Annotated in this window: 221 protein-coding genes, 4 tRNA genes and 1 pseudogene (2 of these 226 cut by a window edge); 106 read left to right on the forward strand and 120 right to left on the reverse strand. The window is 64.5% G+C overall.

Annotation, left to right across the window (positions count from 1 at the left end; translation table 11 throughout):
* The 16 genes from ispG to AC1D09_RS09120 form a co-directional block, all read left to right on the forward strand.
* Positions 1-719: the 3' portion of a flavodoxin-dependent (E)-4-hydroxy-3-methylbut-2-enyl-diphosphate synthase gene (gene ispG, locus AC1D09_RS09045; protein ID WP_238541138.1), read on the forward strand. Its footprint begins 538 nt before the window's first position; only the last 719 of its 1,257 coding nucleotides appear in the window; its start codon lies beyond the left edge, outside the window; it ends in the stop codon at positions 717-719.
* Between the two features lie 5 nt (positions 720-724).
* Entirely contained in the window at positions 725-2,077 is a 1,353-nt protein-coding gene (gene hisS, locus AC1D09_RS09050) for a histidine--tRNA ligase (RefSeq protein ID WP_477661663.1), read from the forward strand.
* A 95-nt stretch (positions 2,078-2,172) separates the two neighbouring features.
* The gene (locus AC1D09_RS09055) at positions 2,173-2,865 is read left to right on the forward strand and encodes a YfgM family protein (protein ID WP_477661664.1); all 693 of its coding nucleotides are present in this window, start codon (positions 2,173-2,175) and stop codon (positions 2,863-2,865) included.
* The gene (gene bamB / locus AC1D09_RS09060; RefSeq protein ID WP_477661665.1) at positions 2,862-4,016 is read left to right on the forward strand and encodes an outer membrane protein assembly factor BamB; all 1,155 of its coding nucleotides are present in this window, start codon (positions 2,862-2,864) and stop codon (positions 4,014-4,016) included. The genes AC1D09_RS09055 and bamB overlap by 4 nt, the downstream gene beginning before the upstream one ends.
* Before the next feature lie 31 nt (positions 4,017-4,047).
* Entirely contained in the window at positions 4,048-5,391 is a 1,344-nt protein-coding gene (der, locus tag AC1D09_RS09065) for a ribosome biogenesis GTPase Der (protein ID WP_074574081.1), read from the forward strand.
* A 69-nt stretch (positions 5,392-5,460) separates the two neighbouring features.
* On the forward strand, positions 5,461-5,712 hold the full coding sequence (gene hfq / locus AC1D09_RS09070; RefSeq protein ID WP_007871209.1) for an RNA chaperone Hfq: 252 nt from the start codon (positions 5,461-5,463) through the stop codon (positions 5,710-5,712).
* Positions 5,709-6,890 (forward strand): GTPase HflX, encoded by a 1,182-nt coding sequence (hflX, locus tag AC1D09_RS09075; RefSeq protein WP_477701065.1) that lies wholly within the window; start codon positions 5,709-5,711, stop codon positions 6,888-6,890. Before hfq ends, hflX begins: the two co-directional genes overlap by 4 nt.
* A gap of 57 nt (positions 6,891-6,947) precedes the next feature.
* Complete coding sequence (hflK, locus tag AC1D09_RS09080) at positions 6,948-8,366, forward strand: FtsH protease activity modulator HflK (protein WP_477661667.1); 1,419 nt, start codon at positions 6,948-6,950, stop codon at positions 8,364-8,366.
* Positions 8,367-8,377: 11 nt separating this feature from the next.
* Complete coding sequence (gene hflC / locus AC1D09_RS09085) at positions 8,378-9,280, forward strand: protease modulator HflC (RefSeq protein ID WP_007871219.1); 903 nt, start codon at positions 8,378-8,380, stop codon at positions 9,278-9,280.
* A gap of 6 nt (positions 9,281-9,286) precedes the next feature.
* Positions 9,287-9,475, forward strand: coding sequence for a DUF2065 domain-containing protein (locus AC1D09_RS09090; RefSeq protein ID WP_477661668.1), 189 nt, complete (start codon positions 9,287-9,289; stop codon positions 9,473-9,475).
* Between the two features lie 117 nt (positions 9,476-9,592).
* A complete protein-coding gene (locus AC1D09_RS09095) occupies positions 9,593-10,783 on the forward strand; it encodes an ATP phosphoribosyltransferase regulatory subunit (RefSeq protein ID WP_477661669.1) in 1,191 nt (396 codons plus the stop codon).
* Positions 10,784-10,837: 54 nt separating this feature from the next.
* Entirely contained in the window at positions 10,838-12,181 is a 1,344-nt protein-coding gene (locus AC1D09_RS09100; protein WP_477661670.1) for an adenylosuccinate synthase, read from the forward strand.
* A gap of 89 nt (positions 12,182-12,270) precedes the next feature.
* A complete protein-coding gene (locus tag AC1D09_RS09105) occupies positions 12,271-12,795 on the forward strand; it encodes a phosphoribosyltransferase (RefSeq protein WP_074574087.1) in 525 nt (174 codons plus the stop codon).
* A 156-nt stretch (positions 12,796-12,951) separates the two neighbouring features.
* Complete coding sequence (locus AC1D09_RS09110) at positions 12,952-13,431, forward strand: hypothetical protein (protein WP_477661671.1); 480 nt, start codon at positions 12,952-12,954, stop codon at positions 13,429-13,431.
* Between the two features lie 126 nt (positions 13,432-13,557).
* Entirely contained in the window at positions 13,558-14,748 is a 1,191-nt protein-coding gene (locus AC1D09_RS09115; protein ID WP_477661672.1) for a PLP-dependent transferase, read from the forward strand.
* 79 nt (positions 14,749-14,827) lie between these two features.
* Positions 14,828-15,013 carry a hypothetical protein gene (locus tag AC1D09_RS09120; RefSeq protein WP_477661673.1) on the forward strand — a complete coding sequence of 62 codons (186 nt, stop codon included), beginning with the start codon at positions 14,828-14,830 and terminating at the stop codon, positions 15,011-15,013.
* 82 nt (positions 15,014-15,095) lie between these two features.
* On the opposite strand, the gene AC1D09_RS09125 is transcribed toward AC1D09_RS09120, so the two are convergent.
* From AC1D09_RS09125 to AC1D09_RS09135, 3 genes are read right to left on the reverse strand one after another with little or no spacing between them, the layout of a single operon-like run.
* Positions 15,096-16,193, reverse strand: a complete 1,098-nt coding sequence (locus tag AC1D09_RS09125; RefSeq protein ID WP_477661674.1) for an SMP-30/gluconolactonase/LRE family protein — start codon at positions 16,191-16,193, stop codon at positions 15,096-15,098.
* The gene (mnmH, locus tag AC1D09_RS09130) at positions 16,190-17,257 is read right to left on the reverse strand and encodes a tRNA 2-selenouridine(34) synthase MnmH (protein WP_477661675.1); all 1,068 of its coding nucleotides are present in this window, start codon (positions 17,255-17,257) and stop codon (positions 16,190-16,192) included. The genes AC1D09_RS09125 and mnmH overlap by 4 nt, the downstream gene beginning before the upstream one ends.
* On the reverse strand, positions 17,254-17,946 hold the full coding sequence (locus AC1D09_RS09135; protein ID WP_477661676.1) for an arylesterase: 693 nt from the start codon (positions 17,944-17,946) through the stop codon (positions 17,254-17,256). Before AC1D09_RS09135 ends, mnmH begins: the two co-directional genes overlap by 4 nt.
* A gap of 58 nt (positions 17,947-18,004) precedes the next feature.
* Between AC1D09_RS09135 and AC1D09_RS09140 the strand changes: the two genes are divergently transcribed.
* Entirely contained in the window at positions 18,005-18,700 is a 696-nt protein-coding gene (locus AC1D09_RS09140) for an ABC transporter ATP-binding protein (protein WP_477661768.1), read from the forward strand.
* A 31-nt stretch (positions 18,701-18,731) separates the two neighbouring features.
* On the opposite strand, the gene AC1D09_RS09145 is transcribed toward AC1D09_RS09140, so the two are convergent.
* Both AC1D09_RS09145 and AC1D09_RS09150 read right to left on the reverse strand, forming a co-directional pair.
* Positions 18,732-20,993, reverse strand: coding sequence for a protein kinase domain-containing protein (locus tag AC1D09_RS09145; protein ID WP_477701022.1), 2,262 nt, complete (start codon positions 20,991-20,993; stop codon positions 18,732-18,734).
* A 35-nt stretch (positions 20,994-21,028) separates the two neighbouring features.
* Entirely contained in the window at positions 21,029-21,907 is an 879-nt protein-coding gene (locus tag AC1D09_RS09150; protein ID WP_477661678.1) for a c-type heme family protein, read from the reverse strand.
* A gap of 207 nt (positions 21,908-22,114) precedes the next feature.
* On the opposite strand from AC1D09_RS09150, the gene rlmB reads away from it, so the two are divergent.
* On the forward strand, positions 22,115-22,864 hold the full coding sequence (rlmB, locus tag AC1D09_RS09155) for a 23S rRNA (guanosine(2251)-2'-O)-methyltransferase RlmB (RefSeq protein ID WP_477661679.1): 750 nt from the start codon (positions 22,115-22,117) through the stop codon (positions 22,862-22,864).
* Positions 22,865-22,876: 12 nt separating this feature from the next.
* Here rlmB and AC1D09_RS09160 read toward each other — a convergent pair whose 3' ends face one another.
* The 4 genes from AC1D09_RS09160 to AC1D09_RS09175 form a co-directional block, all read right to left on the reverse strand.
* A complete protein-coding gene (locus AC1D09_RS09160) occupies positions 22,877-23,470 on the reverse strand; it encodes a chromate transporter (RefSeq protein WP_477661680.1) in 594 nt (197 codons plus the stop codon).
* On the reverse strand, positions 23,467-24,042 hold the full coding sequence (locus AC1D09_RS09165) for a chromate transporter (protein ID WP_477661681.1): 576 nt from the start codon (positions 24,040-24,042) through the stop codon (positions 23,467-23,469). Before AC1D09_RS09165 ends, AC1D09_RS09160 begins: the two co-directional genes overlap by 4 nt.
* Positions 24,043-24,187: 145 nt before the next feature.
* The gene (locus tag AC1D09_RS09170) at positions 24,188-25,165 is read right to left on the reverse strand and encodes a bifunctional helix-turn-helix transcriptional regulator/GNAT family N-acetyltransferase (protein ID WP_477661682.1); all 978 of its coding nucleotides are present in this window, start codon (positions 25,163-25,165) and stop codon (positions 24,188-24,190) included.
* Positions 25,166-25,245: 80 nt separating this feature from the next.
* Positions 25,246-25,605 (reverse strand): cupin domain-containing protein, encoded by a 360-nt coding sequence (locus tag AC1D09_RS09175; protein ID WP_477661683.1) that lies wholly within the window; start codon positions 25,603-25,605, stop codon positions 25,246-25,248.
* 76 nt (positions 25,606-25,681) lie between these two features.
* On the opposite strand from AC1D09_RS09175, the gene AC1D09_RS09180 reads away from it, so the two are divergent.
* The 7 genes from AC1D09_RS09180 to AC1D09_RS09210 all read left to right on the forward strand — a co-directional run bounded on the left by AC1D09_RS09180 (position 25,682) and on the right by AC1D09_RS09210 (position 30,991).
* Positions 25,682-26,530 (forward strand): AraC family transcriptional regulator, encoded by an 849-nt coding sequence (locus AC1D09_RS09180; RefSeq protein ID WP_477661684.1) that lies wholly within the window; start codon positions 25,682-25,684, stop codon positions 26,528-26,530.
* A 115-nt stretch (positions 26,531-26,645) separates the two neighbouring features.
* Positions 26,646-27,110, forward strand: a complete 465-nt coding sequence (locus AC1D09_RS09185) for a hypothetical protein (RefSeq protein ID WP_477661685.1) — start codon at positions 26,646-26,648, stop codon at positions 27,108-27,110.
* A gap of 135 nt (positions 27,111-27,245) precedes the next feature.
* The gene (locus tag AC1D09_RS09190; protein WP_477661686.1) at positions 27,246-27,653 is read left to right on the forward strand and encodes a hypothetical protein; all 408 of its coding nucleotides are present in this window, start codon (positions 27,246-27,248) and stop codon (positions 27,651-27,653) included.
* Positions 27,643-28,050, forward strand: coding sequence for a hypothetical protein (locus AC1D09_RS09195; protein WP_477661687.1), 408 nt, complete (start codon positions 27,643-27,645; stop codon positions 28,048-28,050). The genes AC1D09_RS09190 and AC1D09_RS09195 overlap by 11 nt, the downstream gene beginning before the upstream one ends.
* Entirely contained in the window at positions 28,047-28,322 is a 276-nt protein-coding gene (locus AC1D09_RS09200; protein WP_477661688.1) for a hypothetical protein, read from the forward strand. Before AC1D09_RS09195 ends, AC1D09_RS09200 begins: the two co-directional genes overlap by 4 nt.
* Positions 28,323-28,439: 117 nt before the next feature.
* The gene (locus AC1D09_RS09205; RefSeq protein ID WP_477661689.1) at positions 28,440-28,847 is read left to right on the forward strand and encodes a GNAT family N-acetyltransferase; all 408 of its coding nucleotides are present in this window, start codon (positions 28,440-28,442) and stop codon (positions 28,845-28,847) included.
* Positions 28,848-29,113: 266 nt separating this feature from the next.
* Positions 29,114-30,991, forward strand: a complete 1,878-nt coding sequence (locus AC1D09_RS09210; protein ID WP_477661690.1) for a PAS domain-containing hybrid sensor histidine kinase/response regulator — start codon at positions 29,114-29,116, stop codon at positions 30,989-30,991.
* Positions 30,992-31,004: 13 nt separating this feature from the next.
* Here the strand turns inward: AC1D09_RS09210 and AC1D09_RS09215 are convergent, their stop codons facing one another.
* Positions 31,005-31,244 carry a hypothetical protein gene (locus AC1D09_RS09215; protein WP_477661691.1) on the reverse strand — a complete coding sequence of 80 codons (240 nt, stop codon included), beginning with the start codon at positions 31,242-31,244 and terminating at the stop codon, positions 31,005-31,007.
* A 559-nt stretch (positions 31,245-31,803) separates the two neighbouring features.
* On the opposite strand from AC1D09_RS09215, the gene AC1D09_RS09220 reads away from it, so the two are divergent.
* The 3 genes from AC1D09_RS09220 (at position 31,804) to AC1D09_RS09230 (ending at position 33,910) form a co-directional block, all read left to right on the forward strand.
* Positions 31,804-32,118, forward strand: a complete 315-nt coding sequence (locus AC1D09_RS09220) for a hypothetical protein (protein ID WP_477661692.1) — start codon at positions 31,804-31,806, stop codon at positions 32,116-32,118.
* 193 nt (positions 32,119-32,311) lie between these two features.
* Positions 32,312-32,620 carry a hypothetical protein gene (locus AC1D09_RS09225; protein WP_477661693.1) on the forward strand — a complete coding sequence of 103 codons (309 nt, stop codon included), beginning with the start codon at positions 32,312-32,314 and terminating at the stop codon, positions 32,618-32,620.
* A 126-nt stretch (positions 32,621-32,746) separates the two neighbouring features.
* On the forward strand, positions 32,747-33,910 hold the full coding sequence (locus AC1D09_RS09230; protein ID WP_477661694.1) for an alpha/beta fold hydrolase: 1,164 nt from the start codon (positions 32,747-32,749) through the stop codon (positions 33,908-33,910).
* 54 nt (positions 33,911-33,964) lie between these two features.
* Here the strand turns inward: AC1D09_RS09230 and fabG are convergent, their stop codons facing one another.
* The 3 genes from fabG to AC1D09_RS09245 form a co-directional block, all read right to left on the reverse strand.
* Positions 33,965-34,708, reverse strand: coding sequence for a 3-oxoacyl-ACP reductase FabG (gene fabG / locus AC1D09_RS09235; protein WP_477661695.1), 744 nt, complete (start codon positions 34,706-34,708; stop codon positions 33,965-33,967).
* Between the two features lie 41 nt (positions 34,709-34,749).
* Positions 34,750-36,897 carry a 3-hydroxyacyl-CoA dehydrogenase NAD-binding domain-containing protein gene (locus AC1D09_RS09240; RefSeq protein WP_477661696.1) on the reverse strand — a complete coding sequence of 716 codons (2,148 nt, stop codon included), beginning with the start codon at positions 36,895-36,897 and terminating at the stop codon, positions 34,750-34,752.
* 118 nt (positions 36,898-37,015) lie between these two features.
* Positions 37,016-38,224, reverse strand: a complete 1,209-nt coding sequence (locus AC1D09_RS09245; RefSeq protein ID WP_477661697.1) for an acetyl-CoA C-acetyltransferase — start codon at positions 38,222-38,224, stop codon at positions 37,016-37,018.
* Positions 38,225-38,347: 123 nt separating this feature from the next.
* On the opposite strand from AC1D09_RS09245, the gene AC1D09_RS09250 reads away from it, so the two are divergent.
* A complete protein-coding gene (locus tag AC1D09_RS09250) occupies positions 38,348-39,511 on the forward strand; it encodes an acyl-CoA dehydrogenase family protein (RefSeq protein ID WP_477701023.1) in 1,164 nt (387 codons plus the stop codon).
* Between the two features lie 66 nt (positions 39,512-39,577).
* Here the strand turns inward: AC1D09_RS09250 and AC1D09_RS09255 are convergent, their stop codons facing one another.
* Complete coding sequence (locus AC1D09_RS09255) at positions 39,578-40,621, reverse strand: OmpA family protein (protein ID WP_477661699.1); 1,044 nt, start codon at positions 40,619-40,621, stop codon at positions 39,578-39,580.
* A gap of 204 nt (positions 40,622-40,825) precedes the next feature.
* Positions 40,826-41,230: a GFA family protein gene (locus AC1D09_RS09260; protein WP_074574115.1), complete on the reverse strand. Its 405-nt coding sequence runs from the start codon at positions 41,228-41,230 to the stop codon at positions 40,826-40,828.
* Positions 41,231-41,298: 68 nt separating this feature from the next.
* Here AC1D09_RS09260 and AC1D09_RS09265 point away from each other — a divergent pair, with 68 nt between their 5' ends.
* On the forward strand, positions 41,299-41,826 hold the full coding sequence (locus AC1D09_RS09265) for a MarR family winged helix-turn-helix transcriptional regulator (RefSeq protein WP_477661700.1): 528 nt from the start codon (positions 41,299-41,301) through the stop codon (positions 41,824-41,826).
* Positions 41,827-41,848: 22 nt separating this feature from the next.
* Here AC1D09_RS09265 and AC1D09_RS09270 read toward each other — a convergent pair whose 3' ends face one another.
* The 7 genes from AC1D09_RS09270 to AC1D09_RS09300 form a co-directional block, all read right to left on the reverse strand.
* Entirely contained in the window at positions 41,849-42,019 is a 171-nt protein-coding gene (locus tag AC1D09_RS09270) for a hypothetical protein (protein ID WP_175456022.1), read from the reverse strand.
* A 91-nt stretch (positions 42,020-42,110) separates the two neighbouring features.
* Positions 42,111-43,307: an ROK family protein gene (locus AC1D09_RS09275; RefSeq protein ID WP_477661701.1), complete on the reverse strand. Its 1,197-nt coding sequence runs from the start codon at positions 43,305-43,307 to the stop codon at positions 42,111-42,113.
* Positions 43,308-43,323: 16 nt separating this feature from the next.
* Entirely contained in the window at positions 43,324-44,121 is a 798-nt protein-coding gene (locus AC1D09_RS09280; protein WP_477661702.1) for an ATP-binding cassette domain-containing protein, read from the reverse strand.
* Position 44,122: 1 nt separating this feature from the next.
* Positions 44,123-45,310, reverse strand: coding sequence for a sugar ABC transporter permease (locus AC1D09_RS09285; RefSeq protein WP_477701024.1), 1,188 nt, complete (start codon positions 45,308-45,310; stop codon positions 44,123-44,125).
* Between the two features lie 92 nt (positions 45,311-45,402).
* Positions 45,403-46,419, reverse strand: coding sequence for a D-xylose ABC transporter substrate-binding protein (gene xylF, locus AC1D09_RS09290; RefSeq protein ID WP_477661704.1), 1,017 nt, complete (start codon positions 46,417-46,419; stop codon positions 45,403-45,405).
* Positions 46,420-46,684: 265 nt separating this feature from the next.
* Complete coding sequence (locus AC1D09_RS09295) at positions 46,685-47,734, reverse strand: Ldh family oxidoreductase (RefSeq protein WP_477661705.1); 1,050 nt, start codon at positions 47,732-47,734, stop codon at positions 46,685-46,687.
* Positions 47,735-47,943: 209 nt separating this feature from the next.
* Positions 47,944-49,902, reverse strand: coding sequence for a PhoX family protein (locus AC1D09_RS09300; protein WP_477661706.1), 1,959 nt, complete (start codon positions 49,900-49,902; stop codon positions 47,944-47,946).
* Between the two features lie 268 nt (positions 49,903-50,170).
* Between AC1D09_RS09300 and AC1D09_RS09305 the strand changes: the two genes are divergently transcribed.
* Entirely contained in the window at positions 50,171-50,839 is a 669-nt protein-coding gene (locus AC1D09_RS09305) for a DsbA family oxidoreductase (protein WP_477661707.1), read from the forward strand.
* On the opposite strand, the gene AC1D09_RS09310 is transcribed toward AC1D09_RS09305, so the two are convergent.
* On the reverse strand, positions 50,836-51,183 hold the full coding sequence (locus AC1D09_RS09310; protein WP_477661708.1) for a MoaF N-terminal domain-containing protein: 348 nt from the start codon (positions 51,181-51,183) through the stop codon (positions 50,836-50,838). The two genes, AC1D09_RS09305 and AC1D09_RS09310, sit on opposite strands and share 4 nt — an antisense overlap.
* A 202-nt stretch (positions 51,184-51,385) precedes the next feature.
* Here AC1D09_RS09310 and AC1D09_RS09315 point away from each other — a divergent pair, with 202 nt between their 5' ends.
* Together AC1D09_RS09315 and AC1D09_RS09320 are read left to right on the forward strand one after the other, a co-directional pair.
* Positions 51,386-52,114, forward strand: coding sequence for a glutathione S-transferase (locus AC1D09_RS09315; RefSeq protein ID WP_477661709.1), 729 nt, complete (start codon positions 51,386-51,388; stop codon positions 52,112-52,114).
* A gap of 171 nt (positions 52,115-52,285) precedes the next feature.
* On the forward strand, positions 52,286-53,236 hold the full coding sequence (locus tag AC1D09_RS09320; RefSeq protein ID WP_477661710.1) for a ferritin-like domain-containing protein: 951 nt from the start codon (positions 52,286-52,288) through the stop codon (positions 53,234-53,236).
* Between the two features lie 103 nt (positions 53,237-53,339).
* On the opposite strand, the gene AC1D09_RS09325 is transcribed toward AC1D09_RS09320, so the two are convergent.
* The 6 genes from AC1D09_RS09325 to ku all read right to left on the reverse strand — a co-directional run bounded on the left by AC1D09_RS09325 (position 53,340) and on the right by ku (position 58,162).
* Positions 53,340-53,669, reverse strand: a complete 330-nt coding sequence (locus AC1D09_RS09325; protein WP_477661711.1) for a hypothetical protein — start codon at positions 53,667-53,669, stop codon at positions 53,340-53,342.
* A complete protein-coding gene (locus tag AC1D09_RS09330; RefSeq protein WP_477661712.1) occupies positions 53,666-53,842 on the reverse strand; it encodes a hypothetical protein in 177 nt (58 codons plus the stop codon). The genes AC1D09_RS09325 and AC1D09_RS09330 overlap by 4 nt, the downstream gene beginning before the upstream one ends.
* A gap of 92 nt (positions 53,843-53,934) precedes the next feature.
* Positions 53,935-54,147: a hypothetical protein gene (locus AC1D09_RS09335; RefSeq protein WP_477661713.1), complete on the reverse strand. Its 213-nt coding sequence runs from the start codon at positions 54,145-54,147 to the stop codon at positions 53,935-53,937.
* A 95-nt stretch (positions 54,148-54,242) separates the two neighbouring features.
* Entirely contained in the window at positions 54,243-54,521 is a 279-nt protein-coding gene (locus AC1D09_RS09340; RefSeq protein ID WP_477661714.1) for a hypothetical protein, read from the reverse strand.
* Between the two features lie 146 nt (positions 54,522-54,667).
* Positions 54,668-57,229, reverse strand: coding sequence for a DNA ligase D (gene ligD / locus AC1D09_RS09345; RefSeq protein WP_477661715.1), 2,562 nt, complete (start codon positions 57,227-57,229; stop codon positions 54,668-54,670).
* Positions 57,230-57,253: 24 nt separating this feature from the next.
* Complete coding sequence (ku, locus tag AC1D09_RS09350; RefSeq protein WP_477661716.1) at positions 57,254-58,162, reverse strand: non-homologous end joining protein Ku; 909 nt, start codon at positions 58,160-58,162, stop codon at positions 57,254-57,256.
* 238 nt (positions 58,163-58,400) lie between these two features.
* Between ku and AC1D09_RS09355 the strand changes: the two genes are divergently transcribed.
* The 10 genes from AC1D09_RS09355 to AC1D09_RS09400 all read left to right on the forward strand — a co-directional run bounded on the left by AC1D09_RS09355 (position 58,401) and on the right by AC1D09_RS09400 (position 70,109).
* A complete protein-coding gene (locus AC1D09_RS09355) occupies positions 58,401-58,862 on the forward strand; it encodes a CHRD domain-containing protein (RefSeq protein WP_477661717.1) in 462 nt (153 codons plus the stop codon).
* 117 nt (positions 58,863-58,979) lie between these two features.
* Complete coding sequence (locus tag AC1D09_RS09360; protein ID WP_477661718.1) at positions 58,980-59,441, forward strand: MarR family winged helix-turn-helix transcriptional regulator; 462 nt, start codon at positions 58,980-58,982, stop codon at positions 59,439-59,441.
* A gap of 24 nt (positions 59,442-59,465) precedes the next feature.
* Positions 59,466-60,773 (forward strand): homogentisate 1,2-dioxygenase, encoded by a 1,308-nt coding sequence (hmgA, locus tag AC1D09_RS09365; protein ID WP_477661719.1) that lies wholly within the window; start codon positions 59,466-59,468, stop codon positions 60,771-60,773.
* 29 nt (positions 60,774-60,802) lie between these two features.
* Complete coding sequence (gene fahA, locus AC1D09_RS09370) at positions 60,803-62,077, forward strand: fumarylacetoacetase (RefSeq protein WP_477701025.1); 1,275 nt, start codon at positions 60,803-60,805, stop codon at positions 62,075-62,077.
* 68 nt (positions 62,078-62,145) lie between these two features.
* Positions 62,146-63,324, forward strand: coding sequence for a cytochrome P450 (locus AC1D09_RS09375; RefSeq protein WP_477661721.1), 1,179 nt, complete (start codon positions 62,146-62,148; stop codon positions 63,322-63,324).
* A gap of 42 nt (positions 63,325-63,366) precedes the next feature.
* Positions 63,367-63,711: an antibiotic biosynthesis monooxygenase family protein gene (locus AC1D09_RS09380; protein WP_477661722.1), complete on the forward strand. Its 345-nt coding sequence runs from the start codon at positions 63,367-63,369 to the stop codon at positions 63,709-63,711.
* 159 nt (positions 63,712-63,870) lie between these two features.
* Entirely contained in the window at positions 63,871-66,252 is a 2,382-nt protein-coding gene (locus tag AC1D09_RS09385) for a YgiQ family radical SAM protein (RefSeq protein WP_477661723.1), read from the forward strand.
* Positions 66,253-66,324: 72 nt separating this feature from the next.
* Positions 66,325-67,938: an ATP-binding protein gene (locus AC1D09_RS09390; protein WP_477661724.1), complete on the forward strand. Its 1,614-nt coding sequence runs from the start codon at positions 66,325-66,327 to the stop codon at positions 67,936-67,938.
* Between the two features lie 94 nt (positions 67,939-68,032).
* On the forward strand, positions 68,033-69,121 hold the full coding sequence (locus AC1D09_RS09395) for a rhomboid family intramembrane serine protease (RefSeq protein ID WP_477661725.1): 1,089 nt from the start codon (positions 68,033-68,035) through the stop codon (positions 69,119-69,121).
* Positions 69,122-69,269: 148 nt separating this feature from the next.
* Positions 69,270-70,109, forward strand: a complete 840-nt coding sequence (locus AC1D09_RS09400; protein WP_477661726.1) for a hypothetical protein — start codon at positions 69,270-69,272, stop codon at positions 70,107-70,109.
* A 12-nt stretch (positions 70,110-70,121) separates the two neighbouring features.
* On the opposite strand, the gene AC1D09_RS09405 is transcribed toward AC1D09_RS09400, so the two are convergent.
* A complete protein-coding gene (locus tag AC1D09_RS09405; RefSeq protein ID WP_477661727.1) occupies positions 70,122-70,859 on the reverse strand; it encodes a hypothetical protein in 738 nt (245 codons plus the stop codon).
* Between AC1D09_RS09405 and AC1D09_RS09410 the strand changes: the two genes are divergently transcribed.
* Positions 70,858-71,763 (forward strand): DMT family transporter, encoded by a 906-nt coding sequence (locus AC1D09_RS09410; protein ID WP_477661728.1) that lies wholly within the window; start codon positions 70,858-70,860, stop codon positions 71,761-71,763. The genes AC1D09_RS09405 and AC1D09_RS09410 overlap by 2 nt on opposite strands.
* 32 nt (positions 71,764-71,795) lie before the next feature.
* On the opposite strand, the gene AC1D09_RS09415 is transcribed toward AC1D09_RS09410, so the two are convergent.
* Together AC1D09_RS09415 and AC1D09_RS09420 are read right to left on the reverse strand one after the other, a co-directional pair.
* Positions 71,796-72,155 carry a DUF1294 domain-containing protein gene (locus AC1D09_RS09415; protein ID WP_477661729.1) on the reverse strand — a complete coding sequence of 120 codons (360 nt, stop codon included), beginning with the start codon at positions 72,153-72,155 and terminating at the stop codon, positions 71,796-71,798.
* A 61-nt stretch (positions 72,156-72,216) separates the two neighbouring features.
* Positions 72,217-73,143 (reverse strand): CoA transferase, encoded by a 927-nt coding sequence (locus AC1D09_RS09420; RefSeq protein ID WP_477661730.1) that lies wholly within the window; start codon positions 73,141-73,143, stop codon positions 72,217-72,219.
* Positions 73,144-73,328: 185 nt separating this feature from the next.
* Here AC1D09_RS09420 and AC1D09_RS09425 point away from each other — a divergent pair, with 185 nt between their 5' ends.
* The 4 genes from AC1D09_RS09425 to AC1D09_RS09440 are packed head-to-tail and all read left to right on the forward strand — an operon-like array spanning position 73,329 to position 74,727.
* Positions 73,329-73,877 carry a hypothetical protein gene (locus AC1D09_RS09425; RefSeq protein ID WP_477661731.1) on the forward strand — a complete coding sequence of 183 codons (549 nt, stop codon included), beginning with the start codon at positions 73,329-73,331 and terminating at the stop codon, positions 73,875-73,877.
* Between the two features lie 27 nt (positions 73,878-73,904).
* Positions 73,905-74,120 carry a helix-turn-helix domain-containing protein gene (locus AC1D09_RS09430; protein ID WP_007865201.1) on the forward strand — a complete coding sequence of 72 codons (216 nt, stop codon included), beginning with the start codon at positions 73,905-73,907 and terminating at the stop codon, positions 74,118-74,120.
* Positions 74,121-74,141: 21 nt separating this feature from the next.
* Positions 74,142-74,342 carry a hypothetical protein gene (locus AC1D09_RS09435; protein WP_074574140.1) on the forward strand — a complete coding sequence of 67 codons (201 nt, stop codon included), beginning with the start codon at positions 74,142-74,144 and terminating at the stop codon, positions 74,340-74,342.
* Between the two features lie 55 nt (positions 74,343-74,397).
* Entirely contained in the window at positions 74,398-74,727 is a 330-nt protein-coding gene (locus AC1D09_RS09440) for a TfoX/Sxy family protein (RefSeq protein WP_477661732.1), read from the forward strand.
* A gap of 23 nt (positions 74,728-74,750) precedes the next feature.
* On the opposite strand, the gene pobA is transcribed toward AC1D09_RS09440, so the two are convergent.
* Positions 74,751-75,920, reverse strand: coding sequence for a 4-hydroxybenzoate 3-monooxygenase (gene pobA, locus AC1D09_RS09445; protein WP_477661733.1), 1,170 nt, complete (start codon positions 75,918-75,920; stop codon positions 74,751-74,753).
* A 113-nt stretch (positions 75,921-76,033) separates the two neighbouring features.
* Between pobA and AC1D09_RS09450 the strand changes: the two genes are divergently transcribed.
* The gene (locus AC1D09_RS09450; RefSeq protein ID WP_477661734.1) at positions 76,034-76,876 is read left to right on the forward strand and encodes an IclR family transcriptional regulator domain-containing protein; all 843 of its coding nucleotides are present in this window, start codon (positions 76,034-76,036) and stop codon (positions 76,874-76,876) included.
* Between the two features lie 15 nt (positions 76,877-76,891).
* On the opposite strand, the gene AC1D09_RS09455 is transcribed toward AC1D09_RS09450, so the two are convergent.
* From AC1D09_RS09455 to AC1D09_RS09500, 10 genes are all read right to left on the reverse strand, one after another.
* Positions 76,892-77,740: a DMT family transporter gene (locus tag AC1D09_RS09455; RefSeq protein WP_477661735.1), complete on the reverse strand. Its 849-nt coding sequence runs from the start codon at positions 77,738-77,740 to the stop codon at positions 76,892-76,894.
* A gap of 26 nt (positions 77,741-77,766) precedes the next feature.
* Entirely contained in the window at positions 77,767-77,895 is a 129-nt protein-coding gene (locus AC1D09_RS09460) for a hypothetical protein (protein ID WP_477661736.1), read from the reverse strand.
* A 19-nt stretch (positions 77,896-77,914) separates the two neighbouring features.
* The gene (locus AC1D09_RS09465; protein WP_413330489.1) at positions 77,915-78,646 is read right to left on the reverse strand and encodes an ABC transporter ATP-binding protein; all 732 of its coding nucleotides are present in this window, start codon (positions 78,644-78,646) and stop codon (positions 77,915-77,917) included.
* The gene (locus AC1D09_RS09470; RefSeq protein WP_413330488.1) at positions 78,646-79,395 is read right to left on the reverse strand and encodes an ABC transporter ATP-binding protein; all 750 of its coding nucleotides are present in this window, start codon (positions 79,393-79,395) and stop codon (positions 78,646-78,648) included. Before AC1D09_RS09470 ends, AC1D09_RS09465 begins: the two co-directional genes overlap by 1 nt.
* Entirely contained in the window at positions 79,388-80,410 is a 1,023-nt protein-coding gene (locus tag AC1D09_RS09475) for a branched-chain amino acid ABC transporter permease (RefSeq protein ID WP_477661737.1), read from the reverse strand. Before AC1D09_RS09475 ends, AC1D09_RS09470 begins: the two co-directional genes overlap by 8 nt.
* The gene (locus AC1D09_RS09480; protein ID WP_477661738.1) at positions 80,407-81,270 is read right to left on the reverse strand and encodes a branched-chain amino acid ABC transporter permease; all 864 of its coding nucleotides are present in this window, start codon (positions 81,268-81,270) and stop codon (positions 80,407-80,409) included. Before AC1D09_RS09480 ends, AC1D09_RS09475 begins: the two co-directional genes overlap by 4 nt.
* A gap of 139 nt (positions 81,271-81,409) precedes the next feature.
* Positions 81,410-82,039 carry a LysE family translocator gene (locus tag AC1D09_RS09485; RefSeq protein ID WP_477661739.1) on the reverse strand — a complete coding sequence of 210 codons (630 nt, stop codon included), beginning with the start codon at positions 82,037-82,039 and terminating at the stop codon, positions 81,410-81,412.
* Positions 82,040-82,232: 193 nt separating this feature from the next.
* On the reverse strand, positions 82,233-83,420 hold the full coding sequence (locus AC1D09_RS09490) for an ABC transporter substrate-binding protein (protein ID WP_477661740.1): 1,188 nt from the start codon (positions 83,418-83,420) through the stop codon (positions 82,233-82,235).
* Positions 83,421-83,616: 196 nt separating this feature from the next.
* Positions 83,617-85,194 carry a benzoate-CoA ligase family protein gene (locus AC1D09_RS09495; protein WP_477661741.1) on the reverse strand — a complete coding sequence of 526 codons (1,578 nt, stop codon included), beginning with the start codon at positions 85,192-85,194 and terminating at the stop codon, positions 83,617-83,619.
* A gap of 77 nt (positions 85,195-85,271) precedes the next feature.
* The gene (locus tag AC1D09_RS09500) at positions 85,272-85,763 is read right to left on the reverse strand and encodes a flavodoxin domain-containing protein (RefSeq protein WP_477661742.1); all 492 of its coding nucleotides are present in this window, start codon (positions 85,761-85,763) and stop codon (positions 85,272-85,274) included.
* Positions 85,764-85,900: 137 nt separating this feature from the next.
* Here AC1D09_RS09500 and AC1D09_RS09505 point away from each other — a divergent pair, with 137 nt between their 5' ends.
* The 3 genes from AC1D09_RS09505 to boxB are packed head-to-tail and all read left to right on the forward strand — an operon-like array spanning position 85,901 to position 89,954.
* A complete protein-coding gene (locus AC1D09_RS09505) occupies positions 85,901-86,788 on the forward strand; it encodes a helix-turn-helix transcriptional regulator (protein WP_477661743.1) in 888 nt (295 codons plus the stop codon).
* Between the two features lie 40 nt (positions 86,789-86,828).
* The gene (gene boxC / locus AC1D09_RS09510; RefSeq protein ID WP_477661769.1) at positions 86,829-88,520 is read left to right on the forward strand and encodes a 2,3-epoxybenzoyl-CoA dihydrolase; all 1,692 of its coding nucleotides are present in this window, start codon (positions 86,829-86,831) and stop codon (positions 88,518-88,520) included.
* A 9-nt stretch (positions 88,521-88,529) separates the two neighbouring features.
* Complete coding sequence (boxB, locus tag AC1D09_RS09515; protein WP_477661744.1) at positions 88,530-89,954, forward strand: benzoyl-CoA 2,3-epoxidase subunit BoxB; 1,425 nt, start codon at positions 88,530-88,532, stop codon at positions 89,952-89,954.
* Between the two features lie 14 nt (positions 89,955-89,968).
* On the opposite strand, the gene AC1D09_RS09520 is transcribed toward boxB, so the two are convergent.
* The 5 genes from AC1D09_RS09520 to AC1D09_RS09540 form a co-directional block, all read right to left on the reverse strand.
* Positions 89,969-90,448 (reverse strand): DUF4188 domain-containing protein, encoded by a 480-nt coding sequence (locus tag AC1D09_RS09520; RefSeq protein ID WP_477701026.1) that lies wholly within the window; start codon positions 90,446-90,448, stop codon positions 89,969-89,971.
* A 46-nt stretch (positions 90,449-90,494) separates the two neighbouring features.
* Complete coding sequence (locus AC1D09_RS09525) at positions 90,495-90,881, reverse strand: DUF488 domain-containing protein (RefSeq protein ID WP_477661746.1); 387 nt, start codon at positions 90,879-90,881, stop codon at positions 90,495-90,497.
* Positions 90,882-90,932: 51 nt separating this feature from the next.
* Positions 90,933-91,952, reverse strand: a complete 1,020-nt coding sequence (locus AC1D09_RS09530; RefSeq protein ID WP_477661747.1) for a tetratricopeptide repeat protein — start codon at positions 91,950-91,952, stop codon at positions 90,933-90,935.
* A 104-nt stretch (positions 91,953-92,056) separates the two neighbouring features.
* Positions 92,057-93,517, reverse strand: a complete 1,461-nt coding sequence (locus tag AC1D09_RS09535; protein WP_477661748.1) for a TRAP transporter large permease subunit — start codon at positions 93,515-93,517, stop codon at positions 92,057-92,059.
* Positions 93,514-94,017 (reverse strand): C4-dicarboxylate ABC transporter substrate-binding protein, encoded by a 504-nt coding sequence (locus AC1D09_RS09540; RefSeq protein WP_477661749.1) that lies wholly within the window; start codon positions 94,015-94,017, stop codon positions 93,514-93,516. Before AC1D09_RS09540 ends, AC1D09_RS09535 begins: the two co-directional genes overlap by 4 nt.
* Before the next feature lie 155 nt (positions 94,018-94,172).
* On the opposite strand from AC1D09_RS09540, the gene AC1D09_RS09545 reads away from it, so the two are divergent.
* A tRNA-Pro gene (locus AC1D09_RS09545) sits at positions 94,173-94,249 on the forward strand.
* Positions 94,250-94,345: 96 nt separating this feature from the next.
* Here AC1D09_RS09545 and AC1D09_RS09550 read toward each other — a convergent pair.
* The 3 genes from AC1D09_RS09550 to AC1D09_RS09560 form a co-directional block, all read right to left on the reverse strand.
* On the reverse strand, positions 94,346-94,786 hold the full coding sequence (locus AC1D09_RS09550; RefSeq protein WP_413330475.1) for a response regulator: 441 nt from the start codon (positions 94,784-94,786) through the stop codon (positions 94,346-94,348).
* 131 nt (positions 94,787-94,917) lie between these two features.
* A tRNA-Arg gene (locus AC1D09_RS09555) sits at positions 94,918-94,994 on the reverse strand.
* Between the two features lie 109 nt (positions 94,995-95,103).
* Entirely contained in the window at positions 95,104-95,808 is a 705-nt protein-coding gene (locus tag AC1D09_RS09560; RefSeq protein ID WP_477661750.1) for a glutathione binding-like protein, read from the reverse strand.
* Positions 95,809-95,864: 56 nt separating this feature from the next.
* On the opposite strand from AC1D09_RS09560, the gene AC1D09_RS09565 reads away from it, so the two are divergent.
* Positions 95,865-96,551 (forward strand): hypothetical protein, encoded by a 687-nt coding sequence (locus AC1D09_RS09565; RefSeq protein ID WP_074574159.1) that lies wholly within the window; start codon positions 95,865-95,867, stop codon positions 96,549-96,551.
* Positions 96,552-96,555: 4 nt separating this feature from the next.
* On the opposite strand, the gene AC1D09_RS09570 is transcribed toward AC1D09_RS09565, so the two are convergent.
* From AC1D09_RS09570 to AC1D09_RS09590, 5 genes are all read right to left on the reverse strand, one after another.
* A complete protein-coding gene (locus AC1D09_RS09570) occupies positions 96,556-97,815 on the reverse strand; it encodes an acyl-CoA dehydrogenase family protein (protein ID WP_477661751.1) in 1,260 nt (419 codons plus the stop codon).
* A gap of 59 nt (positions 97,816-97,874) precedes the next feature.
* Positions 97,875-98,972 (reverse strand): phosphotransferase, encoded by a 1,098-nt coding sequence (locus tag AC1D09_RS09575; protein ID WP_477661752.1) that lies wholly within the window; start codon positions 98,970-98,972, stop codon positions 97,875-97,877.
* Between the two features lie 19 nt (positions 98,973-98,991).
* Complete coding sequence (locus AC1D09_RS09580; RefSeq protein ID WP_007872449.1) at positions 98,992-99,717, reverse strand: Crp/Fnr family transcriptional regulator; 726 nt, start codon at positions 99,715-99,717, stop codon at positions 98,992-98,994.
* A gap of 150 nt (positions 99,718-99,867) precedes the next feature.
* On the reverse strand, positions 99,868-100,647 hold the full coding sequence (locus AC1D09_RS09585; RefSeq protein WP_477661753.1) for an oxepin-CoA hydrolase, alternative type: 780 nt from the start codon (positions 100,645-100,647) through the stop codon (positions 99,868-99,870).
* A gap of 146 nt (positions 100,648-100,793) precedes the next feature.
* Entirely contained in the window at positions 100,794-102,314 is a 1,521-nt protein-coding gene (locus tag AC1D09_RS09590) for a 3-hydroxyacyl-CoA dehydrogenase (protein ID WP_477661754.1), read from the reverse strand.
* Positions 102,315-102,371: 57 nt separating this feature from the next.
* On the opposite strand from AC1D09_RS09590, the gene AC1D09_RS09595 reads away from it, so the two are divergent.
* The gene (locus tag AC1D09_RS09595) at positions 102,372-104,426 is read left to right on the forward strand and encodes a type IV pilus assembly protein FimV (RefSeq protein ID WP_477701027.1); all 2,055 of its coding nucleotides are present in this window, start codon (positions 102,372-102,374) and stop codon (positions 104,424-104,426) included.
* A 31-nt stretch (positions 104,427-104,457) separates the two neighbouring features.
* Here AC1D09_RS09595 and AC1D09_RS09600 read toward each other — a convergent pair whose 3' ends face one another.
* From AC1D09_RS09600 to lexA, 3 genes are all read right to left on the reverse strand, one after another.
* Positions 104,458-105,465 (reverse strand): D-2-hydroxyacid dehydrogenase family protein, encoded by a 1,008-nt coding sequence (locus tag AC1D09_RS09600; RefSeq protein WP_477661756.1) that lies wholly within the window; start codon positions 105,463-105,465, stop codon positions 104,458-104,460.
* Between the two features lie 167 nt (positions 105,466-105,632).
* Positions 105,633-106,001 (reverse strand): hypothetical protein, encoded by a 369-nt coding sequence (locus AC1D09_RS09605; RefSeq protein WP_477661757.1) that lies wholly within the window; start codon positions 105,999-106,001, stop codon positions 105,633-105,635.
* 132 nt (positions 106,002-106,133) lie between these two features.
* Positions 106,134-106,838, reverse strand: coding sequence for a transcriptional repressor LexA (gene lexA / locus AC1D09_RS09610; RefSeq protein ID WP_007872461.1), 705 nt, complete (start codon positions 106,836-106,838; stop codon positions 106,134-106,136).
* A 130-nt stretch (positions 106,839-106,968) separates the two neighbouring features.
* On the opposite strand from lexA, the gene AC1D09_RS09615 reads away from it, so the two are divergent.
* Complete coding sequence (locus tag AC1D09_RS09615) at positions 106,969-107,913, forward strand: asparaginase (protein ID WP_477661758.1); 945 nt, start codon at positions 106,969-106,971, stop codon at positions 107,911-107,913.
* Between the two features lie 71 nt (positions 107,914-107,984).
* Complete coding sequence (locus AC1D09_RS09620; RefSeq protein ID WP_477661759.1) at positions 107,985-109,661, forward strand: M14 family zinc carboxypeptidase; 1,677 nt, start codon at positions 107,985-107,987, stop codon at positions 109,659-109,661.
* A 55-nt stretch (positions 109,662-109,716) separates the two neighbouring features.
* Here AC1D09_RS09620 and adk read toward each other — a convergent pair whose 3' ends face one another.
* The 6 genes from adk to AC1D09_RS09650 all read right to left on the reverse strand — a co-directional run bounded on the left by adk (position 109,717) and on the right by AC1D09_RS09650 (position 113,626).
* Positions 109,717-110,373 (reverse strand): adenylate kinase, encoded by a 657-nt coding sequence (gene adk, locus AC1D09_RS09625; RefSeq protein WP_413330465.1) that lies wholly within the window; start codon positions 110,371-110,373, stop codon positions 109,717-109,719.
* A 191-nt stretch (positions 110,374-110,564) separates the two neighbouring features.
* Positions 110,565-111,323 carry a 3-deoxy-manno-octulosonate cytidylyltransferase gene (kdsB, locus tag AC1D09_RS09630; protein WP_477661760.1) on the reverse strand — a complete coding sequence of 253 codons (759 nt, stop codon included), beginning with the start codon at positions 111,321-111,323 and terminating at the stop codon, positions 110,565-110,567.
* The gene (locus tag AC1D09_RS09635; RefSeq protein WP_007872480.1) at positions 111,320-111,502 is read right to left on the reverse strand and encodes a Trm112 family protein; all 183 of its coding nucleotides are present in this window, start codon (positions 111,500-111,502) and stop codon (positions 111,320-111,322) included. The genes kdsB and AC1D09_RS09635 overlap by 4 nt, the downstream gene beginning before the upstream one ends.
* Entirely contained in the window at positions 111,483-112,475 is a 993-nt protein-coding gene (lpxK, locus tag AC1D09_RS09640) for a tetraacyldisaccharide 4'-kinase (protein ID WP_477661770.1), read from the reverse strand. The genes AC1D09_RS09635 and lpxK overlap by 20 nt, the downstream gene beginning before the upstream one ends.
* An 87-nt stretch (positions 112,476-112,562) precedes the next feature.
* Complete coding sequence (locus tag AC1D09_RS09645) at positions 112,563-112,991, reverse strand: ExbD/TolR family protein (RefSeq protein WP_007872485.1); 429 nt, start codon at positions 112,989-112,991, stop codon at positions 112,563-112,565.
* The gene (locus tag AC1D09_RS09650; protein WP_477661761.1) at positions 112,988-113,626 is read right to left on the reverse strand and encodes a MotA/TolQ/ExbB proton channel family protein; all 639 of its coding nucleotides are present in this window, start codon (positions 113,624-113,626) and stop codon (positions 112,988-112,990) included. Before AC1D09_RS09650 ends, AC1D09_RS09645 begins: the two co-directional genes overlap by 4 nt.
* 344 nt (positions 113,627-113,970) lie before the next feature.
* On the opposite strand from AC1D09_RS09650, the gene xseA reads away from it, so the two are divergent.
* Both xseA and AC1D09_RS09660 read left to right on the forward strand, forming a co-directional pair.
* Complete coding sequence (xseA, locus tag AC1D09_RS09655; protein WP_477661762.1) at positions 113,971-115,290, forward strand: exodeoxyribonuclease VII large subunit; 1,320 nt, start codon at positions 113,971-113,973, stop codon at positions 115,288-115,290.
* A gap of 81 nt (positions 115,291-115,371) precedes the next feature.
* The gene (locus AC1D09_RS09660) at positions 115,372-115,953 is read left to right on the forward strand and encodes a Fe-Mn family superoxide dismutase (RefSeq protein ID WP_007872493.1); all 582 of its coding nucleotides are present in this window, start codon (positions 115,372-115,374) and stop codon (positions 115,951-115,953) included.
* Between the two features lie 78 nt (positions 115,954-116,031).
* On the opposite strand, the gene AC1D09_RS09665 is transcribed toward AC1D09_RS09660, so the two are convergent.
* Complete coding sequence (locus tag AC1D09_RS09665) at positions 116,032-116,526, reverse strand: DUF192 domain-containing protein (RefSeq protein ID WP_477661763.1); 495 nt, start codon at positions 116,524-116,526, stop codon at positions 116,032-116,034.
* A gap of 95 nt (positions 116,527-116,621) precedes the next feature.
* The gene (locus AC1D09_RS09670; protein WP_477661764.1) at positions 116,622-116,945 is read right to left on the reverse strand and encodes a cell envelope biogenesis protein TolA; all 324 of its coding nucleotides are present in this window, start codon (positions 116,943-116,945) and stop codon (positions 116,622-116,624) included.
* Between the two features lie 205 nt (positions 116,946-117,150).
* On the opposite strand from AC1D09_RS09670, the gene icd reads away from it, so the two are divergent.
* The 5 genes from icd (at position 117,151) to sbcB (ending at position 124,404) form a co-directional block, all read left to right on the forward strand.
* The gene (gene icd / locus AC1D09_RS09675; protein WP_413330455.1) at positions 117,151-118,404 is read left to right on the forward strand and encodes an NADP-dependent isocitrate dehydrogenase; all 1,254 of its coding nucleotides are present in this window, start codon (positions 117,151-117,153) and stop codon (positions 118,402-118,404) included.
* 160 nt (positions 118,405-118,564) lie between these two features.
* Entirely contained in the window at positions 118,565-118,942 is a 378-nt protein-coding gene (clpS, locus tag AC1D09_RS09680; protein WP_477661765.1) for an ATP-dependent Clp protease adapter ClpS, read from the forward strand.
* A 69-nt stretch (positions 118,943-119,011) separates the two neighbouring features.
* A complete protein-coding gene (gene clpA, locus AC1D09_RS09685; protein ID WP_007872500.1) occupies positions 119,012-121,348 on the forward strand; it encodes an ATP-dependent Clp protease ATP-binding subunit ClpA in 2,337 nt (778 codons plus the stop codon).
* Between the two features lie 109 nt (positions 121,349-121,457).
* Positions 121,458-122,915: a cardiolipin synthase gene (gene cls / locus AC1D09_RS09690; RefSeq protein ID WP_477661766.1), complete on the forward strand. Its 1,458-nt coding sequence runs from the start codon at positions 121,458-121,460 to the stop codon at positions 122,913-122,915.
* A 19-nt stretch (positions 122,916-122,934) separates the two neighbouring features.
* The gene (sbcB, locus tag AC1D09_RS09695; protein ID WP_477661767.1) at positions 122,935-124,404 is read left to right on the forward strand and encodes an exodeoxyribonuclease I; all 1,470 of its coding nucleotides are present in this window, start codon (positions 122,935-122,937) and stop codon (positions 124,402-124,404) included.
* Between the two features lie 645 nt (positions 124,405-125,049).
* On the opposite strand, the gene AC1D09_RS09700 is transcribed toward sbcB, so the two are convergent.
* Positions 125,050-126,153 carry a saccharopine dehydrogenase family protein gene (locus AC1D09_RS09700; protein WP_477701028.1) on the reverse strand — a complete coding sequence of 368 codons (1,104 nt, stop codon included), beginning with the start codon at positions 126,151-126,153 and terminating at the stop codon, positions 125,050-125,052.
* Positions 126,154-126,307: 154 nt separating this feature from the next.
* Here AC1D09_RS09700 and AC1D09_RS09705 point away from each other — a divergent pair, with 154 nt between their 5' ends.
* Entirely contained in the window at positions 126,308-126,739 is a 432-nt protein-coding gene (locus AC1D09_RS09705) for an Lrp/AsnC family transcriptional regulator (RefSeq protein ID WP_477664842.1), read from the forward strand.
* Between the two features lie 35 nt (positions 126,740-126,774).
* On the opposite strand, the gene AC1D09_RS09710 is transcribed toward AC1D09_RS09705, so the two are convergent.
* The 4 genes from AC1D09_RS09710 to trhO form a co-directional block, all read right to left on the reverse strand.
* Positions 126,775-127,596 carry an alpha/beta fold hydrolase gene (locus AC1D09_RS09710; protein WP_477664843.1) on the reverse strand — a complete coding sequence of 274 codons (822 nt, stop codon included), beginning with the start codon at positions 127,594-127,596 and terminating at the stop codon, positions 126,775-126,777.
* A 26-nt stretch (positions 127,597-127,622) separates the two neighbouring features.
* Positions 127,623-128,069, reverse strand: a complete 447-nt coding sequence (locus AC1D09_RS09715) for a DUF2628 domain-containing protein (protein ID WP_477664844.1) — start codon at positions 128,067-128,069, stop codon at positions 127,623-127,625.
* Positions 128,070-128,150: 81 nt separating this feature from the next.
* Positions 128,151-128,816 (reverse strand): glutathione S-transferase, encoded by a 666-nt coding sequence (locus AC1D09_RS09720; RefSeq protein ID WP_477701029.1) that lies wholly within the window; start codon positions 128,814-128,816, stop codon positions 128,151-128,153.
* A gap of 8 nt (positions 128,817-128,824) precedes the next feature.
* Positions 128,825-129,772, reverse strand: a complete 948-nt coding sequence (gene trhO, locus AC1D09_RS09725; RefSeq protein ID WP_477664846.1) for an oxygen-dependent tRNA uridine(34) hydroxylase TrhO — start codon at positions 129,770-129,772, stop codon at positions 128,825-128,827.
* A 273-nt stretch (positions 129,773-130,045) separates the two neighbouring features.
* Between trhO and AC1D09_RS09730 the strand changes: the two genes are divergently transcribed.
* Positions 130,046-131,257, forward strand: a complete 1,212-nt coding sequence (locus tag AC1D09_RS09730; protein ID WP_477664847.1) for an extracellular catalytic domain type 1 short-chain-length polyhydroxyalkanoate depolymerase — start codon at positions 130,046-130,048, stop codon at positions 131,255-131,257.
* On the opposite strand, the gene AC1D09_RS09735 is transcribed toward AC1D09_RS09730, so the two are convergent.
* The 3 genes from AC1D09_RS09735 to AC1D09_RS09745 all read right to left on the reverse strand — a co-directional run bounded on the left by AC1D09_RS09735 (position 131,229) and on the right by AC1D09_RS09745 (position 133,086).
* Positions 131,229-132,107 carry an alpha/beta hydrolase gene (locus AC1D09_RS09735; RefSeq protein ID WP_477664848.1) on the reverse strand — a complete coding sequence of 293 codons (879 nt, stop codon included), beginning with the start codon at positions 132,105-132,107 and terminating at the stop codon, positions 131,229-131,231. The genes AC1D09_RS09730 and AC1D09_RS09735 overlap by 29 nt on opposite strands.
* A 62-nt stretch (positions 132,108-132,169) precedes the next feature.
* Positions 132,170-132,487: an EF-hand domain-containing protein gene (locus tag AC1D09_RS09740; RefSeq protein ID WP_477664849.1), complete on the reverse strand. Its 318-nt coding sequence runs from the start codon at positions 132,485-132,487 to the stop codon at positions 132,170-132,172.
* 65 nt (positions 132,488-132,552) lie between these two features.
* Positions 132,553-133,086, reverse strand: a complete 534-nt coding sequence (locus tag AC1D09_RS09745; protein ID WP_477664850.1) for a hypothetical protein — start codon at positions 133,084-133,086, stop codon at positions 132,553-132,555.
* A 282-nt stretch (positions 133,087-133,368) separates the two neighbouring features.
* Here AC1D09_RS09745 and ompR point away from each other — a divergent pair, with 282 nt between their 5' ends.
* Together ompR and AC1D09_RS09755 are read left to right on the forward strand one after the other, a co-directional pair.
* Positions 133,369-134,118 carry an osmolarity response regulator transcription factor OmpR gene (ompR, locus tag AC1D09_RS09750; RefSeq protein WP_074575082.1) on the forward strand — a complete coding sequence of 250 codons (750 nt, stop codon included), beginning with the start codon at positions 133,369-133,371 and terminating at the stop codon, positions 134,116-134,118.
* A 10-nt stretch (positions 134,119-134,128) separates the two neighbouring features.
* Complete coding sequence (locus AC1D09_RS09755) at positions 134,129-135,445, forward strand: ATP-binding protein (RefSeq protein ID WP_477663643.1); 1,317 nt, start codon at positions 134,129-134,131, stop codon at positions 135,443-135,445.
* 92 nt (positions 135,446-135,537) lie between these two features.
* Here the strand turns inward: AC1D09_RS09755 and AC1D09_RS09760 are convergent, their stop codons facing one another.
* Positions 135,538-136,212 carry a porin family protein gene (locus AC1D09_RS09760; RefSeq protein WP_477663644.1) on the reverse strand — a complete coding sequence of 225 codons (675 nt, stop codon included), beginning with the start codon at positions 136,210-136,212 and terminating at the stop codon, positions 135,538-135,540.
* Between the two features lie 253 nt (positions 136,213-136,465).
* On the reverse strand, positions 136,466-137,101 hold the full coding sequence (locus AC1D09_RS09765; protein ID WP_477663645.1) for an NADPH-dependent F420 reductase: 636 nt from the start codon (positions 137,099-137,101) through the stop codon (positions 136,466-136,468).
* Between the two features lie 106 nt (positions 137,102-137,207).
* On the opposite strand from AC1D09_RS09765, the gene AC1D09_RS09770 reads away from it, so the two are divergent.
* The 6 genes from AC1D09_RS09770 to AC1D09_RS09795 all read left to right on the forward strand — a co-directional run bounded on the left by AC1D09_RS09770 (position 137,208) and on the right by AC1D09_RS09795 (position 143,632).
* Positions 137,208-138,137 (forward strand): LysR family transcriptional regulator, encoded by a 930-nt coding sequence (locus AC1D09_RS09770; RefSeq protein ID WP_477663646.1) that lies wholly within the window; start codon positions 137,208-137,210, stop codon positions 138,135-138,137.
* An 83-nt stretch (positions 138,138-138,220) separates the two neighbouring features.
* Positions 138,221-139,135 (forward strand): ketopantoate reductase family protein, encoded by a 915-nt coding sequence (locus AC1D09_RS09775; protein ID WP_477663647.1) that lies wholly within the window; start codon positions 138,221-138,223, stop codon positions 139,133-139,135.
* A 175-nt stretch (positions 139,136-139,310) separates the two neighbouring features.
* Complete coding sequence (locus AC1D09_RS09780; protein ID WP_477701030.1) at positions 139,311-140,063, forward strand: SDR family oxidoreductase; 753 nt, start codon at positions 139,311-139,313, stop codon at positions 140,061-140,063.
* A gap of 232 nt (positions 140,064-140,295) precedes the next feature.
* Positions 140,296-140,700 (forward strand): cupin domain-containing protein, encoded by a 405-nt coding sequence (locus AC1D09_RS09785; RefSeq protein ID WP_477701031.1) that lies wholly within the window; start codon positions 140,296-140,298, stop codon positions 140,698-140,700.
* Between the two features lie 310 nt (positions 140,701-141,010).
* Positions 141,011-141,823 carry a formate/nitrite transporter family protein gene (locus AC1D09_RS09790; RefSeq protein WP_477663650.1) on the forward strand — a complete coding sequence of 271 codons (813 nt, stop codon included), beginning with the start codon at positions 141,011-141,013 and terminating at the stop codon, positions 141,821-141,823.
* Positions 141,824-141,886: 63 nt separating this feature from the next.
* Positions 141,887-143,632 carry a bifunctional protein-serine/threonine kinase/phosphatase gene (locus AC1D09_RS09795; RefSeq protein ID WP_477663651.1) on the forward strand — a complete coding sequence of 582 codons (1,746 nt, stop codon included), beginning with the start codon at positions 141,887-141,889 and terminating at the stop codon, positions 143,630-143,632.
* A gap of 8 nt (positions 143,633-143,640) precedes the next feature.
* On the opposite strand, the gene AC1D09_RS09800 is transcribed toward AC1D09_RS09795, so the two are convergent.
* The 20 genes from AC1D09_RS09800 to AC1D09_RS09895 all read right to left on the reverse strand — a co-directional run bounded on the left by AC1D09_RS09800 (position 143,641) and on the right by AC1D09_RS09895 (position 165,184).
* Complete coding sequence (locus AC1D09_RS09800) at positions 143,641-144,141, reverse strand: hypothetical protein (protein ID WP_477663652.1); 501 nt, start codon at positions 144,139-144,141, stop codon at positions 143,641-143,643.
* Positions 144,142-144,318: 177 nt separating this feature from the next.
* Positions 144,319-145,398 (reverse strand): Bug family tripartite tricarboxylate transporter substrate binding protein, encoded by a 1,080-nt coding sequence (locus AC1D09_RS09805; protein WP_477663653.1) that lies wholly within the window; start codon positions 145,396-145,398, stop codon positions 144,319-144,321.
* A gap of 440 nt (positions 145,399-145,838) precedes the next feature.
* A complete protein-coding gene (locus tag AC1D09_RS09810; RefSeq protein WP_477663654.1) occupies positions 145,839-146,300 on the reverse strand; it encodes an EVE domain-containing protein in 462 nt (153 codons plus the stop codon).
* Between the two features lie 21 nt (positions 146,301-146,321).
* Entirely contained in the window at positions 146,322-146,837 is a 516-nt protein-coding gene (locus AC1D09_RS09815) for a hypothetical protein (protein WP_477663655.1), read from the reverse strand.
* A 110-nt stretch (positions 146,838-146,947) separates the two neighbouring features.
* Positions 146,948-150,091 carry a P-loop NTPase gene (locus AC1D09_RS09820; RefSeq protein ID WP_477663656.1) on the reverse strand — a complete coding sequence of 1,048 codons (3,144 nt, stop codon included), beginning with the start codon at positions 150,089-150,091 and terminating at the stop codon, positions 146,948-146,950.
* A gap of 488 nt (positions 150,092-150,579) precedes the next feature.
* Positions 150,580-151,254 (reverse strand): alpha/beta family hydrolase, encoded by a 675-nt coding sequence (locus AC1D09_RS09825; protein WP_477663657.1) that lies wholly within the window; start codon positions 151,252-151,254, stop codon positions 150,580-150,582.
* Positions 151,255-151,443: 189 nt separating this feature from the next.
* Positions 151,444-151,599: a hypothetical protein gene (locus AC1D09_RS09830; RefSeq protein WP_477663658.1), complete on the reverse strand. Its 156-nt coding sequence runs from the start codon at positions 151,597-151,599 to the stop codon at positions 151,444-151,446.
* Positions 151,600-151,716: 117 nt separating this feature from the next.
* Positions 151,717-151,926, reverse strand: coding sequence for a hypothetical protein (locus tag AC1D09_RS09835; protein ID WP_477663659.1), 210 nt, complete (start codon positions 151,924-151,926; stop codon positions 151,717-151,719).
* Between the two features lie 20 nt (positions 151,927-151,946).
* Entirely contained in the window at positions 151,947-153,224 is a 1,278-nt protein-coding gene (locus AC1D09_RS09840; protein ID WP_477663660.1) for an amidohydrolase family protein, read from the reverse strand.
* 11 nt (positions 153,225-153,235) lie between these two features.
* A complete protein-coding gene (locus AC1D09_RS09845; RefSeq protein ID WP_477663661.1) occupies positions 153,236-153,973 on the reverse strand; it encodes a GNAT family N-acetyltransferase in 738 nt (245 codons plus the stop codon).
* Positions 153,973-154,905, reverse strand: a complete 933-nt coding sequence (locus AC1D09_RS09850; protein ID WP_477663662.1) for an ABC transporter permease — start codon at positions 154,903-154,905, stop codon at positions 153,973-153,975. Before AC1D09_RS09850 ends, AC1D09_RS09845 begins: the two co-directional genes overlap by 1 nt.
* 135 nt (positions 154,906-155,040) lie before the next feature.
* The gene (locus AC1D09_RS09855) at positions 155,041-156,102 is read right to left on the reverse strand and encodes an ABC transporter permease (RefSeq protein ID WP_477663663.1); all 1,062 of its coding nucleotides are present in this window, start codon (positions 156,100-156,102) and stop codon (positions 155,041-155,043) included.
* Positions 156,099-157,676 carry an ABC transporter ATP-binding protein gene (locus AC1D09_RS09860; protein ID WP_477663664.1) on the reverse strand — a complete coding sequence of 526 codons (1,578 nt, stop codon included), beginning with the start codon at positions 157,674-157,676 and terminating at the stop codon, positions 156,099-156,101. Before AC1D09_RS09860 ends, AC1D09_RS09855 begins: the two co-directional genes overlap by 4 nt.
* Positions 157,651-158,094, reverse strand: coding sequence for a VOC family protein (locus AC1D09_RS09865; RefSeq protein WP_477663665.1), 444 nt, complete (start codon positions 158,092-158,094; stop codon positions 157,651-157,653). Before AC1D09_RS09865 ends, AC1D09_RS09860 begins: the two co-directional genes overlap by 26 nt.
* A 1-nt stretch (position 158,095) precedes the next feature.
* Positions 158,096-159,049: a 5'-methylthioadenosine/S-adenosylhomocysteine nucleosidase gene (locus tag AC1D09_RS09870; protein ID WP_477663666.1), complete on the reverse strand. Its 954-nt coding sequence runs from the start codon at positions 159,047-159,049 to the stop codon at positions 158,096-158,098.
* Between the two features lie 24 nt (positions 159,050-159,073).
* Positions 159,074-160,078: a BMP family protein gene (locus tag AC1D09_RS09875; protein WP_477663667.1), complete on the reverse strand. Its 1,005-nt coding sequence runs from the start codon at positions 160,076-160,078 to the stop codon at positions 159,074-159,076.
* A gap of 172 nt (positions 160,079-160,250) precedes the next feature.
* Entirely contained in the window at positions 160,251-160,895 is a 645-nt protein-coding gene (upp, locus tag AC1D09_RS09880) for a uracil phosphoribosyltransferase (RefSeq protein ID WP_477663668.1), read from the reverse strand.
* Positions 160,896-160,949: 54 nt separating this feature from the next.
* Positions 160,950-162,242, reverse strand: coding sequence for a URC4/urg3 family protein (locus AC1D09_RS09885; protein ID WP_477663669.1), 1,293 nt, complete (start codon positions 162,240-162,242; stop codon positions 160,950-160,952).
* On the reverse strand, positions 162,235-163,542 hold the full coding sequence (locus AC1D09_RS09890; RefSeq protein WP_477663670.1) for a GTP cyclohydrolase II: 1,308 nt from the start codon (positions 163,540-163,542) through the stop codon (positions 162,235-162,237). The genes AC1D09_RS09885 and AC1D09_RS09890 overlap by 8 nt, the downstream gene beginning before the upstream one ends.
* A gap of 115 nt (positions 163,543-163,657) precedes the next feature.
* Complete coding sequence (locus AC1D09_RS09895) at positions 163,658-165,184, reverse strand: helicase HerA-like C-terminal domain-containing protein (protein ID WP_477663671.1); 1,527 nt, start codon at positions 165,182-165,184, stop codon at positions 163,658-163,660.
* A gap of 78 nt (positions 165,185-165,262) precedes the next feature.
* On the opposite strand from AC1D09_RS09895, the gene AC1D09_RS09900 reads away from it, so the two are divergent.
* The 11 genes from AC1D09_RS09900 (at position 165,263) to AC1D09_RS09950 (ending at position 174,680) form a co-directional block, all read left to right on the forward strand.
* Positions 165,263-165,988: a YebC/PmpR family DNA-binding transcriptional regulator gene (locus AC1D09_RS09900; protein ID WP_074574214.1), complete on the forward strand. Its 726-nt coding sequence runs from the start codon at positions 165,263-165,265 to the stop codon at positions 165,986-165,988.
* 17 nt (positions 165,989-166,005) lie between these two features.
* Complete coding sequence (locus tag AC1D09_RS09905) at positions 166,006-166,284, forward strand: hypothetical protein (RefSeq protein WP_477663672.1); 279 nt, start codon at positions 166,006-166,008, stop codon at positions 166,282-166,284.
* The gene (gene purD / locus AC1D09_RS09910) at positions 166,281-167,582 is read left to right on the forward strand and encodes a phosphoribosylamine--glycine ligase (RefSeq protein WP_074574215.1); all 1,302 of its coding nucleotides are present in this window, start codon (positions 166,281-166,283) and stop codon (positions 167,580-167,582) included. Before AC1D09_RS09905 ends, purD begins: the two co-directional genes overlap by 4 nt.
* Positions 167,583-167,634: 52 nt before the next feature.
* A complete protein-coding gene (hemF, locus tag AC1D09_RS09915; protein ID WP_477663673.1) occupies positions 167,635-168,552 on the forward strand; it encodes an oxygen-dependent coproporphyrinogen oxidase in 918 nt (305 codons plus the stop codon).
* Positions 168,549-169,181, forward strand: a complete 633-nt coding sequence (nadD, locus tag AC1D09_RS09920) for a nicotinate (nicotinamide) nucleotide adenylyltransferase (RefSeq protein WP_477663674.1) — start codon at positions 168,549-168,551, stop codon at positions 169,179-169,181. The genes hemF and nadD overlap by 4 nt, the downstream gene beginning before the upstream one ends.
* A 29-nt stretch (positions 169,182-169,210) precedes the next feature.
* On the forward strand, positions 169,211-170,026 hold the full coding sequence (gene rsfS / locus AC1D09_RS09925) for a ribosome silencing factor (protein WP_477663675.1): 816 nt from the start codon (positions 169,211-169,213) through the stop codon (positions 170,024-170,026).
* A complete protein-coding gene (gene rlmH, locus AC1D09_RS09930; protein WP_007871802.1) occupies positions 170,023-170,490 on the forward strand; it encodes a 23S rRNA (pseudouridine(1915)-N(3))-methyltransferase RlmH in 468 nt (155 codons plus the stop codon). The genes rsfS and rlmH overlap by 4 nt, the downstream gene beginning before the upstream one ends.
* Positions 170,491-170,617: 127 nt before the next feature.
* Positions 170,618-171,220, forward strand: coding sequence for a Maf family protein (locus AC1D09_RS09935; protein ID WP_477663676.1), 603 nt, complete (start codon positions 170,618-170,620; stop codon positions 171,218-171,220).
* A 30-nt stretch (positions 171,221-171,250) separates the two neighbouring features.
* Positions 171,251-172,750, forward strand: coding sequence for a ribonuclease G (gene rng / locus AC1D09_RS09940; RefSeq protein WP_477663677.1), 1,500 nt, complete (start codon positions 171,251-171,253; stop codon positions 172,748-172,750).
* Between the two features lie 14 nt (positions 172,751-172,764).
* Positions 172,765-173,508 carry a polysaccharide deacetylase family protein gene (locus tag AC1D09_RS09945; protein WP_477663678.1) on the forward strand — a complete coding sequence of 248 codons (744 nt, stop codon included), beginning with the start codon at positions 172,765-172,767 and terminating at the stop codon, positions 173,506-173,508.
* Entirely contained in the window at positions 173,505-174,680 is a 1,176-nt protein-coding gene (locus AC1D09_RS09950; protein ID WP_477663679.1) for a glycosyltransferase family 4 protein, read from the forward strand. Before AC1D09_RS09945 ends, AC1D09_RS09950 begins: the two co-directional genes overlap by 4 nt.
* A gap of 13 nt (positions 174,681-174,693) precedes the next feature.
* Here AC1D09_RS09950 and AC1D09_RS09955 read toward each other — a convergent pair whose 3' ends face one another.
* From AC1D09_RS09955 to AC1D09_RS09965, 3 genes are read right to left on the reverse strand one after another with little or no spacing between them, the layout of a single operon-like run.
* Entirely contained in the window at positions 174,694-175,566 is an 873-nt protein-coding gene (locus AC1D09_RS09955; RefSeq protein ID WP_477663680.1) for a glycosyltransferase family protein, read from the reverse strand.
* A gap of 18 nt (positions 175,567-175,584) precedes the next feature.
* Positions 175,585-177,357 (reverse strand): lipid A export permease/ATP-binding protein MsbA, encoded by a 1,773-nt coding sequence (gene msbA, locus AC1D09_RS09960; RefSeq protein ID WP_477663681.1) that lies wholly within the window; start codon positions 177,355-177,357, stop codon positions 175,585-175,587.
* Entirely contained in the window at positions 177,354-178,601 is a 1,248-nt protein-coding gene (locus tag AC1D09_RS09965) for an O-antigen ligase family protein (RefSeq protein ID WP_477701032.1), read from the reverse strand. Before AC1D09_RS09965 ends, msbA begins: the two co-directional genes overlap by 4 nt.
* Positions 178,602-178,771: 170 nt before the next feature.
* Between AC1D09_RS09965 and AC1D09_RS09970 the strand changes: the two genes are divergently transcribed.
* From AC1D09_RS09970 to AC1D09_RS10010, 9 genes are all read left to right on the forward strand, one after another.
* Entirely contained in the window at positions 178,772-179,542 is a 771-nt protein-coding gene (locus AC1D09_RS09970) for a glycosyltransferase family 2 protein (protein WP_477663683.1), read from the forward strand.
* The gene (locus tag AC1D09_RS09975; protein WP_477663684.1) at positions 179,539-180,411 is read left to right on the forward strand and encodes a glycosyltransferase family 2 protein; all 873 of its coding nucleotides are present in this window, start codon (positions 179,539-179,541) and stop codon (positions 180,409-180,411) included. The genes AC1D09_RS09970 and AC1D09_RS09975 overlap by 4 nt, the downstream gene beginning before the upstream one ends.
* Positions 180,408-181,697, forward strand: a complete 1,290-nt coding sequence (gene tolB / locus AC1D09_RS09980; protein WP_477663685.1) for a Tol-Pal system beta propeller repeat protein TolB — start codon at positions 180,408-180,410, stop codon at positions 181,695-181,697. Before AC1D09_RS09975 ends, tolB begins: the two co-directional genes overlap by 4 nt.
* Positions 181,698-181,771: 74 nt before the next feature.
* Positions 181,772-182,305, forward strand: coding sequence for a peptidoglycan-associated lipoprotein Pal (gene pal, locus AC1D09_RS09985; RefSeq protein WP_477663686.1), 534 nt, complete (start codon positions 181,772-181,774; stop codon positions 182,303-182,305).
* A gap of 14 nt (positions 182,306-182,319) precedes the next feature.
* A complete protein-coding gene (gene ybgF / locus AC1D09_RS09990; protein WP_477663687.1) occupies positions 182,320-183,081 on the forward strand; it encodes a tol-pal system protein YbgF in 762 nt (253 codons plus the stop codon).
* A gap of 48 nt (positions 183,082-183,129) precedes the next feature.
* Entirely contained in the window at positions 183,130-184,245 is a 1,116-nt protein-coding gene (locus tag AC1D09_RS09995) for a YeeE/YedE family protein (RefSeq protein ID WP_477701033.1), read from the forward strand.
* A 21-nt stretch (positions 184,246-184,266) separates the two neighbouring features.
* On the forward strand, positions 184,267-185,046 hold the full coding sequence (locus AC1D09_RS10000) for a tRNA threonylcarbamoyladenosine dehydratase (protein ID WP_477663689.1): 780 nt from the start codon (positions 184,267-184,269) through the stop codon (positions 185,044-185,046).
* Positions 185,047-185,150: 104 nt separating this feature from the next.
* Positions 185,151-185,226 (forward strand) — tRNA-Lys (locus tag AC1D09_RS10005).
* A gap of 8 nt (positions 185,227-185,234) precedes the next feature.
* Positions 185,235-185,310, forward strand: a tRNA-Lys gene (locus AC1D09_RS10010).
* Between the two features lie 6 nt (positions 185,311-185,316).
* Here AC1D09_RS10010 and AC1D09_RS10015 read toward each other — a convergent pair.
* From AC1D09_RS10015 to AC1D09_RS10025, 3 genes are all read right to left on the reverse strand, one after another.
* On the reverse strand, positions 185,317-186,399 hold the full coding sequence (locus tag AC1D09_RS10015; protein WP_477663690.1) for a tyrosine-type recombinase/integrase: 1,083 nt from the start codon (positions 186,397-186,399) through the stop codon (positions 185,317-185,319).
* 233 nt (positions 186,400-186,632) lie between these two features.
* A complete protein-coding gene (locus AC1D09_RS10020) occupies positions 186,633-187,304 on the reverse strand; it encodes a hypothetical protein (protein WP_477663691.1) in 672 nt (223 codons plus the stop codon).
* Between the two features lie 104 nt (positions 187,305-187,408).
* Entirely contained in the window at positions 187,409-188,176 is a 768-nt protein-coding gene (locus AC1D09_RS10025; RefSeq protein ID WP_477663692.1) for a hypothetical protein, read from the reverse strand.
* Between the two features lie 65 nt (positions 188,177-188,241).
* Here AC1D09_RS10025 and AC1D09_RS10030 point away from each other — a divergent pair, with 65 nt between their 5' ends.
* The 3 genes from AC1D09_RS10030 (at position 188,242) to AC1D09_RS10040 (ending at position 191,657) form a co-directional block, all read left to right on the forward strand.
* Entirely contained in the window at positions 188,242-190,077 is a 1,836-nt protein-coding gene (locus AC1D09_RS10030; RefSeq protein ID WP_477701034.1) for an ATP-dependent nuclease, read from the forward strand.
* A gap of 243 nt (positions 190,078-190,320) precedes the next feature.
* The gene (locus tag AC1D09_RS10035; RefSeq protein ID WP_477664811.1) at positions 190,321-190,866 is read left to right on the forward strand and encodes a hypothetical protein; all 546 of its coding nucleotides are present in this window, start codon (positions 190,321-190,323) and stop codon (positions 190,864-190,866) included.
* Positions 190,866-191,657: a pPIWI-associating nuclease domain-containing protein gene (locus tag AC1D09_RS10040; protein ID WP_477664812.1), complete on the forward strand. Its 792-nt coding sequence runs from the start codon at positions 190,866-190,868 to the stop codon at positions 191,655-191,657. Before AC1D09_RS10035 ends, AC1D09_RS10040 begins: the two co-directional genes overlap by 1 nt.
* 326 nt (positions 191,658-191,983) lie before the next feature.
* Here AC1D09_RS10040 and AC1D09_RS10045 read toward each other — a convergent pair whose 3' ends face one another.
* The 7 genes from AC1D09_RS10045 to dapC all read right to left on the reverse strand — a co-directional run bounded on the left by AC1D09_RS10045 (position 191,984) and on the right by dapC (position 200,286).
* On the reverse strand, positions 191,984-192,487 hold the full coding sequence (locus AC1D09_RS10045; RefSeq protein WP_477664813.1) for a hypothetical protein: 504 nt from the start codon (positions 192,485-192,487) through the stop codon (positions 191,984-191,986).
* 68 nt (positions 192,488-192,555) lie between these two features.
* Complete coding sequence (locus tag AC1D09_RS10050; protein WP_477664814.1) at positions 192,556-194,562, reverse strand: ABC-F family ATP-binding cassette domain-containing protein; 2,007 nt, start codon at positions 194,560-194,562, stop codon at positions 192,556-192,558.
* A gap of 103 nt (positions 194,563-194,665) precedes the next feature.
* A complete protein-coding gene (gene prmB / locus AC1D09_RS10055) occupies positions 194,666-195,559 on the reverse strand; it encodes a 50S ribosomal protein L3 N(5)-glutamine methyltransferase (protein WP_477664815.1) in 894 nt (297 codons plus the stop codon).
* Positions 195,556-196,719: a succinyl-diaminopimelate desuccinylase gene (dapE, locus tag AC1D09_RS10060; protein ID WP_477664816.1), complete on the reverse strand. Its 1,164-nt coding sequence runs from the start codon at positions 196,717-196,719 to the stop codon at positions 195,556-195,558. Before dapE ends, prmB begins: the two co-directional genes overlap by 4 nt.
* A 315-nt stretch (positions 196,720-197,034) precedes the next feature.
* Entirely contained in the window at positions 197,035-198,180 is a 1,146-nt protein-coding gene (locus AC1D09_RS10065) for a PilT/PilU family type 4a pilus ATPase (RefSeq protein ID WP_477664817.1), read from the reverse strand.
* Positions 198,181-198,232: 52 nt separating this feature from the next.
* Positions 198,233-199,060 carry a 2,3,4,5-tetrahydropyridine-2,6-dicarboxylate N-succinyltransferase gene (gene dapD, locus AC1D09_RS10070; RefSeq protein ID WP_477701035.1) on the reverse strand — a complete coding sequence of 276 codons (828 nt, stop codon included), beginning with the start codon at positions 199,058-199,060 and terminating at the stop codon, positions 198,233-198,235.
* Between the two features lie 20 nt (positions 199,061-199,080).
* The gene (gene dapC, locus AC1D09_RS10075; protein WP_477663090.1) at positions 199,081-200,286 is read right to left on the reverse strand and encodes a succinyldiaminopimelate transaminase; all 1,206 of its coding nucleotides are present in this window, start codon (positions 200,284-200,286) and stop codon (positions 199,081-199,083) included.
* A gap of 388 nt (positions 200,287-200,674) precedes the next feature.
* On the opposite strand from dapC, the gene smc reads away from it, so the two are divergent.
* The 7 genes from smc to AC1D09_RS10110 all read left to right on the forward strand — a co-directional run bounded on the left by smc (position 200,675) and on the right by AC1D09_RS10110 (position 209,855).
* Positions 200,675-204,211 carry a chromosome segregation protein SMC gene (gene smc, locus AC1D09_RS10080; RefSeq protein WP_477663091.1) on the forward strand — a complete coding sequence of 1,179 codons (3,537 nt, stop codon included), beginning with the start codon at positions 200,675-200,677 and terminating at the stop codon, positions 204,209-204,211.
* A gap of 7 nt (positions 204,212-204,218) precedes the next feature.
* Positions 204,219-205,304 (forward strand): cell division protein ZipA C-terminal FtsZ-binding domain-containing protein, encoded by a 1,086-nt coding sequence (locus tag AC1D09_RS10085; protein WP_477663092.1) that lies wholly within the window; start codon positions 204,219-204,221, stop codon positions 205,302-205,304.
* Between the two features lie 36 nt (positions 205,305-205,340).
* On the forward strand, positions 205,341-207,437 hold the full coding sequence (gene ligA, locus AC1D09_RS10090; RefSeq protein WP_477663093.1) for an NAD-dependent DNA ligase LigA: 2,097 nt from the start codon (positions 205,341-205,343) through the stop codon (positions 207,435-207,437).
* Between the two features lie 24 nt (positions 207,438-207,461).
* Positions 207,462-208,178, forward strand: coding sequence for an MgtC/SapB family protein (locus tag AC1D09_RS10095; RefSeq protein ID WP_477663094.1), 717 nt, complete (start codon positions 207,462-207,464; stop codon positions 208,176-208,178).
* Positions 208,179-208,285: 107 nt separating this feature from the next.
* On the forward strand, positions 208,286-208,480 hold the full coding sequence (locus tag AC1D09_RS10100; protein ID WP_007874547.1) for a hypothetical protein: 195 nt from the start codon (positions 208,286-208,288) through the stop codon (positions 208,478-208,480).
* A 33-nt stretch (positions 208,481-208,513) separates the two neighbouring features.
* A complete protein-coding gene (def, locus tag AC1D09_RS10105) occupies positions 208,514-209,053 on the forward strand; it encodes a peptide deformylase (RefSeq protein ID WP_477663095.1) in 540 nt (179 codons plus the stop codon).
* Positions 209,054-209,141: 88 nt separating this feature from the next.
* Positions 209,142-209,855 carry a class I SAM-dependent methyltransferase gene (locus AC1D09_RS10110; RefSeq protein ID WP_477663096.1) on the forward strand — a complete coding sequence of 238 codons (714 nt, stop codon included), beginning with the start codon at positions 209,142-209,144 and terminating at the stop codon, positions 209,853-209,855.
* A 13-nt stretch (positions 209,856-209,868) separates the two neighbouring features.
* Here the strand turns inward: AC1D09_RS10110 and AC1D09_RS10115 are convergent, their stop codons facing one another.
* On the reverse strand, positions 209,869-212,460 hold the full coding sequence (locus AC1D09_RS10115; RefSeq protein WP_477663157.1) for a [protein-PII] uridylyltransferase: 2,592 nt from the start codon (positions 212,458-212,460) through the stop codon (positions 209,869-209,871).
* Between the two features lie 62 nt (positions 212,461-212,522).
* The gene (gene map, locus AC1D09_RS10120) at positions 212,523-213,365 is read right to left on the reverse strand and encodes a type I methionyl aminopeptidase (protein ID WP_477663097.1); all 843 of its coding nucleotides are present in this window, start codon (positions 213,363-213,365) and stop codon (positions 212,523-212,525) included.
* A gap of 260 nt (positions 213,366-213,625) precedes the next feature.
* Between map and purL the strand changes: the two genes are divergently transcribed.
* Positions 213,626-217,633, forward strand: a complete 4,008-nt coding sequence (gene purL / locus AC1D09_RS10125; RefSeq protein ID WP_477701036.1) for a phosphoribosylformylglycinamidine synthase — start codon at positions 213,626-213,628, stop codon at positions 217,631-217,633.
* 22 nt (positions 217,634-217,655) lie between these two features.
* The gene (locus AC1D09_RS10130; protein WP_477663099.1) at positions 217,656-218,204 is read left to right on the forward strand and encodes a hypothetical protein; all 549 of its coding nucleotides are present in this window, start codon (positions 217,656-217,658) and stop codon (positions 218,202-218,204) included.
* A gap of 10 nt (positions 218,205-218,214) precedes the next feature.
* On the opposite strand, the gene AC1D09_RS10135 is transcribed toward AC1D09_RS10130, so the two are convergent.
* The 8 genes and pseudogenes from AC1D09_RS10135 to AC1D09_RS10170 form a co-directional block, all read right to left on the reverse strand.
* Positions 218,215-218,961, reverse strand: a complete 747-nt coding sequence (locus AC1D09_RS10135) for an ABC transporter substrate-binding protein (protein WP_477701066.1) — start codon at positions 218,959-218,961, stop codon at positions 218,215-218,217.
* 138 nt (positions 218,962-219,099) lie between these two features.
* Positions 219,100-219,438, reverse strand: a pseudogene (locus AC1D09_RS10140) (hypothetical protein); the annotation flags it as partial.
* A 209-nt stretch (positions 219,439-219,647) separates the two neighbouring features.
* On the reverse strand, positions 219,648-220,433 hold the full coding sequence (locus tag AC1D09_RS10145; protein ID WP_477663100.1) for a peptidylprolyl isomerase: 786 nt from the start codon (positions 220,431-220,433) through the stop codon (positions 219,648-219,650).
* 89 nt (positions 220,434-220,522) lie between these two features.
* The gene (locus AC1D09_RS10150; RefSeq protein ID WP_371327253.1) at positions 220,523-220,816 is read right to left on the reverse strand and encodes a BolA family protein; all 294 of its coding nucleotides are present in this window, start codon (positions 220,814-220,816) and stop codon (positions 220,523-220,525) included.
* Positions 220,813-221,439 (reverse strand): septation protein A, encoded by a 627-nt coding sequence (locus AC1D09_RS10155; protein WP_477663101.1) that lies wholly within the window; start codon positions 221,437-221,439, stop codon positions 220,813-220,815. The genes AC1D09_RS10150 and AC1D09_RS10155 overlap by 4 nt, the downstream gene beginning before the upstream one ends.
* Before the next feature lie 84 nt (positions 221,440-221,523).
* On the reverse strand, positions 221,524-221,937 hold the full coding sequence (msrB, locus tag AC1D09_RS10160; RefSeq protein ID WP_074574249.1) for a peptide-methionine (R)-S-oxide reductase MsrB: 414 nt from the start codon (positions 221,935-221,937) through the stop codon (positions 221,524-221,526).
* 29 nt (positions 221,938-221,966) lie between these two features.
* Complete coding sequence (locus AC1D09_RS10165) at positions 221,967-223,469, reverse strand: protein adenylyltransferase SelO (protein WP_477663102.1); 1,503 nt, start codon at positions 223,467-223,469, stop codon at positions 221,967-221,969.
* A gap of 43 nt (positions 223,470-223,512) precedes the next feature.
* Positions 223,513-223,548, reverse strand: partial view of a Crp/Fnr family transcriptional regulator gene (locus tag AC1D09_RS10170; RefSeq protein ID WP_477663103.1) — the end only. It continues 660 nt past the right edge of the window; only the last 36 of its 696 coding nucleotides appear in the window; its start codon lies off the right edge, out of view; it ends in the stop codon at positions 223,513-223,515.

Raw genomic sequence — 223,548 nt, forward strand, 5'->3', positions numbered from 1 at the left:
TGATGTACGAGGCCTTGATCACCTCCGCGGTGGAATCGGCCCAGCGCGCCGAGGAAATGGGCATGCCCCGCAGCCAGATCATCCTGTCCTGCAAGGTCAGCGGCGTGCAGGACCTGATCTCGGTCTACCGCGAACTGGCCAGGCGCACGGACCACGCCCTCCACCTGGGCCTGACCGAAGCCGGCATGGGCACCAAGGGCACGGTGGCCTCGGCCACGGCGCTGTCGGTTTTGCTGCAGGAAGGCGTGGGCGACACCATACGCGTCTCCCTGACCCCGCAGCCGGGCGAGGCCCGCACCCAGGAAGTGGTGATCGCCTCCGAAATCCTCCAGGCGCTGGGCCTGCGCACCTTTGTGCCCAGCGTGACGGCCTGCCCCGGATGCGGCCGCACCACCAGCACCACCTTCCAGGAGCTGGCCAAGCAGATTGACGACTTCCTGCGCGCCCAGATGCCTGTCTGGCGCGAGCAATACCCCGGCGTCGAAGGCCTCAAGGTCGCGGTGATGGGCTGCATCGTCAACGGCCCGGGCGAGAGCAAGCATGCCGACATCGGCATCAGCCTGCCGGGCTCCGGCGAAGCACCGGCCGCGCCGGTGTTCATCGACGGCGAGAAAAAGCTGACCCTGCGCGGCGACAACATCGCGCAGGAGTTCCAGGTCATCGTTGAAAACTACATTGAAAAACGCTTTGGCACGCACGCCGTCGCTGAAGCTGTCTGATACCCATGGCTGAAAAAACAATAGCTGCCGCGACGGCGGAGAAGCCCGCTTTGGCGAAGACGGAAAAACTCCTGGCCGTCAAAGGCATGAACGACATCCTGCCGCCCGAATCGGCGCGCTGGGAATGGTTCGAGGCCAAGGTGCGCGCGCTGATGGCGCGTTATGCCTACGCCAATGTGCGCACCCCCATCGTTGAACCGACGGCGCTGTTCGTGCGCGGCCTCGGCGAGGTCACCGACATCGTCGAAAAAGAGATGTACTCCTTCGTGGACTCGATGAACGGCGACAGGCTCACGCTGCGGCCCGAGGCCACCGCCGGCATCGTGCGCGCCATGGTCGAGCACAACGCGCTGTACAACGGGCCCATGCGGGTCTGGTCCGCGGTGACATTGTTCCGCCACGAACGGCCGCAAAAGGGGCGCTACCGCCAGTTCCACCAGATCGACGTCGAGGCCCTGGGCTTTGCCGGGCCCGACGTGGACGCCGAGCAGATCCTGATGTGCCGGGCGCTGCTGCGCGACCTGGGCATTCCCATGGAGCACGTGCGGCTTGAGCTCAACAGCTTGGGCCAGCCCAGCGAGCGCATGGCGCACCGCGCTGCGCTGATCGCGCACTTCGAGGCGCATGCCGAGGTGCTCGACGAAGACGCCAGGCGCCGGCTGCACAGCAACCCGCTGCGCATCCTGGACACCAAGAATCCCGCCATGCAGGCCGTCGTCGAAGCGGCGCCGCAGCTGATGGATTTCCTCGGCGAAGCCTCGCTCGCCCACCTGAACGCGGTGCGCGCGGTGCTCGACGCTGCCGGGCTGGCCTACCGCATCAACCCGCGCCTGGTGCGCGGCATGGACTACTACAACCTCACCGTGTTCGAGTGGATCACCGACAAGCTCGGCTCGCAAGGCACGGTTTGCGGCGGCGGGCGCTACGACGGCCTGTTCGAGCAACTGGGCGGCAAGCCGACGCCGGCGGTCGGCTGGGGCATGGGCGTGGAGCGCATGCTGCTGCTGCTGGAGGCGGTCGGCGTGCTGCCGCCCGACAACGCACCCGACGCCTATGCCATCCTGCCGTCGGCCCAGGCCTTGCCCGCCGCCATGGCCGCCTGCGAGGCGCTGCGCGGCGCCGGCATCAAGGTCCAGATGCACGGCGGCACGGCCGAGGGCATGGGCAGCATGAAATCCCAGTTCAAGAAGGCCGACGGCAGCGGCGCGCGTTATGCGCTGATTTTCGGCGATGACGAACTGGCCCAGGGCCGGGTCGCCGTCAAGCACCTGCGCGGCGAAAAAGACCAGGCCCTGCAGGCCCAGGTCCTCCAGCCGCTGGACGATGTGGCGGCCTGGGCCCATACCCTGCGCGGCTGAAGCGGCCGGCCGCGCCCGGCGGGGCGCCTCTCGCTGGCCTCTACAATCACCCCAACTCAATCCGCGCCGTCACCGGGCAGAACAAGAAGACTTTTATGGCAAAACACCTCGATTTGGAAGAACAGGAACAGCTTGACGAGCTCAAGCACTTCTGGAAACAGTACGGTGACATGATCACCTGGGCGCTGATTGTCGTGTTGGGCGCCTTCGCGGCCTGGAATGGCTACCAGTACTGGCAGCGCAACAAGGCGGCGCAGGCCGCGGTCATGTATGAAGAGGTCGAGCGTTCCGTGCAGTCGGGCGACGTCGCCCGCATAGACCGTTCCCTGGCCGACATGAAAGAGCGTTTCAGCGGAACCGCTTATGCCCAGCAGGCCGGCTTGCTGGCCGCCCGGGCCTACTACGACAAGGGCAATGTCGACGCTTCGCGTGCCGCCCTGAACTGGGTTGCCGAAAAAGCCTCCGACGAGGGCTACCAGGCCATCGCGCACCTGCGCCTGGCGGGCCTGCTGCTCGAGAAGAAGGCCTACGACGAGGCGCTCCAGCAGGTTTCGGGCAGCTTCCCCAAGGGATTCACGGCGCTGGCCGCCGACCGCCGCGGTGACATCTTCGCCGCCCAAGGCAAAAAGGCCGAGGCCAAGGCGGAATATGAGAAGGCCTACAAGGAGCTCGACGAGCGCGCCGAATACCGCCGCCTCGTCGAAGTCAAACTCAATGCGCTGGGTGTAGACCCTGCCGCGCAGGCCAAATCCGCAACCGCAGCATCGACTACCGAGGTGAAGAAATGATCCGTCCGTCCTTCAGGCCCCTGGCCCATGCCGTGCGAGTGCCGGCCCTCATCCTGCTGGCCGCCACCCTGGGTGGCTGCTCGATGTTCGGCAGCGGCCCCGCCAAGCCGCAGCCCGCTGAACTCCAGCCGGTGACGGCCCTGGTGTCGGCCCGCCAGACCTGGACCACGCGCGTCGGGCAGGTGAATTTCCCGCTGGATACCGGTGTTGCCGGCAACAGCGTCGCGGTGGCCAGCGGCGACGGCACCGTCGCCCTGATCGACGCCCAGACCGGCCGTGACGTCTGGCGCCTTGCCCTCAATACGCCTTTGGCGGCGGGCGCCGGCAACGACGGCAAAGTCGTGGCCGTGGTCACCAAGGCCAATGAAATCGTCGCCCTGCAGGACGGCCGCGAACTGTGGCGCCAGAAGCTGGGCGCCCAGGCCTTCACCGCGCCTTTTGTGGCCGGCGCGCGCGTGTTTGTGCTGGCGGCGGATCGCTCGGTCAACGCCTTTGACGGGCAGACCGGGCGCAAGCTCTGGACCCAGCAGCGCCCCAATGAGCCCCTGATCCTGCGCCAGTCCGGCGTGATGCTGGCCGTCGGCGACACCCTGGTGGTGGGCCTGGCCGGCCGCCTGGCGGGCCTGAATCCTTCCACCGGCAGCATCCGCTGGGAAGCCCCGATCGCGACGCCGCGCGGCATCAATGACGTGGAGCGCCTGGTCGACCTGGTCGGGCACGTCAGCCGGCAGGGTGACGTCGTCTGCGCGCGGGCCTTCCAGGCCAGCGTCGGCTGCGTCAACGCCGCGCGCGGCAACCTGCTCTGGACCAAACCCGCCAATGGCGTGCAGGGCCTGGACGGCGACGACCGCTTTGTGTTCGGCACCGAAGCCGACGGCAATGTGGTTGCCTGGCGCCGCACCGACGGCGAGCGCGCCTGGACCACGGACCGCCTGCGTTACCGCAGCCTGACCGCGCCGCTGGTCGTGGGGCGTTCCATTGCCATCGGCGACTTCAGCGGTTACCTGCATCTGTTGTCGCGCGAAGACGGCTCCCTGCTCAACCGCCTGCCCACCGACGGCACCGCTATCGCCGCCACCCCCGTGCTGGTGGGTAATACGCTGATTGCCGTGACCCAGGGCGGCGGCGTTTACGGCTTCCAGCCCCAATAAAGGGCCTAGCGGCCCCGCCAGAAACTGATTGATGAAACCTGTCATTGCGCTAGTCGGCCGCCCCAACGTGGGCAAGTCGACGCTTTTCAACCGGCTGACCAAGACGCGGGATGCGATCGTGGCCGACTTTGCCGGCCTGACGCGGGATCGTCATTACGGTAACGGCAAGCTGGGCCCGCACGAGTACATCGTGATCGACACCGGCGGCTTCGAGCCCGACGCGGCCTCCGGCATCTACAAGGAAATGGCCAAGCAGACGCGTCAGGCGGTCGCCGAGGCCGATGTAGTGGTGTTTGTGGTCGATGCTCGCGCCGGACTCAACGCGCAGGACCACGACATCGCCAAATACCTGCGCAAGCTGGGCAAGCCCACGGTGCTGACGGCCAACAAGGCCGAAGGCATGACCGAAGGCGTGCAACTGTCCGAGTTCTTCGAGCTGGGCCTGGGCGAGGTGCTGCCGGTTTCCGCCTCGCACGGCCAGGGCATGCGCACGCTGGTCGACACGGCCCTGGCGCCGCTCAACCTGCCCGACCCGGAAGAAGAGCCTGAGCCGCAGGACCCCTCCGTCATCCGCCTGGCCGTGGCGGGGCGCCCCAATGTGGGGAAATCCACGCTGATCAACACCTGGCTGGGCGAAGAACGCCTGGTCGCCTTCGACCTGCCCGGCACCACCCGCGACACCATTTCGGTGCCGTTTGAGCGGGCAGGGCAGAAGTACGAGCTCATAGACACCGCCGGGCTGCGCCGCAAGGGCAAGGTTTTTGAGGCGATTGAGAAGTTCTCCGTCGTCAAGACCCTGCAGGCCATTGAAAACGCCAATGTGGTGCTGCTGCTGCTGGACGCCACCCAGGGCGTGACCGACCAGGATGCCCACATCGCCGGCTATATCCTGGAAAGCGGCCGCTCCGTGGTGGTGGCCGTCAACAAGTCGGATGCGGTGGACTCCTACCAGCGCGAGCTGCTGGAGCGCTCCATCGAAACCCGGCTGGGTTTTCTGAAGTTCGCCTCCATCCACGCGATTTCGGCCATCAAGCGCCAGGGCCTGGGCCCGGTCTGGAAGTCCATCGTGCAGGCCCATGCTTCGGCCAACCGCAAGATGTCCACCCCGGTGCTGACCCGTCTGCTGCTCGAAGCGGTGCAGTTCCAGCAGCCCCAGCGGTCCGGCGTGTTCCGCCCCAAGCTGCGTTACGCCCACCAGGGCGGCATGAACCCGCCCATCATCATCATCCACGGCAACTCGCTGGAACATGTCACCGAGTCCTATAAGCGCTACCTTGAAGGGCGTTTTCGCAAGGAGTTCGACCTGGTCGGCACCCCCTTGCGCATCCAGATGAAAAGCTCGCACAACCCCTTTAAGGACAAGGAATCGGCCTAGGACTACATGACCCGGCGCGAGCGCTGTGGTAAGGTCAGGTTCTATTAACTTTTGAACACGGAAAATATCGTGAGCAATAACAAAGGCCAGCTCTTGCAGGACCCATTTCTCAACACCTTGCGTCGCGAGCATGTTCCTGTCTCCATCTATCTCGTCAACGGGATCAAATTGCAGGGCCAGATCGAGTCTTTCGATCAATACGTGGTTCTGCTTCGCAACACCGTGACCCAAATGGTCTACAAGCATGCGATTTCCACCATCGTTCCCGGCCGCGCGGTGAATTTCGCGACCAGCGAGTCTGAAGAAAGCCCCGCCAGCTGAGTTCGTCCGATGCTCCGGTGAAACCGAAACCCCTTGTGCTTCTCGTGGGGGTGGACCTCGGTTTGCCGAACTTTGATGCTGACCTGCAGGAACTGGGTTTGCTCGCGCAAACAGCGGGCCTGCAGCCGGTTGCGCGCGTCACCTGCAAGCGCAGGGCGCCCGACGCCGCGCTTTTCATTGGCAGCGGCAAGGCCGACGAAATCAAGCTGCTGGCGCTGGACACCGGCGCCACCGAGGTGCTGTTCGACCAGTCCCTGAGTCCGGCGCAGCAGCGCAACCTCGAGCGCCACCTGGACATGCCGGTCAATGACCGGACCCTGCTGATCCTGGAAATCTTCGCCCAGCGCGCACGCAGCCACGAGGGCAAGCTGCAGGTCGAGCTGGCCCGGCTGCAATACATGTCCACGCGCCTGGTGCGCCGCTGGTCCCACCTGGAGCGGCAAACCGGCGGCGCCGGTGTGCGCGGCGGCCCCGGTGAAAAGCAGATCGAGCTTGACAAACGCATGATCGGCGACGCCATCAAGCGCACCAAGGAGCGCCTGGCCAAGGTCAAAAAGCAGCGGCAAACCCAGCGCAAGCAACGCGAGCGCCGCAATTCCTTCACCATTTCCCTGGTCGGCTACACCAACGCGGGCAAGTCCACGCTGTTCAATGCGTTGGTCAAGGCGCGCGCCTATGCCGCCGACCAGCTGTTCGCCACGCTGGACACCACCACGCGCCAGCTTTACCTGGGCGACGCCGGGCGATCCGTCTCGCTGTCGGACACCGTGGGTTTTATCCGCGACCTGCCGCACGGCCTGATAGACGCCTTCGCCGCGACCCTGCAGGAGGCCGCCGACGCCGACTTGCTGCTGCATGTGGTGGACGGCGCCAACCCCGACTACCTCGAGCAGATCGAGCAGGTGCAGCGCGTGCTTTCAGAGATAGGCGCGGCCGAAGTGCCGCAAATACTTGTCTTCAACAAGCTGGACGCCATTGAAAAGGACAACATGCCCCTGCAACTGCAGGACATGTTCGAACTCAGGGACGCGTTTGAGGGCTCCAGCCGAAGCGCTGAACGGGTGTTTGTGAGCGCCCGGACAGGCGAGGGTCTGCCGCTTCTGCGCGCCTTGCTGGCTGCCTACGCGGCCCATTCGCCGGCCGAGGAAATCCCCCTGGCCGCCGAGGACCTTGCCTGATATGGCGAATTCATTAGGCACAATGTCGGTGTAATGAAAAAAAGTGAGTTTGATCCCATGAATCTGAACCCCGTGCTGCAGACTTTGACGACCTTGCCGGGCCGGCTCAGGCAACGCGCCCAAGGCATGTTCAACCTCAATGATCCGCGCTGGGGCCGGGACGACGACAAGGCCTCGTCCGACGACAGCAAGCCGGAGGCGCCCCGGGACGACAAGCAGCCGCAGCGTCCCCCCAACCGTCCGCAAGGGCAGGGCCCCAACCAGGGACCGCCCGACCTCGACGAGCTCTGGCGCGACTTCAACCGCAAACTCGGCGGGCTTTTCGGCGGCGGCAAAAACAACAACCCCAACCGCGGCGGTTTCGGCCGTGGCAATGGCGGCGGAAATAACGGGGGCTTCCAGCCCGACATGAAAAGCGCCGGCATAGGCGTCGGCCTGATCGCCAGCGTCGCCGTGCTGATCTGGTTGGGCACCGGCTTTTTTATTGTCCAGGAAGGCCAGCAGGCCGTCATTACCCAGTTCGGCAAATACCACTCCACCGTGGGCGCGGGCTTCAACTGGCGCCTGCCTTATCCCGTGCAGCGCCACGAGATCGTCGTCGTCACGCAGATCCGCTCGGTGGACGTCGGCCGCGACGTCATCATCAAGGCGACCGGCCTGCGCGACTCGGCCATGCTGACCGAGGACGAAAACATCGTCGAGATCAAATTCGCCGTGCAGTACCGCCTGAACGACGCGCGCGCTTACCTGTTTGAAAGCAAGGATCCGGCCGCCGCGGTGGTGCAGGCCGCCGAGACCGCCGTGCGCGAAGTCGTCGGCAAGATGAAGATGGACTCCGCGCTCGCCGAAGAGCGCGACCAGATCGGGCCGCGCGTGCGCGCCCTGATGCAGACCATCCTGGACCGCTACAAGGTCGGCGTGGAAGTGGTCGGCATCAACCTTCAGCAAAGCGGCGTGCGACCGCCCGAGCAGGTGCAGTCGGCTTTCGACGACGTGCTCAGGGCCGGCCAGGAGCGCGAGCGCGCCAAGAACGAGGCCCAGGCCTACGCCAACAACGTGATCCCGCGCGCGGTCGGCTCCGCCTCGCGCCTGAAGGAAGAGTCCGAGGCCTACAAGGCCAAGATCGTGGCGCAGGCCCAGGGTGACGCGCAGCGCTTCCGTTCCGTGCTGGCCGAATACCAGAAGGCGCCCCAAGTCACGCGCGACCGCATGTACACCGACGCCATGCAGCAGGTGTATACCAACGTCACCAAGGTGCTGGTCGAGTCGCGCCAGGGCAGCAACCTGCTGTACCTGCCGCTGGACAAGATCATGCAGATGACGGCCCAGGGCGATGCCGCCGTTTCAGGCGAGACCCCGCTGATCCCCGGCTCGGCTTCGTCGTCCACGGTGCCCGCCGCGCCCACCTCCAGCCTGCCACCCATCGATGCCCGTTCGCGCGATTCCGCCCGCTCGCGCGACCGTGAAACACGCTAAGGAAGACGATCGTGAATAGAGTTGGATTTATTGTTTCCTCGCTGCTGGTCGTCCTGGCATTGCTCAGTTCCACGCTGTTCGTGGTCGACCAGCGCCAGTTCGGCGTGGTCTATGCCCTGGGGCAGATCAAGGACGTGGTCACCGAGCCCGGCCTGCACTTCAAGATGCCGCCGCCTTTCCAGAACGTCTCGTACATTGACAAGCGCCTGCTGGTGCTCGATAGCGTCGACGCCGAGCCCATGCTGACGGCCGAAAAGCAGCGTGTCGTGATCGACTGGTACGTGCGCTGGCGCATCACCCAGCCCAGCGAGTACATCCGCAATGTCGGCCTGGACGAAAAAGCCGGCGCCAACCAGCTGAGCCGCGTGGTTCGCAACGCCTTCCAGGAAGAGATCAACAAGCGCACCGTCAAGGACCTGCTCTCGCTCAAGCGCGAAGCGCTGATGGCCGACGTCAAGCGCGAAGTGCTGCAGGCCGTGCAGGGCGCCCAGCCCTGGGGCGTGGACGTGGTCGACGTGCGCATCACGCGCGTGGACTATGTGGAAGCCATCACCGATTCGGTCTACAAACGCATGGTGGCCGAGCGCCAGCGCGTGGCCAATGAGCTGCGCTCCACCGGCGCGGCCGAAGGCGAAAAAATCCGCGCCGACGCCGACCGCCAGCGCGAGGTGACCATCGCCAACGCCTACCGCGACGCGCAGAAGGTCAAGGGCGAGGGCGATGCCGAAGCCGCCCGCACCTATGCCGAGTCGTTCGGCCGCGATCCGCAGTTCGCCCAGTTTTACCGCAGCCTGGATGCCTACAAGGCCAGCTTCAGCAAGAAAAGCGACGTGATGGTGCTGGACCCGTCCTCCGACTTCTTCAAGGCTATGCGCGGCCCCGGCTCAGGCAGCGCCGCACCCGCCAAAAAATAAGCCGGCGTGGACGGCAACACCTTCTGGCTGGCACTGGCCCTGATGCTGGTCATCGAGGGCCTGTTGCCCTTCATCTCTCCCGGCGGCTGGCGCCGCATGTTCGAGCAGATCCTCACCCTGGGCGACGGCCAGATCCGCTTCTTCGGGCTGTGCAGCATCGCGGCGGGCGTCGTCCTGCTGGTGCTGCTGAGCTGATTTCACATCCACAGTCCGGGCACTATTTCTCTCCGGGGGCCTTATCAGCCTCCGGCAAGCCGAAAACCGGCCTCAAGCCCGGTAAAATGCTGTTTTTAACAGCCCACGAAAATCACAATGCCCGCCTGGTCGTCATCATGGCAATTGCCCGATCAAATTGCCGATGTCCTGCCCTCCGAGGCGCGCCACATCGAAGAGCTGCGCCGCCTGTTCCTGGACACCGCCCGCAGCTACGGCTATGAACTCGTCATGCCGCCGCTGCTCGAGCACCTCGAGTCGCTGCTGACCGGCACCGGCGAAGCGCTGGATTTGCAGACCTTCAAGCTGGTCGACCAGCTCTCCGGCCGCACCCTGGGCCTGCGCGCCGACACCACCCCCCAGGTCGCCCGCATCGACGCCCATTTGCTCAACCGCAACGGCGTGGCGCGCCTGTGCTACTGCGGCCCGGTGCTGCACACCCGCGCCGACCGGCCCCACGCCACCCGCGAGCCGCTGCAGTTCGGCGCTGAAATCTACGGCCATGCCGGCCTCGAGGCCGACCTCGAAGCCCAGCAGCTGGCGCTGCAGGGCCTGAAGGCCGCTGGCGTCACGGCATTGAGCGTCGACATGGCCGACGTGCGCATCGTGGGCAGCCTGCTGGCCGGCGCCACCGTCAGCGCCAAGACCCTGGCCTTGATCCACACCGCGCTGGCCGCCAAGGACGCGAGCGAGCTCGACAGCCTCACCGCCAGCCCCAAGGACGGTATTTCCGCCGAAGCGCGCGCGGGACTGAAAGCCTTGCTGCAGCTCTACGGCGACGAAAAAGTCCTGGCCGAGGCCGAAAAAGCCTTGCCGCCCTCGACGGGCCTCAAGGCCGCGCTGCAGAACCTCCAATGGCTGGCCGCCCACACCCGCGGTGAAAGCGGCGAGGTCAAGGTCAGCTTCGACTTGGCCGACCTGCGCGGCTATGCCTATTACAGCGGCACGCGCTTTGCCATCTACGGGCAGGGCGCCGAACTGGCGCGAGGCGGCCGCTATGACGAGGTCGGCGCCGTGTTCGGCCGCAACCGCCCGGCGGCCGGCTTCAGCCTGGACTTGAAGGAACTCGTCAGCGTGCTGCCGCCTCGGCCCCTGAAGGCCGCCATACGCGCGCCCTGGAGCGAGGACGCCGGCCTGCGCGCGGCCATCGCGCGCCTGCGCGCCGGCGGCGAAACCGTGGCCTGCGTGCTGCCCGGCCACGAGCACGAAGTCAACGAATTCGATTGCGACCGCGAACTGGCCAACGCTGCCGGTCAATGGGTGGTCCAGCCCCTGAAGAAAGCCGCGTGAGGGCCCCGTGCCCCCGTCCGGCTTGATCCCAACACACCTTAACGAGAATTGAAGATGACAAACAAACAAACCGCAGACGCGGGCCGCAATGTCGTGGTCGTGGGCACCCAGTGGGGCGACGAAGGCAAGGGCAAGCTGGTCGACTGGCTGACCGAGATGTCGCAGGGCGTGGTGCGCTTCCAGGGCGGCCACAATGCCGGCCACACGCTGGTCATCAACGGCGTGAAGACCGCGCTGCACTTGATTCCCAGCGGCATCATGCGCCCGGGCGTGAAGTGCTACATCGGCAACGGCGTGGTGCTGTCGGCCGCCAAGCTGTTCGAGGAAATCGAAGGCCTGGAAAAAGCCGGCGTTGAAGTGCGTTCACGCCTGCGCATCAGCGAGGCCTGCCCGCTGATCCTGCCTTTCCACGCCGCGCTCGACATCGCGCGTGAGGCCTACCGCGAAAAGGGCGGCACCACCAAGATAGGCACCACCGGCCGCGGCATCGGCCCCGCCTATGAGGACAAGATCGCCCGCCGCGCCCTGCGCGTGCAGGACCTCAAATACCCCGACCGCTTCGCCGCCAAGCTGCGCGAGCTGCTGGAGCTGCACAATTTCGTGCTGACCGGCTACCTGCACGCGCCGGCCGTCGACTTCGACACCGTGTACGCCGAAGCCATGCGCCATGCCGAGCTGCTCAAGCCCATGATGGCCGACGTTTCGCGCGAACTCAACGATGCGCACCAGGGCGGCGCCAATCTGCTGTTTGAAGGCGCGCAGGGCACCTTGCTCGACGTCGACCACGGCACCTATCCCTATGTCACCTCCAGCAACTGCGTGGCCGGCAATGCCGCAGCCGGCGCCGGCGTGGGCCCGGGCATGCTGCACTACATCCTGGGCATCACCAAGGCCTACTGCACCCGTGTGGGCGGCGGGCCTTTCCCGACCGAACTCGACTGGGAAAAACCCGGTACCGTGGGCTACCACCTGAGCACCGTGGGCGCCGAAAAAGGCGTGACCACCGGGCGCAGCCGCCGCTGCGGCTGGTTTGACGCCGCGCTGCTCAAGCGCTCGGCCCAGGTCAACGGCCTGTCGGGCCTGTGCATCACCAAGCTCGACGTGCTCGACGGCATCGACGAGCTCAAGCTGTGCACCGGCTACGAGCTCGATGGCCACATCACCGACATCCTGCCCATGGGCGCCGAGGACATCGCGCGCTGCAAGCCGATCTACGAAACCCTGCCGGGCTGGAGCGAAAGCACGGTCGGCGTCACGGAATACGCCAAACTGCCCGCGGCCGCGCAAAAATACCTGCACCGCATCGAGGAAGTGACCGGCGTGCCCATCGACATGATTTCCACCAGCCCGGACCGCGACCACACCATCCTGCTGCGCAACCCCTACGCCGCCGCTTGAGCGGATACGGGCCGCAGCTTTAGCCAAACAGCCCGCGGCCCAAACCGGCGCAGGCAGCGAATACACCAGGAACATCAGGAGCGCCACCCATGTTGACAGAAGACGGCAAGCATCTCTATGTGAGCTACGACGAATACCACAACCTGATCGAAAAACTGGCCATCAAGATCCACCAGTCCGGCTGGCAGTTCGACACCATCCTGTGCCTGGCCAGGGGCGGCATGCGCCCCGGCGACATCCTCTCGCGCATCTTCGACAAGCCGCTGGCCATCATGTCCACCAGCTCCTACCGGGCTGACGCCGGCATGACGCAGGGCAACCTTGACATCGCCCGCTACATCACCACCCCCAAGGGCGAGATCGCCGGCAAGGTGCTGCTGGTCGACGATCTGGCCGACACGGGCCACACCCTCAACGCCGTGATCCACCAGCTCAAGAACAACTACAAACCCATCACCGAGCTGCGCAGTGCCGTGATCTGGACCAAGGGTGTTTCCACCTTCGAGCCCGACTACTCGGTCGAACTGCTGCCCACCAATCCCTGGATTCACCAGCCGTTTGAAGGCTATGACTCGCTGTCACCCGCGCAGTTGATGGCGAAGTGGAAGATTTAACGGTAGCGGTTCAATCGGTATGACATCGGCCAGCGCCGTATGACGCCAAGTTCGCCAGCCTTGCCGTCCGCTGACGGGCCGCAGCACTGGAGAGCCCTCCGGACCGGGGAAACGAAGTACTGGCTTCTTCCCATTTTTTTTTCGTTAATGGCTGGCATGGGTGCTTTCCTGATGGCCCTGGGCCGGGCGGCACAGTATCAATGGTTGTTTCTGACACTCTCTGGTTGCGGTGTACTGTGCCTGCTCTTCGGCTTGTGGGCGGTGCTGGGGGCTCTCCAGTACAGCGATTTCAACCTGGACGTCAATCAAAAAAGCAAGCGCATCCGCAAGTGGAAAACTTCGGCCTTTAGTCTTCGAAGAAGTGTCGACGAATACCCTTACGATGATTTTCGTGCCGTTCGGTCGGTGCAGGAAATCGATGACGACGTCCGCTGGGTAGTGGTGGAACTGCTGTTCAAGGCAGACAAACCGGCCCTTGAGATAGGGCGCTTCAGCCCGGTGTCAGGCGGCTCATCCTATTGGCAGAGAATTGAGAAATCACTGCGCGGCCATCGCGCCGAAAGTCCAGGAGCCGCAAGCTTGCGCCAGGAATTGGCGAAGGCTATGGGCATTACGAATGCAGGCTATTTCGAATGAGTGCGCGCCGCCCGTCGTGATGCGCGGTCCGCGCCTCAAGATGGCAAACCCATGGCGCCCTGACAGCCTACGGGCGTTGCCGGCGGGGCATTGAGCCAGACCGGAAAACTGCCGTAATATCGCTGCATGAGCGATTCTCCATCCGGCATTTCCACCACCCTGATCCACCATCCCTACAAGCCGCCCGCCGGGTTTGACGCAATTCCACCTGGGGTTTACAAGGCCTCCACCATCGCCTTTCCTACCGTCGCCGCGCTGCGCAGCCGCGACTGGAAGCACAAGACCGGCTACACCTACGGCCTGCACGGCACGCCGACCACCTTCACGCTGGAAGAGCGCATCGCCACGCTCGAAGGCGGCAAGCATTGCACGTTGGTGCCCAGCGGCCTGGCGGCGGTGGTGCTGGTCGGCATGGCCCTGCTCAAGGCCGGCGACGAGCTGCTGATCCCCGACAACGCCTACGGCCCCAACAAGACCTTCGCGCAGGGCGAGCTCGCCGCCTGGGGCATCAGCCACCGTTTTTACGATGCAATGAACCCGGCCGACCTGGCCGCCAAGCTGGGCCCGAAAACCCGGCTGGTGTGGATAGAGGCGCCGGGCTCCATCACGCTGGAATTCCCCGACATGCCGGCGCTGGTCGCGGCCGTCAAGGCGCACAAGAACGCGCATCCCGCAGGTATCGTGACCGCGCTCGACAACACCTGGGGGGCCGGGCTGGCCTTCAATGCCTTCGACCTGGGCCTGGACATCTCGGTCCAGGCCCTGACCAAATACCCCAGCGGCGGCGCCGACGTGCTGATGGGCTCCGTGGTTACGCGCGACGAGGCGCTGCACCACCTGGTCCATTTTTGCCACATGCGCGTCGGCTACGGTATAGGCGGCAACGATGCCGAACTGGTGCTGCGCGGCCTTAACAGCATGGCCTTGCGCTACGCCGCCCAGGACGCCGCCACCCGCGAACTGGCCGCCTGGCTGGCCGGCCGGCCGCAAATCGCCACCGTGCTGCACCCGGCCTTGCCCGGCTCGCCCGGCCATGAAAGCTGGAAACGCGATTGCACAGGCGCGGCCTGCCTGATGAGCGCGGTCTTCAAGCCCGAGTTCAGCCCCGAGCGGGTGGACCGCTTTTGTGACAGCCTGAAACTGTTCAAACTGGGTTACAGCTGGGCCGGGCCCATGAGCCTGTGCGCGCCTTACGACATTCCGGCGCTGCGTACCACGCCCTGGCCCCACAAAGGCGGGCTGGTGCGGTTTTCGGTGGGGCTGGAGGCCGTGGCCGACCTGCAGGCCGACATCGCCCAGGCCCTGGAAAAAGCCTGAGCCAAAGCCGCATCAAAAGCCTGGCGTTGCCTGACGGCAATGCAGTACAGTAAGGGTTACCTCCTTACGAAAGCACGCAGTGGCAACTCCCAATTACTCTTACGAAAAGCGCCAGAAAGAGCTCGCAAAAAAACGCAAAAAAGAAGAAAAGCTCAAGCGCAAGGCGGAGGGCAAGCAGGATGATGCGGCCGACGACGGGAATGATGTACCGCCCGCCGACGGCGACGCGCCGGCCGGTGTGCCACCCACTGACCCGGCGCCCTGAACTTTCAGGCTTGATACACCCCCAAAACCCGGCACACCCAGCGTGTAGCCGGGTTTTTTGTTGCCGGCCGCTGCCTTATTTCTTATTTGGGCAACCAGCCCAGCTCCCTGGCATGCAGGCTTTGCACATACAGCCTGTCCGCCGTCTCCGTCACGGCGGTGGTTTCGGGATAGGCGCCCGAAGGGTCCTGCAGGTCGGCCACCACTTTCCCGTCTTCCGTGAACGCCACCACATGGCCGTAGGCCTTGGGAATAGGCCACCAGGCGCGCGGCAGGCGAAGCGTGAGTTTGCGCATAAAAGGCTTGCGGGCCATGCCGTCAATCTTCGGGTTGCGCGGCTTGACCAGGCCCACCCAGACCTTGCCGTCCAGGCCGCGCATCAGGTTGTCGGGGTAGCCCGGCAGGTTGTCAAACAGCGGCTTGAGGCCGGCGCCGGGCTGGCCGATGTCCTGCTCCCGCGCATCCACCGGCAGTTTCCAGATGCGGTATCTGCCGGTTTCGGCCACAAACAGCGAGCGCTCGTCCTGGCTCAAGGCCACGCCGTTGGCAAAACTCAGGCCTTTTGCCACGACGCGTGTGGCCTGGGTCGCCGGGTCGTATTCAACCACCCGGCCCGTGGCGGACTGCTCCAGGATGTCGAGAACGCTGGCTTCGAAGGTGCCGCCCCAGTCCCGGGCGCCAAAACGGGTGGACGCATCGCTGAAGTACACCTTGCCGTTGCGGGCCACCACCACCGCGTTGGCATACAGAATCGGCGTGCCCGCGGCCTTGTCCGCCAGCAGCGTCACTTTTTTGTCCGGCGCAATCGACAGCAGGCCCCTGAAGGCGTCGGCGGCGATGATGTTGCCGGCCGCATCGAAGTCAAAGCCCAGCACGCGGCCGCCGGTGTTGACCACCACCTCCTGGCCGCTGCCATCCGGATTCATCCGCAGGATGGCGCCGCTGGCCACCGCGGCGTAGAGTTTTCCGTCGCGGGCCGCGACCAGGTGCTCTGGGCCTTCCTCTGTCCCCAGCGGGATGGTTTTCAGTTTGGCGAGTTTGTCGTTGGCCGCGAATGGGCCGCTGTAGCCGGGTTCGGCGGGCACTTCCCAGCTTTGCGGCGTGATGGGTACCGGCCACAGGCACAGGTAGGCGGCCAGCCCGGCCAGGGCGACGCCGGCGGCGGCAAGGATTTTTTTCATGTTGTTGTCTCCTCCTGAAGAATGGCTCTGGCCAGCGCCGCCATGGTCTGCCTGGACCGGTCGGCCGCGTTGAGCGGGGTGGCTTTCGGGTACTGGCTGAAGTTGCGCTCCATGGAGCGCGCATAGCCCGGGTCGTAGTGCAGGGTGAGCAGCTCGCGCACCACCGAGGCCGCATCGCCGGCGCGCGCGCGGGCCTGCCAGTCCTGCACCGTGGCCTTGCCGCGCACCTCGGTCAAGGCGCCCAGCCGCTCGCAGAAAAACGCGGTGTCCTTGACGAAGAAGTCATAGTCCTCGAGCAGCAGCGCCACGCGCTCGTCCTCATGCAGGCGCAGGTCCAGGCAGGGACTGGCCCGCATGGCGGTCATCAGGCCTTCGGGCACCGCCACATTGCCGACTTTTTTACTTTCGCTTTCCACATACACCGCCCTGGCCGGGTCGAAGCCGCGCAGGGCGGACCAGATAGCGCTGTCAAAGGCCTTCTGGCTGGGCTGCTCAAGGCCGGGAATCGCGCCCAGCACCGAGCTGCGGTGCCTGGCCAGCGCCTCCAGGTCCAGCACCTGGGCGCCTTCGGCCGCCAGGGCTTGCAGCAGCCGGGTCTTGCCGGAGCCGGTGGGGCCGCACACCACGCGGTAGCGAAAGCGCGCTGCCAGCCGCGGCAGGTCGGCCACCAGCGCCGCCCTGAAGGCCTTGTAGCCGCCGTCGACCAGCGTGACCCGAAAGCCGATCTGCTCCAGCACCAGCGCCAGCGCGCCGCTGCGCTTGCCGCCGCGCCAGCAGTAGAGCAGGGGTTGCCATTCCCGGGGCTTGTCCAGTACCTCGCGCTGTATGTGTTCGGCGATGTTTTTCGCGACCAGGGCCGCACCCAGTTTTTTGGCCTCGAACTGGCTGATCTGCTTGTATTTTGTGCCGACGATTTTGCGTTCCTCGTCGTGCAGGCTGGGCCAGTTCAGCGCGCCGGGCAGGTGGTCCTCGGCGTATTCACCCTCGCTGCGGGCGTCGATGATGTCACAGTAGCGGCCCAGGCCGGCCAGCGCTTCCTCGGCGGAAATGCGGTCCAGGCTCACTTGAGCAGTTTCTTGAGTTCAGGCCACACATTGGCCAGCATGCGGGGCTGCGACTGCTCGTTGGGGTGGATGCGGTCAGCCTGGAAAGCGGCCACCGGGTCGGCGGCGTCAGCGATGCCCTTGAGGAAAAACGGCACCAGCGCCACTTTTTCGGCCTTGGCGACCTTCGCGAACAGGCCCGAAAAATTCGCCGCATAGGCGCTGCCGTAGTTGGGCGGCACCTGCATGCCGACCAGCAGCACCCGCGCGCCGGCTTTTTTGGCGGCCTGTGCCATTGCACTGAGGTTTTGCTCGGTCATCTCCAGCGGCAGGCCGCGCAGGGCGTCGTTGCCACCCAGCTCTATCACCACCACGGCGGGCTTGTGCTGCGCCAGCAGGGCCGGCAGCCGGGAACGGCCGCCCGACGTCGTGTCGCCGCTGATGCTGGCATTGACGACCCTGGTGCCTTTCTTTTCGCCGGCGAGCTGCTTTTCCAGCAGCGGCACCCAGCCGGTGCCGCGCTTGAGGCCGTATTCGGCGCTCAGGGAGTCGCCGACGACCAGCAGCGTCTCGCCCTGGGCGGCGGAGGCGGGCGCCTGCGCCCGTGCGGCCGGGACCGCGCCCAGCACGGCGGCCGTAAGTAGCGCGGCCAAAGGTTTTACCAGGCGCTTTACCGCTTTAGCAGCAAGCTTGGTAAAGTCGGATTTCATAATTTTTGACAAGGCTGACATGTTTGAACCCGCGGTAAGTGGCGTGAGTGATGCTTCTATGGCCGGCGCGGCCGCAAAGCCTGAGGCATCAATTATTTCCGTGGAGCATGTTTTCAAGTCAGTCACCGACTCCACCGGCACATTGGCCATTTTGCGCGATATTGACTTCGCGCTCGCGGCGCGCGAAACCGCCGCCATTGTCGGTGCTTCGGGCTCGGGCAAAAGCACCTTGTTGTCCATCATCGCGGGGCTGGACACGCCCACCGAGGGCACCGTCAAGCTGGCCGGGCAGGACCTGTTCGCCCTCAGTGAGGACGACCGCGCCGCCCTGCGCGCCCAGAAGGTCGGTTTTGTGTTCCAGAGCTTCCAGCTCATGGGCAACCTGACCGCGCTGGAGAACGTCATGCTGCCGCTGGAGCTGTCGGGCGCCAGGAACGCGCGCGCGCAGGCCACCGAGATGCTCAAGCGCGTCGGCCTGGGTGAGCGCCTGGGCCACTACCCCAAGGTGCTGTCGGGCGGCGAACAGCAGCGCGTGGCGCTGGCGCGGGCCTTTGTGGTGCAGCCGGCGGTATTGCTGGCCGACGAGCCCACCGGCAGCCTGGACTTCGCCACCGGCGAGACCGTCATGTCGCTGATGTTCGAGCTCAACCGCGAACTCGGGACCACCCTGGTGCTGGTGACGCACGACCAGGGCATTGCCGCGCGCTGCGAGCGGCGCATCACCATAGACGCGGGACGGGTTATTTCGGCCTGAACCGCCTGGGCCGGGCAGGCATGCGCCGGGCTTAACGCAGTTTTTGCGCCGCGGCCAGGAATTTCGCCCGGTCGTCGGGCTTGTCGATCTGCAGCGCCAGTGCCTTGGCCAGGCCGCCCAGCGTGGTGTGGCGCGCCGATTCCTTGCGCACCAGGGTCTTGGCCAGCGGGCCTATGTACAGGCTCAGCATGCGTTCGAGCTGGGACTGCAACTCGGCGCTGAAATACTGCACATTGATGGAGGTCGAGGCCGCGGACGGTCCCGAAGGCGATGACAGTCCCGAGGGTCGGCTCATGTCCTGGTGCCGCAGGCCGGACACCGGCATGGACAGCACGCGGCTGGGCACGCTGGTGCCGCCGGTGGCGCTGGTAACACCGGTGCGCGGGCCCGAAGCCCCCAGCGGCGTTGAATGCACGGGCGCGCTGGCATTGCGCGGCCGCGCAAAGGCTTCGCGCGCCGTGGCGTCCGGGATGGAGACGGCCAGCAGGTCGCGCAGGCCCTGGGCGCTCACCGTGCGCGGCACGGACTTCTTGACCAGCACCCGGGCCAGCGGGCCGATCAGCTTGGCCAGCTCGGTTTCGATCTCGTGCACGACTTCGGGCGTCAGCGAGGCCAGCGCGGCGAAGGAGGCCGTGTGCTCGAATTCCAGGTTGCGCGCCGCGGGCGCCGCCGGGACGGCATTCGGGTCCAGCACCGCGTAGATCTCGTGCGAGCGCAGGTGCTTGTCCATGTGCGGGCCGAGGTAGTCGAAATGGCCGGCCGCGCTGTCGGTGATGCGCGAGATCACGTCGTAGTAGGCGCGCGAGACCACCACCTGGTTGGGCCTGGCGAAATCCATGATGCGCTGGGCCACATTGATGCCGTCGCCCACCACGTTGACCCGGTTGTTGATGTCGAACACCATGCGGATGGGGCCCAGGTGCAGGCCCACGCGCAGCGACAGCTTGCGCCCATACTTCTGCGCCAGCAGGTCGCGCAGCAGCAGGGCCGACTGCAGTGCCTCCTCGGGATCGCCCAGGAAGCAGATGGCCGCGCCGTCGCCGGTGTCTATCATGATGCGCGACGACTCTTTCACGCCGCCTATGGCCTTGGTGATCAGTTCGTTGAACAGCGACTTGACCACCACCTGCTGGTCCACCGAATAGGTGGAGTAGGACACCAGGTCCAGGAACATGATGGTGCCCAGCACGTTCTTGCGCAGGTTCTCGGCGCTGTTGAGCGGGATGGACTGCGAATTGGCGGCGTAGGCGAGCAGGGCGCTGTCGGGCGGCGCGGTGACCGTGCTGGTCTCAACGGGCGCCGGCACGGGCGCGGCCGGGGGCGTGGCGGGCGCCAGCACGCTGGCCGCGCGCAGGGTTTGCGTCTTCACGAAGTCCGAGCTCAGCAGCGCCTGGCGCAGCGCCGCGATATCCTGCGGCCGCTGGGTTTCGTTGGGCGTCATCGCCCAGTCGATGGCGCGCAGCAGGGGCGCGCCGAAAACCACCGCGCTGGCGGTGTCGGCGGCCTTGGGCATGCTGTCCTCGCGCACGCGCGAGGCCGACTCCATGGGCTTTTGCCCGGTCGTCATCCAGTACATCACCGCGCCCAGCGAATAGACGTCCGTCCACGGCCCCTGGTGGCCCTTGCTGTGGTATTGCTCGAAGGGCGCGAAACCCGGGCTCACGATGTTGGTCATGTCCTGGTTGCCGGTCAGGCGCCTGGCCGCGCCGAAGTCCAGCAGCACCGGCGTGCCGTCGGCGCGGATGTAGATGTTGTCCGGCTTGATGTCGCGATGCAGGAAGTTCACCTTGTGCACCGCCTCCAGGCCGTCCATCAGCGGGTAGACGATCTTCAGCAGGCCTTGCTGGTCCAGTGCGGGCTGCTTGGCCAGCCAGCGCTTGAGCGGGTCGCCCGACTCGTACTCCATGACGATGTAGGCGGTGCCGTTTTCCTTGAAGTAGCGCAGCACCCGCACGATGTTGGGATGGCGAAACGAGGCCAGCGCGCGGGCTTCGTCCAGGAAGCGCTCCAGGCCCCACTGGAACTGGCCCTTGTTTTCGCCAGAGCGGACGTGGACCGACAGGTCGGCCGAACGCACGGCCAGGTCGCCCGGAAAATACTCCTTGATGGCCACCGGCAACTGCAGGTTGATATCCTGCGCCAGGTAGGTGATGCCGAAACCGCCGCCGCCCAGCATTTTTTCAATGCGGTATTCAAAGACGGTCTGCCCCGGCGCCAGGGCGGCCACATCCCCGCTTCCCGGGGCGTCGGGCCGCACGGGCAGGGTTCGGGTCTTGTCTTCGGGCTCGGTCATGCGTCCGGCATTGTGGTGGGCGGGTGATCGCTCGGTCAGTCGCCGCGGTCAATCATCTGCATGGCTTTTTCCAGGCTGCGGCGCATGCGGTTGAAGGAGCTGCCCAGCACCGCCACCTCGTCCTTGCCGCCGTCGGTGAATTCGGGCACCTCGAAGTCGCCGGTGCTGACCTTGTCGGCCGCCTGCGACATGCGGCGTATGGGCCGCACGATGAGCCAGCTCAGCATCAGGTTGAGCACCACGAAGACCACCACGAATACCGCGGCCAGCGAGGCCATGAAGGTCTTGAAGGTGCGCTCGGCGTTGCGGATGGGAATCTCCATGGGCACCGTCACCACCTGCGCGCCTATGATTTCATTGTGTTTCCAGCCGAAGCCGTTGGCCTCGCCGTAGATCTTGATCATGCTGGCCGGCGCGGCGGCCGGCACACTGTGGCACTGCAGGCAGGCCGCGTTGGTGATCTGTATGGGCTTGGCGATATACAGCAGCCGGCCCGTGGCCGCGGCGCGCTCCGAGATCAGCTCTTTCGAGTCGGCGTTCTGGCGGAACTGCTGGACGATGTCGGCTTCCCAGTCGGTGGCGCGGTCGCGCGGGTTGGTCGGGTTCAGCGTCGCTTCCTTGTAGCCGTAGTCCCGGTACTTCTTCTGGATGTGGCCCAGGGTTTCGGTGGCGGCGTAGGCCGGCACGGTTTGCGGCAGGAAGACCTCCTCGAGCTGCTTGTCCAGGTGCGGCTTGATCTGCTCGACCGTGTAGGCGCGCACCGAGAGGGCGGTGTCCATCATGAGCCGTGCATTGCGCAGGACTTCCTCGCGGGCGTTTTCCTGCAGCAGCTGGCGCGATATGAACCCGGCGGCGCCGAAGCCTGCCAGGAACACCACGATCAACACCAGATTAAATTTAAGCCTCAATCCCATAGTGCCCCCAACTGTGCGCGTGATTGCGGAAACGTCCTGCCCTGCAGGATCAACAAATTGTTACTATTTTAGACTTACCCAGCCCGCATTGTGACCGCCGGTCGGCCCCTGTGCACCGGTAGTAATGCCTAAGAAGCTATTAACGCTCTAAACAGGGCTCCGTGGCGACCGTCAACAGCTTGCAGGGCTGCAGTGATAATCCCTTGCATGTCATCTACCCCCAAAGTCCTTTTTGGCTTCCATGCTGTCGGCGTGCGCATCAAAACCGCGCCCAAGTCCGTTCTGGAGGTGTTTTTCGACGCTTCGCGCCGCGATGCGCGCATGCGCCAGTTCATGGACCGGGCCCGCGAGGCCGGCATACGGTTGATCGAGTCCGACGGCCTGCGCCTGGCCAAGATGTGCGGCAGCCACGGCCACCAGGGGGTGGTGGCCCGGGTCGACGCGCTGGCCCAGGTCAAGTCGCTCGATGAGCTGCTCGAGCAGCTCGAGGAGGCCGGTGTTGCCCAGCCGCTGCTGCTGGTGCTGGACGGCGTGACCGACCCCCACAACCTGGGCGCCTGCCTGCGCGTCGCCGACGGCGCCGGCGCCCATGCCGTGATCGCCCCCAAGGACCATGCGGCCGGCATCAACGCCACCGTCGCCAAGGTGGCCAGCGGCGCGGCCGAGACCATGCCTTATTTCATGGTCACCAACCTGGCCCGCACCCTGGGCGAGCTCAAGGAACGCAACATCTGGTGCATAGGCACCAGCGACGACGCCGAAAAAACCATTTACGACGTGGACCTGAAAGGCCCGGTCGCCCTGGTGCTGGGCGCCGAAGGCGAGGGCATGCGCCAGCTCACGCGCAAGACCTGCGACGAGCTGGTCAGCATCCCCATGCGCGGCGCGGTCGAAAGCCTCAATGTGTCCGTGGCCAGCGGCGTCTGCCTCTACGAAGCCTTGCGCCAGCGGCGCTGAAGCTCGCCCGCCTCAGACCAGCCCGTACCAGCCCAGCAGCGCGCCCGCGCCCAGCAGCCACAGCAAATGGATGCGGGTGCGCCAGACGATGATGGCCGAGGCCGCCGTCAACAGCCATACCGGCCAGTCCTTCAGCGAACTGCCGTTGGCGCCGGCCAGAATCCAGCTGGTGGCGATCAGCAAGGCCACCACGATGGGGCCCATGCCCTGCTTGAAGGCACGCACCGCCCGCAGCTCGCGGTTGCGATGGCCCCACTGCGCGGCCGTGTAGGTCAGCGTGGTGCTTGGAATCAGGATGCCCAGCAGCGCCAGGAACACGCCCAGCAACCCGCTGAGCATGCCGCCGGCGTTCAGGCCCACATTCCAGCCCATCAAGGCGATGAACAGCACATTGGGCCCCGGCGCCGACTGCGCGATGGCGATGGAGGCGTTGAACTGCGCGTCGGTCAGCCAGTGCTGCTTGTCGACCAGGAAACGGTGCATGTCGGGCGCGGTGCTGATGGCGCCGCCCACCGAGAGCAGCGACAGCGAGAGGTAATGCAGGAACAGGTCAAACCATTCGCGCGCGCCAAAGGCCAGGTGCAGTGTTTGCAGCGGTTCGTTCATGGCGCGAGCTTTCGGTAGGCCAGCACGCAGGCCGCCAGGCCCAGGCTCAGCAGCACATAAGCCAGCGGGATGCGCAGCAGCGCGATGGACACAAAACACAGCAGGCCCAGGCCTATGCACAGCCGCAGGCCCAGCACGTTTTTCTTGAGCGCGCCGAAAAGCTTGAGGCCGGTCGCGCCTATCAGCCCGGCCGCCACCGCGGCCATGCCGCGCAGCGCGCCCGCCACGCCGGGGTGCCCGGCGAACTGGGCATACAGCACCGCCAGCAGCAGCACCAGCACCAGCGGCACCGTCAGCATGCCGGCCAGCGCCGCCAGTGCGCCCTTGAGGCCGAAATAGCGCCCGCCCACCATCAAGGACAGGTTCACCACATTGGGGCCCGGCATGATTTGCGCCACGGCCCAGTCCTCGATGAACTCTTCACGCGTCATCCAGCGTTTTTTCTCGACCAGCTCGCGCTGCACGACAGCGAGGACGCCGCCGAAACCCTGCAGGGCCAGCAGCGTGAATGAAACAAAGAGGTCGGTGAGGGATTTGGGTTGCGGATGCTCTTGCGCGGGCAGGGGGCTCATGCGCCGATTATCGCCGCGCATAACGCAATCCCCGGTGAGCGCGCAAGAAGCCGACGCGCTTCATCTGCTATTCAAACAATAGCCCGCTCTTCGTGGTTCACGAGGCCCCGGGCTGAAAACCTCCGGAACTTTTAAGGCTGTAGCCTTAAAGCTTTAGCGCCCAGGTCTCGCCCACCAGCTCGTGGCCAAAGCCCTGGTAGGGCTCGCTCTTGACCAGCTTGAAGCCGCGCTTGGCATAAATCGCACGCGCCGCCGCGAGGCAGCTGTTGGTCCAGAGCACCATTTTTTTGTAGCCCTTGCCGCGCGCGAAGGCGATGCATTCGTCCGACAACCGCCCGCCCAGGCCCAGGCCGCGCGCGCCCGGCGTGAGGATCAGCATGCGCAGTTGCGCCACCGTGGCCGACTTGCGCACCACAAACACCGCGCCTACGCGCTCGCCGTCGAGTTCGGCGATCCAGCACTTCTCCCAGTCGGGCTGGTGATTCTTGAGGTACTTGCCCGCGATGTCGGCCACCAGCGCTTCGAACTCGCTGTTCCAGCCGTATTCGCGCGCATAGATTTCGCCATGCTGCTGCACCACCCAGCCCATGTCGCCGGGCCGCGGGTCGCGCAGCACCACGGTGCGCGTCGCCGCGGCCTCACCCGGGCCGGCCAGCAGGCGCTGCACCGTGCCCATTGCACTCACCACCTTGTGCTGGTCCTCAGGCGCCAGCGGGGCCAGCAGGGCGGCCGCCTCGTCGCGCGACTGCTGCTGCAGCGGCGCGAACACCTTGTGCCCGGCCTGCGTCAGCTTGAGCAGGCTTTGCCGCGCGTCGGCCGGCGAGGGCACGCGCGCCAGCCAGCCCTGGCTTTCAAAGCGCCGCAGGATGCGGCTCAAATAGCCCGCATCCAGCGACAAATCCCGCCCCAGCTCGGTCGCGGTAGGCTGGTCGCGGTGGGCCAGCTCGTAGAGTACCCGCACCTCGGTCAGCGAGAACTCGCTGCCCAGGTAAGGGTCCAGCACGCCTATGCGCTGGGTATAGAAGCGGTTAAAGCCGCGTATCGCCTTGATGTACGCCGTGGCGGCGACCGGTGCGGCCGCGGTGACGGACGTGGGGAGGGTGGGGGAGCCTGGTATAGCCATGCCAGCTATCGTCAAGCAATTGGTTGACAAAGTCAAGTAATTGGATTCCCCCAAATGCCCTCGATCCCGAAAACCCGGCTTCAGATCACCCTGCGCGGGGCCGCCGTGGCCGCGTCGCCGCTGTTGGGCGCGCCCGTCGGTTCTATCAGCAGCAGCTGCGCCTCCTGTGCCGCGCGCGGCCGGTGCCGCACGCCGCGCGGCACCACGTAAAGCTGGCCGGGCTTGAGGATCACGGTAGGGCTGCCTTCGATGTCGATGTGCAGTTCCCCCTTGAGCACCAGAAAGAAATCGTCGCTGTCGGGGTGCGAATGCCAGCTGTACTCGCCCTGCACCTTGACCACCATCACGTCGTGGCCGTTGAATTCGCTCACGGTGCGCGGCTGCCAGTGGCCCTCAAAGCTCGCGAGCTTGGCCTGCAGGTCTATGGCGTCTGTTTTCACGGAAAACTCCTCTTGCGTTGTGTCGGAAGAAAGGAGTCTGCTTGTCCGCGCCTGCCGCGTCTTGTACGATTGTTTCATGCACCATGCCCAGCCACCCACTGCCCAGGACTGGGCGCGCTTTCGTCCCGGCGCGCTGGCCGGCGTGACGCAGATGAAGGCCCACTTCACTGAACATACGTTTGAGCGCCACAGCCACGAAACCTATTCCATAGGCGTCACCGCCTCCGGCGTGCAGACCTTCCACTGCGGCGGCACGCTGCACGCCAGCCTGCGCGGCGACGTCATCCTCTTCAACCCCGACGAGCCGCACGACGGCCAGCGCGGCACCCAGGAGGGCTTTGGCTACAGCATGCTGTATGTGGCGCCGCAGGTGGTCGATGAATGCCGCGACAAGGAGGCCGGCCTCGACATGGCCGCCTACTTCCGCCAGCCCGTGGTGCGCGACGCGGCCATGGGCCGCGCGCTGGCGCGAGCCATAGGCGCGGCCGGCCAGGCCCAGGAGTCGTTGCGCGCCGAAGAACTTACGCGCGACGTGCTGGTGCGGCTGCTGCAGCGTTACGGCGAGCGGCGCAGCGCGGGCGAGGGCGGCAAGGCCGCCGGCGCGGCCCGCATGGCCCGCATACGCGACTACCTGCGCAGCCACTACGACCAGGACATCACGGTGGACGCCCTGGCGCGCGAGGCCGGCCTGTCGCGTGTGCACCTGACCCGTGCCTTCGCCCGCCAGTTCGGCGTGCCGCCGCACATTTACCTCAATGCCGTGCGCCTGGAACGCGCCCAGTCGGCCATGCTGGCCGGCCGGGGCCTGGCCGAAGTGGCCGCCGCCTGCGGCTTTGCCGACCAGAGCCATTTCAGCCGGCGTTTCAAGGGCAGTGTGGGCTTGGCGCCTGGGGCCTGGTTGCGGCAGATGAAGCATGGGCGCTAGCCAAACCATGCCACCCTAGTCCATTGTGAGGAGGCCGCTCACGGCCCGCGCCCCTAGAATCGCATGCAGGAGTGGCCCTTCCATTCTCAAGAAGCGATCCAGGAGGAGTTTGCCGATGCGTTCAGTTCCCCTCATTGCGGCAGCGGCCGTGTTGCTCGCGGCCTGCGCGAGCCAGCCCTCTGCGGAGTTCATGGATAAGGCCGCCGGCGAGCGAATCTATGGTGTGGTGGTCTCACTGTCGGACGTCCCGGACAGCGACATCTTGGCCGGCAGTGCATGTGTGCGGCGTGACATTGTGTGTGCCATGTCCCTGCGGGCCAGGGAGAACCAGTACGCGGCGCTCGCTGTCTCCGGCCGCAATGTGGTGGGCAAGGTCCTGGTCCCGACCGGCATGGGGTTTAGTCCCGGGGACATCTTGCAAGCTGAGGTCTCGCGCGACCCGGCTCGCCCGTCCAGGTATACCGCCATGGGTGTGAGGTCACCTCAGCGCAGCCCCAACTGCGATTGGGTGGATGGCAGTGTTTCCGCGGGCAAGGGTGGTGTCGTCTGTTTTGGCTGGTCTTATAAAAGCCTGCTTTGACCCGCGCACGCAGATGGTGACGGAAGATCAATTCACACAGGTGCGCCCGGCGTCAAAGTGTCCATTGCGGTCATTGCCAAGGCGTGACGGCGTCGCTTCCTGAATCGGCCAAGCCATCAAGCGTAGTGCCCAAATATGTACGACACCCATTTCCTGCCAAGCGCCATCTTCCTGCTTTCAGCGCTTGGCATTGCGGCCTATCTTCTGTACGCGCGGCGCCATCCGGCTGCTTCCCGCGTCGAGTTGGCGATGCGGCAGTTTCTGGACAGCGTTGTCCACGCCGGGGACGCGCGTTTCGCATTTGAAGGCCGTCACGCCGTCATCGTGCGCAAGGATGAAGATACAAGCAACGGCGAGCACACAAGCTATATCCTGACCATTTATGCCAGAAACCCCTATGGCGAATACTTCTCTTTCAGGTCGGATGGCCACAAGCCCTCCGTCCGCCATCTGGAGCATCGCCTGGCGCGCATCATCCTGAAGCATGAATACCTGGCCCCCGAGGCGGCGGGCCGTTCCAAGGAGACAGCGGATGAGAATTGATTTCTCCAGAAGTGCGGACCAGGTTGTCAAAGACCTGACCCGCAATGAGACCCTCTTTATCCTTGCCGGCATGGCGATTGCCTTTGCTGCCGAGGTGCTCCACGCGTATTGCATGCCCAACGTTTCGATCTGGACCGTGCGTGGCCTGTTCTTTCCGGTTATCAGCGTGGCCTCGCTTCTGGCCATGGTGTCTTCCATCGGCATGCAGAACTCACTGAAAGAGCGCGGAGCCCCTCATGCCGTGGAAAGCCGCAGGCAATGCGTTCAGTTTTTGATTAACGCCAACGATATCGAAGGAATGCGGCTTTTGAAAGGCGTTGGAATTGCGGCCAATATTTATTGCGCTGCCTTTGGCATCATTGCAGGGATCTGCATCGCATCTTTTGTGAATCCATGATTGACGCCTTCGCCGTCCTCTGCTGCTTTATCGGCGGCCTGTTCCTCTTTGGCGCCTGGAAGCTGCTGATTTCCAGGCATGAGCCGGACATCCAGACCCAGCCCGTGAGCTGGACGGACATCCTTCTGGAGTTGCTCACGGACGGCGGCTGGATAGAGTTCACCGCGGTGGATCGCTTTACCGCGGTCCTTGTGCTGTTTCTGATTGGTATGTTTTTCCTCTGGAGCGGGCTGTATATCGGGCTGGCATGGGGCGATGTCGTTGTGGTGTGATGCCGAAACGCACCAGGTGCGAAGCCGCCTGTTCTGGTGTCTTTGGCCGAAAGCTGTCCATTGCGGCGATGGCCGAGGCCGGATAAAACGATGACGACAAACTCTATCCCTTTGCCCATGACAAACATCACCGTTGAATACCGCCACAACTACCCGCTGGACCCGCTTGACGTCGTGCGCGTCTTCGACCAGTCCGGCCTCAAGCGCCCGACGGGCGACCTGCCCCGGATCGCGCGCATGTTCTCCGTGCCCAGCCTGGTGCTGTCGGCCTGGGTGGGCGATGAGCTGGTGGGCCTGGGCCGCTCGCTGACCGACTACGCTTATTGCTGCTACCTCTCGGACCTCGCCGTCGACAAAAAGTACCAGGGTGCCGGCATAGGCAAGGAGCTCATCCGGCGCACGCGGGCCGTGATTGGCGACCAGGTGTCGCTGATACTGCTCTCCGCGCCCGACGCCATGTCTTACTACCCGGCGCTGGGCTTTGAGCCAGCCAGCAGTGCGTTTCTGATCCGGCGAAAGTACTAAGGCCAGGCACTGCAGCCGGCCCGCAAGCGCTTGCGGGCTTTGGAACGCGGCGTTCTCCTACAGAATGTTACTTTTGGCTTGGCTATATTGAAGTGGCGACCCCATCCGGGGGCCGCACTCACTCCTCTGGATTTACCAGTTCAAGGCCCGGGCCACCCGGGTTTCTTTTTGTCCGGGCCCTTTGTGATGCCGTATTTGTACGCAGCCAGCTCAAGCTTCATGCCGCACACCTGCGAGCCGATGGCCGGGGCGGGAGACCGAGCGCCGTGAGCCAGCATACCGTCCTGCCCGTGGATTCCGTCAGCATCGAACGCTTTCGCCTGCTGGTCGATTCCGTGGTGGACTACGGGATCTTCATGCTGGATCCGGACGGGCACGTGGTGTCATGGAATGCCGGTGCAACCCGCATCAAGGGCTATACCGCCGAAGAGGTGCTGGGGCGGCATTTCTCCATGTTTTATACGGACGAGGCGCGGGCCACCGGCTGGCCCCAGCAGGAACTGGCCTTCGCCAAAAAGAGGGGCCGCTTCGAGGACGAGGGCTGGAGGGTGCGCAAGGACGGCTCGCGCTTCTGGGCCAATGTGGTCATCACCGCGCTGACCGACCCGGACGGGACCCATGCGGGATTCGCCAAGGTGACCCGCGACCTCAGCGAAAGGCGCAGGCAGGAGCAGGCCCTGCGCGAAAGCGAAGAGCGGCTGCGCTTGATGGTGGAGGGCGTGCAGGACTATGCGATCTTCATGCTGGACCCCGAGGGCATCATCCAGAGCTGGAACACCGGCGCGCAGATCCTCAAGGGCTATACCGCCGCCGAAGCCATAGGCCGGCACTTCCGCATGTTTTACCGGCCCGAGGAGCTGGCGCTGGGCATGCCCGAGAACGAGCTGCGGACGGCGCTGGAAAAAGGCCGCGCCGAAGAGGAGGGCTGGCGCGTGCGCAAGGACGGCACCCGGTTCTGGGCCAATGTGGTCATCACGGCCATCCGCGATGCCGAAGGGCAGTTGCGCGGCTTCGCCAAGATCACCCGCGACATGTCCGAGCGCCGGCGGCTCGAGGAGCTGGAGCGCTCCAGCCGGCGCATGAATGAATTCCTGGCCATGCTCGCGCATGAGCTGCGCAACCCGCTGGCACCCATACGGAACGCCGTCACCGTGCTGCAGCTTGAGCCCGCGCCCAGCCCGGTCGTCAAAAACAGCCGCGAGATGATAGACCGCCAGCTCACCCATATGACACGGCTTGTCGACGACCTGCTGGACGTCGGGCGCCTGAGCACGGGCAAGATACATCTCAAGAAAGAAAACGTGCTCTACAACCAGGTCCTGAGCCGGGCCGCGGAGGCCATGCGTCCCATGATGGACGCCAGGCACCACACTTTCTCCCTGGAGCTGCCGCAGGACGACGTCTATGTGGACGCCGACAGCATACGGCTGACCCAGGTGATCCAGAACCTATTGACCAACGCGGCCAAGTACACGCCGTCGGGCGGGCGTATCACGCTGCGCTGCTGGACGGAAGGCGCCCAGGTGTGGACCGAGGTGCTAGACACCGGGCTGGGCCTCACGAAGACCGCGATCCAGGAGATTTTTGAGTTGTTTTCCCAGGGCGACATGCAGTCGGCCGCCAAGGAAAGCGGCCTGGGCATAGGCTTGACGCTGGCCAAGTCGCTGGTGGAAATGCATGGCGGCGTGCTCAGCGCCGAGAGCGAGGGCCCCGACAGGGGAAGCCGCTTCAAGTTCTCAATTCCCGGGGCCAGCGCAGGCAGGCCGGTGACGGCCGATGAGCCCGCCAAAAAATTCCTGGTTGTTGACGACAACCGGGATGCGGCCGACAGCCTCGCGGAAGTGCTCCGGCTCCTGGGGCATTCGGCCAAGGTTGCTTACAACGGGCCCGACGCGCTGGAGATCGCAAAAACCTACAGGGCGGACGCCGCGCTGGTCGATATCGGCATGCCGGGCATGAATGGCTTTGAAGTCGCCAGCGAGCTGCGCGGTTTGCCTTACGGCCCGGGCATACTCATTGCGGCCATCACGGGTTACGGCCACGAGGACGACAAGAGCCGGACCCTGGCCGGCGGCTTTGACTGCCACCTGGTCAAGCCTGTCGATTTCCCGGCCCTGGAAGACCTGATCCAGCGCCTGGACTGAGTCGGCAAGGCGCCTAGCGGGGCAGGGGCGCGTCCGCCAGCAGCCTGCCCATGGCCTGCTCGAATGCGGCGTCTTCCCTGCATTGCTCGATTTCCGCGGCCGTCGGCGCGGGGCCGGTACCCTGCTGGTGCGCGGCCATCTTCGCCGCCAGGCTGTTGTGGCGCTGCTCACGCGCGGCACTGTCGGCGTGCCGGGTTTTCTCGAGGGCGGCATCCCCGGGAAGGGGCAAACGGGTGGGCAGAACGGCGGGCATGTGTTTCCTTGGGTGTTGACTGAATACTGACAGGTCAGGCGCCCGCGCGCCATGTCATTTTGCACAGCTTCGCTGGGTAGTTTCCCGAGGACCGACGCCGGGCTGGTGAATGCGCAATAAGTCACGGGCCTGCCCCGCGCCCAGTACCTCCATCCGCGTACCCCATTTGTGCAACATACAGGCCGGCCCTGCCTCACTACCATGCACCGCACAGTTCATCCGGCCGCGCATCCACAGTGGTCCGTCAAAGGATGTCTGCCTCGAAGCTGCATGGCTCCCATGAGGTCTTTATCGCGTGCCTTCAAAGGAGGAAACCAGATGTCCGGATTCAGAACGTTCAACCACACCCACCAACCCATGTGGGTCACCATCTACACCGTGGGTCGCGGTTTTAAGGAAGATTGGGGCAATGTCGATGCGGGAATATTCCGCGACTGGAATAGCGGAACCTACCTTGACGGGTCTGGGCCCATCCGATCCCTACGAACGGGTTCTGCTTGGAGGCGACTCCGGTGTTTATTGATCCAAACCCCTGGTCCGCACCGACAACTTTCTCGATGTGCCCGTATGGATCACGATCTACACCGGCCCGGGGCAGACAAAAACGGATTACGGTGACGTCGAGAAAGGCGCCACGCGCGATTGGTCTTCGGGTGTGCAGGGTGAGTATTCAAGCCATTCGATTCTGACCGTGCTCGCGGAATGGACGCCTATTGCCGCGCCCCTGGACAGGACACTCCAGGCGGCACCCCCGGCGAAGCAGGCGTCCCTCAAGACCAGCCGGGTGTTTGGCTTGAAGGCAAACGGCGTCGCCCACCTGCGCCTGGAAATGAAGGATGGAAAAGTGACCTGGACGAATGTGGGTGGGGAATAAGCCCTTGGTGGGAGCTCCCGTGGCCGTGTGGGATTAAGCCATCAGCGGCCCGGGCTGGTTTTCGCACCGGAAAACAGGAACTAATTTCGGTGAAAAATTCCCTTTATTCCCGAGGCTGTTGACGCGCTCCTGCCATAACGCATCATCCTCCCATCGCTGATTCACCTGCCTTGCAGGACTCACATCACAAGCCATGGGCACGTTTACTTCCCAGCCGGAACTTCCTGAAAAAGTAGCGCTCGCTTTTGTCGATGCCACGGCGGCGCGGTGGTCGATCCCGCAGGTTGAACTCTATGAAAAAGAGGCTCTGGTGATGGTGACGGTTGAAACACTGCCATCAGACGGGAAAGAAGTTGATGTGGCCGTCAAACAAGCCGTTGCGCGGGCGCTCAACAAACTGATCCCCCCTGACTCCGACCACAAGCTGGGGCTTTGGATGGTGGTCTTTTGTTGCGAGGGCCATGTGTATGACACGATTCATCCGAGTGAGTTTAATGATTGAACAAGTCGTGAATTCCGGTCTCCCGTAAGCATCCCGACATCACTCATCAGTCCTCTATTTGTAGGGTGTGCGTGATTCCTTCTCCCTCTAGCATCACATCAAACAGAACTTCCGGGAGGGGTAAAAATGCGCAGATTCGCTGTATGGACGCTGTTCGTGCCTTTGCTGTTCGCTGGTTGTGCGATTTCTCCGCAAGAGCCGGGAACCGTGCTCATCCGTCCTTCGAATGAGAAGCACTATCTTGTTACCACGCTGGAATCGCAAAAAGCAGCGCTGAGCCAGCAGGCGCTGATGCATTGGGAGTATGCGGTGATGAGTGAGAATGCCTATCACCGAAGTGATGTATTCCCGATAGGCGAGGCGCAGCGGGAGCGCCTTTCCCTCTGCAACACCGAAAAGATGAGCGCGGAAAAATTGCTCGCCATTGTCAAGCGAGCCGATCCTCGTGAGAAGTTCGCGGAATTCGCAAGCGACGGAGCGCAGACTTTGTTGGCGCGGGCCAAATGGACCGAGTGGAAAGATTTTTTCATGTCGGACGAAACCTGGTGCGCGGCTGTCCGGGAGGGGCTGGCCTTCAAGGTTTACGAGCGCGCGGACCCGCTGGATGGCGTGCCCGTTGTCGTTATCAGCTTCAGGGGGACGGTGTTCAACTATGGTGTCAACTGGCGCGCGAATCTGCGCTGGTTCGGGCAGCAGCTTACCGATTATCCCGATGCCAATGAGGTCGTCCGTACCATGGTTGCAGACGAGTTCGCGGCAGAACTGATCCGCAGGCACCCCGGATTGCTGGAGAAAAAGGATGGCCTTCGAATTGTCATAACGGGACACTCGCTGGGTGGAGCGCTCGCCCAGCAAATGGCATATGCATTTCCACCCGCCAGGTTTTCTCTTGAACAATATCCGTCTCTCAGGACCACAAAAGTCGTGGTCTTTGACTCATCGCCCGTGAACGGTTGGGTCTCTGTTGATCCGGGACTTCGGGAACGCAATGCAGGTGGGCTGGAGGTGACGCGGGCCTTTCAGCACGGCGAGGGCCTGGCCTATCTGAGGCTGGTACTTGGGTATTTTTATCCAGTATCGGATGGCCGTTGTGATCTCGAAGGGAAGAACTGCCGGGAGCCAAAAATCAGCGAGGTACGGTATTTCGTTGAATGCCCTCCCAAGCAAGTCAGTCAAGAGGGAAAGAGCTTGCTGTCGATCTTGAGCGTACCGGTTGAGAAACACTCGATGCAGCTTCTGGCTTGCGGGATCGCAAGCGCTGCGGGGCAAAAACCCTCAAATTATCCTTAGCTTGCCGATTGGTACGCTTGCAGGGAGAGGGCGAAGAGCATCCGTTTGCGCCCTTTAAACCGACATCCCCCCAGACACCTCGATCACCGCCCCATTGACATAACTCGCCTCGTCGCTCGCGAGGAAGGCGTAGACATTGGCAATCTCCTCGGGCCGGCCCAGGCGCTTGAGCGGTACATGAGCTTCCATTTCCTTGAGGACTTTTTCGGGGATGGTGTCCAGGATGTGTGTGGCGACAAAACCCGGCGCGACGGCATTGACGCGCACGCCCTTGGGGCCCAGTTCGCGGCTCCAGGTTTTGGTGAAACCGATCACGCCGAACTTGCTGGCGGCATAGTTGGTCTGGCCGAAGTTACCGTAGATGCCGACGACGGAGCTCGCATTGAGGATCACGCCGCTGCCCTGGGCCACCATGGTGTCGGCCACGGCCTGCGCGCAGTGAAAAACGCCGCGCAGGTTCACGTCGATCACTTTGTCGAATTGTTCCAGCGTCATTTTCTGCAGGCGCGCGTCCTGGGTGATGCCGGCGTTGTTGACCAGCACGTCGATACGGCCGAACTGGTCTTTGACCTTGCCGACCACGGCGTCGACCATGGCGCGCTGGGTCACGTCCATCACAAATCCAACGGCCTGGGCGCCCAGGCCCTGGCACTGTTTGACGGCGTCATCGACGCCGGCCTGCCTGACGTCGCAGACGATGACGGTTGCCCCTTCTTTCGCGAACTTGAGGGCGGTGGCCAGGCCTATGCCCTGGGCGGCGCCGGTGATGAGGCTGATCTTGTTCTGGAGTCTTGGCATGAAATGGTCGGGTGAGGTGAATAAAAAGGGGAGGGTGCCGTTCAATACACCGGCTGGTGTTTGCGGATCGTATCCTTGACTGTATCGGCCAGCGCAAAGCCAGGCCCGAATTTGGCGGCCAGCTCGCCGCAGCGCGCGATAAAAGTGTCAATACCCATGCCGTAGATGAATTGCATGGCGCCACCCGTCCAGGCCGGAAAGCCGATGCCGAAGATGGAGCCAATGTTGGCGTCGTGCACGGTGGTGAGCACGCCTTCGCTGAGGCAGCGGGCAGTCTCCACGGCCTGGCGGTAGAGCAGGCGGTCCTTGAGTTCCTGGATGTCCCAGGCCATGCCGGGTTTCTCGAACAGGGGCTTGAGTTCGGGCCATAGCTGCTTTTTCGCGCCGGGCTCGCTGGGATAGTCGTAGAAGCCGCCACCGGCCGCGCGGCCCGGGCGCTTCAATTCCTTCACCATGCGCTCGACCAGCAGCTCGCCCGGCGTGGCGGTATAGCGCTTGCCTTCGGCGCTGAAGTCGGTGCGGGTCTGGTCCAGCACGTGCACGCTCAGCGAGAGCGCGGTTTCATCGAGCACGGCCAGCGGGCCCACCGGCATGCCGGCCTGGATGCCGGCGTTCTCGATGGCTGCGGCCGGTATGCCTTCACCCAGCATGGCTGCGCCTTCCATCACAAAGGTGCCGAAGGTGCGGCTGGTGTAAAAGCCGCGCGAGTCGTTGACCACGATGGGGATCTTGCCCAGGGCCTGCACATAGTCGAAGGCGCGGGCCACGGTTTCGTCGTCGGTCTGCTTGCCGCGGATGATCTCGACCAGCTTCATTTTGTCGACCGGGCTGAAGAAGTGGATGCCTATGAATTTTTCGGGTTTGTCGCTGGCCGTGGCCAGGCTGGAGATCGGCAGGGTGGAGGTGTTGGAGGCAAAAAAGCCGCCGGGTGCGAGCAGGGGTTCGGCCTCCTGCGTGACCTTGGCCTTGAGGTCGCGCCGCTCGAACACGGCTTCGATGATGAGTTCGCAGCCGGCCAGGTCGGCGGCCTGGCCGGTCGCGGTGATGCGCGCCAGCAGGGCACTTTGTTCGGCGGCCGTCATGCGGCCTTTCTCGACGCGGGGCGCGGTGATCTTGCTGCTGTAGGCCTTGCCGGCCTCGGCCTTCTCCTGGCTGACGTCCTTGAGCACGGTGTTGATGCCCCGGCTGGCCTGGGCATAGGCGATGCCCGCGCCCATCATGCCGGCGCCCAGGATGCCAACCTTGCCGGGCCTGAATTTCGGCATCCGGGGCGGGCGCGACTGCCCGCTCTTGATGGCGTTCATGTTGAAGAAAAAGGTGTTGATCATGGCCTTGGCGTTGCTGCCGGTCATGAGCCTGGCGAGGTAGCGGCTTTCGATGCGCAAAGCGGTTTCCAGGTCCACCTGCGCGCCTTCGACCATGCAGGCCAGGATGGCTTCGGGCGCGGGGTAGAGGCCGCGCGTCTGCTTTTTGAGCATGGCGGGCGCGACGCTGAGGGCTGCGGCGATCTTGGGGTTGGCCGGTGTGCCGCCGGGGATCTTGTAGTCCTTCGCTTCCCAGGGGTGCTGCGCCTGGGGGTTGGCGGCCAGCCAGGCCAGGGCCTTGGCGCGCAACTCGCCCGCGTCGGCCACGAGTTCATGCACCAGGCCCAGCTCCAGCGCCTGGCGCGGGCCAAAGGTCTTGCCTTCGACCAGGTAGGGCTGCGCGCCCATCAGGCCCAGGTGGCGCGTCATCTTGGTCACGCCGCTGGCGCCGGGCAGCAGGCCCAGGGTCACCTCGGGCAGGCCGAACTGGGTCTTGGGGTCGTCCACCGCCACGCGGTAGTGGCCGACCAGCGCGACCTCCCAGCCGCCGCCCAGCGCCGTGCCGTTGAGGTAGCTGGCCACGGGAATGCCCAGGGTCTCCAGGGTGCGGAAGTTTTTCTTGACGCGTTCGACTTCGGCATAGGCCTTGGGTGCATCGGCCGGCGTGAGGCGCATGACCGCTTTGAGGTCGGCGCCGGCAAAAAAGGTCGATTTGGCCGACGCCAGGATGATGCCCTTGAGCGATGCCTTGTCTTTCACGACCTGGGCGGTGACTTCGCCGAGGTCCTCCTGCCACTGCAGGCACATGGTGTTGACGGGGGAGTTGGGCTCGTCAAAGGTGATGCTGGCAATGCCGTCGCTGACTTCGTAGTGGATGGTGTTCATAGCAGGCGCAGGGAAAGGTGGGTCTTCGCGGGAAACACCGCGGAACCGGCTTTGCCGGGCCGCTGGTGTTGCCCCCTTGAGGGGGAGGCGGCTGCGCAGCAGACGCTTCGGGGGGGAGTCATATCCTTTCCACAATGGTCGCGATGCCCATGCCGCCGCCCACGCACAGTGTGGCCAGGCCGTAGCGCAGCTTGCGCCTGTGCAGCTCGTCGACCAGGGTGCCCAGGATCATCGCGCCGGTGGCGCCCAGCGGGTGGCCCATGGCGATAGCGCCGCCGTTCACATTGACCTTGTCATGCGGCACCTTCATCTCTTTCATGAAACGCATCACCACAGCGGCAAAAGCCTCGTTGACCTCGAACAAATCGATCTGGTCCACAGAGAGGCCGGCCTTGGCCAGGGCCTTGCGCGTGGCCGGCATGGGGCCGGTCAACATGATGGTCGGGTCGGCGCCGCTGAGGGCGGCAGCGACGATACGGGCGCGCGGCTTGAGGCCGTGGGTTTTGCCGGCGGCCTCGGAGCCCACCAGCACGGCAGCCGCGCCGTCGACGATGCCGGAGGAATTGCCGGCATGGTGCACATGCTGTATGCGTGCGACCTGGGGGTAGCGCTGCAGCGCCACGGCGTCAAAACCCATGTCACCCAGCTGGTCGAAGGCCGGCTTGAGCGAGGCCAGGCCTGCTAGCGTGGTCTGCGGCTTGATGAATTCGTCCTCGCCCAGGATGGTCTGGCCCAGGAAGTCCTTGACCGGCACGATGGAGCCGGCGAAGTAGCCGGCGGCGCGGGCCTTGGCTGCGCGCTGCTGGCTTTCGAGCGCGAAGGCGTCCACGTCGGCGCGGCTAAAGCCTTCGAGCGTGGCGATCAGGTCGGCGCCTATGCCTTGCGGCACAAACAGCGTGGCGCTGTTGGTTTCGGGGTCTTGCGCCCAGGCACCGCCGTCGGCGCCAATCGGCACGCGGCTCATGCTTTCAACGCCGCCGGCCACTACCAGCTCTTCCCAGCCGGAGCGCACCTTCTGCGCGGCCAGGTTGACGGCCTCCAGGCCCGAGGCGCAAAAGCGGTTGACCTGCACGCCCGAGGCGCGGAAGTCCCAGCCGGCCTTGAGCGCAGCCACCTTGGCGATGACGGCGCCTTGCTCGCCCACGGGCGAGACCACGCCCATGACCACGTCGTCGACGGCGGCGGTATCAAAGCCGTTGCGTCGCTGCAGGTCGGCCAGCACGCCGGCCAGCAGGTTGACGGGCTTGACCTCATGCAGGCTGCCGTCTTTTTTGCCTTTGCCGCGCGGCGTGCGGATGGCGTCATAGATAAAGGCTTCTGTACTCATGGGGTTTTCCTCGGGGGAGGGCAGGGATGATTCGGAGGCGGGCAAGGAGGCTCATGCAGTATATTCATTTCACAAAGCAGACGCTTTGTATAAATACTCCAGGTTTTCCCCACAGGTGACACCATGATCGAACGCAGCCTTTTCAGCTCCGACCACGAAGCCTTTCGTGATGCTTTTCGCCGCTTTATGGACAAGGAAATCGCGCCCTTCCACGAACAGTGGGAAGAGCAGGGTTATGTGGACCGCAAGGTCTGGAACAAGGCCGGCGAAAACGGCTTTTTGTGCATGACCATGCCCGAGGAATACGGCGGCGCCGGCGCCGACAAGCTGTATTCGGTGGTCCAGATGGAGGAACTGGGCCGCGGCGGCTTTACCGGCATCGGCTACAGCCTGCACAGCGAGATCGTCGCGCCTTACATCCTGCATTACGGCACCGAGGCGCAGAAGAAAAAATACCTGCCCAGGCTGGCCAGCGGCGAGATGGTGGGCGCCATCGCGATGAGCGAACCCGCGGCCGGCTCGGACCTGCAGGGCGTGAAGACCACGGCGCTCAAGCAGCCCGACGGCAGCTATCTGCTCAACGGCAGCAAGACCTTTATCACCAACGGCTGGCATGCCGACCTGGTCATTGTGGTGGCCAAGACCGATCCGGCCGCCGGCGCCAAGGGCACCAGCCTGATGCTGGTGGAGCGCGGCATGCCGGGTTTTGAGACCGGCAAGCGCCTCAAGAAGCTGGGCATGAAGGCGCAGGACACTTCGGAGCTGTTCTTCACCGACGTCAAGGTGCCGGCCGAAAACCTGCTGGGCGGCCAGGCGCATGAGAACCGCGGCTTTATCTGCCTGATGGAACAACTGCCCTGGGAGCGTATGCAGATCGCCATCACCGCCGTGGCCTCGGCCCAGGCCGCGATCGACTGGACGCTGGCCTACGTGAAGGAACGCAAGGTCTTCGGCCAGCCGGTGGCCAGCTACCAGAACACGCGCTACACCCTGGCCGAATTGCAGACCGAGGTGCAGGTGGCGCGCGTGTTTGTCGACAAATGCGCGGAACTGGTGGCGCAGGACAAGCTGGACACCGCGACCGCCAGCATGGCCAAGTACTGGTGCACCGACCTGCAGTGCAAGGTCATGGACGAATGTGTGCAGCTCTTCGGCGGCTACGGTTATATGTGGGAATACCCGATCACGCGCGCCTATGCCGATGCGCGCGTGCAGCGCATTTACGGCGGCACGAATGAAATCATGAAGGAAGTGATTTCACGGGCCATGGGCCTGGGCGCGAAATAAACATTTGCGCAGCGCAAAAGCAAAAGCCGGCAGGCGCCGGCTTTTGCGAAGGCTGAGGCGCGGCTTTCAGTTGACGCGGCGCTCGATAACGATTTCCTCGACTTCCACGCGGCGGTTGGGTGCCAGGCAGGCGATCAGGTCCTTGAGCTTGCGGTCATGGCAGGTCACGACGGGGTTGCTTTCCCCTTTGCCGACGGCGGTCAGGCGGCCGGTGTTGACCCCTTTGCTGCCCAGGTAGCTCTTCACCGCGTCCGCGCGGCGCTGCGACAGTTTAAGGTTGTAAGCGTCCGAGCCGATGCGGTCGGTATAGCCCGTCACGGTGATGTTGCCGTTGAAATTGCCGCCCATCAGGGTTTGCGCGATCTGGTCAAGCTTGGGTTGCGGGCTTGCCAGTTCGGCGCTGTCAAAGGCAAACAGTTCGGTGGCCGACAGCGTCACCTTCTCGAAGCGTGCCGGCGCCGGAGGAGGTGGTGGTGGCGGTGCGGTGACCGTTGGCTCGGGCGCCGGTGGCGGGGTGTACTGCGCGGTCACGGGACGCGCCGGCTTGTCGAAGTAGTAGCTCAGGCCGACATTCACGGTGTTGGTGTTGGCGTGGTCAAAGCCGAAGGTATTGCCGCGAAGGTAAGTACGAGTCCGCCTCAGGTCTGCCTGCATGAACCACTGGTCGGACAGCCCCAGCTGGAAGCCCAGACCAAGGTTGAGGTAGGGCGATGTCTTGCTGGTATTGGGCAATTTGTCCCGCTCGGCGCCAATGCCGGCCAGCAGGAAGGGCCTGAAATTGCTGCTGCGGTTGAACATGTACAGCCCGTCCACGCCCAGCGTGTCCTGCTCAAAGCGCCGGCCGTTGTTGTTGGCGCGGGCTATGCTGCCGCCTATCTGCATGTCCCAGGAGGGAGAGACCGCCTTGCCGAAACGCAGGCCGAGGCCGCTGAGGTTCTTGTTGCCGTTGAACCGCGAGTCCGGGTCTACCACGGTGACCTGCGGCATGATGTACCAGGACGGGTTGGGGATGTCGTACATCGAGGGCGTGGTTTGCGCCATCAGGGCGCCGGGACTGAGGCAGGCCAGCAGGGTCGCTGCGGCAAGGGGCGCGAGATGGTTGAGCTTCATGGTTTCTCCGGAAAAGGGCGGTTTAGGTGTTGGTTCTTACGCCCGGCGTTTGTTTGTCCGGGCGTGTTGCAACACTACGCTTGCAAATTCCGCCGTATGTGAGACGTGGCGACTAGATGTCATGAGACAGCGCCTACGTCGCATGGCATAACCTGCACGGCGCACAGCCGTGCCGGCTGTGCGGGCGGGTTTTCTGCGCGGCTCTTACAGGTGCCGCGTTTCGGCGGGTTTGTTCCACCAGGCGTTGTTGCGCCCATCGGCGTAATTGACCGGCGCGTTGATGAGTTCCTCCGGCTCGGCATTGTCCAGGGCGGCGATGTTGATGGACACGTAGTCGCCGCCGATCTGCTCGATGTAACCCCGGCCGAAAGGGCGCACGCCGCAGTGCTTGCAAAACAGGTGATGGCCGCTTTTGGTGCCGAACTGGTAGTCGCTCAGTTCGCTTTCGCCGGCGAGGAGCCGGAAGGCGTCGGGCTTGATGATGGCGCCCCAGTTACGGGTTTTGGTACAGATAGAGCAATTGCAGCGGCCCGTGCCCTTGCTGAGGTCGATGTCGGCTTCAAAGCGGACGGCGCCGCAGTGGCAGCTTCCGGTATAGGTTTTCAGCATGGTGGCATTCCTTTCGGGCGGGCAGGTTGATGTTGGTGGTGATGGGGCGAATATGACAGAATGTTGTCATGTCTGGAAGTATAGTTAAACGACAGCATGCTGTCAAATCGGAGGCCGCCGCAGGCGAGGTCGAGCGCACGCCGGCCGCCAATACCCTGAGCTGGCTGGTGGTGCAGGTGATGCAGCTCAACGGCCTGTTGACGGCGGCCGGCGACGCGCTGGCGGCGCCGGCCGGGCAGACTTCGGCGCGCTGGCAGGTGCTGGCCGCGGTGGAGGATGCGCCGCTGTCGGTGGCGCAAATTGCGCGGGCCATGAATCTGACGCGGCAAAGCGTGCAGCGCGTGGCGGACTTGCTGGTGGAGGAGGGCCTCGCCGCCTATCAGGACAACCCGGCCCATGCGCGCGCCAAGCTTCTGCGGCTCACGCCCAAGGGCCGTAAAGCGCTGGGCACCATACAGTCGGGCCAAAAACGATGGGCCAATGCCCTGGCCGCGGGTATGGATGAAAGCCAGTTGCGTGCCGCGAGCGCCGTGCTGGGCCAGTTGCAACAGGCCTTGAGGGCGCAGGAAACCTTGCCGGAGTCCCCTCAGGAATAGCCGGGGACAGCCGTGCCTGCGCTTAGGACGGGTCTTTGCTGCGCGTGCGGCTGACAGCGCTGAAGATGCCTATGCCCAGGAAGATCAGCGCGCCTATGCCGATGTAAAGATGCGGCACGCCGGCTTCCACGGCGCCCCAGATGACACCGGCCAGGAAGATCACGAACCCGAGCATGTAAAGCGCAAAAGACATTTTTTTCTCCACAAAATGTTGTGCACCCACTGTGCGCGCCCAGGGGGTAGCACCCTATCGGGGAGAAGCGCTGATGCGTGTCAGCGCAGGCCTACCGCTCGTGAACGGGCTCGCCGGAAGTGTGCGGCGCCTGGTAAAGCGGCTGGCCCCGACCCGGGCGGCCATTGCCCACAATGCGGCCTGACGGATGCATGGGGCGCAGGTACTGGTGCAGCACCAGGGCGGCGGCCCCGACCGCTGAAGCGAGCAGGCCGTAGCGCGCGACACGCACCGTGGGAGCGCTGACGCCGGCATCGGTGGCGTAGTTTTGGAGCGTTTCCTGGGCAACCTTGACCATGTCGGGAAAGCGCAGGCATGAGGAGCCGCCCACCACCAGCACGCTGGGGTCAAAGGTGGTCCACAGGTTCTGCAGCAGCACGCCCAGGTAGTGCCCTGACCGGCGGGCATCCGCCAGCTGGCCCAGGGCGCCCGAGCCGATGAAGGCCTCCGCGCATCCGCGCCGCCCGCAGGAGCAGGCGGGCCCATCGAGCTCCAGGACGCTGTGGCCGATCTCGCCGGCCATGCCCCGCATGCCGGTGAACAGCCTGTCGTTGAGCACAATGCCCGCGCCCACGCCCACGTCACAGCTCACAAAAATCAGTGAATCCTTGCCGTCGTTCTCGGAGAACTCGTATTCGCTCAGCGCGGCGGTGTCGGCTTCGTTTTGCACATGCACCGGTACCGGCGGCAGGCCGGCCTGCGTCAGCGCCTGGGTGATCTGCGGCAGGAAGTCCACGTTGCGCCAGCCCAGGTTGGGGGCAAAACGCAGCACGCCCGTGGTTTCGTCAAACGCGCCCGGCAGGCCTATGCCCACACCCGAGAGTTGCGCGCCGCGCGACACCAGTTGCGCCTGGGCCATGACCACGAGGCCGGCGACCTGGCAGCAGACGTCTTCGGGCCGGGTGCTGCGCAAAGGCTCCTGTGTCGACCACAGCACCTTCCCCAGCAGGGACACGCTTGCCACACGCACGGTGTCGACCGCCACTTCCACGCCGATCAGGCCGCGCGACTGGCCGTCGATCTGCAGGGGCGTGGAGGGCCGTCCCACACCGTTGGCGGCGGCCATGCTGATCTCACTGAGCCAGCCTTCGTCAATGAGTTCGCGCACCAACAGGCTGACGGTCGACTTGGTCAAGCCGCTGTGGTTGGCCAGTTGCGCGCGCGAGCGGCTCGGCTGGTTGCGCAGCAGGCGCATCAACACGCTGCGATTGATACGCTTGACGAGTTGCTGGTCGCCTGTGGTTTTCATGGACGATGGCATGGTATCAGGCGCTACGGTGCGGGGCCTGTTCGCGCCCTGGCGGCGGCTTGCCGGCGATGATCATGCCGAGGATCTGGTCCTCGTCCAGGTCGGCCGTGCGGTAGGTGCCGACCAGGCGGCCGTTCTTCATCACCGAGACGCGGTCGCTGAGCGAAAACACATCGTGCATGTCGTGCGTGATCAGGAAAATGCCCACACCTTCGGCCTTGAGCTGAAGCACCAGGTTGGCCACCATGGCGGACTCTTCCGGGCCCAGGGCGGCGCAGGGCTCGTCCATGATCAGGATGCGGGCATTGAAATAGATGGCGCGCGAGATGGCCACCACCTGGCGCTGCCCGCCCGACAGGCGCCGCACCGGGGTGTGGATGTTGGTGAAGTTTTTATTCAGGCGGCCAAACACCTTGCGTGCCTGTGCCTCCATGAAGTAGTCGTCCAGCGTGTTCCAGGCCGTCATTTTTTCGCGGCCCAGGAAGAGATTGGCCACGGCGTCCAGGTTGTCGGCCAGGGCCAGCGTCTGGTAGATGGTTTCTATGCCTTCCCGCTGCGCGTCGGCCGGGGTCCGCAGGTTCACTTTCTGTCCCATCACGTGGATTTCGCCCGAATCGACGGGGAAGGCACCGGCCAGCATTTTCATCAGGGTCGATTTCCCCGCGCCGTTGTGGCCCAGCACGGCGACCACTTCGCCCGCATACAGGTTCAGGTTCACGCCGTCGACGGCGTGAACGCCGCCAAAGGCCTTGCGGATGTCCTTGAACTGGACCAGGGGTTCATTGGTGGGTTGCATGGTTGGCGTGGTTTGCATGTCAGCTTTCCTGCGCCCACTTGCGGTAGAGCACGTCGAACACCACCGCCACAATCAGCACCTGCCCGATGATGACCATGCGTTTCCCGATGGAAACATCCAGCAGCAGCATGCCGCTGTCCAGCGACTGCATGATGAGCGCGCCCAGCACCGAGCCGATGATGGTGCCGCTGCCGCCGGCCAGCGCGGTGCCGCCTATCACGGCCGCGGCGATCACGAACAGCTCCATGCCGGTGCCCAGCGAGTTGGTGCCGGCGTTCAGGCGGGCCACCGACACGATGGCCGCGATGGTGATGAGCACGCCGAGCAGCGCGAACAACATGAGCGTGACCCGCTTGACGGGTATGCCGACCAGCACCGCGGCGTCGGGGTTGCCGCCCATGGCGTAGACGTAACGGCCAAAACGGGTGCGCCGGGCGATGAAGGACATCAGCACCGCCACGGCGGCCCAGATGAGCACGGGTATCGGGATACCTTGGGGTGCGTCCTTGTTGGTGACCTGGTAGCTGTTCATGGCCGCGGCAAACGCGGCCAGCAGGGCCACGGGCGCGGCCACCAGCAGAACGTCCACCCACACGGGCTGCTGGGGCATCCCGTGGCGTGCCGAGGCGCGGCGGCCCAGGACCCTGCGGACCACCAGCACCAGGCTGACGCAGGCGGTGAGGACCCAGGTGGCGGTCACCCCGATGCTGCCGTCATAGCCGCCGCCCAGCTGCAAAAAAAACTCGTCGCTGACCGGCTGGGTCTTGCCGTCGGCCACCAGGAAGGCCGCGCCGCGCAAGGACATCAAACCGCCCAGCGTGACCACAAAAGACGGCACGCCCAGCATGGCCGTCAGCCACCCCTGGTACACCGACACCACGAGCGCCGCGGCCAGCCCGGCGAGCGACGCCGCCGGCCAGGACCATCCCAGGGTGTATTGAAGGTAGGCGATGAGCACGCCGACAAAACCGATCACCGAGCCGACCGACAGGTCGATGTGCCGCGCCACGATGATCAGCACCATGACGGTGGACACGATGCCCACCACCGCGGTTTGCTGGGCGATGTTGTACAGGTTTTCAGGCGACAGGAAAATGCCGCCCGACAGGGCCTGGAATACGCCCGCCAGGGCGGCGAGCACGCCGCCCATGAAGACCAGCCGCCAGTCGATGGCGGTGTCGCGCGGGATTCGAAAGGGCAGTTGCATGGTTTTGGGGGTGCGGCGCTCCCGGGCAACCTACAGGCCGGTTGCCTTGCCCGCTTGCGCGGAACGGGGAGCGGGTGCCTGGAAGGCCTGTATTACTTGCAGCCGGCGACGTTGCCGGTGACGCCCTTGCAGAGCTCGTCTTTTTTGATCCAGCCGGCCTTGAGCACCACGTCGAGGTTGTCGCGGGTGATGGGCACGGGTTTCAGGAACTGGGCCTGCAGGGCGATCTTTTTCTCGCCGCCGTTCCAGGAGCTTGCGCCCTCGACCGGTTTGCCGGCACCGAGATTGACCGCCGCACTGGCCGCCTGCTTGCCGAGGTCGCGGGCGTCCTTCCAGACCGACACGGTCTGGGTGCCCATGGCCACGCGGTTCAGGGCGGCAAAGTCACCGTCCTGGCCCGATACCGGCACACCCTTGAGCCCCTTGGCGCTCAGCGCCGCCACCACGCCGCCGGCGGTGCCGTCATTGGAGGCGACCACGGCATCGACCTTGCCGCCGGTCTTGGTCAGTATCTGTTCCATGTTTTTCTGCGCGACTTCGGGCTTCCAGCCCTCGGTGTATTCCTCGCCCACGATCTTGATGTCGCCTTTCTTGACGGCGGCGTCTATGACTTCCTGCTGGCCTTCGCGCAGGAAATTGGCGTTCGGGTCGGTGGGGGAGCCCTTGATCATCACGTAGTTGCCCTTGGGCTTGGCCTTGAACACGGCACGGGCCTGCATGCGGCCGACTTCCTTGTTGTCGAAGGTGATGTAGAACACGCCGGGCGCCTCGATCAGGCGGTCGTAGGCGATGACGGGCACTTTCTGTTTGGCGGCCTTGTTCACGGCGGGCAGGATGGCGTCCTTGTCCATGGCCAGCACGATCAGCACCTTGGCGCCCTTGGCCATCAGCCCGTCAATGTCCGCCAGCTGTTTTTCGGGAGAGCCCGCGGCATCCGCACTGATGTACTTGGCGCCCAGCTTTTCAAGCTGCGTCTTGATGGCGGCCTCATCGGTTTTCCAGCGTTCCTCCTGGAAGTTGGACCAACTGACGCCTACCGTCACCTGCGCAAATGCGCCGGCGGCGGCCAGGCTGAGTGCGATGGCAGTCAGGGAAGCTTTGAATTTCATTGAGTGTCTCCGATAGTTTTTGCCCGGTCAGGCATGTGTTTTTGAGCTCAGATCAATCCCGGTGGTCGTCTCACTGCCTGCGCAGCACTTTGGAATTAGTTTGGACGACGCACTAATTATGTGAAGCTGAAAAATTCCCCGTCTAGGGACAAACCCCTGGCATGCGGAGGCTCCGCGGAATTTTGGAAAGCTTTTGTAGTAGGACCGGGCCCCGAACCGGCAAGCGCCGGCCGGCCGGACCGGTTTCTGCCGGAAAGCCTGCGCTTTAAAGGACGGCGACCGGCTCCGCCACGCCGAGCTTGATGGCCCAGCTGGAGAGCGCGGGCAGTATGGACGGGTAGAGCGCCACGCCATCCTGCTTTTGCTTTGCCGCCAGCGCAATGGCTTTTTCGCCGGGCGTGCGCACGGCCTTGCCTGCATGCGCGGGGCGCGAGGCGCGGCAGGCATCGGCGACGTGGCCGGTCTGGCGTTCGAAGGCCTGCAGGCCGGCGAAGGCGCGCGGGTCCAGAATCTGCAGGAACACCGTGGCGCCCCAGCCTTCCTTGGGGTCGGCGCGGCCGTGGCCGGCCAGGCCGCCGGTCAGGGCCTCGACCAGCAGCGTGAGGCCGTAGCCCTTGTGGCCGGAGTCCATGCCGCCCAGCGGCAGTATGGTGCCCTTGGGTTCTTCAAACAGCACCGAGGGGTTGTCGCTTGCCGCGCCATGGCCGTCCATGACCCAGGCGGCGGGCAGGCGTTTGCCTTCCTTGTGCAGCCGGTTGGTCATGCCGTTGGTGGTGGCCGAGGTGGAGACATCCATCAGCACCGGCACGCCGCCCGTGGGAAAGCCCGCCGAGACCGGATTCGGCGTGAACACCGCGTCCAGCCCGCCGAAGGGCGCGACGCTGGCGGTGTTGGGGTCGGAGCAGGTCAGCAGCATCAACAGGCCCTGGTCGGTGGCGCGCTTGAGGTAGGCGGCCAGGCAGGCGATGTGGTGGCTGCGGCGTATCACCACGGTGCATGTGCCCTGGCTGGCGGCGCGTTCGGCGGCCAGCGCCATGGCTTGGAGCACCAGCCAGGGGCCGGGCAGGCGGCGGCCGTCCCAGGTCAGGGCGGCGGGGTGGTCGGCCAGCACGGTGGGCGTACCCCTCTTTTCCATGGAGCCTGATTCGAGATCGCCCAGGTAGCCGGGCAGCAGGGCCAGGCCGTGGGTGTTGTGGCCCATGAGGTCGCCTTCGACGAGGATGTCGGCCACGGCCGTGGCCTTGGCCGGCTCCAGCCCGGTGGCGGTCAGCAGGGCTTGCGCGTAATGGATCAGGTCGTCGTGGCGGTAGTGCATGGTGTTCCCGGTGGGCGGTCGCTGCCCGGGCAAGGTCGCCGCGGGCTTCCCGCCATTCTAGGGAAGAACGGTGTAACGATGCACAAGCCGATGCGCTGATACCGGCGCGCCAATGCAGTTCGCCCTGAGGCTGCCGAAAAGCTCGGCAAACTCAGGGCGAAGGGCTGGGTGTCATCCAGGCCATGCAATGCACGGCCAGGGCTGTGCGCTTAACCGAGCTTGATGCTGCTCGGGTCGGCGGTCAGGTAACCGACGGCGGCGCCGTAGCGGTCCTTGTAGTTCGCGCGCACCAGCGGGTCCAGCGTGGCCTGCACCTTGCCGTGCAGCGCCGGGATCCAGTCGCCGGCATGCTGGAAGTTGCTCATGATGTAGGTCCAGCCATTGAGGTCGTCCACCACATGCAGGCCGGTGGCTTCGGCGCCCGAGGGCATGGACATCAGGCGCGAGAGCTGCTTGGTGTCGACGTTGTAGGCCCAGATGAAGTTGTTGACGTGGGTGCTGCTGTCTTCACCGATGAAGAGGGTGCGCATTTTTTCCGAGAACTTCAGGTTGTCGGGGTTGGACACCATGTTGGGATTGGCCTTGTTGCCCAAGGCGTCGCCGGCAATGTCTTCGCCGACCAGCAGGGCCTTGGTGTGCACCGGCATCCATTCGCTGTTGATGGCGTTGCCGGCCGAGTCCTTCTGGCCGCCGTCCAGCTTGTGCATCATCACGCCGCCGGCGATCAGCGCCTTGTCGAGCGCGATACCGCTGGCCGCATTCCAGCCCTTGCCGGTCTTGACCATGGAGTCCTGCATGTTCTGCAGCGCCGAGTAGGCGATCTTGTCCTTGATGTTGATGGTGGTGCCTTCCATCTTGGAAAAGCCCATGCTGCCGCCCATGAGGTAGGCATAGCGGTGGGTTTCCAGGAAGGCGGCGGCTTTTTCCATGCCGGGCTTGACCTTGATCCAGTTGGCGTTGCCGTTGTAGAAGACCTTGGTGAAGCTGGCGTCGGACGGGTCGGTTTTGTGCACCGTCATGATGTCGGACGGCTTGAGCGTGTCGGCCATTTTTTCGATTTCGGCGCTCGTGGCATGGCCCAGCTTGATCCAGGAAATCTTCGCGCCTTCGGCGGCGGGGTCGACCGAGAAGCCGCTGCCCAGCTTGCCGACGTAGAGCGTACCGGACGACAGGTCTTTCTCGCGGTCGGCCACAAAGACGAAGAGGCCGCTGTTGGTGGCGTCGTCGCCCATCAGCACGGTGCGCATGTCGGGCATGACCTGGACCAGCTCGTGCGAGATACGGCCCAGGTTGTAGTGTTTCTTCACCGTGCCGGTACCGTCGGGGTGCACGGTGACTTCGGGCAGGTGGCCGTAGTGGTAGGGGTTGGCCTTGGTTTCGTCGCCGTAGACGTTCTTGCTGAACTTCTTGAACTGCGAGCTTTCGGCCGCGAAAGGCGCGTCGGGCTCGTACTCTTCGCTGGAGAGGTGGGTGTTCCAGGGCGAGAGGCTGGCGCCGCAGGTGATCCACAGGCCGTGCGCCTTGGACATGTCGACATTGTGGTACTTCACGAGGCTGAGCTTGCCGGTGGCTTGGTCCTGGTCCAGCGTGAGCACCGCGATGGGCGAGGGCAGGTTGCCGTAGGCGTCGGCACCGGCCTGGTCGCGCGTGGTGTATTCAAACTGCACGACGGCGAAGACTGCCTTGCCCTTGACGCCGGGCACGTTGGCATTCGGCAGGCCCAGCAGCGAGGTGCCGTCGGGCGAGTCGGAGAACATCTGGCGTTCCTTGCCGGGCACCGAGCGGTCGATGATGGGCTGGTTGTTGATGTCCACATAACCGCCGCTCAGGATGGTGCCGCCCTTGCCGTCCGGCACCATGTCGCCGGTCACGAAGAAGGGCTGGTAGGCCAGGCGATAGCTTTGGGTGCTGTTGTCCTTGAGCCGGACCTGCAGGCTGGAGCCCACGGTGGTGGTGGCCATGGCGGGCGTGTCGGCCAGCGAAGGCGCGGCCATGGAGGTGAAGCTGGAAGACAGGTAATTGCCCGCTCCAGCCGGGCCGCTGCCGGTGGCGCAGCCCGACAGCAGGGTGCTGGAGGCCAGTGCCCCCAGCGGCAGCATGGGCGCGGTCGCCAGGAACTTCAGGGCGGTGCGGCGTGAGGGAAGGGAAGGGGTGGCCAGGTCGGACATTGTTGTGTGTTCCAGTTTCAGGTGGGGAATGATGCGAAGCGGCGGTGTGCCCGCGCCGAAGCGCAGGGCAGGGCCGCTGCGCTGCCGGAATCTTAGGAAGCTTGTGTGACAGTTTCTTGAAACGGGCTGCCACAGAAGATGGCGGGCAGCGGGGACGGCGGGGGATTAACCACGCACCGGGTACTTGAATATCCCGGGGTAAGCCGCAAGCTGGCTGGCGACGGGCCAAAATCGGCCTGCCCAGAACAGCAACTCCCAAGGCCTTCCCATGACCACCCAACTCAAGATCGATTTTGTGTCCGACGTTTCCTGCCCCTGGTGTGTCATAGGCCTGAAGTCGCTGGACCAGGCGCTGGAGCGCGTGCGCGGCGACATCCAGGCCGAGCTGCATTTCCAGCCCTTTGAGCTCAATCCCAAAATGGCGCCCGAGGGCCAGGAGATCACCGAGCACATCACCGAGAAATACGGCATCACACCCGCCCAGGCCCAGGCCAACCGCGAGAACATCCGCGCGCGCGGCGCCCAGGTCGGCTTCAAGTTCAGCATGGCCGACGAGCCCGGCGGCGGGCGCAGCCGTATCTACAACACCTTCGACGCGCACCGCCTGCTGCACTGGGCCGAGCTTGAAGGCGCGGACAAGCAGAAGGCGCTCAAGGAGCTGCTGTTCAAGCGCTATTTCACCGACGGCCAGAGCCCGGCCTCACACGAGGTGCTGGCCAAGGCGGCCGCCGAAGCGGGCCTGGATGAAAGCCGCGCGCGCGAGGTGCTGGCTTCCGGCGAATACGCGCGCGAGGTGCGCGAGCGCGAACAGTTCTACCTGACGCAGGGCATCCATTCGGTGCCAGCCGTCATCATCAACGACCGCCACCTGATTTCCGGCGGCCAGCCTGTGGAAGTGTTCGAACAGGCCCTTCGGCAGATCGCGGCGGGGGGCTAGGCGCGGCTGTCGCCCAGCACCTCGAAGCTTCCGGACTGCTGGACCCAGTCCTTGCCGTTGGAGGCAAAGCCGGTGGCCGCGCCGGTCTTGAGGTTGAGCGCCACCGTCAGCGTGTAGCCGCTTTCCTTTGAGAGGTAAGACACCACATGCACGTCGTCCGACATTTTGACGGCGGCGCTGGCGCTTTCGAGGTGGTCTTTGGCGCCTGGGCTGGCACTGCGCCAGGTGAGGGTGCCGTCGCTGGCGAACGTGTGTTCAAAGGTATGGCCCTTGGTCGGGCCGTCCCGGAAGGTCCAGCGCAGGGTTTTGCCATACAGGGATGCGGGGAAGGTGGAAGTGGTCATGAGGGGCTCCAGAAAATGGCCTTGATTGCCGCGGTGGGCCGGCCTGGATGGATGGCTGCAGTTTCAACTTAGGCCGGCCCAAAACGGCGGCTTGTCGGAAGGGGGCGAAATCTTCGTAGGACAAGGGCACGCCGCGGCCTTTGCCGTGGATTCGAGCCTGGGCTTCACGCAGAATGAAACGACCTCACCGGAGTTGTCATTCATGGCTTACGAACTTCATTACTGGCCCACGATCCAGGGCCGCGGCGAATTTGTCCGGCTCGCGCTGGAGGCCGCCGGCGCCGACTACGTGGACGTGGCGCGCGGCTGCGAAGGCGAGGGCCAGGGCATTCCCGCGATGATGCATTTCATCGAAAGCGCCGACGTGCGCCAGCCGCCCTTCGCGCCGCCTTTCCTGGTGGACGGCAAGACCATCGTCGGCCAGTCGGCGGCCATCCTGCTCTACCTGGGCCCGCGCCTGGGCCTGGTCGGTAAAAGCGAAACAGCGCGCCTGTGGACGCACCAGATCCAGCTCACGATTGCCGACGTTGTGGCCGAGGCGCACGACACCCACCACCCGGTGGGCACGGGCCTTTATTACGAAGAGCAGAAGAAGGAAGCGCTCAGGCGCGCCAGGGAATTCAGGACGGCGCGCATCCGCAAATTCCTGGCCTGGTTTGAAGCCGTGCTGGCGCGCAACCCGCGCGGCAGTGCGCAACTGGTGGGCGCCAGCCTCAGTTATGCCGACCTCTCGCTGTTCCAGCTGGTGGAGGGATTGCTATATGCCTTCCCCAAGGCCGCCCGCCGTGCATTAAAAAACGCACCGCATGTGATGGCGCTGCACGACCGTGTGGCAGGGCACAGGCGCGTGGCCGCCTACCTGGCCAGCGAGCGCCGCATTCCCTTTAACGAGGACGGCATCTTCCGCCGCTACCCGGAACTCGATGCCTGAGCCGCCGGCGTTTTGTGCGCGGCGCTCTCCTACATGCCTGTCTGTGCTTGCCTGACCGCCGGGTCTTGCAGCGCACGCGACCATGGTTGCCAGTGTCCGGCCACACAGCAAGCACAAGCACAGTGGCGCGGATCTCTTTCAAACCTGCGTTCGACGCAAAGGAGACACACCATGGCCAAAGAGCATGATCCCAACCTTGATCCCATCAGCAAAGAGCCCGGCGCGCACCCGGTGGGCACCGGCATAGGCGCGGCCATGGGCGGCATCGCCGGGGGCGCGGCCGCTGGCGCGGTGGCCGGCCCTGCGGGAGCCATTGTCGGCGGCGTGGCCGGTGCGATCGCCGGCGGCATGGGCGGCAAGGAAGCCGCCGAGGCCCTGGACCCGACGGCCGAAGAGGCTTACTGGCGCGACAGGCACACGCTGGAGCCTTATTACGAAAGCGGCCGCCCTTTCGACGACTATGCGCCCGCCTACCGGCTGGGCGTGGAAGGCCGGCGCGATTACCCGGGCTCTTTCGAGGAAACCGAAATGCGCCTGGCGGACCGCTGGGATACCTACCGGGGACGCTCGACCCTGGATTGGGCTAAAGCCCGGCACGCCAGCCGCGCGGCCTGGAACCGCGCGCACGAGCGGCTCAGCGCCTTTGAAACTGCAGCCACCGCCGGCGTGGCGGACGACGAAGAAATCATCGACACGCTCAACGACCTGCTGGAATCCTGCCGCGACGGCGAATACGGTTTCCGCGAATGCGCCGAGCATTCGCGCGCGGAAGACATCAAGGTCTTGCTGCACCGCCATTCCGGCGAATGCCGCGCCGCGGGCCTGGAGCTGCAGACCCTGATACGCCAGCTGGGCGGCAAGCCCGACGAGGGCGGATCGGTCAGCGGCGCGCTGCACCGCGGCTGGGTTTCCGTGCGCGCGACGCTGAGCGCCTACAGCGACCAGGCCATGCTCAATGAGTGCGAGCGCGGCGAGGACGCCGCCGTGGCGCGCTACCGCAAGGCCCTGAAACAAAACCTGCCGCAGGCCATCAAGAGCGTGGTGGAGCGCCAGGCCCAGGGTGCGCAGCGCAACCATGACCAGGTCAAAGCCTTGCGCGATGCGCTGAAGGCCTCGAAATAAGGCCACGGTTACAGAAAAGATATTTAGCGTTTCTTGCCGACACTCGAGGTTCGGCAAACCGGGGGCGGCGCAGGCTGCCCCTTTTTTTTCGCCTGGATTGCGGCTAGTTCTTGAGGCGGCTGGCGCAGTCCACTTGCGCATCGAGCTGCATGCCGCCGCGCGAGTAGTCGACATCGGTGACCTTGCAGCCCGAGTGCTGCTCTATGGCCTGCAGCAGGGCGGCGCGCCCGGCGGGTGTTGTGGAGATGGGGCCGGCAGTGGGCGAGCTGGCTATCCAGGTGCCGGCGGTCAGCGCGCTCACCAGGTAAGTCCGCCCTTCGACGGTGACGCGCCGCGCGGCGGGGTCTGCCCGCATGCCGGCGCAGGCTACCAGGCCTGCACCGCACAGCAGGGCCCAGCTTGCGATGGGCGCGGCATGCCGGAAAGCCTTCATGCGGACGCGCGCGTGCCGCGCAGCACTACCGGCGGTGCCGCCGGCAAGGCCTGTGCTGATGTATTCGCGGCTTTGGGTTCAGGCACTTTGGGAGGGGCTTTGGGCGACTTGGCGTCGGGGCAAGCCGACAAAAGCAGCAAGCCGGCCAGTGTGAAGGGCAAGAGGGGCTTCATGGTGTCTCCAGGCGCATGCTGTTGCGCTGCCTGAAATGATAGGCCGCGGGCCCGCGCAAGGCCAGTGCCGCAAGGCAAGTCGCGGCGGCCACCTACAGGCGGCGGCGCGGATGCGCGCCTGCCACGCCCATGCGTTGCAGTGCTTCGCTGAGGCTGCGCGCGGGCTGCGCTGCCGTGCACTGCTGCTGGGTGGGCGAGGGCCTGGCCTTGTCGGTGGCGGCATGCTGCCTGACCCGTTCCGCCGCCAGCCGGCGGCCTTCGGTCTGCAGGTAAAGCGTCAGGTCCATTTCATCGGGCTGGTTCATGGCTGCCTCGCAAGTCCCGTCCTGGGGACGCAAAAAAGCGGAGGCGCATGGCCTCCGCTGGCTGTCTTCCTGGCTGCATGGCGCGCACGGCGCCATCAGTTGTTGCTGCGGCCCGATTGCCGGCTGCCCGAATCTTCGGGCTGCATGTTTTCATCGCGCTCCGACTGCTTTTGCGGATTGTCCCGGGCGCTGCCGTGCTGGCCCTGCTGCCCAGGCTGGCGCTGGTTGCCCTGGCCCTGGTTCAGCTGCGCATCGCTGGACTGGTTGATGTTCTGCCGGTCCTGCTGGCCGGGCTGCTTGCGTTGGCCTTGTTGCTGCTGCTTGTCCTGGGCTTGGGGGCTGTTCCTTTTTTGATCACTCTGCTTGGAAGGCATACAGGTTCTCCTTGAAAGATGGCTGTGTTGAATGCGAAATGACGGCATGAAACCGCCACGAAGCCAATGTAAAACTGCATCCGCATTCGCCTTGTCGGGCCGTGGGCCCTGCGTGTGTAGGAGGCGGATGACAGCCGGCTGGACCTTCATTTGGCCCGCGCTGCCGGTTTGAAGCCGAGCCGTTTCATCGCGGCGGCCAGGCCCATGCGCGAGGCCTCGTAGGCGTGCCAGGGCTGGTTGCCGACGGCCAGGCGGGCGCCCAGCGTCTGCGCCGTCCAGTGCGCGCCGCCGGTCAGCGATTCCAGTTCGTCCCAGGCCACCGGCACCGACACGCCCAGGCCGGGCCGCGCGCGCAGCGACCAGGCCGACACGGTGGTCGCGCCGAAGCCGTTGCGCAGGTAGTCCGGGAAAACCTTGCCGACCCGGTTTTTGGGGCCGCTCTTGGCGGCAAAGCGCTGGGGGATCACGGCGGCCAGGTGCAACACCAGCGCATGCGAGAAGTCCTTGACCGTGTCGAAGTCGTATTGCCGCTTGAGCGGCACCACCACGTGCAGGCCCTTGCCGCCGCTGGTCTTGAGGAAGCTGGCCAGCTTGAGTTCGTCGAGGAAGGCGCGCACCAGCTGCGCGGCCTCCTGCACCTGCGGCCAGGCCACGCCTTCGCCCGGGTCCAGGTCCAAGGTCATGCGGTCCGGCTTGTGGATGGCACGCGTGGTGGCGTTCCAGGTATGGAATTCGAGCACATTGAGCTGCGTGGCGGCCAGCAGGGCGGGGGCGGAGGGGACCTCCAGCAGCGGCCCGTGGCCGGGGTCGAGCGCCGGATCCAGCAGCTTGATCCCGGGTATGGAGGTGGCCTCGGCATGCTTCTGGAAGAACAGCTCGCCGCCTATGCCCGAAGGCGCGCGCACCAGTGCGGTCGGCCGCGCCTTGAGATGCGGCAGCATCAGCGCCGCGACCTGCGCGTAGTGTTCAACCACATTCTGTTTGGTAAAGCCGGTGCTGCTGTCGATCACGCGGTCGGCGTGGGTCACCCGCAGGGACTTCAGCGCGGCCGGAGTGGATTTTTTCGCGGGATTCACGGCGGCGCCTTTCTGGCCGCTTTTAAGGGCGGCGGGTTTTTCACGCAGGATGCGGCTGGCGGGCTTGTCGCTGCGCAGGCCCTGGAACACCGAGTGGCGGATGTGGCCGCCGTGCGTCCATTCGCCAAAAGCGATTTCGGCCAGCAACTGCGGCTTGACGAACTGGCCCTTGACGCCGGCAGGCAGTTTTGCGAAGGGGCTGCGTTCCGTGTGGATTTTTTCCAGCCGCGCCTTGAGGTCCTTGAGCACCTTGTCGTTAAAGCCGGTGCCGACGTTGCCGGCGTACTTCAGTGCGCCGTCTTCGTCATGCACGCCCAGCATCAGCGCGCCCAGGCCGGTGCGCGAGCCCTTGGGGGCCGTGTAGCCGCCTATCACGAACTCCTGGCGCAACTGCGTCTTGAGCTTGATCCAGTCCGGCGAGCGGCGCGAGACGTAGGCCGAATCCACGCGCTTGCCGATCACGCCTTCCAGGCCGACGCGCCGCGCCGATTCAAGCAGGTCTTGCGGCGTTTCCTCGAACGTGTCGCTAAAGCGTATGGTCTCTTGCGGATGGCGGGTGACCAGCGCGCACAGCAGTTCGCGGCGCTGCGAAAGTGGCAGCCGGCGCAGGTCCAGCCCGTCAAAGTAGGGCAGGTCAAACACGTAGTACACAATGCGGGCCGTGCTGGCGTGGTCAAAGGCGTTTTGCAGCGCGCCGAAATCGGGCAGGCCGTGCTCGTTCATCACCACGATCTCGCCGTCCACCCAGCCCGAGGGAATCTCCATCGCGGCTACGGCCTCGACCAGCCTGGGCAGTTTGTGCGTCCAGTCATTGCCGTTGCGTGTCATGAGGCGAACCGAGTCCCCGTCTATGCGGGCCAGCAGACGGTAGCCGTCGTACTTGATTTCATAAGCCCAGCCTTGCGGGTCGGTGGGCGGGGCCGCCACCAGCGTGGCCAGTTGCGGGGCCAGAATTTCGGGCAGCTTCGCCTCGACAGCGCCTTCCGGAATATCGCCGGCGATGCGCGCGCCGGCCTTTTCTGCTGCGGCCTTGCCCGGGGCCTTGCCGGGTTTTTCCGCGGCATCGCGCGGCAGGGGGCGGCCCGAGAGCACGCTGTTGGGCAGGGCTTTGAGCACGTCGTACTCTTTTTCCGGGCGGGCGTATTCGTCCTGTTCCTTGATCAGCAGCCACGGCTCGTGGCTTTCATCGCCACGGCCGTGCATGCGCACCAGGGTCCAGCCGCCCTTGAGCTTTTCGCCGTGCAGCTCGAACTTGAGCTTACCGGCCTTGAGGCTTTTTGTGAGGTCGCCGTGCGGCGTCCAGAGGCCCCGGTCCCAGACGATCACGTCGCCTGCGCCGTATTGTCTGGCCGGAATGCTGCCCTCAAACCCCGCGTAGGAAATCGGGTGATCTTCGACACGCACGCCCATGCGCTTGACGGCCGGGTCCAGACTGGGGCCTTTGGGCACGGCCCAGCTTTTGAGCGCGCCCTGCAGCTCCAGGCGGAAGTCGTAATGCAGGTTGCGCGCGTCGTGTTTCTGGATCACAAAGCGCAGGGACTTGTCCGAGCGCGTGCCGCCTTCCGCAGGCTCGGGCGTGCGCGAAAAGTCGCGTTTGGCGCGGTAGCTTTTGAGGGAATCGCGGTCGTCCATGGCTTGGGCTGCGCGTGGGGCCGCCTAGGCAGCGCGCCGCCTTGCGGGGGCGTGCACCCGGGTTTTGGCCGCGGGTTTTTTGCGTGCGGGCGCCTTGGCGGCGGCCTTGGCCTTGGGCGCATCGCCGCCGCCCTTGCGCAGGCTGCGTTGCAGCAACTCGGTCAGGTCAATGATCTTGGCGCCGGAACGGGCTTCGGGCTCCCCGGATTCCTCCGGCTGCACCACGCTCTCGAGCTTGCCTTCCTTGGCCTTGCGCTTGACCAGCGCCATGATGTCGTCCTTGAAGGAGTCGGTGAACTGTTTGGGGTCCCATTTGCCGGTCATGTCGTCCACCAGCTGTTTGGCCATGGCCAGCTCCTTGTCGGACAGGCCCGCGGCCTTGGCGCCCATGGGCGGCAGGTTCAGCTCTTCCAGCGAGCGGATGTCGGCGCCCCAGCGCAGCAGGTTCAGTACCAGCGCCGGGCCCGACGGCACCAGCACGGCCAGGTGCTGCTTGGTCTGGATGATGACGCGGGCAATGCCCACGCGCTGTGTCTTCAGCAGGGTGTCGCGCAGCAGGGCATAGACTTTTTGCCCCTTGTTGATGGGCGCGACGTAGTAGGGCCGCTCCAGGTAGACAAAGGGAATCTCGGTGTTGGGTACAAAACTTTCAATCTCTATGGTCTGGGTGGTCTTGGGGTAGGCCGCGGCGATTTCTTCTTCGGACAGCACCACGTACTGGCCGTCCTCGTACTCCACGCCCTTGACGATGTTCTCCTTGCTGATCTCCTTGCCGGTGCGCTTGTTGATGCGCTTGTAGCCCACCGGGTCCATGCTGCGCTTGTCCAGCCAGTCGAAGTCCACACCGCTTTCCGACGTGGCCGAATGCAGCGCAACGGGGATGTGGACCAGGCCGAAGCTGATAGCGCCTTTCCAGAGAACGCGGGATGCCATGGGGTTTTCCTGATGAAAGTCTAGGTGGCCAGTGTGGGAGTCGTGCCCGCGCGCCTGTGTCGGCCTGCCAAGAGCCCTTTCGTAGGACGGCGGCTTTTGTCGGCGTTGCGGGGCTTGCGGGCGAGCGCGGCCGCGGCGCTGGCATGTCGTCCGGAACCCACCGCCCGCATGGGGTTTGTCCTACGGGCAGGCAGAGGGCGGGCCACGCACAATCGGCTCCTGTTTTAAGGAGCCGACCATGCCGACCCGCCGCACCGCCGCCCGTTTGTCCCTTGCTGCCGTCGCCATTGCCGCGGCCGCCCTCACGGGCTGCAGCGTGATGGACCGCCAGTCCAACCTGGTGGCCATGACCACACAATTGCGCGGGGCCAACGAGGTGCCGGCCAATGCTGGCACAGGCAGCGGCCAGGTTGACGCGGTGTTCGACAAAAACACCAACCTGCTGCGCTGGAAGGTTAGCTACACCGGCCTGACGGGCCCGGCCACGGCGGGGCATTTCCACGGTCCCGCGGCCATAGGCGCGAACGCCGGCGTGGCCCTGCCATGGGCCGGCCCCATGCGCAGCCCCCTGGACGGCAGCGCCACGCTGACCGCCGCCCAGGCCGCCGATTTGCTGGCCGGCCGCTGGTACGCCAACATCCACACCGCCGCCTACCCCGGCGGGGAAGTGCGCGGCCAGATGACCGTAGTGCGCAACTAGGCGCGGGGGTTGAGCCCGGCTCCGGGCCTTCCGGAGGCCGTCGAATAAATGGTTGCGCGCGCAACCGGATCGGTTTATAGTTGCGGCCGCAACCAATAAATTGAACCGGCGGCCCGCATGATCAAGCTCGACAGAACCCTGACCTACCGCCTGCATTTGTTGCACAAGCTGACCGACCTGGAAAGCCAGCGTGCCTATGTGGCCGGGGCCGGGCTGTCGATGAGCGACGGGCGCTGCCTCACGGCGGTCGGCACCTTCGCGCCGCTGTCGGTCAACGACCTCGCACAAAAGGCCAACCTCAACAAAGGCCAGGCCAGCCGGGCCGCGCAGTCGCTGGTGGAGCAGGGCCTGGTCGTCAAGACCGCCAGCCCGACCGACGGCCGCGGTGTGGTGCTGACCATGACACCCAAAGGCAAGGCGGCCTGGCAGCGCGCCATGAACGTGGTAGGCCGGCGCAACCACGATATTTTTGGTGTGCTGAGCGGGGCCGAACGCGAGCAGCTCAGCGATTTTTTCGACCGCTTGATTGCCAAGGCCAGGGCCGACGGCGGCGCGGTTGAAGACACCGGCGAAGAATGACATGGGAATTTTGGAGAAACCGCGATGAACACGAACACCCCCTTGCGCTACCAGTCCGGCTTCGGCAATGAGTTCGCCAGCGAAGCCGTCGCAGGCGCCTTGCCCGAGGGCCGCAACAGCCCGCAGCGCGCGCCGCACGATTTGTATACCGAGCTGATCTCCGGCACGGCCTTTACCGCGCCGCGCGCCGAGAATCGCCGCACCTGGCTGTACCGCCGCCAGCCCTCGGTGGTGGTGGGGGGTTACCAGCCCTATGCGCAGCCGCAGTGGACCACGGGCGCCGCCGGCGGCGTAGCCGTGCCGCCCGACCCGCTGCGCTGGAACCCCTTTCCCATTCCCTCGGAGCCGCTGGATTTTGTCGACGGCCTGCGCACCGTGGCGGCCAACGGCGACGCCGAGGCCCAGACCGGCATGGCCGCGCACATGTATGTGGCCAACTGTTCCATGGTGCGGCGCGCGCTGGTCAATGCCGACGGCGAAATGCTGCTGGTGCCGCAGCAGGGCCGCTTGCTGCTGACCACCGAGCTCGGCATCCTGGACGTGAAGCCTGGTGAGATCGCCGTGCTGCCGCGCGGCATGGCCTTCAGCGTGGCCTTGCCCGACGGCGCCTCGCGCGGCTACATCTGCGAGAACTACGGCGCGCATTTCCGGCTGCCCGAGCTCGGCCCCATAGGCTCCAACGGCCTGGCCAATGCGCGCGATTTCCTCGCGCCCGTGGCGGCTTTTGATGCCGGCGATGAGGCTGGAAAAAGCTATGAAGTCGTCAAGAAATTCGGCGGCCGTTTGTGGTCGGCCACGCAGCCGAGCAGCCCCTTCAACGTGGTGGCCTGGCACGGCAACCTGGTGCCCTGCAAGTACGACACGGCGCATTTCATGACCATAGGCTCCATCAGCTACGACCATCCGGATCCGTCCATCTTCACCGTGCTGACCTCGCCCTCGGACACGCCGGGCACGGCCAACTGCGACTTCGTGATTTTCCCGCCGCGCTGGCTGGTGGCCGAGGACACCTTCCGCCCGCCCTGGTACCACCGCAACCTCATGAGCGAGTTCATGGGCCTGGTTTACGGCCAGTACGACGCCAAGCCCGAAGGCTTCAAGCCCGGCGGCGCCTCGCTGCACAACTGCATGGTGCCGCACGGCCCCGACACCGAGGCCTTTGAAAAAGCCAGCGCGGCCGATCTCAAGCCGCACAAGCTGGACAACACCCTGGCCTTCATGTTCGAAAGCCGCTATCGCTTTGTGCCCACGGCCTATGCCATGCAGGGCGGGGCGCTGGACGCCGCTTATGCCGGCTGCTGGGCCGGGCTCAAGGACCAGTTCAAAGGCTGATGCCGTCCCTCCATTTTTAAAAGCTCACCATGACCGCCCCTCTGAACGCCACCCATGATCCCCAGCTGCGCAGCTGGGTCGCCTCCGCCAACAAGACAGGCACCGACTTTCCCATCCAGAACCTGCCCTTTGGCACTTACAGCCTCACGCCGCAGGGCGAGCGCCGCATAGGCGTGGCCATAGGCGACCAGGTGCTGGACCTGCGCGCGACCGGGCTGATCGATGCTGGCGACATGAATGCGCTGATGGCGCAAAGCCCGCAGGCGATGAGCGCGTTGCGGGCCGCGATTTCGCAAGGCCTGGCCGAGGGCAGCGCGCAGCAGGGCGAATGGGCGGGCTTGTTGCACGGCCAGGACGCGGTCACGCTGCACCTGCCTTGCCGCATAGGCGACTACACCGATTTCTACACCGGCATCCACCATGCGACCACCGTCGGCAAGCTGTTCCGTCCCGACGCACCGCTGTTGCCCAATTACAAATGGGTGCCCATTGGCTACCACGGCCGCGCATCGTCCATAGGCGTGAGCGGCCAGCAATTCCCGCGGCCCAAGGGCCAGACCAAGGGTCCCAACGAAGAGCTGCCGCTCCTGCGACCCAGCCACCGGCTCGACTATGAGCTGGAGCTCGGCGTGTTTGTGGGGCAGGGCAATGCCGTGGGTGAACCGGTGGCCATGGAGCAGGCCGAGGCCCATGCCTTTGGCCTGGCGCTGCTCAACGACTGGTCGGCGCGCGACGTACAGGCCTGGGAATACCAGCCGCTGGGCCCCTTCCTGTCCAAAAATTTCGCGAGCACCATCTCGCCGTGGATAGTCACCCTGGAGGCACTCGCGCCGTTTCGTGCGGCCTTCACGCGACCCGAGGGCGACCCGCAGCCACTGCCTTACCTCGACTCGCCGGGCAACCGCCGGCAGGGCGGACTGGACGTGCAGCTCGAAGTCTGGCTGCACACGCAGGCCATGCGCAACGCCGGCCTGGGTCCCGAGCGCCTGTCGCAATCCAACTACCGCGACGCCTACTGGACGGTTGCGCAAATGCTCACGCACCACACCGTCAACGGCTGCAACCTGCAGCCCGGCGATTTGCTGGGCACGGGCACGCTGTCGGGCCCGCAGCCAGAGCAGGCCGGCTCGCTGCTGGAGCTCAGCGCCGGCGGCAAGAAGGCTGTGACGCTGGCCAATGGCGAGACGCGCACCTTCCTCGAGGACGGCGATGCCATCATCCTGCGTGCCTGGTGTGAGCGTGAAGGTTTTGCACGCATAGGTTTTGGCGAATGCCGTGGGCAGGTGCTGCCGGCGCGTGCTTAAGTTCAAGGCGCTGATGCTTCGTTCGTCAGCGAAGCATGGGGCGGGTGTTTGCGGCAAAAATGCTTGCCATGAACCCCGAACCGACTCCTGACAACATCCTCGCGGCGTCTGCCCACCGCAATCCCTATCCTTTTTACGCAGCGCTGGTTGCTGGTCCGGCACTGGTGTTTGATGCGCCACGCAAACTCTGGATAGCGAGCAGTGCGGCCGGTGTCAAGGCAGTCCTGGGCAATCCGGCCTGCCGCGTGCGTCCTGTTTCTGAGCCAGTTCCCTCAGCCATCGTCGGCTCGGCGGCCGGTGAGGTCTTCGGCCACCTGGTGCGCATGAATGAGGGCTTGCGGCATGACGCACCCAAGCTGGCGCTGCAGCGTTTCGTGGCCGCAGTGGACCTGGAGCGTGTGCAGGCCAGAACCCAGGTGCTGGCCTTGCAAGCTGCCGGGGAGGGCGTATTGCGTGGCGAGGCCCTGTCGCGCTGGGCTTTTGAAGTCCCCGTGATGGCGGTGGCAGACCTGCTGGGCTTTGGCGAGGTCGAGCTGCCGCAGGTGGCACGCTGGATGGCTGATTTTGTCGCCTGCCTGTCGCCGCTCAGCACGCCGGCCCAGCTCGCGGTGGCCGGCGAGGCCGCCTCGGCCTTGCTGTCGCGTTTTGCGGAAGGGGTGCAGGCCGCCAGCGCCCAGCCCGGCAGTGCCTTGGCGCGCCTGCAACAGGAGGCGGCGCAGGCCGGTTGGCATGACGCGCGGGCGCTGCTGTGCAATGCGGTGGGCCTGCTGTCGCAAACCTATGAGGCCACGGCCGGCCTGATCGGCAACAGCATCACGGCCCTGGCCACGCATCCCGGCCTGCTGGACGCCATGACCCGCGGACCCGCAAAGCTGCTGCAGATGGTCCAGGAAGTCAGCCGCTATGACCCGTCCATCCACAACACGCGCCGCTTTGTGGACCAGGCCACGGAAGTCTCGGGCGTTTCGCTGCAGGCCGGCGATGTGGTGCTGGTGCTGCTGGCCGCCGCGGGCCGCGACCCCGCATGCAACGCCAGGCCCGACGAATTTTTGTTGGAGCGCCCGGATCGCCAGGTGCCTGGCTTTGGCCATGGTGCCCACCAGTGTCCAGGCCAGGCGCTGGCCTGCGTAGTCGCGGCGGCTGCCATCAAGGCCTTGCTGGTCTCGGGGCGGCTCAAGGATGCCGCATCATTTCGCTGGGACTACCGTCCCTCCATGAATGCCCGGATTCCGGTTTTCACCGCTTGATGCGAGCATCACAGCAAGCCCTACAGCAACAAGAAAGCCCCCATGATCGCGATTATTTTTGAAGTCCAGCCCGCCCAGGGCCAGAAGCAGACCTACCTCGACATCGCCGCGGCGCTTAAGCCCCAGCTCGAAAAAATCGACGGCTTTATCTCGATTGAACGCTTTGAAAGCCTGAGCACGCCAGGCAAGCTGCTGTCGCTGTCCTTCTTTCGCGACGAGGCGGCCGTGCTGGAATGGCGCAAGCTGGAAAGCCACAGGCAGGCGCAAAGCCGCGGGCGCGGCGGCGTGTTTGAGAACTACCGGCTGCGCGTGGCCCATGTGCTGCGTGACTACGGCCTGAATGAGCGCGACGAAGCGCCGGCCGACAGCCGGCAGGTACACGGCTGATTTGGGCTGATTCAGGGCCGTAGAGGGGCCAATCGCCCCGATAAACCACACCGGGCCGCCGCGCCAAGGCCTTTGTAGGGCTTAAATGCTGATTTAAGGGGCAAAACTCAGGGTAAACCTTAGAATAGAGGGTTACCCAAAGGGTTAACCACAGCCCCCATGAACGCCCCCGTCGACGTCTCCTTCTTCACGCGCGCCGCCAAGCCGCTGACCAGCTACCGCAAGTACTGGGCGGCCCGCTTCGGCACGGCCAAGTTTCTGCCCACCAGCCGGGCCGAGATGGACGCGCTCGGCTGGGACAGCTGCGACATCATCATCGTCACGGGCGATGCCTATGTGGACCACCCGAGTTTCGGCATGGCCGTCATAGGCCGCATGCTCGAAGCGCAAGGCTTTCGCGTCGGCATCATCGCCCAGCCCGAGTGGCACAGCGCCGACCCTTTCCGCGCGCTGGGCAAGCCCAACCTGTTCTTCGGCGTGACCGCCGGCAACATGGACTCGATGATCAACCGCTACACGGCGGACCACAAGATACGCAGCGACGACGCCTACACCCCCGGCGACGTGGGCGGCAAGCGCCCCGACCGCGCGGCCCTGGTGTATTCGCAGCGCTGCCGCGAGGCCTACAAGGACGTGCCCATCATCCTGGGCGGCATAGAAGGCTCGCTGCGCCGCATCGCGCATTACGACTACTGGTCCGACAAGGTGCGCCGCAGCGTGGTGGTCGACGCCAAATGCGACTTGCTGCTTTACGGCAATGCCGAGCGCGCCATCGTCGAAATCGCCCACCGCCTGGCCGCCCGCGAGCCGGTCGCCAGCATCACCGACGTGCGCGGCACGGCCTTCATACGCCGCAGCGGCGACGAAAGCGCCCAGGGCTGGTTCGAGATCGACTCCACCAGCGTGGACACGCCGGGCCGGGTCGAGGCCCACGTCAACCCCTATTTGATGATTTCCGACCAGGCGCGCGAGCAGGGCGCCAGCTGCGCGCGCGAGGACGAAGCGGCCGAGGTGGCGGCCAAGGCCGAAACGGCCAGCTCCGCGGCCAACCCGGCCATCAAGCCGCTGACCTTTGTGGCCAACCCCAACCTCCCGTCCACCGTGCATACCGCGCAGGGCAAGATCAAAGTCCCGCCGCGCGACCGCTCGGTGATACGCCTGCCGTCCTACGAACAGGTCAAGAGCGACCCGGTGCTGTATGCCCACGCCAACCGTGTGCTGCACCTGGAAACCAACCCCGGCAACGCCCGCGCGCTGGTGCAGGCCCACGGCGAAGGCGCCACCGCGCGCGACGTCTGGATCACGCCGCCGCCCATCCCGCTGACCACGGCCGAGATGGACTATGTGTTCGACCTGCCTTACGCCCGCTCGCCGCACCCGCGCTACGCCGACGAGAGCGGCGGCCACGACGGCGCGACCAAGATCCCCGCGTGGGAGATGATCCGCTTTTCAGTCAACATCATGCGCGGCTGCTTCGGCGGCTGTACCTTCTGCTCGATCACCGAGCACGAAGGCCGCATCATCCAGAGCCGCTCCGAGGACTCGGTGATCCGCGAGATCGAGGCGATACGCGACACCGTCAAGGGTTTTACCGGCGCGATCTCCGACCTGGGCGGGCCCACCGCCAATATGTACCGCATAGGCTGCAAGTCGCCCGAGATCGAGGCCGCCTGCCGCAAGCCGTCCTGCGTGTACCCGGGCATCTGCCCCAACCTCAACACCAACCACAACCCGCTGATCAAGATGTACCGCCGCGCGCGGGCCTTGAAGGGCGTGAAAAAAATCCTCATCAGCTCCGGCCTGCGCTACGACCTTGCCGTGCAAAGCCCCGAGTACGTGAAGGAGCTGGTCACCCACCATGTGGGCGGCTACCTGAAGATCGCGCCCGAGCACACCGAGCAGGGGCCGCTGACCAAGATGATGAAACCCGGCATCGGCAGCTATGACAAGTTCAAGCAGATGTTCGAGAAGTACAGCCTCGAAGCCGGCAAGAAGCAGTTCCTGATCCCGTACTTCATCGCGGCCCACCCGGGCACCAGCGACGAGGACATGATGAACCTGGCGATCTGGCTCAAGAAGAACGGCTTTCGGGCCGACCAGGTGCAGACCTTCTACCCCAGCCCCATGGCCACGGCCACGGCCATGTACCACACCAACAAAAACCCGCTGCGCAAGATCACGCGCGACAGCGAGACGGTGGACATCGTACGCGGCGAACGCCGCCGCCGGCTGCACAAGGCCTTTTTGCGCTACCACGATCCCAACAACTGGCCGGTGCTGCGCGAGGCGCTCAAGGCCATGGGCCGGGCCGACCTGATCGGCAACGGCAAGCACCACCTGATCCCGACCTTCCAGCCGCTGACCGACGGCAGCTATACCAGCGCGCGGCGCAAGAATTCGACGCCGCTGGCGGGCAAGAGCGCCGGCCCCGGGGTAGCCTTGAAGAGCACCACCCCGGTCAAGGGCCGCATGCTGACCCAGCACACCGGGCTTCCGCCCCGGGTGACCGGTTCAGCCAAACCCCGCAAGACCGGGCGTTAGAAAGCAAGCGCGGCACGTCCCATCCTCCTAGAATGCCTGATGAGAATAAAAGGGCTATCCGGGAGGGGATCCATGCAGGCAGGCTCCAGAAAGCGGTTCATCGCGGCAGGATTGCTGTGCGTGGCCGGCATGGGCGTGCTCGCCCAGACCCAGCAAACATACCAGGCGCAGGTGCAGGCGGGGCGCGTACTGTCCGCTGATGAGCAGCAGGTTCTGCTGCTGGTCAATGAGTCCGCTGCCTTGCTCGACCAGGGCCGCACCGAACCCGCGGCCGTCACCGCCCGGCGGGCGCTGGAACTGGCCAAAACAACCCGCATGCGCGACGTCGAGGCGCTGGCCTTGCACAACCTCGCGCGGCTGGAGTTCAAGGGTGGCCAGCACGAACTCGGCCTGCGCCTTTTGCGCCGTACGCTGCTGCTGTATGAGATTGAAGGCAATCTGGGCGGGCAGGGAACAATTCGCCTGGAGATGGCCGAGATGCTCAACCAGTCGGGCCAGGTCGAGGCTTCAAGGGCGCAGGCCGATATTGCCGGCAAATTGTCGGCCGCCGCCGGCGACCGCCTGGGTGTGCTCAACGCCACCAGCTTTGCCGTGCGGACCCATGGCGGCGACTCCGTGACCAAGGAGGCCCAGGTCGAAAGCCTGCTGTCGCAATCGCAGGCCCAGGGGGCGCCTCTGGCCGAGGCCACCGCATTGCGCCAGCAGGGCCGCCGGGCGATGGAGGAGGGCCGGCTGCAGGAGGCGCGGCAGATTTTCGATCGAGCCCTTGCCCGCTCCCTGACCGCCTTGAATCCGGAAGCGGAATCCTATTCGTTGCTGGCGCTCGGTGAAATTTCCGCCGCGCAGTACAAGCTGCCTGAAGCACAGGCCTTTTACCAGCGCGCCCTGGCCGCGGCGCGTAAAAGCAAGGACGCCGGCGCCGTGGGCAATGCCTTGCTCAAATCCGCGCTGCTGCAGGGGCTGATGGACAACGCGGCGCTCATGCGCGAGCAGGCGACGCAGGCGCAGGCCGCTTTCAAGGCCGATGGGCAGCTCGTGGGCCAGGGCCTGGCCAGCGAAGCGCTGGGCGATGCCGAGTGGATGGATGGCCGCAGGCCGCAGGCCGAGGCCTTCTACCGCGAAGCCATCAGGGCCGGCGAAACGACCAAACAGCCGGTGAACGAGGCCAGCGCGCGCCTGCGCCTGGCTTCGCTGCTGCGTCCCAATGCTTTCCAGGCGGCAAAGACCGAGGCCGAGCGTGCCATCGAACTCTACCGGGCGGCCGGCACGAAATCGGGCATCGCCCAGGGCGTGTTCGAGCTGGGGCGCATTTACGGCGCGGCCAACGATGTCGGTAAAGGCCTGGAGATGGTCCAGCACAGCCGTGATTTGTTTGCGCAGATCAATCGCCAGGACAAGACGGCCATGGCCGACCTGATGATTGCGGGCGGCCAGCGTTACGCCGGCAAGCTGCCCGAAGCGCTGGCCGCCGTGCGGCGCGCCATTGACGGCTTCGGCAAGGCCGGCATGCTCGCGGACCAGGCCAAGGCCGAGCAGGAGCACGCGGACATACTGGCAAGAATGGGCGATACGCAAGGCGCGGAAGCGGCATTGCAGCGCGCGTTGCTGCTGGCCCGGCAGGGCGACAGGCCCAAGCTTGCCGAGGCCGTCCAGCGGGCACTGGACACGATGAAGAAAGGGGGCTGACGTGGCGATACCCTTTGACGACACCCGGCCGGATACGCGGCCCGCAGCCCTCGATGCGGCGGCCTCCCCCAGGCATGCGTGGGCCTGGGCCACCTTGCTGGTTCTGCTGGCGATGCTGGGCCTGACCGCCACGGCGCTCTACAGCTCCGGCACCTGGTTTGCTCTCGGCAATGACGCCCTGCTGAAATGGGGCGGCAATTCCGCCACGACCACCCTGGACAGCGGTAACGCATGGCGGCTCGTCGCGTCCAAACTGCAACTGGGGTCCGTGATCGGCGTCGCGGCCTTTACTCCCTTTTTCTGGGTGGTCTCGAGGGCCTTCGAGCGCACCTATGGCGCCCTGAGCCTGTTGCTGTCGTTCGTGCTGGTGTCGGCGCTGTGCAGCGTGGCGACGCTTTATGTCCGCGACTTCGCGACGGTGAGTGTGGGCGCCGGCGGGCCGGCCCTGGGCCTGGGCTTGTGCCTGCTTATTGCCATGGGGCGGGGCCTGGAGGGTGCACCGCGCAGGCGCGACTTTTCCGTCTTCAAGGCCCTGGCTTTGTTGCCGTTGCTGGGCCTCCTGGGTTTTGCCGTCGCCAAGGGCTCCGCGGATTTCGGTTCGCTGCTGTGTGGGCTGTGCTGCGGCGCCGTCATGGGCGTGCTGCTCCAGCCGAAGGCCGCCAAGGCGAGTGCGGGGCGCGGCAGCCGGCTTGCGGCTGTTGCGGCATCCGTGGTTGCGGCCGCCGCCATTGCCGCCGGGACGCTTTATGCGCCCAGGCCGCCGTACTACTGGTCGGAGATGGTGGCTTTGCAGCAGGCCGCGCGTGAATACGAGTCGCAGATCAACCCGCTCAACGCGCGCTTCGAAACATTCATGAACAAGGCCCTTGACGGGGATATCCCGCCCAAGGAACTGGTGCCCGAGATGGCGGCGGAGCTGATTCCCGCCTGGCGGGCGATTGAGCAGCGCTGGAGCGCGTTCACGATCAACCCGGCGATGCCGGACGCCGCGATACTGGCCTCGATGAAGCAGTATCCGCAGAGTCGCCGCGCCTTCCTGGAGGCCACGTTCAGGGGCTGGACCACCGGCGATGAAACCGCTTTTATTGAAGCGGCAAAACACAAGGCGATGCTTGAGCAGGCCCGTTTGGCGCTGATAGGCGCGCCGGGCGCCAGGGCGGAGCCAAAGCCGGCAAAGCCTTGATAGCCGGCCTGCGCCGTGCCCCGGGACCGTCCCTGGTTGCGGCGGGAGAGGCCCTCAGCCCGGCGCGTTCCCGGGAAACAATTCTTCCGGCAGCTCTTTCTGGCAAGATGGCCTGGCATCCCCTTCGATCCAGAACCCGGAGAGACCCATGCTCATCGCACGCAGAGCCCTCGTGGCTTTCACCATGGCGGCCGTCACGGCCTGCGCCTGGCTGGCGCCGCTGGACGCGCCGGCCATGCGGCAGGTTGATGCCGGCCTCAAGCGAGCGCTGGTCAGCTTTGCCGCGGCGCGGTTGCTCAATGCGGTGATCTCGGTCGCGCAGGGCACCGAGGCCTCGGTGCAGCCCTTCGGCGTCGGTATCACCTTCACGCCCGGGCAGATCCTGGACCCGGTGAACGACCTGGTGGAGCAGTTCTCGCACCTGATGCTGGCGGCCAGTGTGGCCTTCGGCATCCAGAAGGCGCTGATCAGCATCGGCAGCTACTGGCCGGTGTCGCTGGCCTTGAGCGCTGCGGCTCTGGCCTGGTGGTGGCTGCATTTGCGCAGGGCGCGGGTGCCGCCCTGGCTGTCCAGGCTGCTGGTGATTTTGCTGATGCTGCGTTTTGCCGTGCCGGTGGTGACGCTGGGCAGCGACCTGCTGTGGCAGAAATTCCTCGCGGCCGATTACGCGGCCAGCCAGCAATTGATAGACAGCGCGACGGGGCAGGCCGGGCAGCTCAACCCCGCGGTGGCGGCCGCACCCGACAAGCGCGGCCTGGTCGAAAGCATGAAAGACTGGCTGGCCAAGAACGGCGACGTGGGTAAACAGGTTGAAAACCTCAAGCAGGCGGCTGAGCAGGCCACCGAGCACATCATCAAGCTCATCGTGATCTTTGTGCTGCAGACGCTGGTGATTCCCTTGCTGTTGCTGTGGGCCTTGTATGCCTTCGTCCGGCAGGTGTTTGAACGGTCGGGGCCCAGAGGGTTTGTACCGACCGCCACCCTTTGAGGCCGCTGCTTTTTAGTTGGCAAGCGACCAGGGCTTGAGGTTCCCTCGCTCGAATTCATCGAGTGCTTTTGCGACGGGGATGTTGTAGGTGAATTCAGCCGCACGGCCTTGTGAGGCCAACTGCTTCCAGCGCCCCATGAATCCGTCGACGCCAATATTCATGCCTTGTTTGAACTCGTAGTTCTTCAGGCTTGCTTGCAGCGCCGGCAAGGTGATGGCTATGGGCCCCAGCTTGTTCCGCTTTGTCTTGTCCGGCATGGTAATGATCATGTTGTTGACCATCACAAACGCCACGGGCCCGACAGGTGTTGAAGCCTCGATGGCCAGGGTGGTCACGGAAATCGCGCCGTCGCCCCGGTGTGTTTCTATCGTCCAGGTCTGGCCTGCGGCGAGCGCTGGCGGTGGGGGCGGGCTGCACGCGGCCAGCGTGAGCACTGCTGCCACTACGGTGGCCACCATGCAGAAGGCTCGGGCAAGGCGTAACGGGGCGAAGCATCTCATCATGCGAATGATCTTAGCCCAGGCGATGCGGGACACGCTCGCCACCTTTTCGTTATCATCCCACCCATGCATCTCCAGCTTTCTCCCCCTTCCGTCACCCTGTGATGCACCCGGCTTGATGCCGGGCTGCGCCCTTTGGCCGCGCCTGTTCCACCTGGAACGGCGCGCGGCTTTGAGTTGACGCGCCTGCCTGCTTTTTGTTGCGGCGATCCCGCTTGCAGCAGGCGCACGGACGGAGAAATTTTTCATGAAAACCCAAACATCGGCCGCCCTGGCCTGGGGAGGTGTCCTGCTTGCGGGCGTCTTGTGGGGCGTGGGCGCCCTGGTCGCCCAGTCTGTGATGGCCGGGGGCATGGCGCCCTACAGCCTGTCCCTGGCGCGATTCGCGCTGGGCTTGCCGCTCTTGTGGTGGTGGCACTGGCGGCAGCTGCCGGCCGCGCCGCGCACAGCGCAGTGGCGGCATCTTCCCCGGCGCGGCAAGGCCCTGGTCATGGGCACCGGCCTGGCCATGGCGCTCAACGTCACGAGCTGGTTTATCGCCATGAGCCACATAGGCGCGGCCTTGCCCACAGTGATCTCGATCTGCTGCGCGCCGGTGATCGTCGCGCTGCTGTCGGTGCTGCGCGGCTATGAGCGCGCGAGCGGCCGGTTGCTGCTGGCGCTGGGTCTGGCTCTAATGGGTGTGGGCCTGATCGCCATGCCCGGCGAGGGCTTGAGCCTGCCGGCGCATTACGCGGCCGGCCTGGCCTGGTCGCTGGCCTCGGCCGGGCTGTATTCGCTGGTGGTGCTGGGCAATGCGCGCATGCCCGCGCAGCTGCCGGCCGTCACCGCCTCGGCCTGGAGCATGAGCGCGGCCGCGCTGCTGATGCTGGGCCTGGCCGTCGCGCAGGGCATCACCTGGCCGCAACACACGACGGCCTGGCTGCAGGTGGGCTACACCGGCATCTTCACCACCTCGATCGCCTACCTGGCCTTTGCCTGGGGGGCACGGCGCCTGTCGCCGACCGCGACGGTCATCGGCACGCTGGTCGAGCCGCTGGTGGCTGCCGTTGCGGCGGCCTGGCTGTTTGCCGAGCCGCTGAGCGCGCAGCAGGGCGTGGGCGCCTTGCTGCTGGGGGCGGCGATGGTGGTGCTGGCGCGGCGGTCGCCGTGAACTGCTGAGGATGTACGGCCCATGGTCTGGAACTACAGTCCTGCGGGGAGCAAGCTTCTCAGCGGCGGCCAAAACAGCCAAGTCCCAATCGCCAGACCATGCGCTACAACCATCAGCCAGTAGACCACCCGAAAAGGCAGCTTGCTCGACTTGTGCCGCAAGACCTGCTGGGCCAGCCAGGCCCCTGGCCACCCGCCCGCGAGCGCCAGCAGTTGCAAGGTGCTCTCGGGTGTGCGCCACCGGCCGGCCTGTGCTGCGCGCTTGTCTGTCCAATACACGAAGAACGTGAGCAAATTGAGCAAAAACGACACCGGCAATACCCACCAGGGCAGCAGTGAGTGCCACACGGCCCAAAGCAGAAAGCCGGCATAGGTAAGAGTGACGGCGAGCATGAATCCCACACCACGACCTGCATCCCGGCGCGCCGCCGTTCTTTGCTTCCTCATGCCTGCGTTACGGGGCCATCGTGTGCAACGGAATATCTTTCTCCACTGCCAGCGCGTCCAGCTCCTTGCACGTCTTGCCTTTGAGCCAGGCTTCAATAGCCTCATGCGTGCCCGCTGCAAACATGGCCTTCATGCCGGAGGCCTGCACGCCCGCGGCGGCGCACAGGCTGGCCGCGAAATGCGGCTCCAGCGCCGCGAGCGCCACGCGGCCGTCCTTGCAGGCGTAGAGGCGGTAGCCCGCATGGCCGCCACCCACGGCCGCGCCGGGCTGCGTGAGGCCCCAGCTGCGCGGCAGGGCCAGGTAGCCGGCGGCGGCAGAGAGGGCGACCTCGAGGTAAGCGCCCTTGCCCTTGGCGCGCTGGTGCAGCACGGCTTGCAGCACGGCTTCGCTGGCCATCAGCGAGCCGCCCATGTCGGCGTACAGCGTGGCGGGCAGGTCCAGGCCAGTGAGCAAATTGTTTTCGGCCAGGTAGGTGAGGTCGTGGCCGGGCTCTTCGGCGCGCTCGCCCGGGCTGCCGACGATGGCGACCTGGCTCAGCTGCGGGTGCTGCTTGTGCAAGGCCTTCCAGCCCAGGCCCAGCTTGGCCAGCGCCGAGGGCCTGAAGGAGGTGAGCAGCACGTCGGTTTTTGCGAGCTCGCGGTGCAGCAAGGCCTGGCCGCGCTCGGTCTTGAGGTCGGCCGTGGCGGTGCGCACGCCGGCGTGCAACGCTGCGTAGGCGGCCGGGTTGTAGAGCTTCATCGGGTCGCCCGAGGGCGGGGGCGGCTCCAGCTTGGCGCAGCGCGCGCCCATCTGCCTGCAGCGCATCAGCGCCGCCGGGCCGGGCAGGTTGAGCGCCAGGCTCAGCACGCGCACGCCTTTGAGCGGCTGCAGGGGGATAGGCGAGGCGGGCGGGGAGGGGGTTTTGCGGGCGGCGGGCGGTTTGGAGCTGGGCATGGTGTGGGGGCAATTTACCCCAAAGCCCTGCGGCCGGTGTCCAGGGTTGTCGCCTAAGCGTTGAAATGAGTCTAAATTATTTCTGTTTTAAAGACATTAATTATTGTTTTACAGAAATTATTCTGCGACACTGAGGCCCTCTTCACAAGACAAGAGGTGCTCCCTTGAAACACACAGCAACTCCCTTGGCCCCCTCCGGGCCTGATGTGCAGGGCCTCAGCAGCGTGCTGGCTTGGGCTTGTGCCTTGCTTGCGGTGGCATTGCCGCTGGCGGTGGCCTACCACCTGCTCAGCGTGCCGGTGGAAAGCCTGCTGATGCGCGCGGGCGTGTCGTCGCAAGTCGCGCAGGCCGCGGCCATGGAGGTCACGCTGGGGCAAAAATGCCTGTCCGTGCTGTTGGGTGTGGTGCCGGTGTGCTGCGCGTCTTATGGGCTGATGTGCGCCATGCGCTGCTTCTCGGGTTTTTCGCAGGCGGAATATTTCAGCCTGCGCACCGTCAAATACCTGCGCGGTTTTGCCGCCGGCATTTTTGCGTCGGTGGTAACTGGTGTACTGTCGTCCACGCTTGTCACCCTGGTGCTGACCTCGGCGGTGCCGGCCGGCCCGCGTGCGCTGTCGCTGAGCCTGGGCAGCAACGAGTTGCTGACCCTGCTGTTCGCCGGCATGGTGTGGCAGATCGCCGCCGTGATGGCCAGGGCGGTGGCGTTGGCTGAAGAGAACGCGCAGTTCGTTTAACTCTTCTTCGTTTTTCTTCTTCCGCGCGTGCCCATCGTCGTCAAACTCGATGTGATGCTGTCCGAACGCAAAGCCAAGTCCAAGGACCTGGCCGCCTACGTCGGCATCACCGAAGCCAACCTGTCCCTGCTCAAACAGGGCAAGGTCAAGGGTGTGCGTTTTGACACGCTGATGCGCATTTGCGAGTTTCTCGATTGCCAGCCGGGGGACCTGCTGGTTTCCCGGCCGGACGATGCCGCTTGATTTGCTTGTTCAGGAACATCCATGAAACGCCTTGCCATCGCCGCGGCCCTGGCCGCTTTGCTCAGTGCCTGCGCTGATATCAATTGGGAGCAGACCGCGAAGGAGTCCCTCAAGTCCGCTTGCCGGGGCGCGAGCAACTGCAGCATTCCCTGCGACCGCAACAACCCAGCCACCTTCAACGACCCGCAGTGCATCGCGGGCGGCAGGCGTCCATCGCCATAATGGCCGTCATGAAACCTGCACAAAAACTCTCCGCAAGCGCGGCGGAGCTGACAGCATGAGCGCCAGCGCCGAATTTGTCAGCTATGTGCGAGAACTGCTGGCGCCGCTCGGAGATATCCGCGATGGAAAGTTTTTTGGCGGCCATGCGATGAAGCATGGTGGAAAGCAGTTCGCCATGGTCATGGGCAACACCCTGTACTTCCGCGTGGATGACGGTTCACGGCCGGCGTACGAGAAGAAGGGCTCCAAGCCTTTTAGCTACTCCACCAAAAACGGCGTGGTGCAGGTGCGCAAGTACTACGCCGCGCCCGCCGAGCTGCTCGATGACCCGGCGCAGTTGCTGGCATGGGCCCGGCAGGCGATCAGCGCGGCGCGCGCGGCCTGACAAGCACGCCGGACTGGCTGAACTTAAAGCGGTAAACCTACATAGTTTTCGGCCAGGGCCGTTGAAGCCGCCGGCGAATGGATCAGGTAATCCAGTTCCGCCTCCTGCAGCTTGTGGCCGAATTCGCCGCCATCGGGAAACTGGTGCATCAGCGAGGTGAACCACCAGGAAAAGCGCACGGCCTTCCAGACGCGGTGCAAACAAGTTTCTGAATAGTTGTTGATACCCGCTTCGTCGCCGGCATAAAAATCGGCGAATGCGCGGGCCAGGTAGCGCACGTCGCTGGCCGCCAGGTTCAGGCCCTTGGCGCCCGTGGGCGGCACGATGTGGGCGGCGTCGCCAGCCAGGAAAAGCCGGCCGAAGCGCATGGGCTCGGCCACAAAGCTGCGCAGCGGCGCGATGCTTTTTTCAATCGAGGGGCCGGTCACCAGGCTTTCGGCGAGTTCGGGCGCCAGGCGGCGGCGCAACTCGTCCCAGAAGGCGTCGTCGCTCCAGCGCTCGGCCTTGTCGTCGAGGGCGCACTGCACGTAGTAGCGGCTGCGCGTGTGGCTGCGCATGCTGCACAGCGCGAAGCCGTGCGCGTGGTTGCTGTAGACCAGCTCCTCGGCCACGGGCGGCGTCTCCGACAACACGCCCAGCCAGCCGAAAGGGTAGACGCGTTCGAAGGTTTTGAGCGCACCGGCGGGCACGCTGGCCCGGCTCACGCCGTGAAAGCCGTCGCAGCCCGCGATGAAATCGCATTCGACCTCGTGCGCCACGCCGTGCTGCACATAACGCACCTTGGGCCGCGTCCCGTCGAAGTCATGCAGGCTGACGTTTTCGGCCTCGTAGGCGGTGGGCAGGCCGGCGGTGGCGCGCGCATTCATGAGATCGCGCGTCACCTCGGTCTGGCCGTAGACCATGACGCTTTTGCCGCCCGTGAGCTTTTGCAGGTCGATGCGGTGGTGCGAGCCGCCAAAGCTCAGCGAGATGCCGCCGTGCACCAGGCCCTCGGCATGCATGCGGCTGCCCACGCCGGCTTCGTCGAGCAGATCGGTCGTGCCCTGTTCGAGCACGCCCGCGCGTATGCGGCCCAGCACATAGTCCTGGCTGCGCTGCTCGATCACGATGGCGCTGATGCCGGCTTTATAAAGAAGTTGGCCGAGCAAATGCCCGGCGGGGCCACCGCCCACGATGGCTACCTGTACACGCATGTCTTGTCTCCGATGAATCCGTCAGCCTTGAGGGTAGGCCGGCACGTGCGGAACCGCCAGCGGCGCAAAACGCCTTTGCACGATGTGCGGCCTGTTTGTGCGATGATCGCGCAATGGTCACTTCCCGAAGCACTGCGAAACCCGGCGCTTTCCCGATCGCCAAGCCCGACCTGATCGAGGGCATGGCCAAAGGCATGGCCGTGCTCGAGAGCTTCGACACCCAGCGCCAGCGCCTCAATGCCACGCTGGCGGCCGAGCGTGCCGGCATCACGCGCGCCGCGGCGCGCCGCCACCTGCTCACGCTCACGCACCTGGGCTACCTGGAAACCGACGGCAGCTATTTCTGGCTGGCCCCCAAGGTGCTGCGCTTTTCGGGCAGCTACCTCGCGACGGCGCGCCTGCCGCGCGCCATCCAGCCCACGCTGAACCGGCTGGCCGCGCAGGCGCAGGAGTCGTTCTCGGTCGCGGTGCTGGACGGTGACGAGATCGTCATCATCGGGCGTAGCGGCTTTGAGTGGAAAGCCTCCGGTGACCCCAAGGCGGCGCCGGCCCGGGTGCTGGCCTACGGCCTGCACCTGGGCGCGCGCCTGCCCGCGCATGCCACGTCCACCGGCCGCGTCCTGCTGGCCGCCAAGTCCAAAAGCGAGTTCAGTGCCTGGCTCAAGGCAAAAACCGAGCATGGCAGCCTGGCGCGGCTGACCTTGCACACGACCACAGACCCGCGCAAGCTCAAGGCCCTGGTCGAGCAGGTGCGGCTGGACGACTACTGCCTGGCCAGCGAAGAGCATGAGCTGGGCGTGCACGCGCTGGCCGTGCCGCTGCGCGACATGCAGGGCCGCACGGTGGCGGCGCTCAATGTGGTGTCCTCGCCGCAACGGCTGCGGCCTGAGGTGATGCGGCGCGAACTGCTGCCCTTGCTGCTGGATGCGGCGAGGGAATTGCGCTTGCTGCTTTAGATCGTCAACAGGCTCTTAGCTTTTTGGCCGCGAAGGGCGTGCGGCCAACGCAACGCCACCCAGAATGGCCGCGCAGCAGGCCGCGAGCGCCCAGCCCAGCGGCTCTCCAAGAAAGACGACGCCGCCCAGCGCGGTGATGGCCGGCACTGAAAGTTGTACCGAGGCCGCCGTAGTGGCGGGAAGCCGCTTCACCGCCGCGTACCAGATGATGTAGCCCATCCCGGAAGTGATCGCACCAGAGGTCACCGCATACGCCGCCCCGCGCATGTCCCAGATCAGTTGCGGGAACATCAACCCGGCTAACAACAGTGCCAGCGGTGTGGCGCGCAGGAAGTTTCCTGCGGTGGCCCGCGTCGCATCACCGGCGCGTTTTCCGCGCAGCGAATACACCGCCCATGCCATGCCGGCCAGCAGCATCAGCAAGGCCGATGGCAAGCTTGGTGCGGCGGCGCCGGGCAGCAACAGCGCGATAAGGCCCGCCACGGCAATTGCCAGGCCAACGCTTTGCCTGGCGCCCAGCCGTTCGCCGCGGGCCAGCCCAGTGCCCAGCATCGTGAGTTGCACCGAGCCGAACAGCAGCAGCGCGCCCGTGGCTGCCGGCAGGCTGACGTAGGCCAGAGAAAATGCGGCAGCGTACACGAACAGCGCACCGGCCGATGGCCAGTTGCCGGTCGCCGTAACGCCGCGCCACGAAATGAAAAGCCAGAGCACCAGCGCACCCGAGGCGATGCGAAGCGCCGTAAAGCTGGCCGCGTCGATCGGCGTGCTGCGCAGTGCGAGGCGGCACAGGAGTGAGTTGCCCGCAAAGGCGAGCATGGCCAGCACGGTGAGGCCCAGCGCTGAGGTGGTCGGTGATACCTTCATGCCGCGCTCCCTGACGAGCTGTAGGTTCAGGCCGGCGCCGCGTTGCGCTCGCGCATCTGTGCCTTGAGCTTGTCGACTTTGCCGACCAGCAGCGGCCCCCGGGGCCGGATGGAAGAGCGCCTGGGAATCCTGTTGTTGGCCAAAGTTTCAGTCATACCGTAGATGACTTCCGATTCATACGCCCAGGTATTGCGCCAGCAGCTCAGGCTTGGCATGCAGCTCGGCCGAGCTGCCTTCAAACACCACCTGGCCCTTGACCAGGATCACGTTGCGGTCGGTGATCTGGGTGACGTGCTTCCAGTTCTTGTCGACGATCACGCTGCTGATTCCGGTCTCGCGGATCAGGCCGCAGATGCGCCAGATGTCGCGCGCGATCAGCGGCGCCAGGCCTTCGGTGGCTTCGTCCAGGATCAGCACGTCCGGGTTGGTCATGAGCGCCCGGCCTATGGTCAGCATCTGCTGTTCGCCCCCCGAGAGCTGCTGGCCGCCATGGCCCAGGCGTTCCTTCAGGCGTGGAAAGGTTTCGAGCACACGCTCGTAGGTCCAGTCGCGCTGGCCTTGGGTGCCGGGGCGCGCCGCCATCTTGAGGTTCTCGACCACGCTGAGGTTGCCGAAAATGCCGCGGCCCTCGGGCACATAGGCGATGCCCAGGCGGGCGATTTCGTAGGGTGGGGCGCCCGTCATGGGCCGGCCGTTGATTGCGACCGTGCCTGAGCGCGGCTTGACCAGGCCCATGATGCTTTTGAGCAAGGTGCTCTTGCCCATGCCGTTGCGGCCCATGAGGCCAATCGTTTCGCCGCGCGCGACGTGGAAGTCAATGCCGCGCAGCACGTGGCTGGCGCCGTAATAGGTGTTGATGTCCTGGGCGCCGATCAGGATGTCTATCTGTTTCTCGGGGGCGTTCATCAATGCTCCTCGCCAAGGTAGGCCGCCTGCACGCCCGCGTCGGCGCGGATTTGCGCCGGCGTTCCGCTGGCGATCACCTGGCCGTTGACCATCACGGTGAGCTTGTCGGCCAGGGTAAAGACCGCGTCCATGTCGTGCTCGACCAGCAGGATGCCGTGGTTTTTCTTGATGGCCAGCAGCAGCGCGACCATGCGTTCGGCCTCGGCCACGCCCATGCCGGCCAGCGGCTCGTCGAGCAACAGCACCTGCGGCTCGGTGGCCAGGGTCATGGCGATTTCGAGCTGGCGCTGCTCACCGTGGCTGATGGTGCCGGCGATGCTGTGTTTGCGGTGTTGCAGGCCGGCCAGCTCCAGCGCTTCTTCCGCGCGGGCATTGACCGCCGCGAAGCCGGTGGCGCGCTGCAGCCAGCGCGCGGCATTCGGCGCGCGCGACTGCGAGGCCAGCCGCACGTTTTCCCAGACGCTGAAGGGCAAAAAGATATTGGTCTTCTGGTAGCTACGGCCCAGGCCCTTGCCCGAGATTTTTTCGGGCGTCCAGCCGGTCACGTCCTGGCTGCCCAGGGTGACGCTGCCCGATGTGGGCGGCAGGTCGCCCGAGAGCAGGTTGGTCAGGGTGGACTTGCCCGCGCCGTTGGGACCGATCACCGCGTGGATGTGGTTGCGCCAGAGGCTGATGGAAACGTCATTGACCGCGGCCAGCCCGCCGAAGCGCTTTGTCAGATTCTTTGCAGAGAGCAGCACTTCACTCATGGCCGGCCTCCGCTTTATTCTTGCGCTGGGTGAATTTTTCGACCAGGCCCAGGATGCCGCGCGGCGCGAAGACCACCAGCAGCACGATGAACAGACCCATCCAGAGTTGCCAGTGCTTGCCGAGGTTGACGCTTCCGATGGTCGGGAGATCCTTGAACACATGCAGCAGGTACTCAAACGCAAAGGCGCCGACGATGGCGCCGGCGAAATTGCCCATGCCGCCCAGGATCACCATCATGATGGCGTGCGCGCTCATGTGAAAGCCCATGAGTTCGGGGTTGATGTAGCCGGTCTGCGTGCCCCACAGGTAGCCGGCCAGGCCCGCAAGCGCGCCGGCCAGCGTGAAGGCCGAGAGCTTGTAGCCGAAGGTGCCGAAACCCATGGCGCGCATGCGGTGCTCGTTGACGCGTATGCCGGCCAGCGTGCGGCCGAAGGGGCTCCAAAGCAGGCGGCGCAAGAAGGCGTACACCAGCAGCATGGCGCCCAGCGTGAAGTAGTACAGCGTGAGCTTGCTGTCCAGGTCGAAGGGCGTCCAGCCGAAGACGGCCGCGCTGGGCTTGAAGTTGATGTAGAGCCCGTCGGAGCCGCCCAGGGCCTTGTTGTCGAAAAATAGGTAGAACACCATTTGCGCGAAGGCCATGGTGACCATGATGAAGTAGATGCCGTGCGTGCGCACCACAAAAAAGCCGATGATGAGCGCGGCCAGGCCCGAGGCCAGCACGGCCACCGGCAGCGTCCACCACAGGCTCACCGGCGTGCCGGCGGGCGTCAGGAAGGCCAGCGCATAACCTGCCAGGCCGAAGTAGGCCGCATGGCCCAGCGACACCAGGCCGCTCTCGCCCTGCAGCAAATCAAGGCTCATCGCAAAGATGGCCATGATCATCATGCGCGTGACCATCTGGGTATAGAAGTCGGTGCCCACAAAAGGGAAGGCGGCCAGCGCGACCAGCCCCAGGCCCAGCGCCACCTGCACGCCGCGCGGCAGGATTTCAAGGTTTGCTTTTGCCGTGCTCATTGCTTGAATAGACCTTCAGGTTTCCACAGCAGCACGGCCGCCATCAACATATAGACCAGCATGCCCGCCATGGAAGGCAGCAGCACCTTGCCAAAGGTGTCGACCAGGCCCACCAGCAGGGCCGAGATCAGCGCGCCGCGCACCGAGCCTATGCCGCCTATCACGACCACCACAAAACACATGATCAGCACCTGGGAGCCCATATTGGGATAGACGCTGGCGACAGGCGCGGCGATCATGCCGGCCACTGCCGCCAGCCCCACGCCCAGCGCGAACACCACGGCATGGATCAGCTTGATGTTGATGCCCAGCGATTCGGCCATGTCGCGGTTGAAGGCGCCGGCGCGTATCTTCATGCCCAGCCGGGTCTTGGAAATCATGAAATAAAGGCCCAGCGCCAGCGCGATGCAGACGCCCGACATGAAGAGCCGGTAGACCGGGTAGGAGAGGTTCTCGGTGAGCGGCACCGAGGCGCTGAGTACGTCGGGAATCGTGACGCCGTGCACGTCGTCGCCCCAGAGGATGGAGCGCACTTCCTCAAAGATGTAGATCAAGCCGAAGGTCAGCAGCACCTGGTCCAGGTGGTCGCGCTTGTAGAAGTGCCTGAACAGCAGCCACTCCAGCGCCAGGCCGAAGGCGACCGAGAGCACCGCGCCCATCATGATGGCCAGCGTGAGGCTGCCCGTCAGCGTGCTGAGCGACCAGGCCAGGTAGGCGCCCAGCATGTAAAAACTGCCGTGGGCCAGGTTGACCACGCCCATGATGCCGAAGATCAGCGTGAGGCCGGCGGCCAGCATGAACAGCAGCAGGCCGTACTGGACGCTGTTGAGCAGTTGGATAAGGAAGTTGGCAAGATCCATGTTTTTTAGGACTTCCGAGACAGCGAGAGTTGAAGGCCGTATCTGCAAGCAGGGGCCGCGGAACCGGCTTTGCCGGGCCGCAGGCGCAGCGGCCCCCCCGGGGGGCAGAGAGCTACACGAAGTGAGCGAACGTGGGGGCTCATGTGTGGCGACGCGTGAACAACAAGAGGCTGCCCATCAGGGTGAAGAGGCCGCCCGATACCCGGTTGAACCAGCGCACGGCGCGGCTGGAGCGCAGCAGCGGCGCGATGCGCGAGACGCCCAGCGCGCAGCAGGTCAGCACCGTGAACTCGAAGGCCATAAAGGTCAGGGCCAGGATGGCGAACTGCGGCACAAAAGGCGCGGCCGGGTTCAGGAACTGCGGGAAGAAGGCCGCGAAGAACAGCACGGCCTTGGGGTTGCTGGCGCCGACCAGGAAGCCGCGCAGGAAAAACGAGCGGCGCTGCGGGGGGCTGTCGTCCCTGGCCGTGCCGTCGAACACGGCCGCCTCGCTGCGAAAGGTCTTGATGCCCAGCCAGATCAGGTAAGCCGCGCCAATGAGCTTGGCGACCGTGAAGGCGGTCTCAGACGCCGCCAGCAGCGCGCCCAGGCCCATGGCCGACAGCAGCATGACACACAACACCGCGGCAACGCTTCCAGCCACGGAAGTCATGGCCTTGCGCGGGCCGTGGTTGAGCGCGTTGGTCATGCACATCAGCATGGTCGGGCCCGGCGTGAGGATCAGCAGGGCGACGGCCGCAACATAAAGGAGGTAGGTGGTAAGCGTCATGGGCTTGAAGATAGCATTGCCAGAAGCCAGCCAGCAGGGTCCGTGCCAGCTATTAAAAAAAACGGGGCGGAGCAGAAGCCCTGATCCTTCCCTGCCAGCAGGGGCCGCGGAACCGGCTTTGCCGGGCCGCAGGCGCAGCGGCCCCCTCGGGGGGAAGGGAGCTACACGCAGTGAGCGACCGTGGGGGCCACGCTCAACCCATCTTGCAACCGGCGCCGGAATCGGCCAGCGCCTTGGCGGCCACGCCAATCACCTTGTTTTCCTTGTTTTCGACCACGCGCAGGTACATGTCCTGCACCGGGTTGTGCGAGGGGCTCATGGTCCACTTGCCTCGCGGGCTGTCGATGACGGCGCCTTCCAGGGCCTTGTAGAGGGCCGGCTTGGCGCTCAGGTCGCCCTTGACGGCGTTGGCTCCCTGGATCAGCAGCAGGCCGGTGTCGTAGCCCTGCACGGCGTAGACGTCGGGCTGCATCTTGAATGTCTTGGCGTAGCTCAGGCGGAACTGGCCGTTGCGCTGGGTCGGCAGCGAGTCGCTGTAGTGCATGGTCGTGATGATGCCGTTGGCCGCGGGGCCGGCGGCGTCGAGCACGCCTTCGGTCAGGAAGCCGGAGCCGTACAGCGGAATCTTTTCCTTCAGGCCCGCGGCGGCGTAGTCCTTGATGAACTTGGCGGCGCCGCCGCCGGCGAAGAAGCAGGCCACGGCATCGGGCTTGAGCGCGGCGATTTCGGTCAGCAGGGCCTGGAACTCAACCTGCGGGAAGGGCAGGCCCAGTTCCTTGACGATGGTGCCGCCCGCGGCGCTGTAGCTTTCCTTGAAGCCTTCAAAAGCCTCGTCGCCGGCCGCGTATTTCCAGGTGATCCAGACGGCCTTCTTGTGGCCGCGGTCCACCATGGCCTTGCCCAGGGCGCGCGTGGGCTGGGAGTTGGTGAAGGAAGTGCGGAACACATTGGGCGCGCACAGGCTGCGCGTGGCGGCGTGCACGCCGGCATTGGGGATCAGGCTCAGCACGCCGCTGTCGCGCGCGACCTTCTGGATGCCCATCTGCACGCCCGAGTGCACCGTGCCGACCAGCACGTCGACCTTGTCGCGCTGCACCAGCTTGTTGGCGTTTTCAATGCCCTTGGAGGGCTCGGACTCGTCGTCCACCTTGAAGAATTCGATCTCGCGGCCGCCCAGCTTGCCGCCTTGTTCGTTGATCGCCATGCGAAAGCCGTTTTCAATGGCCACGCCGAGCTGCGCGAAGGTACCGGTATAGGGCAGCATGAAGCCCACACGCACCTTGCCGGACTGCGCGCGCACGATTTCGGGGAGCAAAAGGCCGGTGGAGGCCGCCCCTATCATGGCGGCGCTGCGGGTCAGTACAAGTCGGCGTGAGGTCATGGAATAGCTCCTGGTTGAGGCTGAAAACTGTTAGACGAATAGTAAGCGTGCGTTGTGTGGCCGGCCCTAGTGTAAAACCCGAGATTGAGGATTAAATTGTTTACATCTAAAGCAATGACTGTGCCTGGTTTGGGCCGGTTTGCACTTTTTTTCGGTGCTCTGTGCCGCACGCCGGGCTCTTTTTGCGCGCGGCGATTCAGTGCGGCTGGCGCAGCTTGAAGCGCTGGATCTTGCCGGTGGCCGTCTTGGGCAGTTCGCTGACGAACTCTATCCAGCGCGGGTATTTGTAGGGCGCGAGCTGCTGCTTCACGTGGGCCTTGAGCTCATCCATGGTGGCGCTCTGGCCGGCTTTGAACACCACGTAGGCCTTGGGCTTGACGAGCTCGTCGGCATCGGCCACGCCGATGACCGCCACTTCCAGCACGGCGGGATGCGTCATCAGGCAGGCCTCCACTTCGAAGGGTGAAACGTAGATGCCGCCGACCTTGAGCATGTCGTCGCTGCGTCCGCCGTAGGTGTAGAAGCCGTCGGCGTCGCGTGTGTACTTGTCGCCGCTCTTGGTCCATTCGCCGGCGAAGGTGGCCTTGGTCTTGGCGCGGTTGTTCCAGTACATGATGGCGGCGCTGGGGCCGTTGATCTGCAGCTCGCCGATCTCGCCGTCGGCGCATTCGCGGCCGTCGTCGCCCATGACGCGCAGGGCATAGCCCGGGACCGCCTGGCCGGTGGTGCCGTAGCGCACCTGGCCGGGCCGGTTGGACAAAAAGATGTGCAGCATCTCGGTGGAGCCTATGCCGTCCAGGATTTCGCAGCCATACTGCGCCGTCCATTTTTTCCCGATCTCGGCGGGCAGGGCTTCGCCCGCGCTGGTGCATACGCGCAGGCTCAGTTCGGACTTCACCGGCCGCGCCGGGTCGGCCAGCAGGGCGGCATACAGCGTGGGCACGCCGTAGAAAATCGTCGGCCGGTATTTTTTGAGCAAGGCAAAGACATCGGCCGGCGTCGGGCGTGCCGGTAGCAGCACGGTGGTGGCGCCCACGCTCATGGGAAAGGTCAGCGCATTGCCCAGGCCGTAGGCAAAAAACAGTTTGGCGGCGGAATACACCACGTCGGATTCGCGTATGCCCAGCACACCGCGGCCGTAAAGCTCGGCCGTCTGGATCAAATGACTGTGCAGGTGCACCGTGCCCTTGGGCGTGCCGGTGGAGCCGCTGGAGTACAGCCAGAAACAGGCGTCGTCGGCGCAGGTGGTGGTGACGGTGGGCGTGGCCGGCGCCGCGCGCAGCAGGCCGGCCAGGGTGGCGTGCGGCGCGCAGTCGTCGACGCCGGCGACAACCACTGTTTTCAGCGTGTCGATTTTTCCGAGCAGCGGCTCGAAGGCCGGCAGCAGGGCGTGCGAGACGATCAGGCCCCGGGCGCGCGAGTCGCGCAGCATGAACTCGAAGTCCTGCGTGGTCAGCAAGGTGTTGGCCGCGATGGGCAGCACGCCCGCGAGTATGCAGCCGAGGAAGGCGACCGGCCACTGCGGCGTGTCCAGCATGGCCAGCAGCACCCGGCTTTCGGGCGTGAAGCCCTGGGCGCGCAGGGCATTGGCAAAACGGTGGGATTGTTCGGCAAGTTCGCCGTAGCTCAGTTGCTCGCCGCTCAGCGCGTCCATAAAAGCCACTTTGCCGGGGCGCGTGGCGTTGCGCGCCAGCAGGTCGTGCGCCGCGTTGTAGTCGCGCGGGATGCTCACCCGGGGCGGGCTTGCCGAATGGTCTGCGCTGCTTGTTTGCATGCTTGTCTCCAGATTGCTGTTATTTTGGTAGCTGCTTGCGCACGCTGATCAAGCGCTACGGGGTCTTCTTTTGTACGTCAGGCGGTGGCGGGGCTGGCCCCCAATGTCTGCAGGGCGCCGGTGAGCCACTGGCGGCACCACTCGGTGCCTTCGGTTTCCGGCATGGTGCCGCTGCTCGCGTCATGGCACCAGATATCGCCTATGCGCTGCGCGCCCAGGTCCTGCAGGCGCTCGTCGAACTTTTTGCCGCCGAAGCAAAAGGTCTGCATATAAGTACGGTCGCCCAGCGCAATCACGCCGTAGCGCACATGGCCGAGGAATTGCGGGTTGCTGCCCAGTGATTCATAGAGGGCGCGCGCATTGTCGGGCACGTCGCCCGAGCCATAGGTGGAGCTGCAGATGAGATAAAGTGCATCTTCGGCCTTGGCCGCATCGAAGACGCTGATGTCCAGATTGTCCATCAGCTCGACCTCAATATCACTCACCAAATCCGCGCAATCCATCTGGATCGCTTGTGCGACATAGTCAGCGGTGCTGGTCATGGTGCCTACAAGGATTTTGAGTTTCATCAAAAAGTCTCCAGAAAAAAGATGCAATAAACTGCTTTACATCAAGTTAAAGTGAAGTATACTGCAATTAATGTGGGGCGCAACGGTAAAAGTTGCATAAAGACCTAATTTTTTCAAACGGGTGTCTCTTGGAAATCATGTCTGAACAGGAATCGAAAGCCACGCTCAGCGAACTGGGCGCCCGCGTTCGCGCCTGGCGTGCCCGCCGCGGCATGACACGCAAGCAGCTGGCTTCGGATTCGGGCCTCAGCGAGCGCTTTCTGGCTGACGTGGAAACCGGCAAGGGCAATGTCTCCATCAATTCACTCGAAGCGGCGGCCCGCGCGCTCAACATCTCCATCCTGGAGTTGCTGCAGGACGCCCCGCGACCGGCGCTGGCCCGCGTGCAAGGCCTCTTGACACGGCTCGACGATGCCCAGCTGGACCAGGCCTACAGCCTGTTGGGCAGTACCTTTGGCCTCAGCGATTCGCTGGGGCGCGAGCGGCGCGTGGCGCTGATCGGCTTGCGCGGCGCCGGCAAATCCACGCTGGGCAGCCAGCTGGCGGCCGAGCGCGGCGTGCCTTTTATCGAGCTGGACCGCGAAATCGAACGCGAGGCCGGCACCAGCATGAACGAAATCCTGCTGCTGCACGGGCAGGCCGGCTACCGGCGTTATGAGCGGCGCGCGTTGTTCCGCATCGCCGAGGACCACCCCGAAGGCGTGGTCATGACCACGGGCGGCAGCATCGTCAGCGAGCGCGAAACCTTCGATCTGCTGCAAAGCCGCTTTTATTGTGTCTGGCTCAAGGCCAGCCCCGAAGAGCACATGGCCCGCGTGGTGGCCCAGGGCGATATGCGGCCTTTTGACACGACCCGCGGCGCGACCGACGAGGCGATGGAAGACATACGCCGCATCCTCTCCAGCCGCGAAGCCCTCTATGCCCGCGCCGACGCCGTGGTTGATACCGCCGCGCGCACACTGAAACAAAGCCTCAAAGACCTGGAACGCGCCGTTCCCAAAACACCTGTTCGCGACCAGCAGTAAAGCAGTAACAGACCTAACTGGAGACAACCCCATGAACGCCATGACAGAGCCGCTTTTATTCAAACAGGTCATTGCCGGCCAGGAGCGCGAGCTCGTGAGCTTTTCCACCCACCCGGGCAAATACCAGCACTGGACGTTGAGCGTGGAGGGCGACGTTGCACGCCTGAAGCTCGACATCAATGAAGACGGCGGCATCAAGCCCGGCTACAAGCTCAAGCTCAACAGCTACGACCTCGGCGTGGACATCGAGCTGCACGACGCCATCAACCGCGTGCGCTTCGAGCACCCGGCTGTCAAGGTGCTGGTGTTCGAGTCGGGCAAGGAAAAGATCTGGTGCTCGGGCGCCAATATCTACATGCTGGGCCTCTCAACGCACGGCTGGAAGGTCAACTTCTGCAAGTTCACCAATGAAACCCGCAACGGCCTGGAAGACTCCTCTCGCCATGACGGCCTCAAGGCGATTGCCGCGGTAACCGGCGCCTGCGCCGGCGGCGGCTACGAGCTGGCCCTGGCCTGCGACCGCATCATCATGGTGGATGACCGTTCCTCCACTGTCAGCCTGCCGGAAGTGCCCTTGCTGGGCGTGCTGCCCGGCACCGGCGGCCTGACCCGCGTGACCGACAAGCGCAAGGTGCGCCGCGACCTGGCCGACATTTTCTGCACGACCTCCGAGGGCGTGCGCGCCGACCGCGCCAAGGACTGGAAGCTGATCGACGCCCACGCCAAGCCGCAGCAGTTCGGCGAACTGCTGGCCGCTGAAATCCAGGCGCTGCGCGCGCAGTCTGCGCGGGCCGGCGCCAAGGGCATAGAACTGACACCGCTCAAGGCGCTGATCGACGACAGCGGCTACCACTACAGCGTGGTCGATGCGCAGGTGGACCGCGAAAAGCGCATTGCCACACTGACGGTGAAGGCACCCGCAAGCCCCATTGAATCCACACCTGACGCGATTGAAGCGGCCGGCGCCGGCTGGTACCCGCTCAAGCTGCAGCGCGAGCTTGACGACGCCATCCTGAACCTGCGCACCAATGAACTCGAAGTCGGCACCTGGGTCATCAAGACCACCGGCGATGCCGGCCAGGTCATCCGCATGGATGAAGTGCTGGCCAAACTGAAGGACCACTGGTTGGTGAAAGAAACCACGGGCGCGCTGCGCCGCACGCTGGCGCGGCTGGACGTCACCAGCCGTTCGCTGATTGCGCTGGCCGATGCGGGTTCGTGTTTTGCCGGTACTTTTTATGAGCTGGCCCTGGCCTGCGACCGCATCTACATGCTCGATTTGCCCGACGCACCCGACAGCGCACCGGCGCTGCAACTGAGCCCGGCCAACTTTGGCTGGTTCCCGGCCGTCAACGGCCTGACGCGTTTGCAGACACGCTTTTGCGAAGATGAGGCCACGATTTCCCAGCTGCAAAAACTCGGCGACAGCCCGCTGCGCGCCGACCAGGCGCTGGCGCTGGGCCTGGTGACCCTGACGCCCGACGACATCGACTGGGAAGACGAGATCCGCATCATGCTGGAAGAGCGCGCCTCGCTCTCGCCCGACGCCATGACCGGCATGGAAGCCTCGCTGCGCTTCCCGGGCAAGGAAACCATGGAGACGCGCGTGTTTGGCCGCCTCTCGGCCTGGCAGAACTGGATCTTCATTCGGCCGAATGCGGTGGGTGAGGACGGTGCGCTGAAATTGTTCGGGACTGGCAAGAAGGCCAAGTTCGACTGGAAACGGATTTAAGGAAACACCATGAGCACCATAGACCTCCAAGCCCTGATCCCCAACAACGTCCATCTGGGCGAAAACCGCCAGCTCCAGCGCGCGCTGGAGCATTGGCAGCCGGCTTTCCTGAACTGGTGGGATGAGATGGGCCCCAGCGACTTCAAGGCCAAGGAAGTTTATTTGCGCACCGCCGTGGGTGTGGACGCTTCGGGCTGGGCCAGCTACGGCTACACGCCCATGCCTGACTACCGCTGGGGCATCTTCCTGGCTGACAAGGAAGAGGGCCGCAAGATCGGTTTTGGCGACCACATGGGCGAAGACGTCTGGCAGGACGTGCCCGGCGAATACCGCTCCACCTTCCGCCGCCTCATCGTGACCCAGGGCGACACCGAGCCGGCTTCGGTCGAGCAGCAGCGCCTGCTGGGCCACACCGCGCCTTCGCTGTACGACCTGCGCAACCTGTTCCAGGTCAATGTGGAAGAGGGCCGGCATCTCTGGGCCATGGTGTATTTGCTGCACGCGCATTTCGGCCGCGATGGCCGCGAGGAAGCCGAGGAACTGTTGATGCGCCACAGCGGCGACGCCGACAAGCCGCGCATCCTGGGCACCTTTAACGAGCCCATGGACAACTGGCTGAGCTTCTTCATGTTCACCTATTTCACCGACCGCGACGGCAAGTTCCAGCTCAAGTCATTTGCCGAGTCCGCCTTCGACCCGCTGGCCCGCACCACGCGCTTCATGCTGACCGAAGAGGCCCACCACATGTTTGTCGGCGAGACCGGCGTGGGCCGCGTCATCAAGCGCACGCTGGAAGTGATGAAGGAACTGGACACCGACGACGTCGCCACGCTGCGCAAGGCCGGCGTGATCGACCTGCCCACCATCCAGAAGTTCATGAATTTCTGGTTCACCTCCTCGCTGGACCTGTTCGGCTCGGAAGCCTCGTCGAACGCCGCCAACTACTTCAGCAACGGCATCAAGGGCCGGCCCGACGAGGCCAAGTTCGCCGACCACCTGGAGCTGGAAACCGAGATGAGCATCGTGGTGCCTGACGGGCAGGGCGGCCTCAAGAATGAGACCATCTCGACCCGCAACGGCATGAATGAAATCACGCGCCTTGAATACGTCAAGGACTGCAATGTCGGCGTGACGCGCTGGAACATGGGCATCAAGCGTGCCGGCGTGGATTTTGAACTGACCCTGCCTTCGACGCGCTTTCGCCGCGAGGTCGGCGCCTGGGCCGGCAATTTCACCGACCCGCTGGGCAAGCCGATCAGCGCCGCCGATTTTGAAGCCAGGAAAGACCAGTGGCTGCCCACGGCGGCCGACACGGCTTTTGTCAAAAGCCTGATGAACCGCGTGACCGAGCCCGGCAAGATGGCCGCCTGGATCGCGCCGCCGGATCGCGGCATCAATGCCAACCCGCTGGAGTACGAGTACGTGAAGTTGTGAGCGGCTGGGCGGGTTCAGGGCCGGGCTTTATGGGCTTGAAGCCTGCCCGCCGCCGATTGCCTGCCGCCTGCTGCCGCTTGCAGGATGCCGGCTCTTCCGAGCCCGAATGCCGGCATGTTGACATAGACGTTTTCGTAGCTGCCTGCCGAGGCCGCATAGGTTTCGTGCCAGATGCCCACCGAGCCATCTGTGCCCACCGCTTTGTTGAACGCTTGCCAGGCCGGCAGGTGCTGGGCGTGGCGGTCCTTTGCGTAGGCCAGTAGCTGCTCCATCGAGCGCCAATACTGCACCAGGATGATGGTCCTGGAGAACCACATCTCCGCATGCAGCAAACCCAGTTCGGGCTGTTGGCGCAACTCCTTGATCATGCGTGGCATGGCCCCCGCGACAGGGAGCCACTTGTGCAGCTTCAGCGGCTGGTTGATGCGCATGCCGATGAGGAACACCACAAAGTCGCCTTCGACGGTGGCGGTGAGTCGTTCACGACGGATCATGGTTTCCTTTATTGAGTGTCAAAGGCCTCAAAGGCCGTTTTCCCCTTCAGGCAATGCTTGCGCCTCTTTCCTGGAGCAATCCACGCAGCAGCGAGCGGTGGCAGCGCGCCTCGTTCTCGCAGTAGCAGCCCACCGCGAAGCTGGCCTGGTGCGACAGCGCCGCCAGCAGGTCCAGGTTGCGGCTGGCATCGGGCTCGTTCATCTCGGCCCGGTATTTTTTGCTGAAGGCGGCCCAGTCCTTGTCGGACTCCACGCTCTGGCCCAGCTTCATGGTCTCCACGCTGGGCGCGAGATTGGGGTACCAGACGTCGTACCAATCCTGCGAGGCGAATTCGGCCTTGGGCACGCCGCGCGGCGGCCTGCGCACCGTGCCTATGCGCAATCCCTCGTTGGCGCTTCGCGGCGAACCCAGTTTCACGATTTTCAGTGCCATTGGATGCAAGACGGATAGGTTGTTGAAAGTGCTGCGTCGGCTCTGGCCGAGTCAGTTCGTTGCGGGAAATTTCGCCAGCGCCGTTATTGCGCCGGAGTGTTCCTGTGCCGCTGCTTTTTCAAGCCAATAGCGGGCCAGCTTGAGATCTTGGCGGTAATCCTCATTGCCCACCATGTAAACGTGGCCCAGGGAATATTGGGCGGCGGACAATCCGGCTTTGGCCGACTGCTCCAGCTCGTTCATCGCTTGAGGGCGGGTCAGGAACTTGTACTGCACAGCGCCGCTGCCCTTTTTAACGCCTTGAAGCGTCATCAGCGCAGCGTCATACTTGGCATAAGCGTTGCCGGCGTTGACCGCCTTCAGGAGCAGAGTCCATCCTCCTATCACGTCCTCTGCCGTGCCCAGGCCTCGGATTTGCCAGCTCCCCACGATGGCAACGGCACGGACAAGCCCTTGTTCAGCTGATTTGGTGAACCATCCCATGGCCTGCGCGTCGTCTGTCTGAACGCCAATGCCATTGGCGTAGGAAATACCCATCAGGTATTGCGCCACTTTGTCGCCTTCTTGCGCTGCCTTCAAGATTTCAGGCCGGCGTTCCAGCAGGCGGGCTTTTTTGGCGATATCAGTGCCGGTGAGTATGGAGAGATCGGTATTGGCAAGCCCCCAATCCTGGAATTTATTTGCAGCTGATGCAGAAGTGGCGGAAGGCTGACCGGCCGATAGGCTTGAACCGGCGGGTTTTCCTTCAAGCTGGACCAGCATGGACAAGGCGGTCTTGTAAGAGGGCCCTGTAGTTCCGTATTTATTCAAATACGCTTCCAGAATCTCCCTGGCCTTGTCGGTTTTCCCCTGACCAGACAGTGCGCTGGCATAGGTGACGGCAAAGTCCTCGGGTAATGACGTCTTCAGTGCTTGCGCCTGAACCAGCTTGGCGCCAGCATCGTCGTAGGCCTTGGCCTCCAGTGCCGCTTTAGCGAGAAGGATCAAGCGGTCGGCTTCAACCTTTGGGGGCAGGGCGAGTGCAGCGTGAGCCCACAGGGAAAAAACAACGGGTATCAAGAACGTTTTCATCAAACTCCCTCAAAAAGTGAATCGCGTGTGCTTATGGATGTATCCAAATGTACAAAGGCTCTTGAAGGCGGTCAACAAGCGCAGAAGGTGCCAAATACCCGGATTCAGGGGGGAGTCGGAGAATCGTCTTTTCCGGCGTTGGACATCTCCCGCATCTGGCGCGCAATTTCATCGTCGGCCATGGGCGCCTGCGCGGAAGCCGCGGGGGCGGGCGCATCCAGCCAGTGCACGGTGGCTGGAAACGCGAACACCGCCGTCGTGAGCGCGACCTGCACCAGCAGCATGGGCCACAGCGCACCCAGCAGGCGCCGGCTTGAGAGGGCCGGCAGGCCCGAACGGGAACGGGCCATCAGCACCGCATAACCCATGGGCGGGATCAGGAAACTCAGCTGCAGCACCAGGAGCAGCAGCACCGCCGCCTGCTGGGCGTCGCCCAGGCGCGCGATGAGCGCGGGCGCGACGATGGGGACGATGACAAAAATCATCTCGAAGGCATCCAGCACCCAGGCGCACAGGGCCACCAGCAGCAGCACCAGCGCCGCCGTCACGCCCGGCGGCAGTGTGGAGCCCAGCAGCAGGCCGTTAAGCCAGCGGTCGGTGCCGAATATGCGAAACACCAGGCTGAAGGTGGTCGCGCCCACCAGCAGCGCGAACAGCGCACCGCTGAGCTTGAGCGTGTCGGCCAGCACCCGCTGCCAGCCGGAGGCCGGCAGCGAACGGCTCATGAGGGCCGTGGCGACCAGCAGCATCGCGCCGGTGGCCGCCGCCTCCACCGCGTAAAGCTTTCCGGTAAAGACGCCGGCCAGCAGCACAAGGATGGTGCCGCCCGCGGCCAGGGCGATGGCCGCCTGTGACCGGCTGGCGGGAGCTTGTGGCGGCGTTTCCTTGAGCTTGCGTGCCTGGCGCCAGGCCACTAGGGCCCAGAGCGCCAGCACGCACAGGGCGGGCAGCAGCGCGGCATGCATCACGTCCTGGGTGTTGATGATGCGCTGGCCGGCCTGCAGGTAACCGGGCAGCCGGCTGGCTTCCAGGTGAGCCAGCATCATGGCGTCGCCCAGCAGCAGCAACACCAGCGAAGGCGGCACCACCACGCCTATGGTGGCGGCCACGCTGATGATGGAGACGGCCCGGGCGGTGTCCAGGTGCGCCATGCGCGGGGCCACCAGGCGCGAGAGCAGGGCCGAACTGGAGGCGACCGAGCCGTTCATGGGGGCGATGAGGGCGCCCACGCCCAGGGCCGAGAGGGCATGCGCGCCGGCCAGCGGGCGGAACAGCCGCAACAGCGCGGAAAACAGGGCATCGGCGACCGTCAGGCGCTGCAGCAGCACGCCCATAAAAACGTACAGCGGCATGGCCTGCAGCAAATCGTTTTCCAGCAGGCCCAGTGTGCGCACAGGCAGAGCCTGCAGGATTTGCAGGTCGAAGGCGCCCGCCGCCAGGCCCAGCACCGCGAACAGGCTGGACACGCCTATCAGCAAGGCCCAGACCGGCAGGCCGGTGGCGAGAATCAGCGCGCCCAGCGCCAGCAGCATCCACACGCCTGCGAGGGGGCCGGCGAGGCTCATGGCGAGCCCGGCGCGCGGCCGTGCGGCAGCAGTTCCAGCAGGCCTTCGGCCAGCACCAGCAGAAGCATCAGCACCATGGCGAGCTTGATCACAAAATAACCCGGCGTGAGCGTTTCACCAAACCGTTCAAAAGAAGCCACCGAAGCCGCCACCAGCGGCCAGCCGGCCCAGAGCATGAACAGCGCCCAGGGCGTGACGCAGGCGAGCAATGCCCAGGCATGCCAGCGCGGGCGGGATGCGCCGCTCGGATGCGGCTGCAGGGAGGCCAGGTGGGCGTGGCTTCTGGAGGCTGCGGTCACGGCCACCGCCACATACAGCGCGAACAGCACCTGCGCCGCGTCGTTGGCCTGGCGCGAGTAGGCTTGCACGAGTTCACGCAGCGGCCATTGGGCCAGCAGCAGCGCCGCCAGCGGCAGCACCAGCAGACCGAGCACCGCGGTCATGCGGGTCAGGCCTTTGTCCACCCCGGACACGGCCCTGGCGATGGCCTCCATCCTCATGCGGCTCCAGGCTTGCCGCGGCAAACCTTTACGTCAGGCCGGTGCGGACCAGGCTGGGCAGCGCGGCGAAGTTTCATGGTGCGATCCAGTGAATGGAAAAAATGAGGACGGCCGCGGGAAAGTGTAGCGGGTTCGGGCTATAATATTTGACTAGTCGGAGTGTGGCGCAGTCTGGTAGCGCACCTGGTTTGGGACCAGGGGGTCCAAGGTTCGAATCCTTGTACTCCGACCATCATTTCCCCGCAAAAAGCCCACGCCAGTGGGCTTTTTCATGTCCGCCTGGTTTATCTCAAAAGCAGGCCCGGGCCTTGGATCCCGGGGGCGCACCTCAGGATTTGAGCGGCCCGAAGTTGGACGTGCGCCAGTATTCGCGCACCTGTTCCAGCTTTTCCTGGAAATCCCGGAAATGCAGCGGCTTGCGCACATAGCTGGCGAGGCCGCCCTGGATTTCCTTCACGATCGGGGAGTATTTGGGCTCGGAGGTCAGGATGACGACGGGCACAAAAAAGGTGCGGGGGTCGCCGCGCATGCGCTGCATGACTTGCGCGCCGCTGAGCCCGGGCAAATTCAGGTCCAGCATGACCAGCTCGGGCGGCTGGTCGGACGGCCGGCCGCTGTAGGCACCTTCGCAGAAAAGGTAGTCCAGGGCTTCCTTGCCGTCGCGGGCGACGATGATTTCATGGTCGGCGCCGTTTTCCTGCAGCGTCACCACCGTCAACTCGACGTGAGCGGGGTTGTCCTCCACCAGCAGCATGGTTGGTCTGGGCATGTTTGCTCGCCTCCTTGGTTTTGACGGCCTTCGGGCTCGCGGCCGTAACCCCGAATATATACCTCCAGCCTTGGTCGGCGGTGTCGGCGAAGTTTGCGGATAGCGGGTGAGCGCGCGGCTGGCGCCATGTCTGGCCTGCCCGGAGGGGATCGAACCCCCGACCCTCAGCTTAGAAGGCTGATGCTCTATCCAACTGAGCTACGGGCAGTCTGTGTGTGCAAGCCGGGGCAAGGCCGCGCAGCGGCGGCCGCCGTTTCCAGCTCGTCGCGAATCATACCTTCAATCGCCGGCCGCCGGCCCGGCCGGCGGGCCCCGACTCAGCGCTTTTCGTACTGCGTTTTGCCGAACAGCACTTCCCGCGCCTTGTCGTCGGTGATGGGCTTGCGCAGCTCAGCCAGCACCTTGACGCCGCGCTGCACGGCGGGACGCTCGCTGACCAGGTCGAACCATTTTTTGAGGTGCGGGTAGTCGGCCCAGTCTATGCCGTGATTTTCCCAGTTGCGCAGCCAGGGGAAGATGGCGACGTCGGCAATGCTGTATTCGTCGCAGGCGATGAAGGCGTGGGTGGACAGCTGCTTGTCCATCACGCCGTAAAGCCGCTTTGTTTCATTGGTGTAGCGCTTGATCGCGTAGTCAATTTTTTCGGGCGCATACTGACGGAAATGGTGGGTCTGTCCGATCATGGGTCCGACACCGCCCATCTGGAACATCAGCCACTGCAGCACCTGGAACTTCAGGCGGTCGGTTTTCGGCAGCAGCTTGCCGGTCTTGGCGGCCAGGTAAAGGAGGATGGCGCCGGATTCGAAGACGGAGATGGGCTGACCGTCGGGGCCCACCGGGTCGACCAGGGCCGGGATCTTGTTGTTTGGGCTGATGGCCAGGAATTCGGGCTTGAACTGGTCGCCGGTGCCGATGTTGACCGGAATGGCCTGCCAGTCACGGCCCAGGACCAAGCCACACTCTTCCAGCATGATGTGGACTTTATGGCCGTTGGGTGTGGGCCATGAGTAAACATTGATCATCGGGGTGTCCTTGACTACTATGATGGTCGCTGCACTTTAAGAGAAAAGCGAAAACCATGTTCGAGCGGCTGAAGAAAGTCTTTGTTGCGGGTAAGGCGGATGCCGGCGATGCGGCCACGTCGGATGAAGCCGTGTCCGAATGGGCCGGGACCCGCGGCTTTTCTTTCACCGGCATGGGGCAGGGCAAGGGTTTTGCGCTCAAGGGCAATGTGGGCGGCAAGCCATGGAAGATGGAGCGCGGCCGCCCATCGCGCGACTACATCCGCGGCGAGGAGCTGCGCGCCCGGGGCGAGATCAAGGTCAACGACGACGTCACCGTGCTGGTCATGAACCGGGCCCTGAAGGACGCGCTGGAAAAAAAGGCCTACCAGGCCTATACCGACACCCTGCAGACCACCGCTGACCCCAACATGCCGGAAGAGGTGCGCTGGCTGGCCATGTACCCCGAAGTCGGCTGGGAAAGCCTGCCCAAGCCTTTCTGGGAACGCTACGCGGTGATGGCCGACCACCGCTCCAATGCGATGGCCTGGCTGGACCCGCAACTGGTCGAGCTGATGATGTCCTGGCCCGAGCCGGCACCCGACCCGCAGGTACCCTTTATCCTGATGGTGCTGCGTGGCAAGGCCTATCTGCGCATGCAGTACACCCCGGCCGACATGCCCACGCTGGAGCACGCGGCCCTGATTTTCACCACGGCCTGCGAGTCGGCAATCGCCGGCTTGTCCAACGACCTGACCTTGTGAGGCTTCAGCCGCCGCGCGTGATCGGCATTTCCACTTCGCCGGGCATCAAAAGATGCTTGGCCAGTTCCAGCTTGGCCAGCGAGGCGCGGTGCACCTCGTCCGGGCCGTCGGCCAGGCGCAGGGTGCGCTGGCTGGCATAGGCATAAGCCAGCGGGAAGTCGTCCGACACACCGCCGCCGCCGTGGGCCTGTATGGCCCAGTCGATGATCTGGCAGGCCATATTGGGCGCCACCACCTTGATCATCGCGATCTCGGCCTTGGCGACCTTGTTGCCCACGGTGTCCATCATGTAGGCGGCCTTGAGCGTCAGCAGGCGGGCCTGCTCAATCATGCAGCGCGCCTCGGCAATGCGCTCGTGCCAGACCGACTGGCTGGCAATCGGCTTGCCGAAGGCGACGCGGCTGTTCAGGCGCTTGCACATCAGTTCCAGCGCGCGCTCGGCGATGCCTATGCTGCGCATGCAGTGGTGTATGCGCCCGGGGCCCAGGCGGCCCTGGGCGATTTCAAAGCCGCGGCCTTCGCCCAGCAGCAGGTTGGCGGCGGGCACGCGCACATTCGTCAGGCGCACCTCCATATGGCCGTGGGGTGCGTCGTCGTAGCCGAACACCGACAGCGGACGGATCACCGTGATGCCGGGCGCGTTGGCCGGCACCAGGATCATCGATTGCTGCTCGTGGCGACCGGCGTCGGGGTTGGTCTTGCCCATGACGATGTAGACGGCGCAGCGCGGGTCGCCCGCGCCGGAGGACCACCACTTGAGGCCGTTGAGCACGTAGTGGTCGCCGTCGCGTTCAATGCGGCACTGGATGTTGGTCGCGTCGGAGGAGGCGACCTCAGGCTCGGTCATCAGGAAGGCCGAGCGGATCTCGCCCTTGAGCAGCGGGTCCAGCCAATGGTCCTTGTTGGCCTCGGAGCCGTAGCGGGCGATGGTTTCCATGTTGCCGGTGTCGGGCGCCGAGCAGTTGAAGACCTCGGCCGCAAAAGGCACGCGGCCCATGATTTCGCACAGCGGCGCGTACTCGAGGTTGGACAGGCCTTCAGGGGCGCGCGGCGAGTGCGGCAAAAACAGATTCCACAGACCGGCCGCGCGGGCCTTGGGCTTGAGTTCTTCGACCAGCTTTGTCGGCACCCAGGCATTGCCCTTGGCGCGGTTCTCGGCGATCTCGCGGAAGAAGCGCGCCTCGTTCGGGTAGATGTGCTCGTCCATGAACTTGAGCAGGCGCGCCCGCAGTTCCTGTACCTTGGGGGTGTAGTTGAAGTCCATGAAATCTCCAGAAGGGGTGTGGGGCGGTGTTGTTGTAAAGGGGAGGGCTGAGGCTGTTGTCAGCCCTGGCTCTTGAGGGTAAAGCCCCAGGCCATCTTGGCCAGCAGCGGCGCGCCGGCGGCCGAACTGACGGCCTGGGCGCTGGAGGCGGTCCCGGTTTCGACCCGCTTGGCAATGCCCTGCAGGATGGCCGCGATGCGAAACAGGTTGTAGGCCATGTAGAAATTCCAGTCGGCCTTGAGCGCTTCGGGCGTGGCCAGGCCGGTGCGCTCGCAGTAGCGGCGTATGTACTCGGATTCGGTGGGGATGCCCAGGCTTTCGACATCCAGCCCGCCTATGCCGCGAAAGGCCCCGGGCGGGATGTGCCAGGCCATGCAGTGGTAGCTGAAGTCGGCCAGCGGATGGCCCAGGGTGGACAGTTCCCAGTCGAGCACGGCCAGCACGCGCGGCTCGGTGGCGTGGAACAGCAGGTTGTCGAGCCGGAAGTCGCCGTGCACGATGGAGACCAGGCTTTCATCGCGCGCGCTGGCCGGAATGTTGGCCGGCAGCCATTGCATCAGGCTGTCCATTTCGGCGATGGGCTGGGTGATGGAGGCGATGTACTGCTTGCTCCAGCGGCCTATCTGGCGTTCAAAGTAGTTGCCGGGCTTGCCGTAATCGGCCAGGCCCCGCTCGGCGAACTTCACCTTGTGCAGCGCGGCGACCACGCGGTTCATCTCGTCGTAGATCTCGCCGCGCTGGGTTTTGTCCATGCCGGGCAGGGACTGGTCCCAGAGCACGCGGCCTTCGACGAACTCCATCACGTAGAAGGCGCGGCCTATCACGGACTCGTCTTCGCAGAGGCAATACATCTTCGGCACCGGCACATCGGTGCCCTGCAGGCCTTGCATGACCTTGAATTCGCGCTCCACCGCATGGGCCGAAGGCAGCAACTTGGCCACCGGCCCGGGTTTGGCGCGCATCACGTAAGACGCGCCTGGCGTGAGCAGCTTGTAAGTCGGGTTGGACTGGCCGCCCTTGAAGATTTCCGCCGTCAGCGGGCCCTTGAAGCCGGGCAGGTGGCTGCTGAGGTAAGCGGTGAGCGCGTCGAGGTCAAACGCATGGGCGCCGGACACGGCTCGGGTGCCGACAAAGTGGTCGAAGTTGCTCGTGCTCAAAGGGCTTGCCCCTGTGTGTTTATTTTTCGATTTCGGCTTCGGAAATGCGCATCAAGGCTTGCCGGTTGCGCACCACCAGGCCGCCCGGCTCTATGCGTATGGCTTCCTCGCGCTCCATGGCCTTGAGTTCCTGGTTCACGCGCTGGCGCGAGGCGCCCAGCAACTGGGCCAGTTCCTCCTGTGCCAGCTGCAGGCCTATGCGCACTTCGCCGCCATCCGCCAGGCTGGGCACGCCGTAGCTGCGCACCAGGTGCAGCAGCTGCTTGGCCAGGCGCGCGCGCAGGGGCAGGGTGTTGAGGTCTTCCACCAGGCCGAAGAGCTGGCGTATGCGGCGCGCATGCAGGCGCAGCAGGGCTTCGTAGAGCTCGACGTGCTGGCTTAATATCTTGCGCAGGTCGGCGCGCGAGACGCACAGCAGCGTGGTCTCGCCATGGGCATAGGAGTCGTGGGTGCGCCGCTCGCCGTCGAAGATCGCCACGTCGCCGACCCAGAGGCCGGGCTCCACATAGGTCAGGGTCACCTGCTTGCCCGAAATCGAGGTCGAGCTCACGCGAATGGCACCGCGCGCGCAGGAGATCCATTCTTCCGGCACATCGCCGCGGGCGCTGATGAGTTCGCCGTCTTTGTAGCGTTTGACGTAGGCGCATCGGAATATGTCGTGCCTCAGGGATGGGGACAGGGATGAAAACCAGCGGCCGTTGTTGATGGCCTCTCGTTCCTCTATCGTAAGAATGGGATCGTCCATGGTCTGTCTTTTGAGTGACTAACAAGACGTCCATTGTCGCTTGAGGGACCCGTCCGGCGCCAGCGGGCTGTCGCATGGGTGTCGCCCGGCGAGTGCCGGGGAGTGGTTGGGCCGGGCGGCCTGCGACCGGCCTGCCCGCAAAAGGCCTGCCTAGCGGTAGTGCGGCGTGCGCTTGTTCAGGAAGGCGTCTATGCCTTCGCCGGCATTGGCATCGTGCAGGTTGCGCACGAAGTGGTCCTGCTCGCGGGCCAGCTGCTGGTTCAGCGTGTTGCCGGCCGCTTCGTTGATGAGCTCCTTGATGCTGGCCAGCGCGTTGGGCGCGCGCGCATTGAGGCGTTCGGCCAGTTCCCGGGCCTGGGCCAGGGCTTCGCCAGAGGCCGTGACCCGGTTCACCAGGCCGAAGTCATGCAGCCGGCGCGCCCCTATGCGTTCGCCGCTCATCAACAGTTCGCTGGCCAGCGCGCGCGGCAGGGCGCGCGCCAGCGCCCAGCTGCCGCCGCCGTCGGGCGACAGCGCCACGGTGCTGTAGGACATCACAAACACGGCGTTGTCGGCCGCCACCACAAAATCACAGGCCAGCACCAGCGAAAAACCGGCGCCGGCGGCCGCGCCTTCCACGGCGGCGATCACCGGCTTGGGGTAGGTGCGTATCGAATCTATCCAGTTGTGCAGGCCTTCTATGCTCTGCGCCTGCACCTCGGGCGCCTCGCGGCGGTTGGCCTCCAGCCGCTGCAGGTTGCCGCCCGCGCAGAAAATCGCGCCTTCGCCCGTGATGACCACGCTGCGGATGTCGGGATTGTTCTCGGCGGCGTTCAGGGCTTCAATGCCGGCGGCATAGATGTCGGGCCCCAGGGCGTTCCTGAACTCCGGGTTGCTGATCGTCAGGATAAGGGTCTGGCCCTCGCTGGTACTCTTGATTGCGCCTGCCATGTCACTTGTTCCAATGCGAAAGAAGGGGTAGCTGGAGAGCGGATTCCCACGTCAGTGGGGGCCGCGGAACTGGCTTCGCCAGGCCGCAGGCGCCGCCCCTCGAGGGGGGAAGGTGCTACACGAAGTGAGCATCCGACGGGGGTGTTTCATTCTTCCTGATGCATGAGGCTAAGCCCGATGGCGCCGCGGCGGCGCAGCCAGGGGGAGGGGCGGTAGCGCTGGTCGCCGTAAACGGTTTGCATGTTGAACAGCACTTCCAGCACATTGGTGGGGCCGTAACGGTCGCCCATGGCCAGTGGGCCCAGGGGGTAACCGAGCCCAAGCGTCACGGCGGTTTCCAGGTCTTTCGGGCTGCAGATGCCCTGCTGGCAGATGTCGCTGGCGATGTTGACGATGGTGGCCACCACGCGCTGGGTGACGAAGCCGCCGCTGTCGCGGATCACGCTGACCGCCTTGCCGTCGCGGGCGAAGAGGGCGTGCGCGGCGTCGCGCATGTCGCTGCGTGTGGCCGGGTTGGTGGCCAGCACGCGGCGCTTGGTGGCCGCGTCGTCGATCAGCATGTCGATGCCGACGGTGCGGGCCGGGTCCAGGCGCTCGACCACGGCGACCGTGGTGATGTCAAAGCCCAGCGGCGCCACCAGCGTCAGGGCCTGCGGCGAGGCGGAGGCGCCGGTTTCGATTTTGGCGCCCAGGTTCTTGAGCAGCTGCAGCAGTTCAGCGCGGCGCGAGGCACGGGGCGAGACCCAGACCGGCGGGAATTCGGTGACCTGGGGAGGCGCGGGTTCGGCGGGCACCTGCATGGCGCCGTCCGCGTAGCGGTAAAAGCCTTCACCGGTTTTGCGGCCCAGCATGCCGCCGGCCAGGCGCTGCGCGGTGATCACGCTGGGGCGGTAGCGCGCCTCTTCGTAGTACTGGTGGTAAATCGACTCCATCACCGGATGGGAGACGTCGAGCGCGGTCAGGTCCATGAGCTCAAAGGGGCCCAGCTTGAAGCCGGCCTGGTCGCGCAGGATACGGTCTATGGTGGCGAAATCGGCGACGCCTTCGCTGACGATGCGCAGCGCTTCGGTGCCGTAGCCCCGGCCCGCGTGGTTGACGATGAAGCCGGGCGTGTCCTGCGCCTGCACGGGCGTATGGCCCATTTGCCGGGCGTATTGGCTCAGGCCCTCGCACACGCCGGGGCTGGTTTTCAGGCCCGCGATCACCTCGACCACTTTCATCAGCGGAACCGGGTTGAAGAAGTGAAAACCGGCCAGGCGTTCGGGATGCTTGAGCGCCGCCGCGATGGCGGTCACGGACAGCGAAGAGGTGTTGCTGGCCAGCACCGTTTGCGCGGGCACCAGGGCCTCCAGTTCGGCGAACAGCGCGCGCTTGACATCCAGGCGCTCGACGACGGCCTCGACGACAAGGTCGCAGCCCGCGAGATCGGCCAGAGTGCCGGCGAGCACCAGGCGGTCCTTGTGCGCGGCGGCCGTTGCGACTTCGAGGCGGCCTTTTTCAACCAGCTTGTCCCATTGGGCGCAGATGGCTTCGCGCGCTTTTTCGGCGGCGCCCGCTTGCGCGTCCATCAGCCTGACGGTGCTGCCGGCCTGCGCGGCGATCTGGGCAATGCCGCGTCCCATCGCGCCAGTGCCAACTATTCCCACATTTGCAAAATTTACTTTCATGGCCGAATTATGGCTGAGCGTCTTCAGCGAAGGCGCGTGGCAAAATTCGCCCACCCCATGAAATCCGCCGAGAAGTCTCTGAAATGCCTGCTTGGCGCTTTGTTGATGGTGCTTGCCGCCAGCACGCTGGCCGCGTCCCTGGGCCGCGTGCGCGGTGCGGCCATCGTGGGCGGTCCGCTCGACGTCACGCTGAGCGCGCAACTGGACGGCACCGAAAACCCATCCTCCGTCTGCCTGTCGGCCGAGGTGTTTTTCGGCGACAGCCAGATTTCCCCCGACAAGGTACGCACCTCGATCTCGCCGGGCGCCGGTGCCGGCGAAGTCCTGGTCCGCATTCGCACGACTGTCGTGCTCGATGAGCCGGTCGTGACGCTGTACGCGCGTGAGGGCTGCCTGCAGAAAAATTCGCGCAAATATGTGTTGCTGGCCGAGATGCTGGGCGACAACAGCGTTCCGGTACCCTCGACACTCGCGCAAGCGGCGGCTGTTGCGGCGGCGGGTACGGCGGCACCATCCCTAGCCGGGACGTCGAAGGCCAAGCCGCAAACCCGCACCAGCACCGCGATGGCCTCTTCTTTGGCCATGCCACCGGCCCGCACGGCTGGCAAACAGACACCAAAACAGGCACCACCCCCAGCGCCGGTGCGCAAACCGGGGCCACGCCTGCAACTGGCCCCCATAGACCTGGCCGCCGAACGCGACCCCGTGCTTCGCGCATCGCCCGAGTTGCTGACCCTGCCTTCCGCCGATGCCCAGCAACGAGCCTCCGCGGCCGCACTGTGGCAGGCGCTTAACGCCCAGCCGCAAGACATGGCGCGTGACAGCCAGCGGCTCAAGTCCCTGGAATCCGACGTGGCCGCGATGCTGGCGCAAAGCCGCAAAACGGAACTGGCCGTGACGGACCTGCGCGGCCAGCTGGAGCAGGCGCGCCAGGAGCGCTACAGCAACTGGCTGGTGTATGCCCTGGGTGCCGTTTTGCTGCTCGCGTTGCTGGCGGCCGGCTTTTTCTGGCGGCGCGATCGCCAGCACGCGCTGCGCCTGAGCCACTGGTGGGACAAGGAAGCCGGCCAGGGCAAGCCCAGCGGTTTTACGGATGAGACGGGGCCGGCCTCCCGGTCCGCCGGCCTTGCGCCTGCGCCGATGCCGGCGGTGGACCTGGATCTGGATGCGCTTCAATTTGAAAGCACGCGCAAGCTGCCCGCATCCAGGCCGGCTGAGCCCGTGGACCGTCCCGAATTCCTGCCCAGCCTGGGCGGCTTGAGCGGCATGCCCCGCATCGTCAATGCCGAAGAGCTGTTCGATGTCCAGCAGCAGGCGGATTTTTTCGTCTCGCTGGGCCATCCCGACAAGGCTGTGGATGTGCTGCGCCTGCACATCATGGACAACGTGGAAACCAGCGCGCTGGTCTATCTGGACCTGTTCGACCTCTACCACAGCCTGGGCCGCAAGGACGACTACGACGCGCTGCGCAAGGACTTCCACCGCATGTTCAATGCCCAGGTGCCCGCCTTCGATGACTATGCGATGGACACGCACGGCCTGGAGTATTACGTGGCGGCCCTCTCGCGCATCGAGTCGCTGTGGCCCACACCCAAGGTGCTGGATGTGCTGGAAGAGTCGATCTTTCGCAAACCGGATTCGCGCAGCGAGGTTTTCAGCCTTGCAGCCTACCGCGAGCTGCTGCTGCTTCACTCCATCGCCAAGAAGATTGTTACCCGGCCCGCCGAGTCCGGGGAGGGCGCCGGTGCGCCGGTACCCGGGATGCCCAGCCTGACTGCCGCCCTGCCGCAGGCGAGCAGCTTTGGCCCGACCAACATCCTGCCCCTGTCCGCCCGCTTGCAGGAGGCGCCGCCGCCGCTTCCCGTTGCGCTTCCGGTCGCCGGGGCTGGCGCTTTTTCCACGGAAATTGCGCCAAGCCTGGACCTGACGCGGCCGCCCGTTTCACCGAGGCTGGGGCTGGACATCGACCTGAGCCAGGAGGAATCCGGCGACGCCCTTGCGCCGCTGCCTGCCATCGCCATGATGGACATGGCGCCCGAAGCCGGCGACTTCAGCAACCTCATCGAGTTCGACCTCGACGCGCCGCCCTCCAGGCCGGGCCCCAAAGCCTAGTTCGGCCCCACCTCAGGGGAAATACACCGCCTCAGCGCCGCACTTGCAGGGCGCCGGGATTGACGATGTTGGTGGGCGTGCCCTTGATGAAATTGACGACGTTGTCGAAAGCTGCGCCGAAGTACATCTCATAGCTGTCTTGCTCCACATAGCCGATGTGCGGTGTGCAGATGCAGTTTTCGAGGCGAAGCAGGGCGTGGCCCTGCAGGATGGGCTCGGATTCAAACACGTCGATGGCCGCCAGGCCGGGGCGGCCGCGGTTGAGCGAGGCAATCAGCGCCTCGGGCTCTATCAGTTCGGCGCGCGAGGTGTTGACCAGCAAGGAGGTGGTTTTCATGCGCGACAGGTCTTCCAGCGTGACGATGCCGCGGGTTTCATCGTGCAGGCGCAGGTGCAGGCTCAGCACATCGCTTTGTTCGAAAAACTCGGCTTTGCTGCCGGCGACTTCGTAGCCGTCGGCCTGGGCCCGTTCGCGCGAGGCCTCGCGGCCCCAGATGATGACCCGCATGCCGAAAGCCCGGCCGTAGCCGGCGACGATTTGCCCGATCTTTCCGTAGCTCCACACGCCCAGGGTCTTGCCCTTGAGGACGGAGCCTATGCCGAAATTAGGGGGCATGGAGGCCGACTTGAGGCCGGCCTGTTGCCAGGCGCCGTGCTTGAGGTGGGCCACGTAATGGGGGATGCGGCGCATGGCTGCCATGACCAGGGCCCAGGTCAGTTCGGCCGGTGCCGTGGGTGAACCGGTGCCTTCGGCCACCGCGATGCCGCGCTCGGTGCAGGCCGCGACGTCGATGTGGCCTCCGACACGGCCGGTCTGCACGATCAGCTTGAGTTTGGGCAGTTTTTCAATGACTTGCCGGCTGAGCTGGGTCCGTTCCCGGATGAGGACGATGACGTCGGCATCCTTGAGCCGGACGGACAACTGGCCTATGCCTTTGACAGTGTTGGTATAGACCTTGGCGGGGTAGGCCTCCAATTTGGCAGCGCAGTTCAGTTTTCGCACTGCGTCCTGGTAGTCGTCGAGGATCACAATATTCATGCCGATATTGTGCCTGCAAGATTTTTCTTGCTTGCGGGAAGGGCTACCCGAACACGCTCATTTTGTATCGCCAGGAAACCTGCTGCGGTATTTCAGCCTGGCGGTAGCGCACTGCGCGGGCTCGTGGGCCTTTGCCGCAGGGGGCGAGTGTGGGCCGGGCTTACTGTTTACTGCAGCGCGGCTTCGCGCTGGGCCATGCGCTCAAGCTCCGCGCAGACGTCGGCCATGCGGCCCGAGATAACCATGCGGCCGGCGCAGGCCGGGCCGACATTGGCGTCGAATTCGCGCACGACGCGCAGGCGGCTGGGCGCAGGGCGCTTGGGCATGGCCTTGCCGGCCGGGGTGGTTTCGCGCGGGGCCGTTGCGGCACCCGAAGAAAAAGGCAATGCCAGCTGGCCGCTTGCGCGCTGGGCACGTGCAGAGGCGCCATACCGGCCGGACCTGGTTTGCGCGGGCACAAACCAGGCAGCCAGCGCCTGCGCGGGGGCCAGCAGGATGGACAGAAGGGGTGAATGTGAAAAACTGACGATTCCCATGATGAACTCCTGTATGAGAGAGGTTTACACAGGCAGGATTTCGGACCGGCGAGAGGCCGGCAGGGCCGCCGCACCAGGGTGTTGGCCAGAAAGCCAAACGCCCGCCACCTGGTGCATGGCCGATTGGATGGCTTACATCAGCATGGTGTTGCGTATCAAACCGACGGCCAGGCCTTCGAGTTCAAACGGTTCACCGGGTTCGACCACGATGGTCTTGAAGTCGGGGTTTTCGGGCAAGAGCTCGATCAGGTTCTTGTTGCGGCGAAAGCGCTTGACGGTAACTTCATCACCGAGGCGGGCCACGACGATCTGGCCGTTCTTGGCTTCCTTGGCCTGTTTGACGGCCAGCAGGTCGCCGTCCATGATGCCGACGTCGCGCATGCTCATGCCGCGAACCTTGAGCAGGTAATCGGGCTGGCGCTGGAACAGGCCGCTTTCAAAATAATAGGTTTGTTCGATATGTTCCTGCGCGAGAATCGGGCTGCCAGCAGCAACCCGCCCTACCAGAGGTAGGGCGAGTTGGGCCAGGCTTTGCAACGGCAGGGAAAACTGTTTGGTGCGCGATTCGTTGATGGAGCGCAGGGTGTCGCCGCGCAGGCGTATGCCGCGGGAGGTGCCACTGACGAGTTCAATGACACCTTTGCGGGCCAATGCCTGCAGATGTTCTTCGGCGGCATTGGCGGACTTGAAACCCAGTTCGTTGGCGATTTCGGCGCGGGTGGGTGGTGCGCCGGTGCGCGCGATGGCGCTCTGGATCAGTTCCAGGATTTGTTGCTGGCGCGCCGTGAGCTTGGGACCTTCGGAGGGAAAATGCGGGAAATCGGCGAGGATGCTCATGGCGGGACTCCTTGGTTCTTCAGTCAGGTCAAGAGGCCGGGGCTGTCACCCGTTTAGCTGTATCGACCTGTTTTAATATCCAGTACCTGTATTTTCATCCAGTTTTTAAAAGATTGCAAGATCACTTTCCATGCATCCTCAAAATATTGTGATTCTGGGCACCGGCGGCACGATTGCCGGCCGGGCCGCCAGCGTGTCGGACAACATCGGCTACACCGCCGCCCAGGTGGGCGTTGAAGAGCTGCTGGCCACGATCCAGGCCCTGGCGCAAGCCGGTTCAGTGCTTACCGAGCAGGTGGCCCAGGTCGATAGCAAGGACATGACTTTCGCCGTATGGGCCAAATTGGCCGCGCGCGTCAGCCATTACCTGGCGCAGCCCGATGTCCAGGGCATCGTTATCACGCACGGCACCGATACGCTCGAAGAGACCGCTTTTTTCCTGCAAGCGCTGCTGGCGCCGGCCAAACCCGTGGTGCTGACCTGCGCGATGCGTCCGGCCACGGCGCTGGTGCCCGACGGGCCGCAAAACCTGCTCGACGCCGTGGCCGTGGCGCGCCACGCGGGTGCGCAGGGGGTGGTCGCGGTATGCGCCGGCGTCATCCACGGCGCGGCGGATGTGCAGAAGGTGCATACCTATAAGCTCGATCCTTTCAGTTCGGGCGACGCCGGCCCCATAGGCTACGTGGAGGAGGGCCAATTGAGGCTGCTGCGCGGCTGGCCGCAAGCCGAAGCGGCGCGCGCGCAAGCCGCCGCCAAAAGCATTGCCGGCCTGGGCGGCGCCGTGCCCCGTGTCGAAATCATCATGAACCATGCCGGCGCCGGCGGCGCCATCGTGCAGGCTTTGCAGGCGCAGGGCGTGCAAGGCCTGGTGGTGGCCGGAACCGGCAACGGCAGCCTGCACCATGAGCTGCAGGCCGCCTTGCTCAAGGCCCAGGCTGACGGCGTCAAGGTGGTTCGCGCCAGCCGCTGCGCCGCAGGGCGGGTGCTGCCCACCCCGGCTGACGCGATTCCGGATTCGGAAGGCCTGAGCCCGGTCAAGGCCCGCGTGAGCCTGATCCTGCAGTTGCTGGCCTGAATCTCTCCGGGACCGGCAGCGCAGGCGCGCCGGCCCCGAACTTCCATTCTTTTTGACCTCGCGGACACCCCATGCAAACCCCGTATGAACTCGGCAACCAGAACCAGACCACCACCTGGGAGGCCTGCATCCGGTTTTATGAGGCGCTGGCCCGGCGCTGCCCGACCGTGTTGCAGTTCTCGCAGATTGGCACTTCCGACGCCGGCGTGCCCATCCATGCCGGCATCGTCAGCGCCGACGGCGTGTTTGACCGTGAGCGGATCCGGCAGGCGGGGCGTGCCGTATTCTTCAACAACAATGGCATACATCCCGGCGAGCCCGAGGGCATAGACGCCTGCATGGCGCTGGTGCGCGACCTGTGCCTGGAACCCGAACGCCTGGCTGCGATGGGCACGGCGGTCTACCTCTTCATCCCGGTCTACAACGTCGACGGCAGCTGCAACCGCGGCGATGCCAGCCGCGTCAACCAGGACGGGCCCGAGTCCTTCGGCTTTCGCGGCAACAGCCTGCATCTGGACCTGAACCGCGATTTCATCAAATGCGACAGCCTCAACGCGCAGCTGTTCAATCGCTTCTTCACGGCCTGGGACCCGGACGTGATGGTCGACACCCATACCTCCAACGGCGCGGACTATAGCTACACCATGACGCTGATCCATACCCAGGCCGACAAGCTGGGCGGCGGCCTGGGCGCTTTCCTGCGGGACAGCATGCTGCCGGTGATTTACCGCGGCATGGAGGAGCGCGGCTGGCCGACCTGCCCCTATGTGAACCCGGTGCAGGTGAGCCCGGACCAGGGGATTGCCGACTTCCTGGAGGTGCCGCGCTTTTCGACCGGCTACGCGGCGCTGAACCACACCATAGGTTTTATGCCCGAGACCCACATGCTCAAGCCGTTCAGGGACCGCTATGAGTCCATGCGCGCGCTGCTGGATGTGACCTTGGCTTTTACGGTGGCCAACGCGCCGCAGATCCAGGCGCTGCGGCGGCAGGCCCGGCAGGCGGCGGTCGGCAAGACCCTTTGGCCGGTGCGCTGGAAAGTCGATGAAACCCGCCGCTCACGCCTGCGCTTCAAAGGCTACGCCGCAGTGCACTCGCCCAGCCTGCTGGGCAATTACCAGCGCCTGGCCTACGACAGGGACCAGCCCTGGGAGCGCGAGATCGATTACTTCACCCACTTTGCCGAGGAGGCCGTGGTGCGCGCGCCGCGGGCCTACGTGATCCCGCAGGCCTGGCGCGCGGTGGTCGAGCGCCTGGACTGGAACGGCGTGCGCATGGAGCGTATCGCTGCCCCCCGCACGGTGCAGGCCCAGGTCAGCCGCATCCAGGCCGTGCAAAGCCGGCCCGGCGCCTATGAGGGCCATATGTTCCACGATGAGATCACGCTGGAAACCAGTCTGCAGGCTGTGGAATTGCAGGCCGGCGACTGGTGGGTGCCTTTGGACCAGGACAAGGCGCGTTATGCCGTCGAAACCCTGGAGCCGCAGGCGCACGACAGCTTTTTCCGCTGGGGATTTTTCAACAGCATCCTCGAAAAGAAGGAGCACTTCTCGGACTATGTGTTTGAAGACATGGCGCTGCAGCTGCTCAAGGACGAGCCCGAGCTGCGCGCGCGCTTCGAGCAGTGGAAGGCCGCCAACCCGCAGCTGCTGTCCGACCCGAAACAGGTGCTGGGCTTTATCTTCGAGAACTGCGCGCGTTATGCCGAGCCGCAATGGCGGCGCTACCCGGTGCTGTCGATTTTTTGAAGAGCCATGAAAAAAGCCGTCGCGAGGACGGCTTTTTTGTGGGTCCGCAAGCTGCTTAAGCGGACAGGGCCTCGAAAGCCCGGGCCGTGATCTGGTCGACCGTGCCCATGCCGCTGATGGCGCGGTATTTGGGCGCCGCATCGGGCGCGACCTTGGCCCAGCTCGAGTAGTAGTCCACCAGCGGGCGGGTCTGGGCGCTGTAGACCTCCAGCCGCTTGCGCACGGTTTCTTCCTTGTCGTCTTCGCGCTGGATCAGCGGCTCGCCGGTCACGTCGTCCTTGCCCTCGACCTTGGGCGGGTTGAACTTGACGTGGTAGGTGCGGCCCGAGGCCGGGTGCGAACGGCGTCCGCTCATGCGCTCGATGATGGCCTCGAAGGGCACGTCGATCTCCAGCACGTAATCGAGCCTCACGCCGGCCGATTTCATCGCGTCAGCCTGCGGGATGGTGCGCGGAAAACCGTCGAACAGAAAGCCTTTGGCGCAATCGGCCTGGGCGATGCGTTCCTTGACCAGGTTGATGATCAGGTCGTCGCTGACCAGCGCGCCGGCATCCATGATTTTTTTGGCTTCGATGCCCAGGGGCGTGCCGGCCTTGACGGCCGCGCGCAGCATGTCGCCGGTGGAAATCTGGGGGATGCCGTACTTCTGGCAGATGAAGGTCGCTTGCGTCCCCTTGCCCGCGCCAGGCGCGCCCAACAATATCAGTCTCATGGATGTCCTCGGATTTTATGAATTCGTGAAGTCAGCCCCAGGCCGGCGCGCCGGTCACCCGCTGGGGTTGCTTGGCAGATGTGAAGGGCTGCCAGCACGTCCTGCAGGCCTTCCACTTGCGTTTTTCCCAAGGATAGCATGCACCCCTGACAGCAACTTACAGGGCGGGGCTTTGCCGGCAGGGCGCGGGCTCAGGAAAACAGCTTGCGGGCGCGGTCCAGGTCTTCGGCCGTGTCCACACCCGGGCCTGGCGCGTCGTCGGTGATGTGCACCGCGATACGGTGGCCGTGCCACAGGGCGCGCAGCTGTTCCAGCTGCTCCAGCTGCTCCAGCGGCGCCTGGGGAAGGCGGGGAAACTCGCGCAGAAAGCCCACGCGGTAACCGTAAATGCCGACGTGGCGAAGCGGCTTGGGCAGCTTGCTGCCGGCTTCCCACCAGGCTTTGCCGGCGAAGTCGCGGCCCGCCGGAATCGGCGAGCGGCTGAAGTAAAGCGCGGTGTGGCGGGCATCGAGCACCACCTTGACCACGTTGGGGTTCTGCAGGTCCGTCAACTGGTCAATGGAATGCGCGGCGGTGCTCATGGCACAGTCGGGCCGCTCATTGAGCAGGCGCGCCACCGCGTTGATCAGCGCCGGGTCTATCAGCGGCTCATCCCCCTGGACGTTGACCACGATGTCCCCGTCCGCCAGGCCCAGCACGCCGCAGGCCTCGGCCAGCCGGTCGCTGCCGCTGGGATGGTCGGCGCGGGTCAGCACGGCCGTGACACCGAAGGCCGCGCATTTTTCAACGATTTCGTCGCTGTCGGTCGCCACCACGGTGCGCAGGGCAGCGCTTTGCATGGCGCGCTGGGCCACGCGCACGACCATGGGCGCGCCGCCTATGTCGGCCAGGGGTTTGTTGGGCAGGCGGGTGGAGGCCAGCCGGGCCGGGATCAGGACAGTGAAGCTCACAGGCCGAGCTCTTCGTCTGTCAGGGTACGCGCTTCATTCTCGAGCAGCACCGGCAGGCCGTCGCGCACGGGGTAAGCCAGCCGGGCGCTGCGGGAGACGAGCTCCTGTTTTTCCCGGTCGTAGTCGAGCGGGCCTTTGGTCACGGGGCAGACCAGCAGTTCAAGCAATTTGGTGTCCATGCGTCGATGGTAATGGAGAAAGCCGGGGCGCCAGCAGCGCGTCAAAGGCGGCGAAGAAGGCCGGTTCAGGCGAAAACACCAGCGGCACGGCCAGCAGGTCCAGCCCGGCAGCGGCAGGCAGGGCAAACAGCTTGACGGCGTCTTTTTCGGTGCACAGCACGGTGCGTCCCTGCAGCCCGGCCAGGTCCGCTTCGCTGAACTGATGGTGGTCGGGCAGGGCGATGCAGGCTTCCAGCATCAGGCCGCGGTCCCTGAGCATGCTGAAAAACGCCTGCGGGTTGGCGATGCCCGCCAGCGCGGTGACCGGCCGGCCGCGCAAGCCGTCCAGCGCCACCTGCCCGCCACCGGCCGACCAGGCCTCGCCGGCCAGTTGCCGGCTGGATTGGAAGCCGTCGAAGGCGGGGCGCTGTCCGGTGTGCAGCACCAGGTCCAGGCCTTGCCGCTTGCGCGCGGGCCAGGGTTCGCGCAGCGGGCCCGCCGGCAGCAGCCAGCCATTGCCCGTGCCGCGGTCGTCAAATGCGGCGATCTCGATGTCGCGCTTCAGGGCGTAATGCTGCAGGCCGTCATCGCAGATCACCACGGCGGTTTCGGGATGGGCGGCGAGCAAGGCCCGCAGGGCTTGCGCGCGCTGCCTGGCGACAAATACCGGCGCGCCGGTGAGCCGGTGGATCAGGGCCGGCTCGTCGCCCGTTTGCGCGGGCGGCGCGGCGGGCGTGACTTCCATGCAGTCGGAAGCTGTACGCCCATAGCCGCGCGACACCACACCCACCGCCACCCGCTGCGCCTGCAAGTGCCTGACCAGGGCGATCACCAGGGGGGTTTTGCCGGCGCCGCCGGCAATCACATTGCCGACCACCACGACGGGAACCCTGAAGCGCTCGGAGCGCAGGATGCCGCGGCGGTACAGCGCACGGCGCAGGCGCACCAGCAGGCCGTAGCACTGCGCCAGCGGCCAGAGCAGGCATGCCAGCATTCCACGGCTGAGCCAGGCGTTTTGCAGAAGTTGTTTCACGGCCGTTTCGCGGGGAAGGGCGGCTGTCGGGGCCGGAAAAGCCGGGGCTTATTTCGCCCCGGCCATCGCGGCACTTTGGGTGGCAAAGGTGATTTGCGTCAGGCCCTGGCGGCGCGCCGCCTCCATGACGGTGATGACCGCCTGGTGCGTGGCGCTGGCATCGGCGCTGATGATGATGACGCTTTCCTTGCCGGCCTTGGCCGCCTCGGTCAGCGCGGCGCCCAGCGCCTCTATGCCCCGGCCTTCGACCAGGGTCTTGTTGACCATGTAGCGGCCGTCGCTGCTCACGGCGACGATGACTTCCTTGGGATAGTCGCGCTGCTGCTCGGCATCGGCCACCGGCAGCTTGACCTGCAGCTCGGTGAACTTGCTGTAGGTGGTGGACAGCATCAGGAAGATCAGCACCACGAGCAGCACGTCGATGAAGGGGATCAGGTTGATCTCCGGTTCATCGTGGGGATGCGGGCGGAAGTTCATTTGCGCAGGGTGTTGAGGTGGCGCACGAAGCGCTCGGCGGCCAGTTCCATGGTCAGCAGGTAGCCATCCACGCGGGCCCGGAAGTAGCGCCAGAAGATCAGCGCCGGAATCGCCACCATCAGGCCGAAAGCCGTGTTGTAGAGGGCGATCGAAATACCCTGCGCGAGCTGCGCCGGGTTACCGCCGCCGGCACCGCTGACACCACCGCCGCCGCCCTGGGAGCCGAAAATTTCAATCATGCCGATCACTGTGCCCAGCAGGCCCAGCAGCGGCGCGGCGGAGGCGATGGTCGCCAGGGCTGCCAGGTAGCGCTCCAGCTTGTGCGCCGCCTGGCGCCCGGCGCCTTCCAGGATGGAGCGCAGGTCGTCCTCGCTGATGCGCGGGTTGGTGTTCAGCGCGCGAAAGCCGCTGGCCAGCACTTCGCCGAGCACCGAGTTCTGTTCGAGCTGCGCCACGACATCGGGCGAAGGAATGGAAGCGCGGGAAACGGTGATGGCTTCGTCAAGCAGTTTGGGAGGGGCGACTTTACGGATTTTGAGGCTGGTGAAACGCTCGATAACCAGGGCAAGAGCCAAGACGGAACAGGCAACCAAGGGCCAAATCGGCCAGCCTGCGGCTTGTATGATCGAAAACAATGCACATCTCCAAGCAGATAATTTGTGGTGGATTATGGCTTACAGATACTGCAGCGCCGCATGGCGCGCGGCACATCACTCACGAATGTTTTCAAGATGCTGTTTTTGTCGGACATAGCCCACAGAACTTGTGGATAACTTTGTGAGCAAGTAAGGGCGATGCGCCCGCCAAGCCGCGCCAAATCGCGGATATGACAGAACGATGAAAATTTGAGCAGAATTAAGTTATTCAAAATCAATGAGTTACACGAATTTATCGCGTCATCCGCAGGAAACAGGGCCTCGCGCCCACGCAGGACGGCGCTCTGTGGAGTACTACCCTCAGGAAATCAAGGGATTTAGCCATGTTTGAGCCAGCCGCGCGTTCCGAGAGGCCTTTTCCGGCGGGACGCGAGGCCGGTGTGCGTATCTGGCCTGTGGGCTCCTTGCTGCGCGCGATTGCCGACAGCCTGGAAGCGCGTTTCAACCCGGTCGCCGTGCAGGGCGAAATCAGCGGCTTTTCGCGCGCCGCCAGCGGGCACTGCTACTTTTCCCTCAAGGATGAACAGGGCCAGATTCGCTGCGCCATGTTTCGCCGCGCGGCCGGCTTGCTCGATTTCGCCCCGCGCGACGGCCAGCTGGTGGAGCTGCGAGGCCGCCTGGGCGTGTACGAGCCGCGCGGCGAACTGCAGCTGGTGGTGGAGTCCATGCGGCAGGCCGGGCAGGGCAACCTGTTCGAGCAATTCCTGCAGCTCAAGGCCAAACTGGAGGCCGAGGGCCTTTTTGACCCGGGCCGCAAGCGCCCCTTGCCCCAGCTGCCGCGCGCGATAGGCCTGGTCACTTCGCTGGGCGCCGCGGCCCTGCACGACGTGGCGACCGCGCTGCAGCGGCGCGTGCCGCACATTCCCGTGGTGATTTACCCGGCCAGCGTGCAGGGCGGGCAGGCCGCGGGCGAATTGCGCGAGGCCTTGCACAAGGCCTATCAGAGGCGTGGCCAGGACCGGGTGGACGTGCTGCTGCTGGTGCGCGGCGGCGGCGCGATGGAAGACCTGTGGGCCTTCAACGACGAACAGCTCGCGCGGGCCATCGTGGCTTCGCCGGTGCCGGTCATCAGCGGCGTGGGCCATGAAACCGATTTCACGATTGCCGATTTTTGCGCCGACGTGCGGGCACCGACGCCCACTGCCGCGGCCGAGCTGTGCGCGCAGCCGCAAAGCCTCTGGCTCAGCGCGCTGGATCTCGCCGGCTCGCGCCTGCAAAACGGCGTGGACCGGCAGCTGCAGTCGCACAACCAGCGGCTGGACTGGGCCGCGTCCCGGGTCAGCCGGCCCTCCCACCTGGTGACGCGCCAGCATGCGCGGCTGGCCGGCTTGGGGCAGGGCCTGAACCATGCGGTGCGCTCGGTCCTGCAGCATGAGCGGCTCGGGCTTCAATCCCTGGCGGGCGACTTTCCGCGCGAGGTGCAAGGAAACCTGTTGCGCGGCCGCCAACGCCTGGAGCGCGCGCAGCTGCGGCTGGAACTGCTGGATCCCAAGCTGGTCCTCCAGCGAGGTTATGCCTGGCTGGCCGACCTGCAGGGGCAACCAATCACCAGCCCGGGAGACACGCACGAAGGCCAGCCCGTGCGCGCTACCCTTGCCGGCGGCGAGGTCGATTTGACCGTCACGGCGCGCCGGCTGATTTAGTTTTTACAATGGCCCGGACAGCGTTTCACAAGCGCGTTCAAACCGTTCAACAACAGTTTATTCATCACCACGAGGAAAATCATGGAACACAAGCTCCCACCACTCCCTTACCCGATCGACGCATTGGCGCCGCATTACAGCCAGGAAGCCTTTGAGTACCACCATGGCAAACACCACAACGCCTATGTGGTGAACCTCAACAACCTGCAAAAAGGCACCGAGTTCGAGTCCATGACACTCGAAGAGATCGTCAAGAAATCCAGCGGCGGCGTCTACAACAACGCGGCCCAGATCTGGAATCACACCTTTTTCTGGAGCTGCATGAAGCCCGCCGGCGGCGGTGAACCCGGCGGCGCGCTGGCCGCGGCCATCAACGCCAAGTTCGGCTCTTACGCCGCTTTCAAGGAAGCCTTCGTCAAATCCGCCGTGGGCAATTTCGGCTCCGGCTGGACCTGGCTGGTCAAGAAAGCCGACGGCACCGTGGATATCGTCAACACCGGCCCGGCCGGCACCCCGCTGACCACCGCCGACAAGGCCTTGCTGACGGTGGACGTCTGGGAACACGCCTACTACATCGACTACCGCAACCTGCGCCCCAAGTTCGTGGAAACCTTCCTGTCCAACCTGGTCAACTGGAGCTTCGCCGAAGCCAACTTCGCCTGATTGGGGTTTGCGGCGCATCCAGCGCCCGCAAAAAAGCCGGCTTGAAGCCGGCTTTTTTGTTTTGGGCGAACGGAAAAATCAGCGCCTGGCCTCAAAAAAGGGGCCGCCCAGCTTGCTGCCGGCCTTGATGCCTTTTTTGGCGAACCAGCCCTTGTTCATTTCCAGCACATAGCGCACCGGCTGGGCCGAGCAGTGGGCGTCCGTGGTCTGCGGCTTCATGTCGGCCAGGTTCACGATGGTGCCGTCGTCCGCCACAAAGGCCGCCGTCAGGGGCAGCACGGTGTTTTTCATCCAGAAGCATTGCTGGCTGGGCTGTTCGAACACGAAAATCATGCCTTCCTGCTGCGGCATCTCCTTGCGGAACATCAGTCCGATTTGCCGCTGCTCGGGCGTGAGGGCCACCTGTGCATCAATCAGGTGCATGCCGGCCGACAGCTTGACGCGCTGCAGGTTCATCTGCGGGCCGTCCTGGGACCAGGCGCACAGCGGGGAGAGCAGGGCGGCCAGGGCAAAAGTGCCGGCCAGGGCCCGGAATGCCTTGCCCAAAGAGAAGGCGCCAGGGGTTGAAAACATAGAATCACCACGCATGAAGTTGACCTGCCAGCATAAACGACGCGCATAAAAAATGCCCGCACGCGGCGGGCATTTTGACCGAAGTCACCAGGAAATTACTTCTTGGCTTCAGTCTTCTTGGCGGCAGCGGCTTCAGCCTTTGCCTTCTTGGCTGCTGCAGCTTCGGCTTTCTTGGCGGCCTTGGCTTCAGCTTTTGCTTTCTTTTCAGCAGCGGCTTTTTCCTTCTTGGCGGCAGCAGCGGCAGCTTTTTCTTCTTTGGTGGGCTTTGCTGGCTTGGCAGCGGGAGCGGCGGATGCTGCGGGAGCAGCAGCGGGTGCGGCTGCGGCGGCAGGAGCGGAAGCAGGCTTGGCAGCGGGAGCTTGTGCGTAGGCACCAACGGCGAAGAGGCCAGCGATCAGAGCAGCGAGGATTTTGTTCATTTGGAATTTCCTTGAAAACGTTATTGGAAAAAATACCCCGAACTTCTCGGAGGCCCTTCCGTAACGGAGCCCCTTCACCGGCCGTTGACACAAGCCCCCAAATTCTTTTCCCCCCTGGATTTACGGCTAGAATTTAGGGGTTTTTACCTAACCTGCTACACGGCGTACCTATCCTCGCCACAGCGCCCACCGGAGACTTTCCTACATGTACCAGCACATCAAAGTGCCTTCCCAAGGCAAAAAAATCACTGTCAACGCCGACAACTCCCTGAATGTGCCTGACGAACCCGTCATTCCGTTCATCGAGGGCGACGGCACCGGCGCCGACATCACGCCGGTCATGTTGAAAGTGGTCGATGCTGCTGTTGCCAAGGCTTATGGCGGCAAGAAAAAGATCCACTGGATGGAAGTCTATGCCGGCGAAAAGTCCACCAAGGTCTACGGCCCCGACGTGTGGCTGCCTGAGGAAACCCTGCATGCCGTGCGCGACTACGTCGTCTCGATCAAGGGCCCGCTGACGACGCCCGTGGGCGGCGGCATCCGCAGCCTGAACGTCGCGCTGCGCCAGGAACTCGACCTCTACGTCTGCCTGCGCCCCATCCAGTACTTCGCGGGCGTTCCTTCCCCCGTCAAAGAACCGCAGAAGACCAACATGGTCATCTTCCGTGAAAACTCGGAAGACATCTACGCCGGCATCGAGTTCGAATCCGGCAGCGACAAGGCCAAAAAACTCATCAAGTTCCTGCAGGACGAGATGGGCGTCAAGAAGATCCGCTTCCCGAACACCTCTGGCATCGGCATCAAGCCGGTTTCCAGCGAAGGCACCGAGCGCCTGGTGCGCAAGGCCATCCAGTACGCCATCGACAACGACAAGCCCAGCGTGACCATCGTGCACAAGGGCAACATCATGAAATTCACCGAAGGTGGCTTCCGTGACTGGGCTTACGCCCTGGCCAAGAAGGAATTCGGCGCGGTGGAAATCGACGGCGGCCCATGGATGAAGTTCAAGAACCCGAAAACCGGCAAGGAAATCACGGTCAAGGACAGCATCGCCGACGCCTTCCTGCAGCAGATCCTGCTGCGCCCCGCTGAATACAGCGTGATCGCCACCCTGAACCTGAACGGCGACTACGTCTCCGACGCGCTGGCGGCCCAGGTCGGCGGCATCGGCATCGCCCCCGGCGCCAACCTGAGCGACACCGTCGCGATGTTTGAAGCCACCCACGGCACGGCGCCCAAGTACGCCGGCAAGGACTACGTCAACCCCGGCTCCGAGATCCTCTCGGCCGAGATGATGCTGCGCCACATGGGCTGGACCCAGGCCGCCGACCTGATCATCAGCTCGATGGAAAAATCCATCGAGTCCAAGAAGGTCACCTATGACTTCGCGCGCCTCATGGAAGGCGCGACCCAGGTCAGCTGCTCCGGTTTTGGCCAGGTCATGATCGACCACATGTAAAGCGGGCCCAGCCCTCTATTTTGAAGCCGCCCGGGAGCAATCCCGAGGCGGTTTTTTCATGTCCGCGAAATAAGCAAAAAATCACGCTTGAATGTCGCGTTCCCGCCACCAATTTCCCTATCAGGCGCACTGGGCTATATCGGTGGCTAGAATGAATTCCATGGCAACCAAGTCTCCCAAATCCCCCAGTACCCCGGCGCAACCCCCGGTACCCGCCGTCAGGCCGGACAACGGCGCCGGAGGGGATTCGGTCGTGCTGGAGCGCCGGCCGCAAAAAACCAAGCCGCCGCAGATGTACCAGGTGGTGCTGCTCAACGACGACTACACCCCCATGGAGTTCGTGGTGGTGGTGATCCAGGAGTTTTTCAACAAGGACCGGGAAACCGCCACCCAGATCATGCTGAAGATCCACCTGGACGGCAAAGGCGTCTGCGGGGTCTTCTCCAAGGATGTGGCCGCCACCAAGGTCGACCAGGTCACCGAGGCCGCGCGCAAGAACGGCCATCCGCTGCAGTGCGTCAGCGAGCCCATTGAATAATCGCGAATCCGGCCAATATTTGAACTATCAGTCAGTTAAGTTAACCCAAGCAAGCCGAAAGGAAGATCAATGATTGCCCAGGAATTAGAAGTCAGCTTGCATATGGCGTTTGTCGAGGCGCGTCAGCAGCGCCACGAGTTCATCACCGTCGAGCACCTCCTGCTTGCCTTGCTGGACAACCCCAGTGCCGCGGAAGTGCTGCGCGCATGCTCCGCCAACGTGGATGATCTGCGCAAGTCGCTTGCCAACTTCATCAAGGACAACACCCCGCAGGTCGCCGGGACCGACGACGTCGACACGCAGCCCACGCTGGGCTTCCAGCGCGTGATCCAGCGCGCCATCATGCACGTGCAGTCCACCGGCAACGGCAAGAAGGAAGTCACCGGCGCCAACGTGCTGGTCGCCATCTTCGGCGAAAAAGACTCGCACGCCGTTTATTACCTCCACCAGCAGGGCGTCACCCGCCTGGACGTGGTGAATTTCATCGCCCACGGCATCAAGAAGAGCGACCCACCCGAGCCCGCCAAGGCCGGCGAGAGTGCGGCCGAGAACGAAGAGGGCGGCGAGAAGAACGAAAAAGCCTCTCCGCTCGAGCAGTTCACCGTCAACCTGAACCAGCTCGCCAAGGACGGCAAGATCGACCCGCTGATCGGCCGCCAGTACGAGGTCGAGCGCGTCATCCAGATCCTCTGCCGCCGCCGCAAGAACAACCCGCTGCTGGTCGGCGAGGCCGGCGTGGGCAAGACCGCCATCGCCGAGGGCCTGGCCTGGCGCATCACGCAGAAAGACGTGCCCGAGATCCTGGCCGAAGCCAATGTCTACTCGCTGGACATGGGCGCCTTGCTCGCGGGCACCAAGTACCGCGGCGACTTCGAGCAGCGCCTGAAGGGCGTGCTCAAGGCGCTGAAGGACAAGCCCAACGGCATCCTTTTTATCGACGAAATCCACACCCTGATCGGTGCCGGTGCGGCCTCGGGCGGCACGCTGGACGCGTCCAACCTGCTCAAGCCCGCGCTCAGCTCGGGCCAGCTCAAGTGCATAGGCGCGACCACCTTCACCGAATACCGCGGCATCTTCGAAAAAGACGCGGCCCTGTCGCGCCGCTTCCAGAAGGTCGACGTGGTCGAGCCGACCGTGCAGGAAACCGTCGACATCCTCAAGGGCCTGAAGTCGCGCTTTGAAGAGCACCACAGCGTCAAGTACGCCGTGGCCGCCTTGCAGGCCGCCGCCGAGCTCAGCGCCAAGTACATCAACGACCGCCACCTGCCCGACAAGGCGATTGACGTCATCGATGAAGCCGGCGCCGCCCAGCGCATCCTGCCCGCGTCCAAGCGCAAGAAGATCATCAGCAAGGCCGAGGTCGAGGAGATCGTGGCCAAGATCGCGCGCATCCCGCCGGCCAACGTGTCCAACGACGACCGCGGCAAGCTCAAGACGCTGGAGCGCGACCTCAAAAGCGTGGTGTTCGGCCAGGACAAGGCACTCGACGTGCTCGCGTCCGCCGTCAAGATGGCGCGCTCCGGCCTGGGCAAGGACGACAAGCCGATCGGCTCCTTCCTGTTCTCCGGCCCCACGGGCGTCGGCAAGACGGAAGCCGCCAAGCAGCTGGCCTACATCATGGGCATCGAGCTGATCCGCTTCGACATGTCCGAGTACATGGAGCGCCATGCCGTGAGCCGCCTGATAGGCGCGCCCCCGGGCTATGTCGGTTTCGACCAGGGCGGCCTGCTGACCGAGGCCATCACCAAGAAGCCGCATGCCGTGCTGCTGCTCGACGAGATCGAGAAGGCGCACCCGGACATCTTCAACGTGCTGCTGCAGGTCATGGACCACGGCACGCTGACGGACAACAACGGGCGCAAGGCCGATTTCCGCAATGTCATCATCGTCATGACCACCAACGCCGGTGCCGAGACGATGAACAAAGCGACCATCGGCTTTACCAACCCGCGCGAGTCCGGCGACGAGATGGCTGACATCAAGCGCCTGTTCACGCCCGAGTTCCGCAACCGCCTGGACGCGACCGTGAGCTTCAAGGCGCTCGACGAAGCCGTCATCCTGCGCGTGGTCGACAAGTTCCTGCTGCAGCTCGAGACCCAGCTGGCCGAGAAGAAGGTCGAAGTCACCTTCACCGATACGCTGCGCAAGTACCTCGGCAAGAAGGGCTTTGACCCGCTGATGGGCGCGCGGCCGATGCAGCGCCTGATCCAGGACACGATTCGCCGCGCCCTGGCCGACGAACTGCTGTTCGGCCGCCTGATAGACGGCGGGCGCCTGACCGTCGACATGAAAGTGACGGCCGACGAAAAAGGCGTGGAAACGGGCGAAGTCGAGCTCGACATCCAGCCTTTGCCCAAGAAAGAGGGCAAGGCCAAGCCTGAAGCCGAGGCGGCGGAAACCAACTGAAGCAAACCCGGGCGTCGAATTCCCGGCACCCATCCAAAAGGCCGGTAGCATCACGCTATCGGCCTTTTTTCATGTCCGCCAGCGCCGCCAACCCTTTCAGTCCCCCGCCTTGACGCTCCCCGAACTCAGCTCCGAATGGAAAACCGGCCTTTCCCTGGCCTGGAGCCTTTACATCGCGGTGCTGTCCATCTGGATCGTGATGCAAAAGCGCGCCCCGGTGTCCACCATGAGCTGGATACTGTCGCTGGCCCTGCTGCCTTTCGCGGGCTTTGTCATTTATTACTTCCTCGGGCCCCAGCGCCTGAAAAAACAGCGCCTCAAGCGCCTGCGCAGCCGCGCCGGCGAGCGCGCGGGCGCGGACCTGGCCCTGCTGCGCGAGGCCGCCGAAAAAGCGCCCGCGGCCCTGCGGCAGATGGCGGCGCTGGGCACCGCCGCCTGCGGCTTGCCGGTGTCCAGCGCGACCTCGGTTAAGCTGCTCTCGGGCGGCGTGCGCACCTTTGACAGCATCTTCAAGGCCGTGCGCGGCGCGCGCGACCACGTCCACCTCGAGTACTACATCTTCGAGCCCGACCAGATAGGCACCCTGCTGCGCGACCTGCTGGTGGAAAAAGCCGGGCAGGGCGTCACCGTGCGCCTGCTGGTCGACGCGCTGGGCTCCAAGCGCCTGGGCAGCAAGTTCCTGGCGCCGCTGCTGGCCGCCGGCGGGCAGGTCGCGTTTTTCCACGACACCCGCATAGGACGGCGGCTGCGCCCGGTGACCAACTACCGCACCCACCGCAAGATCGTGGTCTGCGACGGCAGCATAGGCTTTACCGGCGGCGTCAACATCACCGACGAGGAAGACCGGCGCGCCCGCCGCGACGCCTACCACGACGTGCACCTGCGCATAGAAGGCAGCGCCGTGCGCTGGCTGCAGACCACCTTCCTCGAAGACTGGGCCTACACCACCGGCGAGCCGCTCAAAGGGGGGCAGCGCGACCTGCCGCAGCTGCTGCCGCAGCTGCAGCCCGGGGCCGAGGCCGGCGACATCCCGGTGCAAATCGTCACCAGCGGGCCCGACACCACGCTGGAGCCCATACACCGCATGCAGGTCGCGGCCATCAACGCCTCCACCCAGCGCGCCTGGCTGACCACGCCGTACTTCGTGCCCGGCGAGCCGGCCCTGATGGCGCTCACCAGCGCCGCACTGCGCGGTGTCGACGTGCGACTGCTGCTGCCGCGCCGCAGCGACAGCTTGATCGTCAGCGCCGCCGCGCGTTCCTATTACGACGAGCTGATCGCCGCCGGCGTCCAGGTCTGGGAATACAAGGCCCGCATGCTGCACTCCAAGACCCTGGTGGTCGACGACAACTGCGCCATGGCCGGCACCGCCAACTTCGACAACCGGAGCTTTCGCCTGAACTTCGAGGTCATGGCGGTGGTCTACGGCCCGGCGCTGGCCGGGCCGCTGGCCGAGCAGTTTGAAACCGACCTGCGCAGCGCAGCCGCCGTGCGCGCCCACAGGCCGCAGCGTTTCCTGATGCGGCTGGCCGACGCCACCGCGCGGCTGTTCTCCCCCTTGCTTTAAACCCTTTCCGAGACGCTCCATGGCCTCCCACACCTTTCTCTGGCACGACTACGAGACCTTCGGCATCAACCCGCGGCGCGACCGGCCCGCGCAGTTCGCCGGCATACGCACCGACGCCGAGCTCAATGAAATCGGCGAGCCGCTGATGCTCTACTGCAAGCCCGCCAGCGATTACCTGCCGGATCCGGAGTCCTGCCTGCTCACCGGCATCACGCCCCAGCTGTGCCTGGAGCGCGGCGTCGCCGAGCATGAATTCGCCGCCCGCATCGAGGCCGTGCTGGCCCAGCCCGGCACCATAGGCGTTGGCTACAACACCATACGTTTCGACGACGAAGTCACGCGCCACCTGTTCTGGCGCAACCTGATAGACCCTTATGCGCGCGAGTGGCAGAACGACTGCGGCCGCTGGGACCTGCTGGACGTGGTGCGCATGGCCTACGCGCTGCGGCCCGAAGGCATCACCTGGCCGCGCAAGCCCGATGAGCGTTTTCCGGACGACCCCAAGGTGACCCGCCCCAGCTTCAAGCTTGAAGACCTGGCGCGCGCCAACGGCCTGATGCACGATGCGGCGCATGACGCGCTGTCCGACGTGCGCGCCACCATCGCGCTGGCGCGGCTGATACGCCAGGCCCAGCCCAAGCTTTTCGACTTTGCCCTGAGCCTGCACAAAAAGGACAGGGTCGCCGCCGAACTCGGCCTGCCCACCAGCCCGCAGACGGCCCAGCCTTTTTTGCACATCTCCGGCATGTTCCCGCCCGAGCGCGGCTGCCTGGCCGTCATGTGGCCGCTGGCCACGCACCCGACCAACAAGAACGAGCTGCTTGCCTGGGACTTGTCACAAGACCCCGCCGAGCTGCCGCTGCTGGACGTCGCCACGCTGCGCCAGCGCCTGTTCAGCCGCTCCGCCGACCTGCCCGAGGGCGTGCAGCGCCTGCCCATCAAGTCGGTCCACCTCAACAAGTCGCCCATGGTGGTGCGCAAGCTCGCCACCCTGACGCCCGAGATGGCGGCCCAGTGGGGCGTGGACATTCCTGCGGCCCTGCGCAACGCCGAAAAAGCCGCAGGCCTGCCCGACATGAGCGCCATCTGGCCCGAGGTTTTCCAGCGCCCCAAGGAGGCCGCGCCCGACGTCGACGAAGACCTTTATGGCGGTTTCATCGGCAACGCCGACCGCCGCCGCCTGAACCAGCTGCGCGCGCTGTCGCCCGCCGAACTGGCCCACAGCCGTACCGGCTTTGACGACGACCGCCTCGAGGAAATGCTGTTCCGCTACCGCGCCCGCAATTTTCCCGAGACCCTGTCGCCTGAAGACGCCGAACGCTGGGAGGCGCACCGGGTCGCCTGGCTGCTCGAAGGCGAGGGTGGGGCGCGGAATGTGGATGCGCTGTTTGCCCGGATTGATGTTTTGTCGGAGACGGCGGATGAGCGCGGCGAGGAAATATTGGGCGCGCTCTATGAATATGCGGAATTTGTAGCGCCTGAAATTTAGGTGCCGGGTCTTGCGCCGGCGGGCGCGCTTCCTTTGTGTTCTTTGCTGAGACCTGCTGGCCGGGGGTTGCCCGGCGGCAAGTAACTTTCTTTTGCTTCGCCAAAAGAAAGTCACCAAAGAAAAGGCGACCCGCAGTCTGGGTCCCCTGCGCTTCGCTACGGGGCAACCTGCGGTGCTCGAGCCAAGCGGGGTCCGGCTAAACTCGCCTTCGGCTCAGACAACGCCGGCCCTGATCCGCTTGTCTCTGCGCTCCTCGGCCCAGCCAGGACGGGGCAATCGGGATCGGGAGCGGGAACCAAACACCAACAAGGACACGCCATGGCGTGTCCTTGTTTCTTCAAGTATTCAGGGTTTTGTCTTCGGCTGTTCGGTATTCCTGTCCCCACCCCTTGTGTATGCGCCGAGGAGCGGAGGTCCAGACGGATCAGGGCTGGCGTTGTTTGAGCCGAAGGCGAGTTTAGCCAGACCCCGGCTGGACCGAGCACCGCAGGCTGCCCGTAGCGAAGCGGAGGGACGCAGACACCAGGGTCGCCTTTTCTTTTGCTTACTTTGCTTTTGGCGAAGCAAAAGAAAAGTGAGTTGCCGCCGGGCAACCCCCGGCCAGCAGAACTAAGAAGAAAGCGCACCGCCGGAGCAAGACCGGCCTCAAGCCGCGGCGCGTTCCGCCGCATGCTCCGCATAAGCCCTGCCAAAGCGGTTGGCCAGAAAGTCCCCCAACGCAATCTCTTCCTGCCGCACAAACCCCCGTGCCGGCAGCTTCCCAGTCGCCAGCAAATCCAGCACGGCGCAGATACCGGAAGCCGTGGTCACCTGGATCGCGCTGCGCAGCACGCCGTCCACCACCTGGCTATAGACCTTGTGCGCATAGGTTTCCTGCATCAGCCGGCCTTCGCGCTGGCCGCTCACGGTGACAAACACGATGACCACGTCCTGCAGAGTGACGGGCAGGGCGTTTTCCAGCAGGTCCTTGAGCACATGGCGGCGCTCGCGCAGGCGCAGGTCGTTGAGCAGCACCTTCATGATGGCCGCGTGGCCCGGGTAGCGTATGGTCTTGTAGTTGAGGTGGGTGACCTTGCCCTGCAGCGTTTCGCACAGCGTACCGAGCCCGCCTGAGGTATTGAAGGCCTCATAGGTCACGCCGTCCAGCGAGAATTCCTCATGCTCGGCCAGCGACGGCACCTGGCGCAGCACGCCTTCGACAATCGCCTCGCAGGGCTCGCAGTACTCGTTGATGACGCCGTCGGTGCTCCAGGTCAGGTTGTAGTTGAGCGCGTTCGACGGGAACTGCGGCAGCGCGCCGACCCGCATGCGCACGCTGTGCAGGCTGTCAAAACGCCGGCACAGGTCGGCCGCGACGATGGAGACAAAACCCGGTGCCAGGCCGCACTGCGGGATCAATGCCGTGCGCGCGCCGGCGGCGGCCAGCTCCTTCACGCGTCGCGTGCTGGCCACGTCTTCTGTCAGGTCCAGGTAGTGCACGCCTTGGGCCACGGCGGCCTCGGCGATTTGTGTGGTCAGGTGGAAGGGCGCCGCGCTGAGCACCGCATACTGCCCGGCCAGCGCGGCGCGCAGGGCCGCCGGCTTGCTGATGTCCAGCGCCAGCCGCTGCACGCGCGGGCCGGTCTTGATGCCCGCCAGCGCCGCCGGCGAGGCATCGGCCACCGTCACCGAATAGTCCCGGGTGGCGCCCAGCAGCGCGGCAATCGCCGAGCCGATTTTTCCGGCGCCTGCGACCATGATCTTCTTCATAAGGCTCTCCTAGGGGAATGTGCCCCGGTGCGAGGCATGACCCATTGTGGAAGGCCCGGCAGGCGGTTACCAGTATCAATTTAGACAAAATAACGCCATACTTTAGATAAATAAGCTATCTAAATACGCGATTTAACTATCTTGGAGGGATGCCATGCAACTCGACGCCATAGACCAGACCCTGCTTGCCGAACTGCGCGACAACGCGCGCTGCCCCATGGCCCTGCTTGCGCGCAAGGTCGGCTTGTCGCGCACCGCGGTGCAGGCCCGCATCACGCGGCTGGAACGCGACAAGGTCATCACCGGTTACGGTGCGCGCACCGGTGAGGCCTATGAGCAGTCGCAGGTATCGGCCCATGTGATGCTCACCGTAGGCCCCAAGCTCACGGGCACGGTGGAGGCGGCACTGCGCAAGATTCCCGAGGTGCGCTCCCTGCTGTCCATCAGCGGCACTTACGACATGATCGCCATCGTGCAGGCCGGTTCCATCGAAAGGCTGGACGCATTGATAGACGGCATAGGCCTGCTTGACGGGGTGGAGCGCACGCATACCTCGGTGGTGCTGTCCACGCGTATCCAGCGCTAGCGCCGAGGAGGGCGCGACCGCCTGGTCATGCCGACTTACAGCTGCTGGAGGTATCGCGCCAGCGCCGGGTTGAACTGTTGGGGCGCTTCAAGTGGCGGCAGGTGTGCCGTGCCTGGGATCACCAAGCCCTGGGCCGCGGGTATGCGCCGTGCAAGCAATTCGGACCTCTCCTGCAAGTTCGGCAGGTCAAGATCGCCCCACAGCACCAGCGTAGGCGCCTGGATCGCCTCCAGGCGTTCCCACGCCGCGGGCTCCTCGGACGCCGCACCCGGGCTGGCGGCACGCAAGGCGGTGCCGTTCATCGAAAGAAAAAGCCGGCGAGCCTCGCCGCTGACCCGATTTGGCGGGCTTAAGGGACCGTCCAGCCAAAGACGTGCCTGGAGTTCGTTCTTGGCATCGAGGTCGCCCCGCGCCGCGGCGTCGCTGATCGCATCCATCAATGCCCTGACCGGATTGCCATATCGTGCCGCTGGCGCGCCACTGACGCCGGGCGCAACAAGAACCAGGCCGCCGACCCGGTCCGGCCGGGCCAATGCCGCGTCGATGGCAACACGGCCTCCTAAAGAACAGCCGACCAACACCGCCCGGTCATAGCCCAAGGCATCCATCACCGCCCACAGGTCGGCCACATTGGAATGCGGCCTTGGGTACAAGGTGCGCGATGCCCCGAAGCTCCGGCGGTCATAGCTCGCGACCGGATGTGTTGTGGCCAGCCAGTCCCACTGGCTTTGCCACATGCGGCTGTCCGCGACGTTGGCGTGCAGGAAAAGCACTGGCATGCCGGTGGCGCCATGGTTTGCCTCGTGCGCCACGGCCAGCATGGCGCCTTGGACTTCAACCGAAGTCATGGTCTTCATGGCCAGGGGTTTTGGTGAAGGGAGCCCTACCACCAGCCGTTTTGCCCGAGCACCATCTTCTTGTAGTAATCGATCTTCGCGCGCACAGCGAAAATGGCCGCGACCCCATAACCCAGGGAGCTGCCGAAGCGGCCCAGGCCAGCCCATTCCAGCAGCATCCCGAGGATCACCACAAGCACCAGGCACACCACAAACAGGGTGATGGCTTTTTTCCACATGCCCTTGGCCAGGTAGTAGAAAGGGCCGAACAGGAAAGGCAGCAGGCCGAAGCCGATCTTCATGCGCTCGCCGAAGCTCAGGGCCTTGAACTGCGGCAGCTTCACGCCACCGGCTTTCTCGATGATCCGGAAGCGGGTCTTCCAGGTGTCGGAAACAGGCAAGCTGTCGATGTCCGAGGCGATCAACGGCTCAGCCACATCGCTGACGGGCGCCTGCGGCGGCGCAAAGGGATTGGGTTGCGTGGGCTGGTTCAAAAAAATCCTCCCGGTAGTGGCTGGCATGGCCGCAGGCGCTGCCGGCTGTGATCCGGTCTGGGCGTCGCTGTGTGCTTTATATCAGCATTGAACCTGGGCGCTCGTGTCCCGCCACGGCGCATGTTTGCCCATCACGCCCGCATACAGCGCACCCGCCTCAAAGCCCGCCAGCCAGGCCTGCAGCCTGGGCCAGGCTTGCGCGGCGAACCAGGTGGCATCGGTATGGGCGAACTGGCGCACAAAGGGCAGCAGGGCCATGTCGGCCAGGCTGGCGCGCGCGCTGAACAGCCATCCGCTGCCCAGCATGCCGTCCAGTTTCGCCAGCCAGGCCGCGCCTTCCGTCCTGTGCAGCAGCGCAAACGCCTGCGCGTCACCGGCCGATTCATCGGGATAACGGTTGGGGTATTTGTAGCGGTCCAGGTGGCGCTTGAACTCGCCGTCGTTGCCTGCGACCAGTGCGAGCATCTCGTCCATGGAGGCATGTGGCGGCGCAAGCCAGCTTTGCGGGTCATGGCGCCGCAGCGCCCACAGCATCACGTCCAGGCTTTGGTCTATCACCGTGCCATCCGGCAGCACCAGTACCGGCACCGTGCCCTTGGGCGAGGCGGCCAGCAGCTCGGCCGGCTTGTCGCGCAGCACGACTTCGCGCAATTCGTAAGGCTCGCCGCTCACGGCCAGCGCCAGGCGCGCGCGCATCGCATAGGGACAGCGGCGAAAGGAATACAGGACGGGCAGGGCGCCGCTCATGGCCACAGTCAGGCGCCGGGCTGGCGCACGCCTATGTGCGCGGCCTGGCGTTTTTCGGCCAGCTCGACCTGGCGCTGGCGTTCGCGGTAGCCGGCTTTCTGTTCGTCGCTGGTCTTGGCGTGGCAGTGCGGGCAGCTCACGCCGAGTTCATACAGCGGCGAGCGGCGGTCTTCTTCGCTGAGCGGGTCGCGGCAGGAGCGGCACAGCGTGAAGCCGCCGGGCTTGAGCCCGTGGCCCACCGAGACGCGCTCGTCAAACACAAAACATTCGCCTTGCCAGCTGCTCTGCGCCTCGGGCACGGTCTCCAGGTATTTGAGGATGCCGCCTTCGAGGTGGTAGACCTCCTCAAAGCCCTTGGAGCGCAGCAGCGCGGTGGATTTTTCGCAGCGTATGCCGCCGGTGCAGAACATCGCCACCTTGGGCTTTTTGCCGTCACGCGCGGCCAGCTTGCCGCCTTCGGCCATTTCGCGCTCCACCCAGCCGGGCAGCTCCGAAAAACTGCCGGTGTGCGGGTTGATCGCGCCCTCGAAGCTGCCTATGGAGACTTCATAGTCGTTGCGCGTGTCGACCAGCACCACGCCGGGCTCATGGATCAGCCGGTTCCAGTCCTGCGGCTTGACGTATTCGCCGGCCATCAGCGCCGGGTGGACCTCGGGCACGCCCATGGTCACGATCTCGCGCTTGAGCCGCACCTTCATGCGGTAGAAGGGCATCTGTTCGGCCCAGGCCTCCTTGTGCTCCAGCTTCGCCAGGCGCGGGTCGGCGCGCAGATACGCCAGCACCGCATGAACCCCCTCAGGCAATCCCGCAATCGTGCCGTTAATGCCTTCAGCGGCCAGCAGCAGCGTGCCCTTGACGCCATGCGCCTCGCAATGCGCGAGCAGCGGCGCCTGCAGTGCGGCGAAGTCCGGCAGTTCAACAAATTGGTAAAGGGCGGCGGTCAGGAAACGGGACATGAAGAAAAAGGCGGGTAAACAGGTCAGAGTGCCCCAAAAAGGCATTTTCAGCGGCGTAAGCCAAGTCTCCAATGGTAACGGGGAGGGCTTTCGCACCCTGACAGCTGGATTTTGTGACGAAAGGCACTTTATTTAAGCCAGGCGGCATCGCTTTACGCCCCTGACCGATAGACATTTTGCTGCAATGCAGCAAAATAACCGTGTACTTATAAATCGCACGCCGGCCCGGACCATACCGCCGTCCTCCATGACTCCTCAACTCCACCGCCCTTCATGTCAAAAAGCCTGAGCAGCCTCTGGTTGAAAAGCATGCGCCGCGTCAGCAAAGTCCAGCAGGCGGAGGGATTGCGCCTGTTCAAAAGCCTGTTGCCCAAGGCCGTGCCGGCCAGCAGGCCGCGCAAGCCCCAGCTCAAACTGGTCAAGCCTGCCGCGGCCCAGCCCACCCGGAAAGCGCGCCGGCCTACGGCGGCGCAGGCGCGCGCGGCCGCCGGCCTGCCCGGCACCTGGCGCAAGGCCTGGTTTACCTTGCCGGGGGACGGCCTCTACACCGATGCGCGGCGCATGATGTACTGGCTTTACCTGCCCGCCGCCGCGGCCGGGGCGTCTGACGCTCCCGTGGCGCCGCGCCCGCTGGTGGTCATGCTGCATGGTTGCCGGCAGACGGCGGCCGACTTCGCGGCGGGCAGCCGCATGAATGCGCTGGCCGAACGCAAGGGCTTTGCGGTGCTTTATCCGCAACAATCGGCTGCGGCCGATGCCCATCGTTGCTGGCACTGGTACAGGCAGGCCACACAACGGGGAGAGGGCGACGTCGAAGTGATTGCCGCGATGATTGCCCAGGTGCAGAACAAGCACGGGCTGGACGCCTCGCGCACCTACGTCGCGGGCCTGTCGGCCGGCGCCGCGCTGGCTGCCATCGTGGCCTTGCGCCACCCGCAGCTGATCGCGGCCGTGGGTATGCACTCGGCGCCGGTCTTCGGCACCACACATTCACCCTTCAGCGCCTACCGTGCCATGCAGCACGGCTCGGGCTCGTCCTACGGCGCAGCCGCGCGTTTTTTTGCCAGCCAGCAGCCGCAGTTCCCGGGCATGCCCGCCCTGCTGATCCACGGCGACCACGACAGCGTGGTGCGGCGGGTCAATGCCGACCAGCTGGCCGAGCAGTTTGAAATCATCAACGGCCCGGTCCTCGCCGAGGGAGCGTCACGCGAGGGGCCTGTGGTGCGCCGCCATCCCGAGCGCCGCGGCGGCCGGCGGCCGCGCCATGCCTACCAGACTTCCACCTGGTACGCGGGCCGCAAGCCGCAGCTCGTCAAGTGTGATGTCGACATGCTGGGCCACGCCTGGAGCGGCGGCGATGCGAGTCTCGAATTCAACGAACCGCATGGGCCCGATGCCTCGCTGCTGATGTGGACCTTCTTCAGTTACCACCGCCGCGCGCCGGTATTGCCTCAGCCTAAGGACGAGGCAACAGGCCCATCATGAAGCCGTCGACGGCCTCGGTGTAGGCGCCGGGCAGGCCCAGCGTACTGTTGACCTGCTCATGCGTGAGGTCCTGCGGCAGCACGCTCGCGCGCACGCCCTTGGCCGCAACCTTGGCGGCAAAATCGCGCGACTGGGCGCAGGAACCGTCGGCCCGCTGCGTCGAGCACACCAGCAGCATGGGCGTGGCGTCCGCTGCCAGCACGCTGCTGGGTGACACGCTGCGCCAGTAAGCCGGGTCGGCGCCGAAAACCTTGTCGTAAAAACCCATGTGGCGCGCCCGCATGATGCGCTCCAGGTCCAGCGCCGCGCTGTCCAGCGCGACCGTGCCCAGCCAGGGATGGGCGCCGGCCTCGCGCGCCAGCGCCGGCGAGGCTGCCAGCAACGCCACCAGGTGCGCGCCGGCCGAATGCCCCATTAGGATGAATTTCGCCGGGTCGCCGCCCCAGGAGGCCGCCAGACCTTGCGCCTTGGCCAGCGCCGTGGCCACGTCGCGCGCCTGCAGCAGGGGATCGGCCTGCGGCATCAGGCGGTAGCCCACCGAAACAAAGACATAACCCTTCTGTTTGACCCAGTAGGCCACCTTGTTCTCCACCACCTTGGGCATGGCCTTGTTGCCCACCATCCAGGCGCCGCCGTGCACCATCACGATGACGGGCACCTTCGCGATGCTGCCCGTGGCTGGGGGCGGCAGGTAGACGTCCATGCGCTGGCGCTCGTCCTGGCCGTAGGGCAGGTCGGCGATGCGGCGCACGCCCTCGGGCAGCGCCGGCGCGGCCAGGCTCAAGGTGGCGGACAAAAGCAGCGTCGCGACAAGGCCGGCGCGCTGCGCCCGGGTGGCAAGAAGCGTCATGAAAAATCTCCAGTCAATCAGCGTCCGGTGGGACGGGAAGAATGCAAAACCATGCATGCGGCTCAGCCGGCCGGCTTGCGCGAGCCTTTTTTCGACACCACAAAGGTCTCGATGTCGGCCAGCGAAATGGCGCCGGTATGGCGGGTGTCGATGGCATCAAAGTTTTTGTAAACCTTGGGCATTTTGGCTTGCGCTTCTTCGCGTGTCAGCTTGCCGTCCTTGTTGGTGTCGGCCGCGTCAAAGCGCTTTTGCAGTTCGGTGCGGGCTTTTTCCAGGCGGCCGGTGTTGGGCGACTGAGCCTGAGTTTGGGCCTGGGCCGCGGCGCCCAGTGCCAGCAGGCCCATGATTGAAAGAGCGCGGAGGTTGAAGGTGGGGGTCATGAAAGTGCTCCAGATAAGGGTTGGAAGGTTTGGAAGAATCCGCTTCGGTGGAGGGCCGGGCCCGTTCAGCGCGAGGGGCAGCTCATGGCCGTACCCGTGGCGTCATAGCAGGTCGTGCTGCGCGTGACGCCGGTGGCCTGGTTATAGGACGCCGTGCTTTGCACACTGTTGCCGGTGGCCGCGCTGGTGGCCGTGGTGTTGCGGCTGGCGTTCACGCTGCCGTCGGCGGTTTTGCTGCTGCTGCCGCTGCTTTCCAGGCTGCCTTTGGCGCCGGTGGCGGCAAAGCTGCCACTGCGCTCGGCCGAGCCGTCCGCGCTGCGGCTGGCCTGGCCGGTACGCACGGCGGTGGCACCCTTGGGACCTGTGGCGGAGGCATCGACCGCGGTGCTGGCATTGCCTTGCCCGTCGGCGGTCGTGCTGCGGTTGCGCACCCGTGTGCCGCCGTTCGGGCCCTGGCGGTTGACGGCCGTGGTGGCCGAGACGCCGCCGTCGGCATTGGCTCGCACCACGCGGCGGGCGGCCGCTTCGGCATGGGTAGCGGAAAAACCTGCGGCCAGCAGGGCACAGGTCAGGGCGGTGGCGGAAAGCGTGCTTTTCATGGCGAACTCCTGGGAGTTTGAACTGGGGTTTGAGGGCTTTCGGCGCCGCGCAAACCTGTATTGCAGCGCCGTGACGCCACTGTGGCCGCCAGATGTGAACCATGCGTGGCGGCCAGCGGCCTCTTGATGACAAGGCATGAACAAACCCCGGCTTTGTCATCGTTTGTCATGATTTGCCGGGCAGGCGGCCTGGCGCGGGCCGCTACCATGGGGCATCTTTCTTGCGTCGGGATGATTTCTTATGCTTGTTTCCAAGGCGTTTTTGCGGACGGGGCCATCACCATGAGCGAGCCTCTGGCCCGGGTCCTGGTGGTCGACGATGAGGCCGACCTGCGCAGCCTGCTGCAGCGCTACCTGGGCGACCAGGGCTATGCCGTTCGCACGCTGGAAGACGCCAAGACCCTGGACACCCTGCTGGCGCGTGAGCGCTTTGACGTGCTGGTGCTCGACGTGATGATGCCGGGCGAAGACGGCCTGGCGGTGTGCCGGCGCTTGCGCGCCCAGGGCGAAACCATTCCCATCGTCATGCTCACCGCCCGCGGCGACCCGGTGGACCGTATCGTCGGGCTGGAAATGGGCGCCGACGACTACCTTCCCAAGCCCTTCAACCCGCGCGAACTGCTGGCCCGCATCCAGGCGCTGGTGCGCCGCCAGCGCATGCTGGGCGCGCACAGCGGTCCGCTGCCCGGCCGGGGCACGGTGCGCTTCGGCGACTTCACCCTGGCGCTCGATGCGCGCCGGCTGGACAAAAACGGTGAGGACGTGCCGCTCACCACCGGCGAGTTCAGCCTGCTGCAGGCGCTGGCACTGCATCCCAACCGCCCCCTGGGCCGCGACAGGCTGATCGAGCTGGCCTACGGCCGCGACCACGAAGCCACCGACCGCAGCATCGACGTGCAGGTCATGCGCCTGCGCAAGCTGATCGAAGCCGACCCGTCGCAGCCGGCGCACATCCAGACGGTGTGGGGCGTGGGTTATGTGTTTGTGCCCGAAGGCGGCGCGGCCAGACACGGCAAGGCGGGCAAGCCATGAGGGTTTTGGCATGACGCTATTCCCGCGCAGCCTGTTCGGGCGCAACGTGCTGCTCATCGTGGTGCTCGTGGTGGTGGGCCAACTGGCCAGCGCGCTGCTGGTGCGCCAGCTGATCGTCAAGCCACGGCTGGCGCAGCTGTCGGTGGCGGTGGCGCGCAACGTCGGCGCCATCCGCGCCGGCCTGGCCGCCATGCCGCCGGCCCAGCGCGAAGCCTTTGTGGCGCAATTCAATCGCCGTGCCATGCAGGGCGTTGCCGACGACGGGGAGGGCGGCGGCCGCGGCCAGCGCCTGCTCCTGAGCCGGCTCGAGCGGCGCTTCGTCAATGAAGCCTCACGCGGCATTGCGCTGGAAGGCGAGGGCTCCGAAATCATCTGGCGCCGCGAAGCCGGCGGCAGCCTGGCGGTGCGGCTGCGCCTGGACGGCGCCGACCATTGGGTCACCTTGCCCGGCGTGCTGCCGGCGCGCGAATTCACCGGCGCATGGATCGCGGCCTCGCTCACCAGCGCCGTGCTGGCTTTGCTGGGCGCGCTGCTGATCCACCGCCACCTGAACCGGCCCCTGCGCCGCGTCGTGGCTTCGGCGCACACACTGGCCGGCGGCGGCAGCCCCCAGCCGCTGCCTGAAGACGGCCCCACGGAAATCGCCGACCTGAGCCGCAGCTTCAACCAGATGGTGCGCAGCCTGGCCCAGGCCGACGACGAGCGCGCGCTGATGCTGGCGGGGGTGTCGCACGACCTGCGCACGCCGCTGACCAAGCTGCGCCTGGGCATAGAGATCCTGCGCGACAAGGCCGACGAAGAACTCATGGCCCGCATGACACGCGGCGTGGAAGAAATGGACGCCATCATCGGCCAGTTCCTGGACTTTGCCCGCAGCACCGAAAGCGAAGCGCCGGAGCCCGTGTCGCTGGATGCGCTGGCGGCCGAGGTGGCGGCCGCCTCGGCCGGCCAGGGCATGCCGGTGGCGCTGGAGGCCGGCAACGCGCCGCCCGTGCCCCTGCGCCCGCGCGCGATGCGCCGCGTGCTCGCCAACCTCGTCGAAAACGCCTGGCGCCACGGCCTGCCGCCGGTCGCGATCGCCACCGGCAGCTCGGGCGATTCGGTCTGGATAGAGGTGACGGATCACGGCGCCGGCATTGCCGCCGCGCAGGCCGAAGCCTTGAAGCAGCCTTTTCGCCGCGCTGAAAGCACGCGCGGCGGCCCGCCCGGCGCCGGGCTGGGCCTGGCCATCGTGGACCGCATCGTGCGCGCGCATGGCGGCAGGTTTGAACTGCTGCCGGCCGCCAGCGGCGGCCTGTGCGCCCGGATCAGCCTGCCGCGGGCCTGAGGCCGCGCTTGCCAACGATAAAAACAAAAAGGCCGGCACGCAGGCGCCGGCCTTGGGATCACCCTGCCTTCAGGGTGTTTTCAAAAATACGCTCAGAGGAAGTGGTAGCGCAGGCCGAAGTTGACCTGGTTCACCGCGCTGCTGCCCGTAGAGGACGTGCCCACGCGGTTGTAGCGCACCAGCTCCGCCGTTGCATCCACATTCTGCGAGATGGCGTAGGCCACGCCGGCGCCCAGCGCCAGCGAGGTGTTGGAGCCCGTCGTCGAGACGTTGGCGGTGCTGCCGGTGGCCGAAGCGGTATCCAGCGAGGTGTGCCATTGCTCGACACCCGCGCGTCCGTAAACCGACCACTGCTTGTCGAGCGGCGCGATGCCCAGCACATGCAGGCCGAAGCCGTGCGCCTTCCAGGTGCCCGAGGCGCTGTCCGCCGCCGGCGAGGCGATGGCCGACTGCAGGTCCGTCGAGCCTATGCGGTCATAGCTGGCCTCGAAGGCCAGGTTGGGATTGAGGCGGTAGCCCAGCCGCAGGCCGCCCGAGGTGCCCGGCGTGCCGGTCGAGGTGCTGCTGCCCAGCCCCTGGTTGGTCAGGGCGCCGTCAACGCTGCCGCCCAGGCCGGGCGCGCGGCTGGCGGCGATATTGCCGCCGATGTAAACATCCTGTGAGTTTGCCGCCAGCGGCGCCGCCTGTGCCGGTTGCGCCAGTGCGGCGCCCAGGGACAGCGCGGCGGTGGACAGCCACAACAATTTGGATGAATAGGTGAACTTCATGTTTTCTCCGGAAAAAGCCGGCGCATGGCGCCGGCAGCTTCTGACCTGCCTGGGCGGGCAACAAGTGCCCTTGTTCAGCCCAGGCCGCGCAGGACCCTGCGCACCGCCATTGAGCGATGGCCGGGTATAGCGGCGGTCTAGCACCGGTAAACCAACGGTAAAAAAATTGTGACTTTACGCAAGGCGGCGCGCCGGCCGGTGTGATCCGTCAGCGACAGGTCAGTCCTCAACCAAAGGCCAAAGGCCGATGGCCTCAGCCCAGATGCACGAGGTTCAGAATCGCCAAGGGGCCACCCGGGAATTGCGTCATGCGCCCACCCGCGGCCAGCGTGCCCAGGTCTATGCCTGAGAACCCGAGCTGATTGATCAGTGCGGCCACGGTCGCTTTTGCCTGGGCATCGTCGCCCGCGTAAAACAGCGCGCGTTTGCCGCCTTCGGTAGCCGGGTCGCCGGCCAGCAGCTCGGCCATCAGGTGGTTGAAGGCCTTCACCACGCGCGCCCCCGGCACCCGTTCGGCAAACACCTCGCTGGAAACGCGGCCCTTCAGGTCGATGGGCGTGAGCGCGGGTATTTCGACCGGGTTGTTGGCGTCGATGACGACGCGGCCGCCAAAGTCAGGCAGGCCGGCCAATGCGGTGGGCAGGCTCGTCCAGTTGACTGCTACCAGCACGATGTCTTTCGCCGCAGCTTCCTTGACGGTGCCGGCGTGGATGGTGGGGCCGAGTTCGCGCACCAGGTCTTTGAGGGAGTCCGGGCCGCGGCTGTTGGACAGCGTGGCATGGATGCCCTTGCCCGCCAGGGCCCTGGCAAATGAAGAGCCGACAGCGCCCGCGCCGATGATGCCGATGGTGGGTGTGGTGGTGGTGCCGGTGTTTGAGGGGGTAGCCATAAATTCACTCCTGGGTTGTTGATGGGTGAATGATGGGATTTGGATTGCCTTTTGATAAGGCGGTAATCGATTGAATTATCTTCAAGCATTAATTTAAGATGCGGCAATGGAAACCCTGGCCAACCTCGAGTCCTTTGTGCGCAGCGCCGAAAGCCGCAGCTTCTCCGAGGCGGCTCGGCGCCTGGCGCTGACGCCCGCGGCCGTCAGCCGCAATGTCGCCATGCTGGAGCGCAACCTCGGCGTGCGGCTGTTCCAGCGCTCCACGCGCAAACTCACCCTGACCGAGGCCGGCGAGCGCTTCCTGGCATCGATTGGCGGCAACCTGGACGCGCTGCAATCCGCGATCGCCGGCATCTCCAGCGACAGCGGCGCCCCCGCGGGCCCGCTCAAGGTCAGCATGTCGCCCACTTTTGGCACCGAGTACATCGTGCCCCTGCTGCCGGCCTTTCTGGCCCGCTATCCGCTGGTACGCCCCGATTGGTACTTTGAGAACCGGCCTGTCGATCTGATCGGCGAGGGCTACGACGCCGCCATTGGCGGCGGCTTCGAACTGTCGCCCGGCGTGGTGTCACGCCCTCTGGCTCCAGCCCATCTGGTTGCGGTGGCCTCACCGGCCTTCATGGCCGGCCGCCAGCCGCCCACCGACCCGGCGGGCCTGGCCGGGCTCAGCGGCATTGTCATGCGTTCCAGCGCCACGGGCCGCATCCGGCAATGGGTGATGCGCGACGCGGCCGGCGCCGAAATGCCCGTCAACCAGGCCGAATCGGTGGTGATGAACGATCCCTCCGCCATGCGCTCTGCTGCATTGCTGGGCCTGGGCGTGAGCCTGCTCACCATGCCCGACGTGCTGCCGCAGCTCGAACGCGGCGAGCTCGTGCGCCTGTTGCCGCGCTGGTATGTGGATGCGGGCGCCATCTCGATTTACTACGCCACACGCAGCCAGATGCCCGCCAGGACCCGCGCTTTCATCGACTTTGTCGCTGAAGCCTTCGAGCGCGGGCAACTGGGCCGGCGCTTTGCCGGCAGCCTGGGTTAGGGGATCCATCGCGTCGCCAGCAGACGCAGCGGACTTCCACCACAATCGCTGTCTTCACATCTCCCTCGCATCAGAAGGCAGTCATGACCCAATCCCTCAAAGTCGCCGTGATGGGCGCAGGCGCCGTCGGTTGTTATTTCGGCGGCATGCTCGCGCGCGCCGGCCATGAGGTCGTGCTGGTCGCGCGGCCCCAGCATGTGGCGGCCATTGAGCGCGACGGCCTGCGCATGGAAACCCGCATGTTCGACGAGCATGTGCGTCTGGCCGCCAGCAGCGACCCGGCTGCTGTCAAGGGCGCCGACCTGGTGCTGTTCTGCGTCAAGTCCACCGACACCGAATCGGCCGGCGCGCTGATGCGGCCGCATCTCAAGCCCAACACCCTGGTGCTGTGCCTGCAAAACGGCGTGGACAATGCCGACCGCCTGCGCGCGGTGCTGCCCGAAACTGCCGTGGCCGCCGCCGTGGTTTATGTCGCCACCGAAATGGCCGGCCCCGGCCACCTCAAGCACCATGGCCGTGGCGACCTGGTGATCGAGCCTTCTGCCCTCAGCGACAGCGTGGCGCAGGCTTTGATGGCCGCCGGCGTGCCCACCGAGATCTCGGCCAATGTGCGCGGCGCGCTCTGGGCCAAACTTATTCTCAACTGCGCCTACAACGCCGTGTCGGCCATTGCCCAGCTGCCTTACGGCAAGACGGTGCAGGGCGTTGGCGTCATCGACGTGATGCGCGACGTGGTCGCCGAATGCCTGGCGGTCGCCAAGGCCGAAGGCGTGCAGGTGGCCGGCGACGTGCACACCGCCGTCGACAAGCTGGCCGGCAGCATGCCCAACCAGTACGCTTCCACCGCACAGGACCTGGCGCGCGGCAAGCCCACCGAAATCGACTACCTCAATGGCCTGATCGTCAAGCGCGGCGAGGCGTTGGGCGTGGCCGTGCCCGCGAACCGGGTGTTGTGGGCCATGGTGAAACTGCTTGAAGGAAAAACCGCCGCGGCCTGAGCGGCTCCTTGCAGGCGCAGCTCGACGAATGACTCCTTGCCCCAGGGGGGGGCGGGGCAAGAGAAATGGCAAGGGCAGGGCGCTGGCGTCACAAACCGGCAGCGTCAATCGTCATAGAGGCAGGGTGCTCAATTTCGAGCCACTCCACCTCTACCCTTGACCAGGAAGTACACACATGAAAATCGTCGTCATCGGAGGCTCAGGCCTCATCGGAAGCAAGCTCGTCAACAATCTTCGCGCGCGCGGCCATGAGGCCATCGCGGCCTCGCCGGCGTCCGGCGTCAACACGCTCACCGGCCAAGGGCTGGCCGAGGTCCTTGCGGGCGCCCATGTGGTGGTCGACGTGGCCAATTCGCCCTCGTTTGAAGACAAGGCCGTGCTGGAATTTTTTGAAACCTCGGGCCGCAACCTGCTGGCGGCCGAAGCGGCCGCCGGTGTTTTACACCACATCGCGCTTTCCGTCGTGGGTACCGACAAGCTGGTGGAAAGCGGTTATTTCCGCGGCAAGATCGCCCAGGAAAAAATCATCAGGGCCAGCAGCATCCCTTACACCATCGTGCATTCCACCCAGTTCATGGAATTCCTGGGTGGCATCGCCCAGTCGGGCACCGAGGGGCAGACGGTGCGGCTGTCGCCGGCCTTTGTGCAACCCATCGCGTCGGACGACGTGGCCGCCGCGATGGCCGACTTCACGCTGGGCGCGCCGGCCAACGGCACGGTCGAGATCGCCGGCCCGGAAAAAGTTCGCCTCCCGGACCTCGTCCAGCGCTTCCTGACGGCAAGCAATGACCCGCGCAAGGTCGTCGCCGACCCGCAGGCACGCTACTTCGGCGCCGCGCTCAAGGACGACACCCTGGTGCCGGCCGGCAAGGCGCGTTTGGGCGCCATAACTTTCGAGGACTGGTTCAAATCCCAGCCCGCGAAATAAGCCGCTACTCCTTCCCCCTCTGGGGGAAGGCTGGGATGGGGGCTCCCCGGTGCCTGTTCCACGCCGGCCTCGCAATCGGTCGCCGCTGGCCCCCATCCCTACCTTCCCCCAGCGGGGGAAGGAGCAAGAGTGAGGGCAGGGCGCCGGTGTCACAAACCGGCGCCGCCAATCGTCATAAGGGCAGGTGCACCTCAATCCCGAGCCACCCCCGCAACCCTATGAAGAAGCCATCATGAACAAGACCTGTGTTTCCCTGTTTCTCGCCAGCGCCGCCTTGCTCGCCCAGCCCGCCATGGCCGCCGGCCCCGAGGGCGTGACCGTCAAGCCGGTCATGGCCAAGGACCTGTCCGATCTTCCCGGCAAGGAAGGCCTGATGATCACCGTTGATTACGCCCCCGGCGCCGCCGACCCGGTGCACCGCCATCACGCGCATGCCTTTGTCTATGTGCTTGAAGGCTCCATCGTGATGCAGGTCAAGGGCGGCAAGGAAGTCACCTTGACGGCCGGCCAGAGCTTTTATGAAGGTCCCAAGGACATCCATACCGTGGGCCGCAACGCCAGCACCACCCAGCCCGCGAAGTTCCTGGTGCTGTTGCTCAAGAAGAAAAAAGCCGAGGTGCTGGAGCTGGTGAAGTAGGCACCAAAATGTTGAGCCGGTCCCGATCGGTGCACGCATTTGGGGCGACGCATGCAGGTTGCCGGCGCATGGCGGGGTAAAAAAGCCGGTTTCAGGCCGCAATCCCAGCGGCACAGTAGTTGCTTTGAGTGATCCGCCCGGCTAATGACGGCCGGGCACGGCGCGGCCTATCTCTATGTAGGGGCCGTTGCCCGGCGGATCAATGGATAACGACGTCCACTTCCAGCCTCCCACTTTGGGGGCGCCTGGGGGTGGATTTTTTTTGGCCTTTTCTTTTTTAAGGCCGGTAACCCAAAAACTCGAGGAACGTATGGCTTATCTAGTGCCTTCGGAATTTGTGACCAAGATGGTGGACGCGGGGGAGTCCAAGATATTCATGTCCACCCGCGACACCGTTATCCGGGCCTATATGGCCGGCGCCATCCTGGCCCTGGCGGCCTGGTTCGCCGTCACCATCAATGTGCAGACCGGCCAGCCCCTGCTGGGCGCCGTGCTGTTCCCGGTGGGTTTTGTCATGCTCTACCTGTTCGGCTTTGATTTGCTGACCGGCGTGTTCGTGCTGTGCCCGCTGGCGCTGATCGACAAGCGCCCGGGCGTCACCCTCAAGGGCGTGCTGCGCAACTGGGGCCTGGTCTTTACCGGCAACTTCCTGGGGGCGTTCACGGTGGCCGTGATGATGGCCATCTACGTCACCAACGGCTTCTCGACGGAGCCCAGCGCGGTTGGCAAGGCCATAGGCGTGGTGGGCGAGAACCGCACCCTGGGCTACCAGAAGTACGGCGCCAACGGCATGCTCACGCTCTTTGTGCGCGGCATGCTGTGCAACTGGATGGTGTCGGCCGGCGTGGTCGGCGCGATGATTTCCACCCAGGTCAGCGGCAAGGTGATCGCCATGTGGATGCCCATCATGCTGTTTTTCTACATGGTGTTCGAGCACTCCATCGTGAACATGTTTCTGTTCCCCTCGGGCCTGCTGCTGGGCGCGCACTTCACCATCATGGACTACCTGATCTGGAACGAAATTCCCACGGTGCTGGGCAACCTGGTGGGCGGCCTGGCTTTCACCGGCTTGACGCTGTATGCCACGCACGTTAAAACCGGACCGGCTCGTAACTTCAAATAATCCGCTTCCACAACAAAAGCCCTCGCGCAGGCCAGTTGCGCGAGGGCTTTGTCGCCACCCCCTATGTCCTCTGAACTGAAGATCTCTGCAGGCCAGTATTCGGACAAGGGCCGCAAGGAAAGCAACCAGGATTTCCACGGCATCTACGTGCCGCAGGAGCCGCAGCTCAGCGCCAAGGGCATCGCCATCGCGCTGGCCGACGGCATCAGCAGCAGCGCCGTCAGCGACGTCGCCAGCCAGTACGCCGTCACCGGTTTCCTGGAAGACTATTACTGCACCTCGGAAGCCTGGTCGGTCAAGACATCGGCCGAGCGCATCCTGAGCGCCACCAACTCCTGGCTGCATGCGCAGACGCAAAAAAGCCCTTACCGCTACGACAAGGACAAGGGTTATGTGTGCACCCTGAGCGCCATGGTCATCAAGTCGGCCACCGCGCATATTTTTCATGTCGGCGATTCGCGCATCTACCGCCTGCGCGGCAAGGCGCTGGAGCAACTGACCCGCGACCACCGCGTGTGGATCGCCCAGGGCCAAAGCTACCTGGGCCGCGCGCTGGGCTTCAAGCCCCAGCTGGAAATCGACTACCAGACCCAGCAGGTGGAGCAGGGCGACCTCTTTTTGCTGGCCACCGACGGCGTGTACGAACACGTGACCGAGCACGACATGGCCGGCATCATCCGCCGCCATGCCGATGAGCCAGAGGGCTTGGACCTTGCGGCCAGGTCCATCGTCGACAAAGCCTTTGAACGCGGCAGCGGCGACAACCTCACGGCCCAGATCGTGCGCGTCGATGCGCTGCCCCGCCGTGAAGCCGGCGAGATGCTGCAGCAGCTCTCAGGCCTGCCGCTGCCGCCCATGCTCGAGGCCAGGACACAGTTTGACGGCTACACCATTGTTCGCGAAGTGCAGGGCAGCAGCCGCAGCCATATCTACCTGGCGACCGACAACGACAGCGGCGCGCTCGCCATCCTTAAAACGCCCTCTATAGACCTGGGCGGCGACCCGGCCTACCTGGAGCGCTTCCTGACCGAAGAGTGGATCGCCAGGCGCATCAACAGCGCCCATGTGCTCAAGCCCCATGTGCCGACCCGCAAGCGCCACTATGTGTACGTGGCCACCGAATACATAGACGGGCAGACGCTGGCCCAGTGGATGATTGACAACCCCCGGCCCGCGCTGGAGTCGGTACGCGGCCTGGTCGAGCAGATCGCCAAAGGCCTGCGCGCCTTTCACCGGCTGGAGATGCTGCACCAGGACCTGCGGCCCGAGAACATCATGATCGACAACACCGGCACCGCCAAGATCATCGACTTCGGCGCCACCCGCGTGGCCAGCCTTGCGGAGCTTGACGGTCCCGGCGGGCGGGATGACATCCTGGGCACGGCCCAGTATTCAGCGCCCGAGTATTTCCTGGGCGAGGGCGGCACCACCCGCTCCGACCTCTTCTCGCTGGGCGTCATCACCTACCAGATGCTGACCGGGCGGCTGCCCTATGGCGCCGAAGTCGCCAAAAGCCGCACCCGCGCCGCGCAAAACCGGCTGCGCTACGACTCCGCGCTGCGCGACGACCGCGAGATTCCGGCCTGGATAGACGATGTGCTGCGCAAGGCCGTGCACCCCGACCCGGCCAAACGTTATGGCGAGCTGTCGGAGTTTGTGTACGACCTGCGCCACCCCAACCGGGCTTTTATCCACAAGACGCGCCAGCCCTTGCTCGAGCGAAACCCGCTGGCCTTCTGGCGAGGGCTGGCGCTTATCCTGGCCGTGGTCATTGTGGTGATGCTGGCCCTGAAATCGACGACCGGTTAGCCCGGGTCTTAACGGATGCCGCCGTAGTCCGCCAGCAGTCCTGGCAGCGCCCGGTCGGCGATCTGCAACTGCTCGGGGCTGAACTGGGCCAGCAAGACTTGCGCGGTGGCATCCAGTGTGGCCAGCATGTTGGAGCGCCTTTGCGCGTCGGCCAGCAAATACTGGAAGGCGTCTTTCGCGGTTTGCTCATCCACGATGCGCGGGCCGGCCGGGCCGCTGGTCGCCATGTCCAGGAAACGCCCGCGGAAATTCTCCCAGGCCGGGCCCTGCTCGCGGGTGATCTGCAGCGCCACCCGCAGGTCAAACAGCCGGCGGCTGACCTGCTCCCAGCGCGACTGCACGCGCGGCGCCTGCGGGCCTTCCGCCTGCGCCTCGCCGGGGCGATGGGGGCGGGCGCCCCCGGTGTTGTACGGGCCCCCGGTGCTGTATTGGGCATGGCTGGCGCAAGCCAGACCCGCCAGCAGCAGGGCGGCGGCCCCGGCTCGCCAGTGTGCCGATGAAATATGCATGTCCTCTTCCTGTGGTTGCTGCGCGGCCTTGCGCGCCCCGCCTATTTTCAGGACGCTTGCGCGTCCGGCAGGTAGTGCTTCGGTAAAGCACAAGTAAACCACAGGCCGTGGGGCGGCCCCGGCCGGCGGGGCCAGGGCTCAGGAAGGGAAGGGCGCAGGCCGCCGCTCAACGGCCGCTCAGCTGTCCGCCCGTATACCCCGCAGCATGATGATGCCGCCCAGGTTGCGCGTGTCGGCGCGCATGCGGGTGCGCAGGCCTTCGGCCGTGGAGGGCGCCGGCTGCCAACCCACCGTGATCAGGCGCTGGCGCGTGTCGCCGGTCTTGAGCGCGTCTATCACCGCCGCGCCCAGCTTGTCGCGCACCGCGGCCGGCAGCGAAGCCGGGCCGGCCAGCGCGGTGAAGAGCTCCATGTCCGCGCCCATGATGCCCACCTCGCGCAGCGTCGGCAGTTCGGGCGCCAGCATGCTGCGCTGCTCCGAGGTCACGCCTATGACCTTCATCTTGCCGGCCTTGACCTGCTGCATCGCCAGGCCAGGCGGCAGCAGCGCCGCCTGCAGCTGGCCGCCCAGCATGGCCGTGATGATCTGCGGGTTGCCGGGGTAGGGCACATGCATCACGCCCAGGCCGCCGCTGCGGCTCTTGATCAGCTCCATGCCCAGGTGGCCCGGCGTGCCCGCGCCTGGCGAGCCGTAGTTGGCTTTGTCGCCCTGGTTGCGCAGCCAGGTCAGCCACTCCTGCGGCGTGCTGCCCTGCGCGAAATTGCTCACCACCAGCACCATGGGTGTCGTGCCTATCAGCGCGATGGGCGCCAGGTCCACGGCGGGGTCGTAAGGCGCCATCGGGTTCAGCAGCTTGGCGATGGTCAGCTGGCTGTTGTTCATCACGCCGAAGGTGTGCATATCGGTGGCCTTGGACACCTGGTCGGCCGCGATGATGCCCGAGGCGCCGGCCTTGTTCTCCACAATCACCGGCTGGCCCAGGGTTTTTGACAGCTGCTCGCTGATGGAGCGCGCCGACAAGTCCTGCACCGAGCCCGGCGGAAAGCCTATCAAGAGGCGTATCGGTTTGGTCGGCCATTCGATGGCCACCGGTGCCGCGGCGGCAGGCTTTGCGGCCACGGGCTTGGCGAGGGCCAGCTTGCCGCTGGCCGCGTTGCCTTGGGGGGAGTTGGCCTGGGCCCAGGCGCCGGACGATGCCGCCGCCAGCAAAGCCGCCTGCATGATGGCCAGCGCGCGCCGTGAGAGAAGTCGTGTCATGAAAAGCCCTCTGTTGGAGTGAAAAAACCTGACCGCTATGGGACTCATGACAAGACAAGTAATGGCAACTGCCGCACCCCGGCATGCCCGCGTGGCCATGCCCGCAGCCAATGCTGCGGGCCGTCCACCGCTCCCCCTCTTGCTGTCAATCCCGCCCCTGTGATGCGAACCATTGTGTTGAGCGGCCCGTGCAACGGTCAACCTGTTAGCCCTGACAGGGTTTGGCGGTTAAAGGGGGTGTGGGCGGGGAGGGCAGGCGTGATGAAACGCTATGTATACAGACGAAATGCCGGCCGGGGCGGCCGGTGTCAGGAATGACAGTGACTAATGGGGCCGCAGCCGGGTTGTGGCGTGTTTGTCACGCGCGAAAGTGCGGGGGGCGATGCCGGTTTTGGTGCACCCTAAGCCATTGGTATGCCCACCGCCCCCGGCATGAAGAACTAAGGCTTAGCGCCCACAATCGCCTTCCAGTGCTTGGGCTCCACCGGCGTGATCGACAGCCGGTTGCCCTTGCGCAGGATGATGAGCTCCTCGAGTTCGGGCCGCGCGCGCAGCTCGGGCAAGGTGATGTTGGGAATCTTTTTCACGACCTGCACATCGACCAGCAGCCAGCGCGGCTCCTCGCGCTTGGACTTGGCGTCGTAATAGGGCGACTTGGTATCAAACTGCGTAGGGTCAGGATAGGCCGTCGACGCCACCCGCGCGATGCCCACAATGCCGGGCTCGGCGCAGCTCGAGTGATAAAACAGCACGCCATCCCCGACCTTCATCCCGTCACGCATGAAGTTGCGCGCTTGGTAGTTGCGAACGCCTACCCAGGGGACCGTCGAGTTTTTTGCCGCGAGTGCGTCATCGACCGAACATTCTTCGGGTTCGGATTTCATGAGCCAGTAGCTTGTCATGGGGAACAGTGGTTTCAAAAATCACGGAAGGTTGGCCGAAATTATTTGATTTACGGTTGCAAGCCTCGTTGCATAGTTTCTCGACGTAATTGGATGAATTGTGAGGTTCGGCACGTTTGCATAGAAGCTCTGAATCTCCTGCGGAATGAGCTCTGCGTGACCGCACCACTTATGCCTCAATAGAAGCATATGCACCTCGTCCTGAGAATATAGCTCGCGAATGATATCGATGGACGTGAAATTTTTGGCACCGTTCTTTACTCGGCTCTCTTTTTCCTTGGTTGGACAGAAGGCAGAGGCAATATAGGCGGGTGCTATCTTCTGCTTTGTGAGTTTGTGAATTCGCTTGTGATACTCCTCGCAGTAACCGCGAAGACCAAGATCATCGTTTGATTTTGGTATCACTAAAAAGCTACAACCACTATTGCGAAACTGATGCAGTCGATGGTGTCGAAACGCGAGGATGCTGAATACATCGGCAAGCATGGTTGTTTTGCCCCAATTGTTGAAGCCTGTGAAAAGAAAGACTTTTCTCATTGTTAGTCCTGCGCGTCTGAATGATAAGAAGTTGTGTGGCCTGTTGACACTGAATTAATACTGGCTACCAAAATGGCGAAATATGAGTAATGTCATGGATCTGTGCGATCTCAATAAACAATCAGGCAGCGTGTCCCAACTGGTCCTCTCATATTGAAGGAAACGCGAAATGAGACCTTGGAGCCATCTCGCAATTTTTCCCAGTCAGCAGTAGAAAAATGTTCTGAGCGCGAGTACACATCAAATCGAAGTTCCGCGCAAGAAATGAAACAATAGCCAGGGCCGCCGGCCTTTACATAGCCAGTGTATGTAATGGGATGTCCTTCTCTGTCTAGCATGCTGCCCTGTATTTTGTTTTTATATAAAGGGGGCATGCGAGCCTCGGCGAGTCGCTTAAACATATGTTGACCAGACTCTCGATCTCCATAGATAAGTTCGTGCCTGGCGTACCAATACTGCGCTTCAAAGTTGGCATCACCATCTGTGTAAGCTCTTTTTAGGTGATATTGAATGTCATTTCTATTGTCGAACTCCCCATCTGCCATTAACAATCGTGCAATTGCTAAGTGGCATTCCTTGTTCGCTGGATTAGCTTGCAGGCAAGCATGAAGAACTTTCAGGGCATCTTCTTTTCTACCAATGGATTTGTAGGTTGCCGCCAACCTGATCGCTATGAACGGGCGCCCTGGATTAGCTGCGGAGGCCTCCTCTAGTGATTGCAAGGTTCGGGGATGGTCCTTCAGAATCTTTGCCAAGTCAGAATCAAGCGTTAAAAGATGCTCATCTCCCGGAAACCGCTGAAGTCCAGTGGAGATCGATTCTTCGATTTGTCGAATCGAGTCGGAAATAGATCGCGAAGCGAGTTCTGTTGGCCGATGCTCAGGTTTTTCGACCGCTTCCGCTCGACCCTTTAACTCATCCAGTAATAATCTGCCGAATGAACTAAATGCGTGAGGAGTTTTGGCGGAACTTTGCAGCTTTTTCAGAATTTGCTTTGCATCCGCGCGATACTTTTCTACTTCGATGGGGTGCGTCGCCTCTAGAGCAAGCCTCCGAAGTACGGTTGCTTTCGTATGTTCAATTGAACGGTCGCGACCGAAGGATAGGTCATGAGCCTCGTCAATGGAGCTCATCGCCGTTTTCATCGAACCGTTGGGGTGATGCAGTTCAAATACTGCAATCTGATGAAGTACGTAACTTTGTGGCGCGCCACTTTCAAGCGCGGCGTCAAATATTTGGCGAACAAGCATTTTGTCTGCAAAAAGTTCTGCTAATGTGCGGCCCCTAATTAGTTGATCGAAAGCGATCGAGTCTGACTCGTAGTCTGTGTCCATGTGTCGGATGATTCGCGTAAGCTGAGCTGCCCTTTCGATTGGGTCTGGTAGCGCTTGTCTAAAAACGAATTCGGCTATAAGAGGATGTCGTGAGCGATAGACATAGTCCCTAGAGCCCGAGTCGAAGTAGCTTTTAACAACGTGCTCAAGCGGGCGAAATAGATCCCTGCTGAAGTACTCAAACGTAATGTCGGAAACACGTGAGACTAGCCCTGCTCGAACCGGAACACCGAGCCGATGGAGAGTACATATATCCAAATAGAGTATTCGTGCTTCGGGAGGCTGGATATGTTCGTACTCGTCGAAAGCAAGATCTTCGAATTTCTTTCCTGTGGTGGCTTCGTGCAGCGCTACCATCAACTGATACTCGGCATGAAGTCTGAAGTGCTCCACTTGACTTGGTCTTGGTAGTTTGGCAAGTTCACCAAGAGCGTTATGCTCAGACAATTTGTTCAGAAGACTGTCAATCTCTCGCTCTGAAAGACTACTAAGCTCATACTCGTCGGTGATGGCGGTCTCGGCTTCAAGTCCTGCCAGATTCCATTCATTTGATCGTGCGCCAATGACTATCCTTAAGGGGAGTCTTCTGCGAAGTGCCTCTTTGTATAAGTATGAAATATCCTTAGTGTGTTTAATGCAGTCATCTACGACAAACACAATAGGTTCTTTGGTTAGCTCAGCGATTTCTAGGATAGCCGTGGGGCGGACGACAGAACCTTCTTTCAGCAAAATCACGCGCGCATCGAAGTCTTTGGCCGCATCCCAAGCGAATCGCCTAAGTAAGACTGTTTTTCCAGATCCTGCATGTCCTTTTACTAATGCAATTGTTGGATTTTCTTTCTCCTTGTTCGACAGAACTATGTCCAAAATTAAGTCGTCTGACATTCTTCGCTTGAAATCGAGTTGTTGTTCAAATGCCCCCCAGTTGAGCGATTTGCCAGAATAAAAATCTCTGGGCTCGACCCCTTCTGTCGCAATTGCCGGCGAAACAACGAATAGCTCTTCCTGTACATATCTAACGACGGCTTGGGAGGGGGCTGCCGATGTCGATAGCCAGGAAGATATTGGCAATGAGCCTGATGAGCGCAATGACGCTAGAACCCGATTGTTTGTGGGTATCGCCGAATTCAATTTGCCTATAAAGTCTTCAAACGTAGTCGCCTCCGGAATGAATTTATGCGCGGACCAATAGCGCTTTGCAATTTCATCCAGAGCGGGATCAACAATGGCGTATGTAGGCCGTCTCACTTTTAAATCAGTGAGATCAAAAAGGATCTGTTGAATATTCGGATCCGAAATGTCATATCCAACAAACACCACCGGTCTTTCTCTTGCCCAATCGGAAAAATGACTGAACAAGCGCTTGCGATTGTTTTGGTGCTTTGCGTATTCCTCGCTTCCCAGAATTAGCGGTAAATTTTCGTCATTGATTGTGTTGATGCAACCATGTAGCTTCAAGTATGGAACGGTGGTGTTGTCTTTTAGGACCTCTGAGAAATTGTCCCCATCACGAATTATTGGTCGCAGCTGTTGTTGTCTGGATTCAACTTGATCGTATGCTCGTTCCACGATTAAGTCGTAGTTTGTTGTCACTATTGCATGCCAACGGAACAAGGGAATAAGTTTGTGAAATGCGGCAGGCTTTAGAGGGCTAAAGAGATCTCGTATGTAGCTCTGCACGTCCGCCAAGCTACTTTCGTATTTCGCGAACTCTGCAACGCGCGGAAGGCTCTTGTCTTTGTGTTTGCCACACAAATACTTGTCGGATAGAAGGTCTCTAAGTTGTGCACCAGTCACAGGTTGCTGGCCTTTATCTCCCACACTTCCGAATGTGGCCCCCGCGCCGAGAAATAGCACGCAGTCTCCTGATTGGATCTTGTCAATCAGGTAGGCATTGAGAAACGAAGTATCTTCGGTCATTGATCCCACCTATTGAATTTGTACTCACCCATAGTTCTCTTTGCTCAGTACCTCTGCCGCCCAATTAGTCGCGACTTTTTCTTAGTCCCTTCAAGCAGTCAGCATGGAGATGAATCCTCTCTATGAAGACGCAAAAAATTACCCCTGTGAATCGAATGCGCGGCCTTGATGCCTTGGTGCTTATGCTTCCTTCATACGGGAATGCTTCTGGCCAGCGTAGGTCCGTCTGATGAGGTAGACCATATCGCTTTGCCAGTATGGATGCATCCGCCTTTTGTAGTAGGAGCATCCTTGGGTAAACCCTTGCACGTAGACAGTAGAGAGCGATTCCTCGTTAGTCAAACCGCAACTCGACCACACCAAGGCCCATCACCTCACCGCGCACCGGCACGTCAAGTGGCGCGGGTAACAGACCGGTGCGTGAGCCCATCGTCACGATCTGCTCTGACCGGCGCTTACATCAGGGGGCTGATGGCCCTCTTGCACCGCTAGCGGTTCGCCATCCACGCAGCCATGGTGTCGCACAATTCCTCGCGCACCTGCGCATCGGTGCGGCCTGAACGCACCAGCACATGGAAGGCGTGGTCGGCGCCCTCCACGATATGCAGGTTGGCCTTGTTGCCGAGCTTTGCCGTGGTTTGTGTGAGCAGGTCCAGATCGGCGAGGCCATCGCGTGTGCCTTGCAGAAAAAGCATGGGCAGCTTGACGCCCGCCAGGTGCGCGGCGCGTTCGATTGAAGGTTTGCCGGCCGGGTGCAGTGGAAAGCCCACCAGCACAAGGCCCTTTACTCCGGGCAGTGGCTCAGCCGCCTGCGCCTGCGTGCTCATGCGCCCACCGTAGGACTTGCCGCCGGCAAACAGCGGCACACCAGGCATATGCCGCGCCGCTTCTGCGACCGCCGCCCGAACCGCCGCATGCGCGACGGCGGGGGAGTCCGGGCGCTTAGCACCTTGTTCCATGAACGGAAAATTGAAGCGCAAGCTGGCAATGGCGCGTTCCGCGAGGCCCTGGGCGATGGACGCCATGAAGGCGTGCTTCATGTCCGCGCCTGCGCCGTGGGCAAACACATAACAAGCCTTGGCGCTGGCGGGCGCCTGTAGCAGGCCGGAAATGGTGCCGCCCGACGCGAGCGCAATGGTCAGTGGAGTGGGGTGTGTCGGCATCAAGGGGAAGTGTGCTGGGATGCGGCTTGTTTTTTCTTGCTCCTTCCCCCTTTGGGGGAAGGTTGGGATGGGGGCCCGCGGCGCGTGACAGCATGGCGGCTTTGGATTGGAGGCCGGTAGCCCCCATCCCTGCCTTCCCCCAGAGGGGGAAGGGGTGAGAGGCGGCCGGGCGGCAAACCGTTTCTCCGCTCAGTGCGCCAGGTCAGCCACCAGCTTGTTGGCGGCCCGAACAGCCTCCTCGCGCGTGGGCCAGGTCCTGTCGCTGTCGTGCAGGGGCGGCAGCGATTCAACGTGTACAACGTCGATATACCAGGGGCCGTCAGGGAAATGGCACAGCCTGGCCATATAGTGCCTGCCGTTTGCGACGCCGGGGACGTATTCCTCAATCGGTTCGGGTTCTTCTTCGGGTACTTCTGGGTTCCTCGGTTTTTTCCAAATCCTGATTATCCGTAAGCCACCGAGCTAATCCTTGAGATCCACCTTGAGTGCTGCGAGCTTTCTGGCGTAGGCATCCCTGCGTTTAGCGGCTTTGTCCGCTGTCTCGACGGCCATCTGGATCGCCTTGGGGCCTTTGGTCGCGACGGTTTTGATCAATCCGAATTTGTGGGCGGCCTCTGCCTGCGCCTTCCTGTAAGTGGCGATGAGCTCGGCATGGGCAGTGGGTGAATTCACAGGGTACTTCTTGACCGGCTCTATCGGGAAGCCACAAAACCAGTCGTCGCCGGCCGGCCTGGCAGCTGCAGTTGCGCCGAGATTTCGGGCGTCTGCGCCAGCAGGCTTCCCTTCTTCCACACCTTCAAGCGATTCGCGCGCAAACGAATCGCCTCCACAGGGTCGCGCGCCTGCAGCAGCACAAAACTCGCATCGCAGCCCACCTCCAGCCCATAGCCCTGCAGGTGCATGACCTTGGCCGCATTGACCGTCACCGCGTCAAAACACTGGCGTATGCCTTTCTGGCTGGTCATCTGCGCCACATGCAGGCCCATGTGGGCGACTTCAAGCATGTCGCCCGAGCCCATGCCGTACCAGGGGTCCATCACGCAGTCGTGGCCGAAGGCGACATTCACGCCGGCCGCCATGAGTTCGGGTACGCGGGTCATGCCGCGGCGTTTCGGATATGTGTCGTGGCGGCCTTGCAGGGTGATGTTGATCAGCGGGTTGGCGATGACGCTGACGCCGGACTCAAAGATCAGGGGCAGCAGCTTGGAGACGTAGTAGTTGTCCATGCTGTGCATCGACGTGCAGTGGCTGCCGTTGACGCGGCCTTGCAGGCCCAGGCGCTGGCTTTCAAACGCCAGGGTTTCGATATGGCGTGACAGCGGGTCGTCGGATTCGTCGCAATGCATGTCGACCAGCAGCCCGCGTTCGGCGGCGATCTCGCAGAGCAGCTTGACGCTGGCCGCGCCCTCGGCCATGGTGCGCTCAAAGTGCGGGATGCCGCCCACCACCTCCACACCTTTGTCCAATGCGCGCTTGATGTTGTCGATACCGCCTTTTGTGCGCAGCACGCCGTCCTGCGGGAAGGCGACCAGTTGCAGGTCTATATAGGGCGCGACCTGTTTTTTGACTTCGAGCAGTGCGTCTACCGCCAGCAGGCTGGGGTCGCTGGTATCGACGTGGCTGCGTATGGCCAGAAGGCCCTTGGCGACGGCCCAGTCGCAGTAGGCGAGGGCGCGTTCCATGAGGGCCTCGGCCGTCAGCAGCGGCTTGAGTTCGCCCCACAGCGCAATGCCTTCAAGCAGCGTGCCGCTTTCATTGACGCGCGGCAGGCCGTAGCTCAGCGTGGCGTCCATGTGGAAGTGGGGGTCGACAAAGGGCGGGCTGAGCAGGTAGCCGCCGGCGTCGACTGTTTCGCGGGCCGGCGCCTGCAGGCCGGCTTCCACGGCCGTGATCTTGCCCTTTTCCACGGCGATGGAGATGCCGCTTCGGCCGTCGGGCAGGGCGGCGTTGGTGATGAGAAGGTCTAGCATGGCGTGGCCTTTCAGCTGCGGTGTTGCTGCGGGTCCGCGGACCAGCGCGCGCGGGGCAGGCGGTAGATGCAGCAGCGCCGTTCGGGACTGTCCGCGGGGTAAGCCCAGTGGTCGAATTCATCCGCAGGGCTTTCCTGCATGCCCAGGCGCTGCATGACGGCGCGCGAGCGGGTGTTGCGCAGTGTTGTCATCGCGACGATCTCCTGCAGGCCCAGGGACTCGAAACCGGCACGCAAGGACAGGCGTGCCGCCTCGGTGGCCAGGCCCAGGCCCCAGAAGCGCTGCGCGAGCCGCCAGCCGACTTCCACGCAGGGGCCGCAAGGAAACTCCGGGTCGGGAATATGCAGGCCGGTAAAGCCCGCGAATTGCGGCGCTGTTGCGCCTTCTGCCAGGTAGTCCATGGCCCAGAAGCCCCAGCCGCGCTCCTCGATCTTGCGGCTCATGCGGTCTATCCAGGCGTCGCTCTGCGCGCGGCTGAGCGGCGCCGGGAAGTGGCGCATGACCTCGGTATCGGCCGTCATGGCGGCAAAGGGCTCGCGGTCGGCGTCGGTCCAGGGGCGCAGCCGCAGGCGCGGGCTGGCCAGCAGGGCCGGCGCGATGACGGTGGCATTGCCGGGCGCCCAGGCTATGGGCTCGGCGTCCAGGCCGCCTGCCAGGGCATCGAGCAGGAGCTGGCGCTCGGCCTGTTTGCGGGCGGTTTTTTCATTGAGGAAAGCCGGGTCTGGGCTTTCTGCTTGGCGCTTGCGCATCAGCGCTCTCCCTTGCGATAAGGTTTCATCAGCGCCTGAGGATACGCCGCCTTGCGCGCCACCAGCACCAGCGCGAGTATGGAGAGCAGGTAGGGCAGCATCAAGTAGATTTGGTAAGGCACGTTGACCAAGCCGGAAGTCTGCAGGCGCAGCTGCAGCGCATCAAAAAAAGCGAACAGCAGGGCGCCCAGCAAGGCCTTGCCGGGCCGCCAGGAGGCGAACACCACCAGCGCCACACACACCCAGCCGCGGCCGTTGACCATGTTAAAGAAAAAGGCGTTAAAGGCCGAGAGCGTGAGGAAGGCGCCTGCCACGCCCATGAGGGCCGAGCCGGCGACGATGGCGGCGGTGCGTGTGGCCGCGACGGAGACGCCCTGGCCTTCGGCGGCCTGCGGGTTCTCGCCGACCATGCGTATCGCCAGGCCGGCCGGCGTGCGGTACAGCAGCCAGGCGACCAGCGGCACCAGGGCCAGGGCCAGCAAGGTGAGCGGGGTTTGCGCGGCCAGCACGCTTAAACCCGTGCCGTCCAGCCAGTGCATGGGCGCAAACGGTGTGACGGTGGGCGGCGTGTCGACCTTGGGGAAACTCACGCGGTAGCCGTAATAACTCAGCGAGGTCGCCAGCAGGGTAATGCCCAGGCCGGCGACATGCTGCGACAACGCCAGGCCCACGGTGAGAAAAGCGTGCAACAGGCCGAATACCGCACCGGTCAGCGCCGCCACCACCACGCCCAGCCACAGCGGTGCGCCGCCATAGACGGCCAGCCAGCCGCTGAAAGCGCCCGCGACCATGATGCCTTCGATGCCGAGGTTGAGCACACCGGCGCGCTCGCAGAGCAGCACGCCCAGGGTGCCCAGGATGAGCGGCGTGGCGATTCTCAGGACGGCAATCCAGAAGGGCGCGGCCGCCAGAATATCCAGGAGATCAGACATGGCCGCTCCCCGCAAATAAACTCCCTCCCCCGCTGGGGGAGGGCAGGGGTGGGGGCCGGCGGCCGTGTGGGTGCGAGCAGCCCCCATCCCAGCCTTCCCCCAGCGGGGGAAGGAGCAAATACGGGTGCAAATGCTTCATTTGATCCGCACCCTGTACTGCGTCATCAAGGTCGCCACCAGCACCGAAATCAGCGAAGCCGCGACGATCACATCGGCAATATAGGTGGGCACACCGACCGCGCGGCTCATGGTGTCGGCACCTACCAGCACCCCGGCCACAAACACCGCGGCGGCGACCACGCCCAGGGGGTTGAGCGCGGCCAGCATGGCAATCACGATGCCGGTGTAGCCGTAGCCGGGCGACATGTCCAGGGTGACATAGCTGGTGCGGCCGGCCACCTCGATGGCGCCGGCCAGGCCGGCCAGCGCGCCTGAAAGCAGGGCCACCAGCACCACGGTGCGCGCGACGGGCACGCCGGCAAAGGCGGCCGCCCGGGTGTTGGCGCCCATGGCGCGTATGTCAAAACCCAGCACGGTGTATTTGAGCAAAGCCCACAGCGCCACGGCCAGGCCCAGGGCCCAGAACAGGCCGGTGTGTATGCGCGTCTGTTCAATCAATTTGGACAGCTCCAGCTCGCCCATCAGCGCCACGCTTTGCGGCCAGCCCATGGCGGTCGGGTCTTTCATGGGGCCGTCCAGCATGGCCGAGACAAACAGCAGCATCACAAAATTGAGCAGCAAAGTGGTGACGACCTCGTCGACGCCCAGCCGCGCCTTGAGGAGCGCCGGCCCGAGCAGCAGCAGGGCGCCGGCCAACGCGGCGGCCAGCGTCATGAGGCCGAACAGCAGCCAGACGGGCAGCCCAAAACCCGTGCCGCCATGCAGGCCGCCCACGGCCACGGCGGCCAGCGCGCCGGCATACAGCTGGCCCTCGGCGCCTATGTTGAAGAGCCGCGCCTTGAAGGCCACGGTGGCGGCAAGGCCGGTCAGGATCAGCGGGATGGCGCGGGTCAGGGTTTCGCTGAGCGCAAAGACCGAACCAAAGCCGCCCTTGAACAACAGGCTGTAAGTCTGCCCCAGCGGCGCGCCCGCCCACAGCACCAGCAGCGCGCTGACCAGCAGGGTGAAGGCGATGGCTGCTATGGGGGCCAGCAGCAGGGCGACTTTGGAGGTTTCGGTGCGTTTCTCCAATCTCATGGCTGCACCTCGTGGGCGGCTTGGGCGCCTGCCATGGCCAGGCCTATGGCCTCTCGCGTCCAGGCTTCGCCGGGCAAGGCCTCGGTGAGCCGTCCCGCGTGCATCACGGCCACACGGTCGCCCAGTGCGATGACTTCGTCGAGGTCGTCGGAAATCACCAGCACGGCCGCTCCGGCATCGCGCGCGGCAATCAGCTGCTGCTGCACATAGGCGACCGCGCCTATGTCCAGGCCCCAGGTCGGCTGGTGGGCAATGATGAGCCGGGGTGGCTGCGCTGTGGCTTCGGTTGTGGGAGAAACCAGCGCCCGCCCGAGGATCAGCTTTTGCATATTGCCGCCCGAGAGCGACCTGGCTGCCGTCTGCGGCCCGCCGCCGCGCACGTCAAACTCGCGCACAATGCGCGCCGCATGGGCTTGCGCGGCCTGGCGCTTGACCCACAGCGCCCTGGAAAACGCCGGGCTGCGCAGGCGTTCCGATACGGCGTTTTCCCAGACGCAAAGGTCGCTGACCACACCCACGCCATGCCGGTCTTCGGGGATGCGCGCCACGCCTTGGGAAACCAGCCAGGCGGGCGAGGCTTTTAAAGGTTGGCCCTGCAAGGTCACCGTGCCCCGGCTGGCCTGGCGCATGCCGCACAGCAGCTCGGCCAGCGCGAGCTGGCCGTTGCCCGAGACACCGGCAATCGCGACGATTTCGCCGGCCCTGAGCTGCAGCGAGACGCCGTCCAGCCGGTCACGGCCCGCGTCGGCCGTGCTGACGGCATCCAGTGTGCAGACCGCCGCGCCCGTGGCCGGCGCGGGCCGGCGCTGCGTGGCCGCGACGGCATGGCCCACCATCCATTGCGCAAGCTGCGCCTGGCTGGTGCCGGCGGCCGGCGCCTGGGCCACGAGCTTGCCGGCGCGCAGCACGGCCACGCGCTGCGAGACACGCAGCACCTCGGCCAGCTTGTGGCTGATAAAAATGATGGACAGGCCCTGGCCCACCATCTGGCCCAGGGTGTCGAACAGCGCCTCGCTTTCCTGCGGTGTCAGCACGGCCGTGGGTTCGTCGAGGATCAGGATGCGCGCGCCGCGGTACAAGGCCTTGAGGATCTCGACGCGCTGGCGCTCGCCGACAGAGAGGCTGCCGACCCTGGCATCCGGCGCCACAGGCAGGCCAAAGCGCTGCGCCACCGCCATCAGCCTGGCGCGCGCCGCGCCGCGGCGCGAGAACAGCTGCCACAGCGGCTCGCTGCCCATCATCACGTTGTCGAGCACGCTGAGGTTGTCGGCCAGCGTGAAATGCTGGTGCACCATGCCTATGCCGGCCTCGAGCGCCGCGCGCGGGTTGCCGGGCGGCAGCGGCTTGCCGAAGATTTCTATGCGGCCTTCGTCGGCCGTGTAGTGGCCGAACAAAATGGACACCAGGGTGGACTTGCCGGCGCCGTTCTCGCCGAGCAGCGCGAGGATTTCGCCGGCCTGCAAGTCCAGCGAAATCGCGTCGTTGGCGAGCAGCGGGCCGAAGCGTTTGCTGATGTTGGCAAGTCGCAGCACCGGCGGCTGGGTGTTCTCAGCCGGGGGATGTCCAGTGGTCATGCCGGTCACGCCGCTCCTGGCGGTAGTTGGTGATTTCCAGACGGAGGCCATCGGGGTCGCTGAAGAAGGTCGCCCAGTAGTCCGGTGCGTATTCGCCGTGCTGGTGCGGCTCGCTGGCGTTGATGCCTGAGGCCTGCAGCAGCCGGGCGCATTCGACCACGTCTTCGACCGTGTCCACGCGCAGGCAAAAGTGGTGAAGGCCGGGCGAGTAGGGGTCGTGCGCGGCTTGGGAGCGGGCCGGCCGCAGGACATAACCGAAGTAGCGGTTGAAATACTGGATGTGCGGGTCACCGCCAATCGTGAAGGTGTTTTTGCGGCAGCGGAGCACCGTCAGCATGAGTTTGTCGTAGAACGCTTCCGACGCTGCCATGTCGCTCACGGCGATGTAGATGTGGTCGATCCCGGTGAGTTCGGGCATGCTATTTCCAGGCTGCGAGAAATGCCAGCAGCACCTTTGCCGAATTGTCGGCGGCGATACCCATAAAGGTCACCATCTCATTGGCGCCTTCGCCGCCGCCGGCCAGGTCGCTGAGGGAGCGGAAGGCGATATAGGGCACGTTGTTGCTGTAGGCCACCATGCCGACGGCGGCGGTTTCCATGTCCAGCACATTGGCCCCAAAAGTCTTGAAGGCGTATTCGCGGAAGGCGGCGTTGTCGACAAAGGCCTGGCCGGAGACGCCGTTGCCGCCGACCCGGAGCTGCGGCTTGTGTGTCAGGCAGACGCCGGCCTTGCAGGACTCCAGCGCGAGGGGCCCCAGGCCGCGCGCCGTTTCCAGCATCCTGGGGTCGACGGTGAACCAGAACTTGCGCACCGGCGCCGGGCTGGCGGCGGTGCGGGTTTCGACGGGGCGCGGGTGCAGCATGCCGAAGGGCGCCAGGGTCTGGGCTTCCATGCGCGGCGGGATGGTGTAGCGGCCGGGCGCGGTTTCGCGCGCCATCAGCACCTCGAGGTACTGGCCCCACTGGGCCGGCACGCTGACGTCGCCGATGTGCAGGCTGGGATCCACGCCGCCGGCAATGCCGCTGAAGACAATGCTCTGGATGTTGAAACGGTCCAGCACCAGCTGGGTGTTCATGGACGCATTGACCATGCTGATGCCCGAGAGAAACAGCACGACCGGTTTGCCCTGCAGGGTGCCGGTGCTGAACTCTACGCCGTTGACGCGGTGCCGCGCCGGGGTTTGCAGCTGCCGCAGCAGCAAGGTGAGTTCGGGCTCGAAGGCCGAGATCACGGCGATGCGCGGCGTTTCATCGAGCCGCACCGGCGTGCCGGTGGTGGCGCAGCCACCCAGGCCGAGGGTCAGCAGCCCGGCGATGGCAAAAGCCGCCAGCCGGGACGGGAGCATGCGCCGCAGGCAAATAAGGACATGCATACGGCGCTTCTCCGGCCCTCAGGCTTATTTGGCGGTGGACTTGGGTTGGCTGTCGTCGACCTTGACGGTGTATTTGCCGTCGAGGATGTCTTTTTCCTTGGCCTTGACCTTGGCGACGATGGCGGCGGGAACCTTCTTCTCGAAGGTGCCCAGCGGGGCCAGTTCGGAGCCCTTGTGCTTCATCATCGAATACGGTCCGTAATCCTCGGCCGTGAACTTGCCTTCCTTGACCAGCTTGATCGCGCGGTCAATGCTGGGCTCCATATTCCATAGCGCCGAGGCGACCACGGTGTCGGGGTATTTGTCCTGGGTGTTGATGACGTTGCCGATGGCCAGCTTGCCTTTTTCCTTGGCCGCGTCACTCACGCCAAAGCGCTCGGCGTACATCACGTCGGCGCCCCTGTCGATCATGGCGAAGGCGGCTTCCTTGGCCTTGGGCGGGTCAAACCAGCTGTTGATGAAACTCACGCTGAACTCGACCTTGGGATTGGTTTCTTTCGCGCCGGCCATAAAGGCGTTCATCAGGCGGTTGACCTCGGGAATCGGGAAGCCGCCCACCATGCCTATCTTGTTGCTCTTGGTCACGCCGCCGGCAATCATGCCCGTCAGGTAGGCCGGCTCCTGGATGTAGTTGTCGAACACCGAGAAGTTGGGCGCCTGCGGCTTGCCCGACGAGCCCATCAGGAAAGAGACCTTGGGGAAGTCCTTGGCGACCTTGCGGGCCGCGGCCTCGACGGCAAAGGCCTCGCCGACGATCAGCGTGTTGCCGGCGGTGGCGTATTCGCGCATCACGCGCTCGTAGTCGGCGTTGGAGACGTTCTCGGTGGCCTTGTATTCAATCTCGCCGCGCGCCTCGGCGGCTTTGAGCGCCTTGTGCAGGCGGCTGACCCATTGCTGCTCGAACGGCACGGTGTAGAGCGCGGCGACCTTGGTCTTGGCCTGGGCGAACGCCAGGCCGGGCAGGGCAATGGCGGCCGCGGTGGCGAGCAGGACGAGTTGGCGGCGCTTGAAACGGGCAGCTTGAAACATGGGACTCTCCGGGTTGGTGGGTTCAGGAAAAACAGCGGCAAAAAATCAAGAGATCACCGGCCTCCGCTTTTTCAAGCAGGGGCCGCGGAACCGGCTTTGCCGGGCCGCTGGCGCCGTCCCCTGCAAGGGGAGAAGGCGCTACACGCAGTGAGCGTCCGACAGGGGTGTTCATTTATTTCGTACCAAAGATTCTGTCGCCTGCGTCACCCAGACCGGGAAGGATGTAGCCGTGGCTATTCAGCTCGCGGTCTATCGCAGCGGTGTAGATGGGCACGTCGGGGTGCGCGGCCTGCAGTGCCTTGATGCCTTCGGGGCAGGTCAGCAGGCAGACAAACTTGATGGACTTGGGATTGAGTTCCTTGAGCCGCTCGACGGCCGCGATGGCCGAGTTGCCGGTGGCCAGCATGGGGTCGACGACGACGATGTCGCGCTCTTCCATGTCGTGCGGCATCTTGAAGTAGTACTCGACGGCCGTCAGCGTCTTGGGGTCTCGGTACAGGCCGACGTGGCCCACGCGCGCGCCGGGCACCACGCTGAGCATGCCTTCGAGGATGCCGTTGCCGGCGCGCAGGATGGAGACAAACACCAGCTTCTTGCCGTCTATGACCCTGGAGGTGGTTTTTTCGAGCGGGGTTTCAATCTCGATCTCCTGCATGGGCATGTCGCGTGTGACCTCATAGGCCATCAGCATGCTGAGCTCGTTGAGCAGGGTGCGGAAGGTGTTGGTGGAGGCGTCCTTGCGGCGCATCAGGGTGAGCTTGTGCTGCACCAGGGGGTGGTCTACCAGGTGGACTTTGTCGCTGCGGGTGGTCGTCATGTGTATGTATGCCTCTTCATTCTTGTGCCTTGCCCGGTTTGCAGAGCGGAAATCTCAGAAAACCGTGCCGTCGCTTTCGATGTTCAGGGGCGGCAAACCCTGATGCAATTGCTGTGCCAGTGCGCGCCCCGCGGCCCAGGTGCCGCCTTCGAGCACGCGGGCCAGCGGCATCTGTTCGGCAGTCAATCCTAACTGCTCGCGCACCATGGGCGCGAGTTCGTCGAGCAGGGCCACGGTCAGCGCGCGCCATTCCACAATCAATTCATCACCGGCCTGGTGCAGGCGCTGGGCCTGGGCCGGGTCCTTGAACAGCAGCACGCCGGCGTCCAGGAACAGGCCGCCATTGCGGTACTCGGGCAGGCCGGTCAGGGCGTCCAGGCCGTTGACCTGCACGCCGGCCCATTCAAAGGGCTCGAGCAGCGAATAGGTGAGCCACTGCGAGAGTTTGTGGAAAGGCATCCAGCCCTGGCTGGGCCCGCTGTCAGCCTCGCCGGCTGCCAGGTGGCGCCAGCAATCGCCCAGCGGGATGTTGCCCAGCATGTTCTGCGCCGGCCAGATGGCCGACAGGCCGGTCAGCAGGATGGACAGCAGCTCATGCGCCTCGACGGTGTTTTTGCCGGGCAGCACCAGCACTTCAAACAAATGCCCGGGGCGGCCGCGCGGGCCGAAGAGCGCGGGCTGGTCCTGCAGGGCCTGGCCCAGGCGGCGCAGCAGCGCGGCGCGGCCTTCCAGGCCCACCAGCGGGTTGCTTTCAGTGACCTGGAAGGCGGCGGCCAGCTGTTCGGCCGTGACGGCCTTGAGGCCGGCGGCATCGGCCTGCAGCGGGTACTGCGGGTCGCTGGAAAACATGCCGGCCATGAAGGCATGGAAGCTGGCCACGCCCAGGCCTTCGGAGCGGCTGTATTCGCAGCCGGGCCGCTCGCCCTGGGCGGCTTCAAGGTAGCGCCACTGCGGGCCGGCGCCGGCGTCCAGCAGCACGCTGATCAGGGCCAGGTCTATTTGCGCGCGTGCGCGGCCGGCCGGCGTGGCCGAGGCCAGGGCTTCATTGAGCAGGGCGGGGCGCTGGATGCCGCCGGCCTCGAAATGCCGCCAGCGCGAGTGGTAGGGAATCTCCAGGCTGGGATAGCGGGCGCGCGTGATTTCGGCGACCAGGCTGGCGGCGGTGGCCATGGCGCCGTCGTTGACGCTGAACCAGGCTGATTCGCCGCGGCGCGCGCGTGCCAGCAAGGCGCGGGCGCGCGAACGTATGGTGGCGGTGGAGCGCAACTCGGCGGCGGCACCTATGCCGCGCAGGTTGCCGGCGATGGTGTAGTTGGCGTTGGCCGGTGGCGTGTTGGCTTCAGGCATCCAGCCCCCGGCCCTTGGCTTTTTTGAGTTCCTCGGCGTCGGGCACAACGCCGGGCGTGAAATAGCCGGCGGCCATCTTGGCGTCCATCTCGACCTGGGCGTCGGCCGGGATCAGGCCTTCGGGGATGTTGACGCGCTCGACGACTTCGATGCCGGCGCGCGTGATGGCGTCGTATTTCATGTTGCTCATGGAGACCAGCCGGTGGATCTTGCGTATGCCCAGCCAGCTCAGCACGTCGGGCATCAACTCCTGGAAGCGCATGTCCTGCACACCGGCCACACATTCGGTGCGGGCGAAGTACTGGTCGGCGGTGTCGCCGCCGACCTGGCGCTTGCGCGCGTTGTAGACCAGGAACTTGGTGACTTCGCCCAGCGCCCGGCCTTCCTTGCGGAAGTAGGCCACCAGGCCCACGCCGCCGCGCTGCGCACCCTGTATGCATTCCTCAATCGCATGCGTGAGGTAGGGGCGGCAGGTGCAGATGTCGGAGCCGAAGACGTCCGAGCCGTTGCATTCGTCGTGCACGCGGGCGGTCAGTTCGATCTCTGGGTTGGCCAGGTCGCGCGGCTTGCCGAAGATGTAGGCGGTGAGGCCGCCGATAGGAGGAAGGAACACCTCCAGGTCGCTGCGTGTGACGAGTTCGGGGTACATGCCGCCGGTTTCCTCGAACAGCACGCGGCGCAGATCGGTTTCGCTGCAGCCGAAGCGCCGCGCGACCTCGGGGAGGTACCAGACCGGTTCGACCGCGACCTTGGTGACCACGGCCGCGCCGCCGGCCGTGAGGTATTTGCCGTCGGCCTTGAGCCGGCCGGACTGCAGGGCCTCTATGACCTCGGGCAGGATCACATGGGCTTGCGTCACCGCGATGGTGGGGCGTATGTCGTAGCCCGCGGCCAGCTCGGCCGAAAAAACGTCGGCGACCGTGGCGCCCCAGGGGTCCATGGCGGCGATGCGGCCGGGCTCGCTCCACTGCGGGTAGGGGCCGATGATGTCGGTGGGCGAGGTGTTGGTGAGGTCGGCCTTGTGTTTGGCCGACAGCGCGCCCGAGGCGACGGCCAGCGCGCGGTAGACGCTGTAGGAGCCGCTGTGCGTGCCGATGACGTTGCGGTGGCTGCGCTTGGTGGTGGTGCCGACCACCGGCCCGCGTTCGGCCGGTGTGGCCGCGCCCCAGTGGATGGGCAGCGCGCCGAAGCCGCCTGCGTGGGAGGTCAGCCGGATGTGGGAAGCCGGGGAGGGGCTGGAAGCGGTGGGCGGGGAACCGGAAGGCGAGCCGGACGATGGGGCGGCAACTTCAGCAGGCATTGCGTATCCTTCAAAAAAACCAATGTAGCGATGCGTGCCGGGCTTGACAAGCCTGCCGCTCGCCGGAGGTCGTTAATTCGCGACAGGCGGCGCGCCCTTTGGGCCGCGCCCGGTGTCAGCGTTTCTTGCCGCCGAAGATGCTGCCCAGCACGCCGCGGATGATCTCGCGGCCCACGGCCGAGCCCATGGTGCGCACGGCCGACTTGGCCATGCTTTGCGCCAGGCCGTCGTGTTTGCCGCCGCGCGGGCCGGTGGTGCCGAAGAGCACGTCGTTGAGCCCGCCCAGGATGCCGCCGGAATCGCTGGTGCCGGCCGCACCGCCCTGGGGCGCCTTGCCGGCTTCGGCGGCCGCCACTTCGGCACGGCCCCTGATTTTTTCGTAGGCCGATTCGCGGTCCACGGCTTTTTCATAAACGCCCGCGACCAGCGAGCCCTGGATCAGCGCCTGGCGCTGCTGCGGCGTGATGGGGCCGATCTGGCTGCCGGGCGGCAGCACATAAGCGCGTTCGGTGACGCCGGGCCGGCCCTTGGCGTCGAGCAGGCTGACCAGCGCCTCGCCCACGGCCAGCTCGGTGATGGCGGTCTCGATGTCCAGGCCGGGCTTTTGCCGCATGGTCTGGGCCGTGGCCTTGACGGCCTTCTGGTCGCGCGGCGTGAAGGCGCGCAGCGCGTGCTGCACGCGGTTGCCGAGTTGGGCCAGCACCGAGTCGGGAATATCGAGCGGGTTCTGCGTCACGAAATACACGCCCACGCCCTTGGAGCGCACCAGGCGCACCACGAGTTCAATGCGCTCGACCAGCGCCTTGGGCGCTTCGTTGAACAGCAAATGCGCCTCGTCGAAGAAAAACACCAGCTTGGGTTTTTCGGGGTCGCCGATTTCGGGCAGCTGCTCGAACAGCTCGGACAGCATCCACAGCAAAAAGGTGGCGTACAGGCGCGGCGAGTTCATGAGCTTGTCGGCGGCCAGGATGTTGATCACCCCCTTGCCGTCCACCGTCTGCATGAAGTCGCTGATGTTGAGCATGGGCTCACCGAAGAACTTGTCGCCGCCCTGGCTTTCGACCTGCAGCAGGCCGCGCTGGATGGCGCCCACGCTGGCGGCGCTGACGTTGCCGTACTGGGTGGTGAAGTCGCCGGCGTTGTCGCCCACGTACTGCAGCATGGCGCGCAGGTCTTTGAGGTCCAGCAGCAGCATGCCGTTGTCGTCGGCGATCTTGAACACCAGGTTGAGCACGCCGGCCTGGGTCTCGTTGAGGTTGAGCATGCGGCCCAGCAGCAGCGGCCCCATGTCGGAGACGGTGGCGCGCACCGGATGGCCTTGTTCGCCGAAGACGTCCCACAGCGTGGCCGGGCAGGCCAGCGATTCGGGAATCTCTATGCCGCGCTCCTTGAGGACGGCGGCCAGTTTGGCGCCTACCGTGCCGGCCTGGCTGATGCCGGTGAGGTCGCCCTTGACGTCGGCCATAAAGACCGGCACGCCGATTTTGGAGAAGTTTTCGGCCAGGGTCTGCAGCGTGACGGTCTTGCCGGTGCCGGTGGCGCCGGTGATCAGGCCGTGGCGGTTCGCCAGGCCGGGCAGCAGCTCGCACTGGGTGTCGGCATTGCGGGCGATGAGCAGGGGGAGGGCGGTGGTTTCGGCCATGGGGGTGTACGGTGGGTGAAAAAGTAAAATGCGGTTTGTAGATTAAATCAATTAATCACCGAATAAAGGGTTTCTGTCGTGGCTGGTCATAGTAAATGGGCGAATATTCAACACCGCAAGGGCCGACAGGACGAAAAACGCCAGCGTATCTGGACGCGCGTGATGCGCGAAATCATGGTCGCGGCCCGCATGGGCGGCGGCGACCTGGGCACCAACCCGCGGCTGCGCCTGGCGGTGGACAAGGCCAAAGCGGCCAACATGCCTAATGAAAACGTCAAATACGGCATCGCCAAGGCCACCGGCAGCCTGGAAGGCGTGCATTACGAGGAAGTGCGCTACGAGGGCTACGGCATAGGCGGCGCGGCCATCATCATCGACTGCATGACCGACAACAAGGTGCGCACCGTGGCCGAGGTTCGCCACGCGTTTTCCAAGCACGGCGGCAATATGGGCACCGAAGGCTCGGTGGCCTTCCAGTTCAAGCACTGCGGCCAGATTATTTTTGCGCCCGGCACCAGCGAGGACAAGATCATGGAAGTGGCGCTGGAGTCCGGCGCTGACGACGTGATCACGCATGAGGACGGCGCCATCGAGGTGCTCACGCCCTACACCGGCTTTGAGGCCGTGCGCAACGCGCTGGAGGCCGCCGGCCTCAAGCCCGAGATCGCCGAGGTCACCATGCGCGCCGACAACACCATAGAGCTCAGCGGCGAGGACGCGCGCAAGATGCAGAAGCTGCTTGACGTGCTGGAGGACCTGGATGACACCCAGGACGTGTTCCACAACGCGGTCCTTGAAAACTGAAAGCCGGGAGTGGGATGATGGATGATTCCGAACGGCTGGCCCGCATCGAAACCCTGCTGCAGGAGGGCAACCGCCTGCGCAGCGAGGCGATCGCGCTGCAAAAGGAATCGCTTGAAATGCAGAAGTCGCTGGTCGACGAAACCCGCGCCAATATCGTGAAAGCCGGCAAAGTCAACGACCAGGCGCTGGACATCCAGCGGCGCGCCAGGGTGGCCGCCAAGGTTATTTTCGGCATCGTATTTATTCTTGTTGTGTACCTCAGCTATTTGCTGTTTTTTAGATTGAACCTCCCGTGAAAGTTCTTGTTATTGGCGGCGGCGGCCGTGAGCACGCGCTGGCCTGGAAACTGGCGCAGTCCCCGAAAGTCCAGGCGGTGTATGTCGCGCCCGGCAATGGCGGCACCGCGCTCGATGCGCGGCTGGAAAACATCGCGATCACCGACGTGAAGGCGCTGCGCGAATGGGCCACGGCCGAAAAAATCGCGCTGACCGTGGTCGGCCCCGAGCAGCCGCTGGCCGCCGGCGTGGTCGATGAGTTCCGCGCACACGGCCTGCGGGTTTTCGGCCCGACCAAGGCGGCCGCGCAGCTCGAAAGCTCCAAGGCTTTTTCCAAGGCCTTCATGAAGCGCCACGGCATTCCCACGGCCGAATACGAAACCTTTAGCGACGCGGCCGCGGCCCACGCCTATGTGGACGAAAAAGGCGCGCCCATCGTCGTCAAGGCCGACGGCCTGGCCGCCGGCAAGGGCGTGGTGGTGGCCATGACGCTGCAGGAAGCGCATGAGGCCATCGAGTTCATGCTCGCGCCCAACCCGGACTTCAACCCATTGGGCGTCACGCACAACGAAGGCGGCGCGCGCGTGGTCATCGAGGAGTTTTTGCAGGGCGAGGAAGCCAGCTTCATCGTGATGTGCGACGGCAAGAACGTGGCGGCCATGGCCACCAGCCAGGACCACAAGCGCCTGCTGGACGGCGACGAAGGCCCCAACACCGGCGGCATGGGCGCTTATTCGCCGGCCCCGGTGGTCACGCCCGAGGTGCATGCCCGCGCCATGCGCGAGATCATCCTGCCGACCATCAAGGGCATGGAAAAAGACGGCATTCCGTTTACCGGCTTTCTGTATGCCGGCCTGATGATCGACGCCGAAGGCAAACCCAAGACGCTGGAATTCAACTGCCGCATGGGCGACCCGGAAACCCAGCCCATCATGATGCGGCTCAAGACCGACCTTTATGACGTGATGATGGCCGCGACCTCGGGCACGCTGGACCAGATCGAGCTCGATTGGGACCGCCGGCCCGCGCTGGGCGTGGTGATGGCCGCGCACGGCTACCCGCTGAACCCGCGCAAGGGCGATGCCATCCACGGCCTGGTCAAGCCCGCCGACGCGCCCGAGGACGCCATGGTGTTCCATGCCGGCACGCGCAAGGAGGGCGACGCGACGCTGACCGCGGGCGGCCGCGTGCTCTGCGTGACGGCGCTGGGCAGCACGGTAAAGGCCGCGCAGCAGCGCGCCTACGAAGTCGCCCAGGGCATACGCTTTGACGGCGCGCAGTACCGCAAGGACATAGGCTGGCGCGCGCTCAAGCCCTGACCACCGCACGGGGGCCGCTGTGCGGCCTCCGTACCCCGGGGAACACCTCAGCATGACCGATATTTCAAGCGTGAGAGACTTTCTGCTGGCGCTGCAGCAGCGCATCACCGGCGCCATTTCCGCCATTGACGGCCAGGCCTTTGTGGCCGACCGCTGGCAGAAGGAGCCGGGCGAGCCCTTGCAGGGCAACGGCCTGACCATGATCCTGGAGCAGGGCGCGGTGTTCGAGCGCGCCGGCTGCGGTTTTTCGCATGTGCGCGGGCCCAAGCTGCCGCCCTCGGCGACGCAGCACCGGCCCGAGCTGGCCGGCGCGCCCTTTGAGGCCCTGGGCGTTTCGCTGGTCTTCCACCCGCGCAACCCTTACGTGCCGACGGTGCACATGAATGTGCGCATGCTGGCCGCGGCGCCGGTTTCCAGCCCCGATGCGCCGGTCTGCTGGTTCGGCGGCGGCATGGACCTGACGCCGTATTACGGCTTTGAAGAGGACGCGGTGCATTTCCACCAGACCTGCAAGGACGCGCTGGCGCCTTTCGGTGAGGACAAATACCCGCGCTTCAAGCAGTGGTGCGACGAGTATTTCTACCTCAAGCACCGGCAGGAGCAGCGCGGCATAGGCGGCGTGTTTTTTGACGATTTCCAGGAATTGGGCCCGGATCGCAGCTTTGCCCTGATGCAGGGCGTGGCCGATGCCTTTTTGCGGGCCTACCTGCCCATTGTGGAGCGGCGCAAGGACACGCCTTACGGCGAGCGGGAACGCGAATTCCAGCTCTACCGGCGCGGCCGCTATGTGGAGTTCAACCTGGTCTGGGACCGCGGCACACACTTCGGCCTGCAGTCGGGCGGGCGCACCGAGTCCATCCTGATGTCCATGCCGCCGCTGGCGAGCTGGTCCTACCAGCGCGGCGTCGAGGCCGGCAGCGCCGAAGAGCGGCTTTACACCGAGTTTTTGCCGAGGCGGGACTGGGTTTGAACACGCAGCCGCTTCCGCCGGGCAGGCGCATAGGCGTTTTCGGCGGTGCTTTTGACCCGCCGCACAATGCCCATGTGGCCCTGGCCGGGGCGGCGATCGCGCAGTTCGGGCTGGATACGCTCTATGTGGTGCCCACCGGCCATGCCTGGCACAAGTCGCAGGCCTTGAGCGCGCCGGCGCACCGCCTGGCCATGGCCAGGCTGGCGTTTGAGTCCATCCCCCATGTCCAGGTGGACGAGCGCGAGGTGCAGCGTCCCGGGCCGACCTTCACCATAGACACGCTGCTGGCGCTGCAGGCCGAGAACCCGGGCGCCCAGATTTACCTGTTTATAGGCGCCGACCAGTTCGCCGCCTTCCGGCAATGGCACCGCTGGCAGGACATCCTGGATATTGCTATAATTTGTATAGCTGGCCGTGCACAATCCATGCCGGCCCAGCCTCAGTTTGAGGCCTATGAAAGCCGCAGCAGCCGTTTTACGCTGCTCGATCTCCCCCTGATGCCCGTGAGCGCCACCCAGATCCGCCAGTTGACGGCCTCGGGCGCGGCGACGGCCGGGGAAATTACCCGCTTGGTCCCTGAAGCCGTTGCACGTTATATTTCACTGCACCAGCTGTACCGTTCCCATTAATTCCTTACCTTATCGAAGCACATCACTGCATGACCTCCACCACCGCCAAAACCTCCGCCGCCGCCGACAAAAAGGATGTGCAGAAATTGCAGCGCGCCATCATCGATGGCCTGGAGGACGTCAAGGCGCAGGACATCCAGGTCTTCGACACCGAGCACATCACCTCGCTGTTCGAACGTGTGATCGTGGCGTCGGGCAGCTCCAACCGCCAGACCAAGGCGCTGGCCGCCAGCGTGCGCGATGCGGTGCGTGATGCGGGTTTCGCCAAGCCGCGCATCGAGGGCGAAGACAACGGCGAATGGATCATCGTCGACTGCGGCGCCGCAGTGGCGCACATCATGCAGCCGGCCATACGCCAGTACTACCACCTCGAAGAGATCTGGGGCGACAAGCCCATCAAGCTCAAACTGGGCGCGCCCGCGCCGCTGGTGAAAGCGTCCAAGGCCGACGCCGAGCCCGAGGCCAAGCCCAAGGCAAGCCGCGCCGGCGCCAAAACGGCTGCCAAGCCGGGCGCGAAGACCGCGGCCAAATCCGCGGCAAAAGCACCGGCCAGGGCGCCCGCCAAAACCGCTGACTCCAGCTATGTGGGCCGGGTCGGCAAGAGCAACGACTGGACCGCCAAGCGCAATGCGACCGCGACGGCGGCCGAACCCGCCGCCAAACCGGCCCGCGCCGGCGCCAAGGCTGCGACCGGCAAACCAGCCGCCAAGCCCGCGGTGAAGACGCCCATCATCAAGGTGCCGGCACCCAAAAAGGTCGCCGCGCGCAAGACGGCGGCCAAAACAGCCGCCAAGACCGCGGCCAAGAAACCCGCCGCCAGGAAAACCGCTCCCCGGAGCAAATGAGGCTGACGATCGTAGCCGTAGGCCAGAAGGTGCCCGACTGGGCGCAGACGGCCTATGAGGACTACGCCAAACGCTTTCCGCCGGAAATCAAGGTCGAGCTCAAGGCCGTCAAGACCGAGCCGCGCGCCTCCAAGACCCTGGACAACCTGCTGTCCGCCGAGCGCGGCCGCATAGAAGCCAGCATCGCGCGCGGCACCCGTGTCGTGGCGCTCGATGAACGCGGCACGGCCGTCACCACCGTGGCCCTGGCCGAAAGGCTGAAAGCCTGGCAGCTGTCGGGCGACGACGTGGCCATCGTGATAGGCGGGCCCGACGGGCTGGACGCCGGCTTCAAGCAGGCCGCGCACGAGCGGCTGCGCCTGTCGGACCTGACCTTGCCCCATGCCATGGTGCGTGTGCTGCTCATTGAGCAGCTTTACCGGGCCTGGAGCATCACGATTAACCATCCTTATCATCGCGAATAATGGCCCCCACGCTTGTCGCTTCGCGTACTGCGCTGCCCCCCGAGGGGGCGCTGCGCCTGCGGCCCGGCAAAGCCGGTTCCGCGGCCCCTGCTGGTCTGAATACCCGAATACCTGAATAAGCTCTTGTATGGCTGAATTTATCTACCTCGCCTCCCAAAGCCCGAGGCGGCGGCAACTGCTGGAGCAGCTCGGCGTACGCCACGAACTCCTGCTGCCGGACGCCGGTGAAGATGCCGAGTCGCTGGAGGCGGTGCTCAAAAACGAAGCGCCTGCGGCCTATGTCCGGCGCGTCACCGGCCTCAAGCTCGATGCGGCAGTCGCCCGCATGAAGCGGCGCAAGCTGCCGCCGGCGCCCATACTCTGCTCGGACACCACGGTGGCCATGGGGCGGGTGATTTACGGCAAGCCGGACGACGCAAAAGACGCGGCCCGCATGCTGCGCGAGCTCTCGGGCGGCACGCACCGCGTGCTGACGGCCGTGGCCGTGCAGGCTGGGCGCCGCCGCTTCGAGGCGCTCAGCCGCTCGAAGGTCAGTTTCGACGAATTGACGCCCGCCGAAATCCGCAGCTACGTCGCCAGCGGCGAGCCCATGGGCAAGGCCGGCGCCTATGCGGTGCAGGGCAGGGTGGCCCAGCACATCAGCCGCATAGACGGCAGCTACAGTGGCATCATGGGGCTTCCGCTGAGAGAAACGGCGCTTTTGCTGAAAGCCGCCGGTATTCGCTTCTAGCCTTCGAACCCCACACTTTTCAGGACCCCCATGCAACAAGACATCCTGATCAACTGGTCGCCCCAGGAAACCCGGGTGGCGGTGGTCGAGCACGGCGCGGTGCAGGAGCTTCACGTCGAACGCACCCTGGAACGCGGCCTGGTCGGCAATGTCTACCTGGGCAAGGTCGCCCGCGTGCTGCCCGGCATGCAGTCGGCCTTTATCGACATCGGCCTGGACCGCGCGGCCTTTCTGCACGTGGCCGACCTCATGAGCAGCATCAACAGCCGCCATGCCGACAGCGACGCCCAGGCCGGCGGAGGCCTCACATCGCCAGCCATGGCTTCGCTGCAGCCTATCGAAAAGCAGCTCTTTGAAGGCCAGGCGGTGATGGTGCAGGTCCTCAAGGACCCGATAGGCAGCAAGGGCGCGCGCCTGACGGCGCAGATCAGCATCGCCGGCCGCCTGCTGGTGTTCCTGCCGCAGGACAACCACATCGGCGTCTCGCAGAAAATACCACCCCGCCAGCGCGAGGAGCTGCGCCAGCGCGTGCAGGCCCTGGCCGGCGACATGGGCGGCGGCTTCATCCTGCGCACCAACGGCGAAGACGCGACGGACGCCGAACTGGCCGAGGACATCACCTACCTGCGCAAGACCTGGGCGCGCATCAAGGACGCCTCGCTGCGCATGCCGCCGGCCTCGGTGCTGCACCAGGACCTGAACCTGCTGCAGCGCGTGCTGCGCGACCTGGTGGTGGAGGGCACGCAGACCATACGCATAGACTCGCGCGAGCAGTTCGACAAGCTCAGGACCTTCGCCGCGGAATTCATGCCGGCCACCGAGCAGAAGCTGCAGCACTACGGCGGCGAGCGGCCGATCTTCGACCTCTTCAACATCGACGAGGAAATCGCCAAGGCCCTGGGCCGGCGTGTGGACCTCAAGTCGGGCGGCTACCTGATCATCGACCAGACCGAGGCGCTGACCACGGTGGACGTGAACACCGGCGGTTTTGTCGGCGCGCGCAATTTCGACGACACGATCTTCAAGACCAACCTGGAAGCCTCGCAGGCCATTGCGCGCCAGCTCAGGCTGCGCAACCTGGGCGGCATCGTGATCGTCGACTTCATCGACATGATCAAGGAGAACCACCGCGAGGCGGTGCTGGCCGAATTCCAGAAGCAGCTGGCGCGCGATCGCATCAAGACCACGGTCAACGGTTTTTCGGCGCTGGGCCTGCTGGAGATGACGCGCAAGCGCACGCGCGAATCGCTGGCGCACCAGCTCTGCGAGCCCTGCAGCGCCTGCATGGGCAAGGGCGTGGTCAAGACCGCGCGCAGCGTGACTTACGACATCCTGCGCGAAATCCTGCGCGAGGCGCGCCAGTTCAACCCGCGCGAATTCCGGGTGGTGGCCTCGCCCAAGGTGATAGAGCTTTTCCTCGACGAGGAAAGCCAGCACCTGGCCAGCCTCAGCGATTTCATCCGCAAGCCGATTTCCCTGCAGGCCGAGGCCGCGATGGCGCAGGAGCAATACGACATCGTCCTGCTCTGATTTTTTCTTTCTTCATGCCGACCCTGAACCGCCAACCCATTCCCATCCTGGTCTACCACCAGATCGCCGAGGCCCCGCCCAAGGGCAGCAGCCCGTTTCGCGGGCTCTATGTGGCGCCCGCGGCTTTCGCGCGGCAAATGGCCTGGCTCAAGCGCCTGGGCTACACGGGCCTGTCCATGGGCGGCCTGATGCCTTATTTGCGCGGCGAGCGCAGCGGCAAGGTGGTGGGCATCACCTTTGACGACGGCTACCGCAACAACCTGACCCATGCGCTGCCGGTGCTGGTGAAACACGGGTTTTCGTCCACCTGCTACGCGGTCGGCGGGCTGCTGGGCAGGACCAACATCTGGGACGAGCGAATCGGCATCCCCCAGACGCCGCTGATGGACGAGGGCGAGATCCGCCAGTGGGTGGCCGGCGGGCAGGAGATAGGCTCGCACACCCACAGCCACGCCAACCTGCTGGAAACCGACGAAGCAGGCTGTGTCGAGGAAATGGTGCTGGGCAAAAGCGGGCTGGAGGCCGTCACGGGCAGTGCGGTGGCGCATTTTTGCTATCCCTTCGGCCACTTTAATGCCGGCCATGTGGAAATGGCGCGGACGCTGGGCTTTGCCACTGCCACCACCACCCAGCGCAGCCGCTGCCATGAAGGCATGGACCTGCTGCGGTTGCCGCGGGTGCCGGTGCTGCGCTCCACCACCTTGCCGGTGTTCTGGCTCAAGGTCGCCACGGCCTACGAAGACCGCCGGAAAAAATGAGCCAGCCATTGCCCCGGAAACTGCGCATCGCCGTTTTCAACCGGACTTTCTCGCCGACGGGCGGCGGCGCGGAGCGTTATTCCATCGCCCTGGTCGAGCAGCTGTCGGACCGGCACGAAGTCCATGTGTTCGCGCAGGAAATCGACCACCAGTGGCCGGGCGTGACGTACCACAAGGTTTCGGCCCCGCTGCGCAAGCCGCGCTGGATCAACCAGCTGTGGTTCGCCACGGCCAGCTGGTGGGCGACGCGAAGCGGCTTCGACATCGTGCATTCCCACGAAAACACCTGGCATGGCGAGGTGCAGACGGTGCACGTGCTGCCCGTCAAGCACAGCTTGTTCCAGGGGCGCCGCGGTGTGCGCCGTGTCCTGCGCTGGATCAAGGTCGTGACCAGCCCGCGCCTGCTGGCCTACCTGGGGCTGGAGCGTGCGCGTTATGCGCCCCAGCCGGGCCGGCAGGTGGTGGTGACTTCCGAAAGCCTGCGTCCCATCATGGAGGCCGCCTACCCGGCCAGCCGTGCCGCGCTGTCGGTGGTGACGCCGGGCATCACGATGCCGCAGCTGCCCATCAGCGCTAGCCGCAAAAGCGAGGCGAGGGCCAAGCTGGGTTTGCCGGCCGCGGGCACCTGCCTGCTGTTTGTCGGCAACGATTACCGCAAGAAGGGCCTGGAGGGCCTGCTGCGGGCCCTGGCCCAGCTGCCGGGCGAGGTGGTGCTCGCGGTGGTGGGCAACCCGGCCCACATCGCGGAATTCCGCGCGATCGCCGATACGCTGAAGCTGGGCGCGCGTGTGGCCTTCCTGGGCGCGCTCAAGGACGTGGGCCCGGCCTACGAGGCGGCCGATGCCCTGGTGCATCCCACCTTCGAGGACACGTTTGCGATGGTGGTGCTGGAGGCCATGGCCCACGGCCTGCCGGTGGTGGTCAGCGGGGCCCGTTACTGCGGCATTGCCGGGCTGCTGGCGCAGGGCGCCAATGCGCTCTTGCTCGATGACCCGCGCGACGCGGGCGAGCTGGCGCGGGTGCTGGGGGACTTGCTGGGCCAGCCGGCGCTGCGGGAAAGCTTGTCGCGCGGCGCCGTGGCCTTTGCCGAGCGCTACCAGTGGCGCGAAATCGCGCTGCAGCAGGAGGCGCTGTATTTTTCAGCCGTCGCGGCCAAGGGTTCGCCGCGCTGAATGGCGTACGGCTTCAGGCGACGAGCTTGAAGTGCTTGCGGCTGAAGTCCAGCCCGGTCAGCGTCTCCACCTGGCGCATGAAGTGGTACTTGTTTTCCTTGGGCGTGGGTTTGTAGGCCGGGTCTATATTGAGCACCGGCTCGGCTTCCGTTGCCAGCCATTGCTTCACCGCCTCGGGGTGGGTGCCGGTGAAAGGGGCGAGGGCACGGCGGTCAAACTGGCTGTAGGTGATCTGCGCGGCCCGGGCTTCGCCCCAGTACTTGCTGACCTGGTCCAGTTTTTTCTGCATTTCCTCGTTGCGGCGTATCCAGCCGTAGTGGTAGATATGGGCGTTGGCCAGCGCGGCCTGCGGGTTGCGCCCGCGCTTGTGCCGGGTGGTGACCAGCCAGTACTGGCCGTCGGGCGCGTAGCTGCGTATGGTGTTGCGGATCAAACGGCATTCGCGGCGGTACCAGCCGGGGCTGATGGAGATCCAGTCGGGCGAGCCGTAAAAGTGGAGGTAGTCAAAGACCAGCGCCTCGACGGCCGGGTTGTTGTGATGGCGCTCGACGCTGGCGCGTATGGCGGCCAGTTCACCCTCATGCACGACTTCATCGCCTTCCAGGTAAAAAGCCCAGTCGCCGGTGCATGAGTACTGCGCGATCATTTTTTGCTGGGCATAGACAAAACCGCGGTCGGCCATGCGCTCGTTCCACAGGGTTTCGATGATGCGGATTTTCGGGTCCTGGATGGCCCTGACGCGCTCCAGCGTGTCGTCCTCGCCTTTGCCCACGGCCACGACGAATTCATCGACCAGGGGCAGCAGGGAGCGTATCGAGGCCTCAAAGGGAAAGCCCAGGCCCACGCCGTTGCGAATAAAGGTAAAGCCGCTGATGGAGACTGGCATCGATAGGATTCCGTTGTTCTAGGCTGCGCCCTGGAAGCCCAGGCGGTAAAGGTGGGCGTAGGCGCCGTTATTCTGGAGCAGCTCGGCATGGCTGCCCTGCTCGACGATGCGGCCGGCGTTCATCATGATGATGCGGTCGGCGTGCTGGATGGTGGACAGCCGGTGGGCGATGATCAGCGAGGTGCGGCCCGCGGCCAGCCGCTGTATGGCCTCCTGCACGGCTTTTTCCGATTCGGTGTCCAGGGCCGAGGTGGCTTCGTCGAGGATCAGCACGGGCGCGTCCTTGTACAGCGCCCGGGCAATCGCCAGGCGCTGGCGCTGGCCGCCGGACAGCTGCATGGCGTTGTGGCCCAGCACCGTGTCTATGCCTTGCGGCAATTCCTCGAGCAGCTGGCCCAGGTTGGCCGCGGCCAGGCAGCGCACAACTTTGTCGCGGTCAAAGGACTGGCCCAGCGCGACGTTGAAGGCCATGCTGTTGTTGAACATGACGACATGCTGGCTCACGAAGGCGAACTGCGAGCGCAGGGATGCCAGGTTCCAGTCCCGCAGCTCGGTGCCGTCCAGCCTGATGCTGCCGGCGCTGTAGTCGACAAAGCGCGGCAGCAGGCTGGCCAGGGTGGTCTTGCCGGAGCCGGATGATCCCACCAGGGCCACGGTTTCGCCGGCGCGTATCGAGAGGCTCACCTGGTCCAGCGCCGGCGGCGCATCCGGCTTGTAGACCACGCTCACGCCGGACAATTCGATGTCCCCGGCGGCCCTGGCCTGGGCGAAGCCGCCGCTGCTTTCGTCCTCGACCAGGTCGACCAGGTCCAGCCCGCGCTCCAGCGCCGCCAGGCCGCGCGTGATGGGCGTGGCGCCGTCGGACAGGCTTTTGATGGGGGCGATCAGCAGCAGCATGGCCGTCACAAAGGCCACGAAGCCGCCCACCGTGGTGGTGTTTTCCGAGCCCTGGAGCAGGGCGATGGAGATGACCGCCGACAGGGCCATGGCGGCCAGCACCTGGGTGATGGCGCTCATGCCGGCATAGGCGACGGTGGATTTGATGGACAGGCGGCGCAGCGTGTTGCTCAGCGCCTCGAAGCGGGAAGCCTGGCCGGCCTGCGCGCCGTGCAGGCGCACGTCGCGGTGGGCCAGCACGTTTTCTTCCACGACGTAGGCCAGGTTGTCGGTGGCCACCTGGCTTTCGCGGGTCAGGCGGTACAGGCGCCGCGTCAGCAGCTGGATCACCAGCGCGACCGCCGGGAACAGCAGGGAGACGATGAGCATCAGCTTCCAGTTGAGGAACAGCAGGTAGGCCACCAGCGCCGCCAGCGTGAGCACGTCGCGCGCCAGCTTCATGACCGCGTTGATCATCATCGACGAGCCGTTGAACACCTCGTAGACCACGGTGTTGGCGAGAGCGCTGGAGGACTGGTCCGCGAACAGCGACAGGCGCGAACTCAGCAGCTTGCCGAACATGGCGCGGCGCAGCGACTGCAGGCCCTCGTTGGTGACCTTGGCCAGCGCGTACTGCGCCACAAAACCGGAGATGCCGCGCACGGCGAACAGCAGGATCAGGGTCACCGGCACCAGCCAGAGGTCCAGCGCGCCCTTCTGGAAGCCGCGGTCCAGCAGCGGCTTGAGCAGGGCCGGCACAAAGGGTTCGGTGGCCGAGCCGACGATGGTCGCGCCCACGGCCAGCGCCCAGCCCGTGCGCGAGCCGCTGAAGTAGGGCCAGACCCGCGCGAGGCGGCGCCACAGGCTCAGCCTGGCGGCCGCGGCGGGGGCTTGGGTATCGGTGGGAGAGCTCACGTTGCGTGTTGGGGTGGGGGCGGCACGGCGGGTTTGCTCAGTCCCAATGCCAGCAGCAGGCCGATCAGGACGCAGAAAAAATCGCCGATCAGGCCGTCGTAAAGGGTGGAATTGAACAGGCAGGCCACAGCCAGCGCCAGCAGGGCGGATTGCGCGGCCCGGGCGTGGGGTATTTCCATCTTCAGGGTGTCGCGCAGCACCGAGAGCATGAAGCCGGCGATCAGCAGCAGGCCGGGAACGCCGAGCTGCACGCCCCAGAGCAGGTATTCCTGGTGCGGGTTGCCGTTGGGTTCTATATCGCTGTGGGCCGGATTTTTCTGGCGCTCCATCCGGTTGTATTCGGTGCTCCAGCTGCCTATGCCCGCGCCCACAAGCGGCTTTTGAACGATAAGCTGGGCGGCGGTCCGCCAGAACGTCAGCCGCACGCCCGATGAAGTGTTGGTGTCCTGCTGCGGCGAATAGGCTTGCACTTCGGTCTTGAGCAGCGTGAGCCTTTCCCGCATCGTCGGGGAGCTCGCAAACAGCACCAGCATCAGCACAAAGGGCAGGGCCACCGCGGCGATGCGGTATTTTTTGGGAAGCTGCCACATGATGGCCAGGGACAGCAGGGTGACGCCGACCGCCTGGCCGCTGCGGCCGGCCAGCACGAAGAACACGTTGGCCAGGGAGGCCAGCGCCACCACGGTGGCGGCTTGCGGCCCGTAGCGGCCAGGCACCATGCCCCGCAAATGCCAGCACACCGCGGCGAATACGGCGCTCATGATGCCCTGGTCGAGGTAGCCGGAAAAGACGGTGTAGTGGCTCAGCGTCGTACGGGAACTGGCCCAGGCTACCGGCAGGTGGGCAAAAAGCAGCCACGAACTGGCCACCACCAGCAACTGTGCAAGCGCAAATGCGGCCAGGGCGCAGCTCGCCTCGCGGCGGTCCCGGATCAGGGCCATCATGGCGATGATGATGGCGAGTTTGCCGTACTTGGCGAGCGAGCCAAGGGCTTCCTTTTGCGGCGCGACCGTCCAGAGCAGGCTTAGCGCAAACGCCACCAGCACGAGCAGCACGGCCGCCGGCGTCCAGGTTTTTGTCAGGGAGGCACCGTTCTTCGGCAGATTCCTGGCGAGCAAGGGGAAGGCCAGGAAGCAGGCCAGCAAGAACAGCTTGGCGATGCTGATGATGGCGATGGACAACCCCACGGAAGCCGCCGCCAGGCAGATGATGGCGAGCCGGAAATTGATTGTTTTTGTTCGCAAAATGGTCTGGGGTTGCCGTAGGGGTTGCCCCGCATTATCGGCGATTCCGTTTCCGGCCAAGGCCTTGCATGCCGGGGGGCTCTGCTATGCTGTCAGCGCGTCAAGCGGGGCCGGTTTCACTGGCAAAATCCTGGGCGGTTTCCTTCTTCACCTCATTGCAAAGGCATTCGTTGGCAAGCTTGTCCGTCACAGTCATCACCCACAACGAGGCCCACAACATGGAGGCCTGCCTTCGCTCCGTGAGCTTCGCGGACCAGGTCGTGGTGCTCGATTCCGGCAGTACCGACAACACCGTGCAGATCGCCCGATCCCTGGGCGCCGAAGTCAGCGCCAGCCCTGACTGGCAGGGCTTCGGCATCCAGAAGAACCGGGCGCTGGCGCTGGCCACCTCGGACTGGGTGCTGTCCCTGGACGCCGACGAGCGGGTGACGCCCGAGCTGCAGCTGGAAATCCTGGCCTGCCTGCGGGCCCCGGCCTTCGATGTGTATTCCTTTCCCCGGCTCTCGAGCTATTGCGGGCAGTACATGCGCCATTCGGGCTGGTACCCGGACCGGGTCACCCGGCTGTTCCGCCGCACGGCGGCCCGCTTCAGCGAGGACCTGGTGCATGAAAAAGTGCTGGCCCAGGGGCCGGTCGGCCAGCTGCGCTCCGAGCTGCTGCACGAGAGTTTCCGCAACTTCGAGGCGGTCCTGGACAAGGCCAACCGCTATTCCACGGCGGGCGCGCAGAGCCTGCAGGGCAAGGGCAAAACAGCCTCGGTCGGCAAGGCCATAGGGCACGGCCTGTGGGCTTTCATACGCACCTACTTTCTGCGCCTGGGTTTCCTCGACGGCAGGATGGGCCTGGTGCTGGCCGTCTCCAACGCCGAGGGCACCTATTACCGCTACTTGAAGCTGTGGCTGCTGCAGCGGGGCGCCGGGGGAGCGCCGGGCGGGCGATGAAGATCAGCTTTATCGTCCTGACCTACAACCGCACGGATGCCTTGCTGGCCGTGTTGCGGTCGCTGGCTGCGCAGTGCGGTGAAGGCCATGAGGTGCTGGTGGCCGACGACGGCTCGCGGCCCGAACAGGTGCAGATGCTGCTCGAGCAATGCCCCGCGTTCAAGTGCCCGGCCCGCCACATCTGGCACCCCGACGTGGGTTTTACCGCGGCGCGGGCGCGCAACCTCGGGGCCAGCCAGGCCACGGGCGACTACCTGGTCTTTCTGGACGGCGACTGTGTGCCCAACAAGGCATTTGTGGCCGCGCACACGCGGCTTGCTGAAAAAGGCTGCTTTGTGAACGGCAGCCGGGTGCTTGTCAGCCAACGTCTGACAGAACGTGTAGTCAATGGCGCTATCGACCTGCCCAGCCGTCCTGTATGGTTCTGGCTGGGGGCACGGCTCTCGGGGGGCAGCAACAAATTATTGCACCTGCTCCCCTGGCCGCGGCGTTTATTCAGGGTAAAACCGGACTTTCACTGGCATGGCATACGCAGCTGCAACCTGGGCGTCTGGCGCGCGGACTTTGCCGATGTCAACGGATTTGATGAAACCTTCGAAGGCTGGGGGCACGAAGATGCCGACCTCGTGCTCAGGCTTCACCACCTGGGCATTCACCGCAAAAACGGTTTCATGGGCACCGAAGTCTTTCACCTCTGGCACCGCGAGAACCCGCGCGACCAGGAGTCCATCAACAAAAAAAGGGTGCTTGAGCGCATGAAAACCGATGTGGTCCTGGCCGACAAAGGGCTTCGTGAACTTGATTCTTCCCCCGGCGTCAAATCCACCGTCAAAATAACTCCCCTGAACGGATTCAACCCTTCCCTATGAGCATTGCACCTTTTCTACGCCGCCGCACCCTCGTCAGCCTGCTGGCGGCCGGCGCTTTCCCTGTCCTGCCGGCTTTGGCGCAATTTCGCGTCGAGGTGTCCGGTGTCGGCCTGACCCAATTGCCCATTGCCGTCGCCGCGTTTCGCGGGGACGCGCAGGCGCCGCAAAAAATCGGCGCCATCGTGCGGGCCGACCTCGAGCGCAGCGGCATGTTCCGCCCGGTCGACACCACCGGCGTCACCGCCGACGAGAACACCCGCCCGGACCTGACGGCCTGGCGGCAAAAGGGCGCGGACTCCATGGTCACGGGCAGCGTGAGCTTGCTGGCCGACGGCCGCTACGACGTGCGCCTGCGCCTGTGGGACATCGTGCGCGGCCAGGACCTGGGCGGGCAGAGCTACACCGTGGGCCCGGCCGACCTGCGCCTGTCGGCGCACCGCATCTCTGATTTTGTCTATGAAAAACTGACCGGTGAAAAGGGCATTTTCTCGACGCGCATCGCCTATGTGACCAAGGCGGCGCAAAAGTACAACCTCTGGGTGGCCGACTCCGACGGGGAGGGCGCGCAGTCGGCCCTGACCAGCCCGGAGCCCATCATCTCGCCGGCCTGGTCGCCCAACGGCGCGCAGCTGGCCTATGTGTCGTTTGAATCGCGCAAGCCGGTGATCTACGCCCACGACGTGGCCAGCGGCAAGCGGCGCCTGCTGGCCAACTTCCGCGGCTCCAACAGCGCGCCGGCCTGGTCGCCGGACGGCAAACAGCTGGTGGCGACGCTGAGCCGCGACGGCGGCTCGCAGCTCTACGCCATAGGCCTCAATGGCGGCGACCCCAAGCGGCTGACCCAGTCTTCCAGCATAGACACCGAGCCTGCTTTCTCGCCCGACGGGCGCTATATCTACTTCGTCAGCGACCGCGGCGGCGCGCCGCAGATCTACCGCATGAGCCCGAACGGCGGCAATGCCGAGCGCGTGACCTTTACCGGGAGCTACAACATCTCCCCCGCGATCAGCCCCGACGGGCGCTGGCTGGCCTACATCTCCCGGGTGGGTGGCGCCTTCAAGCTGCACGTCATGGAACTTGCGACGGGGACCGTCACTCCAATCACCGAAACTTCGGCCGACGAGAGCCCGAGCTTCGCGCCCAACAGCCGCCTGATCGTCTACGCGACCCACCAGCAGGGCAGGGAAGCGCTGATGACCACCACGCTGGACGGCAAGATCAAAGCCAAGCTGTCCGGTGCCAGCGGCGATATCCGGGAGCCCGATTGGGGACCCTTCCAGCGTTGATCCACAGCGCCAGGCAGGCGCTTCAAGCCACCGTTTTCGATCCGGCCCATTTTTATTTTTTGTAGAGGTACTTCATGAAACGCAGAATTTTTTCCATCATCTCCTCCCTGGTCCTGGCGGCCACGCTGACGGCCTGCGGCTCCGGCGTCAAGCTCAATGACGTTCCCGTCGAAGACCGCACGGGCCAGGCCACACAAGGCGACCCGTCGGGCGCCAGCGGCCGCGGTGTGCAGCCGGTGCAGGTGGAAGGCGCCGATGCGTCGCTCGCGGGCCCGGCCAATGTGGCCAAGGTCATCTACTTTGATTTCGACAGCTATGTGGTCAAGCCCGAGTTCCAGGGCGTGATCGAGGCCCATGCCAAGTACCTGACCGCCAACAAGGGCCGCAAGATGGCCATCGAAGGCCACACCGACGAGCGCGGCGGCCGCGAGTACAACCTGGCCCTGGGCCAGAAACGCGCCGAGGCCGTGCGCCGCGCGCTGGGCCTGCTGGGCGTGGCCGATGCGCAGGTCGAGGCCGTGAGCTTCGGCAAGGAAAAACCCGCGGTGCCGGGCACCGACGAGGAAGCCATGGCGAAGAACCGCCGCGCTGAACTGAGCTACCGCTAAGCCGGGTGCCGACCGTGAAGACCTTCCGGATCGCCGCGATCCTCGCGGCCGGCCTGCTGGCGTTCAACGCGCATGCGGGGCTGTTTGAAGACGACGAGGCTCGCCGGGCGATCCTCGATTTGCGCCAGAAAGTCGATGCGGCGCAAACCCGCACGGCCGAAGAGCTGCGCAGGACCACCGAGGACAATGCCCAGCTGCGCCGCAGCCTGCTGGACCTGTCCAACCAGATCGAAGCCTTGCGCAATGAACTCGCCACCATGCGCGGGCAGAACGAGAACCTCACGCGCAACCTGGCCGAGATGCAGCGCACCCAGAAGGACCTGACGACGGGTGTGGATGAGCGCCTGCGCAAGTTCGAGCCGGGCAAGGTCAACGTGGACGGCAAGGAGTTTGTCGCCGAGCCGGCCGAAAGGCAGGAGTTCGAAACCGCGCTGGCCACGCTGCGCAAGGGCGACTTTGCCGGCGCGCAGACTGGTTTCCTGGCTTTCCTCAAGCGCTATCCGCAGACCGGCTACCGGGCTTCGTCCCTGTTCTGGCTCGGCAATGCGCAGTACGCCCTGCGCAACTACCGTGATGCGGTGACCAATTTCCGCTCGCTGGTGACGGCTGAACCCGACCATACGCGCGCGCCGGAAGCCATGCTTTCGATGGCCAACTGCCAGGTGGAACTCAAGGACGTCAAGTCGGCCCGCAAGACGCTGGAAGACCTGGTCAAGGCCTATCCCCAGGCAGAAGCGGCTTCCGTCGCCAAGGAGCGGCTGGCCAAGCTGAAGTAGCGGGGCGCTTCAAAGGAGCCTATGTTCATTCCCCACTAAAATTGGGCGATGGACATCTCCGCACTCAACAGTCTCACGGCCCAGGTTCTCTGGGCCGGTTTCATTCTGGCCATGGTTTTTGGCGCGATTGCCCAGCGCACCCACTTCTGCACCATGGGCGCCGTCAGCGACATCGTGAACATGGGCGACTGGACGCGCATGCGCATGTGGGGCATGGCCATAGGCGTTGCGATGATCGGCTTCTTCACCATGGCAGCCGCCGGCGTCATAGACCCTGCCAAGACGCTTTACGCCTCCAACCGCTTTATCTGGCTCTCGGCCCTGGTGGGCGGCGCGATGTTCGGTTTCGGCATGGTGCTGGCTTCGGGCTGCGGCAGCAAGACCCTGGTGCGCATAGGCGGCGGCAGCCTCAAGTCCGTGGTGGTGTTTGCCGTGATGGGTATCGCGGCCTTCGCCACGCTCAAGGGCATCACCGCCGTGGTCCGCGTGGCCACCGTCGACAAGGTCGCGATTGATTTCACTGGCAATGCAACTCTCCCGAACTGGGTGGCCGGCGCCATCGGCATCACGCCGGCCGCGGCCGGCATAGGCCTGGCCATCCTCATCGGCCTGGGCCTGATCGTCTGGGCCCTGTTCAGCGAGGATTTCCGCCGCTTCGACAGCCTGCTCGCGGGCCTGGGCATAGGCGGCGTCATCGCTGCCATGTGGTGGGTCAGCGGGCACCTGGGCTATGTGGCCGAACACCCCGAGACCTTGCAGGAGGCTTTTCTGGCCACCAACTCGGGCCGGGCCGAGGCGCTGAGTTTTGTCTCGCCGGTGGCCTACACCGTGGACTGGCTGATGTTCTTCAGCGACAAGAGCAAGGTGCTCACGCTGGGCATTGTGTCGGTGTTCGGCGTGGTGGCGGGCTCGGCCATTTATGCGCTGCTGTCGCGCAGCTTCCGCTGGGAAGGCTTTCGCGACGCGGAAGACACGGCCAACCACCTGGTGGGCGCCACGCTGATGGGCGTGGGCGGTGTCTGCGCCATGGGCTGCACCGTGGGGCAGGGCCTGTCGGGCATCTCGACCCTGAGCTTCACGAGCTTTGTGGCGCTGGCGGCCATACTCGCGGGCTGCGTGGCGGGCTTGAAATACCAGATCTGGCGGCTTGAGCGCCAGGCCTGAGGCCCGCATAGCTTCACGGCCATGACTTCCCTGATCGAAGAACTCCCCGCCGACCTGGAGCGCCGCTTCGGCGGCCTGGCACGCCTTTACGGCGCGGCGGGCGCGCAGCGCATACGCCAGGCGCACATCGTGGTTGTGGGCCTGGGCGGCGTGGGCTCCTGGGCGGCCGAAGCCGCGGCCCGCAGCGGCGTGGCCCGGCTGACCCTGATAGACCTGGACCACATCGCCGAATCCAATATCAACCGCCAGGTCCATGCGCTGGACAGCACCCTGGGGCAGGCCAAGGTGCAGGCCATGCGTGAACGCATCGCGCAAATCCATCCGGGCTGCCGCGTCGACGGTATCGAGGAATTCGTCGACGCCGCCAACTGGCCGGGCATTCTGGGCCTCGAGGACGGGTTCGAGCGCAAGCAACTGGCCGTGATCGACGCCTGCGACCAGGTGAAAGCCAAGACCGCCATGGCCGCCTGGGCCATTGCCAACAAAGTCAACTTCGTCAGTGTGGGCGCGGCGGGCGGCAAGCGGCTGGCGCACCGCGTGGACATCGACGACCTGTCGCTGGTCACGCACGACCCCTTGCTGGCGCAACTGCGCTACCGCCTGCGCAAGGAGCACGGCGCGGCGCGCAAAGGCAAGATGGGCGTGGCCTGCGTGTTCAGCCGCGAGGCCGTGCTGCAGCCCGCCGCCGCGGCCCAAAGCGACGGCAGCCTGAACTGCCATGGTTATGGCTCTGTGGTCAGCGTGACCTCGACCTTCGGCCTGTGCGCGGCCGGCTGGGCACTCGACAAAATTGCCGCCTGAGTTTTTGCGGAGCGCTAAAAAACCACGCTATAATTCAAGGCTTTGCTGCTCTTGAAGTGGCAAATACCGGAATGTATCGCGAGGGAAACCCTGTGATATAACTCGGGACCATAGCTCAGTTGGTAGAGCAGCGGACTTTTAATCCGTTTGTCGTGGGTTCGACCCCCGCTGGTCCCACCAGAATTTCCGGGTTCTTAGCTCAGTTGGTAGAGCAGCGGACTCTTAATCCGTAGGTCGACAGTTCGAATCTGTCAGAACCCACCATATAACTCAAGGACTTAGCCGCAAGGCTAGGTCCTTTTGTCTTTCTGAACGTGACAAAAACGTGACCAGATTCCCCTCGGTTTCAGGCTTCAAGCGGACGATCCGCGTGGCAGCCGTAGCCAGGTGCTCCGTTCCATACTTCGCATAGCGGTCCACCATCTCCCTGGACTTCCAGCCGCCCAATTCCTTGAGCTCATCGCAAGACGTTCCCGCCTGACGATGCCATGAAGCCCACGTATGGCGCAGGTCATGAAACCGAAAATCCGAAATGCCGGCAGCCTCAAGCGCTGTATGCCAGGCAGAATTGGTAACCTGATAACGCATCGGTTCGCCCCGAAAGGTGAAACAGTGCGTCAGGCTCTTGCCAATCTGCTCCCTCAAGACTTCTTTAGCATCTTCATTCAACGGTACTCCCCGGGGCGTGCCATTCTTGGTTTTATTGAGCCAGGCGGTATGCCGGTTCAAATCCACCCGATTCCACTCCAGACCCGTTATCTCGGATGCGCGGCAGCCTGTTGCCAGGGCAAACCGTACCAGGGCCGCCAGATGGGGCGCACAGCAGCGAATCAATCGATCCGCCTCTTCACGCGTCAACCAGCGGTCCCGCTCGACTTCACCGGTCAGGAGCCTGATTTTCGGAAAGGTGTCGATCCACTGCCACTCATCGCGAGCCATCCGAAAAAGGCCGCGTATCGTGGACAGGTAGCGATTTACCGTAGCAGGCTTGTTACCCTTCTTGAGTTCCCCCTGAACGACGGCCCAAATCACATCACCATTGATTTGATTGAGCATCATCGACCCCAGGTAAGGATCAAGAGAGCGGCAAATCCGCTGCACATCCGAAAAACTTCTCAATGTCCGCTTCAGCTCGAGATACCGGACAACGGCCTCCTGCCAGCTACGTTGAGGCTTCAATCCAAAGTGGGTCTCCCGGTACACATCCAGCTTGAGTTTCGCTAGATACGCTTCGGCATCCTCTCTGATTTCAGTCCCAGCGCTTTGGCGTACTCTTTTGCCGTTGGGGAGCGTTGTATTAATCCACCAGAAACCGGAATCCGGCCTCCTGTAGACACCTTCATTACGGGCCATAAATTGTCCTTTCCGGCCCGCCTTCGCTCGTCCTTATAGTTATCGAGCCAGGCGTCGATGTCAAGCTTGTCGTAGACGCAGCGACGACCAAAGCGCACATGAGGGATAGCCAGTTCAGCCAGGAGTGTGACCCCGATCCCCAGGTAGGCCGCCGCTTGTTCCTTGCTGAGACAGCGCGCCGCAGGCAGCGGTAGCCCCGTCTCATCAGCCGTTTTATCCATGATGGCCGCCTCTTATTCACCGCGTGACGCCTTGCGGTAAGCCTTGACGCCCTCGGATTCTTCCGGCTCTTCCGGTTGCTCGCCTTGGAAGTTCACGCCTGCGTTGAAGAGCCTGGAACGAGCCGCGACCCGTTGAATCAGCAGCTCATCGACCTCCAGGCCTTGGTAATAGGCCTCCAATTCCTCTTGGACGGGGCGGGGGCCTTTGTGCGCCAGGTACTCCGCCGAGACCTTGACGTAAGCCATGGGCAACTTCTTGCCGGGCCGGGAGAACTGGATTCTGTAGGCGTTGTCGTCGAGGACGAAGGGGAAGAGGCCGGCGCCTTTGTCCTTGACCTCGAAGATGTGGTTCCCGGCCACGTACTGGGCTCTGGCTTGTTCCTCGAGATGCGGGGATTGGGCCTTGCCCTTGAGATCGATTAAGCGGGCCAGAACCTTGGGATGTAAGTCACCCGGGTAAGAGAGATACAGGCTATCAACAGCTAGGCGGAGCAGCTTAAAGCCATCCGGTAGCTTGTTATTGCTGTTATGGGGTGCTGTGTTACTAGGCGACGCACCCTGAAGACCTTCCGACCCGGATTCGGCGGGCGGTGCTTCGCATCCGTCCGGCGAATCCGGGTCGGCCTGTCTCAGAGTTTCCGGGGTAGTAGGGAGTTTGCCAAACTCGGCGTTGTCCGTGGACATGTTTTCATTCCTTTGCCGCGCCAGGCATGCCACATTGGCTTCCTGATACGGTTATCGATTGAAAACATGTCGGCCCTTTTGGGCGACCATCTCAAATAGCGATTTCAGATGGTCTTGAACTTGCGGAAGTTTTGGTAGTGCATTCGAAGGTTCTTCCGTGCCCCTGGAACGTCCTTGTAAACGTCGAGGGTGTGAACCATCAGCCGCTCAAGATCGTCATCCGATAAATCATTCAACTCTGACTCTCGCAAGACAGTGAAAGAAAACTTCATGCCCGCCAACCCCGCCCACTCTTTTTTGGAGGGACCGTTGAAAGCGTTGCTTAGCCGCCGGAAGAACGCTTTGTCGTTCCGCAATTCAGCTTTGGCGATGCAATCCGCAACAGTGGGGCAATTGACTACAGTTCGATCAACCTTGATGGCTTTGAATAGTGAGTCGAGGTCATTGTTGTCGCGGACCTCCTGGATCAGCGCGGAAAGGCTGCGGCCGTGCATGAGGACACTTTGCAGGGTGTGAGTGACAGATATGACCAAGCCCATGCCGTCCTGGACTTCCATATCGGGATGAAAATCACCCGGCAGGTCAGTACCGAAATCATCCAAGACGCGCTGTTGCGGATCAGGTGAAGCCGCGACCTCGCTTAGCCACCCAGTTAAGCCGAAGGCGTATATGGCGATTGCTAAGTGAACGACCAAAGGGAACTCATACACCCAGGCCCAGCTGTAGTCCTCCTTCAATACGTCATTCCATTTGGCGTCAGGTGTGTCCTGCATCAGCTGCCGTATCTCTTCCGCGGCGGCTTGAAACGTAGGTAGCTGATCGACAAAACCGCGAAACTGAGCGGGGGTGAGTTTTCCGTATGCTTTAGTCACGCTAAATTCATTAATGATGCACGTGCAGTCGGATTTACACTCGCGCTGAAGGGGACACAATAAGCATGCAACTCATTTCATTTCAGATTAAAAATTTTCGATCAATCATCGATACGGGGTGGGTGAACCTGTCAGTGGATAACGTGACTGCACTGGTAGGACAAAACGAGTCTGGCAAAACTGCTGTCTTGGAAGCCCTTGCGACGACATTCTCTAGCGAACATGCGAGCCGAGATGATTTCCGTCACGGAGCCGAGCCTCCATCAATCAGGCTAGCGACGAAATTTTCGACGGCCGAGATTGATCACGCAATTAGCAAGATTAAAGACGACAGTATTCGTCCTTTAGTTAAAGAGGTCATAAAGGACGGGGATCAAAAAATTGTATGGCGATTTGATGCGCAGAAAGATCCGTCCGAGCCCACGAAGGTGACGTCAGTTTTTGTAATCGAGCGCCCCGACGTTGCAACGGAACTCATAAACAAATTGATTGTCGCGTACGAAAGAAATTCGCATGTGCCCCACTTGCAGACGTCCGATGATGCCCCCGCCGAATCACAAACGGAATCGCCATCGGAGGTGATGGAAAAACAAAGCCAATTAGCTGCTACTCAACTTCGTAACGCACTTTTCGCTTTAGCCCCGAACATAGTATTGTTTGACGAGGAAACTGGGTTGCTTCCAGACAAGTTAGATATAACTGATGACTACGATCTACCGGAAGAGTCTGGTACACAAGCTGTTTGGAATTTTCTGAGTATCGCAAATGTTGATCTTAAAAATCTCGTCACAAGCGACAACAAGGATCGAGCAGGAATTCTGAAAACGGCGAATAAAAAAATCTCTGAAGACTTCTTGGAGTTCTGGAGTCAAGCCATTGGTGAAAAGGCTACGCTTCAACTGGAGTGCGGCATTCAACATCACCCTGCCACCCACGAAAAAGCAGGAAAGCCTTATCTTGAGTTCCTAATAACAGATGCTTCTGCCCCGCTATATCCTAAACAGCGCAGTCGCGGTACCCGTTGGTTCATCTCATTTTTTCTTCAGTTACGAGCCTCTTCAATAGAAAACGACAATCTCTTCTTTCTCCTAGATGAACCTGGCGCCAATCTACACGAAAAAGCGCAAGGTGACGTTCTAACGCTTCTAGAAAAAATCCGAGAATCTATTGGAGTAATTTATTCCACCCATAGCCCGCACTTGATGAACGACAAATACTTTCACCGCATTCTCGCGGTGGAACGTGATCCTGTATTGCCTGAGCATCCCACGCGAGTGATTGGCGCCCATGCACTCGGGGCCGCTTCGCGGGACACATTGAGTCCCATCTTTACGATGATGGGTGTCTCTCTCTCAAGACAAACTGCAATCAAGAAACACAATAACGTGATACTTGAGGAGCTCAGTAGTTATTACTATTTGCGGGCGTTCTGGATACTAGTAAAAAATACGCAAGAGGTACACTTTTTACCTGCAACCGGGACTCAAAATGTCAGCATGTTTGCACAGCTTTTTCTCGGGTGGGGTCTGGATTTTCTAGTTGTTTTGGACGACGAGCCGAGTGGGCAACGGGTATACAAGTCGCTCAAACGCGACCTTTTTCTTGACGATCCTGTATGGGCAGATCAGCGAATGCTGAAAGTCCCAGGCTGTGAAGGCATTGAGGACATTTTTGAACAACAAGATTACAAAAACCACGTTCTCTCCGCACCCGACGCGGTAATGGACTTGGCAAATGCAAAGTGGGCCAAAAAGAACGGTGCGGCCAAAGCGATACACGCTCTTAAGTTCCTTCATCGAGTTGAGCGCGGTGAAGTCCAACTTGTCGATCTCCAAGCGGCGACTCAGCAAAGGGTCGAGGCACTTGTAGATAGTATTACCTCAAGACTCAAAAATTACTGATAGATATTCATGACGTTCCGCTCCTGATCGGAGGGCCGCCACGGCATGATAGTGCGGTCGCACTGCTTTGTGAATGCCGAAACCCGCTTTCATGGGCGAATCGCCGCGTTCACTTCGACGCTCCGTACTCCTCCTCCGATTAGAGTAGATGTTTTTAGGACAGATCCCGTAGTATCTGAATTTTGTACTCATAGCCCCCGTCACCGAATGGGGCCTTCGGCGAATAATTCAAGGAAGCCCCTAATGACGACTCCAAAACTAACAATTGGACAAGCAATTGACCAACTGCTCGCTGCGCTGACACCACTTGAGAAACGCGAGCAGCAAACAGTAATTTCAACTGTCTGCTCCTTTCTCGCTTTGGATTCGCATGCGTCTTCCGCCAGTGGCACTAACTCGGCGACATTGCCGCAACCAGATCATTCGTCAATTGCTTCCTCTTCAAGCGAGAAGAGTAGGTCGCCTACGCATATGAGGCATGGAGTCGATATCCGTACGCTAAAGGAAGAAAAGCAACCGGATTCCGCACGGCAAATGGCATGTATTGTTGCGTACTACTTGTCGGAACTCTCGCCCGAGGACGAGCGTAAACAAACCATCACAACGGCAGATATTGAGCGCTATTTTAAACAGGCCAACTATAAGCTCCCAACCAAGTTGGAGCAGTTACTAATCGACTGCAAAGGATCCGGATACTTTGAAGCTGTAGCGCGCGGCGAATATAAGTTGACTAGGGTTGGCTATAACTTGGTAACTCACAGCATGCCCAAAAGCTCTAAGGCGCAGTGATGAGCAAAGTTGCTGCGCTACTTGGAAACGTAGAGCGAGTAGCGAGAGCAATCCGAGCTGCGCCAGGGCCTCAGATAAAGTCGCGTGGCACTAAAGCCGAACTTCACAAACTCGCTACTGACTATTTCGATAGCGTTCAAGCGATTGCCGCTCAATCCGAGAGCCTTTCCGAATCTCTCAATGCTATCTTTCACAGTATTCACGCTGCTTCAAGAAAGAGTTCGTCTACCACCCGTTGTTTAACTTTACTCAAAGAAGCAAAGCAAGGCTTGGTTGAATGCGAAGGCTTGGCCATATCGCAATCGTCAAAGTCTCAAGCCGGTCATCGCACGAGAGCAGATGACCTAATCATTTCCAGTCTCAACGAGATATGTCCAAGCGCCGCTCTTGCGTATCAACAAGCTCTTCTTGACTTTGATCAACCCGCTCGTCTTTCCTGGCGAGGGCCTGCGACGGATCTACGAGAGGCTCTACGCGAAACATTAGACATACTCGCCCCCGATAAGGAAATTGAAGGTATGCCAGGATATAAAGCAGAGCCGGACGCGAAGAGGCCCACGATGAAGCAGAAGGTTCGTTACATACTCAAAATTCGAGGGGTTCCATCCGGCGCAATTACAACGCCGGAGACAGCCGTAACCGGCATCGAGGAAATTATTGGTGGACTCACACGCTCCGTCTATAACAGATCAAGTGTTTCTACTCATACAGCAACAGACAGATCAGAGGTCGTCCGCGTTCACGCGTGGGTGCGAATGGTGCTGTGTGAGCTATTGGAAGTCCCGCTTTAACAGGTAGCCCCGATCTTAAGCCTGGACTGTTAGTTGCCCCTATCGTGGACTCAGGGAGATCCTTGCCCCATTTTGATGGCGACTTTAATCTTGACTGATAGAAGACGTGACAGTATTGGCGAGTTCTGACGAAACGTGACGAGCGAAGGCGAGCATAAGTCATTGATATATAAGGGTTTATCTCACTCTTAATCCGTAGGTCGACAGTTCGAATCTGTCAGAACCCACCATCCTTCAGAAGGACTTGGCCGAAAGGCCAAGTCCTTTTGTTTTTTGCGCGGGGAAATCGCGGGGGCCGGCTTCAGCTCAGCTCAGCTCAGCTTGATTCAGGCCGGATAGCCCAGCGCCGGCACGTCGAGCTGCGCCTGCCGTGCCACCCGTATGCAGTCCTTCATGTGCTCTTCACCGAAGTAGCGAATCGCCGCGTAGCCGACGGCGGCCGCGACGACCTGGCCGGCCAGCGGGACGTATTTGGCGGCCTGCTTGGCCGTCAGGCGCACGCCGATTTTGGTGGCGGCCTTGATGACCAGGTCGCGGCTGATGAATTTGCCGATCAGCACCGAGCCCACCAGGGCCACGGCTTTTTGTACCTGGTCGCGCTTTTTCGGTTCGAGCCGGTCGAGCTGCTGCGGCGTGAGGCCGAATTCCTTGTTGATCTCGGGGATGAGCTGGGACAGCATGGCCGCGTCCACCATCCAGTCGAGGCCGGGCACCGGCACGGCGCTGGCCGCGGCCGCGACCATGGCGCGCTTGTTCAGCAGCTTGCGGCTGCGCTTGACGGCGGCTGACAGTGCCGCGTTGTCCGCGGCCATGTGCAAGGCGGAAGGCATGGATCAAATCCTTTCAAGGACGGCCCCGCCTGGGCAGACAGGCTGCAGGCGAGGGGCCTGCAGCCACTTTACACCGCGGCGGTCTCGATCTGCTCGGTCAGCTCCAGCCACCGTTCTTCCAGCATGCCTATTTCGCCTTCGATGGCCTTGAGGCGCTTGCCGGCCTGGGCCAGCTCGGCCGGCGCGGTGGTGGTGGCCAGCAGGGCCTGCAGGCTGTCGCGCTCCGTGTTGAGCGCCTTCATGCGCTGGTCGATTTTTTCGACCTCCTTGCGCAGCGGCTTGGTGGCCTCGGCCTGCTGCTGGCGGCGCTGCGCGTCGAGCTTGCGCTGCTCGGGCGTGTCGCGCGGCACGGGTTTCTTTTCGGCGGGCGCGGCGGCCGGTGTTTCTGATTTGGCGGCCGGGGCCGCGCCACCGGCCTTCTTGGCCTCTTCGCGCTGGCGCTTGGCCTCGTCGAGCAGGTAGCGCTGGTAGTCGTCCAGGTCGCCGTCAAAGGGCGCGACGCCGCCGCGCGAGACCATCCAGAACTCGTCGCAGACGGCGCGCAGCAGTGCGCGGTCATGGCTGACCAGCATCACCGTGCCTTCAAACTCGTTGAGCGCCATCGACAGCGCCTCGCGCGTGGCCAGGTCCAGGTGGTTGGTCGGCTCGTCGAGCAGCAGCAGGTTGGGGCGCTGCCAGACGATCATGCACAGCACCAGGCGGGCTTTTTCGCCGCCGCTCATGCTGCCCACGGCCTGCTTGACCATGTCGCCGCTGAAATTGAACATGCCCAGGAAGGCGCGCAGGTCCTGCTCGCGCGTCTGCTGGCCGCTGATCCTGCCGGCCGCGGTGACTTCCTTGACGAGGCGGATCATGTGCTCCAGCGGCGTGTCGGCCGGGCGCAGCACGTCGAGTTCCTGCTGGGCAAAGTAGCCGATGTTCAGGCCCTTGCCTTCGGTCATCTCTCCTTGAATAGGCGCCAATGCGCGCGCCACGGTCTTGACCAGCGTGGACTTGCCCTGGCCGTTGGCGCCCAGGATGCCTATGCGCTGGCCGGCCAGCACCGACTTGCTGACGTTCTGCACGATGACCGTGGGCGGCGTGCCTTCGGGTGCGCCTTCGGGCGGCGGATAGCCGAAGAAGGCGTTCTGCATCGACAGCATGGGGTTGGGCAGGTTGGCCGGTTCCTTGAACTCGAAGGTGAAATCGGCCTCGGCCAGCAGAGGCGCGATTTTTTCCATGCGGTCCAGCGCCTTGACGCGGCTTTGCGCCTGCTTGGCCTTGCTGGCCTTGGCCTTGAAGCGCGCGATGAACTTCTGCAGGTGGGCGATCTTGTCCTGCTGCTTGGCGAAGGCGGTCTGCTGCAAGGCCATCTGCTCGGAACGCAGGTCTTCGAACTTGCTGTAATTGCCGCCGTAGCGGGTCAGCCTGGCGTTTTCGATGTGCACCGTCACGTCGGTCACGGCGTCGAGGAATTCGCGGTCATGGCTGATGACCAGCATGGTGCCCTGGTATTTTTTGAGCCAGGCTTCGAGCCAGACCAGCGCGTCCAGGTCCAGGTGGTTGGTGGGCTCGTCGAGCAGCAGCAGGTCGGATGGGCACATCAGCGCGCGCGCCAGCTGCAGGCGCATGCGCCAGCCGCCGGAGAAGCTGTTGACGGGGTTGTCGAGCTCGCTGACCTTGAAGCCCAGGCCGAGGATCAGGGCCTGGGCCCGGGCCTGCGCGTCGTGCGCGCCGGCGTCGTAGAGTGCCATATAGGCATGGGCCATGCGGTCGCCGTCGCCGCTGGCTTCCGAGGCCTCCACCTCGGTCTGCGCGGCCAGCAGCACCACATCGCCTTCGACCACAAAGGCGGTCGCGCTCTGCTCGGTCTCGGGCATGTCCTGCGCCACCTGCGCCATGCTCCACTGCGCGGGAATCGAAAAATCGCCACCGTCCTCGTGCAGCGTGCCGTTGAGCATGGCGAACAGCGAGGACTTGCCGGCGCCGTTGCGGCCCACCAGCCCGATTTTTTCACCGGGGTTGAGGGTGACGGACGCGCTGTCCAGAATCACTTTGGCGCCGCGGCGCAGCACGACGTTTTTAAGGGTAATCATTTAAATGTGCAATTTCAGGAAAAGTAGTCGGGCGGCGGTGTCCACACCCGGCCCTTGCGGTGCAAGAGCCGCGCCAGGGCTTCGCGCCGGCCGCCAGGCCGGCTCAGGCCAGTTGTTCGCGCGTCAGCAGCAAAACCTGGTCGGCGCCCGAGCTGGTCTCGAACCACAGCGGTTCAAGCGTCGGGAAGGCGCGCTCGAAATTCTCGCGCTCATTGCCGATTTCCAGCACCAGGACCGCATTTTCGCTCATATGGCGGGCCGCGTTTTGAATCAGGCCTCGAATGAAGTCCATGCCGTCGCTGCCGCCGGCCAGCGCCAGGCCCGGTTCCGCGCGGAATTCGGGGGGCAGGGCGGCCATGCTGGCCGCGTTCACATAGGGCGGATTGCACAGGATGAGGTCGTATTCGCCCGCGCAGGCGGCCAGCCCGTCCGATTCAACCAGCGTGATGCGGCTGTCCAGGTGGTGGCGGTCCACATTGATGCGGGCCACGGCCAGGGCGTCCAGGCTGATGTCGGCGGCTTCCACGACCACGTCGGGGTAGGTGATGGCCGCGAGAACGGCCAGGCTGCCGTTGCCGGTGCACAGGTCGAGCACGCGGTGGGTGTGCTCGCCCAGCCAGGGGTCTATGCTGGCATCGGCCAGCAGCTCGGCGATCAGGGAGCGCGGGATGATCACGCGCTCGTCGACGTAAAAAGGCAGGCCCATGAGCCAGGCCTCCTTCGTGAGGTAGGCAGCCGGCTTGCGCGTGCTGATGCGCGCGTCCAGCAGCGCGGCGACCTGTGCTTCTTCCGCGGCCGTCACGGGCCGTTTTTCGACCGAATCAAGATCGTCCAGCGGCAGGCCCAGCTTCCACAGCACCAGCCAGGCGGCTTCGTCAAAGGCGTTGGTCGTGCCCTGGCCGAAGCCGTTGGAAAAGTTCAGGCCCGCGGCCTCCAGCCTGGCCGCCATCTGCTCGACCAGTGCCAGCACCGTCAGGGGTGTCGCGGCCTTTGTCATGCCGTGGCCAGCCGATCCAGCACGCCCTTGTAGATGTTCTTGAGCGGATCGAGGGAGCTCACCGGTACACACTCATTGATCTTGTGGATGGTGGCGTTGAGCGGGCCGAATTCAATGACCTGTGGGCATATCTTGGCGATGAAACGGCCGTCGCTGGTGCCGCCCGTGGTGGAGAGCTCGGTCTGCAGGCCGGTTTCGGCCTCGATGGCGCTGCGCACCGCCTCGACCAGCGTGCCGGGCGTGGTCAGAAAGGGCAGCCCGCCCAGCGTCCATTTGAGGTCGTAATCGAGCTGGTGCCGGCTCAGCAAGGCCTGCAGGCGCTGCTGCAGGCTTTCGGGCGTGGACTCGGTGCAGAAGCGGAAGTTGAAATCGACCACCAGCTCACCCGGGATCACGTTGGACGCACCGGTGCCGCCATGGATGTTGGACACCTGCCAGCTGGTGGCCGGGAAGAAAGCGTTGCCCTTGTCCCATTCGGTGGCCACCAGCTCCGCCAGCGCCGGCGCGAACAGGTGGATGGGGTTTCTGGCCAGGTGCGGGTAGGCGATGTGGCCTTGCACGCCCTTGACCGTGAGTTTGCCGCTCAGGGTGCCGCGCCGCCCGTTCTTGATCATGTCGCCCAGCTGGGCGACCGAGGTGGGCTCGCCCACGATGCAGTAGTCCAGCACTTCGCCGCGCGCCTTGAGCTGCTCGCAGACCATGACCGTGCCGTCGACCGCCGGGCCTTCCTCGTCGCTGGTGACCAGGAAGGCGATGGACAGGGCAGGGTCGGGATGGGCGGCCAGGAACTCTTCGACCGCCACCACCATGGCCGCGATGGAGGTTTTCATGTCGGCGGCGCCGCGCCCGTACAGCTGGCCGCCGCGGTGGCTGGGCGTGAAGGGGGGGCTCTGCCACTGCTCCAGCGGGCCGGTGGGCACAACGTCGGTGTGGCCGGCAAATACAAGCGTCTTGGCCGGGGTTTTGCCGGACGCCGGCTTGCCCGCGCGCTTGGCCCAGAGGTTGGTCACGCGGAAGTTTTCAGGGCCGCCGGTGATGGTTTCGCACTGGAAGCCCAGCGGCGCCAGGCGTTGAATCAGCAGGGCCTGGCAGCCGGCGTCGTCGGGCGTGACGGAAGGGCGGGCGATCAGTTGCTCGGTGAGCTGCAGGGTTCGGGACATGGTCGTTTAGGGCCTGTTAACACTATGTTTACAAATGCGAATGGGGTGAAAACAGCGCCAATCAAGGCGTGCGACGAATCCCAGACCGGGAGTCTGGGTGAGGAGCGCAACGCGGAGTGGCGCTGTTTTCACCCCATTCCCTCCGGGTTGCGATCAAAAAGGCCCTGTGCGGCGTTGCAAAGCCTTGACGGGGTTCACCCCGCCTGCGTTTTGCGCCTTGCTCAAGGCCTTTTTGACTCGCAACGCATCTTGCAAACATAGTGTTAACAGGCCCTGGGTTCGAGTCGGCCCGAAGAGACGAGCGCCATCGTGTTTTTAATGTTTCACGTCCAGTGTGATTTCGGTGAAGGACGGTTCGTCATCCGGGTCTTCTTCAGGCTCCAAGGCCTTGGCCTTGACGGCGAAGTCGTTTTCGAGACGCCACATCAGGTTGGTCGGCGAGTCGGCGTAGAGAATGCCTTCCTTGCGGGTGACAGTGCCGTCCACGATCAGCTTGGCGATGTCCTGCTCAAAGGTCTGCGAGCCCTCGGCCATGGATTTTTCCATGGCTTCCTTGACACCGGAGAAGTCGCCTTTTTCAATCAGCTCGGCGATCAGCTTGGTGTTGAGCATGACTTCCACCGCCGGCGTGCGGCCGCCATCCTGCGTGCGCAACAGGCGCTGCGAGACGATGGCCTTGAGGGCCGCGGCCAGGTCGCCCAGCATGGTGCTGCGCACCTCGACCGGGTAAAAGCTCAGGATACGGTTGAGCGCCTGGTAGCTGTTGTTGGCGTGCATGGTGGCCAGGCACAGATGGCCCGACTGCGCATAGGCAATGGCGGCCGACATGGTTTCCCGGTCGCGGATTTCACCGATCAGGATCACGTCGGGCGCCTGGCGCAGCGCGTTTTTGAGCGCCACCTGCAGCGATTGTGTGTCGCTGCCGACCTCGCGCTGGTTGACCACCGACTTCTTGTTGGTGAACAGGAATTCGACCGGGTCCTCGATGGTGAGGATGTGGCCCAGCGAAATCTCGTTGCGGCGGTCCATCATCGCGGCCAGCGTGGTGCTCTTGCCGGCGCCGGTGGAGCCCACCATCAGCAGCAGGCCGCGCTTTTCCATGATCAGGTCGGCCAGGATGGGCGGCACGTTCAGGCTGTCCAACGGCGGGATTTCGTTGGGGATGAAACGGATCACCGCCGCGTAGGTGCTGCGCTGCCTGAAGGCGCTGATGCGGAAGTTGCCCAGGCCGGCAATCGGCAGCGCCATGTTGAGCTCGCCGATTTCCTCCATCTCCTCGATACGCTCGGGCGGCAGCACCTCGGCCAGCAGGTTGCGCGGCGCGTCCGGCGGCAGGATTTGCGCATTGATCGGAATGGCCTGGCCGTTGATCTTGATCAGGGCGGGCGAATGAGCCGACAGGTAAACGTCCGACGCCTTTTTGTCCGCCATCAAACGAAGGATTCTTTCCATCGTGCTCATAGTCCGCTCCCAGTCATTTCAATATGTGCAATCCAAGCGTGAGGCAAGGTGTTCAGTCGCGCAGCAGGTCGTTCAGGCTGGTCGTTGAACGCGTCTTGGCGTCCACGCGCTTGACAATCACCGCGCAGTACATGCTGTACTTGCCACCGGCCTTGGGCAGGTTGCCCGAGACCACGACGGAGCCTGCGGGAATACGGCCGTAAGTGACGGTGTCGGCTTCGCGGTCGTAAATCGGCGTGCTCTGGCCGATGTAAACGCCCATGGAGATGACCGAGTTTTCTTCCACAATCACACCTTCGACGACTTCGGAGCGCGCGCCTATGAAGCAGTTGTCTTCAATGATGGTGGGGTTGGCCTGCAGGGGTTCGAGCACGCCGCCCAGGCCCACGCCGCCGGAGAGGTGGACGTTGTTGCCGACCTGCGCGCAGCTGCCCACGGTGGCCCAGGTGTCGACCATGGTGCCTTCGCCGACCCAGGCGCCGATGTTGACGTAGCTGGGCATCAGGATCGCGCCCTTGGCGATGTAGCTGCCGCGGCGCGCCACGGCGGGCGGCACCACGCGCACGCCGGTGGCGCGCATTTCGCTTTCGCTCAGGTGGGCGAACTTGGTGGGCACCTTGTCGAAAAAGCCCAGGTCGCCGGCGCGCATCATTTCGTTGTCCTTCAGGCGAAAGCTCAATAGCACGGCCTTTTTGATCCACTGGTGGGTGGTCCACTGGCCCACGCCTTCGCGGGTGGCCACGCGCAGCTTGCCGCTGTTGAGCTGGGCGATGGTGTGTTCGACGGCGTCCAGCACATCCTTGGGGGCCGATTGGGCCGACAGGTTCGCGCGATTTTCCCAGGCCGCGTCAATGGTGCTTTGCAGGTTGTCTTGTGTCATGTTGGTTTCAGTCTTGTTGTTCAGTGAGTTTTGGATTGGATGAATTGAACGATGCGCTGCGCCGCTTCCACGCACTCGGCGGTTTCAGCCACCAGTGCCATGCGGATTCTGCCGGCGCCGGGATTGTGCCCCTGCGCGTCGCGCGCCAGGTAGCTGCCCGGCAACACCACGACATTGTAGAGAGCGAGCAGCTCGCGTGAAAACGCGGTGTCCGAGCCCTTGAAAGTCTCGGGGATTCCGGCCCACAGGTAAAAGCCCGCGTCGGGCAGGGCGACGTCCATCACGGCCGAGAGCATGGGCGTGACCTGGGCGAATTTTTCGCGGTACATCGCGCGGTTGTCCACCACGTGCCGCTCGTCATTCCAGGCCGCGATGCTGGCGGCCTGCACGACCGGGCTCATGGCGCTGCCGTGGTAGGTGCGGTACAGCAAAAAGGGCTTGATCAGGGAGGCGTCGCCGGCCACAAAGCCGCTGCGCAGGCCTGGCACATTGCTGCGTTTGGAGAGGCTGGTCAGCGACACGAGGTTCCTGAAGTCATGCCGGCCCAGCCTGGCCGCCGCCTGCAGGCCGCCCAGGGGCGCCTCGTCGCGGAAGTAGATTTCGCTGTAGCACTCGTCGGAGGCGATCACAAAACCGTGGCGGTCGCTGAGCTCGAACAGCAGCTTCCATTCATCCAGCGACATCACGGCGCCCGTGGGGTTGCCCGGCGAGCAGACAAACACCAGCTGGGTTTTGGCCCAGACGGCCTCGGGCACGCCGGCCCAGTCGACCGCGAAATTGCGCGCCGGGTCGCTGGGGGCAAACCAGGTCTGGGCGCCCGCCAGCAGGGCCGCGCCCTCATAGATTTGGTAAAACGGGTTGGGGCAAACCACGGTGGCCCCCGGCTTGCCGGCGTCCAGCACGGTCTGTGCGAGCGAAAACAGCGCCTCCCGCGAACCGTTGACGGGCAGGATCTGCGTGGCCGGGTCCAGCTTCAGGTCGTAGCGGCGGGCCACCCAGTCGGCCATGGCCTGGCGCAGTTTGGGCTCGCCCAGGGTGCCCGGGTAGCTCGCCAGGCCGCTCAGGCTGGCCGTCAGCGCGTCCTTGATCAGCTGCGGCGTGGCATGGCGGGGCTCGCCTATGCCCAGGCTGATGGCTTTGTAGGCGGGATTGGGGGTGACGTCGGCGTGCAACTGGCGCAGCCGCTCAAAAGGATAGGGCTGAAGGCGTGAAAGCAGGGGATTCATACCCGGATTATCCAGCCTCGCGGCCGGCCCAAAATGACCGGCTGCCGGGCCCGCAGCGCCAGAAGGGCCGGCTTGCTGCCAAATTGATAGCTTGGGCGCCAGGCTGGATAACGCTGGAGCGGCGTTGGTGCAGCTGCTTTGAGGCCGGCCCGCCACGCCAGGCCAGCCGGCGCACCGGCCGGTGCGCACGGCGCGATGCAAAGTGTTTCACGCCGGCCCCGTCAAGGGCCTTTTTCCCGGCAAAATCCCCGTCCCGCTCGGGTAACATGGCGGACCGTGCCGCTTGCCGAAGGCGGCACCCGATATGCCAGCGTTGTTGTAAAAACGCTATAAAAATCAACGAGTTAGGGCCAGGCCCTGCCTCAGGCTCATAAAAACAGGGACAGCCGTGCGTCTCAATTCGATCAAGCTATCAGGTTTCAAGTCATTCGCGGAGCCCACCAATTTTGTATTACCGGGCCAACTGGTGGGTGTGGTGGGCCCCAACGGCTGCGGCAAGTCCAACATCATGGACGCGGTGCGCTGGGTGCTGGGCGAGAGCAAGGCCTCCGAACTGCGCGGCGAGTCCATGCAGGACGTCATCTTCAACGGCACCACCACGCGCAAGCCGGCCAGCCGCTCCAGCGTGGAACTGGTGTTCGACAACGCCGACCACCGCGCCGGCGGCCAGTGGGGGCAGTTTGTCGAGATCGCCGTCAAGCGCGTGCTCACGCGCGACGGCACCTCCAGCTACTACATCAACAACCAGCCGGTGCGCCGCCGCGACGTGCAGGACGTGTTCCTGGGCACCGGCCTGGGCCCGCGCGCCTACGCCATCATCGGCCAAGGCACCATCAGCCGCATCATCGAGTCCAAGCCCGAAGAGCTGCGCCTGTTCCTCGAGGAAGCCGCCGGCGTATCGAAGTACAAGGAACGCCGCCGCGAGACCGCCAACCGCCTGTCCGACACCCGGGAAAACCTGACCCGCGTCGAAGACATCCTGCGCGAGCTCAACGCCAACCTGGACCGGCTGGAAAAGCAGGCCGAGGTGGCCCTGCGCTACAACACCCTGCACGCCGACGCCAGCCTCAAGCAGCACCAGCTGTGGTTCCTCAAACGGGCCGAAAGCGAGGCCGACCAGTCCAAGGTCAAGGCCGATGCCGAAAAGGCCGTGAACGACCTGGAAAGCCGCGTGGCCGATTTGCGCCACATCGAGGCCGACCTGGAAACCATACGCCAGGCGCATTACGCGGCCGGCGACCAGGTCAACCAGGCTCAGGGCAAGCTGTATGAAGCCAGCGCCGAAGTCGGCCGGCTGGAAGCCGAAATCCGCTTCGTGGTCGACGGCCGCCAGCGTGTCGAGCAGCGGCTGAACCAGCTCAAGGAACAAACTGCGCAGTGGGCCACCCGCAAGGAAGACGCCGCCGTCGAAACCGAAAGCCTGGCCGCCCAGGCCATCGAAGCCGAGGAAAAGGCCGAACTGCTGGCCGCGCAGACCGAAGAGCACCTGACGCAGCTGCCGGCCCTTGAGGACGCGCTGCGCCAGGCCCAGGCCAAGGCCAACGAGCAGCGCACCAGCGTGGGCCAGGTGCAGCAGCAGATCCAGGTGCTGGCCGCCGACCAGCGCAACATCGAAGAGCAGTCGCGCAGCCTGGGCTTGCGCCTGGAAAAGCTCACGGCCGACCGCAACGCGCTCAACGCGCCCGACGAAGCCCGCCTGGCCAACCTGAACACCCAGTTCGCGGCCGCGCAGGAAGCCCAGGCCGAAGCCGAAGCCCGCCTGCACGAGCTGACCGAGAGCGTGCCCCAGCTCGACGAAGAACGCCGCACCCTGCAGCAGACTGTCAACACCGAATCGGCCAAGCGGGCCGACCTGTCGGCGCGCATGGAAGCGCTCAAGGCCTTGCAGGAAAAGGTCAAGACCGACGGCAAACTCAAGCCCTGGCTGGCCAAGCACGGCCTGGACGGCCTGCAGGGCCTCTGGAGCCGCATCCACATCGAGCAGGGCTGGGAGAATGCGCTGGAAGCCGCTCTCAGAGAGCGGCTGGGCGCCCTGGAGGTGTCCCGGCTCGACATGGTGCGCGGCTTTGCCGGCAGCGACGGGCAGGGCACGCCGCCGGCCAAGCTCGCGTTTTATTCGCCGCCCAGCGCCGCCGCACCCGCGCGTGTCAACGCCGCGATCAACCTCAAGCCCCTGACCGAGCTGCTGCGCCTGAACGACGCCGGCCAGTCGGCGCTGCTGGGCGACTGGCTCAATGGCTGTTACACCGCTGGTAGCCTGGACGACGCGCTCGCCGCGCGCGACAAGCTGCAGGCCGGCGAGGTGATTTATGTGCAGAGCGGCCATGCCGTGACGCACCACAGCGTGAGTTTTTACGCCCAGGATTCCGAACAGGCCGGCCTGCTGGCCCGCGCCCAGGAAATTGAAAACCTCGACAAGCAGCTCAAGGCCCAGGCCCTGATCAGCGAGGAAGCCCGCTCCGCGCTGGTGCGCGCCGAAGCCGCTTATGCCGATGCCGCCCAGCGCCTGGCCACAGCCCGCCGCGAAACCGCCGAAGGCCAGAGCCGGGCCCACGAACTGCAGGTGGAAGTGCTGCGCCTCACGCAGCTGGCCGAGCAGACCCGCGCGCGCAGCGAGCAGATCCAGGCCGACATGGCTGAAATCGAAGCCCAGCTTGGTGAATTGCAGGAGCGCAAGGTCACGGCCGAGGGCCGTTTTGAAGAGCTGGACATGCAGCTGGCCGACAGCCAGGAACGCCATGCGCAGCTCGACGACCGGGTGATCGAGACCGAACGCAAGCTCGGCGAATCGCGCGAACAGCAGCGTACGCTGGAGCGCCAGGCCCAGGAAGCGGCCTTCGCGCTGCGCAGCCTGGCTTCGCGCCGCGAAGAGCTGACCCGCTCCATCGACATGGCCGCCCAGCAGGCCGCCTCCATCGCCAGCGAGGAGGCGCAGGCCCGCGAAGAGCTGTCGCGCCTGACCGACGCCGCCGCGCAGGCCGGCCTGCAAAGCGCCCTGAGCGTCAAGCTCGAGCGCGAGGCCGACCTGGGCGCCAAACGCAGCCAGTACGACGACCTGACCAGCAAGCTGCGCGCCAGCGACGAGCGCCGCCTGCAGCTGGAGCGCGAGCTCGACCCGCTGCGCCAGCGCATCACCGAGTTCCAGCTCAAGGAACAGGCCGCGCGCCTGGGCTTCGAGCAGTACGAGCAGCTGCTGGCCGACGCCCAGGCCGACCTGGCCGCAGTGGAGCAGTCCATACAGTCCGGCAATGTGCGCCTCACGGGCCTGCAGGGCGAAATCGACCGCATCAACCGCGAAATCCAGTCGCTGGGGGCCGTCAACCTGGCCGCGCTTGACGAACTGAGCGCCGCGCGCGAACGCAAGCAGTTCCTCGATTCGCAGTCCAAGGACCTCAACGAGGCCATGACCACGCTGGAAGACGCGATCAAGAAGATCGACATCGAAACGCGCGACCTGCTTTCCAGCACCTTCGACACCGTCAACGGCCATTTCGGCCGCATGTTCCCCGAGCTTTTCGGCGGCGGCAACGCCAAGCTCATGATGACGGGCGAGGAAATCCTCGACGCCGGCGTGCAGGTGATCGCCCAGCCGCCCGGCAAGAAGAACCAGACCATCCACCTGCTGTCCGGCGGCGAAAAAGCGCTGACGGCCATCGCGCTGGTCTTCGCCATCTTCCAGCTCAACCCCGCGCCTTTCTGCCTGCTGGACGAGGTCGACGCGCCGCTGGACGACGCCAATACCGAGCGTTATGCCAAGCTGGTGCGCTCCATGAGCAAGGAAACCCAGTTCCTGTTCATCAGCCACAACAAGATCGCGATGGAAATGGCCGAGCAGCTGATAGGTGTGACCATGCAGGAGCAAGGTGTCTCGCGCATCGTGGCCGTGGACATGGAAGCCGCTATTGGCTTCGCCGAGGCAGCCTGATCCCCGTATGAGCTCCTTGCAGATCAGTCTGGCGGTGGTGGGCGGCCTGGTGCTGGCCGGCGTCGTGGCCCACAGCGCCTGGTCCTCGCGCCGCAACCTGCCCAAGCGCGCCACGCCCGAGGCCGCGCCTGTGCCGGAAACGGCCGCCGCGGCGGATCACCAGCCGCCAGCAGCCGGCGAAGGCGAGGCCGAGCGGCTGGAGCCCAGCTTTGACGCCGACTCGGGCCTGGCTTCGCTGAACGCGCTGACCCGGCTCACCACGCCCGAACGCAAGCCCGGCCTGGACATTTTGATAGACGCCATGGCGGCCGTCGCCCTGGACAACGTGGTCTCGGGCGAGGCCGCGCTGGCCGCCATGCCCAGCACGCGCCGCGCCGGCAGCAAACCTTTCGGCGTAGAGGGCCTCAGCGTGATCACCGGCGAATGGGAGTTCCCGACGGCCGGCCACCGCTACAGCGCTTTCCAGTGCGGCGTGCAACTGGCCAACCGCACCGGCGCGCTCAACCAGATCGAATACTCCGAATTTGTCATGAAGGCCCAGGCCTTCGCCGACGCCGTGGGCGGCGAGCCCGAGTTTCCCGAGATGCTGGACGAGGTGGCCCGCGCCCGCGAACTCGACCAGTTCGCCAGCGCCCACGATGCGCAGCTCAGTTTCACCCTGCGCGCCGTCAATACCGCCTGGAGCCCCGGCTATGTGCAGCAAAGCGCGGCCCGGCTCGGTTTTGTTCCCGGCTCCATTCCCGGCCGCATGGTGCTGCCGGCCAGCCAGCCCGGCCACGCGCCCATCCTGGGCCTGGCCTTCGACACCCAGGCCGCCATGGCCGAAGACCCCGAGCAGACGGCCTTGCGCGAACTCACGCTGTCGCTGGACGTGCCCCAGGTGCTGCGCTCCGAGCAGCCTTTTGCCCGCATGTGCGAGGCCGCGCTGTCCCTGGCCGCCAATATGGACGGCGTGATCATCGACGACAACGGCAACCTGATACGGCCCGAGGCGATGGAAGTCATACACGCCGACCTCGAGCAACTCTACGACACGCTGGACAGCCGCGATCTGTCGGCCGGCTCGGTGCTGGGGCGCCGGCTGTTCAGCTGATTTTCCCGGGCTTTAATGCCCTTTTCCGATTTTTTCATGGCCACCAAAGACCTGTTTGCGCCACCCGAGCCTTCGCCGCAGCCGACCGCCGCCGCGGCGCGGGCCGCCACCCTGCGCGCGGAGTTGCACCTGCACGCGCACCGCTACTACGTGCTCGACGAACCGACGATTCCCGATGCCGAGTACGACAGGCTGTTCAGGGAACTGCAGGAACTCGAGGCCGCCCATCCCGAACTGCTGACGGCGGATTCGCCGACCCAGCGCGTGGGCGGCAAGCCGCTGGACCAGTTCGCCAGCGTGCGCCACAAGGTGCCCATGCTCAGCATACGCACCGAGACCGACACCGAGGCCACGGGCGCGCAGAACTTCGACACCCGCGTGCGCAAGGAGCTGGGCCTGGCCGAGTCCGAACCGCCGGTCGAGTATGTGGCCGAACTCAAGTTCGACGGCCTGGCCATGAGCTTGCGTTATGAGAACGGCATCCTGGTGCAAGCCGCCACGCGCGGCGACGGCGAGGTCGGCGAGGACGTGACGCAGAACATCCGCACCATCAACCAGATTCCTTTGCGCCTGCCCGCCGACGCCCCCCCTGTGATGGAAGTGCGCGGCGAGGTGTATATGCGCCGCGCCGACTTTGAAGCGCTCAATGAAAAGCAGCGCGAGAAGATCGCGCAAGGCGCCAAGGGCGAAAAAACCTTTGTCAATCCGCGCAATGCGGCGGCCGGCGGCGTGCGCCAGCTGGACCCGGCCATGGCCGCGCAGCGGCGCCTGAGCTTTTTTGCCTACGGCCTGGGCGAGATCACGCCGGCGGAAGAGGGCGGCCCGGCCTTCGAGAGCCATTTCCAGATGCTGCTGACGCTCAAATCCTGGGGTTTTCCGGTGGCGTCGCAGACGCAGCTCGCGCAGGGCGCGCCTGAACTGATCGCCTTTCACGAAGCCATGGGCCGGCAGCGCGACAGCCTGCCTTACGACATCGACGGCGTGGTCTACAAGGTCAACAGCCTGGCGCTGCAAAAAAAGATGGGCTTTGTCACGCGCGAACCGCGCTGGGCCGTGGCGCACAAATACCCGGCCCAGGAGCAGCTCACCACCGTGCAGGCCATCGAGGTCCAGGTGGGGCGCACCGGCAAGCTCACGCCGGTGGCCAAGCTGGCGCCGGTGTTTGTGGGCGGCGTCACTGTGACCAATGCCACGCTGCACAACGAGGACGAGGCGCGGCGCAAGGACGTGCGCGTGGGCGACACCGTGATCGTGCGCCGCGCGGGCGACGTGATCCCCGAAGTCGTCAGCGTGCTGCTCGACAAACGCGTGCAGGACGCACCGCAATTCAGCATGCCGCGCAAATGCCCGGTCTGCGGCTCCGACGCCGTGCGCGAGGAAGGCGAAGCCGACTATCGCTGCACCGGCGGCCTGTTCTGCGGAGCCCAGCGCAAGGAAGCCATCCTGCATTACGCGCACCGGCGCGCCGTCGAGGTCGAAGGACTGGGCGACAAGCTGGTCGAGCAACTGGTGGACGCCAACATCATCCGCACCTTGCCCGACCTTTACAAACTGGGCCTCACGGCGCTGGCCGGCCTGGACCGCATGGCCGAAAAATCGGCCAACAACCTGCTGGAAGCGCTCGAAAAATCCAAGCAGACGACCTTGCCGCGTTTCCTGTTCGGCCTGGGCATACGCCATGTCGGCGAGGCCACGGCCAAGGAACTGGCACGCCACTTCGGCAAGCTCGATGCCATCATGGACGCCACCGAGGAGCAGTTGCTGGAAGTCAGCGATATCGGCCCCATCGTCGCGCAAAGCATACGCACCTTTTTTGAGCAGCCGCACAACCGCGAGGTAGTGGAACAACTGCGTGCCTGTGGCGTGACGTGGGAGGAGGGCGAGCCCGCCGCCCGCGCGCCGCAGCCGCTGTCGGGCAAGACCTTTGTCATCACCGGCACCCTGCCTACCCTGAGCCGCGACGAGGCCAAGGACAAAGTGGAAGCCGCCGGCGGCAAGGTCGCTGGTTCAGTCAGCAAGAAGACCGATTTTGTGGTCGCGGGCGAGGAGGCCGGCAGCAAGCTGGTCAAGGCGCAGGCGCTGGGTGTGCCGGTGATTGATGAGGCGGCCTTGCTGGCCATGCTGGCCGGTTGATGATTTAAGGTGCGGAGGCCGTAGATGCAGGCGCTTGAAACCATCAATACCCCCGACCTCCTGGACTCGGTCGTCAGCCTGTCCTCCGCCTTTATTTTTGGCGCCCTGATCGGCTTTGAGCGCCAGTACCGCCAGCGCACCGCCGGCCTGCGCACCAATGTGCTGGTGGCAGTGGGCGCGGCGATTTTTGTCGACATGGCGAACCGGCTCTCGGGCTCGTCCGGCGCGGTGCATGTGGTGGCCTATGTGGTGTCTGGCATAGGTTTTCTGGGCGCCGGCGTGATCATGCGCGAGGAGGGCAATGTGCGCGGCCTCAACACGGCGGCCACGCTGTGGTGCTCGGGCGCGGTGGGCGCCTGTGCCGGCGCGGACCTTATCGTGCAGGCCGGCATCGCCACGCTGTTTGTGCTGGCGGCCAATACGCTGCTGCGCCCCATCGTGAACCAGATCAACCGCCTGCCGCTGGACGTGCAGTCGGCCGAGGTGACCAACACGGTCTATGTGGTGACGGATGGATCGCACCAGAAAGAGGTGCTGTCCATCCTGGAAAAATCCCTCGAAGCGCTGCATTACCCGACCAACGACCTGGAGGTTTATGCCTTCGGCGAGGAGGGCGTGAAAATCCAGGCCACGCTGGTGGCCATCGCGGTGGACGGTGCCGCCATGGACCGCCTGGTCCAGCAGCTCGGCGAGCTGCCCATGGTGAGCCAGGCCTACTGGAGCGCCAGCACCACGGAGTAGCCGCGCGCAAGAGCGGCCTTACATGGCGTTACCGGGGTTTGCACGCCGGACGTCAGGCCGGCCGCCCCCGCCGGACGTTGAAAAGACCTGTACACAGGAGCTTTTCCATGAATAACAAACGTTTGCCCGCCTTGCTGGCCGCCGCCGGCCTGGCCGCCTTGCTGTCCGGTTGCGTGGTCGCCCCTGTCGGCCCTCCGGTGGCGGTTTACCCCTCCCGTCCCGTTTATGTCGAACCCGCACCTGTCGTGGTGGTACCCGCGCCGGGTTATTACCGGGGTTGGGGCTACAGGCATTGGCGTTAAGCCAAAAAAGCTTCGCGCCGCCATAATCGGCGCATGACCATTCGCGAAATCCTCAAGATGGGCGACCCCCGGCTGCTGCGGATTGCCCAGCCCGTCACTGCCTTCGACACCGATGAGCTGCACCAGCTGGTCTCGGACATGTTCGACACCATGCGCGCCGTCAACGGCGCGGGCCTGGCGGCGCCGCAGATCGGCGTGGATTTGCAGCTGGTGATTTTCGGCACCGACGCAGTGAACCCGCGTTATCCCGACGCGCCGCTGGTGCCCCGCACGGTGCTGCTCAACCCGGTGATCAAGCCCCTGGGCCCCGAGGAGGAAGAGGGCTGGGAAGGCTGCCTCTCGGTGCCCGGGCTGCGCGGCGTGGTGCCGCGGTTCTCGCGCATCCACTATGCCGGTTTTGACCAGTACGGCGATGCGATAGAACGCACGGTGGAGGGCTTTCATGCGCGTGTGGTGCAGCATGAATGCGACCACCTGATCGGCACCTTGTACCCCATGCGCATCCGCGACTTCACCCGCTTCGGTTTTACCGAGGTGCTGTTTCCCGGGCTGGACGCGTCCGACGACGATTGAGCGCTGACAAGGGCCAGGGGTACACTGGCCCCGGTTGAGGGCTATTTCGCCCCGTTTGAGCGTGTTGTACGCAAGGAAAGTTTTCCGCATGCCGCACGCTCCCGTCCCGGGCCCGGTTCCCGCCGCCGGAACCGCCCCTGCAGCACCCTACCTGCTCAAGTATGAAACCGTGTGCGGTAGCGGCGAAGACCTGCAGCTGCGCTCCCTGCTGGACCGGCAGCAATTCCACGATCCCCTGGGCGAGGCCGAGCGCGAAGGCATTTCTTCCTCGGCCTGGCCGCTGTTCGGCCTGCTCTGGCCCTCGGGCCGGGTACTGGCCCATGCCATGCTGAGCTTCGAGCTGGATGGCAAGCGCATCCTGGAGCTGGGCTGCGGCCTGGCGCTGGCCAGCCTGGTGGTGCACAGGCGCGGCGGCAACATCACCGCCAGCGACTGCCACCCGCTGGCGGCGGAATTCCTGCTGGAGAACCTCAAGCTCAACCAGCTGCCGGCGATGAAATACCAGGCCGGCAACTGGTCGCGCGCCAACCCGCTGCTGGAGCGCTTTGACCTGATCATAGGCAGCGACGTGCTTTACGACCGCGGCCAGCCCGAGGCCTTGTCGCAGTTCATCGAGCTGCACACCTACGCGGATGCCGAAGTGCTGATTGTCGACCCGGACCGCGGAAACCGGGCGAGTTTTAATCGAAAAATGGATGTATTGGGCTATTCACGCACTGAGACGCGAGTGTCCGAACTCCCGGGGAACGGCGGCGTTTACAAGGGCCGGCTTTTGCAATACCTGCGCAAATCAGCCGCCTGAACTCAGCGCCGGCTCAGGTATTGAGCGCTTCGAGCAACTCAGTCTCGATCGCGATCTGCGCCTTGTTGTGCTGCAGTTCGGGCCCGTCGATCAAAAACGTGTCTTCCACGCGCTCGCCCAGGGTGCTGACCTTGGCCAGCTGCAGGTTGATGCGGTGGCGCGCCAGCACCCGCGCGATGCGGTACAGCAGCCCGACACGGTCGCTGGCCGAGACGCTGAGCAGCCAGCGCTGGGCTTTTTCGTCGGGCCGCAGGTCCACGCGCGGCGCGATCGGAAAGCTCTTGACCCGGCGCGACACGCGGCCCTTGCCGGGCGGGGGCAGGGGGCCGGGCTCCTCGATGGTGCGGTCCAGGTCGGCCTCCACCATGGCCGCGAGTTCGCGGTAGTGGTCGGCCAGCGTCGGGCTGACGACCTGGAAGGTGTCCAGCGCATAGCCGTTCTGGGCGGTGTGGATCTTGGCATCCAGGATGCTGAAGCCGGCTTCGTCAAAGTAGCCGCAGATGCGCGCGAACAGGTCGGGCGCATCGGGCGTGTAAACCAGCACCTGCATGCCTTCGCCGGCCAGGGAGCGGCGCGCGCGCACCACCGCCTTGGCCTTGCCGACGTGGCGCGAGAGCTGGCGTGCGTGCCAGGCAATGTCGGAGGCCTCGTGGCGCATGAAATAGCTGACGTCCAGCGTGTCCCACAGCAACTTGTGCGCCTCGAAGGGTTCGGCATGCAGGGCCAGGGTGGTCAGGGCCTCGCGCTTGCGGGCCTCGACCTCGGCGTCCGCGTCGGGCGCGCGGCCGCCCAGCACGCGCAGGGTGTAGCGGTACAGGTCTTCCAGCAGCTTGCCCTTCCAGGCGTTCCAGACCTTGGGGCTGGTACCGCGTATGTCGGCCACCGTCAGCAGGTAGAGCGCCGTCAGGTAGCGCTCGTTGCCCACGCGCTTGGCGAAGGCCGCGATGACTTCCGGGTCGCTCAAGTCTTCCTTCTGCGCAATGCGGCTCATGCTCAGGTGCTCGCCGACCAGGAATTCGATGAGTTTTGCGTCCTCGGTCGCGATGCCGTGCTGGCGGCAGAAAATGTGTACTTCCTTGCAGCCCAGCTCGGAATGGTCGCCACCGCGGCCCTTGGCGATGTCATGGAACAGCGCGGCGATGTACAGGATCCAGGGTTTGTCCCAGCCGGCCGCCAACTGCGAGCACATGGGATATTCGTGCGAGTGCTCGGCCATGAAGAAGCGCCGCACATTGCGCAGCACCATCAGGATGTGCTGGTCCACCGTGTAGACATGGAACAGGTCGTGCTGCATCTGCCCGACGATCTTGCGGAAGATCCAGAGGTAGCGGCCCAGCACCGAGGTCTGGTTCATCAGCCGCATGGCATGGGTGATGCCCTCGGGCTGCTGCAGGATGCGCAGGAAGGTCGCACGGTTGACCGGGTCCCTGCGGAAGCTGGCGTTCATCAGGCCGCGGGCGTTGTAGAGCGCGCGAAGCGTGCGCGCCGACAGGCCCTTGATGCCCACCGTGGTTTCGTAGAGCAAAAAGGTCTCGAGGATGGCGTGCGGCTCGCGCGCGTACAGATCGTCGCTGGCCACCTCCAGCATGCCGGCCTTGTCGCAAAAGCGCTCATTGATGGGCCGCAGCGGGTAGGTGTTGGGGTTCAGCCGCTCCTCGATGTTGAGCAGCAGGATCTGGTTGAGCTGGGTCACGGCCTTGGCCGCCCAGTAGTAGCGCTTCATCAGCGCCTCGCTGGCGCGGCGCGGCAGCTTGCTGCCGTCGTCGGCCTCGGCCGAATAACCGAAGGATTCGGCCACGGCGGTCTGCAGGTCGAACACCAGGCGGTCTTCGCGGCGCCCGGCGATCAGGTGCAGGCGCGCGCGTATCAGGCTCAGCAGGGCCTCGTTGGCCTTGATCTGCCGCACCTCAAAGGCCGTGGCCAGGCCCTTGCGCGCCAGATCGTCCCAGGACTTGCCCAGGCCGGCGGCGCGCGCCACCCAGAGGATCACCTGCAGGTCGCGCAGGCCGCCCGGCGACTCCTTGCAATTGGGCTCCAGCGAGTAGGGCGTGTTCTCGAACTTGTTGTGGCGCTGGCGCAGCTCCAGTGTCTTGGCCACGTAAAAAGCCTGCGGGTCCAGCACGGCGGCCAGGCGTTTTTGCAGCTGCTGGAAGTTCTTTTTGGCGCCGGCGACCAGGCGGGCCTCCAGCAGTGAGGTCTGCACTGTGACGTCCTTGGATGCTTCCTCCACGCAATCGGACGCCGTGCGCACGCTGGAGCCGATTTCCAGGCCTACGTCCCAGCAGGCGCCTATGAAGCGCTCGACCTTGGCCTTCAGCGCCGGGTCGGCATCAACGTCGGTGTGGTCCGGCAGCAGCAGCAGCACGTCCACGTCCGAGTGGGGAAACAGCTCGCCGCGGCCATAACCGCCCGCAGCGACCAGGCAGGCTGCGGCCGGAAAACCGGCGCCTTCCCAGAGCGCCTGCAGCGTGGCGTCGGTGTGGCGGGCGAATTTTTGCAGCAGGCCGTGGATGCCGCGCGAGGACGCGCCGCTGGCGGCCAGCGAGGCCAGCAAGGCGGCCTTGCCGGCTTTGTACTGCTCGCGCAGCTGGGGCAGGCCGGTCATTGCCGTAGAGGCCGTGTCAGGGGACGCGCGCGGCACGGGCATGGGGGCCATAGGGGCGCCGCTCAGGCGCTGACCGTGGCCTGGACCGGGCTTTGCTGCGGCACAAAGGCCGGAATCGCCGGGCTGCCGGCCGACAGGGTCAGCACCTCGTAGCCGGTGTCGGTCACCAGGATGGTGTGCTCCCACTGGGCCGACAGCGAATGGTCGCGGGTCACGATGCTCCAGCCGTCTTTTTCGGGGCCGTCCTTGATGTCGCGCTTGCCGGCGTTGATCATGGGCTCTATGGTGAAGGTCATGCCGGGAACCAGCTCTTCGAGCGTGCCGGGGCGGCCGTAGTGCAGCACCTGGGGTTCTTCATGGAAGTTTTTGCCTATGCCGTGGCCGCAGAACTCGCGCACCACCGAAAAGCCCTGTTTTTCGGCAAAAGTCTGGATCGCAAAGCCGATGTCGCCCAGCCGCACGCCGGGTTTGACGCGCATGATGCCCTGCCACATGGCTTCGTAGGTGATGTTGCACAGCCGCTTGGCGGCGATCGAGGCCTCGCCGACCAGGTACATGCGGCTGTTGTCGCCGTGCCAGCCGTCCTTGGTGATGACGGTCACGTCGATATTGACGATGTCGCCCTTTTTGAGCGGCTTGTCGTTGGGAATGCCGTGGCAGACCTGGTGGTTGACCGAGGTGCACAGCGATTTGGGGTAGGGCACATAGCCCGGGGGGCCGTAGCCCAGGGTCGCGGGAATGGTGCCCTGGACCTGGGTCATGTAGTCATGGGCCAGCCGGTCGATTTCATTGGTGGTCACGCCCGGTTTCACGAAGGGGGCCAGGTAATCCAGTACCTCGGAAGCCAGCCTGCCGGCCAGGCGCATGCCCTCAATTCCGGCCGCATCTTTGTAAGTAATACTCATGGCCCTGATTATCCCACCGCTCTCCGGGGCATGCATTTTCAGCATGAGACCGAGGGCTTTTGCTTTTTTGGCCTGAATGAATCGCAAAAGTGCCCATGCTCGGCGTTCGCCGGGCCCGGCAAACGCCCAGTCGCTGATAAAATTACGGGTTAACGCGAACCCCGCAAAGGCCGGCCACCAACAGGGCAACAGGCGCTTGCAGGCGGTGTTAAACCCCCAGCCATGAGCTGCCCACTTCCCACTACAAGGCCACCGCTACCGTGACCCTGCACCTGACGACTTTTGAGGGCGAACCCCACGGGATCAGCGCCCTCAGCGACTTCCGCGTCCAGCAACTCCTTCCCCGCCTGCAAGCCATCCACGACAAGATCGCCGGCATCAGCGCCCGTTTTGTGCACCTGGTGGCGACCGAATCGCCGCCTTCAGCGGCCGCCAAAGCCCAGCTTGCGGCGCTGCTGACTTATGGCGAGCCTTGCGCGCCGGCCGCCGGCAAGGAGGGCGATGCCCTGGTCTTTATCGTCTCGCCGCGTTTCGGCACCGTCTCGCCCTGGGCTTCCAAGGCCACGGACATCGCCCACAACTGCGGCCTGGCCGTCAAGCGCGTGGAGCGCATCACCGAATACCGTGTCACGCTGAAAAGCGGCTTTTTCAGCAAGACCGCCCTGAGCGCCGCCCAGCGCGAGCAGGTCGCCGGCCTGCTGCATGACCGCATGACCGAAAGCGTGATGTTCGACCGCGCGGAGGCCGCGGGCCTGTTCACCGAGCTGCAGGGCGCACCGCTGCAGACCATAGACGTGCTGGCTGGCGGCAAGGCCGCGCTCGAAAAAGCCAACGCCGAGTTCGGCCTGGCGCTGGCCGCCGACGAAATCGACTACCTGGTCAATGCCTTCACGCAATTGAAGCGCAACCCGACCGACGTCGAGCTCATGATGTTCGCCCAGGCCAACAGCGAGCACTGCCGCCACAAGATCTTCAACGCCGATTTCACGATTGACGGCGTGCCGCAGGAAAAAAGCCTGTTCGGCATGATCCGCAACACCGAAAAGCTGCACCCCCAGCACACGGTGGTGGCCTATTCGGACAATGCCTCGGTCATGGAGGGCTACAAAAGCCAGCGTTTTTACGCCAAACCGGACGCCACCGGCCGCCAGACCTACAGCGCCACCGAGGGCGTGCAGATGCACGTGCTCATGAAAGTCGAGACGCACAACCACCCCACGGCGATTTCGCCATTCCCGGGCGCTTCCACAGGCGCGGGCGGCGAGATCCGCGACGAGGGCGCGACCGGCCGAGGCTCCAAGCCCAAGGCAGGTTTGACGGGTTTCACGGTGTCAAAACTGTTTGACGGCGGCTACGGCAAGCCCGAACACATCGCCAGCCCGCTGCAGATCATGACCGAGGGCCCGCTGGGCGGCGCGGCCTTTAACAACGAGTTCGGCCGGCCCAACCTGGCTGGCTACTTCCGCGAATACGAGCAGACCGTGGCCGGCCAGCGCTGGGGTTACCACAAGCCCATCATGATCGCGGGCGGCGTCGGCACGATTGACGCAGCCTTGACCAAGAAGATTTTGTTCCCGGCCGGCACGCTGCTGATCCAGCTGGGCGGACCCGGCATGCGCATCGGCATGGGCGGCAGCGCGGCCAGCTCCATGGCCTCGGGTGCCAACGCGGCCCAGCTCGACTTCGACTCGGTGCAGCGCGGCAACCCCGAAATCGAACGCCGGGCCCAGGAGGTCATCAACCAGTGCGCCCAGCTGGGCGCGGCCAACCCCATCCTGGCCATCCACGACGTGGGTGCTGGCGGTTTGTCCAATGCCTTCCCCGAACTCGTGAACGACGCCGGCCGCGGCGCGAAGTTCGACCTGCGCGCCGTGCCGCTTGAAGAAAGCGGCCTCTCGCCCAAGGAAATCTGGAGCAACGAAAGCCAGGAACGCTATGTGATGGCGGTCGCGCCCGAGTCGCTGCCGCAGTTCCAGGCCTTCTGCGAACGCGAACGCTGCCCGTTCGCCGTGATCGGTGTCGCGACGGAAGAAAAGCAGCTGGTGCTGTCCGACAAGGACGCCGCGGCGCCGGTCGACATGCCCATGAATGTGCTGCTGGGCAAGCCGCCCAAGATGCACCGCGACGTGAAAACTGCCAGGCACACGGTCAAACCGATAGACCTGACCGGCGTGGACCTGCAAAAAAGCGCGATTGCCGTGCTGAGCCACCCCACGGTCGCTTCCAAACGCTTTTTGATCACCATAGGCGACCGCACCGTGAGCGGCCTCACGCACCGCGACCAGATGGTCGGCCCCTGGCAGGTGCCTGTGGCCGATTGCGCCGTCACGCTGGCCGACTACAGCGGTTTTGCCGGCGAGGCCATGAGCATGGGCGAACGCACGCCGCTGGCCACCGTCGACGCGGCCGCCTCCGGCCGCATGGCGCTTGCCGAGGCCATCACCAACCTGCTGGCCGCGCCTATCGAGTTGCCGCGCGTCAAGCTCTCGGCCAACTGGATGGCCGCCTGCGGCGAGCCCGGCCAGGACGCCGCACTGTACGAAACCGTCAAGGCCGTGGGCATGGAGCTGTGCCCGGCGCTGGGCGTGTCGATTCCCGTCGGCAAGGATTCCCTGTCCATGCGCACCGTGTGGAGCGAGGGCGCTGACAGCAAGAAGGTCACCTCGCCGGTCTCGCTGATCGTGAGCGCCTTCGCCACGCTGCCCGACGTGCGCGGCACGCTGACGCCGCAGCTGGACCGTGACGAGGCTGACAGCACGCTGATCCTGGTCGACCTGGGCAAGGGCAAAAACCGCATGGGCGGCTCCATCCTGGCGCAGACGCTGGACAAGGAAGAGGGCGAAGTGCCCGACCTCGACGATCCCCAGGACCTGGTCAAGCTGGTCAATGCCATCAATGCGCTGCGCAAGCAAGGCAAGCTCTTGGCCTACCACGACCGCAGCGACGGCGGCCTGTTCGCCGCGGTCTGCGAGATGGGTTTTGCCGGCAATGTGGGCGTGTCGCTCAACATCGACATGCTGCTGGTCGAAGGTGACGGCATTTCCGACAGCCGCATGGACACCGGCGACAGCAAGAACTGGGCAAGCCAGGTCGGCGCGCGCCGCGAAGAGCTCACGCTCAAGGCGCTGTTCAACGAAGAGCTGGGCGCCGTCATCCAGGTGGCCACTTCAGAGCGCAACGAGGTCATGCAGACGCTGCGCGAACACGGGCTCTCCAAGTTCAGCCACTTCATCGGCAAGACCCGGCCCCAGCAGGCTTCGCTCGAGGTCGGCAAGGGCGAGATCCAGGTCTGGCGCGACACCAAGGCCGTGTTCTCGGCCAAGCTGCAGGATCTGCACCAGGTCTGGGATTCGGTCAGCTGGAAGATCTGCCAGCAGCGCGACAACCCCGACTGTGCCAACACCGAACACGCGGCCGCCGGCAACCCCGCCGACCCGGGCCTGCACGTTCAATTGACTTTCGACCCGGCCAAGCTGCCGGTGGCGCCCGCGCTGAACCTGTCGGCACGGCCGCGCGTGGCGGTGCTGCGCGAGCAGGGCGTCAACTCGCACATGGAAATGGCTTACGTCTTCACCGAGGCCGGTTTTGAAGCCTGCGACGTGCACATGACCGACCTGCAGAGCGGCCGCGCCAAACTCGCCGACTTCAAGGGCATCGTCGCCTGCGGTGGTTTCAGCTACGGCGACACCCTGGGGGCCGGCGTGGGCTGGGCGCGCTCCGTCACCTTCAACCCGGTGCTGTCCGACGAGTTCAAGGCCTTCTTCGCGCGCCAGGACACCTTCGGCCTGGGCGTGTGCAACGGCTGCCAGATGTTCGCCGAGCTGGCCGACATCATCCCGGGCGCCGAGGCCTGGCCCCGCTTCACCACCAACCGCAGCGAACGCTTCGAGGCGCGCCTGAGCATGGTCGAGGTGCTGGAATCGCCCAGCATCTTCCTGAAGGGCATGGCCGGCAGCCGTATGCCCATCGCGGTTGCCCACGGCGAGGGTTATGCCAATTTCGCCTTCCGGGGTGATGCGTCCAAGGCTATTGCCGCCATGCGTTATGTCGACAACCACGGCCAGCCCACGGAAGCCTACCCGGCCAACCCCAACGGCAGCGCCGGCGGCCTGACGGGCGTGACCACGGCCGACGGCCGCTTCACGGCCATGATGCCGCACCCCGAGCGCGTGTTCCGCAACATCCAGAAAAGCTGGACTTCAGGTAATGCCAGCGAGCGCAGCCCGTGGATGAGCCTGTGGCACAACGCGCGCAAGTGGGTCGGCTGATCATCAACAACACAGACGAGGGATGTCCATGAACCGATTGTTTAAACACGTATTCATCGCCATCCTGTCCGGATTGCTCGCCTGCGGCGCCATCGCCGCCGATATGCGCGTGGCGCTGCCCGAGCGGCCGGCGCTGATCATTCCACTTCCCGTGGGCTGGCGGGGCCAGGTGCGGCGCGCCACGCCGGAGCTGCCACCCACCGTGATGCTGTCGTCCATCACCGAGAAAAATTTCCAGGTTCTGGTCACCCCCATCTGGCCGATGCGCGCAGACTCCAAGCCGATCACGCCGGATTTTCTGCGGGCTATGGTGGCGGCTGGTGCCGAAAAGGCCAAGCCACAGGCTGTCGAGACGGATATCCCGGTGCGTGAATTGTCGGGCCAGGGCCTGTTTGGCGCGTACTTTTTCGCCACTGACCGGGCGCCCAAGCCCGGCGAATACCGCAACATGACCCAGGGCATGGTCGCGATCGGCGAGTTGCAGGTGGGCTTTACCATCCTGAGCAACGGCGATGCGGCGGCGGTCAATGGGCCCGCGCTGCAGATGCTGCAGTCCCTGCGGCGGGAATGACGCCCGGGCGCTAGCGGCCGGGCGGCGCGACCGCCGCGCCCTCAATCCCGTGCCGCGCCAGGGCCTGCGCCACAAAACCCGAGGCTTTCATCTCCTCAATGAAGGACGCGAGGTAGCGCGCGCCGGCCTCACGCCCCTTGGGCAGGCCCATGGCCTGGTTGATCACCATAAAGCGCCCCGGCAGCAGGCGCAGGCCGGGCAGGCGTTTGGCGTCGGCTTCGAGCTGCTGCTTGACGCCGGCCGCCACTTCCAGGTTCTGCGCGACCATGACGTCGGTCACCGCCGGTGAGGTTGGGGCTTTCACCAGCCTGGCGGCCTTGAGCTCACGGCTCAGGTAAAGGTCGTAGGCGCTGCCATTGCCGACCACGATGCGGTGGGCCGCCTGGTCCACCTCTTCATTGCGGCGTATCGGCGAGTCGTTTCGCACCAGGTAGGCGCCTTCGATGATGACGTAAGGCGGTGTCTGCAGCATGTCGGCGCCGCGTACCGGGTCTATCGCAACAAAAGCGATGTCGACCTGCGCGTCCCTGACCGCTTCGACCACCTTGCCGGCCGAGGTGAAGGTCACCAGTTCAACCGGCACGCCCAGCCGCCGGCCGAGTTCACGCGAGAGGTCCACCGACACGCCGCGTGGCTCGCCGCCGGCGGCATCTTTCACCGCCAGTATGGGGTTGCCGAAATTGATCGCGGCCTTGAGCTTGCCGGAGGGCGCCAGTTCGGCCACGGGCGCCCGTGGTGCGGAGGCGCAACCCAGCAGTGCGAAAGCAGCCAGCACCAGTATGGCCAGCGCTACCAGCCACCACCACAAATCGTTAGCGCCGCGCACCTGGCCCGGGGACAGTTCCTCGCTCGTGCCCGTGCCCGGTCCCTCCTCGAATCCGATGCCCCCTGCCTCCACCGCATCCTTGGCTTCCTTGAGTCCCATGCCGGTCAGGCCCCGCAAGCGCCGTACCGCCTCTATCTTGTTGCCCTGGTCCAGCGCCTCCCGCACCTGCGCGGGCAGGGGCGCGCCGGCGGGCAAGGCTTTGGGCGCAAAACCGCCGGCCGGTGCTTCGCCGCGCATATAGGCTTCCAGCGCGTCCTTGGTTTCCTTCAGGCCCAGGCCGGTGCCGGCGCGCATCAGCTGGATGGCTTCGACCAGGTTGCCGCGCTGCAAGGCGTCCTGCACGGGCTGGGGAAGGCTGGGGGCAGGGTTGCTACTGTGAGGGGAGGAGGGAGGAGTGGAGTCATTCATATGCGCCTCGACGGTGGGACGAAAGATGAAGAAAAAGCAAGGCGCTTGCGCATCGGGCCTGCGCAAGAAGGTGAGCTATTGGAACGGCCCGCGCCACCTTCGTCAATCGGCAGTTCACCCCCATCCAGCGAGCCCCAATAAAAAAGCAGCCCAAGGGCTGCTTTTTCAGAAAAGGCAGAACGGGCAGGCCGCCCGCGGCGCTGTGCCGCTTATTCGACCTTGGCTTTTTTGCGCAGGTCGGCCTGGAAGGCGGCCAGCTTTTGCTGCTGCATCGACTGGGCGATCTGCGGCTTGACTTCGTCAAACGAAGGCAGCTGCGCCGTGCGGATGTCGTCGACACGAATGATGTGGTAGCCGAATTGGGTCTTCACCGGGGTTTCGGTGGTCTGGCCCTTGGCCAGCTTGCCCAGCGCTTCGCTGAACTCAGGCACATAGCTGGAGGGGTTGGCCCAGTCCAGGTCGCCGCCCTTGGCGCCGGATCCGGGGTCCTTGGATTTCTTCTTGGCGATCTCGTCGAACTTGCCGCCTTTTTTCAGGCTGGCAATGATGTCCTTGGCTTCGGCTTCTTTTTCCACCAGGATGTGGCGCGCCTTGTATTCCTTGCCGCCGTTGGCCTCGGCGAACTTGTCGTATTCGGCCTTCATTTCGGCTTCGGTGACCGGATTGTTCTTCTGGTAGTCGGCGAACAGCTCGCGGATCAGGATGGTCTGGCGCGCCAGTTCCATCTGCACCTTGACGTCTTCGCTGGTGGTCAGGCCCCGTTTTTCGGCTTCCTGCATGAAGACCTCGCGCGCGATCACTTCTTCGCGCAGCTGGGATTCCATGTCCGGGGTCACGGGCCGGCCGGACTTGGCGACCTGCTGCGCCAGCGAGTCCAGGCGGGACTTGGGAACGGCCTTGCCGTTGACGATGGCAAGGTTTTGCGCCAGGGCGCCTTGGGCGCCCAGGGCCAGCAGGGCCGCAACAGCGGTAGCCAGTACAAATTGTTTCTTCATGGTGTCTTGCAGTCCTTTGGTGAATGCTTGGGTTAGCGTCTGGATGGTGCCTGGCCTTCGCGGCCGGAGTGACGCAGGCGCCGCGGGTTTCAGGGTGACTCGATGATCTCGATCGCCAGGGCGTGCAGGCCCTGGTCAATGAAATTTTGCAGTGCATCATACACAAGGCGGTGGCGCGCCACCCGGCTTTGGCCGGTAAAGAGCGGGCTCGCGATGCGGATGCGAAAGTGGCTGCCGTAACCCTCGGCGTTGGCGCCCGAATGCCCGGCATGGGCGGCGCTTTCATCCAGCACCTCCAGCCGCGTGGGCTGCAGCCGCGCCTGCAGCTGCAGTTCTATGTCATGGGCGCGCACGGGCAGGGCGCTGGAAACGCCGGCCATCATGGTGTGGTGCCGGGTTTGATGTGCTTGTTGAGGTACACCGCCTGCGCCAGCACAAACACCACCATCAGGCCCAGGCCGCCGAAGAGCTTGAAATTGACCCAGGTGTCGGTGGAGAAGGTGAAGGCCACCCACAGGTTGAGCATGCCCATGACGGCAAAAAAACCTATCCAGCTGAAATTGACGGCTCGCCAGATGGTGTCCGGCAGTTCCATCTGCGCGCCCATCAGCGACTTGATGCCGTTTTTCTTGAAAACCAGCTGGCCGACCAGCAGGGCGCTGCCCATGACCCAGTAGAGCACCGTGGGCTTCCATTTGATGAAGTTCTCGCTGTGGAAATAAATCGTGGCGCCGCCCAGCACGGTGACCAGCGCCAGGCTGACCCACAGCATGGTGTCCACTTTTTTGCCGCGCGCCTTGAGCCAGAGGATTTGCGCCAGCGTGGCGATGATCACCACCACGGTGGCCAGCAGCACCGGCGCCTCCGAGGGGCCCACCACGCCGCCCGAAACCATAAAACCTAGCCAGTCGGTGGCCGTCGTTGCGGCCCAGTCCTTGTGGCCTTCGGCGTACTTGAACATGCCGAAAAACAGGACGATGGGTAAAAAGTCGAAAAGAAGTTTCATGTGCTGATTATCTGGCCTAAGCGCGGGCCCTTGAACGATCCCCAGCCGGGCGCGCGGCCCGGCCCCCATGCATTTCGTGCGCCCTCAGGCTTTGGGTTTGAAATCGAGGGAGGCCGAATTCATGCAGTAACGCAGGCCGGTTGGCGTCGGCCCATCCGGGAACACATGGCCCAGGTGCGCGCCGCAGCTGGCGCACACCGTTTCGGTGCGCACCATGCCGTGCTTGCGGTCCACGATTTCCTCGATCGCGCCCGGCACGGCCTCCTCGGAAAAACTGGGCCAGCCGCAGCCGGCGTCGAATTTGGTCTCGGAGTCGAACAGCTTGGCGCCGCAGCAGATGCAGTGGTAGCTGCCGTCGGCCCAGACGGCTTCGTACTTGCCGGTGTAGGGGCGTTCGGTGGCGGCGTGGCGGGTGACTTCAAAGGCGGCCGGTTCGGCCCCTTTTTCGGCCAGCAGGGCTTTCCATTCGGCGTCGGTTTTCTGGATCTTGGCGCTCATATTCCGGGTCCTGTGGTGTGGCGTTGATGTTACGAACTGCAACTGATTTCAATCGAGGACGCCCAGTCGGGCGGGAAACCGGCAAAACTTTCGTGGCCGGGATGCTCCTCACATGGGGATTGCAGCAGGGCAAGCAAGGTATCGACACCCGAAAAGTCTTTTAGTTTCGCCGCGCGTATGGCTTCTTCGCCCAGGTGGTTGCGCAGCACGAATTTCGGGTTGCTCTTGTGCATCAGGCCGGCCCGCAGTGCCTGGTCCACGCCGGCCAGCCGCCGCGAATAGTCCTGCGCCCAGGTGTTGAAGGATTCGCGGTCGAAGAACAGGTCGCGCACCGGCTCATGGCCGCTTTGCGGCGTGAAGCCGTTCAGGCGCCGCCAGAAGATGCTGTAGTCCACCTTGTTGCCGGCCAGCAGCTTGAAGGCGTTGTCCACCAGGGCCTTGTCATCCGGCTGCTCGTCCGCCAGGCCCAGCTTGGCGCGCATGCGCGCGTACAGGGCGTCGGGAAACAGGGTTTTATAAGGCTCCAGCGCGGCCAGTGCGAGTTCCTGCTCGCCGATCAGCGGCAGCAGGGCCTGGCCCAGGCAGAACAGATTCCAGTAGGCCATGTTCGGCTGGCGGTTGTAGGCGTAGCGGCCCTGGGCGTCCGAGTGGTTGCAGATATGGTTGGGGTCGAAGGCGTCCAGGAACTGGAAGGGGCCGTAGTCTATGGTCAGGCCCAGGATGCTCATGTTGTCGGTGTTCATCACGCCGTGGCAAAAGCCCACGGCCTGCCAGGCCGCCATCAGGTGGGCCGTGCGCGCGCTGACGGCCTCCAGCAGGGCCGCATAGGGCTGCGGCGCCTCGCGGCAGTCGGGGTAAAAGCGGTCTATGACGTAGTCGGCCAGGGCCTTGAGCTGGGCATGCTGGCCGCTGTAGCTGAAATGCTCGAAATGCCCGAAGCGGATAAAGCTGGGTGCGGCGCGCGTCACCACGGCGGCGGTTTCGATTTCTTCGCGCCGCACCGGCGCGTCTGAGCCCGTGACGCACAGCGCCCGCGTGGTCGGAATGCCCAGGCCGTGCATGGCCTCGGAGCACAAAAACTCGCGAATCGAGCTGCGCAGCACGGCACGGCCGTCGCCCATGCGCGAATACGGGGTTTTGCCGGCGCCCTTGAGCTGGATTTCCTGCGGGCCGTTCGGTGTATCTATCTCACCCAGCAGCAGCGCGCGGCCGTCGCCCAGTTGCCCGGCCCAGACGCCGAACTGGTGGCCGCTGTAGACGCTGGCCAGGGGCCGTGAGCCCGGCAACTGGCGGTTGCCCGTCAGGGCTTCCAGGGTGTCGGCCGATTCCAGCCAGCTGTCTTCAAGCCCGAGCTCGCGTGCCAGCGCGCGGCTTTTACCCACCCAGTAGGGCGAGGGCAGGGGTGTGGGCTGAAGTTCGGTGTAAAAGTCCGGGCCCAGGGCGGCAAAGCTGTTGACCCAGGTCAGGCCGGAGGTGTTGACCTGTGCCAGTGTGTCTTCAGGCGCGTCGGTGGCGGGGAGTGCAGGGGTCATGGGCTTATTGTGCTATCGCCCAGGCAGCCATGCCGGACAGGGGTTAAGCCTTGTCCTGCGTGGGCCGGCTGGCATAGGC

This window comes from Polaromonas sp. P1_A2, from assembly GCF_056406895.1.

Coding starts and splice junctions, on each gene's coding strand:
- fahA (WP_477701025.1), top strand. CDS start 60,803: ATGACCGCCCCTCTGAACGCCACCCATGATCCCCAGCTGCGCAGCTGG.
- AC1D09_RS09275 (WP_477661701.1), bottom strand. CDS start 43,307: ATGAAAACCACAGGCGACCAGCAACTCGTCAAGCGTATCAATCGCAGC.
- AC1D09_RS09190 (WP_477661686.1), top strand. CDS start 27,246: ATGTACGACACCCATTTCCTGCCAAGCGCCATCTTCCTGCTTTCAGCG.
- AC1D09_RS09405 (WP_477661727.1), bottom strand. CDS start 70,859: ATGAAAAATTTCTCCGTCCGTGCGCCTGCTGCAAGCGGGATCGCCGCA.
- boxC (WP_477661769.1), top strand. CDS start 86,829: ATGACAGAGCCGCTTTTATTCAAACAGGTCATTGCCGGCCAGGAGCGC.
- xylF (WP_477661704.1), bottom strand. CDS start 46,419: ATGAAATTCAAAGCTTCCCTGACTGCCATCGCACTCAGCCTGGCCGCC.
- AC1D09_RS09635 (WP_007872480.1), bottom strand. CDS start 111,502: ATGGACACCAAATTGCTTGAACTGCTGGTCTGCCCCGTGACCAAAGGC.
- AC1D09_RS09905 (WP_477663672.1), top strand. CDS start 166,006: ATGGATGATTCCGAACGGCTGGCCCGCATCGAAACCCTGCTGCAGGAG.
- AC1D09_RS10040 (WP_477664812.1), top strand. CDS start 190,866: ATGAGCAAAGTTGCTGCGCTACTTGGAAACGTAGAGCGAGTAGCGAGA.
- AC1D09_RS09855 (WP_477663663.1), bottom strand. CDS start 156,102: ATGAGATTGGAGAAACGCACCGAAACCTCCAAAGTCGCCCTGCTGCTG.
- msrB (WP_074574249.1), bottom strand. CDS start 221,937: ATGAGCGCCAAGATCCAGAAAACCGACGCCGAATGGAAAGCCCTGCTG.
- AC1D09_RS09525 (WP_477661746.1), bottom strand. CDS start 90,881: ATGGCACTGAAAATCGTGAAACTGGGTTCGCCGCGAAGCGCCAACGAG.
- AC1D09_RS09530 (WP_477661747.1), bottom strand. CDS start 91,952: ATGAAAACGTTCTTGATACCCGTTGTTTTTTCCCTGTGGGCTCACGCT.
- AC1D09_RS09765 (WP_477663645.1), bottom strand. CDS start 137,101: ATGGCTACCCCCTCAAACACCGGCACCACCACCACACCCACCATCGGC.
- AC1D09_RS09480 (WP_477661738.1), bottom strand. CDS start 81,270: ATGGATCTTGCCAACTTCCTTATCCAACTGCTCAACAGCGTCCAGTAC.
- AC1D09_RS09795 (WP_477663651.1), top strand. CDS start 141,887: ATGTCCTCTGAACTGAAGATCTCTGCAGGCCAGTATTCGGACAAGGGC.
- AC1D09_RS09185 (WP_477661685.1), top strand. CDS start 26,646: ATGCGTTCAGTTCCCCTCATTGCGGCAGCGGCCGTGTTGCTCGCGGCC.
- AC1D09_RS09590 (WP_477661754.1), bottom strand. CDS start 102,314: ATGAAAGTAAATTTTGCAAATGTGGGAATAGTTGGCACTGGCGCGATG.
- adk (WP_413330465.1), bottom strand. CDS start 110,373: ATGAGACTGATATTGTTGGGCGCGCCTGGCGCGGGCAAGGGGACGCAA.
- tolB (WP_477663685.1), top strand. CDS start 180,408: ATGAGCATTGCACCTTTTCTACGCCGCCGCACCCTCGTCAGCCTGCTG.
- AC1D09_RS09810 (WP_477663654.1), bottom strand. CDS start 146,300: ATGACAAGCTACTGGCTCATGAAATCCGAACCCGAAGAATGTTCGGTC.
- AC1D09_RS10130 (WP_477663099.1), top strand. CDS start 217,656: ATGTCCATGAACCGATTGTTTAAACACGTATTCATCGCCATCCTGTCC.
- AC1D09_RS10050 (WP_477664814.1), bottom strand. CDS start 194,562: ATGATTACCCTTAAAAACGTCGTGCTGCGCCGCGGCGCCAAAGTGATT.
- AC1D09_RS09615 (WP_477661758.1), top strand. CDS start 106,969: ATGCATCCTCAAAATATTGTGATTCTGGGCACCGGCGGCACGATTGCC.
- AC1D09_RS09710 (WP_477664843.1), bottom strand. CDS start 127,596: ATGAAGACCATGACTTCGGTTGAAGTCCAAGGCGCCATGCTGGCCGTG.
- AC1D09_RS09845 (WP_477663661.1), bottom strand. CDS start 153,973: ATGCGCAAGCGCCAAGCAGAAAGCCCAGACCCGGCTTTCCTCAATGAA.
- AC1D09_RS09260 (WP_074574115.1), bottom strand. CDS start 41,230: ATGCTGAAAACCTATACCGGAAGCTGCCACTGCGGCGCCGTCCGCTTT.
- AC1D09_RS10035 (WP_477664811.1), top strand. CDS start 190,321: ATGACGACTCCAAAACTAACAATTGGACAAGCAATTGACCAACTGCTC.
- AC1D09_RS09240 (WP_477661696.1), bottom strand. CDS start 36,897: ATGAACACCATCCACTACGAAGTCAGCGACGGCATTGCCAGCATCACC.
- AC1D09_RS09550 (WP_413330475.1), bottom strand. CDS start 94,786: ATGCCCAGACCAACCATGCTGCTGGTGGAGGACAACCCCGCTCACGTC.
- AC1D09_RS09385 (WP_477661723.1), top strand. CDS start 63,871: ATGAACGCCCCCGTCGACGTCTCCTTCTTCACGCGCGCCGCCAAGCCG.
- AC1D09_RS10155 (WP_477663101.1), bottom strand. CDS start 221,439: ATGAAACTTCTTTTCGACTTTTTACCCATCGTCCTGTTTTTCGGCATG.
- pobA (WP_477661733.1), bottom strand. CDS start 75,920: ATGCGTGTACAGGTAGCCATCGTGGGCGGTGGCCCCGCCGGGCATTTG.
- AC1D09_RS09860 (WP_477663664.1), bottom strand. CDS start 157,676: ATGACCACTGGACATCCCCCGGCTGAGAACACCCAGCCGCCGGTGCTG.
- AC1D09_RS09495 (WP_477661741.1), bottom strand. CDS start 85,194: ATGCAAACAAGCAGCGCAGACCATTCGGCAAGCCCGCCCCGGGTGAGC.
- AC1D09_RS09420 (WP_477661730.1), bottom strand. CDS start 73,143: ATGCCCAGCTCCAAACCGCCCGCCGCCCGCAAAACCCCCTCCCCGCCC.
- hmgA (WP_477661719.1), top strand. CDS start 59,466: ATGAACACGAACACCCCCTTGCGCTACCAGTCCGGCTTCGGCAATGAG.
- AC1D09_RS09755 (WP_477663643.1), top strand. CDS start 134,129: ATGACGCTATTCCCGCGCAGCCTGTTCGGGCGCAACGTGCTGCTCATC.
- trhO (WP_477664846.1), bottom strand. CDS start 129,772: ATGTCCCGTTTCCTGACCGCCGCCCTTTACCAATTTGTTGAACTGCCG.
- AC1D09_RS09255 (WP_477661699.1), bottom strand. CDS start 40,621: ATGAAGCTCAACCATCTCGCGCCCCTTGCCGCAGCGACCCTGCTGGCC.
- AC1D09_RS09250 (WP_477701023.1), top strand. CDS start 38,348: ATGATCGAACGCAGCCTTTTCAGCTCCGACCACGAAGCCTTTCGTGAT.
- AC1D09_RS09645 (WP_007872485.1), bottom strand. CDS start 112,991: ATGAACTTCCGCCCGCATCCCCACGATGAACCGGAGATCAACCTGATC.
- AC1D09_RS09335 (WP_477661713.1), bottom strand. CDS start 54,147: ATGAACCAGCCCGATGAAATGGACCTGACGCTTTACCTGCAGACCGAA.
- AC1D09_RS09320 (WP_477661710.1), top strand. CDS start 52,286: ATGGCCAAAGAGCATGATCCCAACCTTGATCCCATCAGCAAAGAGCCC.
- AC1D09_RS09135 (WP_477661676.1), bottom strand. CDS start 17,946: ATGAAATCCGACTTTACCAAGCTTGCTGCTAAAGCGGTAAAGCGCCTG.
- AC1D09_RS09790 (WP_477663650.1), top strand. CDS start 141,011: ATGGCTTATCTAGTGCCTTCGGAATTTGTGACCAAGATGGTGGACGCG.
- AC1D09_RS09450 (WP_477661734.1), top strand. CDS start 76,034: ATGGTCACTTCCCGAAGCACTGCGAAACCCGGCGCTTTCCCGATCGCC.
- AC1D09_RS09500 (WP_477661742.1), bottom strand. CDS start 85,763: ATGAAACTCAAAATCCTTGTAGGCACCATGACCAGCACCGCTGACTAT.
- AC1D09_RS09740 (WP_477664849.1), bottom strand. CDS start 132,487: ATGACCCCCACCTTCAACCTCCGCGCTCTTTCAATCATGGGCCTGCTG.
- ompR (WP_074575082.1), top strand. CDS start 133,369: ATGAGCGAGCCTCTGGCCCGGGTCCTGGTGGTCGACGATGAGGCCGAC.
- AC1D09_RS09865 (WP_477663665.1), bottom strand. CDS start 158,094: ATGCCCGAACTCACCGGGATCGACCACATCTACATCGCCGTGAGCGAC.
- AC1D09_RS09380 (WP_477661722.1), top strand. CDS start 63,367: ATGATCGCGATTATTTTTGAAGTCCAGCCCGCCCAGGGCCAGAAGCAG.
- AC1D09_RS09570 (WP_477661751.1), bottom strand. CDS start 97,815: ATGGACTTCAACTACACCCCCAAGGTACAGGAACTGCGGGCGCGCCTG.
- map (WP_477663097.1), bottom strand. CDS start 213,365: ATGAGTATTACTTACAAAGATGCGGCCGGAATTGAGGGCATGCGCCTG.
- rlmB (WP_477661679.1), top strand. CDS start 22,115: ATGTCATCTACCCCCAAAGTCCTTTTTGGCTTCCATGCTGTCGGCGTG.
- AC1D09_RS09295 (WP_477661705.1), bottom strand. CDS start 47,734: ATGCACTACCGCCACGACGACCTGATCCATTACGCGCAAGCCCTGCTG.
- AC1D09_RS09895 (WP_477663671.1), bottom strand. CDS start 165,184: ATGGCCGAAACCACCGCCCTCCCCCTGCTCATCGCCCGCAATGCCGAC.
- AC1D09_RS09950 (WP_477663679.1), top strand. CDS start 173,505: ATGAGCCAGCCATTGCCCCGGAAACTGCGCATCGCCGTTTTCAACCGG.
- AC1D09_RS09760 (WP_477663644.1), bottom strand. CDS start 136,212: ATGAAGTTCACCTATTCATCCAAATTGTTGTGGCTGTCCACCGCCGCG.
- AC1D09_RS09055 (WP_477661664.1), top strand. CDS start 2,173: ATGGCAAAACACCTCGATTTGGAAGAACAGGAACAGCTTGACGAGCTC.
- fabG (WP_477661695.1), bottom strand. CDS start 34,708: ATGCCAAGACTCCAGAACAAGATCAGCCTCATCACCGGCGCCGCCCAG.
- AC1D09_RS09995 (WP_477701033.1), top strand. CDS start 183,130: ATGGACATCTCCGCACTCAACAGTCTCACGGCCCAGGTTCTCTGGGCC.
- AC1D09_RS09595 (WP_477701027.1), top strand. CDS start 102,372: ATGAAATCCGCCGAGAAGTCTCTGAAATGCCTGCTTGGCGCTTTGTTG.
- hflK (WP_477661667.1), top strand. CDS start 6,948: ATGAATCTGAACCCCGTGCTGCAGACTTTGACGACCTTGCCGGGCCGG.
- AC1D09_RS09935 (WP_477663676.1), top strand. CDS start 170,618: ATGGCTGAATTTATCTACCTCGCCTCCCAAAGCCCGAGGCGGCGGCAA.
- AC1D09_RS09225 (WP_477661693.1), top strand. CDS start 32,312: ATGGGCACGTTTACTTCCCAGCCGGAACTTCCTGAAAAAGTAGCGCTC.
- AC1D09_RS09195 (WP_477661687.1), top strand. CDS start 27,643: ATGAGAATTGATTTCTCCAGAAGTGCGGACCAGGTTGTCAAAGACCTG.
- AC1D09_RS09280 (WP_477661702.1), bottom strand. CDS start 44,121: ATGCAAACCACGCCAACCATGCAACCCACCAATGAACCCCTGGTCCAG.
- AC1D09_RS09245 (WP_477661697.1), bottom strand. CDS start 38,224: ATGAGTACAGAAGCCTTTATCTATGACGCCATCCGCACGCCGCGCGGC.
- AC1D09_RS09125 (WP_477661674.1), bottom strand. CDS start 16,193: ATGAAAAAAATCCTTGCCGCCGCCGGCGTCGCCCTGGCCGGGCTGGCC.
- AC1D09_RS09745 (WP_477664850.1), bottom strand. CDS start 133,086: ATGAAAAGCACGCTTTCCGCCACCGCCCTGACCTGTGCCCTGCTGGCC.
- AC1D09_RS09285 (WP_477701024.1), bottom strand. CDS start 45,310: ATGCAACTGCCCTTTCGAATCCCGCGCGACACCGCCATCGACTGGCGG.
- lpxK (WP_477661770.1), bottom strand. CDS start 112,475: ATGCTGGCATGCCTGCTCTGGCCGCTGGCGCAGTGCTACGGCCTGCTG.
- AC1D09_RS09730 (WP_477664847.1), top strand. CDS start 130,046: ATGTCAAAAAGCCTGAGCAGCCTCTGGTTGAAAAGCATGCGCCGCGTC.
- ligA (WP_477663093.1), top strand. CDS start 205,341: ATGGCCACCAAAGACCTGTTTGCGCCACCCGAGCCTTCGCCGCAGCCG.
- AC1D09_RS09800 (WP_477663652.1), bottom strand. CDS start 144,141: ATGCATATTTCATCGGCACACTGGCGAGCCGGGGCCGCCGCCCTGCTG.
- AC1D09_RS09490 (WP_477661740.1), bottom strand. CDS start 83,420: ATGACCTCACGCCGACTTGTACTGACCCGCAGCGCCGCCATGATAGGG.
- AC1D09_RS10150 (WP_371327253.1), bottom strand. CDS start 220,816: ATGATGGCCGGCGTTTCCAGCGCCCTGCCCGTGCGCGCCCATGACATA.
- AC1D09_RS10095 (WP_477663094.1), top strand. CDS start 207,462: ATGCAGGCGCTTGAAACCATCAATACCCCCGACCTCCTGGACTCGGTC.
- bamB (WP_477661665.1), top strand. CDS start 2,862: ATGATCCGTCCGTCCTTCAGGCCCCTGGCCCATGCCGTGCGAGTGCCG.
- AC1D09_RS09300 (WP_477661706.1), bottom strand. CDS start 49,902: ATGTCCGACCTGGCCACCCCTTCCCTTCCCTCACGCCGCACCGCCCTG.
- pal (WP_477663686.1), top strand. CDS start 181,772: ATGAAACGCAGAATTTTTTCCATCATCTCCTCCCTGGTCCTGGCGGCC.
- prmB (WP_477664815.1), bottom strand. CDS start 195,559: ATGACAAAGGCCGCGACACCCCTGACGGTGCTGGCACTGGTCGAGCAG.
- AC1D09_RS09885 (WP_477663669.1), bottom strand. CDS start 162,242: ATGCCTGAAGCCAACACGCCACCGGCCAACGCCAACTACACCATCGCC.
- AC1D09_RS09150 (WP_477661678.1), bottom strand. CDS start 21,907: ATGGGATTGAGGCTTAAATTTAATCTGGTGTTGATCGTGGTGTTCCTG.
- AC1D09_RS09355 (WP_477661717.1), top strand. CDS start 58,401: ATGCCGACCCGCCGCACCGCCGCCCGTTTGTCCCTTGCTGCCGTCGCC.
- AC1D09_RS09535 (WP_477661748.1), bottom strand. CDS start 93,517: ATGAGCCTCGCCGGCCCCCTCGCAGGCGTGTGGATGCTGCTGGCGCTG.
- AC1D09_RS10000 (WP_477663689.1), top strand. CDS start 184,267: ATGACTTCCCTGATCGAAGAACTCCCCGCCGACCTGGAGCGCCGCTTC.
- AC1D09_RS09095 (WP_477661669.1), top strand. CDS start 9,593: ATGCCCGCCTGGTCGTCATCATGGCAATTGCCCGATCAAATTGCCGAT.
- AC1D09_RS09870 (WP_477663666.1), bottom strand. CDS start 159,049: ATGCATGTCCTTATTTGCCTGCGGCGCATGCTCCCGTCCCGGCTGGCG.
- AC1D09_RS09585 (WP_477661753.1), bottom strand. CDS start 100,647: ATGGCAGGCGCAATCAAGAGTACCAGCGAGGGCCAGACCCTTATCCTG.
- sbcB (WP_477661767.1), top strand. CDS start 122,935: ATGGCCTCCCACACCTTTCTCTGGCACGACTACGAGACCTTCGGCATC.
- AC1D09_RS10065 (WP_477664817.1), bottom strand. CDS start 198,180: ATGAGCACGATGGAAAGAATCCTTCGTTTGATGGCGGACAAAAAGGCG.
- clpA (WP_007872500.1), top strand. CDS start 119,012: ATGATTGCCCAGGAATTAGAAGTCAGCTTGCATATGGCGTTTGTCGAG.
- AC1D09_RS09670 (WP_477661764.1), bottom strand. CDS start 116,945: ATGAACAAAATCCTCGCTGCTCTGATCGCTGGCCTCTTCGCCGTTGGT.
- AC1D09_RS09410 (WP_477661728.1), top strand. CDS start 70,858: ATGAAAACCCAAACATCGGCCGCCCTGGCCTGGGGAGGTGTCCTGCTT.
- lexA (WP_007872461.1), bottom strand. CDS start 106,838: ATGAGCATCCTCGCCGATTTCCCGCATTTTCCCTCCGAAGGTCCCAAG.
- dapE (WP_477664816.1), bottom strand. CDS start 196,719: ATGTCCCGAACCCTGCAGCTCACCGAGCAACTGATCGCCCGCCCTTCC.
- xseA (WP_477661762.1), top strand. CDS start 113,971: ATGTTTGAGCCAGCCGCGCGTTCCGAGAGGCCTTTTCCGGCGGGACGC.
- AC1D09_RS09705 (WP_477664842.1), top strand. CDS start 126,308: ATGCAACTCGACGCCATAGACCAGACCCTGCTTGCCGAACTGCGCGAC.
- AC1D09_RS09460 (WP_477661736.1), bottom strand. CDS start 77,895: ATGACTGAAACTTTGGCCAACAACAGGATTCCCAGGCGCTCTTCCATC.
- AC1D09_RS09100 (WP_477661670.1), top strand. CDS start 10,838: ATGACAAACAAACAAACCGCAGACGCGGGCCGCAATGTCGTGGTCGTG.
- AC1D09_RS09325 (WP_477661711.1), bottom strand. CDS start 53,669: ATGAAGGCTTTCCGGCATGCCGCGCCCATCGCAAGCTGGGCCCTGCTG.
- AC1D09_RS09145 (WP_477701022.1), bottom strand. CDS start 20,993: ATGACCGAGCCCGAAGACAAGACCCGAACCCTGCCCGTGCGGCCCGAC.
- rlmH (WP_007871802.1), top strand. CDS start 170,023: ATGAGGCTGACGATCGTAGCCGTAGGCCAGAAGGTGCCCGACTGGGCG.
- AC1D09_RS09205 (WP_477661689.1), top strand. CDS start 28,440: ATGACAAACATCACCGTTGAATACCGCCACAACTACCCGCTGGACCCG.
- AC1D09_RS09170 (WP_477661682.1), bottom strand. CDS start 25,165: ATGGCTATACCAGGCTCCCCCACCCTCCCCACGTCCGTCACCGCGGCC.
- rng (WP_477663677.1), top strand. CDS start 171,251: ATGCAACAAGACATCCTGATCAACTGGTCGCCCCAGGAAACCCGGGTG.
- AC1D09_RS09700 (WP_477701028.1), bottom strand. CDS start 126,153: ATGAAGAAGATCATGGTCGCAGGCGCCGGAAAAATCGGCTCGGCGATT.
- AC1D09_RS09785 (WP_477701031.1), top strand. CDS start 140,296: ATGAACAAGACCTGTGTTTCCCTGTTTCTCGCCAGCGCCGCCTTGCTC.
- AC1D09_RS09775 (WP_477663647.1), top strand. CDS start 138,221: ATGACCCAATCCCTCAAAGTCGCCGTGATGGGCGCAGGCGCCGTCGGT.
- AC1D09_RS09945 (WP_477663678.1), top strand. CDS start 172,765: ATGCCGACCCTGAACCGCCAACCCATTCCCATCCTGGTCTACCACCAG.
- AC1D09_RS09390 (WP_477661724.1), top strand. CDS start 66,325: ATGCAGGCAGGCTCCAGAAAGCGGTTCATCGCGGCAGGATTGCTGTGC.
- AC1D09_RS09435 (WP_074574140.1), top strand. CDS start 74,142: ATGAAACGCCTTGCCATCGCCGCGGCCCTGGCCGCTTTGCTCAGTGCC.
- AC1D09_RS09735 (WP_477664848.1), bottom strand. CDS start 132,107: ATGACGCTTCTTGCCACCCGGGCGCAGCGCGCCGGCCTTGTCGCGACG.
- AC1D09_RS09470 (WP_413330488.1), bottom strand. CDS start 79,395: ATGAGTGAAGTGCTGCTCTCTGCAAAGAATCTGACAAAGCGCTTCGGC.
- AC1D09_RS09375 (WP_477661721.1), top strand. CDS start 62,146: ATGAACCCCGAACCGACTCCTGACAACATCCTCGCGGCGTCTGCCCAC.
- AC1D09_RS09850 (WP_477663662.1), bottom strand. CDS start 154,905: ATGTCTGATCTCCTGGATATTCTGGCGGCCGCGCCCTTCTGGATTGCC.
- AC1D09_RS09455 (WP_477661735.1), bottom strand. CDS start 77,740: ATGAAGGTATCACCGACCACCTCAGCGCTGGGCCTCACCGTGCTGGCC.
- AC1D09_RS10110 (WP_477663096.1), top strand. CDS start 209,142: ATGCCGCACGCTCCCGTCCCGGGCCCGGTTCCCGCCGCCGGAACCGCC.
- icd (WP_413330455.1), top strand. CDS start 117,151: ATGTACCAGCACATCAAAGTGCCTTCCCAAGGCAAAAAAATCACTGTC.
- AC1D09_RS09890 (WP_477663670.1), bottom strand. CDS start 163,542: ATGCCTGCTGAAGTTGCCGCCCCATCGTCCGGCTCGCCTTCCGGTTCC.
- AC1D09_RS10045 (WP_477664813.1), bottom strand. CDS start 192,487: ATGCCTTCCGCCTTGCACATGGCCGCGGACAACGCGGCACTGTCAGCC.
- AC1D09_RS09230 (WP_477661694.1), top strand. CDS start 32,747: ATGCGCAGATTCGCTGTATGGACGCTGTTCGTGCCTTTGCTGTTCGCT.
- AC1D09_RS09840 (WP_477663660.1), bottom strand. CDS start 153,224: ATGCTAGACCTTCTCATCACCAACGCCGCCCTGCCCGACGGCCGAAGC.
- AC1D09_RS10015 (WP_477663690.1), bottom strand. CDS start 186,399: ATGGCCCGTAATGAAGGTGTCTACAGGAGGCCGGATTCCGGTTTCTGG.
- AC1D09_RS09770 (WP_477663646.1), top strand. CDS start 137,208: ATGGAAACCCTGGCCAACCTCGAGTCCTTTGTGCGCAGCGCCGAAAGC.
- der (WP_074574081.1), top strand. CDS start 4,048: ATGAAACCTGTCATTGCGCTAGTCGGCCGCCCCAACGTGGGCAAGTCG.
- AC1D09_RS10165 (WP_477663102.1), bottom strand. CDS start 223,469: ATGACCCCTGCACTCCCCGCCACCGACGCGCCTGAAGACACACTGGCA.
- ligD (WP_477661715.1), bottom strand. CDS start 57,229: ATGGACGACCGCGATTCCCTCAAAAGCTACCGCGCCAAACGCGACTTT.
- AC1D09_RS10145 (WP_477663100.1), bottom strand. CDS start 220,433: ATGAAGAAACAATTTGTACTGGCTACCGCTGTTGCGGCCCTGCTGGCC.
- AC1D09_RS10020 (WP_477663691.1), bottom strand. CDS start 187,304: ATGTCCACGGACAACGCCGAGTTTGGCAAACTCCCTACTACCCCGGAA.
- AC1D09_RS09165 (WP_477661681.1), bottom strand. CDS start 24,042: ATGAGCCCCCTGCCCGCGCAAGAGCATCCGCAACCCAAATCCCTCACC.
- AC1D09_RS09605 (WP_477661757.1), bottom strand. CDS start 106,001: ATGGGAATCGTCAGTTTTTCACATTCACCCCTTCTGTCCATCCTGCTG.
- AC1D09_RS09875 (WP_477663667.1), bottom strand. CDS start 160,078: ATGTTTCAAGCTGCCCGTTTCAAGCGCCGCCAACTCGTCCTGCTCGCC.
- AC1D09_RS09600 (WP_477661756.1), bottom strand. CDS start 105,465: ATGAATATTGTGATCCTCGACGACTACCAGGACGCAGTGCGAAAACTG.
- AC1D09_RS09540 (WP_477661749.1), bottom strand. CDS start 94,017: ATGAGGATGGAGGCCATCGCCAGGGCCGTGTCCGGGGTGGACAAAGGC.
- clpS (WP_477661765.1), top strand. CDS start 118,565: ATGGCAACCAAGTCTCCCAAATCCCCCAGTACCCCGGCGCAACCCCCG.
- AC1D09_RS09215 (WP_477661691.1), bottom strand. CDS start 31,244: ATGCCCGCCGTTCTGCCCACCCGTTTGCCCCTTCCCGGGGATGCCGCC.
- upp (WP_477663668.1), bottom strand. CDS start 160,895: ATGACGACCACCCGCAGCGACAAAGTCCACCTGGTAGACCACCCCCTG.
- AC1D09_RS09315 (WP_477661709.1), top strand. CDS start 51,386: ATGGCTTACGAACTTCATTACTGGCCCACGATCCAGGGCCGCGGCGAA.
- hisS (WP_477661663.1), top strand. CDS start 725: ATGGCTGAAAAAACAATAGCTGCCGCGACGGCGGAGAAGCCCGCTTTG.
- AC1D09_RS09330 (WP_477661712.1), bottom strand. CDS start 53,842: ATGAAGCCCCTCTTGCCCTTCACACTGGCCGGCTTGCTGCTTTTGTCG.
- AC1D09_RS09200 (WP_477661688.1), top strand. CDS start 28,047: ATGATTGACGCCTTCGCCGTCCTCTGCTGCTTTATCGGCGGCCTGTTC.
- hemF (WP_477663673.1), top strand. CDS start 167,635: ATGACCGATATTTCAAGCGTGAGAGACTTTCTGCTGGCGCTGCAGCAG.
- AC1D09_RS09110 (WP_477661671.1), top strand. CDS start 12,952: ATGGGTGCTTTCCTGATGGCCCTGGGCCGGGCGGCACAGTATCAATGG.
- AC1D09_RS09140 (WP_477661768.1), top strand. CDS start 18,005: ATGGCCGGCGCGGCCGCAAAGCCTGAGGCATCAATTATTTCCGTGGAG.
- AC1D09_RS09560 (WP_477661750.1), bottom strand. CDS start 95,808: ATGATCAATGTTTACTCATGGCCCACACCCAACGGCCATAAAGTCCAC.
- AC1D09_RS09565 (WP_074574159.1), top strand. CDS start 95,865: ATGTTCGAGCGGCTGAAGAAAGTCTTTGTTGCGGGTAAGGCGGATGCC.
- AC1D09_RS10100 (WP_007874547.1), top strand. CDS start 208,286: ATGAATAACAAACGTTTGCCCGCCTTGCTGGCCGCCGCCGGCCTGGCC.
- def (WP_477663095.1), top strand. CDS start 208,514: ATGACCATTCGCGAAATCCTCAAGATGGGCGACCCCCGGCTGCTGCGG.
- AC1D09_RS09310 (WP_477661708.1), bottom strand. CDS start 51,183: ATGACCACTTCCACCTTCCCCGCATCCCTGTATGGCAAAACCCTGCGC.
- AC1D09_RS09360 (WP_477661718.1), top strand. CDS start 58,980: ATGATCAAGCTCGACAGAACCCTGACCTACCGCCTGCATTTGTTGCAC.
- dapC (WP_477663090.1), bottom strand. CDS start 200,286: ATGAATCCCCTGCTTTCACGCCTTCAGCCCTATCCTTTTGAGCGGCTG.
- AC1D09_RS10030 (WP_477701034.1), top strand. CDS start 188,242: ATGCAACTCATTTCATTTCAGATTAAAAATTTTCGATCAATCATCGAT.
- AC1D09_RS09620 (WP_477661759.1), top strand. CDS start 107,985: ATGCAAACCCCGTATGAACTCGGCAACCAGAACCAGACCACCACCTGG.
- AC1D09_RS09660 (WP_007872493.1), top strand. CDS start 115,372: ATGGAACACAAGCTCCCACCACTCCCTTACCCGATCGACGCATTGGCG.
- AC1D09_RS09400 (WP_477661726.1), top strand. CDS start 69,270: ATGCTCATCGCACGCAGAGCCCTCGTGGCTTTCACCATGGCGGCCGTC.
- dapD (WP_477701035.1), bottom strand. CDS start 199,060: ATGACACAAGACAACCTGCAAAGCACCATTGACGCGGCCTGGGAAAAT.
- AC1D09_RS09825 (WP_477663657.1), bottom strand. CDS start 151,254: ATGCCGACACACCCCACTCCACTGACCATTGCGCTCGCGTCGGGCGGC.
- AC1D09_RS09440 (WP_477661732.1), top strand. CDS start 74,398: ATGAGCGCCAGCGCCGAATTTGTCAGCTATGTGCGAGAACTGCTGGCG.
- AC1D09_RS09305 (WP_477661707.1), top strand. CDS start 50,171: ATGACCACCCAACTCAAGATCGATTTTGTGTCCGACGTTTCCTGCCCC.
- AC1D09_RS09485 (WP_477661739.1), bottom strand. CDS start 82,039: ATGACGCTTACCACCTACCTCCTTTATGTTGCGGCCGTCGCCCTGCTG.
- AC1D09_RS09805 (WP_477663653.1), bottom strand. CDS start 145,398: ATGACACGACTTCTCTCACGGCGCGCGCTGGCCATCATGCAGGCGGCT.
- AC1D09_RS09415 (WP_477661729.1), bottom strand. CDS start 72,155: ATGCTCGCCGTCACTCTTACCTATGCCGGCTTTCTGCTTTGGGCCGTG.
- ku (WP_477661716.1), bottom strand. CDS start 58,162: ATGGCATCCCGCGTTCTCTGGAAAGGCGCTATCAGCTTCGGCCTGGTC.
- AC1D09_RS09505 (WP_477661743.1), top strand. CDS start 85,901: ATGTCTGAACAGGAATCGAAAGCCACGCTCAGCGAACTGGGCGCCCGC.
- AC1D09_RS10115 (WP_477663157.1), bottom strand. CDS start 212,460: ATGACCGGCCTGCCCCAGCTGCGCGAGCAGTACAAAGCCGGCAAGGCC.
- AC1D09_RS09665 (WP_477661763.1), bottom strand. CDS start 116,526: ATGTTTTCAACCCCTGGCGCCTTCTCTTTGGGCAAGGCATTCCGGGCC.
- AC1D09_RS09520 (WP_477701026.1), bottom strand. CDS start 90,448: ATGATCCGTCGTGAACGACTCACCGCCACCGTCGAAGGCGACTTTGTG.
- AC1D09_RS09475 (WP_477661737.1), bottom strand. CDS start 80,410: ATGAGCACGGCAAAAGCAAACCTTGAAATCCTGCCGCGCGGCGTGCAG.
- AC1D09_RS09270 (WP_175456022.1), bottom strand. CDS start 42,019: ATGTCTTTTGCGCTTTACATGCTCGGGTTCGTGATCTTCCTGGCCGGT.
- AC1D09_RS09180 (WP_477661684.1), top strand. CDS start 25,682: ATGCACCATGCCCAGCCACCCACTGCCCAGGACTGGGCGCGCTTTCGT.
- AC1D09_RS09815 (WP_477663655.1), bottom strand. CDS start 146,837: ATGAGAAAAGTCTTTCTTTTCACAGGCTTCAACAATTGGGGCAAAACA.
- AC1D09_RS09340 (WP_477661714.1), bottom strand. CDS start 54,521: ATGCCTTCCAAGCAGAGTGATCAAAAAAGGAACAGCCCCCAAGCCCAG.
- boxB (WP_477661744.1), top strand. CDS start 88,530: ATGAGCACCATAGACCTCCAAGCCCTGATCCCCAACAACGTCCATCTG.
- AC1D09_RS09780 (WP_477701030.1), top strand. CDS start 139,311: ATGAAAATCGTCGTCATCGGAGGCTCAGGCCTCATCGGAAGCAAGCTC.
- rsfS (WP_477663675.1), top strand. CDS start 169,211: ATGACCTCCACCACCGCCAAAACCTCCGCCGCCGCCGACAAAAAGGAT.
- AC1D09_RS09720 (WP_477701029.1), bottom strand. CDS start 128,816: ATGAGCGGCGCCCTGCCCGTCCTGTATTCCTTTCGCCGCTGTCCCTAT.
- AC1D09_RS09820 (WP_477663656.1), bottom strand. CDS start 150,091: ATGACCGAAGATACTTCGTTTCTCAATGCCTACCTGATTGACAAGATC.
- AC1D09_RS09105 (WP_074574087.1), top strand. CDS start 12,271: ATGTTGACAGAAGACGGCAAGCATCTCTATGTGAGCTACGACGAATAC.
- AC1D09_RS09115 (WP_477661672.1), top strand. CDS start 13,558: ATGAGCGATTCTCCATCCGGCATTTCCACCACCCTGATCCACCATCCC.
- AC1D09_RS09580 (WP_007872449.1), bottom strand. CDS start 99,717: ATGGACGATCCCATTCTTACGATAGAGGAACGAGAGGCCATCAACAAC.
- AC1D09_RS09975 (WP_477663684.1), top strand. CDS start 179,539: ATGAAGATCAGCTTTATCGTCCTGACCTACAACCGCACGGATGCCTTG.
- AC1D09_RS09955 (WP_477663680.1), bottom strand. CDS start 175,566: ATGCCAGTCTCCATCAGCGGCTTTACCTTTATTCGCAACGGCGTGGGC.
- AC1D09_RS09465 (WP_413330489.1), bottom strand. CDS start 78,646: ATGAACGCCCCCGAGAAACAGATAGACATCCTGATCGGCGCCCAGGAC.
- AC1D09_RS09160 (WP_477661680.1), bottom strand. CDS start 23,470: ATGAACGAACCGCTGCAAACACTGCACCTGGCCTTTGGCGCGCGCGAA.
- AC1D09_RS09265 (WP_477661700.1), top strand. CDS start 41,299: ATGTCTGGAAGTATAGTTAAACGACAGCATGCTGTCAAATCGGAGGCC.
- AC1D09_RS10085 (WP_477663092.1), top strand. CDS start 204,219: ATGAGCTCCTTGCAGATCAGTCTGGCGGTGGTGGGCGGCCTGGTGCTG.
- AC1D09_RS09830 (WP_477663658.1), bottom strand. CDS start 151,599: ATGGCCAGGCTGTGCCATTTCCCTGACGGCCCCTGGTATATCGACGTT.